Below are 227021 nucleotides of genomic sequence, written 5' to 3' on the forward strand. Positions count from 1 at the left end.
ACGCCGACGTAGTCGTGCGGCAGGTGCGCGTCGACCGGCAGGTCGACCTTGACCTCGGTCTCCTCCTCCGGGCGCTCCCCCTTGAACGCCTGCACCGCCTCGCCGACCATCCGCACGTACAGGTCGAAGCCGACGCCCTCGATGTGCCCGGACTGCTCGCCGCCGAGCAGGTTGCCGGCGCCCCGGATCTCCAGGTCCTTCATCGCCACGTACATGCCGGCGCCCAGCTCGGTGTGCTGGGCGATGGTGGCCAGCCGCTCGTGGGCGTGCTCGGTCAGCGGCTTCTCCGGCGGGTAGAGGAAGTACGCGTACGCCCGCTCCCGGCCCCGGCCGACCCGGCCCCGGATCTGGTGCAGCTGGGCCAGGCCGAGCAGGTCGGCACGCTCCACGATCAGGGTGTTGGCGTTGGGGATGTCGATGCCGGACTCCACGATCGTGGTGCAGACCAGGACGTCGAACTCCTTCTCCCAGAAGCCGACCATCACCTTCTCGAGCGCCTCCTCGCCCATCTGGCCGTGCGCCACCGCCACCCGGGCCTCGGGCACCAGCTCGCGGAGCTTCCGGGCCGCCTTCTCGATCGACTCGACCCGGTTGTGCAGGTAGAAGACCTGCCCGTCGCGGAGCAGCTCGCGGTGGATGGAGGCGGCCACCTGCCGCTCGTCGTACGCCCCGACGAAGGTCAGCACCGGGTGCCGCTCCTCGGGCGGGGTGGCGATGGTGGACATCTCCCGGATGCCGGTGATCGCCATCTCCAGGGTGCGCGGGATCGGGGTGGCCGACATGCTCAACACGTCGACCGAGGCGCGCATCGTCTTCAGGTGCTCCTTGTGCTCGACGCCGAAGCGCTGCTCCTCGTCGACGATGACCAGGCCGAGCGACTTGAACCGGGTGGCCGCCTGGAGCAGCCGGTGGGTGCCGATGACGATGTCGGCGGTGCCCTCGGCGGCCATCGCCAGGGCCTGCTCGGCCTCCTTGGGCGTCTGGAAGCGGGAGAGCTGTCTGATCGTCACCGGGAACTGGCTCATCCGCTCGGCGAACGTGTTGTAGTGCTGCTGCACGAGCAGGGTGGTGGGCACCAGCACCGCCACCTGCTTGCCGTCCTGCACCGCCTTGAACGCCGCCCGGACGGCGATCTCCGTCTTGCCGTAGCCGACGTCGCCGCAGATCAGCCGGTCCATCGGGACGGTCTGCTCCATGTCCCGCTTGACCTCTTCGATCGCCGCGAGCTGGTCCGGCGTCTCCTGCCACGGGAAGGCGTCCTCCAGCTCCCGCTGCCACGGCGTGTCGGGGCCGAAGTTGTGCCCCTTGGACGCCTTCCGGGCGGCGTAGAGCTGGATGAGCTGCGCGGCGATCTCCTTGACCGCCTTGCGGGCCCGGGCCTTGGACTTCTGCCAGTCCGAGCCGCCCATCTTGTGCAGGGTCGGCTGCTCGCCGCCCACGTAGCGGGAGAGCTGGTCGAGCTGGTCGGTGGGGACGAAGAGCCGGTCGCCGGGCTGGCCGCGCTTGCTCGGGGCGTACTCGATGACCAGGTATTCCCGGGACGCGCCGTTGACGGTGCGCTGCACCAGCTCGACGTAGCGGCCGATGCCGTGCTGCTCGTGCACGACGTGGTCGCCGGCCTTCAGCTCCAGCGGGTCGATGGTGTTGCGCCGCCGGCTCGGCATCCTGCGCATGTCTCGCGTGGAGGTGCCCCGCCCGCCGGTGACGTCGTTGCCGGTGAGCAGCACGAACCGGGACGCCTCGTCGACGAAGCCGCTGGCCAGGTTGCCGCAGCTGACCAGCAGCTCGCCGGGGGCGGGGGCGGCCGGGATCTCCTCGGTCAGCCGCGCGCCGAGACCGGCGTCGCGGAGCACCTCGACCGCCCGCTGGGCGGGGCCGTGCCCCTCGAAGACCAGCGCGATCGACCAGCCCTCGCCGGCCCAGCGCTTCAGGTCGTCGACGACCCGGGCGGTCTCGCCGTGGTAGAGCGGGGCCGGCTGCGCGGCCAGGGTCACCGCGATCGCGTCGTCGGGGGTGACGTCCACCTCGCCCGGCTCGTCCTCCCAGGGCTCCCGCGCCGGAGCGCCCTCCGCCTCGGCCAGGCCGAACGGCGACAGCGTCCACCAGGGCCGGCGCAGCCGCGCGGCGGCGGCGCGGACGTCCGCCAGGGTCCGGAAGGCGGCGGCGCCGAGGTCGACCGGGGCCTGCCCGCCGACGGCGGCCGCCGCCCAGCTCGCCTGGAGGAACTCCTCGGAGGTACGCACCAGGTCGTGCGCCCGGGTGCGGATCCGCTCCGGGTCGCACAGCAGCACGTGGGTGCCGGCCGGCATGCAGTCCAGCAGCAACTCCATCGAGTCGGCGCCGATCAGCGCCGGGGCGAGGGACTCCATCCCCTCGACGGGGATGCCCTCGGCCAGCTTGTCGAGGATCTCGGCCAGCTCCGGGTGCTCCTCGGCGAGAGCGGCGGCCCGCTTCCGCACCGACGGCGTGAGCAGCAGCTCCCGGCAGGGCGGCGCCCACAGCTGCGGCACCTGCTCGATGGTCCGCTGGTCGGCGACGGCGAAGGTGCGGATCTCCTCCACCTCGTCGCCCCAGAACTCGACCCGGGACGGGTGCTCGTCGGTGGGCGGGAAGATGTCGAGGATGCCACCGCGTACGGCGAACTCGCCCCGCTTGGTGACCAGGTCGACCCGCGCGTACGCCATGTCGGTCAGCCGGCGGGCGACCTCCTCCAGGTCGGCCTCCTGGCCGGCGGCGAGCTGCACGGGTTCCAGGTCGCCGAGCCCCTTGAGCTGCGGCTGGAGCAGCGACCGGACGGGCGCCACGACCACCCGCAGCGGACCGGTGCGGCCGTGCGCGTCGGCCGCCCCCGGGTGCGCGAGCCGGCGCAGCACGGCCAGCCGCCGGCCGACCGTGTCGGATCGGGGTGACAGGCGCTCGTGCGGCAGCGTCTCCCAGGACGGGAAGACCGCCACCTGCTCGGGCGGGAGCAGGGCGCCCAGCGCCGAGGCCAGGTCGTCGGCCTCCCGCGTGGTCGCGGTCACGGCGAGCACGGGGCGGCCCGCGCCGCCACCCGACCCTTCGCCTCGGGCACCGCCAGCCGCCCCGCCGCCTCGGGCACCGCCGCCGACCGGGTCCGCCGCGACCGCGGCGACCGCGAACGGGCGCAGCGCGGGCGGCGCGGTGATGTCGAGGCCGTCGACCTGCGCGGCACCGGAGCGCGCCAGGTCACGTGCCCGGGCCAGCCCGGGGTCGGCCAGGGCGGCGGAGAACAGACCGGTGAGCATGTCAATCACTTCCCGTGGGATCGCCGGCTCGGCACGCGGCAGCGCCGCAGCACGACAGAAGCCCCGCGTCCGTCGGGACGGGGGGTGCACGCCCGCCAGCCTATCTCGCGGCGGGGACAATCTCGCCCAGAGCCGACGGCGGCGCCTGGCGTGGAACCCCGATCCCGACCCGGGCCGGCCCCGGGCAGGACCGGATCTTGACCAGGGCAGCGCCGATCGGGACCGGATCTTGACCAGGGCAGCGCCGGCGTGGTCGGCTTCGATCATGAGCAGTCAGTGGCGGGCACAGTTCGACGCGGAGGTCACCTTCGCCAACGGCGGCGGGCTGCGGACCGACGGGTTCCGGCTCGACATCCCCGGCCGGGAGATCGGCGACGACGAGCTGGCGGCGCTGTTCGTCCGGCACCTCGGGCTGCTGATGGTGGCCGAGGTGCGGATCAGCGACAAGACGATCATCGAGGAGCCGCACAAGGGCGGCCGGGGCCTGACCGGCCCGGACGGCGCGGCCGATCCGGACAGTGCGGCCGGCCCGGGCGGCGCGGACGGGCGGCGGCTGGTCGAGCTGAGCCACGTGGTCACCGACGGGATGACCACCCTGCCGGGCTGGCCGGCCCCGCGGATCAGCGAGTGGCTGACCCGCGACGCGTCCCGGGCGAACTACGCCCCGGGCACCGAGTTCCAGGTGGGGCGGATCGACATGATCGCCAACACCGGCACGTACCTGGACACCCCCGCGCACCGCTACGCCGAGGGCGCCGACCTCGCCGGCACGCCGCTGGACCGCCTCGCCGACCTGCCCGGCACCGTGGTCCGGGTGCCGGCCGGCACCCGCGCGATCGACCGGCTGATGCTGGCCCCGTACGACGTCGCCGGGCGGGCAGTGCTGCTGCACACCGGCTGGGACGCGCACTTCGGCACCGACCGGTACAGCGCGCCGGAGGCGCCCCACCTCACCGGGGAGGGCGCCCGGGCCCTGGTCGAGGCGGGCGCCGCCCTGGTCGGCATCGACTCGATCAACATCGACGACATGAGCCCGGCCGCCGCCGGCGAACGCCCGGCGCACAGCACGCTGCTGGCGGCCGGCGTCCCGATCGTGGAGCACCTGACCGGCCTCGACGCCCTGCCCCCGAGCGGTTTCCGGTTCACCGCCGCTCCGCCGCTGGTCGCCGGGATGGGCACCTTCCCCGTCCGCGCCTTCGCCGTCGTCCCGGCCTGACCTCGCCCGGCCCGGCCCGCAAGCGGGCGGACGGGCGGCTTCGGTGGAACGCCATGGGTGTCAGGACGGTTCGTTGACACCCGTGACGTTCCACCGAGCGAGCGCCGACAGCGGCGGGTGGTCAGTAGCGCACCGAGATCCGGCGCTCGACCGCGTCCACCCGGATCTCGCCGCCGTACGGGACGATCAGCTGCGGGTCGGTGTGGCCGAGGTCGACGTCGAACACCACCACGGCGTCCGGGTTGTAGGCGGCGAGCGCCCGGGTGACCGCCTCCCGCTGGGCGTCGGCCCACTCCCGCCGCTGGGGCACGGAGTGCGGCCGCTCGAAGTCCCATGCCTTCGCCCGGCCGACCAGCACCGCCGGGAACGCGGCGAGCAGGCCCCGCTCGCCCATGTTGCGCAGGATCCGGAACACCTCGGTCGCCGAGGGCATCTCCTCCGACGTCTCGACGATCAGCACCGACCCGGCCAGTGCCCCGGCCGACGGGAGCCGGTCGGCGGCGAGCAGCCAGTGCAGGATCTCCAGGTTGCCGCCCCAGGTGCACCCCTCGACGACCCTCGACGGCCCCTGCCAGCGCCAGCCCTCCCCCGGCAGCATCTCCGGCTCGTGGGCCAGCGACGCCGGGTCCCGCCAGTCGTTCGGCCGGTCGCCCCACTCCGGCGCGGGCGTCAGGTCGTACCAGCCGGAGGTGAAGAGGGCGGCGCGCAGCGAGTCGAACGTCAGCGGGTGCGGCCTGCCGGCTCGGCCGAGGTGCACCAGCACCGACCCGCCGTGGTAGGCCACGATCCCCAGCCGGTGCAGGTGGTTGAGCACGTTCGTGTTGTCGGAGTACCCGAAGTACGGCTTCGGGTTGGCCCGCAGCACCGCGTCGTCCAGGTGCGGGGTGACCGTGATCAGGTCGTCCCCGCCGATCGTGGCGAGCACGGCGGTGATCGTCGGGTCGGCGAAGGCGGCGGTCAGGTCCCGCGCCCGGTCGCGCGGGTCGGCGTCCATCACCCGGGTCGTCGGGTACTCCACCGGCTCCAGGCCGAACTCCTCGCGCAGCCGGCGCAGCCCCAGCTCGTACACGTGGGGGAAGATCGCGGGCAGGCCGGCGGAGGGCGAGACGACCGCGACCCGGTCGCCGGGGCGGGGTTTCGGGGGATAGTTCGGCGACGTCATGATCGGACGCTATCGGGTCAGTCGAACGGTTTCCGCCCGAATAACCGCGACGAAAGCCCCGAAAGCCGCCCTAGGCTGGCGGCGTGGACGAGGGGGCGCGCAACCGGCTGCGGACCGTGGGGCTGCTGCTCGGCACCCTCGCGCTCGCCACCGCGTTCATCGCCGCCTACGTCGGCGCGCTGCACCAGCCGACCCCGCGCGACGTGCCCGTCGGGGTGGTGCGCGGCGACCAGAAGGCGCAGGCCCTCCTCGACGCCGTACGCAACCAGACCGACAAGATCAAACCCGTCGAGTACGACGACCCGGGCGCCGCCGACGACGGCCTGACCACCCGCGAGGTGTACGGCGTGCTCGCCGCCACGGCCGAGGGCGGGCTGGCCCTGACCACCGCCAGCGCCGCCTCGCCCGCCGCGGCCGACGTCGTCGCGCAGGTGCTCTCCACCGCCGCGCGGCAGGCCGAACTCCCGCTGCGGGTGACCGACGAGGTGCCGGTGGCCGGGACCGACCCCCGCGGGCTGGTCCCGTTCTACCTGGCCGTCGGGTACGTCCTCGGCGGCTACCTCGCCTCCACCGTCCTCGGCCTCGGCAACGGCACCGCGCCGCGCGGACCACGCCGCGCCGGGCTGCGGATCGCCGCGCTGGCGGCGTACAGCCTGGTGCTCGGGGCCCTCGGCGCGGTCGTGGTCGGCCCGGTCCTCGGCGTCTGGGACCACGACCTGGTGGGCGTCGCCGCCACCGGGACGCTGGCGGTGTTCGCGGCGGCGATGGTCGCCTCCGCCGTGCAGGGCTGGCTGGGGCTGCTCGGCACCGGGCTGGTGATCCTGCTGCTGGTGGTGCTCGGCAACCCGGGCTCCGGCGGCATCTACGCCCCCGAGTTCCTCCCCACCTGGCTGCGCGGAATGCACCGGTGGAACGTGCCGGGACTGGCCACCGACCTGCTGAAGTCCGTCGTCTACTTCGACCGCCGGTCGACCGGCTGGGCCGTGACCGGGCTCGCCCTGTGGTGCGTCCTCGGCGCGGCCGGGCTGCTCACCGCCAGCCTGGTCCGGGGCCGGCGGGCGGCGCCCCGCCATGCCGGGCGCCCCGCGTCTCCAACGGACTGAGGAATGGGACGAAATCGGGACCCCCTCCTGACGGCGGGGTCGTCGTGGATACGATCCAGGGGATCGGACAGCGCTGTCCTTCGTACTCACGTAAGGAGCGCCCCGTGAGCGACCAGCACGACCACGACGGCCCCGACGCCGCGTTGCGAGCCGACATCCGCCGCCTCGGCACCCTGCTCGGGCAGACCCTCGCCCGCCAGGAGGGTCGACCGCTGCTCGACCTGGTCGAGGAGATCCGCGCGCTGGTCCGCTCCGACGCCCCGAGCGCCGCCCAGCGTCTCGCCGGCCTCGACGTCACCACCGGCACCAAGCTGGCCCGCGCCTTCTCCACCTACTTCCACCTGGCCAACATCACCGAGCAGGTGCACCGGGCCCGGGACCTGCGCCGCCGCCGGGCCGTCCAGGGCGGCTGGCTGGACCAGGCGGCCAAGATGATCGCCGAGCGCGGGGTGCCGGCCGAGGAGATCGCCGCGGCGGCGCGGCGGCTGGCGGTACGCCCGGTCTTCACCGCCCACCCGACCGAGGCGGCCCGCCGGTCGATCCTGTCCAAGCTGCGCGCGATCGCCGACGAACTGGACACCGAGACCGCCAACGCGATCCTCTACGGCGCCAGCGACGAGGGCCCGGCCAACCGCCGCCTCGCCGAGCTGCTCGACCTGATGTGGCAGACCGACGAGCTGCGGCTGGACCGGCCCGACCCGACCGACGAGGCCCGCAACGCCATCTACTACCTGCGCGACCTCTACGCCGAGGCGGCGCCGCAGGTGCTCGACGACCTCGCCGACACGCTGCGCACCCTCGGCGTGGAGACCTCCCCGACCGCCCGGCCGCTGACCTTCGGCACCTGGATCGGCGGCGACCGCGACGGCAATCCGTTCGTCACCCCGACCGTGACCCGCGAGGTGCTGACCATCCAGCACGAGCACGGCATCGAGGCCACCGAGAAGGCGATGGACCACCTGATCAACGAGGTGTCGGTGTCCCGGCGGCTGCGCGGGGTGTCGCTGGACCTCTCCGCCAGCCTCGCCGCCGACCTGGACGCGCTGCCCGAGGTGGCGCCCCGGTTCCGCCGGGTCAACGCCGAGGAGCCCTACCGGCTCAAGGCCCGCTGCGTGAAGGCGAAGCTGGCCAACACCCGGCAGCGGCTGCGGCAGGGCACCGCGCACGTGCCCGGCCGGGACTACCGCGGCTCGGCCGAGCTGATCGCCGACCTGGAGCTGCTGCGCGCCTCGCTGGCCCGCAACTCCGGCCAGCTCACCGCCGTGGGCCGGCTCGCCTCCACCATCCGCACGGTCTCCGCGTTCGGGCTGCACCTGGCGACCATGGACGTGCGGGAGCACGCCGAGGCCCACCACGCGGTGCTGGCCCAGCTCTACGCGGCCGTCGGCGAGGTCTCCGACTACCCCTCGCTGAGCCGCCTCGAGCGGACCAAGCTGCTCGCCGACGAGCTGGCCGGCCGCCGACCCCTGTCCACGCTGGACACGCCGCTGACCGAGGCGACACGCAAGACGTTCGACGTCTTCGGCACCATCCGTGAGGCGCAGGACCGGTTCGGCGCGGAGGTCATCGAGTCGTACATCATCTCGATGACCCTCGGGGTGGACGACGTGCTCGCCGCGGTGGTGCTGGCCCGCGAGGCCGGCCTGGTCGACGTGCACAGCGGCCGGTCCCGGATCGGGTTCGTGCCGCTGCTGGAGACCCCGAGCGAGCTGAACTCGGGCGGCGAGCTGCTCGACGAACTGCTGTCCCTGCCGGCCTACCGGGCGCTGGTCGCCGCGCGGGGCGACGTGCAGGAGGTGATGCTGGGCTACTCCGACTCCAACAAGGAGGCCGGCATCACCACCAGCCAGTGGTCCATCCACCGGGCCCAGCGCGCGCTGCGCGACGTGGCCGCCCGGCACGGCGTGCACCTGCGCCTCTTCCACGGCCGCGGCGGCACGGTCGGGCGCGGCGGCGGGCCGACGCACGAGGCGATCCTGGCCCAGCCGTACGGCACGCTGGACGGCGCGATCAAGGTGACCGAGCAGGGCGAGGTCATCTCCGACAAGTACTCGCTGCCGTCGCTGGCCCGGGAGAACCTGGAGCTGACCCTGGCCGCGGTGCTCCAGGCCACGCTGCTGCACACCGCACCCCGGCAGCCCGCCGAGATGCTGGAACGCTGGGACGCGACGATGGAGTTGGTCTCCGACTCGGCCTTCCGGTCGTACCGGTCACTGGTCGAGGACCCGGACCTGCCCGCGTACTTCTGGGCGTCCACGCCGACCGAGCTGCTCGGGGCGCTGAACATCGGCTCCCGTCCGGCGAAGCGACCCAACACCGGGGCCGGGCTCGGCGGCCTGCGCGCCATCCCGTGGGTGTTCGGCTGGACCCAGACCCGGCAGATCGTGCCCGGCTGGTTCGGGGTCGGCTCCGGGCTGGCCGCGGCGCGGGCGGCGGGGCTGGAGGACGTGCTGGCCGAGATGCACCGCAACTGGCACTTCTTCCGCACGTTCCTGTCCAACGTGGAGATGATGCTCACCAAGACCGACCTGAGCATCGCCCGCCGGTACGTCGAGACGCTGGTGCCGAAGAAGCTGCACCCGATCTTCCACAAGATCGAGCAGGAGTACGAGCTGACCAAGCAGGAGGTGCTGGCGGTGACCGCCTCGCCCGCCCTGCTGGAGGGCTCCCCGGTGCTCCAGCGCACCCTGGCCGTCCGCGACACCTACCTGGAGCCGCTGCACCACCTCCAGGTCGCCCTGCTGCGCCAGTACCGGGAGTCCGGGGCGGCGGGCCGGGCGTTGGCGACCGCGCCGGGCGGCCGACGGGCCCCGAGCGACGGCACCGCGCTGGAGCGTGCCCTGCTGACCACGGTCAACGGCATCGCCGCCGGCATGCGCAACACCGGCTGAGGTGTAAGGAAGGGCACCTTGTTAACGGATTTTGTATAGCAAGGTGCCCTTCCTAACACGGCGACCGGCGGGAGCTCACTAGTCGCCGCCGCCGAAATCGCCGCCGCCGAAGTCCCCGCCGCCGAAATCGCCGCCACCGAAGTCCCCGCCGCCGAAATCGCCGGGCTGGTCGCCGTAGTCGGCGCCGTCACCGAAGCCCTCCTCGTAGCCGGCCGCGTAGCCGTAGCCCGGGTCGGCGAAGGCCGGCGAGAAGAGCGCGTCGGCGATCAACAGGCCGCCGACCACGCCCGCCCCCGCGCCCAGCGCGGTCTTCCACCACGGCGTGGAGTACCAGCCCGCCGGCACCGGCCGGCCCTGGTAGCGCCCGCCCGGGTAGTAGTAGGGCGTGTCCCGGCCCGGCTGCGGGCCCGCCTTGAACGTCTGCCCCCGCACGTCGACCTGCCGCTCCCGGGTCAGCTCGCCGGCGCCCTGCGCGGCGGCCAGCGGGGGCAGCTCGGGGCCGGGGTCGATGCCGAGCGCCACCCGGGCGGCCCGGGCGTACGTCAGCCCCTCCAGCGCGGTCTCCCGGGCCAGGCGGTACTGCTGGACGGTCCGGGCCTGTTCGAGCTGGCCGCCGGCCGCGTTGTAGCGCTCGCCCGCGTCGACCAGCGCCTGGCGGACCGCCGGGTGGTCGCCGTGCAGGTTCATCACCTGTCCGCCCAGGCGCTCGTACCAACGCTGGGCGTCGGCCCGCACGTCGGCCAGGCTCCGCGCCTCCCGGGCGGCACGCTCCCGCCGCCACCAGACGAACGCGCCCACCAGCAGCGCCGCCAGGATCACCACCAGCAGAATTTCCATGGCACGAACGTACCCGGGCCGGTCCGGCCGTACGCGTCTGGCAAGCTCCGGTGGTGGACTTCTCGACGCTGGCCGTGGTGGTCGTCTGCCTCGCCGCCGGAGGCGCGGTGGGCTGGTACGCCGCCCGGGCCCGCTCGGCCACCGACATCGCCCGGCTGGACGCCACGCTGCGGGCCACCCGGGAGGGCGAGGGCCGGCTGGAGCAGTCCATGCGGGCGCTCAGCTACGAGGCGACCGCGCAGTCCCAGGAGGCCGTCGCCCGAGCGGTGGCCCCGCTGCACGAGACGCTGCGCCGATACGAGCAACGGGTGGCCGAGCTGGAGCGGGACCGGGTCGACGCCTACGCCGAGCTGCGCGAACAGGTCCGCACGATGAGCACCGTCTCCGGCGAGCTGCGCACCGAGACCAAGCAGTTGGTGGCGGCGCTGCGGGCGCCGCAGGTGCGGGGCCGCTGGGGCGAGCACCAACTGCGCCGGATCGTGGAGGCGGCCGGCATGCTGGAGCACTGCGACTTCTCCGAGCAGGTCACCGCCGCCACCGACCACCAGGGGGTCCGCCCCGACCTGGTGGTCCGGCTGCACGGGGGCCGGTCGGTGGTGGTGGACGCCAAGGCGCCCTTCGACGCCTACCTGACCGCGATGGAGGCCCGCGACGAGCGGGGCCGTGACACCCACCTCGACGCGCACGCGCGGCACCTGCGGGCACACGTCGACGCGCTGGCCGCCAAGTCCTACTGGGCCGCGTTCGACAGTACGCCGGAGTTCGTGGTGCTCTTCGTGCCGGCCGACCCGTTCCTCGACGTCGCGTTGCAGCGCGACCCGACGCTGCTGGAGCACGCGTTCGCCCGCAACGTGGTGCTGGCGACGCCGGCCACCCTGGTGGCGCTGCTGCGCACCGTCGCCTACTCGTGGCGGCAGGAGGCGCTGGCCCGCAACGCGGTGGCGGTGCACTCGCTGGCCCGCGAGCTGTACGGCCGGCTGTCCACACTGGGCGACCACGTCGGCAAGCTGGGCGCGTCGCTGGGCGGGGCGGTGACCGCGTACAACCGGGCGGTGGGGTCGCTGGAGGCCCGGGTGCTGGTCAGCGCCCGCAAGCTCGCCGAGCTGGGGGTCTCCGACGAGGAGCTGGCCGCCCCGACGCAGGTCGAGCTGGCCCCCCGCCAGCCGCAGGCGCCGGAGCTGCTGGGCACGGCCGACGCGCCGACCGGCGGGTCGACCGTGGACTGACGGCCGATTCGTACCACCTCCGATGTGACAATGCGCATTTACGCACGTCACGAAGTGGTCACAACGAACTCGCCGGTAGTGACACCACCTGCGCCACCACGAAGGATTTGGTCACGTGTGCCCTGCATCTGAGGGCCCTGTTCTCTGGAGGAAAGAGAACGTGAGCAAACCCCGAAACCTGAGCCGGCGTACCTCCGCCGCGCTCTTTGCGTCGGTCGTGGCGGCCAGCGCCGTGACCGGCGCGGGCGGAGCCGCGAACGCGAGCACCGCATCCACCGCCGCCCCCGACACCTCGCAGGTCACCCCCGTCGAGGCCCTGGGCTCGCACGACGCCAAGCTGCTCGCCGAGGCGGAAGCGAAGAAGGCCCCGACCGTCACGCTGATCGTCGCCACCGAGAAGGGCGAGGCGAAGGACGTCGCCGCCGACCTCAAGGCGCTCGGCGCCGCGGTCACCGAGCGGTACGACAGCATCGGCTACATCCTGGCCAAGGTCCCCACCTCGAAGGTGGTGAAGGCGGCCACGCTGCCCGGCGTCTCCGCCGTGGACCTGGACGAGACCATCCAGCTCCCCGACCCGGCGCCCGAGGTGGCCCCCGCCGGCAAGAAGGCGGCGAAGCAGGCTGCGACCCTGCCCGGCCCCGGCGCCGACACCCCGGCCGCCAACCCGTACATGCCGACGCACGAGACCGGCGCCGTCTCATTCGTGAAGCAGCACCCGGAGTGGGACGGCCGCGGCGTCACGATCGGCATCATGGACTCCGGTGTGGACCTCGGTCACCCGGCGCTGCAGCAGACCACCACCGGCGAGCGGAAGATCGTCGACTGGGTCACCGCGACGGACCCGTTCGAGGACGCCACCTGGCGCGCCATGATCACCGAGGTGACCGGCCCGTCGTTCACCGCGGCCGGCGCGACCTGGAAGGCCCCGGCCGGCACCTACCGGTTCAACCGGTTCGCCGAGTCGGTGACCACGAACAGCGACCCGGCCGGTGACGTCAACCGCGACGGGGACCGGACCGACGCCTTCGGCATCCTCTACGACCCGGCCACCCACAACATCTGGGTCGACACCAACCAGAACAACGACTTCACCGACGACGCCCTGATGCGGCCGTACAAGGAGAAGTTCGACGTCGGCCACTTCGGCACCGACAACCCGGCGACCCCCGTCGCCGAGCGGATGCCGTTCGTCGTGGAGTACCGCGAGGACGTGGACACCGCTCCCGTCGGCGGCCCCGGCCTGGTCGACTACGTCAACATCGGCATCGTCGAGAGCACCCACGGCACCCACGTCGCCGGCATCACCGCCGCCAACGACATGCTCGGCAACGGCGCCTTCGACGGTGCCGCGCCCGGTGCCAAGCTCGTCTCCGCCCGCGCCTGCTCGTGGGGCGGCGGCTGCACGTACGCCGCCCTCACCACCGGCATGGCCGACCTGGTGATCAACCGCAAGGTCGACGTGATCAACATGTCGATCGGCGGCCTGCCGGCGCTGAACGACGGCAACAACGCCCGCGCCGAGCTCTACAACAACCTGATCACCACCTACGGCGTGCAGATGTTCATCTCGGCCGGCAACTCCGGCCCGGGCCTGAACACCATCGGCGACCCGTCGGTGGCCGCCAACGTGGTCAGCGTCGCCGCGAGCATCAGCAAGGACACCTGGCTGGCCAACTACGGCTCGGTGGTGGAGCAGAAGAACGCGCTGTTCAACTTCTCCTCCCGTGGCCCGCGCGAGGACGGCGGCGTCAAGCCGAGCATCACCGCGCCCGGCTCCGCCATCTCCACCGCGCCGACCTGGCAGCTCGGCAACCCGGTCCCCGAGGCCGGCTACCCGCTGCCCCCGGGCTACGCGATGCTGAACGGCACCTCGATGGCCTCCCCGCAGGCCGCCGGCGCCGCCGCCCTGCTGCTGTCGGCCGCCAAGGCGACCGACAAGGGCGTCACCCCGGCCGCGCTGCGCCGGGCCGTCTACTCGTCGGCCAAGCCGATCAAGAACGTCCCGACGTACGGCCAGGGCTACGGCATGTTCGACGTGGCGGGCGCGTGGAAGCTGCTGCGCAAGGGCGTGGAGACCCGCTCCTACACCTCCGACGCCCCGGTCTGCACCGTGCTCTCCGGGCAGCTCGGCACCCCGAACCGGGGCACCGGCGTCTACAACCGTTGCGGCTCGGCCGACGGCGGGCACCGGGTCGGCCAGGCGAAGACCTACCAGGTCGGAATCACCCGTACCAGCGGGCCGGCCGGCACCGTGAAGCACGTGGTGGGCCTGCGCGGCAACGACGGCACCTTCAAGGCACCGAAGACCGTCTCGCTCCCGCTGAACAAGACCGTCACCGTCACGGTCACCGCCAAGCCCGCCACCTCCGGCGCGCACGGCGCGATCATGACGATCGACGACCCGCACACCTCCGTCATCGACTTCGAGGTCTCCGCCGTCGTCGTGGCCTCGAACGACGTACAGAAGCCTGACTACTCCTTCTCGGCCGAGGGCTCGGTCGACCGGAACGGCTTCACCTCGTACTTCGTGACGGTGCCGCCGGGCACCGGTGCCCTCCAGGTGAACCTGTCCGGCATCGCCACCGGCTCGCAGACGCGGTTCATCGCGTTCAACCCGTACGGCGTCCCGGTGGAGAGCACCTCCAGCCTCGCCTGCTACACCAACTTCTCCGACGCCAACGCCTGCAAGCCGCAGGAGCGCGACTACCAGAACCCGATCGCCGGGGTCTGGGAGATCGAGGTGGAGTCCCGCCGGACCTCGCCGTCGCTGAACAACCCGTACCAGCTCACGGCGCGGGTGCAGGGTGTCGCGGTCGAGCCGGCCGTGATCGAGCTGCCGTCGGTTGCCGCCGGTGCGGCGACCCCGGTGACCTGGTCGCTGGCCAACACCTTCGGCCCGGTCGCGGTGGCCGGCCAGGGCGGCCCGCTCTCCAGCGTCCACGCCGAGCGGCCGACCATCGCCGAGGGCACGACGCAGGAGTTCATCGTGGAGGTGCCGGCGGGGGCGACCCGCTTCACCGCCCGGATCGGCAACCCGGCCAGCGCCGCCGCCGACCTCGACCTCTTCGTCTTCCGTGGCGCCACGGAGGTCGGTCGGGCCGCCGACGGTGACTCGGAGGAGGCCGTGACCATCAACAACCCCGTGGCGGGCACCTACCGGGTGGTCGTCGACGGCTACGCGGTCGACGGGGCCGGTGGCAGCACCGCCTACGACTACCGTGACTCGTTCTCCGCCGCGGCGCTGGGCAACCTCTCGGCGCCAGCCACCCCGCTCACCCTCGCCAACGGCGCCACCGCCACCCTGACCGGTACGGTGACCGCCCAGGCGACCCCGGCCGCCGGCCGGGCGCTCTTCGGTGAGCTGTCCGTGGTGACCACCGAGGGCGCGGTCGTCGGCCGCGGCGCCGTCTCCATCGGCACCGTGAGCTGACCCGTCCCGCACCGGAACACCGGAGCCCGCCCCCACCCGGGGGGCGGGCTCCGCCCGTTCGTGCCTCCGACCACGGCCAATCGGCCTCGGGCCTCGGGCCTCGGGCCTCGGGCCTCGGGCCTCGGGCCTCGGGCCTCGGGCCTCGGGCCTCGGGCCTCGGGCCTCGGGCCTCGGGCCTCGGGGCATTGTCCACGCCACGCTGTCGAGCTGCCCCGTCCATGAGACCGGTTCGAGGCGGCGGCCCGGCGGGCCGGACACCGCCGGCCCTGCCCCTATCCGTGGGGCAGCTCGACAGGGCACACGGCGGGACGGGTCTGCGCAGTTAACCAACCACCGGCGCCCCGCGCCAAACCCGCCGGGAACCGGCCCGCGCCAAACCCGCCGACCACCGGCGCCCCGCGCCAAACCTGCCGGCAACCGGCCCGCGCTGAAGTCCGCCGGCGACCGGCCCGCGCTGAAGTCCCGCCGGCAACCCCGGCGGCACCGCTGCCCGCCCGCAACGACGCCCGCCGCGATGAGGACCCGGCGCGATGAGGACCCGGCGCGCCGCCTGCGCGCGGATGGTGGCTCAGCCGCGGCGGGCGGTGTCGACCTGGAAGGGCGTGCCCTGCTGGCAGGTGGTGAGCAGGTCGGGCTGGACCCGACCGGTGACGGTCACCTTCGCGCCGGGCTTCAGCACGTCGCGCGGGCCGCCGATCAGCAGGTAGTTGCCGAGCAGCAGGCAGTTGGGCTCGACCCCGGGGGTGACCGTCCCGGTCAGCGTGGTGCCGCCCGCCGGCGGCGACGAGGTCGGCCGGCCCGGGCGCTTCGTGGGTGGGGGCAGGACGGGACCGCTCGCGTCGTCGCTGGTCGGCGGCGCGCCGGGGGTGGTCGGATCCGGGCTGGGCGGCGTGGTCACTGGGGCTCCCGTCGGGCTGGGGGTGTGGATGCCGCCGGCACCGTCCTGACCGCCGCAGGCGCTCAGCGCCACGCAGACGGCCAGCGCGGAGGCGGCGAGCCGAAAGGTCCTCATACCCGTATCGGACGCAGCGAAGCCCGGCGCCGTTCCCTGCCGGGTCAGCCGCGGGCCGCGGCGGCCTTCATGTCCCGCTTGAGCTCCTGCGGCAGCGAGAAGGTCAGCCGCTCGTTGGCCGTCACCACCTCGTCCACGTCGGTGAACCCGTGCGCGGCGAGGTGGGCGAGCACCTCCTGCACCAGCTCGTCCGGGACGCTGGCGCCCGAGGTCAGCCCGACCGTGCGCGCCCCCTCCAGCCAGGCGTCGTCGATCTCGTGTGCGAAGTCGACGAGGTGACCGGCCCGCGCCCCGGCGTCCAGGGCGACCTCGACGAGGCGTACGGAGTTGGAGGAGTTGCGCGAGCCGACGACGATCACCACGTCGCACTCGGGCGCGATCTCCTTGACCACGTGCTGCCGGTTGGAGGTGGCGTAGCAGATGTCGTCGCTGGGGGGCGACTGGAGCATCGGCAGCCGCTTCTTGAGCCGGGCCACCGTCTCCAGCGTCTCGTCGACCGAGAGGGTGGTCTGGGAGAGCCAGACGACCTTGTTCGGGTCGCGGACGGTGATCTTGTCGGCATCCTCGGGGCCGTCCACGAGCTGGATGTGCTCCGGGGCCTCGCCGGAGGTGCCGATGACCTCCTCGTGCCCCTCGTGGCCGATGAGCAGGATGTCGTAGTCCTCGGCGGCGAACCGCTTCGCCTCCTGGTGCACCTTGGTGACCAGCGGGCAGGTCGCGTCGATCGCCTTGAGCGAGCGCGTGCGGGCCTGCTCGTAGACCTCCGGCGCCACCCCGTGCGCGGAGAAGATGACGGTGGCGCCCTCCGGCACCTCCTCGTTCTCCTCCACGAAGATCGCGCCCTTGGCCTCCAGGGTCTGCACGACGTGCTTGTTGTGCACGATCTGCTTGCGTACGTAAATCGGGGCGCCGTAGAGCTTGAGCGCCTCCTCCACGGTCTGCACCGCGCGGTCCACGCCCGCGCAGTAGCCGCGGGGCTTGGCCAGGAGCACGCGCTTGCCGGTCCGGGACGTCGCTTCAGCCTGAGTCACCCGCCCATCGTACGTGCCGCCCGGACGGCAACCCCGACTGCGACCGCCACCCCGCACCCCACCCCCGACCCACCTCGTTGATCATGAGGTTGTTGCCCGCGACACGCCGTCAGCAGGGCAACAACCTCATGATCAACGGGGCCCGGACGGCGGGCCGTAGGGTGGGCAGGTGAGCACAGGCGAGGTGGGGCGGAGCACGTCCGAGGAGCCGTGGCCGGTCCGGGTGGTCAGCCAGAAGGTCGGCGCCTGGATCGCCCGGCTGGGCTGGGTGTGGGTCGACGGGCAGGTGGCGCAGATCAGCCGCCGGCCGGGCGCCACCACCGTCTTCCTCACCCTGCGGGACCCGTCGGCCGACCTGAGCCTGACCGTCACCACCAACCGGGACGTCCTCGACGCCGGCGCGCCGGAGCTGCGCGAGGGTGCCCGGGTGGTGCTGCACGCCAAGCCGGAGTTCTACGCGGCCCGGGGCACGCTCAGCCTGCGCGCCGACGAGATCCGGCAGGTCGGCCTCGGCGAGCTGCTGGCCCGGCTGGAGAAGCTCAAGAAGCTGCTCGCCGCCGAGGGGCTCTTCGACCGGGCCCGCAAGCGCCGGCCGCCGTTCCTGCCCAACCGGATCGGGCTGATCACCGGCCGCGCGTCGGCCGCCGAGCGGGACGTGCTGACCAACGCCCGCCGGCGCTGGCCGGCCGTGGAGTTCCGCACGGTCAACGTGGCCGTCCAGGGGCCGAGCGCGGTCCCGCAGATCGTCGACGCACTCAAGGTGCTGGACGCCGACCCGACCATCGACGTGATCATCATCGCCCGGGGCGGGGGCGGCATCGAGGATCTGCTCCCCTTCTCCGACGAGGCGCTCTGCCGGGCGGTGTTCGCCTGCCGCACGCCGGTGGTCAGCGCGATCGGCCACGAGACGGACGCGCCACTGGTCGACTACGTCGCCGACCTGCGCGCCTCCACGCCGACCGACGCGGCCAAGCGGGTGGTCCCCGACCTCACCGAGGAGGTACGCCTCATCCGGCAGGCCCGGCACCGCCTGGAACGCGCGGTGCGCAACCTCGTCGACCGCGAGTCGCACCGGCTCGACGGGCTGCGCTCCCGGCCCGTGCTGGCCCGCCCGCAGGTGATGGTCGACCAGCGGGCCGCCGACCTGACCGGGCTCCGCCAACGGGCCGGGCGCTGCCTGGAGCACCGGCTCGCGGCCGCCGACGACGACCTGCGGCACACCCTGGCCCGGCTGCGTGCCCTCTCGCCGGCGGCCACCCTCGACCGGGGTTACGCAATCGTCCAGCGGGCCGACGGGCACGTCGTTCGGGCCGCGTCCGAGGTGGGCAAGGGCGACGCGCTGCGGGTCCGGCTCGCCGACGGCGAACTGGCCGCCACGGTCGACGGCTGAACGGGTAGGGCAGGCACGATGTGGTGGGATGGCAGCGATGATTGACGAGAAGAAGGACGAGCGCCTCAGCTACGAGCAGGCCCGCGCCGAGCTGGCGTCGGTGGTCGAGCGGCTGGAGGCCGGCGGCACGACGCTGGAGGAGTCGCTGGCGCTCTGGGAGCGCGGCGAGAAGCTGGCCGAGGTCTGCCAGCGCTGGCTCGACGGCGCCCGCGCCCGGATCGACGCCGCCCGGCAGGAGCCCGCCTCCTGACGTCCCCGCGCGTCGATCATGGGTGTGGTGGGGACAAACGTCACCCACCACGAACCCCCATGATCGACGCGGCGCGCGTCAGTTGAACAGGTTGTAGAGCTCCGCCGGTGCCTCGACCACCTGGTCCGCCGGCGGCTTCCGCGCCGCGGCGGCGTTGCCGTAGTCCGAGTAGGTGATCCGGATGTCCTGCGCCTTCGTCTGGCCGGCGGCCGGAATCTGGATGACCATCTCGCTGAGTCGCCCCTGCGGGTCGAGCTTCGCGGTGAACGGCACCGACTTCGCCTGCGCCCCGAGGGCCGTGACCACCGCCGGGTCCACCGAACCCGCCTGCGCCGCCTTCGACACGTCGATGGTGCCGGCGTACGCGCCCTCGCCCGTCTGCCGCACCTCGGTGATGCCCTGGGTCAGCACCTCGCTGCCCGCCGGGTCGACCTTGTCGAAGTCGAAGCCGAGGTTCCGGTTGCCCTTGATCCGGGTCTGGTCGAGGTGCTGGTACTTGCCGAGGTTCAGCTTCTGCACGCCCGGCAGGCTGCCCGCGGTCGTGCCGCCGAGTTCCAGCTTCACCCAGCTGTCCGGCTTGGCGTGGACGAGGTCGAGCTTCATGAACAGGTCGTCAGTCGGCTGGCCGATCGTCACCCGCATCTCGGCGCTCTGGCTGGGCTCGTGCACCTGCCCCTCGGCGGTGGAGCCGGCGCCGGACATGGTGAACCGGAAGTTGCCGTTGCTGATCTCGCGGGTGGAGGCCAGCAGCGCCTGCTTGGCGTCGCCGGGGACCGGGGTCGCGGCGCCGGAGGCCGCCACCGTGCCGGACGCCGACACGGACGGGGAGGCGGACGAGCCCGCCTCCGGTGTCCCGCTGGCATTGCAGGCGGCCAGACCGGGAGTGAACAGCGCGGCGGCCACCAGGCCGGCGCTCAGGCGTCGAAGAGTCATGCGTGTCTCCCACGTGGGTCACCCGACGCACCTGACGGCGCCGGAAACCGGGCGACGCACCGCGTCGGCTACGTCGCGCGAGCCCGGGGGCGGCTGCCGGAGCGGCCGGGCGGGCCCGCTCCCCTGTTGTTCCCTGCCACCGCGTCGCACAATCACCGGTCTGTCCGGTTGTCCCCGGTCGGGTGACCGTCGAAACGCGGAAACGGGCGGCCGGGGCCGCCCGCTTCCGTCGTGCCGGTGTTAACTGAACATCTCGTACGTCGAGGCCGGGGCCTCGACGACCTTGTCCGCCGCCGGCTTCTGCGGCGTGGTGGCGTTGCCGTAGTCGGCGTAGGTGACCGTCATGTCGTGGGCCTTGGTTTCACCGGCCGCCGGGACCGAGATGACCAGCTCGGTGAGCCGACCCTGGTCGTCCAGCTTGGCGGTGAAGGACAGCGACTTGGCCTGCGCGCCGAGCGCCTTGACCATGTCGGAGTCCAGGGCGGCCGAGCCGTCGCCCACGGCGGACGCGTCGAGCTTGCCGGCGTAGCTGCCCTCGCCGGTCTTCTGCACCTCCGTGATGCCCTTGGCGAGCACGGCAGCGCCGGCCGGGTCCACGTCCTTCATGTTGAGGCCGAGCTCGCCGGCGTCCTTGACCTTGGACTGGTCGAGGTGCTGGTACTTGTCCTTCACCTTGTCGGCGCCGGGGATCATCGCCCCCAGCTCGCCGAGGTCGATCTTCACCCAGCTCTCCGGCTCGATGTAGATCATCTCCATGCCGAAGGTGGTGCCGGAGCCGTCGTCGGCCTTCATCGTGAACTGGGCGCTGTTGCTGGGCTTGTGCACCGAGCCCTTGCCGCTGATGCCGTCACCGGCGATCGTGAAGTTGAAGTTCCCCTTCTCGATCTCCTTGGTGGAGGCGAGCAGCGCCTCCTTCGGGTCGGCGGGGACGGCCGGGGCCGACGACGCGGACGAGCCGGCGGCGCCGGGCTCGGCGGCGTCCGACTTGCAGGCGGCCAGACCGGGAACGAGCAGGGTGGCGGCGAGCACGCCGACGCTCCACCGTCGAATGTTCACTGTTGTCTCTCTTCGCAGAACGGTAAGCACCCGGCCGACCGCGGTCGCCGGGGGTGAGCCGGGGCAGCGTAGCCGATGGGACCGACGTCCGGGGGCCCTCGACAGCCGGCCGCTACCGGATCGTCCCGGCCAGGTGTCGCAGCTCGTTGTCCCGGGCGTCGCCGACCACGATCACCGTCCGGTTCGGTTCGAGCAGCACCAGCGCCTGCTCGTTGGCCCGGGCGGTGTACCGCTGCCAGGTGCGCCCGCCCAGGTCGGTCTGCCCCTGGGGTTGCCCCTCGGCGGTCAGCTCGGCGGGCAGCAGCCGCTCCGGTGGCACGTTGCTCTGCACCAGCTGGGCGCCCCGCCCCTCCGGGGTGAGGTAGCCGAGGCGCAGGCTCGCCCCGCCCTCGACGTTCTGGAAGGTCGCGTTGACCGTCCGCCACCCGTCGCCCAGCTCCACCGGCTCGCTGACCGGGAACGCGTTGGCGGCCCGGGCCGACTCGACGGCGGGCGCGGGGTCGACCGTGACCGGCTGGTCGCCGCCGAGGAACCCCCGGTAGAAGGCGAGCAGCAGGGCGATCGGGATCAGCAGCACGAGCAGCGAGAGCGCCATGTCCTTCGGCGACCGCTCCGACTTGCGGGCGTCGACCGCGGGCGGCGGCGCGGGCAGCTCGCCCGTCTCCGCCGCGCCGGCCGGCGCGGCGCCCGGGGCGGCGGGGGGTTCCACCAGCGCCGGCTCGCCCTCCGGCACGGCGGCGGCCGGGGTCGGGTCGACCGGCGGCTGACCGTCCGGCGGCGTCTGGTCGGCGGGTACGCGATCGGCAGGCTGTGCGGGTTCCACCCCGCCATCTTCCCGCACCGCCCGACCGGCCGTATCCGGGCCATCACCGCCCCGGCACGGCGCCCGGTCAGCCATCGTGTGAGGATCAGCGACACAGCCGGCAGCGGCGACGCCGCACCCTGCCGCCCCGCAACGTCGCGAGGAGGAGCCGTCATGACCAACACCACCAGGACGCGGATCCCACAGGATCTCGACCGCAACCTCGCCCTCGACCTGGTCCGGGTCACCGAGGCCGCGGCGATGGCCGCCGGCCGCTGGGTCGGCCGGGGCGACAAGGAGGGCGGCGACGGGGCCGCCGTCGACGCGATGCGCAAGCTGATCAACTCGATCCCCATGCGGGGCGTCGTGGTGATCGGCGAGGGCGAGAAGGACAACGCGCCGATGCTCTTCAACGGCGAGGAGGTCGGCGACGGCACGGGGCCGGAGGTGGACGTCGCGGTCGACCCGATCGACGGCACCACGCTGATGAGCAAGGGCATGCCGAACGCCCTGGCCGTGCTCGCGGTCGCCGAGCGCGGGGCCATGTTCGACCCGAGCGCCGTGTTCTACATGGAGAAGCTCGCGGTCGGCCCGGTCTACGCCGACGTCGTGGACATCAACGCCGGGGTGGCCGACAACCTGCGCCGGATCGCCAAGGTCAAGGGCGCCGACATCTCCGAGGTGACGGTCTGCGTCCTGGACCGGCCCCGACACGACGACCTGGTGGCGCAGATCCGGCGCGCCGGGGCGGGCATCCGCTTCATCTCCGACGGCGACATCGCGGGCGCCATCGCCGCCGCCCGCGGCGAGTCGGACGTCGACGTGCTGATGGGCATCGGCGGCACCCCGGAGGGGATCACCGCGGCCTGCGCCCTCAAGTGCATGGGCGGGGTGATGCAGGCCAAGCTCTGGCCGCGCGACGCCGAGGAGCGGGAGAAGGCGCTCGCCGCCGGGCACGACCTGGACCGGGTGCTCACCACCGACGACCTCGTCACCGGCGACAACTGCTTCTTCGTGGCGACCGGGGTCACCTCCGGCGACCTGCTGCGCGGGGTCCGCTACCGGGCCGGTGGGGCGTACACCCAGTCGATCGTGATGCGCTCGAAGAGCGGCACGATCCGGGTGATCGACTCGTACCACCGGCTGGAGAAGCTGGCCCTCTACTCGGCGGTGGACTTCGACGGTCGCCCCCTGGCCGAGCAGGAGTGACAGCCACCGGGACGATGGCCCCGCCGGCCCCCTCGGCGACCCGCCGGATCGCCGGCGTGGGCCTCGCGACCGCCTCCGGGGTCGCCGTGGCCGTACAGTCCCGGATCAACGGTGAGTTGGGCGTACGGCTGTCCGACGGGATCGCCGCCGCGGTGGTCTCGTTCGGCGTGGGCCTGCTGGTGCTGTTGGTGCTGGTTCCCGCCACCCCCGGTGGGCGGCGGGGACTGGTGGCCCTGCGTGGCGCGCTCGCCGACGGCACGCTGCGGCCGTGGCAGTGCCTCGGCGGGGTGTGCGGCGCCCTGCTGGTGGCCGCGCAGGGGCTGACCATCGGCGCCCTGGGCGTGGCCGTGTTCACCGTGGCGGTGGTCGCCGGCCAGTCCGGCAGCAGCCTGGCCGTCGACCGGGCGGGGGTCGGCCCGAACGGGCGCCAGCCTGTCACCGCCCAGCGGCTGGCCGGCGCGGCGCTGACCGTGGTCGCCGTCCTGCTGGCCGTCGGCGACCGGCTCGGCGACCCGGGCACCCTCGGGCTGGCGCTGCTGCCGCTGCTCGCGGGAGTGGCCATCGCCTGGCAGCAGGCGGTCAACGGCCGGGTGCGGATGGCCTCCGGCAGCGCCCTGACGGCCACGCTGGTCAACTTCACCGCCGGGACGACGGCCCTGCTGGCGACCTTCGCCGTCGACGTCGCGGTCCGGGGCTGGCCGGCGGGCGACCTGCCCACCGAGCCCTGGTTCTACCTGGGTGGGCCGATCGGGATCGTGTTCATCGCGATCGCCGCCGCGATCGTCCGGTTCACCGGCGTGCTGCTGCTCGGCCTGGCCACCATCGCCGGTCAGATCGTCGGCGCCGTGCTGCTGGACGTGCTGCGGCCCACGACGGCCTCCCACCCGAGCCTCACCACCCTGCTCGGCGCGGCGCTGACCATGGTCGCGGTCCTCGTCACCGCGCTCGCCCCGGCCGCGCCCGGCCGGCCGGACGGCCCGGCCCGCTGACGTCGTCAGGGCAGCGGAACGGACCTGGCGGGTGTGCCGGCCCGCGCGGAACAACGGACCACCGGTGCTCAGGAGGCGCGCGCCGGGGCCGGCTGGGCGCGGAGGGCGGCGACGGTGTCGGCGAGGGCGTCGTCGAGCGGGGTCGGGTCGATGCCGAAGGCCGCGACGGCCGCGGTGGAGTCCAGCACGAACGGCCGGTCGAACTGGTAGGCGATCTCCCGCATCTCCTTCGCGGTCGCGTCGAACAACCCGCCCAGCCACAGCATCGGCCCGGGCATCCGGGTGAGCTTCGGCGCGGGCGCCCCGGCGAGCGCGGCCGCGCGGGCGGCCAGGCCACGGATCGAGACCGCCGGCGCGGTCGGCACGTGCCAGACCCGGCCCCAGCCCCGCTCGTCGGTGGCCGCGGCCACCAGGGTGCGGGCCACGTCCGGCACGTACGTCCAGCTGTGCGGCGCGTCGAGATCCGCCGGCACCAGCGCGCGCCGGCCGGCCAGGACCTGCGGCAGCACCAGCATGCTCGGCAGTGACTGGGCGCCGGCGCCCAGGTAGTCCGAGCCCCGCACCTCGGTGGCCCGGACCCGGCCCGCCTCGTGGGCGGCGAGCGCGTCGGCCCACATCTGCGCCCGGACCCGCCCCTTCACGCTGCTCGGCCGCAGCGGCGTCGCCTCGGTCATCGGGGCGTCGACGGGGCCGTAGCCGTAGAGGTTGCCGACGGTGGCGAGCACCGCCCCGCTCCGCTCGGCAGCGGTGAGCAGTGCGGCGGCCAGTGGCGGCCAGTCGGTGGCCCACCGGTGGTAGGCCGGGTTGGCGCAGTTGTAGAGCGCCGCCGCGCCGGTGGCCGCCGCGGTGAGGCGGTCGGCGTCGGTGGCGTCCGCGGCGATCCGCTCGACCGCCGGGTGCTCCGGCCCGCCGCCCCGGCGGGTCACCAGCCGCACCCGCTCGCCCCGGTCGGCGAGGAGACGGGCGGTGGCGGTGCCGACGGGGCCGGCGCCGACGATCACGTGCAGTGCCATCAGGGGTCACCTTTCAGAACGGCAATTCTCTCCGAGAGCGGCGCTCTCGTTCGACGCCAAGCATGACCCACGACCGCGCCTCACGTCAAGAGCGCTGCTCTCGGTTTTGATCTGCGCTCTCAATCGTGGCAGGGTGGAGGCATGACTGCACCCTCCATCCGCGCCCGGGTCCGCGCCGAGATGATCGACGAGATCAAGGCCGTGGCCCGGCGACACCTCGCCAGCGACGGCGCCAACCTGTCACTCCGTGCGGTCGCCCGGGACATGGGCATGGTCTCGTCGGCGATCTACCGCTACTTCCCCAGCCGCGACGAGCTGCTGACCGCGCTGATCATCGAGGCGTACGACGCGCTCGGCGAGGCCGTGGAGGCGGCCGACGCCGGATGCGACCGCCTCGACCTGCGCGGACGCTGGCACGCCGCCTGCCGGGCGGCCCGCGGCTGGGCACTCGCCCACCCCGCCGAGTACGCCCTGCTCTACGGCAGCCCCGTGCCCGGCTACGCCGCCCCGGACGACACCATCGGCCCCGCCCAGCGACCGCCGCTGACCCTGATCGGCATCCTCCGCGACGGATTCGGCGCCGGTCGGCTCGACCCGCCACCGGCCGCCGAGGTGGCCGGGCCGCTCCGCGCCGACCTGGCGGACCTGGCCGGGATGCTGGGCGGCGAGCTGCCCGAGGCACTGCTCGCCCGGGGCATGGCCGGCTGGACCCAGCTCTTCGGGCTGATCAGCTTCGAGCTGTTCGGCCGGATCAACCGCACGCTGCCGCACCGGGACGCGTACTTCGACCACCAGACGGCACTGATGGCCGACCTGATCGGTCTCCCCCGAACGGACTGAACCCGTCCCGCGCGACGGTCGGCGGGGCGGAACGGCGGAACGCGGCGTCGGCCACGGCGGATCGACCGGCTCGGCGGAGCCGAGCCGCTCCCAGGTCCCGTCCGGCCGGCGGAGGGCGAAGCCGGCGTGCCGTCGCGGTGCGGAGCCGGGACGCTCATCCGCCCACCGTCGCAGCCATTGATCTCGATCCGGACACGGCCGGGGCGGCATCCGGTACCGGTGCGTCAGGTGCCGTCGGAGGAGTGCCCGGGGAAGAGGTGGGCGCTCGGGTCGATGGCGACGGCCGCGTTGTTCACCGCCGTGGCGGCCTCGCCGAAGCCGGTGGCGATCAGCCGCACCTTGCCCGGGTACTCGGTGATGTCGCCGGCCGCGAAGACCCGGGGCAGGTTCGTCGCCATCGCGCTGTCGACCACGATGTGCCGGCGGTCGAGCCGCAGCCCCCACTCGGCCAGCGGGCCGAGGTCGGCGGTGAAGCCGAGGGCGGCGACCACCGTGTCCACCGGCAGCAGCTCGGCGGCGGCGCCGCCGCGTACGGTGATCTCGGCGCCGGTCACCGCCCCGTCGCCGTGCAACCCGGTCACCTCCGCGTTGACGATCACGCGCACCGGCAGCTCCAGCACCCGGGCGACGGTGGCGGCGTGGGCGCGGAACTTCTCCCGCCGGTGCGCCAGCGTCACCGAGCGGGCCAGCGGCTGGAGCGTCAGCGCCCAGTCGAAGGCGGAGTCGCCGCCGCCGACGATCAGCACGTCCCGGCCGGCCAGCTCGGTCGGCTGCGGTACGAAGTAGACGATCCCCGTACCGGCGAAGTGCTCCGCCACCGGCAGCGGGCGGGGCGTGAAGCTGCCCAGCCCGCCGGTCACGATCACCGCTCCGCAGCCGAGCTGCTCGCCCCCGGCGAGGCCGAGCACCGGCCGCCCGTCGGCGTACGAGAGCTTCTCGGCGCGGGTGCCGAGCAGGTAGCGCGGGTCGAAGGGCGCCGCCTGGGCGACGAGGTTGGCGATCAGGTCCCGCCCCTTGACCGCCGGGAAGCCGGCCACGTCGTGGATCAGCTTCTCCGGGTACATGGCGGTGATCTGGCCGCCGGGCTCGGGCAGCGCGTCGACGACCGCGACGGAGAGCCCGCGGAAGCCGGCGTAGTACGCCGCGAACAAGCCGGCCGGACCGGCCCCGATCACCGCGACATCGACCTCGCGCATGGGCGTACCGTCGCTTTCCGCTCACGGATCAACGCGTGCTGATCCCGACGGTAGGGCCGGCGGTGTGCCCGGGCAAGCATGTCCCACCGGCCGCACGGCACCGGCGCGTCGGCGCTCAGGGCAGGGTGAGCGTGGACTCCGAGCGGTACGGGCCACCGAGGTCGTCCCGGCGGCGCCGGAAGATGATCGCGGCGACCGCCCCGCCGAGCAGCCCGAACAGGTGCCCCTGCCAGGAGATCCGCTCGTCGGTGGGGAGGATGCCGACCAGCTGCCAGCCGTAGAGCAGGCCGACCAGCAGGAAGACCGCGAAGTTCCACCAGCTCCGCTCGACGATCCCCCGCATGAGCAGGATGCCCAGGTAGCCGAAGATGACGCCGCTCGCGCCGACCACGACGGAGTTGGACGAGCCGGTGAACCACACCCCCAGCCCGCTGACCAGGACGATGACGAGCGTCGACCAGAGGAACCGGCGGGCGCCGGCGGCGAGCACGAAGGTGCCGAGCAGGATCAGCGGGATGCTGTTGCTGTAGAGGTGGTCGAAGCCGTGGTGCAGGAACGGCGAGAAGAACACCCCGTCGAGCCCGTCGATGCGCTTGGGGATGATCCCGGCGGCGGCGTCGAAGCCGGCCGCCAGCCCCTGGTCGAGGGCCTCGATGAGGAAGAGGAACGGCACCACCGCGCACATGGCGACGAAGGCCCGGCCGAGCGCGGCGTAGAACGCCTCGGTGCCGAACCGGTGCGGATCGCCGCTTCGCGGGTGCAGGGTCACCCGTCAAGAGCTATCAGGTGACGGCCCGTGCCGCCACTCCTGCGGCGATCCGGGTGCCCCGACGACGGAGGCGGGGTGTGTGGACGCCCACACACCCCGCCTCCGGCCGGTCGGTCAGTACCAGCCCACGTCCTGGGAGTGCGCCCAGGCCTTGCAGGGCGAGCCGTAGCGGCCCTCGATGTAGCCGAGGCCCCACTTGATCTGGGTCGCCGGGTTGGTCTGCCAGTCGTCGGCGACCGAGCCCATCTTGCTGCCCGGCAGCGCCTGCGGGATGCCGTACGCCCCGGACGAGGAGTTGCGGGCCTTGTGGTTCCAGCCGCTCTCCTTGGTCCAGAGCTTGTCCAGACAGGGGAACTGGTCCATCCCGAAGCCGGCCTTCACCATGAGGGCGCAGCCGACCTCGCGGTTGCCGCTGAACTCCGCGCAGGACGCCGGGATCGGCCCGTCGTACGGCTTGCTCTCGGCGGCCTTCTCGGCCGCGGCCTTGGCGGCGGCCTCCCGCGCCTTCTTCCGCGACGCGGCGGCGGCCTCGGCCTCGCGGGCCCGCTTGGCGGCTTCCTTGGCCGCCGCGGCGGCGCGCAGCTTCGCCTGGTATTCGGCGGCCCGCTGCTTCGCCGACTGCACCTGGTGGGCGGCCTGGCGTTCGCGCTGGTAGTCGAGCTCGGCCTCCTCCACGGCGGCGCCGACCTGCGCGGTGAGGCCCTGTTGCTGGGTCTGTCGGTCTTCGCCCAGGTAGACACCGCCGGCAACGCCCACGGAGAGCAGTGCGACAGCGGCCGTGCGGGCGCCGAACCGGCTCCACAGCCGACTCACGAAGTGGTCCCTTCGTCGGGGGCAAGGACACGGCGCGGGCACCCGTCATGGGCGGGCCGCGCCGCGAGCGCCCCGACCCTGTGCCGGTCGCAGCCGACGCACCGGGGGTGGAAGATGTCGGTGACGAACGATCACCAACGATCTTGTCGGTACGTGGGCGCTCGTTGGACACCATCGCGCACGGTGAGGCCGATGGGAAACCAACAGGCTCATTTGTGACTTGCGTCACTCAAATTATAGGCACAAACAGTCAGATAACGGTCATCAGTGCGGGATGTCCTCCAGCAGGTCCGTCACCATCGCGGCGATCGGCGAACGCTCCGAACGGCTGAGGGTGACGTGGGCGAAGAGCGGATGGCCCTTGAGCGCCTCGATCACCGCGGTCACCCCGTCGTGCCGACCGACGCGGAGATTGTCCCGCTGGGCCACGTCGTGGGTGAGCACCACCCGCGAGCCCTGGCCGATCCGGGAGAGCACGGTCAACAGCACCCCGCGCTCCAGCGACTGCGCCTCGTCCACGATCACGAAGGCGTCGTGCAGGCTCCGGCCCCGGATGTGGGTCAGCGGCAGCACCTCCAGCAGGCCGCGCGACGTGACCTCCTCCAGCACGTTCTCGTGCACCACCGAGCCGAGGGTGTCGAAGACCGCCTGCGCCCAGGGCGACATCTTCTCCGACTCCGAGCCGGGGAGGTAGCCCAGCTCCTGCCCGCCGACGGCGTAGAGCGGGCGGAAGACCACCACCTTCTTGTGCCGCCGGCGCTCCATCACCGCCTCCAGCCCGGCGCAGAGGGCCAGCGCGGACTTGCCCGTCCCGGCCCGCCCGCCCAGCGAGACGATGCCGACCGACTCGTCGAGCAGCAGGTCGAGGGCGATCCGCTGCTCGGCCGACCGGCCGTGCAGCCCGAACGCCTCCCGGTCGCCGCGGACCAGCCGCACCGTCTTGTCGGGCAGCACCCGGCCGAGCGCCGAGCCGCGGGCGGAGTGCAGCACCAGGCCGGTGTGGCAGGGCAGCCCGGCGGCCTCGTCCAGGTCGAGCGTCTCGCCGGCGTAGAGCCGGCCGATCTGCTCCTCGGCCAGCTCCAGCTCGGACATCCCCGTCCAGGTGGGGTCGCTGGCCTGGCCGTGCCGGTACTCGTCGGCCCGCAGGCCCACCGAGGCCGCCTTGACGCGCAGCGGCATGTCCTTGCTGACCAGGGTCACCTCCCGCCCCTCGGCGGCGAGGTTCAACGCGACGGAGAGGATCCGCGCGTCGTTGGAGTCGGTGCGGAAGCCCGGCGGCAGCACGCCGTCGTCGGCGTGGTTGAGCTCCACCCGCAGCGTGCCGCCGGAGTCGTTGGCCGGCACCGGGCGGTCGAGCCGCCCGTGCCTGACCCGCAGCTCGTCCAGCATGCGCAGGGACTGCCGGGCGAACCAGCCCAGCTCCGGATGGTGCCGCTTGCCCTCCAGCTCGGAGATGACCACGAGGGGCAGGACCACCTCGTGCTCGGCGAAGCGGTGGAAGGCCGCCGGGTCGGAGAGGAGCACCGAGGTGTCCAGGACGAACGCCTGGCCGGCTGGTCGGGGCTCCTCGGCGTCGGCCGGAGCGGCGGACGCCCCGCGGCGGCTCCGGGTGGTGCGGCGGGTCGTGGCAGTCGCGGCCGTGGTCCGGTCGGCCCCGGCGGTCGTACGGCGAGTCGTCACAGGCCTGCTCCGACGGATGGGCATCCGCCACCCGCGTTCCGCCTCCTCCGGTGCCCGGGGACACGGGGTCGGATGCGGAACCCCGTGCGCGAGGTCGCAGATCCGGGCGGACCGGCTGGCTCGGGAGAACCCCGTGCCATGCCTAGACGCTAGCGGCGCCGGACCCTCCGGGCTAGAGGGCGATCGTGGATCTCCGGGGACCGGCACGTTAACAGGCGGCGGCGGAACCGGCCGGGATGCATGCCCCCTGCGCGCATCCCGGCCGGTGGGACCACCGTCACCGGTCTGACGTGGTCCCGACGGTGCGTGTCCGCCGCGGACGACGCACCGTGCCCTGGGTACCGGTCGACGGGGCCTCGGGATCCCCGTCGACCGGGCTCAACCGGTCCGCCGCACGAGGGTGCCGGTCGGGTGTCGCCCGGTGACCGGGGCGGCCGGCGCCGCGAACGACGAGCCGGTGTACGTGGTGCCCGGCCGGACCACCGTGCCGGTGACGCGGGTGGTGGTGGGCGACGGGCCGGCCAGCGCCGACGCGATGGCCGCCTGGGCGTCGCGGCGGCGTCGGTTCCAGGCGCCCCGGTCGCCGTCGAAGTAGCCCTGGCGGTAGCCGAACCGGTAGCCGATCCGGTAGCTGAGCTGCCCGTGCAGCCGACCGGCGGCGTAGCTGGTGGCGCCGAGGACGAGGACGAGGAAGACCGCGAGGAAGGGGCTCATCCGGCGGCTCCGGTGCGCCGCGGGTGCCCGGTCATCGCTCCTCCGGCTCGACCGAGGTGGGATCGGCGACCAGGAGCCTGTCCAGGTCGTCCGTGCTGACCTCCTCGATCAGCTCGACGCTGATCCGGCAGCCGTCCAGGACGACCTCGGCCACCGAGGACCGGCGGATCTCGCCGCCGGCGTCGTACACCCGGACGCTGAGCTCCGGACAGCCGAGGTGGGTACGCCAGGTGTCCCACTCGGTGCGGTCGCCGACGCTGAGCGAGAGGTAGCGGCAGCCCCGGGCGACGTAGAGGCGCCAGGGCGCGCTCAGGCCGGCGGCCACTCCCTCCGCGATCAGGCCGAAGGCCTGGGCTCGGGTGGCGAGTTCGGTCACCACACCCCCCTCGCGCCGGGGGCGTGACGCATGTGAGCACTGATCGTCTCATGCACGTGACACACCGTAGGTTGTCTCATGGGCGTGACAGTATCAGCTTTTCGTCTGTTTACTCCGCCTCTACGGGCACCTACTATGCCCAGGTGAAACCCCTCAGAAGCGGTCCCGGATCGTTTACCGGCAGGCCGACATTCGCGTCTCGTCCGCGTGACACCAGCGTGCCGGGGCGGGCACGGCTGGCCGGCGGGTCGTACCGTCACGACGTGACCGAGACGGCCAACGCACGGAAGATCGCCTTCGCCACCTTCGTCCGTCGGGCACTCGACGAGGCCCGGGCCACCCGGGCCTGGAGCGGCACCGAGGTCTCCCGTCGCACCGGGGTTTCCCGGCAGACCATCAACCGCTGGGTCCGGGGCGACTGGGCCAGCGACCCCGAGGCCGAGCGCGTGGTGGCGTTCTGCGAGGGCCTGGGGCTCAACCCGGCGACCGCCTTCGCCGCGCTGGGCTGGGACCGCACGGCGACGCCCCGCAGCACCTCCACCCCACCACCGATGGACCCCGACGTCGAGGCGCTGCTGCGCCGCCTCGTCGACCCCGACGTCTCAGACGCGGAGAAGTTCCACATCCGGGAGACCATCCGTTACCTCGCTTATCGCCCGACCCTGCCGGCCGATGTCCGAAAACGAGGTAAACAGGCCGGCTAGTTCCTCAGATGGCGAAAGAACGGCAGGTCAGACCCATTCGTTTCGCTCCGGGGCCGGAACGGGCACGCTAGCGTCCCTATTCGTACTGCTTGGGCTCGTCGTCGGCGGGGGGACGGGACAAGGCCGAACCCAGCCCTGCGGGACAGAAGGAGGGGTCTGTCCATGACCCTGAAGTGGATGGCAGTCGTCATCGCCACCGTGTCGATGACACTGGGCGTGACCGGAAACGTGGTGACGCTGGCGGTCAACGGCGGGCAGCTTCCCCTGCTCGTCAACCTCCTCGCGCTCGCCACCGCCGGCACCGCGGTCGTCCTGGCCGTGGTCGCCGAGCTGCACGACCGGCTGAACGACCGGATCAGCGCGCTCACCGACTTCCTGGTGAGCCGGCTCAAGGAGATCGAGGAACGCAGCGGCGACCGGAACACCGGGTTCGTGGAGGGCTACCTGCTCAGCCACGGCCAGGAGGCGGCCGTCGTGCCGTTCGGTCGACGGGGACGGGGAGCCGCCGAACGCTGACCCGCCAGGCCCGCCTTCGTGCCGACCGCGCCTCCGGACGCCGGCCGGACCGCATCGTTCGACCGGGATTGAGCCGACCCGGCCGGGGTACGCTGACGCGCGTGCCGCCGTTGAACCTGGGCAACCAGCAGCCGAAGATCCCGTTGGACGCCGACCGTGCCTGGCGGACGACCGCCGGGCGGGCCGACGCGACGGTGCTCTTCTTCGACTTCGACGGCACCCTGGCACCGGTCGACGACGACCCCACCGCGGTGCGGCCCGCGCCGAACGTGCTCGCCGCGATCGAGGCGCTCGCCCCCGTCGTACGGCGGGTCGCGATCGTCTCCGCGCGACCGGTCGAGTTCCTCCGCGACCACCTCGGCGGGCTGGCCGGGATCGACCTGTACGGCCTCTACGGCCTGGAGCACAGCCACTCGGGCGGCGAGACCGTGACCGAGCCGGCGGCCCTGCCGTGGGTGCCCACCATGGCCGAGCTGGCCGAGCTGGCCCGGGCCGAGCTGCCCGAGGGCGCGCTGGTGGAGTACAAGCGGCTCTCCGTGGCGCTGCACTGGCGCACGGTGCCGCAGCTCGGCGACACCGTGGAGCGGTGGGGCCGGGCCCAGGCCGAGCGGCTCGGGCTCAAGGTCCAGGCCGGGCGGATGGTGCTGGAGCTCAAGCCGCCGGTCGACCGGGACAAGGGCATGGTGACCGACGAGGTGGTCCGGGACGCCCAGGGCGCCTGGTACTTCGGCGACGACGTCTCCGACATCAAGGCCTTCGCCGCGCTGCGGGCCCGGGCCGCCGCCGATCCGCACTTCTTCGGCGTCTGCGTCGCCGTCGCCAACCCCGAGACCGGCCACGAGGTCGCGGAGGCGGCCGACCTGACCCTGGACTCCCCCGCCGCGCTCGGCGACTTCCTCGCCGCCGCCGCCCACCACCTCACCTGACGCGCCCGGGGTGGCCGGGGCCGGGAGGTCAGGCCCCGTAGCGGCGCTGCCGGTTGGCGTAGGAGCGCAGGGCGCGGAGGAAGTCGATGTGGCGGAAGTCCGGCCAGTTGAGCTCACAGAAATAGAACTCCGAGTGCGCGGACTGCCAGAGCATGAAGCCGGACAGCCGCTGCTCGCCGCTGGTGCGGATGACCAGGTCGGGGTCGGGCTGGCCCCGGGTGTAGAGGTGCTCGGCGATGTGCTCGACGTCCAGCACCTCGGCCAGCTCCTCGATGGTGCCGCCGGAGGCGGCGTGCTCCAGCAGCAGCGAGCGCACCGCGTCGGTTATCTCCCGCCGGCCGCCGTAGCCGACCGCGATGTTGACCTCGGCCCCGCCGCTGCGCTCGCGGGTGCGCTCCTCGGCGGCCTTCAGCGCCGCGGCGGTTGACGCCGGGAGCAGGTCGAGCGCGCCGACCATGCGCAGCCGCCAGGGGTTGCCCTCCTCGGCCAGCTCGACCACGAGGTCCTCGATGATCTGCAGCAGCGGGTCCAGCTCGCTGGCCGGCCGGCGCAGGTTGTCGGTGGCCAGGAGGTAGAGCGTGACGTGCGCGATGCCGGCCTGGTCGCACCAGCCCAGCACGTGCTTGATCTTCGCTGCGCCGACCCGGTGCCCGTCGTTCGGGTCGACGTAGCCCATCTCCCGGGCCCACCTGCGGTTGCCGTCGCACATCACGCCGACGTGCCGGGGCACCGGCTTGCCCGCGAGCTTGGCCGTGAGGCGACGCTCGTACACCGAATAGATCAGGTCCCGCAGAGTCATCACCTTGCAGCGTAGCGACCTGTCCCGCCGATCACCCCCTCGGATGGCGTTCCCACGCCGGCAGACCGATGCCGATCATGCCCAGCGTGCGGGCGTCGAGCCGCCCGTCGCCCAGCCCCAACTCGACCACCGTCCGGTAGACCCGGTCGTCCCGGCGGGCCGCCCGGACCGCCGCGTCGACGACCCGCCGGCGCCGGGCCAGCCACGCCGCGAACGAGCTGTGCCGCAGGTGGGCGCCGAGCCGGCGGCGCAGCGCCGCCGCGTACCGCCGGGCAGCCTGCTCGGGCGAGCCGGTGGCCGCCGCGCCGGCGAGCGCGCCGGAGAGCAGGGCGTAGAAGATCCCTTCGCCCGTGAACGGATTGATCAGCGAGAGCGCGTCGCCGGCGAGCAGCACCCGGCCGCGCCCGGGCGACGGGCGGTGCGTCGACAGCGGCAGGTGGTGCGCCCGCAGGTCGGTCACCGTGGCCAGGTCCGTGCCGGGCAGCAGCGCGCCGAGCCGGTCGACCAGGTGCGCCCGGCTCAGCGGCTCCCCCCGCAGCACCTCCCCGTACCCGACGTTCGCCCGGCCGTCGCCGATCGGGAACGACCAGGCGTACGCCGGCCAGCGCGGCGCCGAGGTGACGATGAGCTGTTCGGGCGGGCCGGGCAGCGCCGGAGCGTACCCCCGGATGGCGAGCGCCAGGTGGCGGTCGGGGTTCACCGGGTGCCCGAGCGCCCGCCGGACCACCGACCCGGCGCCGTCCGCGCCGACCACCACCCGCGCGGCCAGCTCCCCGTCGAGCACCACCCGGTCGGCGCGGACCTCCACCCGCCGCACCGCGTGCCGGCGCAACCGCGCGCCGGCCGCGACCGCCGCCGCCACCAGCCGGGCGTCGAAGACCGTCCGGGGCACCGTGTACGCCGGCCGGGGCAGCGCCCGGTCCACCGTGCCGCCACCCGGCCCGACCAGGCGCAACGCCGGCAGCGGCGCGTGCCCGGCCACCGCATCGGGCACACCCAGCTCGGCGAGCACGTCCAGCGCGTGCGCCGCGATGCCGTCCCCGCACGCCTTGTCCCGGGGAAAGTCGGAGCGGTCCAGCAGCAGGACGCTGGCCCCCGCCCGCCGGGCCGCAAGCGCGGCGGCCGACCCGGCCGGACCGGCCCCGACCACCACCACGTCGAACTCATCGCTCACCGCATCGCCTCCCTCCGGCCTGACCTTCCGGCCTTTCGGCCATCCTGCCGTCGCACACGCGCGGCGCGCCGATGCCGCACCGGCATGTCCGTCAGCACGTCGTCGACCCGGCACCGACCAACGGCTCGAGCCCTGTCGAGCTGCCCGCACAGACGGGGCACCATCCGGGCGGCCGGCCTCGTCATTCCGGCGGTCCCATGGACGGGGCAGCTCGACAGCGCTCGACAGGGGCCCGTGATCTGTCCCGGACTCGTCGCTCCGTCAGGCCGGTGCGGCGCGCTCGGTTGACCCGGCCCGGCTCGGTTCGCCCGGTGCGCTCGGGTTCACCTGGCACGCTCGGAAAGCCCGGCGCGCCCGATTCGCTCGGCGCGGGTCGCGCGCCACAGGCCGTAGAGCGTCAGGGCGGCGGCGGCCAGCAGTGGGCCGCCGTCGCGGACCAGCCCGTCCAGCCCGAGCAGCCACCAGCACAGCGGCAGGTCGACGGCGAGCACGACGACGGTCACCGCCACCAGCAGGACGCGCGCCCAGGCCTTGCCGCGCATCAGGAAGGCGGTGCAGAACAGTACCGCGTAGCTGGTCACGATGCCGGCGGCGAACCAGAACAGCACCGCCGGCACGGCGGTCAGCCGGTCGTCCAGCACGGCGCCGCCGGCGACCAGGGCCGGGACCAGCATCAGCGGGCTGTAGGTGAACGCGGCAACCCGGCTGGTGAGCAGCCAGCCGTTGACCTCGGGCCGGCGGGGTGGGGTCTCCCGCCAGGAGATGCCACTACGGTCGATGACCAGCCGGGGCCGGTGGCGGACCAGGTGCCCGGACACCGCGGGCGAGCGGTAGAGCAGCCAGACCACGGCCGCGCAGAGGGCGGTGAGCAGGGCGAACCCGAGCAGCCCGGGCAACGGCGGCACGCCCTGCCGGGGCACGATCAGCCGCCCGACGGCGAACACCGTGGTCACCGCGAGGATCAGCCCGAACGGCCGGGCCACCGTCCGGCCGCGACGGACGTGCCCGATCAGCAGCAGGAAGCCGAGCGAGCGGAGCATGGCCCAGCCGGTGCGTACGGCCAGCCCGAAGCCCTGCTCCGGGGCGTACCACCAGTTGAGCAGCTCGACCGCGACGGTGGCCGCCGCGGTCAGTGCGAGCAGCGTGGTCAGCGCCCGGACGGCGGACGGCCGCCGGACCTCGGTCTCGGCGGCCGTCCTCATGGGAACCGATGATGCCCGGTACGGGCGTCGATCACACCTGTCGTCAGCGCTGCGGCTCCGCGTCGAGCCGGGCGCGCAGCGCGTCCAGCTCGGCCCAGAGCACGCCCGGCAGCTTGTCGCCGAACTTCTCGAACCACTCGGTGACCAGCGGAAGCTCGTTGCGCCACTCCTCCGGGTCGACCTTCAGCGCGATCCGGACGTCCTCCGGGGTCATGTCCAGGCCCTCGATGTCGAGCGCGTCCTGGGCCGGGACCATGCCGATCGGGGTCTCCACCGCCTCGGCGCGCCCCTCGATCCGCTCGACGATCCACTTCAGGACGCGGGAGTTCTCGCCGAAACCGGGCCAGAGGAAGTTGCCCTCCGGGTCCTTGCGGAACCAGTTGACGTAGTAGATCTTCGGCAGCTTGGACTCGTCGCCGTCGGCGCCCTTGCCCATCTCGATCCAGTGCCGGAAGTAGTCGCCGGCGTGGTAGCCGATGAACGGCAGCATCGCCATCGGGTCGCGCCGGACGACGCCGACCGCGCCGGAGGCGGCGGCGGTGGTCTCCGAGGAGAGCGTCGCGCCCATGTAGACGCCGTGCACCCAGTCGCGGGCCTCGGTCACCAGCGGGATGGTGTCCCGGCGACGGCCACCGAAGAGAATCGCGTCGATCGGCACGCCGTTCGGGTCGTAGTAGTCCTCGGCCAGGATCGGGCACTGGGTGATCGGGGTGCAGAACCGGCTGTTCGCGTGTGAGGAGAGGTTGTCGCTCTCCGGCGTCCAGTCGTTGCCCTTCCAGTCGATCAGGTGCGCCGGCGGCTCACCCATGCCCTCCCACCAGATGTCCCCGTCGTCGGTCAGGGCCACGTTGGTGAAGATGGAGTTGCCGCGGTCCAGCGTCCGCATCGCGTTGGCGTTGGTCTTCCAGTCCGTGCCAGGCGCGACGCCGAAGAGGCCGTACTCGGGGTTGACGGCGTAGAGGCGGCCGTCGGGGCCGAAGCGCATCCAGGCGATGTCGTCGCCGATGGTCTCGACCTTCCACCCGGGGACGGTCGGCTCCAGCATGGCGAGGTTGGTCTTGCCGCAGGCGGACGGGAACGCGCCGGCGATGTGGTAGACCTTGCCCTCCGGCGAGGTGATCTTGAGGATGAGCATGTGCTCGGCGAGCCAGCCCTCGTCGCGGCCCATCACGCTGGCGATCCGCAGCGAGTAGCACTTCTTGCCCAGCAGCGAGTTGCCGCCGTACCCGGAGCCGAAGGACCAGATCTCCCGGGTCTCCGGGAAGTGCGAGATGTACTTCGTCTCGTTGCACGGCCACGCCACGTCCTGCTGGCCGGGGGCGAGCGGGGCGCCGATCGAGTGCAGCGCGTGGACGAAGTCCACGTCGTCGCCCATGGCCTCGAGGACCTTGGCGCCCATCCGGGTCATGATGCGCATGGAGGCGACCACGTACGGGCTGTCGGTGATCTCGACGCCGAACATGGGGCTCTCGGCCTCGACCGGACCCATGCAGAACGGGATGACGTACATGGTGCGCCCGCGCATGCAACCGCGGTAGAGCTCCGTCATCGTCCGCTTCATCTCGGCCGGCGCCATCCAGTTGTTGGTGGGGCCGGCGTCCGCCTCGTCGACGGAGCAGATGAAGGTGCGCTCCTCGACCCGGGCGACGTCCGTCGGGTCCGTCCGCGCGTAGAAGGAGTTGGGCTTCTTCTCCGGGTTGAGGCGGATCAGGGTGCCCGCCTCGACGAGCTCATCGGTGAGGCGCCGCCACTCCTCGTCGGACCCGTCCACCCAGACGACACGGTCGGGGGTGGTCAGTTCAGCGACCTCACGGACCCAGGCGAGCAGTTTGGGGTGGGACGTCGGGGCCTGATCGATACCCCGAACGGTAGCCGGAGCAACCATGACACATCTCCTTGGTGGTCGACGCTGACCGGTCTATGGGATGCACGAGTCTTGACGGCGCTGCGCGTCCTTACGGCGCGGTGCGTCGCCCTTCGTGGAAACCTGGGATTGGCCTCAGCGTAAACCGGGTGACGTCGCCAGTCAGTGGGACTGGTTGTGAAGAACTGCACAAGGTGCGGTCACGCTGCGGCATCACGAGCTAATACCCGCTTTCGCGCGCAGTTTCACGCAAATCCTCTGGGAAACCCCCGGCGGCCGACCTGCCGCGTCCCGTCGACGGACTCGCGAACCGCCCCGCTCGACCATCCCGACTCGTTACGCTCTGTCCACAGGCGCACACCCGTGCGGGCCGCTCGTCGTTGCTACCCGTGTGGGATGCAACCAGCCGGTAGGCTCGGCGTCGTGGCCGCGACGATGACCGGGGAGCCAGGCTCCCGGCAGACCCGCCCGGGTCTGGCCCACGCACTGGTCGAGCGTTTCGGCCACCTCGTCCGCGAGATGAGCAAGTTCGCCACCGTGGGCGGGATCGCCTTTCTGATCGACTTCGCGCTCTTCAACTACCTCACCAGCGTGCGGGGCGTCGAGCAGGTGACCGCGAAGACCGTCTCGACGGTGATCGCGGCGACCGTCGCGTTCGTCGGCAACCGGTTCTGGACGTGGCGGCACCGCAAGCGCTCCAACCCGGCCCGCGAGTACGCGCTGTTCTTCTTCTTCAACGGTGTCGGCCTGGGGATCGCGGTGGCCTGCCTGGCCATCAGCCGCTACGGCCTGGGCAGCATCTGGCCGGAGGTCTTCCAGACCCCGTTGGCCGACAACATCGCCAGCTTCATCGTCGGCACCGGGCTCGGGACGCTGTTCCGATTCTGGTCCTACCGACGGTTCGTCTTCGTGGAAGCGGGAACCCCAGCCGTTCCGGAAGTGAAGCACGACCGAGACCACCGGGCGTGACCTGCCGCCCACCTCGTCCCGGCCGGAGCCTCCCGGCCCCGCCCACTGCCCTAAGGTGTTCCGCATGCGTCTTGTCCGTCTGCTGCCCGAGCGCTGGCAGAAGTTCATCCACGAGGCGCTCAAATTCGGCATCGTCGGCGGCGTCAACACCGTCATCAATTACGCGGTGTTCAACGCCCTGGCACTCACCGTTTTTGTCGACGGCCAGTTGAAGGCGACGGTCATCGCCACCATCGTGGCGACCATCACGTCGTACCTGATGAATCGTCACTGGACGTACCGTGACCGCCCGAAGTCGGCAATGCGGCGCGAATACGCCCTGTTCTTCCTCTTCAACGGAGCCGGCCTGCTCATCGAGCTGGGCGTCCTCGCCGCCGCCAAGTACGGCCTGGGCGTAACCAGCCTGCTGGCCCTGAACGTGGCGAAGACCGGCGGCGTGCTGCTCGCGACGCTGTTCCGGTTCTGGTCCTACCGGACGTTCGTCTTCCAACCGGCACCGGCCCACGCCGCGGAGACGTGGCACAGCATCCCGCGCGACGAGTGGGACACGATGGCCGAAATGGACCCGGTGGCGGAGCTGGCCGAATCCATCTCCGAGCTGGAGGAGGCGCAGCCACCACCGGGCGCCGGACGGCGCGGCCCGGCCCCCGTGCCGGCGACCGGCCAGAGCGCCCCGATCCAGGGCCGCCCCGTGCCGCTCGACGCCGGCATCGGCGGCTCCCTCGACCGGGAACTGGAAGCCGAGCTGGCCGCCGAACTCCAGGCCAGCACCCGCCGCACCCCGCGCCGCTGACCCGCCGCACCACCCCGCGCCCGCCGCGCCGTTACCGTTCGGCGGGCGGGCGGGCGTGGGGCCGGGCTCAGGCGGTGGGGTCGCGCAGCGGCTTCCCCTCGTTCATGTCCGCCAGGATGTCGCGCATCTCGGCGTCGCCGAGGGAGTGCTTGTCGTGGTGGGCCTCGACCAGCTCGTAGAGCTTGGTCTGGACCTGGCCGACCCCAGGCACGTCGTGCAGGACGGACTGCCCGCGCTCGCCGGCGGACTCGATGGTCAGGGTGCCGCAACCGAGCAGACGCTCGACGAACCGCTGGTTCATCGCGTGGTCGTTGACCCGGGTGAGCGGGATGTCCCGCCGGTCGCGGGAGAGCACGCCGTGTTGGAGCAGCACCCGCTCGTTCGTGAAGAGGTAGTGGGTGGTCCGCCAGACCAGGAACGGCCAGAGCGCCAGCCAGAGCACCGCCGCCAGGGCCAGCACCCCGATCACGGCGAGCGCGATCGAGCCGCCCCCGCCGGACGGCAGCAGGACCATGCCGGCCACCACCGCCGCGACGGCGAGCACGAGCACCGCGACCGGCCGGATCAGCGCCTTCCAGTGCGGGTGCAGGTGCAGCACGACATGCTCGTCCTCGGTGAGCACGTCATCGGGGAACGCCACGGGAACCTCCTCGCAGAAACGGACGCGCTGACCGTAACCGCTCACCCTCCCGCCGCGACATCAGCCGCGCGGCGATCCCGCCCCCGCGATCTTGCAGTTTCCGCCCCCGTCTCGCGGCTTCGCCCCGTTCGCCAGGGCAAAAGTGCAAGATCGCGGGGAAGGGAGGGCGGGGGTCAGGTCAGCGGAGGTGGAGGACGTCGCCGGCGGCCAGGGCGCGCACGCCCGTGGGGGTGGTGACCAGCAGTCGGCCGTCGGCGTCCACGCCGGTCGCGGCGCCGGTGAGCTCCTCGCCGCCGGGCAGCAGCACGCGTACCTGGCGGCCGATCGTCGCGCAGGCGGCCAGGTAGGCGTCGCGCAGCCCGCTGGCGACCGCGTCCCCGCCGGCCGAACGCCAGCGGCCGTACCAGTCGGCGACCGAGCGAAGCAGGGCCCGCAGCAGCGGATCGCGGTCGGTGGCCGCCGCGCCGGCCAGTTGCAGCGAGGTGGCCGGCAGGCCGGTCGGGTTCTCCGGCAGCTCGTCGGCGCGGAGCGTGACGTTCAGGCCGATGCCGAGCACGATCGCGGGCGGCTGCGCCGGCGAGTCCCCCGGCACCGCCTCGGCGAGGATCCCGGCGCACTTCGCGTCGCCGATCAGCAGGTCGTTGGGCCACTTCAGGCCGGCGTCCAGCTCGGCCAGCCGGGCCACCGCCTCGACCAGGGCCACGCCGGCGAGCAGCGGCAGCCAGCCGTACCCCGCCTGGGGCACCGGCGGCCAGCCACGGTCGGCGACGGCCTCCCCCGGCCGGAGCAGCACGCTGGTGGCGATGCCCGCCCGCGCCGGTGACTGCCACGCCCGGTCGCGCCGTCCGCGCCCGGCGGTCTGCCGCTCCGCGACCACCACCAGCCCCTCCGGCTCCCCGGCCCGGGCCGCCTCGGCGACGTCCGCGTTGGTCGAGCCGGTCTCGACGCGCAGCTCCAGCCGCGCCCACGGCCCGTGCGGGGCGACCAGCGCCCGCCGCAACCGGGCCGCCGACAGCGGCGGACGGTCCAGATCGGTGTACGGCGAGCCCGGCATCCCGTCAGCCTACGGCCCCGCCCGAGAGCCACCCGCCGGCCGTCGGGCGGGCGTCGGGCGGGCGTCCGTGGGCGTCGTCGGCGAGCGGTCGCCGGGCTGAGGCGAACTGCACAGGGGCGACGACCTGAACCATCGTTATATTCCCAGGGTGACTACCGAGACCGGGATCAACATCCACAGCACCGCGGGCAAGCTGGCTGACCTGGAGCGACGGGTCGACGAGGCGGTGCACGCCGGGTCGGCGCGCGCGGTCGAGAAGCAGCACGCGAGGGGCAAGAAGACCGCCCGCGAGCGGATCGAGATGCTGCTCGACGAGGGCTCCTTCGTCGAGTTGGACGAGCTGGCCCGGCACCGGTCCACCAACTTCGGGCTGGAGAAGACCCGCCCGTACGGCGACGGCGTCATCACCGGCTACGGCACCATCGACGGCCGCCAGGTCTGCGTGTTCGCCCAGGACTTCACGGTCTTCGGCGGCTCCCTCGGCGAGGTCTTCGGCGAGAAGATCGTCAAGGTGATGGACCTGGCCGTGAAAATCGGCTGCCCGGTCGTCGGCATCAACGACTCCGGCGGCGCCCGCATCCAGGAGGGCGTGGCCTCGCTCGGGCTCTACGGCGAGATCTTCTTCCGCAACGTCCGGGCCAGCGGCGTCATCCCGCAGATCTCCCTGATCATGGGCCCGTGCGCGGGGGGCGCCGTCTACTCCCCGGCGGTCACCGACTTCACCGTGATGGTCGACCAGACCTCGCACATGTTCATCACCGGCCCCGACGTCATCAAGACCGTCACCGGCGAGGACGTGGCGATGGAGGAGCTGGGCGGCGCCCGTACGCACAACTCCCGCAGCGGCAACGCGCACTACCTCGCCAGCGACGAGGAGGACGCGATCGAGTACGTGAAGGCGCTGCTGTCGTACCTGCCGTCGAACAACCTGGACGAGCCGGTGGTCTACGAGGCCCCCGCGGACCTCTCCGTGAGCGACGAGGACCGGGAACTGGACACGCTGATCCCCGACTCGGCGAACCAGCCGTACGACATGCACCGGGTCATCGAGCACGTCCTGGACGACGGCGAGTTCCTGGAGGTCCAGCCGCTCTACGCGCAGAACCTGATCATCGGCTACGGCCGGGTCGAGGGGCGCCCGGTCGGCGTGGTCGCCAACCAGCCGATGCACTTCGCCGGCACCCTGGACATCGCCGCGTCGGAGAAGGCCGCCCGGTTCGTGCGCACCTGCGACGCCTTCAACATCCCGGTGCTGACCTTCGTGGACGTTCCCGGCTTCCTGCCCGGCACCGGCCAGGAGTGGGACGGCATCATCCGCCGCGGCGCGAAGCTCATCTACGCGTACGCCGAGGCCACCGTCCCGAAGGTCACCGTCATCACCCGCAAGGCCTACGGCGGGGCGTACGACGTGATGGGCTCCAAGCACCTCGGCGCGGACCTGAACTTCGCCTGGCCGACCGCGCAGATCGCGGTGATGGGCGCGCAGGGCGCGGTGAACATCCTCTACCGGCAGGAACTGGCCGCCGCCGAGGACCCGGCCGCCGTGCGGGCCGAGAAGATCACCGAGTACGAGGAGACTCTCGCCAACCCGTACATCGCGGCCGAGCGCGGCTACGTCGACAGCGTCATCCCGCCGCACGAGACCCGTACGCAGATCGTCCGCGCCCTGCGGGTGCTGCGTACCAAGCGCGAGACCCTGCCCCCGAAGAAGCACGGCAACATCCCGCTCTGACCCCGCCCCGCCCCGCGTCGCGTGCGGGCGTGGCGGGTCAGCAGGGCGGGTTGGCGGCGCCGCACATGCGGGTGGCGGCGACGGCGGCGAGCCGACGAAGTTCGGCCTCGCTGCTGTCGCGCGAGATGCTGACCACCGTGACCAGGTCGCCGACCCGGACGAACGCGGTGCTGAGCGGCTTCGGAGCGTCGCCAACCACTGTCGACGTCTTCGCCCGCCGGGGCTCGGACATGACCTGCCGCAGCAACGCCGACTCGTCGCCGGCGAACCCCCGGGCCACCACCTGCCAGCGGTGTGTCGTGACGATCTCGACGTCCCGCCCGTCGCGCCACACGACGCCGTCGGTCTCCCATTCCGGGCAGGAGTTCACCTGCCGGTCGATGTCAGGAATGATCTTGCCGGCCTCCTCGGTACGGACCCGGTAGAGATCCTGTCGCAGCAGGGGCTCACCCAGCCGTACCCCCATCACCGTCTGACTGCGCGAGTAGCGGGAGGGTTCAGCGGCGGCCGGAAGTCCCCGGTTCCGCAGGCACTTCGTCAACTCACCGTCGATCCGGATCGGCTCGTGGATGCCCGTCACGGTGAGTCGCGGGGTCTCCTTCTCCGGCAGGTCCTCGGGCTGGAGCAGCGCCTCCATCGGAATCGCGGCCCGTACGGGCGCATCCGGCCCGGCCGCCCCGGCCACGGTCACCCCGGCCGCGGTCGCCCCTTCCGCGGTCGCCAGCGGCCGGTTACCGCCGATGTGGTCGACCACCCCGAAGGCGGCCACGGTAAGCACGGTGACCGTCGTGACGGCCGCCGCCCCCAGCGCCGTACGCCTGCTGCGCCGGCGGGCCCGGGCGCGGATCTCGGCGGGCTCCGGCCAGCGGACGTCGCGCAGGTCCCTGTGCAACTGGTCGACGAACGTCGTCTCGTCACGCATCGGCGGCCTCCTTCAGCTCAGAGACGGCGAGCAGCCCGGCCAACGCGGCGCGCCCCCGAGAGAGTCGGGCCTTGACCGTGCCCACGGGGGCGTCGGTCTGCCGGGCCACCTCGGCCACCGGCATGCCGACCAGGTAGTACAGGGCGATCGCGGTGCGCTGCTCCTCGGGCAGCCGACGCAGCGCGGCGACCACGTCGACGGTGTCGGGATCCGGGCCGGGCACCGTCTCCGTGGCACCGTGCCGCAGGTAGGCGCGGGCCCGGCTGCGCAGGCTGCGCCAGCGGCTGACCGCGATCCGGCTGGCCACCACCCGCACCCACGCCTCCGGCTCCTCGTACGCGCTCACAGTCGACCAGCGCTGCCAGGCGCGCACGTACGCCTCCTGCACGGCGTCCTGCGCCTCGGCGAGGTCACCGGTGAGCACGTAGACGAAGCCCAGCAACCGTTGCCGGCTGCCCCGGTAGAACTCGTCGAAGCCGTCGACGTCCGGCACCCTGCTACCTCCCCCGTGACGGTCGCAGGGGACACGCGCCAGCCGGGGCCGTCGGTTGCCCGGTCCACCGATCATTTTCGCCAGCTCCGCCGGCCGAAACCCGCCGGCCGGAACCCCGCTCAGATGATCACGTATCGCACGGGACCATTCTGCCCGCCCACGCTTCCGCGCCCTCCCCGGCGACGGCGGACGGCCGGTCGGGCGTGGTGTCTCCCCCGTACTTCCCCGTGCCGGGTCGGCGCCGCTCAGAGCGTGATGCCGGCCTCGGCGAGGATCGGGCCGGCGAGCAGCAGCGCGCCCGCGCCGAGGGCGACCAGGTTGACCAGGGCGAACACGGTGACCCAGAAGAACGCGGGCAGCGGGGTGATCCCGGCGAGCTGGTCGGCGTCGGAGGCGGGCATCCGTCCCCGGGAGCGCAGCCGTTGCAGCTCCACCACGGGTCGCACGCCGCCGAGCAGCAGGAACCACACCCCGGTGTACGCGAACGCCGCCTGCACCTGCGGCGTGGCGTACCAGGAGACGGCGAGCACCACCCCGCCGGTGACCAGCAGCGAGAGCACGCCGAAGACGTTGCGGATCATGACCAGCATGGCCAGTAGCAGCGCCACGGCGACCCAGAGCAGCAGGGTGATCCGGTTGCCGCCGAGCAGCCACGCGCCGGCCAGCCCGACCAGCGGCGGGGCGACGTAACCGGCCAGCAGGGTGAGGATCATCCCCGGGCCGGCGGGCCGGCCGGCGGAGAGGGTGAGCCCCGAGGTGTCCGAGTGCAGCCGGATGCCGTGCAGCCGGCGGCCGGTGAGCAGCGCGACCAGCGCGTGCCCGCCCTCGTGGGCGATGGTGACGGCGTTTCGGGCGATCCGCCAGGGCAGCCGGGTGGACACGACCACCAACGCGACGGCGGCGGTCAGCAACACCAGCAGGGGCGGTGGGTCCGGCTGCGCCGCGAACAGCTTGTCCCAGAGACCGCCGAGCCCGTCGATCGACACCATGGGGCGCGAGCCTACCGGCCCCGACCTGTGTCGCTGCGCCCTCGTGGGTCCGTATCGTGTGAAGCTGACCTGGTGGCGATCGGAGCGGGAGGTGGACGCCGGTGAGCGCGGCACCCCTGGAACCCCACGTCGGCCTGTGGACAGAGGCCGAGTACCTCGCCATGGGCGAGACTTCGAACCGGATCGAACTGCTCGACGGGAGCCTGATCGTGAGCCCTGCCCCGAGCAAGCGACACCAGCGGGTGTCGAGACTGCTGGCCAACAGCCTCGACGACGCGGCCGGAGCCCTCGCGGTCTTCGAGGCGGTCAACGTCCGGCTCGGGGTCGACCGGATCGTCATCCCGGACGTTGTCGTCGCCGACACCGACGACGAGGGCACCGTGGTCGAGGCGGGCGAGGTCGTCCTCGTCTGCGAGATCGTCTCTCCGGGGAACGCGGCGGCCGACCGACTGGTCAAGATGCAGCTCTACGCCATCGCCCGGATTCCCTGGTATCTGCTGGTCGAGCAGGACGGCCAGACCCACTCGTTGCGGCTGTTCCGGCTGGACGGTGCGCACTACGTCGAGGACCAGGTCGCCAAGGCGGGCGAGCGCCTCACCCTGACCCAGCCGTTCCGCTGGGGTGTCGACCCGGCTTCGTTCCGCTGAGCCCAACGTCACTCGTCAATGTAAATTTGTTTAGCGCCCCTTGTGATCGAGGACGCTTACCTCCAAAGATGGTCGTCAATTCCATCGGCGTCCTTGGAGGCATCCATGACCCGTACCAGACCATCGCTGCGCAGAATGCTCGCCACCGGCCTCACCGTGCTCGCCACCGTGGCGGCGGGGCTCGTCGCCACCAGCACCCCGGCGGCCGCGGCCACCACGCCCGGCATCGACGTCTCGCGCTACCAGGGCAGCATCAACTGGACGAGCGTGCGCAACGCCGGGATCCAGTTCGCCTTCATCAAGGCCACCGAGGGCACGAGCTACAAGGACCCGAACTTCAACAGCAACTACACCAACTCGTACTACGCGGGGGTGATCCGGGGCGCGTACCACTTCGCCCGGCCGAACATCTCCTCCGGGGCTGTCCAGGCGAACTACCTGGCCTCCAACGGCGGCGCCTGGTCGGCCGACAGCCGCACCCTCCCCGCCGCGCTGGACCTGGAGGCCAACCCGTACAGCGGAGGGTACTGCTACGGCCTGAGCACGTCCGGGATGCGCAGTTGGGTCCAGGACTTCCTCAACACCTACCGCTCGCGTACCGGCCGCTACGCGGTCATCTACACGACCACCAGTTGGTGGAACCAGTGCACCGGCAGTTGGACCGCCCCCTGGGCGAACCACCCACTCTGGATCGCCCGCTGGTCCACCTCCCCCGGCACCCTGCCGGCCGGCGCGCCGTTCTGGAGCTTCTGGCAGTACACCGACAGCGGCAGCGTCGCCGGAATCAGCGGCCCCGTCGACCGCAACTACTGGAACGGTGACCGTACCCGGCTGATCGCGCTGGCCAACAACACCGCCTGAGCCCGACTCGCCTGGGGAGGCAGTTGGCGGCAGCGGGATCGGCTGTCACCGTACGGTCGACAACTGGTCCGGCTGCCGCCACGCCACCGCCTCGGGCCTCTGGCCCGCCATCCGGCCTGCGGGCGTCAGGCCCGTCGTCGGGACGCCACCGGTACGGTCACCGCGTTGTCGCGCGCGAGTGCGCCACGCCGCGTGAGACGCCAGGCAGCCACTCCGGCGAGGGTGACGGTGACGACGCTGAGCAGCGCGAACAGTACCGGCAGGCCGGCGCTGACGAGCAGCAGGACGAGGTCGCCCAGGGCCACGAGCATCCACAGTGCCACCCGAGGCCGGGCGTCCTTCAGTCGGTAACCCATGTCGTGCCTCCCTTCCGTGGTGCAGGTCAGGTACCCCGTACGACGGAGGGTCATGCGAATCAGTCCCGCACCGGCACGAACCCGTCAGCGATGGTCTTGAAGATCAGTTCGTTGGCCGCCCACTGGTCGGCGGGAGTGTCCCAGCGGATGGCGTACCCCTTGTCCGGGGCGGTCACGAAACCGCGGTTGCGGACGTGGATCGCGCGTCCGTCCTCTGTCTGGGTCCACTCCCAGTCGGCAGCCTCGTCGAAGTAGTCGATCGACTCGATCCGGACCCGCCGGTAGTTCGGGTAGTCGCCCCGCCGGCTCGTCTCCTGCCTCCGCCAGTCGGCCTCGGCATCGTCAAGGGGCTCGGTGGTCTGGTCGATCAGCAGGGCCCGCCCCCTGCCGTCCGAGAAGCGAACACGATAGTCCTCCCGCCCGGCCCCCCACTTGCGGCGGTAGTCGAGCTTGAAACCCGGCGGCACGGGCACGGAGAAGCCAGTCGGGTCCTTGTGCAGCTTCCAGCCGGCCGGCAGTCCCGTCGCCGAGGGCGTGACGGCCGGGGTCGGGCTGGGGGCGGCGCTGGTTGGCGGCGGCGCGGCGGGCCCCGACGTCTGGGGTGCCTGCGAGGCGGTGGTCGGGTCGGCCTGCGGGGTGCCGCCGTCGTCCTCGCCGTCGCCGCTGCTCAGCATCGGCACGACCAGCACCAGGCCGACCAGCAGCAGCGCCACCAGCACCCCGATCAGCACGTTGCGCCGGGTGTTGTTGGGCTTCGTACCGTCGGGCGGCACCACCGTGGCGCGGCCGGACGGCGGGCTCACCGACGCGGGCATCACCGACGTGGGGTTCACCGGCCTGTGCGGCGCGGGGCTCACCGGCACGGCCGGCGAGGTGTTGGCCGCCGGCTTCGGTGCCTCGACCTTCGCCGTCGGCGCGGTGTCGGACGTGGACGACCCGACCTTGGCGGTCGGCGCGACATCCGAGGCGGCGGACGCACTCTCGGCCGCCACGGTGACCCCGGCGGAGGCGACCGCCTCCTGCGGCGCACGGGGCGCCGGCGGGCTGACCGGCCTGGCCGCCGGCTCCTCGGCCGGTCGCGGCGCCGGCACCAGCGGCGGGCGCGGCTCGCGCGGGCCGTTCGGCCCCGGCCGGCGTACGCCGTCGAGCAGCGGGATGGTGCGGGTGCGCTTGCCGCCGGCACGACGCAGCAGCTTCTCCGCCACCTCGGCGGTGATCCGCTCGTTCGGGTCCTTGCGCAGCAGGCCGTTGAGCACCGGCTTGAGCGGGCCGGCGTTCTTCGGCGGCGGGGGTGCCTCGGTGGCGAGCGCCGCCAGGGTGGCGATCGCCGACGGCCGGGCGTACGGCGACTTGCCCTCGACCGCGGCGTAGAGGGTGGCGCCCAGCGACCAGAGGTCGGCCTCCGGCCCGGCGGTGCCGTCGCGGGCCCGCTCCGGCGCGATGTACGCGGGCGAACCGAGCACCATGCCCGTGCGGGTCACGTTCGGGTCGCCGGGGATCGTGGCGAGACCGAAATCGGTCAGCACCACCCGGCCGTCGTTGCCGAGCAGCACGTTGCCCGGCTTGACGTCGCGGTGCATCACGCCGGCCTTGTGCGCGGCTTTCAACGCGCCCAGCACGCCGAGCCCGATCTCGACCGCGCGCGCCGGCGGCACCGGGCCGTCCTCGGCGAGCGTGTCCTGCAACGACCTCGACGCCACGTACTCCATGACGATCCACGGGTCGCCGTCGGTGCGCAGCACGTCGAAGATGCGGACCACGTTGATGTGGTTGAGCCGGGCGATGGCCCGGGCCTCGCGCAGCGACCGCTCCCGCATCTCGCGGCGCTCGTCGTCGGTGAGGCTGGGCGGCGGGACCAGCTCCTTGATCGCCACGTCCCGGTGCAGCACCTCGTCGCGCGCCTTCCACACCCGACCCATGCCGCCCTGACCGAGCGGCGAGAGGAGCCGGTATCGGTCAGCAACGAGTTGGGGCAGCGCGTTAGACATCGCCCAGACGGTACCCGGCGGGCACGACGCTCACACCGCCGGCACGCCACTGTGCGGTTCAGCTCAAGCTTGCCGCCGCGTACGCTGACGCCATGTCTGCCGAAGAGCCGCTGTTCCGGGTCGTCCGCGGGGTCCCCACCGCCGAGGAACTGGCCGCGCTGGTGGGCGCGATCGTCGTCCGGTCCCGTCCGGCCGCCGCACCCTCGCCGGCCGCCGCGTCCGCCTGGGCGCGCAGCGGGCGCCCGGCCACCGCGACGCCCGTCGCCGGTCCCGGCGCGTGGCGCGCCTCCGGCCTGCCCCGCTGACCTTTTCCCGGTACGGATCACCCCAGCTCGGTGCCCCTGCCCGCCGGCCGGACGGCTCGGGTGTGCGGGGTTGGGGCTGCCGACATCGTCGGAGACCCATTAACCTCACTCAGGGAAACGGCGCAGTGACGGGTAGGGAGGGCCGATGATCCCCGAGGAGGACCGTCCAGCGTCCTGGCTCCGCGGTTACGGCGGCATCGAGGCCGACATCCGCCGGTTGCGCGAGTTCGCCGACAAGCTCCAGGCCGAGGTGGAACGCAACTATGCCCCCCACCTGTCGTACATCGCCGAGGACATGAAGGCACCGGTGCCCAACCCGGCCGACGCCTTCATCGAGCTGGTCAACTTCCTGCGCGCCCACCACGAGACCCAGCAGGCCACCGCCGACATGGTCTGGGGCGTCCGCGACGCCACCGGCCACCTGGCCGGGGCCGCCGGCGTCGTCGCCGCGCGCTACACCGACTCCGACGCCTTCTCCTCCGCGCGGGTGGCCGACGTCGAACGGGCGCTCGCCAACCCGGCGACCGCCGCGTCACGCGGCCCGTCACCCGTGTTGCACGATCCCACCGGGCCGGAGACGGGGCCGGGGCGGGTGGTGCTGCCGTGATCGAGCGGGGCAGCGGCCGCACGTCCGGCCTCACCGACTGGCGGCTGATGGACGTGGCCAGCATGTGGGCCTGCCTCCAGGACCACGACACCACCAACCACTGGAAGCGGGTCGCCGGCTGGCGCAAGGTCTGCGACCTCGCCCGGACCCACCTGAGCCGGCTCCAGGAATACCGGCGCGGGCTGGCGGAGGCATGGCCCCCGGAGACCAACGAGGCAGCCCGGGCGTACGTCCGCGAACTCGACGAGCTGATCGACAAGGTGCAGCGCACCCACGACGCGGCCAGCGCCAACTACACCGCGCTCTCCGCCGCGACACAAGCCATCGGGACCACCCGCACCGAACTCAAGAAGATCTACGACGAGTACGCCGTCAAGCTCCAGGAGAAGCGGACGTACGAGGCGACGCTCGCGGACCCGAAGGCGGCCCTGGGCAGCCGCGTCCCCGACCGCCCGGTAACGGACGCCGACCTGGAACGGCTCAACGTCCAGGCGCGGGGCATCATGTACGGCCTCAGCGGCGAACTCCAACACGCCCAAGTAATGCTCCAAAAGCCACCTCCTGTTAGGCCGCCGAAACACACAGATAATCCGGATACCTATGGCGGCTCGAATATCGCACCGATCATTCCCCCGATCGTTCCAGCACCAGTACTAGGAAAATCTGGAGCGCTCTCGCCGGGGCCAAGCCGTACCCTTAAGCCTGTCTCCACTCCGACAGCGCCTGGCAGCGGGCCAGTCCTTGGCGGCACCGGCGTTGGGCTAACTCCGAAGCCGGCCAATCCCGCGTTGCCCGCCACGGCACCTTCATCCCCTTCGACCGGGTCAAACATCGGAATGCCGCCAGGACTCGCCCCGCGCGCTCCGAGCCGGCCATTTCCAACTGGTTCAACATCCGGCCAGCCAGGTCAGGCGAGGCCGCCCATTGTGGGCGGCGCGAACGGCCAACCGAGTGCCGCTTCGCCATCTCAACCAAGGCCGATGCCGCCGGGCGGTCTTATCGGCGGAGCACCTGGGATGGGTCTCAGCCAGCCGGGGGCAAGTAATAGCCAGCCACGTCGGGTCAACCCGATCGGCGGAGTGATCGGTGGAGGAGGCGCCGGCACCGCGCCAGCGGGTGGCGCCGGTTCTCGACCAGGTAGCGGGCGAAGTTTTGGTTCGGCGCATGGGGCACCTCCCTTCGGTGGTTCCCCCGGCATGGGTAGCTACGCCGGCACAGGAAGCACTAGCGGCATCGGCGCGACACCCGGACGCTCTGCGCGTTCCGACAAGAGCGATGACGAACTGCGACGGTGGGATCCCGACCATCCTTGGGAGGTAGACCAAGGAGTGACCCCAGTGGTCCGTCCGCCGGACGAGGAAGGCCCAATCGATCCAGGGCCTGCCATCGGTTTTAACAGGTGAGAATACGGCCAGCCGGCAAGATGCTGGCGGTGCTGACACTGTGGGTTACAACGCTGTGGACGTTCAATGCGGCTGCGGCCGTATCGAGTTCCACAGCACCACATCCCGCAGAGTCCGTCCAGATCCGAGGCGACCAGTGGCATTTGAGCTACCTCAACGCAACTGAGGCGCACCGGATCACGCAGGGTGAGGGTGTGGTAGTCGCCGTTCCGGACACTGGCGTGGATCCGCACCCAGACCTGCGGAACAACTTACTTCCCGGGGTTGACCTCATTCCCGGAGGCGCTGGTGACGGCCGGCAAGACCTAGACGGTCACGGCACGTCCATGGCTGGGCTCATCGCCGCTCACGGCCGGAGTCCGACTGAAGGAGCGCTAGGCGTCGCCCCGAAGGCGAAGATTCTGCCGATATTCGACTCCCCACCGAACGGCGATGGTGAACCAGATGCGCTAGCTCAAGGAATCGAATACGCGATATCACAAGGCGCTGAGGTCATAAGCATTTCTAGCGGCGGCACGTCTAGCCCTCGCCTCGATCAGGCAGTCGGCACCGCTTTGGCCTCGAACATCGTCGTGGTAGCGGCGGCGGGCAACAGTCCCGAGGACGCACGTGTTAGCTATCCTGCGTCAAAGGAGGGCGTAATAGCTGTCGGTGGAATCGATCGCGTAGGAAGACATGCAGCCGTCTCCGTGACCGGCCCAGAGATTGATGTAGTTGCGCCTGCCGTTGACATCTATAGCACCAGCTACGACGGAAAATACTCGAAGGGCGTTGGCACGTCGGGTGCCACGGCGATCGTCGCCGGCGCTGCAGCACTGATTCGGTCGAAATACCCGTACCTGCCGGCCTCCGAGGTGGTGCATCGACTCACGGCCACCGCCGTCGACAAGGGACCACCGGGGCGTGACGACGAGTACGGCTACGGGGTCATCGACCTTGTAGCGGCGCTGACGGCAGACGTACCGCCGTTGGGCTTCGGGTCGGCGACGGCGAGCGGCCCGGCGCCCACCGCCTCGACCACGACGGCGGTCGCGGAGCCCGCCGACGACGGAGACGGCGGAGCGACCGCCCGCGGCCTGGTCACCCTCGGTGTGATCGTGGCTGCCGGTGGCGTGTGGGTCCTGGTTGCGCGTCGCCGGCGCCACGGCGACGACCCACCTCCCCGGATCAGCCGGTAACGTCGGCGACGTGCCAAAAACGATGCCGCTCCGCCTCGTGCTCGCCTCCGCGAGCCCCGCCCGCCGCAAGATTCTCCAGGCCGCCGGGATCGAACCGGACGTGCTGGTCAGCGGCGTCGACGAGTCCCTGGTGGTCACCGAGCGGGCCGAGGATCTCTGCCTGGAACTGGCCCGGTTGAAGGCGGAGGCGGTGCTCACCCGGCTCCGGCCGGCCGACGACCAGCGGACGCTGGTGATCGGGTGCGATTCGGTGCTGGCCTTCGACAGGGAGATTCTCGGCAAGCCGGCCGACGCGGCGGACGCCACCCGGCGCTGGCAGCGCATGCGCGGGCGCAGCGGCGTGCTGCACAGTGGGCACTGCCTCATCGACATCGTGACGGGGCGTCGGGCCGAGGCGGTCGCCTCCACCGTCGTGCACTTCGCCGACGTCAGCGACGACGAGATCGCCACGTACGTGGGCACCGGCGAGCCGCTCGCGGTGGCTGGTGCCTTCACGATCGACGGGCTGGGCGGGCCGTTCGTGGAGCGGATCGAGGGCGACCCGAGCACCGTCATCGGGCTCTCGCTGCCGATGCTGCGCCGCCTCCTGGCCGAGCTGGATCTGCGAATCACCGATCTGTGGACAAAGGTCGCGCCCGGCAACCAGTCGGTCGAACCGCTCGGATAGCGTCCGTTCATGACCACGAAGTCGATCCCGCTCACGTCGGAACTGCACGCGTACCTGGTGACGCACGGGTCGCCGCCGGACGAGATCATGCGGGACCTGGCCGAGGAGACCCGCGCCGCCCTGCCGGACGACGCACAGATGCAGGTCGCGCCGGAGCAGGCCGCGTTCCTGACCTTCCTCACCCGGCTGCTCGGCGTGCGGCAGGCCGTGGAGGTGGGCACCTTCACCGGCCTCTCCTCGCTGGCGATCGCCCGGGGGCTGCCCGAGGGCGGGCGGCTGACCTGCTTCGACATCTCCGAGGAGTTCACGGGCATCGCCCGGCGGTACTGGGCCCGCGCCGGCGTGGAGGATCGCATCGAGCTGCGCATCGGCCCGGCCGGCGACACGCTGCGCGAGCTGCCCCACGAACGTCATCTTGACTTCGCGTTCATCGACGCGGACAAGACCGGGTATCCGGTCTACTGGGCGGAGCTGGTGCCTCGGATGCGTCCCGGCGGGGTGATCGCGGTCGACAACGTGCTGCGCGGCGGCCGGGTGATCGCCCCGCAGAACGCCGACGACCGGGCCATCGCCGCGTTCAACGACGAGGTGCTCGCCGACGTCCGGGTGGACGCGGTGATGCTCCCGGTCGCCGACGGCCTGACGCTGGCCCGGGTGCACTGACCGCCACAGTGTCGGCCCCGCCCTGCGCGATCTTGGTGCGAAACGGCCCCTCCAGGGGCCCTTCCGCACCAAGATCCGACGGAGCCGCCGCCCGGCTTGGCGTCAGACGGGGGTCGGGGTCCGGATTTCGGCGGGGGCCGGGCGTAGGGCACGGCCCAGGCGGGCGGCGAGCAGCGCGGCCGCCGCGATGAAGCCCGGCAGCAGCAGGAACGCCAGGTGCGGGCCCACTCCGTCGGCCACCCAGCCGAGCGCGACCGGCGCGATCCCGAAGCCGACCCCCATCGAGTACGACGCCCAGCCGGCCGCCCGGTCCGCGGCCGGCCCGGCGACGGCAAGCGCGATCGAGATGGCCAGCGGGTAGTGCAGCGCGTTGCCGACGCCGAGCACGACGAGGCCGGCGACCGCCAGCCAGCCGACCGGTGCGACCCAGAACAGCGCGAACCCGGCCAGCGACACGCCCAGCGCGGCCAGCAGCAGCGGCACCGGCCGGTACCGCAGCGCGAACCGGCCGCCGACGAGCCGGCCGACGAACATGCCGCAGACGATCGCGGCAACAGCGGCCGAAGCGGCGCCGGCCGCCATTCCGGCGTGCGAGCGGAGCACGTCGGCGGTCCAGAGGGACAGGCAGACCTCGATCGAGCCGGTGACCGCCATCAGCACCCAGGCGATCCAGTACGTCGGGGGCAGCCGCCGCGCGGCGCCAGCAACGGGAGCAGCCCGACGCGCGCCGGCGGGCGGGTCGGTGTCGGCCGGGCCGCCGGCCGGGGGATCCCCGGCAGCCGCAGCGGGGGCGGCGTCCGGCAGGCGTACGCGGAAGGTCACGGCGGCGAGCGCGACCAGCGCGATCAGGCCGGCCTCGACGGCCATCACGGGCCGCCAGCCCCAGCCGGCGTCGACGCTGGCGCCGATGACCAGCGGGGCGAGGATGCCCATGCCGGCGCAGGCGGCGTTGGCCTCGGTCAGCGCGGCCGGCGCGCCGGTGCCGTGCCGGTCGGTGAGCACCACCGACACCCCGCTGATCACCAGCATGCCGAAGGTGGCGATCACCGCGACGGCGGTGATCGTGGCAGGCAGTGCCCGCAGGGTGCCGAGTGCGGTGACGCCGAGCGCCACCCCGGCCAGCCCGGTCCAGATGGCGCGGCCACGGCCGACCCGGCGGGCCAGCGGCGCGAAGAGCGCCCCGCCGGCCAGCGCGCCGACGGCGATGCCGGTGCTGTGCAGGCCGGCGACGGCGGCCGAGGTGCCCTGTTCGTCGCGGAGCAGCGGCACGACCGGCCCGAATCCGTAGAGGAAGAAGCCCCACAGCCCCAGCTGGGCATAGGTCAGCCAGGTGGTCCGGTCACGGGTGAGGCGGGGCACCGGCCTTACGGTACAAGCGTCCGGCCGGTGCCCCGCCCCGGTGAGAGGCAGCTCTCCCCCGGCGTTAGGAGGGGGCCCTTCCTCTACCGTAGGCGTTAATAAGGTGCCCTTCCTTTCACCGGACGGTGCGGGCGAACTGCCGGGCCGCCCAGACGACGCCGGCTGCGGCGAGCACCGCGATGATGCCGAGCCCCTGCCAGACCTTGTCGTCGCCGAGGTCGCCGTTGAAGAGGGCGCGGGTGCCGTCGACGGCCCAGGAGAACGGGTTCCACTCGGCGATGCCCTGGAGCCAGCCGGGGGCGAACGTGAGCGGCAGCAGGATGCCGGAGAGCAGCAGCACCGGCTGCGCCACGGTGTTCATCAGCGGGGCCAGCGCGTCCTCGCTCTTGACCTTGAGCGCGACGCCGTAGGAGACGGCCGAGGTCATCAGCGCGATCAGGGCGAGCATGAGGTACGCCAGGAGCAGGTCGACGATGAAGACGCGCAGGTCGAACAGGAGCGCGAGCAGGGTGATGATGACCGCCTGCACGATCAGGGACACCACGTCGCGCAGCGAGCGGCCGAGCAGCAGGGCGAGCCGGCTGACCGGGGTGACCCGGGAGCGTTCGATGACGCCGGCGCGCAGCTCGGCGATCAGGCCGAAGCCCTGGAACAGGCCGCCGAAGATGGCCAGCAGCACCAGCAGGCCGGGCACGAAGATCTTGTAGGCCTCCGCCTGGGTGGGGGCGTTCAGGGCCGGCTTGAGCAGCGGGGCGAAGAGCAGCAGGTACATCACCGGCTGGAAGATGCCGACGAAGACCCAGACGGGGTTGCGCAGCAGCAGCTGAAGCTGGCGCTGGAAGATCAGCCAGGTGTCACGGGCGAGTTTCATGTGATCTCTCCGGTCTGGGTTCAGGACTCGCGCAGCGAGCGGCCGGTCTTGGTGAGGAAGACGTCGTCGAGGCTGGGCCGGTGCAGCTCGATGGAGTCGAGCGTGAGGCCCGCCGTGTCGACGCGGCGCAGGATCTGCGGGATGGCGGTCGCGCCCTCGTCGACGTAGAGCCGCAGGCCGCCCTCCTCGACGGTCTCCAGCTTGTTGACGTAGGGCTCGCTGTCGAGCAGCTTCGCGGCCTGCGGGGTGGCCGCCGCGTCCAGCCCGACCAGCACCACGTCACCGGAGATCTCGCGCTTGAGGCCCGCCGGGGTGCCCTCCGCGACCACCTCGCCGTGATCCATGATCGCGATCCGGTCGCAGAGCGCGTCGGCCTCGTCGAGGTAGTGCGTGGTGATGAAGACGGTCATGCCGTCGGCGCGCAGGCGGCGGATCTCGTCCCACATGTGCGCGCGGCTCTGCGGGTCGAGGCCGCTGGTCGGCTCGTCCAGGAAGACGATCTTCGGCTCGTGGATGATGCCGAGCGCGATCTCCACCCGTCGCCGCTGGCCGCCCGAGTAGGTCTTGCACTTGCGGTCCGCGTACTCGGTGAGCTGGAAGGCGTCGAGGGCGCGGACGGCGCGCCGCTGCGCCTCGGCCTTGCCGATGCCGTACATCCGGGCCTGGAGGACCAGCTCCTCGCGGGCGGTCGACTCGTCCCAGGTGCTGCCGCCCTGGGCGACGTAGCCGATGCGGCGGCGCACCTCGGCCGGGTCTTTCCGCAGGTCGGCCCCGGCGATGGTGGCCTCGCCGCCGTCCGGCTCGATCAGCGTCGCCAGCATCCGCAGGGTGGTGGTCTTGCCGGCGCCGTTGGGGCCGAGGAAGCCGAAGATCTCCCCCGCGGCGACCTCCAGGTCGACCCCGCGCACCGCGTCGACGGTCCTCGTCTGGCGACCCTCTCGGGAGCGGAACGACTTCCGCAGCCCTCTGGTCTCGATCATCTCTGCTCCTGGTCGTCCGGGCCGGTGCGACCGGCCACCTGGTCTGTCCCTCGGGGACGACGCCGGACGGCGTGCTCCCCCCGTCGCGCCGCGAGCAGGCTAACGCGATATAGCTCCAGTGGTCAATCTTGATTATTCGTTTGTGTCGTGAGGTGTGGTCCCGCCGTCGGACCACCCGTTCCAACCCTCCGCCCCGACCAGCCCATCAGGCAGGTACGACACACCGGAGTCGATGCGTTCGGCGATCCGTTCGCACCAGCCGACCTCGGCCTCCGCCCGTGCGGCCCAGAGTTCGAACATCCACCCGACGTGCACCGGCTTGGAGTAGCGCATCCAGTCCGAGGCCAGCGCCGCGCGCATCGACTCGACGCCGGCGCGCAGCAGGTTCGCCCGGTTGCGCAGGGCCGCCGACGCCTCCTCGCGGGGCAGCGCGGGCAGGAACGAGAACGCCGCCGCGAACGGGTCCGGCGGCTCGTGCAACTGCCACCAGTGCCCGCGCAGCAGCGACTCGAACTCGTCCTCGCCCTTGGCGGTGACCTCGTACGTGGTGCGCGCCGGCCGGGCGCCCACCTGCTCGGTGGCCACCTCGCGCAGCAGGCCCTCCGCGGTCAGCTTGCGCAGGGCGTGGTAGATCGAGCCGGGCTGCACGTTGGCCCACCTGTCGGCGTTCCAACTGAGCAGTTCCCGGCGCACGTCGTAGCCGTGCACGGGCTGCATCCACCGCACCAGCCCGAGGATCATCATTCGCGTGGCAGACATCAGACAAGCGTAATAAGCAAGTTTGACTAGGGCGCGACGCGGCAGTGCGGCATCCCACACTGAGCGATCGTTAGGGCCCTCTCAGGGTGGCCGATACACTCCCGGTCAGTAACCTCCCGGGAGGAGACCCCAAGGTGCGCAAGGTACTCATCGCCAACCGCGGCGAGATCGCCGTCCGCGTCATCCGCGCCTGCCGCGACGCCGGTCTGGGCAGCGTCGCCGTCTACGCCGACTCCGACCGGGACGCCCTGCACGCCACCCTCGCCGACGAGGCGTACGCGCTCGGCGGGGACTCCGCGACCGAGACGTACCTGCGCATCGACAAGCTGCTGGAGGTCGCCGCCAAGGCCGACGCCGACGCCGTCCACCCCGGCTACGGATTCCTCGCCGAGAACGCCGACTTCGCCCAGGCCGTCATCGACGCCGGGCTGACCTGGATCGGCCCCACCCCGCAGGCGATCCGCGACCTCGGCGACAAGGTGACCGCCCGGCACATCGCCCAGCGCGCCGGCGCCCCCCTGGTGCCCGGCACCCCCGACCCGGTGGCCAACCCGGACGAGGTGATGGCGTTCGCCGTCGACCACGGCCTGCCGGTCGCCATCAAGGCCGCCTTCGGCGGCGGCGGGCGCGGGCTCAAGGTGGCCCGCACGATGGAGGAGATCCCGCACCTGTTCGAGTCGGCCACCCGCGAGGCGGTCGCCGCGTTCGGCCGGGGCGAGTGCTTCGTCGAGCGCTACCTCGACAAGCCGCGCCACGTCGAGGCGCAGGTGCTGGCCGACCAGCACGGCAACGTGATCGTGGTCGGCACCCGCGACTGCTCGCTCCAGCGCCGGCACCAGAAGCTCGTCGAGGAGGCCCCGGCGCCGTGCCTCACCGACGCGCAGCGCGCCCAGATCCACCACAGCGCCAAGGCGATCTGCCGGGAGGCCGGCTACCACGGCGCCGGCACGGTGGAATACCTGGTCGGCGCCGACGGCACCATCTCCTTCCTGGAGGTCAACACCCGTCTCCAGGTCGAGCACCCGGTCACCGAGGAGACCGCCGGCATCGACCTGGTCCGCGAGCAGTTCCGGATCGCCGACGGCGAGAAGCTGCGGTTCACCGAGGACCCGACGCCGCGCGGGCACTCCATCGAGTTCCGGATCAACGGCGAGGACCCGGGCCGCAACTTCCTGCCCGCCCCCGGCACGGTCACCGCGCTGCGGCTGCCCACCGGCCCCGGCGTCCGGGTCGACACCGGCATCTCGGCCGGCGACGTGATCGGCGGCAACTTCGACTCGCTGCTGGCCAAGGTGATCATCACCGGCGAGACGCGCACCGAGGCGCTGGAGCGGGCCCGCCGGGCGCTGGACGAGATGGTCGTCGAGGGCATGGCCACCGCGCTGCCGTTCCACCGGCTGGTCATCCGCGACGAGGCGTTCACCGCCGAGCCGTTCACCGTGCACACCCGGTGGATCGAGACCGAGTTCGACAACACCGTCCCGCCGTTCACCGCCGCCGCCGGCACCGCCGAGGGGCCGGCCGAGCGCGAGACCGTCGTGGTCGAGGTCGGCGGCAAGCGGCTGGAGGTCACCCTCCCCGCCGGCCTCGGCGGGGGTACGGCCGCCGCCGCGCCCACCGCCCGCAAGCCGGCCCGCCGGGGCGGCGCGGCCAAGGCCGGCGCCACCGTCAGCGGCGACGCGCTCACCTCGCCCATGCAGGGCACCATCGTCAAGATCGCGGTCGCCGACGGGGACACCGTCGCCGAGGGCGACCTGGTCGTGGTGCTGGAGGCGATGAAGATGGAGCAGCCGCTGCACGCGCACAAGGCGGGCACGGTCAGCGGCCTCGCCGCCGAGGTCGGCGCCGTCATCTCCGCCGGCGCGGCGATCTGCACGATCGCCTGAGGTGTAAGGAAGGGCACCTTCCTAACGTCTTCGGTAGAGGAAGGGCCCCTTCCTAACGCAACGCTGGGCGGCACCGGCCAGCCTGACAGTCAGCGCAGCTCGGTGCCGGCGACCGCCCGGACGGCGGCGGTCAGCGCGTCCAGCGTGGTGGATTCCACCCGCCAGTGCTGCCAGTACAGCGGGCGGTCCAGGTGACGCCCGGCACCGATGTCGACGCAGCGCCCGGCCGCGATGTCGGCACGGGCGATCCGCTCCGGCACCATCCCCCACCCCAGGCCCAGCCGCACCGCCTCGTTGAAGCCGTCGAAGGACGGGACGTAGTGGACCGGCGGGGCGATCCGACGCCGGGTCACGGTGCGGGCGAACCGGTGCTGGAGCTGGTCCTTGCGATCGAACGCCATCATCGGCGCCGTCGCGAGGGCGGCCTCGGTGAGGCCGTCGGGGAAGTGGCGGGCCGCGAACCCGGTCCGGGCCAGCGCGACGTACCGCATCGCGCCCAACCGCTCCACCCGGCAGCCCTGCACAGCCTCGCGCTGCGCGGTCACCGCGGCCATCGCCGTACCGTCGCGGATCAGCTCCGCCGTGTGGTCCTCGTCGTCCCGGCGGACGTCGAACAGGAGCGCCAGCTCGGCGGGCAGCCGCGCCAGGGCGCCGACGAACCAGGTGCCGAGCGAGTCGCCGTTCGCCACGATGGTCACCCGGCTGGGGGCGGGCCCGCCGACCGTCGGCGGGCGGGCGGCGTCCAACGCCTCCCGTTCCAGCAGGGCCACCTGGCCGGCGAGCCGCAGCAGCGGCCGGCCCGCGTCGGTGGCCTGGCACGGCTTCGTGCGGCGGACCAGCACCTGCCCGACGGTCTGCTCCAACGCCTTCATCCGCTGGCTGACGGCCGACGGGGTGACGTGCAGCGCGTGCGCGGCCGCCTCGAAGCTGCCCTCGCGGACCACCGCGGCGAACGTCCGGAGCTGCGTGGAGTCAAGCATGATGAAGCTGAGCTTATCTGCCGTGAGAATCTTTAGCTGGGCTGCATCGGCTGCGGCTCGTAGCCTCGGCTCGTGCCCGACATCCTCAGCAGCTCCGTGACAGGTTCCGCCGCCGCCGGCTTCTCCCTCTCGATCGCGCTCATCGCCGCCATCGGCGCGCAGAACGCCTTCGTCCTACGGCAGGGCCTGCGCCGGGAGCACGTCCTGCCCGTGGTCGCCGTGTGCGCCGCCTCCGACGCGCTGCTGATCTCGGTCGGCATCGCCGGGATGGGCACCGCCACGGCGGAGCACCCCGCCGTGCTGACCGCCGTCCGCTGGCTGGGGGCCGCGTTCCTGCTCGGGTACGCCGTGCTGGCCGCCCGCCGCGCGCTGCGCCCCGGCGCGCTCTCCCCCGCCGACCGGCCGCCGGCCACGCTCGGGGCGACGCTGCTGGCCTGCCTCGCCTTCACCTACCTCAACCCGCACGTGTACCTCGACACCGTCCTCCTGCTCGGCGGGGTGGCCCGCCAGCACCCGCACCACTGGGTCTTCGGCGCGGGCGCGGCGCTCGCCAGTGTGGTCTGGTTCACCACCATCGGCGCCGCCGCCCACCGGCTCGCGCCCGTGCTGGCCCGCCCGACGGCCTGGCGGGTCGTCGACGGTGCGATCGCCCTCGTGATGACCGCGCTCGCGGCCGGGCTGCTGCTCGGCTGACCGGCGACGCCGGGCCGCGCAACCTCTTCCTGGCCGCGCTGGTGGCCTTCGGCGACGCCCGACCGGGGGTGTTTTCGGCGACCACCGGGGGCGCGGGCGGCGGCCGGCGGGAATGATGGCGGGGTGCGGTTCCTACACGGCGCGGTTCCCGCGCACGACCTGACCTACAACGACGTCTTCATGGCGCCGGCCCGCTCCGAGGTGGGCTCGCGGCTCGACGTCGACCTGGCCGCCAGCGACGGCACGGGCACCACCATCCCGCTGGTCGTGTCGAACATGACCGCGGTGTCCGGCCGCCGGATGGCCGAGACGGTCGCCCGGCGCGGCGCGATCGCGGTCATCCCGCAGGACATCCCGATCGAGGTGGTGGCGAACGTCGTCGCCTGGGTCAAGCAGCGGCACCTGGTGCACGACACCGCGATCACGCTCGGCCCGACCGACACCGTCGGGGACGCGATCCACCTGCTGCCGAAGCGGTCGCACGGCGCCGTGGTGGTGATCGACGACGAGGGCCGGCCGCTGGGCGTGGTGACCGATGCGGACACCGTGGGCGTGGACCGTTTCGCCCAGCTCCGGCACGTGATGTCCACCGAGCTGCACACCGTGCCGGCGGACGCGGACCCGCGTACGGGCTTCGACCGGCTCTCGGCCGGCCGGCGCCGGCTCGCCCCGGTGGTCGACGCCGAGGGCCGCCTCGTCGGGGTGCTGACCCGGCAGGGCGCGCTGCGGGCGACGCTCTACAAGCCGGCGGTGGACGACCGGGGCCGGCTGCGCATCGCCGCCGCCGTCGGCATCAACGGCGACGTGACCGGCAAGGCGGCGGCGCTGCTGGAGGCCGGGGTGGACACGCTGGTCGTGGACACCGCGCACGGCCACCAGGAGCGGATGATCTCCGCGCTGCGGGCCGTCCGCGCGCTGGACCCGGCGGTCCCGGTCGCCGCCGGCAACGTGGTGACCGCCGAGGGCGTACGCGACCTGGTGGAGGCGGGCGCCGACATCGTCAAGGTGGGCGTCGGCCCGGGTGCGATGTGCACCACCCGGATGATGACCGGGGTGGGCCGGCCGCAGTTCTCCGCCGTGCTCGACTGCGCCGCGGCGGCCCGCCAGCTCGGACGGCACGTCTGGGCCGACGGCGGCGTACGGCACCCGCGGGACGTGGCGCTGGCCCTGGCCGCCGGCGCGTCGAACGTGATAATCGGCTCCTGGTTCGCCGGCACCTACGAGTCCCCCGGCGACCTCTACACCGACGCCGACGGCCGGCGCTACAAGGAGAGCTTCGGGATGGCGTCGGCGCGGGCGGTCAGCGCGCGGACGGCCGACGACAGCGCGTACGACCGGGCCCGCAAGGCGGTCTTCGAGGAGGGCATCTCCTCGGCCCGGATGTACCTGGACCCGGCCCGCCCCGGCGTGGAGGACCTGATCGACGAGATCATCGCCGGGGTACGCAGCGCCTTCACCTACGCCGGCGCCCGGGACCTGGCGGAGTTCCACGAGCGGGCCCTCGTCGGCGTGCAGAGCGCGGCCGGCTACACCGAGGGGATGCCGCTGCCCACGAGTTGGTGAGACGGCGCCCGCCGGCCATCACTCCGTCGGGAAGAGGCGTCGGATGACGTCGCGGGCGGCGGCCCGGGGGTCGTCACCGACCCGCTCCGGCAGCACGCCGGCGAGCCAGAGCGTGGCGAAGCCGTGCACGATCGACCAGGCGGCGAGCGCGTCGCCCTGCGGGTCCTCCGCCGTCGGGCGCCCCTGGGGCAGCCCGGCGACCCCGGCGTACAGCGCGTCGCCGGCGCGCCGGCGGGCCGCCGCCACCTCGTCGGCGTCGGCCCGGTAGAGGTCCGGGCGGAACATCACCTCGAAGTGCGCGCGGTGCCGGACGGCGAAGTCGACGTACGCGACGCCGCTCTCCAGCAGGTCCGCCGCGCCGCCCAACGCCTCGGCGAGCAGGTCGAAGCCCTCGGCGGCGAGGGCCGTGAGCAGGCCGGCCTTGTCGCCGAAGTGGTGCGCCGGTGCGGCGTGCGAGACGCCGGCCCGGCGGGCCAGGTCGCGCAGGCTCAGCGCCCCGGGGCCGGACTCCTCGATCACCCGCACCGCCGCGGCGAGCAGGGCGCGACGCAGGTCGCCGTGGTGGTAGCCGCGTGTTCCGGTCATGCCGCGATCCTATCTTGCCATTGACAAGATGCCACCTCGGGGCGCAATCTTGTCGCCGACAAGTTCGCCTTCCTGGGAGGTATCGATGGCTCCACTGATCGCGCTCGTGGCCGGCACCGCGCTCGCCCGGCTGGCCGGCCTGGCCGGCGTGGCCGCGCTCGACGGCTGGCACCCCGCGCTGCGGGTGGGGCTGGCGCTGATGTTCGCGGTGACCGGCCTCGCGCACTTCGCCGCCACCTACCGGTCGGACATGATCGCGATGGTGCCGCCCGCTCTCCCCCGACCCGACGTCCTGGTCACGGTCACCGGGGTGCTGGAACTGGTGGGCGCGGCCGGGCTGCTCGTGCCGGCGACCGCCCGCTGGGCCGCGGCCGGGCTGGCCCTGTTGATGCTGGCCATGTTCCCGGCGAACGTCTCGGCGGTGCGGCGCGGGCTGACCCTCGGGGGCCGGCCGGCGACCCCCCTGGGACCACGGACGGCGGAACAGGTCCTCTTCGTCGGCGCGGCCGTCGCTATTTCGTTTGGGGCCTGACGTTCAGGAGGCTAATCTGGCCACCATGAAACTGATCGAGCTGCGGGACGTGCCCCTCGGGCGACTGCTCGTGGTCGCCGGGCACGTCACCGGGCAGCGGTGGAACCGCTACCTCGCCGAGGAACACGGGCTCACCCAGGCCGGGATGGCCACCCTGATGACCCTCGCCGAACACGGCGAGCTGCCGCACCGCACGGTGGCCGAGCACTGCTTCGTCCGGCCGGCCACCCTCACCGGCATCGTCGACACGCTGGAACGCGACGGCCTGGTCGAGCGGCAGCGCGACGAGGCCGACCGGCGCAGCATCCGAATCGCGATCACCCCGGCCGGGCAGGCCCGGATCGACGCGCTGACCGCCGTGATCCGGTCCGGCGCTCCGCTCACCTCGGTCGACGCCGACCCGGCGAAGGCGGCGGTGATCCGCCAGTTCCTCCTGGAGGTCATCGGCAGCGGCGACGCCGGCACGCCGGAAGGGGCACCGACATGTTGATCCGGCTGCTGCGCACACACCTGCGCCCCTACCACCGGGCACTGGCGGCGGTGCTGCTGCTCCAGTTCGTCGGCACGATGGCCTCGCTCTACCTGCCCAGTCTCAACGCCGACATCATCGACCTCGGCGTGGCGCGGGGCGACACCGACTACATCATGCGCACCGGCGGGTGGATGCTCGCGGTCAGCCTGGTGCAGATCGTCTGCTCCGTCGCCGCCGTCTACCTCGGCGCGCGCACCGCGATGGGCTTCGGCCGGGACGTGCGGTCGGCGGTGTTCGGGCACGTGAACCGCTTCTCCGCCCGCGAGGTGGCCCGGTTCGGCGCGCCCTCGCTGATCACCCGCAACACCAACGACGTGCAGCAGGTGCAGATGCTCGTGCTGATGAGCTGCACCATGCTGGTCGCCGCGCCGATCATGAGCGTCGGCGGCGTGGTGATGGCGCTGCGCGAGGATCTCGGGCTCTCCTGGCTGATGCTGGTCAGCGTGCCCGTGCTGGCCGTCGCCCTGGGGCTGATCATCCGGCGGATGGTGCCGGGCTTCCGGCTCATGCAGACCCGGATCGACACGGTCAACCGGGTGCTGCGGGAGCAGATCACCGGCATCCGGGTGGTCCGGGCGTTCGTCCGGGAGCCGTACGAGACGCGGCGCTTCGCCACCGCGAACGCCGACCTCACCGCGACCGCCCTGCGCACCGGCCGCCTGATGGCGTTGATCTTCCCCGTGGTGATGCTGGTGCTCAACGTCTCCAGCGTCGCGGTGCTCTGGTTCGGCGCCCAGCGCGTCGACGCCGGGGCGATCCAGGTCGGCGCCCTCACCGCCTTCCTGCAATACCTGATGCAGATCCTGATGGCCGTCATGATGGCCACCTTCATGCTGATGATGGTGCCCCGCGCGGCGGTCTGCGCGGAGCGGATCGTCGAGGTGCTGGACACCGACTCCTCGGTGGTGCCGGCGCCCCGCCCGGTCACCGAGGTGTCCACGCGCGGCGAGCTGGAGCTGCGCGACGTGTCGTTCCGGTACCCGGGGGCGGCCGCACCGGTGCTGCGGGACGTGTCCTTCCGGGTGACGCCGGGGACCACCACAGCGGTGATCGGCAGCACCGGCGCGGGCAAGACCACGCTGCTGTCGCTCGTCCCCCGGCTGGTCGACGTGACCGCCGGCACCGTGCTGGTCGACGGCGTCGACGTCCGCGACCTGGCGCCGGACGAGCTGTGGCGCCGGATCGGGCTGGTGCCGCAGAAGCCCTACCTGTTCACCGGGACGGTGGCGAGCAACCTGCGCTACGGCAACCCGGACGCGACCGACGCGGAACTCTGGGACGCGCTGGAGATCGCCCAGGCACGGGACTTCGTCGAGGCGATGCCCGAGGGGCTGGCGTCGCCGATCGCGCAGGGCGGCACGAACGTCTCCGGCGGGCAGCGGCAGCGGCTCGCGATCGCCCGGGCCCTGGTGCGCCGGCCGGAGATCTACCTCTTCGACGACTCCTTCTCCGCGCTCGACCTCGGCACCGACGCGCGGCTGCGGGCGGCGCTGCGGCCGGTCACCGCGGACGCCGCCGTGGTGATCGTGGCGCAGCGGGTCTCCACGATCGTCGAGGCCGACCAGATCATCGTGTTGGAGGACGGGGGCGTGGTCGGGATGGGCCGACACGACGAGTTGCTGGAGACCTGCCCGACGTACGCCGAGATCGTGGCGTCGCAGAACACCACGGGGGTGGCCGCGTGAGCGCCGTACCGCAGCAGAAGCCGGCCGCCGACGCGCAGACGCCGAAGCGGCTGCCGGGCGGCGGGCAGCGTGGCGGCCCGCCGTGGGCGGGGGCCGGGATGCCCGCCGAGCGGTCGATGAACTTCGGGCCGTCGGCCCGGCGGCTGCTGCGCCGGCTGCGCCCGGACCGCCTCGCGCTCGTCGCGGTGATCGCGCTGGCGGTGGTCAGCGTCGGGCTGAGCGTGGTCGGGCCGAAGGTGCTCGGGCACGCCACCGACCTGATCTTCACCGGGGTGATCGGCCGGCAACTGCCGGCGGGCACCACCGCCGACCAGGCGGTGGCTGCGGCCCGGGCGGCCGGCAACGACAGCTTCGCCGACATGCTCGCGCGGATGGACGTGGTGCCCGGCGTGGGCATCGACTTCGCCGCGCTGGCGCGGGTGCTGCTGCTGGCGCTCGGCCTCTACCTGGCGGCCAGCGCGCTGATGTGGTGGCAGGGCTGGCTGCTCAACGGCGTGGTGCAGCGGACCGTGCTGCGGCTGCGCGCCGACGTGGAGGACAAGCTCAACCGGCTGCCGCTGCCCTACTTCGACCGGCAGCCCCGCGGCGAGCTGCTCAGCCGGGTCACGAACGACATCGACAACATCTCGACCAGCCTCCAGCAGACGCTGAGCCAGTTGCTCACCTCGCTGCTCACCGTGGTCGGCGTGCTGGCCATGATGTTCTGGATCTCGCCGTTGCTGGCCCTGGTGGCGCTGGTCGCGGTGCCGGTGTCGGTCGTCGTCACCGGCGCGATCGCCAAGCGGTCGCAGGCGCAGTTCATCGCCCAGTGGACGCACACCGGCGAGCTGAACGGCCAGATCGAGGAGGCGTTCACCGGCCACGAGCTGGTCAAGGTCTTCGGCCGGCAGCGCGAGGTGGAGGCCGCCTTCACCGCCAAGAACGAGGAGCTGTTCCGGGCCAGCTTCGGCGCCCAGTTCATCTCCGGGATCATCATGCCGGCGATGATGTTCGTCGGGAACCTCAGCTACGTGGCGATCGCCGTGGTCGGCGGACTGCGGGTGGCGTCGGGGTCGATGAGCCTCGGCGACGTGCAGGCGTTCATCCAGTACTCCCGGCAGTTCACCCAGCCGCTCACCCAGGTCGCCTCGATGGCGAACCTGCTCCAGTCCGGGGTGGCCTCCGCCGAGCGGGTCTTCGCGGTGCTCGACGCCGAGGAGCAGAGCCCCGACCCGGCCGAGCCGGCCCGGGTGCGCGACCCGCACGGCCGGGTCGAGTTCGAGCACGTCTCCTTCCGGTACGCCCCGGACAAGCCGCTGATCGAGGACCTGTCGCTGGTGGCCGAGCCCGGGCACACCGTCGCCATCGTCGGGCCGACCGGGGCCGGCAAGACCACCCTGGTCAACCTGGTCATGCGCTTCTACGAGCTGGACGCCGGCCGGATCACCCTGGACGGCGTGGACATCACCACGATGCGCCGCGACGACCTGCGCGGCCGGATCGGGATGGTGCTCCAGGACACCTGGCTCTTCGGCGGCACCATCCGCGACAACATCGCCTACGGCCGGCCGGGCGCATCCGAGGAGGAGATCCTGGCCGCGGCCCGGGCGACGTTCGTGGACCGGTTCGTGCGCAGCCTCCCCGACGGCTACGACACGGTCATCGACGAGGAGGGCAGCAACGTCAGCGCGGGCGAGAAGCAGCTCATCACGATCGCCCGGGCGTTCCTCGCCGAGCCGTCGCTGCTGATCCTGGACGAGGCGACCAGCTCCGTGGACACCCGCACCGAGGTGCTGCTCCAGCGGGCGATGGCCGCCCTGCGCTCGGACCGCACCAGCTTCGTCATCGCGCACCGGCTCTCCACCATCCGCGACGCCGACCTGATCCTGATGATGGAGGACGGCCGGATCGTGGAGCAGGGCACGCACGACGAGTTGCTGGCCGCGCGGGGCGCGTACCACCGGCTGTACCGGTCGCAGTTCACCGCCGCCGCCCGGCCCGACCCCGAGCCCGCGTCGCTGTGACGGTGGTCGCCGTGACGACAGACCGCCCGGCCGCGACGGGCGGCCGGGCGGCGGGGCCGGGGCCGGGGCCGGGCGGAGGCTCAGTGCGCCGGAAGGAGGGCCGCGCCGCGCCCGGCCACCACCGCACCGATCAGCCGGAGGGCGTCGGCGGCGGGCATCGGGTCCAGGGCGCGGCCGCCGCGCAGGCGCAGCGAGACGTCGCCCTCGGCCGCCTCGCGGGGGCCGATCACGGCGGCGTACGGGACCCGGGCGCGGGCGGCGTCGCGGATGCGGGCACCCAGCGAGCCGGCCGACTCCACCTCGACCCGCAGCCCCGCCGCGAGCGCGTCCCGGGCGAGCCGGGCCGCCGCCCCGGCCTGGTCGTCCCCGACCGGCAGCACGGCCAACTGCACCGGGGCGTACCAGGCGGGGAAGGCGCCCTCGTGCACCTCGATCAGGTACGCGAACAGCCGCTCCATGCTGCCGACGAGGCTGCGGTGCACCATCACCGGTCGACGCCGCCCCCCGGTCGGGTCGGTGTACGACAGGTCGAACCGCTCCGGCTTGTCGAAGTCGAGCTGGACGGTGGAGAGGGTGGACTCCCGCCCCGCGGCGTCCAGCACCTGGATGTCGATCTTCGGCCCGTAGAACGCCGCCTCCCCCGGGGCCTCGGTGAACTCCACCCCGTCGAGCGCGGCGCGGAGCAGCTCCTCGGCCCGCGCCCACTGGTCGTCGTCCCCGACGTACTTCTCCCCCGGCCCGCGCAGCGACAGCCGGAACCCCGCCGGCCGTACGCCGAGCGCGGCGTGCGCCTCGCGGATCAGCCGGAGGATCTCCGCCACCTCCTCGCCCACCTGCTCCAGGGCGCAGAAGTTGTGCGCGTCGTTGAGCGAGATGGCCCGCACCCGGGACAGCCCGCCGAGCACCCCCGAGCGCTCGGCCCGGTACATGCCGCCCAGCTCGGCGATCCGCAGCGGCAGTTCCCGGTAGGAGCGGCCCCGGGCCCGGTAGACGAGGGCGTGGTGCGGGCAGAGCGCCGGGCGCAACACGAACTCGTCGTCGGCGGAGAGCTTCATCGGGGGGAACATGTCGTCGGCGAAGTAGCCGAGGTGGCCGGAGAGCTCGAACAGCTCCCGCTTGCCCAGCGGCGGGGTGTGCACGTGCCGGTAGCCGGCCCGGCGCTCCAGGTCGCGGACGTACTCCTCGACGGCGTGCCGGGCGGCGGCGCCGGCCGGCAGCCAGAGCGGCAGCCCGGCGCCGGCCAGCGGGTCGGAGACGAACAGGTCCAGCTCCCGGCCGAGCCTGCGGTGGTCGATCATGTCGCGCTCCTTGATCGGGTACGACCCGGAGGCGACCCGGTCACCGGACGCCACGAGGCCCCGGGGCGGATCGCCCCGGGGCCTCGTCGACGGTCAGGTCAGTGCGGCGCGCCGGGGTCTCCCGGCGTCGTCGTCAGCACCGCACTGCTCATGCGGCGACGGTACGCCCGCCCGCACGGGGGCCGCAGCCGGTTTTACGCGGGCGGCGCGGCACCTCACGCCCTGCCCGGGGTCGCGGGAGCGGACGGCCCACGGAACGGGGGCGGGCCGCCGGCACGGGACCTGCCGGCGGCCCGCGGCGGCCCCGTCGTCGAGAACGGGGGACCCGACGGCGGTGGGGCCGCGCGCCGACAACGGTACGCCGACCGACGCCGATCCGCCGACCCCCGGCGGCGGTACGCCGTCGCGTCACCTTCGCCGACACCCGCTCGTTGGTCCCGGGTAGCCCTGCCGTGTCGGCGGTCACCACGCGCCAGGGCTGTGCCCGGTGACGCCGGACACGCCGTCAGGCTCGGTACCCCGATCGGCCCCATCCGGCGAGGTGGCAGTGGTGCCCGAACTACTCACTGAGGTCGCGTCGCCGACCTGGGCGTACCTCGCGCTGCTCGCGCTGCTGGTCGCCGACGCCTTCGTCCCGGTGATCCCCACCCAGGTCGTCATGATCACCAGCGGCGCCCTGACCGTGTACGGCGGGCTGAACCTGCCGGTGACCATCGCCGTCGGCGCGCTCGGCGTCTTCGCCGGGGACCTCGCCTGCTACCTGATCGGGCGGGGCGCACCCGACCGCCGGTCGCCGCACGGCGTCGCGCCGGGCCGGGCCCGACGGGTCGCCAGCCGGGTCACCCAGGGGCTGCGCCGGCCCGGCCCGCTCGTCATCCTGCTCTGCCGCTTCGTGCCGGGCGGCCGGATGGCGGCCTGCTTCTCCGCCGGCCGCAGCCGGTACCCGTACCGGCTGTTCCTGCTCTACGAGGGCCTGGCGGCGCTGGGCTGGGCGACGTACGGCGGGCTGGTCGGGCACCTGGGCGGGACGGCGCTGACCGAGTCGGCGTGGCGGCTGGCGGTGATCGCGGCGGTGGCGGCGGCCGGGTTCGCGGCGGCGGGCTGGGCCATGACCGTCGTCGGCGCCCGGCGGGCAACCGGGCCGGATCCGGCGGTGCCGGTCGTCGTCGGGGCGCGGGCGGACGTTCCCGGGGCGGACTGACCCACCCCGGCCGCCTAGGGGTGGTCCCCGGGACCGATCTCGGTGGCCCGCCCGGATCCGTCTGGGGTCCCCCGCGGGACAGGCTGAGACATGCCTGGTACCCGGAACAGTGGACTGCTGGCCCTCGGCGGGATCGCCGTGGCGGCGCTGCTCGCCGTGATCGGCCACGTCGAGGTGAACGACGACCTGAACCCCTGGGCACTGACCGTCAGCGACTTCGCGGTCTCCGACCGCGGCGGCGTGATCGACGCGGCCATGGTCGTGCTCGCCGCGGCCACCGCCGTCCTCCTGCCCGCCCTGCGGCGCGCGCACCGCTTCCCCGCCGCCCGCCCGGGGCGGACCGCCGAGCTGCTCCTGGCCGCCTGGATCGGCGGGCTGCTGCTGGCCGCGGTCGTGCCGACGAACGAGCCCGGCCTGCCCATGGACACCGCCGCCTACGTCCACCGGTACGCCTCGGTGGTCGCCTTCCTGGCGCTGCCGCTCGCCGGCTGGCTGCTCGCGGCCCGGCTGCCGGCCGTCGCCCGCGCGGTCCGCGGGCTCACCCTGGTCAGCCTGGCCCTCGCCGCGACGATGGTCTGGTCGGCCTACCCGGGCGACCGGCTGCTGCTCGGGCTCGTCGAGCGGCTGCTCATCCTCGCCGAGGTCGCCGTGCTCGCCGTCGTCGCGGTCACCCTGCTCCGCCGGTCACCCACGGCCGACCTCCCGGGCGGCCGGGTCACTCCAGCTCGTGGAGCATGAGCTGGCGGGCGGCCTCGGTGACGGAGCCGGACAGGCTCGGGTAGATCGTGATGGTCTGGGCCAGCTCGTTGACGGTGAGGTTGTTCTCCACCGCCATGGTGATCGGCAGGATCAGCTCGCTCGCCTTCGGCGCCACCACCACGCCGCCGATCACCTGGCCGCTCGCCGGCCGACAGAAGAGCTTGACGAAGCCGTCGGCGAGGCCGTCCATCTTCGCGCGGGCGTTGCCGTCCAGCGGCAGCATGACCTGCCGGGCCGGCACCTTGCCCGCGTCGACCTCGTCCTGCGAGACGCCGACGGTGGCCAGCTCCGGGTCGGTGAACACGTTCGCCGCGACGGTACGCAGCCGCAGCGGCCGGACGGCCTCGCCGAGCGCGTGCCACATCGCGATCCGGCCCTGCATGGCGGCGACGCTGGCCAGCGGCAGCACCCCGGTGCAGTCGCCGGCGGCGTAGATGCCGGGCACGTTGGTGCGGGAGACCCGGTCGACGGTGACGTACCCGCCCCGGGCCAGCTCGACGCCGTACTCGGCCAGGCCAAGGTCGGCGGTGTTGGGGATCGAGCCGACCGCGATCAGCGCGTGCGAGCCGGACACCTTCCGGCCGTCGGAGAGCTCGACCTCCACCCCGTCGGCGGTGCGGCGCACGGCGTCGGCCCGGGAGTTGTTCAGGATGCTCATGCCCCGGTTGCGAAAGACCCGCTCGATGGCCATCGCCGCGTCGGCGTCCTCGTGCGGCATCACCCGGTCGCGGCTGGAGACCAGGGTCACCTGCACGCCCATCGCGAGGTAGGCGCTGGCGAACTCGGCGCCCGTGACGCCGGAACCGACCACGACCAGGTGCTCGGGCAGCTCCGGCAGGTCGTACACCTGACGCCAGGTCAGGATGCGCTCGCCGTCCGGTACGGCGGTGGGCAGTTGGCGCGGGGTGGCGCCGGTGGCGATCAGCACGGTCGACGCGTCGATCGTGTGCTCCTCGCCGCCGTCGGCCGGGGTGACGACCACGCGGTGGGTGTGGCCGAGCATGTCCTCGCCGAGCCGGGCGGTGCCCGCGACGAAGGTCACCCCCGCCTTGACCAGCTTGGCGTGGATGTCGGCGGACTGGGCCAGCGCGAGGCGCTTGACCCGCTCGTGCACCGCCCGGGCGTCGACGGTGACGGCCTCCAGCCCGTCGGAGTGCACCCCGAACTCCTCGGTGTCCCGGTAGCCGGTCACCACCTCCGAGCTGGCGATGAAGGTCTTCGACGGGACGCAGTCGGAGAGCACGCAGGCACCGCCGGCACCTTCGGCCTCCACGACGGTGACGTCGGCGTCAAGCTGCGCGGCGACCAGGGCGGCCTCGTAGCCCGCCGGTCCGCCGCCGATGATCACGATCCGGCTCACAGCGCTCGCCCTTCGTCAGTGCTCACAGTGACTTTCTTCTCCCGAACGCGTCCGACACGCACCGTCGTATTCTCCCCCACCCGGCGGGCGGGCTATCGTCATCGCCGTGCGTCATTACGCCGCCTACGGCTCAAACCTCGACCCCGCCCGCATGCGCGCCTACTGCCCACACTCGCCGATGGTGGGCACCGGCTGGCTGGAAGGCTGGCGGCTCACCTTCGCGGGCGAGGACGTGATCGGCTGGGAGGGCGCGGTCAGCACCGTCGTCGAGTCCCCCGGCGACCGGGTGTTCGTGGCGCTCTACGACATCCACCCCTACGACGCCGCCCAACTCGACGAGATCGAGGGGGTGACCGCCGGCACGTACCGCAAGCTGCACGTGCGTGTCTCCACCCTCGACGGGGACGTGACCGCGTGGGTCTACGTCTTCGACGGCTACGAGGGCGGCCTGCCCACCTCGTGGTACCTGTCGGAGATCGCGAACGCCGCCGAGAAGGCGGGCGCGCCGGACGACTACGTCACCGAACTGCGGTCCCGCCCCACCGGCACCGCGTCGGCCTGACGCGGCTCGTCGGCCCAGCGCGTTTCCCACGGCCCCAGTCTGCTACCGGGCGGGCCGCCGCCTCGATCCGGCCCCGGCCGGGGTCGTCAATCACACACCCGTGGCCGGGACGACCAACTCGTACATGTCGGTCCAGCGCACCTCGCGCAGCCCCACGGACCGGTAGAGCGTGACCGGGGCGGTCGGGTTGGTCAGGTCGACGCCCAGCCCGGCGGCCTCCCGGCCCTTGGCGGCATAGACGGTGAAGGCCCGCCACAGCAGCGCCGCCCCCACCCCCCGCCGCCGGTACGCCGGCAGCACCGACAGGGCCCGCACGAAGCCCTCGTTCTGCTCCAGCGCCTGGTCGGAGGACTGGAGCGCCCCGGCCGGCACCCCGTCGACCTCGGCGACGAACCACTCGTCCCAGGTGGTGCCGAACGGGATGATCCGCTCCCGCCACCGGTCGAAGCCGACGGGCTCGTAGTCCGGGGTGTCGCGAAACGCGATGTCGTAGATGCGGTGGAACTCGCGCAGGTCGGCCTCGTCGTCGCCGCGCAGCGGGCGGACGGTCACCCCGGGCGGGGGCGGCGGCTCGGCGGGCAGCCCGGCCAGCGGTCGGCGCATCCGCACGTACCGCTTGGCCCGGCTGAAGCCGGCCTCGGCCAGCTCCGCCGCCCAGCGCGTCTCGGGGGCGAAGCCGGCGGTGCGGACGGTCAGCGCCGGCACACCCCGCTCGGCGGCGCGTTCGGCGACGCGGTCGAGTTGCCGGGCGAGCAGCGGCGCGCGCACGTCGGCGCCGCGCTCCGGGTCCACGTACACCTCGACGAACTCGCGCCCCACACCGGTCGGATTGTCCAGCGTCGCCCAGGCCACGACCACGCCCTCCGGGTCGGTAACCAGCCACGAGTCGCGCGCCGGGTCGAAGAACGGCGCGGTCAGCGCGGCCGTGACGTCCTCGGCGTCGAAGTCGGGGTGACCGACGGCGAAGGTGTCGGCGGCGTGCACCACGGCCAGGATCGCCGGCACGTCGTCGAGGGTGGGGCGGCGGGCGTGCCAGCCGGCGGGGAGAGTCACGGGGGCGATCCTGACAGGCGGGCCGGCGGAACGCCGCCGAATTTTCCGCGGCCCCCACGTCACGCCGGTCCCGGCGCCGGGGCGTCGGGCCGTACCGGCCCGGGGTGCCGGCACGGGTGCCGGCGGGAGCGCGCTCAGCCCCGGCCCGCCAGGCGGGCCCGGGTCGCGAGGAGCAGATCCACCAGCTCGGCGCCGTCCGCCGGGCCGAGCGCCGCGAACGCCGGCGAGGTCAGCCGGTCGGTCACCGCCTCGGCCCAGAGCCGCCGCCGGACCAGCGGCCCGACCGGCGGGTACGGCGGCGGCCAGCCGCAGGCCACCGCGCCCGCCTCCCCCTCCGGCCCGGCGAGCACGGCCTCCAGCGGGGTCATCCCGCCGGCCCGGACAGCGAGCAGGTACGCCCCGGCGAAGTGCTCCCGGAGCAGGCGCAGGCCGACGGCGGCCCGGGCGCCGGCGGTGCGCTCCGGCACCGGCATCGCCCGCCACGCGGCGAAGAGCGGCATGCCGCTGGCGTCCGCCGCCTCGACGGCCCGGCCGAGCAGCGCCGCGAGCCGACCCGCCCCGGGGAGGGCGTCGAGGTGCTCGTCACCCCAGCGGCAGCACTCGGCGAGGGTGGCGGCGGCCACCTCGACCGGCCGGACGGTGAGCAGGGCAGCGTCCCAACCGTCGGCGACCGCGTCGGGGGCGAGGAAGCCGAGGGCGGCGGCGACCGTCTCGGCGCGGACGTCGCCGAGGGCGCCGGCCCGCCCGGTGACGTAGAACGCCCAGCCGGAGATCCCGAGCAGCCGCGCCCGGCGCAGGGTGGTCGGGCAGCGGGTGAAGGCGTCACCGAGCTCGAGCACGACGGGCTTGCTGGCCGCGGCGACCTGTTCCGGCGTCATCCGCCCGCTCCCGGGTCGACCCGTCCGTCCACAGGGGTCAGTCTGCCGCGTCGTCGCCCGGCTCGGCATCCCCCTCTTCGGCGTCGAGGGCCTCCACCGCCGCCTCGACCTCTCCGGCGCGACGGCGGGCGGCGGTGGCGGTCCGTTCCGCCCCGCGGCGGGCGAGCTTCGCCCGGCTCAGGTCCTGCTCGGCGACGGCCCGCCGCCGCTCCAGCTCGGCCAGCTCCGCCTCGATCGCGTCCAGGGCGGCGGCGCCGTCGCGCTCGGCCGCCGTCGCGTCGGCCAGCTCCGCCTCGGCCCGTTCCTGGTCGGTACGCGCCTTCGCCAGTTCCTTCTCCAGCGCCCGCCGCCGCCGGGCCCGTTCCGCCCGGGCCGCTCGTTCCGCCTGCTCGGCGCGGAGGGCGGCCCGGTCGGCACCCGCCCGCCGCTTCCCGGCCGGCTCGGGCCGGGGCTCCGGTTCCGGCTCCTCGCCGCCGGTCACCAGGCGCAGCTGCGGGCGGGGCACCTCCCCGAACCCGGCGTAGTTGGCGGCCCGCAACAGCCGGCCGGAGCGGACCTGCTCGGCGACCTCGGTGTCGGAGAGCGCGGCGTTGAGGGTGCCCTCCACCTCGGCCAGCGGCAGCTTCCCGGCCGACGGCGCCCCCTCGGCCTCGGCCGCCAGCTTGCGCACCTCGGCGACGAGCGCGCCGACCACCGCCCGCCGCTGGGCGGACAGCTCCCGCAGCCGGGGCCCGCGCAGTTCGCGTTGGGCGGACCGCAGCGCCTCGGCGAGCTGGGCCAGGTCGGCGACCAGCTCGGGGCGGCGGATGGCGAGCAGGTTGACCAGCCAGGCGGCCACGGTGGGGCGACGCAGCCGGGCGATCTCCCGGGCGGTCTTCGGGTCGCCGGCCCGGCGCGCCTCGGCGGCGGCCTCGTCGCGGATCGCGACGAACCGCTCCGGCGGGGTGGTGTAGAGCCGGTGCACCAGCTCTCGGGGCGGGCCGGGCATCGCCGTCAGGCGTCGATTCGCGTGCCCGGTTCGAGCCGGCGGTAGTCGACCTCGGAGAGCCGGGTGAAGTTGCTGTTCAGGACGCCGAGCCCGTGGTCGTTGAGCAGCCCGTCGTGCAGCGCGTACGCCCGGCGCGGGGCGACGGCGCGGAGGAAGTCCAACGACTCGGAGAACTTCGTCCACGGGGCGTGGATCGGCAGGAAGAGCGTGTCGACCTGCACGTCCTCCGGGACGACCAGGGAGTCCCCGGGGTGGTAGACCACGTCGCCGATCAGGTAGGCCAGGTTGTCCACCACCGGGATGTCGGGGTGGATCACGGCGTGCCGGCCGCCGTAGGCGCGCACCGGCACCCCGGCGGCCGTGAACGACTGTCCGGGCTGGACCGGGTCGAGCGCCTCGGCCGCGTCGCCCAGGGTGCCGGCGAGGGCGGCCGGGCCGTGGATGCGGAACGGACGCCGGTCGAGCTGCCGGGTGACCGCCTCGACGTGCACGTGGTCGGGATGCTCGTGGGTGATCAGCACCGCGTCCGCCCCGTCGAGTGCCGCGGGCTCGCTGAACATGCCCGGGTCGACGACGAGCACTCCCCCGTCGTGCTCCACGCGGAGGCAGGAGTGGGCGTACTTGGTGACGTGCATCGTGACTCCAAGATTATCGAATCGTGATGTCCTGAGCGCAGTCTGCCGGAACCGGCGTGTTGGCGCGCCACGTCTGACGTATCGCCCCACACGGGGGCGAGGACGAGGGGAACCGGGATGGACGGACGGGAACGACGGCGTCGGGGCGTAGGGCTGACGGCCGCCGCGCTGGTCGCGCTGCTGGGGTTGGTGGCCTGCGGCAGCGGCGACTCCGGCGGAGGCAGGGACTCGGCCGTCAGCGCGCCGGAGGCCGCGCCGGCGGACAAGAACCGGGCCGGCGGCGGGGCGGAGCGGGGTGGCGGGCAGGCCGAGCAGGGCGGTGCCGGCGCGCCGGACCTGCGGGTGGACCAGCGGTCCATCATCTACACCGGCACGATGCGGGTGCAGGTGGACGATGTGGACGCCGCCGCGCGGAGCGCGGTCGCCACCGTGACGGCGGTCGGCGGCTTCGTCGGCGGCGACCAGCGGCGCAGCGCCGACGCCGACGCGACGGCGCAGCTGGAGCTGCGGGTGCCGGCGGCGAAGTTCCACGAGGTCGTCGACGAGCTGGCGAAGCTGGGCCGGCAGCAGCGCCGGGAGATCCACACCGAGGACGTCACCGAACAGGTGGTCGACCTGGACGCCCGGATCACCACCCAGCGCGCCCGGGTGGAGAGCGCCCGCCGGCTGCTGGCCCGGGCCACCACGATCACCGACCTGGTGTCGCTGGAGAACGAGCTGTCCCGCCGGGAGGCCGACCTCGCCTCGTTGGAGGCGAAGAAGAAGCGGCTGGCGGACCTGACCAGCCTGTCCACGATCACCGTGTCGCTGGTCGGGCCGGACGTCAGCACCGCCGACGAGGAGACCGAGATCGGCTTCCTGGTCGGGCTCGAGGGCGGCTGGCAGGTCTTCCTCACCTCGATGACCGTCCTGCTGACCGTGCTGGGCGCGGTGCTGCCCTGGCTGCTGGTGTTCGGCGTACCGCTGGCGGTGCTGCTGGTGGTGCTGCGCCGGCGGCGGCGCAGGGGCCCGCCGCCGGTGACGCCGGCCGGCCCGGCGGAGCCGCTGCCTACCGCGCCGCCGACAGTGCCCGCAGCGCGGTCTGGACCATGAGCCGCACGCCGACCGGAATGGCCCGCTCGTCGACGTCGAACGAGGCGCGGTGCAGATCCACGTTCGGGCCGGAGCGGCCCACGCCGAGCCGGGCGAGCGCGCCGGGGACGTACTCCAGGTACCAGGAGAAGTCCTCGCCGCCCATGCTCTGCGGGGTCTCGGCGATGCCCTCCGGCCCGAGCGCGGCGGCGGTGGCGGCGGTCAGGATCTGGATGGCCCGCGAGTCGTTGCTGACCGGGGGGCGACCGCGCAGGTATTCCAGGTCGACGGTGGCCCCGGTCGGCGCGATGACGTCGCGGACGACCTGACCCACGATCTTGGGGGCCAGCTCCCAGGTGTCGCGGTCCATCACCCGCAGGGTGCCGGAGGCGCACGCCTCGGAGGGGATGACGTTGTAACGGGTGCCGGCCGAGGCGTGGCCGAACACCAGCAGCAGCCCGCTGTTGGCCGGCACCCGGCGGCTGACCAGGGCCGGCACCTCGGTGATCAGGCGGCCCAGCGCGTCGACCAGGTCGACGGTCAGGTGGGGTCGGGCGGTGTGCCCGCCGGGGCCGGTGAGCCGGACGGTGACGTTGTCGGCGGCGGCGGTGATCGGGCCGACCCGCAGGCCGACCTTGCCGACCGGCTGGTTCGGGTCGCAGTGCAGCGCGAAGATCTGCACCACGTCGTCGAGGCCGCCGGCCTCGATGACCTCCAGCGAGCCGCAGGGCAGGATCTCCTCGGCCGGCTGGAAGATCAGCCGGACCCGGCCGGGCAGCTCGCCGAGGTCGGCGAGCTGCGCCAGCAGCATGCCGACGCCGAGCATGACGGTGGTGTGCACGTCGTGGCCGCAGGCGTGGCAGACGCCGTCCACGGTGGAGCGGTACGGCACGTCCTTCGAGTCGGTCAGCGGCAGCGCGTCGATGTCGGCGCGCAGCGCGACCACCGGGCCGTCGGGCCGGCCGTCGATGTCGCAGATGACCCCGTTGCCCTTGGGGAGCAGTCGCGGGCTCAGCCCCGCCAGGGAGAGCTCCCGGGCGATCAGGGCGGCCGTCTCGAACTCCTCGCCGGAGAGCTCCGGATGCGAGTGGAGGTGACGACGGGTGGCGATCAGCCCGGGCACCCGGAGGGCGAGCAGGTGGTCCAGCTCGAACGGCAGGGGCTGGGACCCGGACGGCGTCTCCGGCCAGGACGACGCCAGCTGGTTGCCGGTCGGCAGCGTCAACGCACTCGTCACGTCGAATTCTCGTTCGCTAGAGATGGATGGATCATCAGGAACAGCAGACAGCCTAGACCTCCGGCGGTGACGCTGCGCAACCTCGTTCCGGTGATGATCAGAGCGCACAGCGTCACGAATGCCCTGCTGGGAGCGTTCGTAGATCTGCGGGACAGCAGGTAGATCGCGATCGAACGCCGTCATCTGCCCCACACCTCCTACACCGCGTAACCGACCCGGCCGTCACCAAATCGACGCCGATCTCGGGGGCCGTCGTTCCGAATTGTCGCATTAGTCGGTCCGGTGAACTGACACTCCGACAATTACGCGACCGCTGTCGGCGACGAGGCTCCGAAGACGGTCACACGACCGAGCACGGAACGACCGCACACCGTGTGCGTCCGGGCCCACCCCGTCGGGATACCCCCAAACCCCTCCGGCAACCGCCACGACCGGTGGGCCGCGCCGCCCCGCCGCACGCGGAAGCCCTCCGGCGGCGTCGCCGGGCCCGCTCCCGCGGTCTGCGTCGCCGATCGGCGACGGGAACTGACTCCGACTGTAGCGCTCGCCCGGCATGCGGCGCGACCTGCGCAAACGTCCCGACCGACCGGCCTGCGGGGTCCACCGGAACGGCCGACGGGCCGGTCAGGTCGGGGCGGTCAGAAGCGGTCGGCCGGGCGGTGCAGCCCCCACACCTGGCGCAGGGTGCCGCAGACCTCGCCGACGGTGGCGCGGGCCCGCAGCGCCTCCTTCATCGGGTAGAGCACGTTCTCCGTGCCCTCGGCGGCGGCGCGCAGCTCCGCCAGCGCCCGCTCGACCGCGCCCGCGTCCCGCTCGGCGCGCAGCCGGGTCAGCCGCTCGGCCTGCGCCGCCTCGATCGCCGGGTCGACCCGCAGCGGCTCGTACGGCTCCTCCTCGTCGATGGCGAACCGGTTGAGGCCCACCACCACCCGCTCGCCGGAGTCGATCTCCTGCGCGATCCGGTACGCGGACTGCTCGATCTCCCGCTTCTGGAAGCCCGCCTCGATGGCGTCGACCGCCGAACCGTGGTCGAAGACCCGGTCCATCAGCTCGGTCGCCGCCGCCTCGATCTCGGCGGTCATCGCCTCCACCACGTACGAGCCGGCGAACGGGTCGACGGTGGCGGTCAGGTCGGTCTCGTACGCCAGCACCTGCTGGGTGCGCAGCGCCAGCCGGGCCGCCTTCTCGGTGGGCAGCGCGATGGCCTCGTCGAAGCTGTTGGTGTGCAGCGACTGCGTGCCGCCGAGCACCGCGCCGAGCCCCTGCACCGCCACCCGGACCAGGTTCACCTCGGGCTGCTGGGCGGTGAGCTGCACGCCCGCCGTCTGGGTGTGGAAGCGCAGCATCATCGACTTCGGGTCCTTGGCGCCGAAGTCGTCGCGCATCAGCCGGGCCCAGATCCGCCGGGCGGCCCGGAACTTCGCCACCTCCTCCAGCAGCGTCGTGCGGGCGACGAAGAAGAACGACAACCGGGGTGCGAAGTCGTCCACGGCCAGCCCCGCCGCGAGCGCGGCCCGGACGTACTCGACGCCGTTGGCCAGGGTGAACGCGATCTCCTGCGCGGGCGTCGCGCCGGCCTCGGCCATGTGGTAGCCGGAGATGGAGATGGTGTTCCACTTCGGCACCTCCTTGCGGCAGTAGCCGAAGGTGTCGGCGACCAGCCGCAGCGAGGGCTTCGGCGGGAAGATGTACGTCCCCCGGGCGATGTACTCCTTGAGGATGTCGTTCTGGATCGTGCCGTTCAGCGCCGTGCCGGGGACGCCGTTCTCCTCGGCCACGAGCTGGTAGAGCAGGAGCAACACCGAGCCGGGCGCGTTGATGGTCATCGAGGTGGAGACCTTGTCCAGCGGGATGCCGTCGAAGAGCAGCCGCATGTCCTCGATCGAGTCGATGGCCACCCCGACCTTGCCCACCTCGCCGTGCGCGATCGGGTCGTCGGAGTCGTAGCCCATCTGCGTCGGCAGGTCGAAAGCGACCGAGAGGCCCATCGTGCCGGCCCGCAACAACTGGTGGTACCGCGCGTTGGACTCGGTGGCGGTGCCGAAGCCGGCGTACTGGCGCATCGTCCAGGGACGGGAGGTGTACATGGTGGGGTAGACGCCCCGCGTGTACGGGAACTCGCCCGGGCCGCCCAGCCGGGAGTCCAGGTCCTCCGGAAGGTCGGCGGCCGTGTAGACGCCCTTGATCGGGAAACCGGACTCGCTTGACCGCCGTTCGCTCATTAGCGGATGGTAGGACGCGCGACGGCGACGGCGGGTGAGGGATAGCGCACACCCGACCCGTGGACATCGACGAGAGGTGAACGTCAGGGCACGTATGGTCCAGTTCGGTAAACGTCCGTCGCGTCGGGTTTCGCATCGGGCGTCGGAACCAGCAAGATAGGGGGGTTGTGTCCCAGCCCCCCTCGATTTCCCCCGGTGGCTTTTCTGTGACTCAGATCCCGACGTGGAGCGGCGGACCAGTCAGTCCCCCCAACGGACGCGCGACCCCCGGCACGACCATCGGTGGTCGTTACTCGCTGCGTTCCGCGGTGGGCAACGGCGGCATGGGCACGGTCTGGCGTGCCACAGACACGCTCCTGCGGCGGGACGTCGCCGTCAAGGAGGTCGTCCTGCCCCCGGGTCTGGCCCCCAGCGATCGCGACGCCATGTACGAGCGCACCCTGCGCGAGGCCCGCGCGGCGGCCGCGATCCAGCACCCGGCCGTCGTGCAGGTCTACGACGTGGTCACCGAGGGCGGCCGGCCCTGGATCGTGATGGAGCTGCTGGACGCCCGCAGCCTCGCCGACATGGTGATCGAGGACGGGCCGGTCGCGCAGCGGGTGGTCGCCAAGATCGGCATAGCGCTGCTCGGCGCGCTGGAGGTGGCGCACGCGATCGGCGTGCTGCACCGCGACGTCAAGCCGGCCAACGTGCTGATCTGCGCCGACGGCCGCTGCGTGCTGACCGACTTCGGCGTGGCCCGGATGCCCACCGACGTGCAGCTCACCACCCCCGGGATGGTGCTCGGCTCGCCGCACTTCATCTCCCCGGAGCGGGCGATGGGCCAGGAGTTCGGGCCGCCGAGCGACCTGTTCTCGCTGGGCGTCACGCTCTACACGGCGGTGGAGGGGCGGCCCCCGTTCGACAAGGGCGACCCGATCGAGACCATGCACGCGGTGGTCGAGGACCCGCCCGCCCCGCCGCAGCGCAGCGGGCCGCTGACCCGGGTGCTGATGGGCCTGCTGGAGAAGGACCCGGCCCGCCGCCTCGACGTGCACACCGCCCGGGCGATGCTGCGCGAGCTGCTCGCCGGCCCGCTGACCAGCAACGCCGCCGCGGTGAACTCGATGACCGACCCGTACTCGGTCGTGCCGGTGCAGCAGCGGCCGCTGCCCGCCCCGCCGGCCGCCCAGCCCGAGCAGCCGAAGCCGACCGGGCAGATCGGCGGGCGGGCGATGCTCAACCCCGGTGAGTCGCTCACCGACCGGCTGGCCGCGCTGCGCCGGGGCGAGCGCCCCGCGCAGGCCGCCCTCCCCGCCAGCCCCGCCGCGATGGAGGACACCAGCGCCGACGCGCTGGCCGGGCCGCTGCACACCCCCACCGGCGCGATGCCGGCCCCGGGCGCCCCCGCGCCGGCCGGCCGCCCCTACGGCGGCCCCGAGGCCACGCCGCAGGTCGCCGGCTCCGACGCCACCCAGCAGCTGCGCACCAACGCGGCCGGCCTCGTCGGGTTCGGCGGCCAGCCGGACGCCACCCAGCGGATGGGGGCCGGCGCGCCCGCCTTCGGGCAGCCGGACGCCACCCAGCGGGTGGGCGGGGGCGCGCCCGCCTTCGGGCAGCCGGACGCCACCCAGCGGATGGGCGCGGGCGCCCCCGTCTTCGGCGGCCAGCCGGAGGCCACCCAACACCTCGGCGGCACGTACGGCGGCGGCCAGTGGTCGGTGCCGGGCACCGGGCAGCCCTGGGCGACCCCCGCCACCGCGCCGGCCGCCGCCGGCGGCGGGCTCGGCGGTCGGGTGGGCGCGATCGGCAACCAGGTCGTCGGCACCGTCAAGGGCTGGCCCCGCAAGGTGCAGCTCGCCGCCGCCGGCGGCCTGGCCGTGGTGCTGCTGATCGGGGCGGTCGTCCTGTTCACCGGCGGCGACGACGCGCCGACCATCCCGCAGGCCGCCCCGACCTCGGCGGCCCCGGCCGGCGCGCCCGAGATGAAGGAGCACTCCGGCAAGGGCGTGCGGGTCATGGTGCCGCAGGGCTGGGAGCGCAAGAGCGCCGGCAACTGGGTCGACTACGTCGACCCGCAGGACGAGGGCCGCAAGGTGCGGATCCTCGTGGAGGACTTCCGCACCACCTCGATCCGCTGGGCCGAGGTCGCCGAGGACGGCCTGAAGACCCGCTCCAAGTCCTGCGTCAAGCCGTACGCCCAGCTCGCCATGAACGAGATGGAGTGGGTCGGCAAGCAGGCGGCCGAGTTCGAGTACACCTGCGGCGAGGGCGAGACCAAGCGGCACGGCGTGTGGCGCGGCGTGGTCCACGACGGCAAGGCGTACTCGTTCTACCTCACCTCCACCGACGCCAAGTTCGCCGAGAGCAAGCCGATCTTCGACGAGATGGTGAAGACGTTCCAGCTCACCGACGCCGGCTGAGCGCAGGGGAAGAGAAGCGGTGATCCGCCGGCGTGCTATCAAGAGGCATGCCGGCGGAAACCACTGACATCGACGACATTCGCGAGCAAGCACGGCGCTGGCTCGACGACGACCCCGACCCGGCCAGCCGGGACGAGCTGCGGGCGGTGCTCGACCGCCTGCCGGCGAGCGCCCCGGAGCTGGCCGACCGGTTCGCCGGCCCGTTGACCTTCGGCACCGCCGGGCTGCGCGGCCCGCTGCGCGCCGGTCCGAACGGGATGAACCTCGCGGTGGTCACCCAGGCCGCCGCCGGGCTGGTCGCCTGGCTCGCGGCCCAGGGCGGCACCGGCCCGCTGGTGATCGGGTACGACGCGCGGCACGGCTCCCGGCAGTTCGCCGAGCGGACGGCCCAGGTCGCCACCGGCGCGGGACGCCCGGCGCTGCTGCTCCCCCGCCCGCTGCCCACCCCGGTGCTCGCGTACGCGGTGCGGCACCTCGGGGCGGTCGCCGGGGTGATGGTGACCGCCAGCCACAACCCGCCGCAGGACAACGGCTACAAGGTCTACCTCGGCGCGGAGCTGGGCGGGGCGCTCGGGGCGGGCGCGCAGATCGTGCCGCCGGCCGACGCCGGCATCGAGGCCGCGATCCGGTCGGTCGGCCCGCTGGCCGAGGTGCCGCTCGGCCCGGCCGGGCAGGTACTCGGCGACGACCTGGTGGCCTCCTACGTGGAGCGGGCCACCGGAGTGATCGACCCGGACGGGCCGCGCGACCTGGCCGTGGCGTACACGCCGCTGCACGGGGTGGGGGCGGCGGTGCTCACCGCGGCCTTCGCCCGGGCCGGCTTCCCGGTGCCCGGGGTGGTGCCCGAGCAGGCGGAGCCGGACCCGGCGTTCCCGACCGTCTCCTTCCCCAACCCGGAGGAGCCGGGGGCGGTGGACCGGCTGGTCGCCCTCGCCGAATCGACCGGCGCGGACATCGCCATCGCCAACGACCCGGACGCGGACCGCTGCGCGGTGGTCGTCCGGGACACCGGCCCGGCGGCGAGCGCCCGCGGGGAGGTCGCCGGTCCCCCGGCGCCGGACGCCGACCGGCCCGGCTGGCGGATGCTGCGCGGTGACGAGGTGGGCGTGCTGCTGGCCGACCACCTGATGAGGCGCGGCGTCACCGGCCTGTACGCCACCACGATCGTGTCGTCGTCCCTGCTGCGGGCCATGTGCGCCGCCCGGGGCCTGCCCTACGACGAGACGCTGACCGGGTTCAAGTGGATCGTGCGGGCCGGCGGCGGGACCGAGCCGCTGGTCTACGGCTACGAGGAGGCGCTCGGCTACTGCGTCGCCCCGGAGCACGTCCGCGACAAGGACGGCATCACCGCCGCGCTGACGGTGGCCGAGCTGGCCGCCGGGCTGAAGACGCAGGGGCGCTCCCTGACCGACCGGCTGGACGAGCTGGCCGCCGAGTTCGGCGTGCACCACACCGACCAGCTCTCGGTGCGGGTGGACGACCTGCGGGTGATCGCCGACGCCATGGCCCGGATCCGCGCCGCGACACCGGCCGCGCTGCTCGGCCACCCGGTCACGGAGGCGCAGGACCTGCTCCCCGAGGCGGACGTGGTGATCCTGCGCACCGGGGCCGCGCGGGTGGTGATCCGGCCGTCCGGCACCGAGCCGAAGCTGAAGGCGTACCTGGAGGTGGTGGAGCCGGTGGCGGACGGCGACGTCGCCGCGGCCCGCGCCCGGGCCGCGGAGGCCGTCGCGGCCCTGCGCGCGGAGATCGCGGCCGCTCTCGGTCTCTGACCGGGCTTCCGGGCACCCGCCCCCCTGCGCCCTTTGCTCTGCTTCACCCGACGCAACGGAAACGCCGTGTCGCGTGGGTTGAAGCAGAGCAAAGGGCCGGGGGTGGGTGTCGGTTCGGGGCGTGCGCGTGGCGTCAGCGGCGCGGGGCAGCGCCGGATCGCTGCCGTGCGCGTCGGGTCAGCGGCGCGGGCCGAGGGCGGCGTCCACCGCGCTGCCCAGGGCGGCCACGACCAGGCCCACCGAGGGGCGGACGACCGAGTCGTCGAGGCTGACGTTGCCGGAGAAGCCGGCGCCGCCGGCGATCTCCTCCAGGCGGCGGCGGGCGTCCCGGGCCGCGTCGCCGGTCAGACCCAGGGCCGGCTCCATCCGCAGCACCGCGACCAGGGTGGCCAGGGCGGCCGTCCGCTCGTCGGGGAGCTGCCCGTCGGCCAGCGCCTCGGCGAGCCGGCGCCGGGTGTCCGCCTCGACGGCGGGATCCACCGTCGGGTAGCGGTGCACGTGGATGAAGCCCAGCTCGGTCTCGTCGACGTCCCGCACCACGCCCTGGGCGCACAGGGTTTCGAGGATCTTGTCGCGCAGGCCGTGCCGCAGCCGCTGCACCCAGGACGACGGGCTGTGCGGGGTGTCGGCGGCGATGCGGGCGAGGACCCCGTCGACGAGCGACTCGCCGGTGGGCGTCGGGTCGGCCACCGCCAGGGCCCCCTCGGAGTAGACGATCCGCCCGGCCAGGGCCAGTTCGATCAGTACCGCGGCGGCCATGCCCAGGTCGAGGCTGATCCGCGGCATGGTCGCCTTGCCGGTCTCGTCGTCGTACGCGAGGAGAAGCAGCTCTTCGGCGAGAGCAACACCAGTCATGGCCGGAGACGCTAGCGGGTGCGCGCATTCCGCGCACCCACTCGACGTCGATGGCGCGCCGCCGCTCCCGTACGCCTCGCCTTCGCCGCAGGTCGGGGCGGTCGGGGCGCGCCCCGACCGCCCCGGCGGGCCGGACGGTCAGTTCACCGTGTCGGTGCGACGGGCCTCCAGCAGGAGCGCGTAGTGCAGCACGCGGCGCTTCGGGGCCGTCTCCAGGTACTCGTGGGCGAGCAGTTCGCCGGTCGACGGGTCGAAGACCAGCAACATCTGCGCCCGCTGCACGATCTCCCCTGGCGGTGGGACGAGATCGGCGGTGACGGCCACGCCCTGGCGGCCGGCCCGGTCGACGACCCGGCCGCGCCACACGAATCCGGGCTTCTCCGCGAGGATGGTGAGGAGGTCGGCCCGGGTCCGCCGCGGCACCAGGTAGCTGCTGTAGAGGTGGTACGTGCGCATGGCCACGTCGCCCGCCGACTGGTCGATCCGGAGCCAGCGCGCGAGTTCCGCCCGGTCGGCCGGCAGCCGCCGGGCCACCGGGTCGGGCGGAATCTCGGCGATCCCTGGCGGCCGCCTGGTGGCCGAGGGGTTGGCACTGGGCGACTGTGGCCGCGTGGACCAGTATTCCCGGGACGCCGCGTCGGGGAACTCGACGCCCAGGGACTTGGTGTCCTGCCAGCGGCGGCCGTCGTCCGCCACCCATTCACGACGTTCCTGCACGTAGCTCATCCTGTGGCCCTCGGGCGAAAACACGGTCGGGCTGCCCCAGGACTTGGTGTGGTGGTAGGAGTAGGGGCCGGCGGCGCCTTCGTGTGGTGCGTCCACGATGCGCGCGGCGAGCGCCCGCAGGTGCCGCCCGGCCGGTTCGGCGGCGGCGATCTCGTAGGACACCGGCTGAAGCACGGTCCCGGCGACCGGCTGCGCGGGTGCCGGGGTGACGGGCACGGGCCCGTCCCGCAGCACCTGCGCCACCCCGGCGGAGCCGAGCGCGGCCACCGCGGCGGCTGCGCCGACCAGCACGGTGCGCCGCGGTGCGGCCCGCCGTACCGGCCCGGCCGGGGTCGCGGCCGCGTCCTCCGCGCGGAGGATCAGGTCGTGGGCGGTGAGGGGTGACGGGGGCACGACGGCGTCACGCGCCGGGTCGGCCGGACCCAGGAGCTCCCGGACCTGCTGCTTGGTGTGCATGCTGCTGCTCCTCTCAGACGTGGGCGGACGCCGGCCGGGCGGCGCGGGCGGGAGTGGAGGTGGCCAGGGCGGAGCGCAGTCGGCGCCGGGCCCGGTAGAGCCGCACGGCGGCGGCGGAGCGGGTGCAGCCCAGGACGACGGCGGCATCCGCGACGCTCAGGTCCTCCCAGCCGACGAGCCGGAGGATCTCCTGGTCGGCTTCGGACAGCGTGCGCAGCGCCCGGTGCAGGTCGAGCACCGGCGCCACGGCGTCGGGCTCGACGATTCGTGCCGGTACGTGGTCGGCCTCGGCGAGCGGGAGCAGGCTCGGACCGTCGCGCCGGGAACGCCACCGGTTCGCCACGACGTGGCGCGCGACGGCGTAGAGCCACGGGAGGGCGCGTTCGGGCACCTCGCCGCGCCGCCGCCAGACGACGACGAACACGTCCTGGGCGAGTTCGGCTGCCGCGTCGGCATCGGGAAGCCGGCGCAGGCCGTACCTGACGATGTCCGGGTAGTGCGTGGCGTAGAGGCCGGTGAACCAGTCCTCGCCCCGCTCACCCACGGGTTTCACTATCGATCTCCCGACCGCAGTTCCTGACAGGGACACCACGTATGTGTCGCGGGCGGGGTGGATCGTTACCGGCGGCCGGGGTGGAAAGTCACCGGCCGGGGCGGGACGGCCTGTCGGCCGGGGGCACCCGCCCCGACGGCGCCGGGGCGGGTGGCGTGGCGTGGGGCTCCGCCTAGAAGCGGGGCATGCCGCCGAACTGGCGGTCGCCGGCGTCGCCGAGACCCGGCACGATGAACATCCGGTCGTTGAGGCCCTCGTCGATCGAGGCGGTGACCAGGCGCAGCGGCAGGCCGGAGCGCTCCAGCCGCTCGATGCCGACGGGCGCGGCGAGCACGCAGAGCACCGTGATGTCGGTGCAGCCCCGGTCGGCCAGCAGCCGGCAGCAGTGCTCCAGCGAGCCGCCGGTGGCGAGCATCGGGTCGAGCACCAGCACCGGCAGGCCGCTCAGGTCCCGGGGCAGCGACTCCATGTAGGCGCGCGGCTCGTACGTCTCCTCGTCGCGGGCCAGGCCGACGAAGCCCATCGACGACTCCGGCAGCAGGCCGAGCGCGGCGTCGGCCATTCCCAGGCCGGCCCGCAGCACCGGCACCAGCAGCGGCGGATTGGCCAGCCGGGTGCCCTCGGTGCCGGTGACGGGGGTCTGCACCGGGTACTTCTCGATCGGAAAGGAGCGCGCGGCCTCGTACACCAGCATGGTGGTGAGTTCGTGCAGCGCCGCCCGGAACGAGGAGGAGTCGGTGCGCGCGTCCCGCATGGCGGTCAGCCGCGACTGGGCGAGCGGATGGTCAATGACGTGTACGTCCACGATCGCTCAACCTACCGGTCCGCCCGCGTCCGCACTGCGGGTGCGGGCGGAGCAGCGACGTCGCTCACCACGGGGATCGACCGACGGCACCGTGACCAAGATCACGCATCGGTCGGATGCGTAGACTTCGGAGCATGACGGCGACAGCGACGTCGGCCCGGTCGGAACTCTCCGAGCTGGGACGATCCGAGACCGCTCTGCGGACCTTCCTGCACGGCCTGCCCGGCGTGGACCAGGTCGGCGCGGAGCAACGGGCGGCACAGCTCGGCACCCGCTCCATCAAGACCACCGCCAAGGCGCAGGCCATCGACCTGGCGATCCGGATGGTCGACCTGACCACCCTGGAAGGGGCGGACACCCCCGGCAAGGTGCGGGCCCTCGCGGCCAAGGCGCTGCGCCCCGACCCGGCCGACCCGTCCTGCCCGCACGTCGGGGCGGTCTGCGTCTATCCCTCGATGGTCCCGCACGTCGCCGAGGTGCTGCGCGGCAGTGGGGTGCACCTGGCCAGCGTGGCGACCGCCTTCCCGTCGGGTCAGGCGCCGCTGGAGGTCAAGCTCGCCGACACCCGGGCCGCCGTCGCGGCCGGTGCCGACGAGATCGACATGGTGATCAACCGGGGCGCGTTCCTGGCCGGCCGCTACAAGGAGGTCTACGACGAGATCGTGGCCACCAAGGAGGCCTGCCGGGACGCCCACCTCAAGGTGATCCTGGAGACCGGCGAGCTGGCCACGTACGACAACGTGCGCCGAGCCTCCTGGCTGGCGATGCTGGCCGGCGGCGACTTCATCAAGACCTCCACCGGCAAGGTCCCGGTGGCCGCCACCCCGCCGGTGACCCTGGTGATGCTGGAGGCGGTCCGCGACTTCCGCGCCGCCACCGGCCGGCAGGTCGGCGTGAAGCCGGCCGGCGGCATCAAGACCACCAAGGACGCGATCAAGTACCTGGTGATGGTCAACGAGACCGTCGGCGCGGACTGGCTGGACCCGGACTGGTTCCGGTTCGGCGCCTCCAGCCTGCTCAACGACCTGCTCATGCAGCGCACCAAGCTGACGACCGGCACCTACTCCGGTCCCGACTACTTCACCCTGGACTGAGAGCCGATGTTCGAATACGCACCCGCCCCCGAGTCCCGCTCGGTGGTGGACATCAAGCCCTCGTACGGGCTCTTCGTCGACGGGACGTTCGTCGACCCGACCGACGGCGGCAGCTTCAAGTCGATCAACCCGGCCTCTGAGGAGGTGCTCGCCGAGGTCGCCGAGGCCGGCGCGCAGGACGTGGACCGTGCCGTCCGCGCCGCCCGGCAGGCGTACGAGAAGGTCTGGGGTCCGATGCCGGGCCGGGACCGGGCCAAGTACCTGTTCCGGATCGCCCGGATCATCCAGGAGCGCTCCCGCGAGCTGGCGGTGCTGGAGTCGCTGGACAACGGCAAGCCGATCAAGGAGTCCCGCGACGTCGACCTGCCCCTGGTCGCCGCGCACTTCTTCTACTACGCCGGCTGGGCCGACAAGCTCCCGTACGCCGGCTTCGGCGCGAACCCGCAGCCGCTCGGCGTGGCCGCGCAGGTCATCCCGTGGAACTTCCCGCTGCTGATGCTGGCCTGGAAGATCGCCCCGGCCCTCGCCGCCGGCAACACGGTCGTGCTGAAGCCGGCCGAGACCACCCCGCTGACCGCCCTGCTCTTCGCCGAGATCTGCCAGCAGGCCGACCTGCCCGCCGGCGTGGTCAACATCGTCACGGGCGCCGGCGACACCGGCCGAGCCCTGGTCGAGCACCCGGGCGTGGACAAGGTCGCCTTCACCGGCTCGACGGAGGTGGGCCGGGCCATCGCCCGCGTGGTGGCCGGCACCCGCAAGAAGCTCACCCTGGAACTGGGCGGCAAGGCGGCCAACATCGTCTTCGACGACGCCCCGGTCGACCAGGCGGTCGAGGGGATCGTCAACGGCATCTTCTTCAACCAGGGGCACGTCTGCTGCGCCGGCTCCCGACTGCTGGTCCAGGAGTCGGTCGCCGACCGGGTGCTGGAGTCGCTGAAGCGGCGGATGGCCCAGCTCCGCGTCGGCGACCCGCTGGACAAGAACACCGACATCGGCGCGATCAACTCCGCCGCCCAGCTCGCGCGGATCCGGGAGCTGTCCGAGGCCGGGTCCGCCGAGGGCGCCGAGCGCTGGTCGCCGCCGTGCGAGCTGCCCGAGCGCGGCTTCTGGTTCGCGCCGACGATCTTCACCGGGGTCACCCAGGCGCACCGGATCGCCCGGGAGGAGATCTTCGGCCCGGTGCTGTCCGTGCTGACGTTCCGCACCCCGGCCGAGGCCGTCGAGAAGGCCAACAACACGCCGTACGGGCTGTCGGCCGGGATCTGGACCGACAAGGGCTCCCGGATCCTGTGGATGGCCGACCGGCTGCGCGCCGGCGTGGTCTGGGCCAACACGTTCAACAAGTTCGACCCCACCTCGCCGTTCGGGGGCTACAAGGAGTCGGGCTACGGTCGCGAGGGCGGCCGGCACGGGCTGGAGGGCTACCTCAATGTCTGAGCGGGTCGCGGTACGCAAGACGTACAAGCTCTTCATCGGCGGGAAGTTCCCGCGCAGCGAGTCGGGACGGTCGTATCTCGTGCAGGACTCGAATGTCTCCCTGGCCTCCCGCAAGGACGCGCGGGACGCCGTCGTCGCCGCCCGCGCCGCCGTGAAGGGCTGGGCCGGGGCGACCGCGTACAACCGGGGTCAGATCCTCTACCGGGTGGCCGAGATGCTGGAGGGCCGGCGCGAGCAGTTCGTCGCCCTCGGCGTGCCCGGCGACGAGGTGGACGCGGCGGTCGACCGCTGGGTCTGGTACGCGGGCTGGTCCGACAAGCTCCCCCAGGTGTACGGCGGCGCCAACCCGGTCGCCGGGCCGTACTTCAACCTCTCCTCGCCGGAGCCCACCGGCGTGGTGGCGGTGGCCGCCCCGGAGCAGCCGGCGCTGCTCGGCCTGGTCAGCGTGATCGCCCCGGCGATCGTCACCGGCAACACCGTCGTGGTGGCGGCCTCGCCGGCGGCGCCACTGGCCGCGGTGACCCTGGCCGAGGTGCTGGCCACCTCCGATCTGCCGGGCGGGGTGGTCAACATCCTGACCGGCCGCCTGTCGGAGACCGTGCCGACGCTGGCGAGCCACATGGACGTCAACGCGATCGACCTGACCGGGGTGACCGACGCCGAGCTGGCGGCGGAGCTGGAGGTCAAGGCGGCGGAGAACCTGAAGCGGGTGCTCCGGCCGGCCCCGGCCGACCACGACTGGTTCGCCGACCCGGGCATCACCCGGATGACCAGCCTCCTGGAGACGAAGACGGTCTGGCACCCCAAGGGGGTGTGAGGTCGCGGTCTGCCCGCGTGGGGTTTCGGGGGGAGCCCACCCGCTCCGGGCGGTCAGGCTTGATCCCTCCGCGGGCGGGCTCCCCCCGAAACCCTCTTCGGCCAGGTCCGCGGAAGGGGGTCGGACTCAGGTGTACCGCCCGGGGAGGGTCGGGCTCAGGTGTACTGCCCCGGGGAGGGGCGGCTCGGGTGTGCTGGCCTGAGACGGGTCTACTACCAGGGGTAGGATTGCGGCGTGACTCGGCTTGGTGATCTCGAACGTGCGGTGATGGACGTGCTGTGGGACTCGGTCCCCGCCACGTCGGACGGGATCACCGTGCGCGAGGTGGCCGACGCGCTGGACGGCCGCGAGCTGGCGTACACCACGGTGATGACCGTGCTGGACCGGCTGGCCGGCAAGGGCATGGTGCAGCGTGAGCGGGAGGGGCGGGCCTGGCGCTACCGGGCCGCCGCCAGCCGCGAGGCGCACATCGCCCAGCTCATGCTCGACGCCCTCGACCTCGGCGGCAGCCGGGACGCCGCGCTGGTGCGCTTCGCCCACTCGGTGACCGGCACCGAGGCCGAGGTGCTGCGCGCCGCGCTGGCCGCCGAGGCCGCCGGCGGCATGCCGGCTGCTCCGGGTGAGCTGACCGACCGGGTCGAGGCGCCGACCAACCGGGTCGTCCGCCCGCCCGTCGCCGACGAGGTCGCGGACCGGTAGGGCGACGGCCGTGGCGTACGCTCTGCACTTCGCCGCGTCGATGCTGGCCTGCCTGCTGACCGCGCAGGTGCTGGCCCGCTCCACCTGGCCGTGGCGCAGCCCCCGGGTCGCGATCCTCTGCTGGCAGGCGATCGGGCTGGCGCTCGGCCTCTCCGAGGTGGGCCTGCCGATCGCGGTGGGTCTGGCTCCGTACGAGCGGCCGACCGGGAGCGCGTTGCTGGCCCTGGGCGGCGATCTGGCGCACGGCACCCTGCCACCCGGGCTCGGGCCCGTCCAGCTGAGCCTGGTCGCCTTCGGCTTCGGCACCGGCGCCGTGCTGCTGACCGCGACCGTACGCACCCTGCTCCACACGGTGCGCGCCCAGCGCCGGCACCGGGACCTGCTCGCCCTGGTGGCCCGGAACGATCCGGCGGCGCCCGGCGCGCTCGTGCTCGACCACCCGAGCGCGGCGGCGTACTGCCTGCCGGGGGTGAAGCCGCAGGTGGTGGTCAGCGCCGGGACGCTCAGCCTGCTGGACCGCGCCGAGCTGGCGGCGGTGCTCAGCCACGAGCGGGCCCACGCCCAGGAACGGCACGATCTGGTGCTGCTCCCATTCACCGCGCTCTGCCGGGCGCTGCCCTGGTTCGGCTGGGTGCGCGGGATCCACGAGCGGGTCGCGCTGCTGGTCGAGATGCGCGCCGACGACAAGGCCCGGGAGGCGCACCCCGAGGCGCTGGGCCGCGCGCTGCGCCGGTTCGCCGCAGCCGGAAGTCGGATCACTCCGGCCGGCGCCCTCGGTCTCGGCGACCGTGACCTGGACGTCCGGGTGCAGCGCCTGCTGGTCGCCGACCGGCCGCCCCGGGTGCTCGGCGCCGTCGCCCTGTCGGTGGCGACCACGCTGGCCGTCCTGCCGATCTCGCTCTTCCTCAGCTGACCGGCGCATCGGATGCGCCCCCAAACCACTACGCCTCGCCGCACCCACTTCTACTACGATACGTAGTAATGATACGTAGGGAATCTACGTGTAGGCTCACTACGACAAGTGAGCCGACAGTACGGAGAGCCGGCCATGGACACCCTGCTCCTCGCCCGCCTGCAGTTCGCCACGACCACCTCGATCCACTTCCTGTTCGTGGTGGTCACCCTCGGCCTGGTCACCCTGCTCGTGGGGTTGCAGACCACCGCCGTGCTGACCGGCAAGCCGGTCTACGAGCGGCTGACCCGCTTCTGGGGCCAGCTCTACGTGATCAACTACGTGCTCGGTATCGCCACCGGCATCGTGATGGAGTTCCAGTTCGGGCTGAACTGGAGCGGCCTGTCGCGCTACGTCGGCAACGTCTTCGGGGCGCCGCTGGCCATCGAGACGCTGGTCGCGTTCTTCCTGGAGTCGACGTTCCTCGGCATGTGGATCTTCGGCTGGCACCGGCTGCGCAAGGGCGTCCACCTCGCCCTGCTCTGGGGCGTCGCGCTCACCGCGTACGCCTCGGCGTTCTGGATCATGGTGGCCAACTCCTGGCTCCAGAACCCGGTCGGCTACGAGGTGCGCGACGGCGTCGCCCACCTCACCGACTTCACCGCGCTGCTGACCAACCCCAGCCTCGGCATGGCCTTCGGCCACGTGGTCTTCGCCGCGCTGCTGGTCGGCGGGATGCTGATGGCCGCGGTCAGCGCCTGGCACCTGATCCGGCGCACCCCGGACTACGCGCTGTTCCGCACCTCGCTGCGGATCGGCCTGGTCACCGCGGCGCTGTCGATCACCATGGTGCAGGGCTTCGGCTTCGCCCAGTTCGGCCCGGTCGGGCAGGTGCAGCCCACCAAGTTCGGCGGAAGCCCCGCGGCGGACGCGCTGGTCGCCGACTGGACCGCGCGGTTCGGCCCCGGCGACTACACCCCGCCCGTGCTGGCCAGCGTCGGCCTCGGCTTCATGATCCTGATCGGCTTCGGTCTCGGCCTGCTCTGGCTGCTGCTCCCCCTGCTCTGGCGGGACTGGGCCGTGCGGCTGCGCTTCCCGCTCTGGATCATCCTGCTCGCCCTGCCGCTGCCGTTCGTCGCGGTGATCCTCGGCTGGATCGCCCGCGAGGTCGGCCGCCAGCCCTGGGTCGCGTACGGGCTGCTGCCGGTGGACCGGGCGGTGTCGCCGGTCGACCCGTGGCTGATGCTCGCCTCGCTGATCGGATTCAGCCTGCTGCTCGGCACGCTCGCCGTCACCAACTGGGTCCTGCTGGCCCGGCACGCCGCCCGGGGCGCTCACGACCCCGCCCTGGGCCGCCCGCCGCAGCAGCCGCCCGCCGACCCCCGCCCCGAGCCCGCCTTCGCCTGAGGAGACGACGTGGAACTCGCCTGGTACGCCCTGCTCGGCCTCTTCTTCGCCACCTACCTGGTGCTCGGCGGCTACGACTACGGCGTGGGCCTGCTGCTCGCCCGGGGCGCCGACCCCGCCCGCCGCCGCGCCGCCCTGAACGCCGTCGGCCCGTTCTTCCTCGGCAACGAGGTCTGGCTGGTGGCCGCCGTCGGCATCCTGTTCGGCGCGTTCCCCGTGCTGGAGGGGGAACTGCTCTCCGGCTTCTACCCGGCCGTGGTGGGCGCGCTGGTCGGGGTGATCCTGGTTACCGTCGGCGTGCAACTGCGCAGCCGCCCGGCCGGCCCACGGGCCCGCGCCGGCTGGGACCGGATCGTGGTCGTCGGCAGCCTGCTCGCCGCGCTCGGCTGGGGCGCCCTGCTGGCCGGGCTGCTCCAGGGCGTGCCGCTGCACGCCGACGGGCACGTCGCCGGCGTGACCCACCTGTTCACCCCGTTCGTGGCCGCCACCGGCCTCGCCGTCGTCGCGCTGGTCGCCCTGCACGGTGCGACCTTCCTCACTCTCCGGCTGCCGGCCGCCGAGGCCGCGCCGGTCGGGCGGCTGGCCCGCCGGCTCGTCCCGGTGGCGCTCGTCGCCGTCGGCGCGGCCACCGCGCTCGGCCTGCTCTCCGCCGACGTACGCGCCGCCGCGCGGCAGCCCGCGGTGGGCGTACTGCTGCCGTTGCTGCTGGTGGCGGCGGTGCTGGCGGCCCGGGTGACGCTCGGCCGGCGGCGGCCCGGGCTGGCCTTCGCCGCCACCGGGGCGGCCCTGGCGCTGCCGGTGGCGCTGGTCGGCGCGACCCTCTGGCCCTACGCGCTGGTCTCCACGGTCGACCCCGGCGCGTCCCTGACGGTGGCCGACGCGGCGGCGAGCACGCCCACGCTGCGACTGCTGGGCTGGCTGACGGTGCCGCTCCTGCCGGCCCTACTAGGCTTTCAGGCGATGTGCTGGTGGGTTTTCCGGGGACGGACCGACGGCAGGGCACCGGTGTACTGGTGAACCGCCGTCCGTTCGACCCGCGTCTGCTGCGCCGGGTCCCCGCGGCCCGGCGCGACCTCGCCGTGCTCGCGCTGCTCGGCGTGCTGGCCGCGGGGCTGGTCGTCGCGCAGGCCACCGCGCTGGCCGCGCTGCTGGCGACCGGGTTCGACGGGCGGCTGGACCGGCCCGCCCTGGCCGGCTTCGTCGCCGCGGTGGCCGCCCGCTCGCTGCTGGTCTGGGCGCAGGGCACGGTGTCGGCGCGGGTCGCGGCGACGGTCAAGGCGGCGCTGCGCGAGGAACTGCTGGGGGCGGTCGGGCGGCAGGGCCCCGGCTGGGTCGCCGGCCAGCGCGCCGGGCAGCTCGCCACGCTGGCGGGGCGCGGGCTGGACGCGCTGGACGCCTACTTCACCGGCTACCTGCCGCAGCTCGTGCTGAGCGTCACCGTGCCGGTCGCCGTGCTGGCGCGGATCTTCGTCGCCGACTGGAGTTCGGCGCTGATCATCGCGGCCACCCTGCCGCTGATCCCGATCTTCGGCGCGCTGCTCGGCTGGCAGGCGCAGGCCGCCACCGAGCGGCAGTGGCGACGGCTCTCCCTGCTCGGCGGGCACTTCCTCGACATGGTCGCCGGGCTGCCCACGCTGCGCGCGTTCGGCCGGGCCCGGGCGCAGACCGACGCCGTCCGCCGGATGGCCGACGGGCACCGGGTGGCGACCATGAAGACGCTGCGGATCGCGTTCCTCTCCGCCCTGGTGCTGGAACTGGTCGCCACCCTCTCGGTGGCACTGGTCGCCGTGCCGGTGGGCGTACGGCTGCTCGGCGGCGGCCTGACCCTGCAGACCGCGCTGCTGGTGCTGCTGCTCACGCCGGAGGCGTACCTGCCGCTGCGGGCGGCCGGCAGCCGGTTCCACGCCAGCATGGAGGGCCTGACCGCGCTGGACGAGGCACTGACCCTCTCGGCCGCCGCCCCCGCGCCGGTCGCACCCGGCGGGGGCGCGGCGACGCCGGACGGCCGGGGCGAGATCCGGTTCGAGTCGGTGACCGTCGCGTACGAGCGGACCACCGCGCTGCGCGACGTCACGCTGACCATCCGGCCGGGCGAACGCGTCGCGGTCGTCGGCCCGAGCGGCGCCGGCAAGAGCACGCTGATCGGCCTGCTGCTCGGCTTCGTGGCCCCGACCGCCGGCCGGGTCACCGTCGGCGGGGTGGACCTCGCCGGCACGGACCTGGACGCCTGGCGCCGCCAGGTCGCCTGGGTGCCGCAGCGGGCCCACCTCTTCGCCGCCTCGCTGGCCGACAACATCCGGCTCGGCGCCCCCGACACCCCGGACGCGGCCCTCGCCACCGCCGTCCGCGACGCCGCCCTGGACGACGTGGTCGCCGGCCTGCCCGACGGGCTCGCCACCGTGCTCGGCGAGCGCGGCCACGGCCTGTCCAGCGGGCAGCGGCAGCGGGTCGCGCTGGCCCGCGCGTTCCTGCGGGACGCCCCGGTGGTGCTGCTCGACGAGCCGACCGCCCGGCTGGACACCGCGAGCGAGGCCGTCGTCCTCGACGCCACCCGTCGGCTGGTGGCCGGGCGGACGGCCCTGCTGGTGGCGCACCGGCCGGCGCTGCTCGCCGACGCGGACCGGATCCTGCGGATCGAGGACGGCCGGGTCACGGAGCTGACCCCGGCGGCGGCCGGGGAGGCGACCCGATGACCGACGAGCCGACGCCGACCGGCGACTCCGCCGAGACCCGCGCCCGCTCCCCCGAGCGGACCGTGCTGCGGCTGGCCCGGCCGTACCTGAACCGGCTGCTCGGCGCGGGGCTGCTCGCCGCCGCCACCGAGTTCGCCGGCCTCGCCCTGATGGCCACCGCGACCTGGCTGCTGATGAGCGCCGCCGGTCGGCCCCCGCTGGACCGCCTCACCGTGGCGATCGTCGCGGTCCGGGCGCTGGCGGTCGGCCGGGGGGTGCTCCGCTACACCGAGCGGCTCGCCGGGCACGACGCCGTGCTGCGGCTGATCACCGACGTCCGCGCCCGGGTGTTCGCCAGCCTCGCCGCCCGGCCGACGCCCCGGCAGCGCTCGGGCGACGCCCTGAGCCGGCTCGTCTCGGACGTGGAGGCGGTTCAGGACCTGCTGCTGCGGGTGCTGGTGCCGGCCTCGGCGGCGGCCCTGGTCAGCCTGGTCGCGGTCGGCGGGGCGGCGCTGGTCTCGCCGGCCGCCGCCGGGGCGCTCGCCGTCGGGCTGCTGGTCGCCGGGGTCGTGCTGCCCGCGCTGGCCACCGCGCTGACCCGGCGCGCCGCCGCCGAACTGGCGCCGCTGCGCGGCGCGCTCGCCACCGACGCGGTCGACCTCACCCACGGCGCGGCCGACCTGGCCGCGTTCGGCGCCACCGGGCACGCGCTGGGCGCGGCCGGGGAACGCGCGCGGCGCCTGGCCCGGCTGGAGCGGCGGCTCGCCGCCACCGGGTTCGCCGTCGACGCGGCCGGGGTGCTGGTGGCCGGGCTGACCGCCGGCGCGGTGGTGCTCGCCGCCCTGGCGGCGGACGTGGACGGGGTGCTGGTCGGCGTACTGGCGGTCGGCACGCTCGCCGCCGTCGAGATCGCGCTGGCGCTGGTCGGGGCCGCCCGGCAGTGGACCCAGCTCCGCACCGGCCTGACCCGGGTGGCCGCCCTGTTGGAGAAGGCGGACGAGGCTCCCGCGTCCGGCGGGGCGCCGGTCGGCCCCGGGCCGTACGACGTGCGGTTCGAGGAGCTGACCGTGCGCTACCGGGAGGGCGCCGCGCCCGCCCTGGACGGGCTCGACCTGGAGCTGCCGCCCGGCCGCCGGGTGGCCGTGGTCGGGCCGAGCGGCGCCGGCAAGAGCACCCTCGCCGCCGTCCTCACCGGCTCCGTACGCCCCGAACGCGGGCGGGTCACCCTGGACGGGCGGGACCTGTCGACGTACCGGGCCGGGGAGCTGCCCCGCGCGGTCGGCGGGCTGCTCGCCGAGGCGTACGTCTTCCACGCCACCGTGCGGGAGAACCTGCTGCTCGGGCGGCCCGACGCCGACGAGGACGAGCTGGCGGCGGCGACCGCGGCGGCCGGGCTGCTGGACTGGGTCCGCGCGCAGCCGGACGGCTGGGACACCGTGGTCGGCGAGGAGGGCGGTCAGCTCTCCGGCGGCCAGCGGCAGCGGCTCGCGCTGGCCCGGGCGCTGCTCGCCGCGCCGGGCGTGCTGGTGCTCGACGAGCCGACCGAGGGGCTCGACCCCGCCGCCGCCGACGCGGTGCTCGCCTCCACGCTGGCGGCCACCCCGGCCGGGCACTCCGTGCTGCTGATCAGCCACCGGCTCAGCGGGCTGGCCGACCTCGACGAGATCGTGGTGCTGGACGCCGGCCGGGTGGCCCAGCGCGGCCGGCACGCCGACCTCGTCGCGGCCCCCGGCTGGTACCGGGACCAGTGGCTGCTCCAGGAGGCCGCCGAACGCGGGTACCTGGCGCTGCGCCCCTGAGCCCGACCCGTTCCTCCCCGGCCCCCACCTCCGGGTCGGGCCAGGGTTGCCCCGGAGGCCGCCCGGCGGCCATCCGTGACAGGGTGGTGCCATGCGGTGCGACGACGCGACCATGGTGGAGGAGCGGCTGCGGGAGCTGGACGGGTGCCTGCGCGGGCCACGCCGGTTGAAGTCCGACCTGCTGACCGAGGCGCGGCACGGCCTGCTGGACGCCGTCGACGCGTACCGGGAGGACGGGCTGCCGGCGGCGGAGGCCCAGCGCCGGGCGGTGGCCGAGTTCGGCTCCGCGGCGCTGCTGGCCCCGGCCTACCAGGCGGAGCTGGCGGTGGGCGCGCTGCGCGGGCTGTCGCTGCGGGTGCTCGGGCTGGCCGCGGTCGCGTTCGTCGCCGGCGACCTCACCTGGCGGGGGGCGAGCTGGAGCGACGGGCCCCGCCCGCCGGCCGGCTACCAGCTCCTGTCGGCCTCGGTGAACTGGATCTGGGTCGCCGCGTTCGTGCTGGCGGCGGTCGGGCTGCTGCTGGCCGGGGCCGGCCGGTGGGCGTTGCGCGGCAACGGCGCGGTCGGCCGGGCGGTGGGCGCGGCGCTGACCGGGGTCCTCGCCCTCGGCGTGCTGGCCGGCGCGGCCCTCTTCGCGTGGTCGATCGGGCTGTGGGAGGGCGCGCTCACCTGGCCGCCGATGCTCGTCGGGGCCGTGGCGGCCGCCGCCGGCTACGTGTGGCTCGGCCGGGCCGCCCGCACCTGGCTGCTCGCCACCCGCTGACCCCGCGGGCCGACCGCCCCGCCGAGGTGCCCGCGATCGCGGTGCCGGCCGTCGGCGGGCCCGGCCGGGCGTCGTCAGGCGGGCGCGGTGGGTGGGGCGTCGGTGTCGAGGAACCGACCGACGGTGCTGCTGAACTCGCGCCACCCGGACCGCTCCCCGGCCAGCGCCCGCCGCCCCGCGTCGGTGAGCTGGTAGGTCCGCCGCTCGCGCCCGTTGACGGTGCTCCAGGTGCTGGCGACGTGGCCGGCCCGCTCCAGACGGCGCAGCGCCGGGTAGATGGTGCCGGTGGGCAGGTCGAGCTGGCCGTCGCTGCGGTTCCGCAGCGCCTCGATGATCGCGTAGCCGTGCATCGAGCCCTGCTCCAGCACGGCGAGCAGCAGCGCGTCGAGGTGTCCGTGCAGCGCCTGGGCCTTCATACGTAGAGAGGCTACTTGTTGGCGGGCCGCTCCGCCACCGGGGTGCGGCCACGGTCACCCGGAGTCGCCCACTAGGGTATGTGCCCAGAGTCACTCGTCGGCGGCGCACGCCGGCGGGTGGGCAACCCGAAGCACACGGAGGTCAGCGTGGCCCGCCAGTCGCCCCAACGGCCCGACGCCGACGAGCCCGAGCTCGACGACGTGGACGACACGGCCGAGTCCGACACCGCAACCGTCTCGGCCGAGGCCGCCCGCGCCCTCTGGGACGAGCTGCGGATCGACCCGGTGGAGATCGCGCTGCCCGCCGGCACCGGCTACACGCTCCGGGCGTACCGGCCGGCTCGGGAGCTGACCCCCACCGACGTCGCCGAGCGCGACCAGGACGACCCGTTCCTCGCCCGCCGCCAGGTCGTCGAGGAGGACGAGGACGACGAGACGGTCGTCATCCTCGACGAGGAGGTCGCCCAGGAGTTCGCCGAGAGCGACGAGGAGGACGGCAAGGCCCGCCGAGGCAAGGCCGACGACGAGGACGCCGAGGCGTCCGCCGAGGCCGAGGACGAGGCGGGCGACGAGGAGGTCCCGGTCTTCCTCAGCCATCGCGGCAAGCTGCTGCTGTTCAAGACGCCCGAGTCGCTGGTCAGTTTCATCCGTTCCGGCGCGCCCAACGACCTGTCCCAACTGGACAGTTGGAGCGAGCTGTCCGAACGGGTGGAGCCGGCCGACATCGCGCCGCTGGAGGAGGACATCTACGAGCTCGACCTGGTGGTGGAGAACCTCCGCGGCGGGCACGACACCTGGGACCCGACGCTGCTCATCGAGGCCGGCGAGGTGGCCCGTGACCTGGCGTACGCGCTGCGCCTGCCCGCGGTGCTGGACATGCTCTCCGCCGGCTCCAGCCTGGACGACCTGGACGAGGCGCTGCGCGCCACGGTCGACGGCGGCGTCGGTGGGTTCTTCGGCCGTCGGCGGCTGAAGAAAATCGGGGCACAAACCGCAAGTCTGGGTTGGCGCACCATTGTCGGCAAGATCTCTGCGGTCGTGGACTGGCGCGACTGACCCTTTACGGGGAGCATCAGTCTCTGGCAGAGAAAGCCTTGTGTCCCGGGAGGAGGACGACGCCGTGGCGCTCGTGCGCGTGTACTGCGGTCTGGCCTCGGCGGATCCGGCCGACCGACCGGCTTCGGCCGGTTCGACGCTGACGTCCGCTGTGGTCGACGACGCAGGCCGTCTGCTGCATGTCTGCGAGATCGGCGACGACCCGGCTGGCTACGCCCAGCTGGTCGCGCTGCTCGTGGAGCGGTCGGGCGGGCCGAGCGGTGCGGCGATCGCCGCCGACAGCGACGACCACACGGTCACCTCGCTGCTCAGCGCCGCGGGTCGCCCCCTGGCGATCGCCGACGACGACTCCGTCGACGACTTCGCCGAGCGGTTCGCCGACGACGACTCCCTGGAGGAGATGCAGTCGCCCCCGGCCGAGCGGCGCGCCGTCGGCCTGGCCCGCGCCCTGCAGGCCGGCGCGCTCTCCGCCGTCACCCTCCCGGCCCCCCGGGACCTCGCCGGATACAAGCAGGTGCTCGCCGCGCACGCCGCGCTGGCCAGCGGGCGACACTCCGCCGCCGTCGCGCTGCGCGAGGTGCTCCGCGAGCTCTACCCGGCCGCGTTACGCGCGTACCCGGACCCGGCCGAGCCGGTCTCGCTGGCCGTCCTGGACGCGCTGCCCGAGCCGGGCATGCTGAGCGGCCGCGAGGTCCCGGTCGCCGCCGACGCGATCGCGGCGCAGCTCGCGGCCGACGGAGTCGCGGGCGCCGAGGAGCTCACCGACGCCGTGACGGCCCTGCGGGTCGCCATCAGCGAGACGCCGCGGCGCGCCACGGTCAACCGCGTCCTCACCTCCGCCGTGGCGGAGACCGTGCGGCAGGCCGTCGCCTCCGTCCGGGCGTGCGACGCCGGCTGCGAGGCCCTGGTCGGCGCGCTCAACGCCCGCGCCGGCACGCCCGCCGCGGCGGCCCCCGGACGTCGGGCCGCGGCCCGACGCGGCGAGCCGGTCGGCGACCTGCCCGGCCTCGCCCCCACCGGAGCGGGCGTGCGTCCCGTCCGGGCCACGGAGCCCGAGCCGGCCCCGTCCGGCGGTCGCCGGAGCCGGCCGGAACCCGTCTCCGGCGCGACGCCGCCCCCGGCGCCCCGGCCACTCGGCCCGCCACCGGTCGCCCCGGCGCCCGTCGCGCCGCCGCCGGTCGCCCCGGCGCCGGTGACCCCGGCCGCGGTGGCCGGTCCGCCCGTCTCCGCGCCGCCCTCGCGGCCGGCCTCGGCGCCGAGCCGGATCGACGGCCCGACCAACCGCCCGGTCTCCGCGCCGCCGCCCCCGCCGCCCGGCATCACCCCGATCGCCCCGGCACAGCGTGGCACCGTGCCCCCGGCCGAGGCCGGGGAGCCGTTCCGGCCCACGCTGACCACCGCGGCGATCCAGAGCGCCCGCGCCGAGCGGCAGCGCACAGTGATCCCGCCCCGGCCCAAGACCACCGGCGAGCCCCCCGCGCCCACGGGTGGCTTCAGCGCCACCGACCACAGCGTGCCCGTGCCCACGCCGCGGCCCGACCAGGAGTCCGCTCCCCCCGGGTCCCGGGCCAACTGGCCACTGGTCAACAACCCGGAGGACCCGTCCGACAGCCCGGCCAAGAACCCGGTCGCCGGCTCCTACGGCGACCGGGGCGGGAGCGGCATCGACGCGCCGACCGACCCGGGCGCCGAGCGTCGGGTCACCCCGCCCTGGCTCGCCGACGACCTGCCCCAGGAACCGCCGATGCTGCGCCTGGTCGAGCCACCGCCGCTGGCCGACCGCGCGCTGCGCGGCGGGCCGGCCCAGGCCGCGGACCCGGAGACGCCGCCGCTGCGGCTGGTCGACCGCGAGGAGCCCGGACGCAACGGCCGGCCGGCCCCCCGCGCCGAGCGCCCGGTGGCCGAGCACCGACCGGCGCCGCCGGTGGAGCGGCGGCCCCCGCCGGTCTCCGACGAGGGCGACGGCGACCTGCTGATCTTCGCCCAGGCGAAGTCCGCCTGGTTCGTCGGGCACGCCGAGGAGTCCGACCTGGACTGGTCCACCACGGCCGACACCGGCTGGCAGGCCGCCGAGCAGGCCGCCCGCCCGGCGGTCGGCGCGGAGACCCCGGCCGGGCTGCCCAAGCGGGTTCCGCAGGCCAACCTCGTCCCCGGGTCGCCGTTGCGGGACGAGCGTCCGCTACGGATCGTCCGGGATGCGGCGAGCCTCGCCGAGAACACCACCGGCTACTTCCGCGGCTGGCGCCGCGGGCAGGAGATCGGCGGGTTCGCAGTCGGCGGCCGACCCGGCCGGGAGGCCGCCGGGGGCTGGGACTTCAGCCGCGACACCGGCGACCGCGACGACGACCGGGAATACGAGTACCGCTCCGCCGGCTACCGCTCCTGAGCGGGAAACCGCCTTCCACCTGCGTGTTCCTGCCCACACCCGGGTAATTTGACGCCGGGTCGCGGCGGCCGGGAGCATACCCGGCGGAACAGCCGGCGGCAGGGGTCGCCGGGGCGGGAAGGCGACTCGTGGCGACATCGGCAACCAACCCCTCCGTGCTCACCCGTCGCGGCCTGCTGGCCGCGACGGCGGGCAGTCTGCTGCTCAGCGCCTGCGGGCGCGGCGATGCGGCCGAGGGGGATCCCGTCAGGACGGCCGCGCCGGGCGGTCAGGAGCTGCTGATCGGGGCCAGCCTGGAGCTGACCGGGCCCGGTGCCGCGCTCGGCGTACTCCAGCAGCGGGCGCTGGACATCACCGTCGAGGCGCTCAACGACAAGGGTGTGCCGGTCGGCAACCTGCGCCGCACCGTACGGCTGGAGGTGCGGGACAACGCCGGCGATCCCCGGCTGGCGGCCCGGCAGGCCACCGAGCTGGCCCGCGGAACCGGCGTGCACGCCCTGCTCGGCGGCACCATGGCCGAGACCTCGATCGCCCTCGCCGAGGTGGCGCAGCAGCAGCGGGTGCCGTTCCTCTCGCTCGGCTTCGGCGACGGCATCGTGCTGCCGCTGCCGCAGCGGACGTACGTCTACAAGCTGACCCCGGACGCCGGTGACATGGCCCGGCGGCTGGCCCGGCTGGTCGCCTCGCAGCGGCTGCGTCGGGTGGCGGTGCTGGCCGCGCACGGGCTGCACGGCGACTCCGGCGTACGGGCCATGACAGGGGCCCTGCGGACTGCCGGGGTGGAACCGGCGGCCAGCATCCGGCTGCCCCGCACCGGCGAGGAATTCCGTCGCGCCGCCCGCTCGACGGCCGCCGCCCGCCCGGACGGCGTGGTGGTCTGGGCGACCGCCCCGGACTCCGCCGCCGCCGTCGGGGCGCTGCGCCGGGCCGGTTACGACGGGCCGGTGTTCCTCGATGCGGGCGCGGTCGCCGAGGAGACCCTGGAGGGCACGAACGCCTCCCTGATGGAGGGTGCGTACGCGGTCCACCCCGTCTCGCTGGGCGGGGCCATGCTCGCCAACACCACCATGTCGGCGCTGCAGCGCAAGGACTTCGTCTACCGCTACGTGCAGCTGCACGGCGGGTTCAGCGGCTTCGCCCCGTACGCGTCCGACGCCGTGCAGCTGATCGCCGACGCGGCCCGGCTGTCCACCAGTGTCGACCGTGGACGGCTGCGGGCGTTCCTGCAGAACCAGGTCACCGAGGGGATGGTGGGGATGTACTCCTTCACCCCCATCCGGCACGGCGGCATGGACCAGGGGTCGCTGGGCCTCTACACCGTCAGCTCGGGCGCCTGGACGCGGGTGTCCTGACACCCGCCGCCCCGGACGGCGGCATAGCGCAGGACGACATCCGGCGCCCGCATCCCGAAAAGCTGCAGCCGGTCACAGACCTCGACCAAACTGAGCTCCAGTTCCTGCGACAACTCCATGACGTGCCGCAGCGGAACGGCCTTCTCGATCGTCCATCCGTCCCGACCGAAGTCGAGGGCCAGGATGCGGGCGTCGATCGAGGAGATCCGTTCCGGCAGGGCCGAGGCGTCGTCCGGGCGGAGCCCGAAACGGTCGATGTGCTCCACCACCGTGGGTACCGGAAGGCCACAGCGGTCCGCGGCGACGGCGATCGCGGTCACCGAGGTGGGCGGGCAGTACTGGCGTATGCCGTCGAGCGCCACGACGATGGCGACGTCGTCACGATCCGGCACGTGTGCCGAGAACTCGTCCCCAGGAAGGGTGAAGCCGAAGAGCCTCAGGCGCCGGGCGACCTCGTCCAGTCCCAGGTTCGCGCGCTGTGCGGCGCGGAAGATCCGCAGCAGCGGGGGGCGTCGCGCGACGACCGGCCTCGTCCTCGCGGTCGACCCGCCGATCCGTTGGCGGACCGTGACCGGCTGGGCGGCCGAGACCTCAAGCGCGCTCTCCACGATCGCCCTGTCCTCCGCGGAGAGCGCCTCGGGGATGGACGCCTCCGCGGCGGTGAGGCCCAGCGCTTCCAACGCCGATCGGACGTACGCGAGGTCGACGTTCAGCTCCGTCATGGCCGCGAGCTGCCGTGCCGCGGTCACCTCCCGGTCCACGCGGAGCCACGTCGTGCCGCCCGGCCGCAGGACCTCGACCAGTTCCCGCTCCGTGAAGCGGGCCAGGCCGTCGACGTCGGACACGCGGAAACCGAGGCCGACCAGCTCGGCAGCCACCCGCCGCAACGACATGCCCAGGGTGTACGCCGCGCGCACGACGCAGGCGGAGGGAATCGGACGGGCCGGGTCGACCTGATCGGCGTAGTCGGCCCCGCCCAGCAGCGTGATCGTGGACTCGCTCCCGATCGCGTGCAGGGACGACAGGTCGGGCGTGTGGAACCCGAGGAGGCGGAACCGCTCCGCCACGTGGGCCAGACCTGTCCCGGTGACGGCACTCGTGCGAATCAGGTGGGTGAGGGGGATGAAACTCCCTTCCTCGAGCCAGGGCCCCACTCCGTCGCGGTCCTTGCTGAGGATCACGAGACCGTCGTCCTCGAAGCCGACGGGAAGCCCGCGCAGGTGGTCGACCGAGAAACCGTACCGTTCGAGCCGGTCCACCACCTGGTCGATCGGCAGACCCAGCTTTCGCCTGAGGAGCAACACGTGCCGGTAGGGCACCGGCTGGGTGAGTTGCAACCACCCCGTCCTGTCCGACTCGTGGAGGCCCAGGATCCCCAGGTCCTGCTCCCCGACCTCCTCGGGCCAGCGGCTGACGTCGGGCACCGTGAACCCGTACGCGGCGAGCATCGCTGCCACCTCGGCGACGGGTATCTCGTTCGTCACGGCATGCCGCACGATGTGGCCGGGAGGCACCATCTCACCGTGACGGAGCCAGCCGGAGCGGCCCCTGGCCGCCAGCAGTGCGACGTCGGTCGGCGTCGGCAGCTCGGGCAGCGCCGCGGCGTCAGGCACCTCGTAGCCGAGCACGGTCAGCCGGCTCGCCAACTCTCGGGGGCTCCGGCCGGTGAGCGACGAGACCAGCGCGAGGTGACCGAGCGGAACGGCGGTGGCGTCGCTGAGCCAGTCCCGCGAAGGATTGTCGATGTAGTCGTCGTCGACGCCGAACTCGTCCTCCTCGCCCATCAGATGCTCCGGACGCGACACGGAGGGGTTCGTCGACAGCAGGTGCACGTCGCTCGGCAGAGCCAGCGGCACCTCCTCCTCGGCCGGCACGTGGACACCCGCGACGTTGCCACATTTCGCCCACGCCGCGAGGCGCCATGCGAGCAGGGGCTCCGGCAGCGCGGGCAGCGCCGGCCGGTACGAAAGGCCGTCGACGCTCGCGGCTTCCTGATCGGTGAAGAAGACCCGACGGTCGACGGGGAAACAGCCGACGATCCGGATGTCGTTCGGCATCCCCCCGATGCTCCAGGCCTCGACGGGGGTCGCCAGTGCCTTGGCGAAGGCCAGATCCGCCAGGCGGGGGTTGGTCAGGGCGAGTACGTTCAACCACTCGTACGAGAAGACGGACGGGTAGGAGGAGACGAGCGCCTCCAATTCCTGTTCGAGGAGTCGACCGACCTCTTCCGTGTCGTACGAGAGCATCCGTTTACGGTCGATGGTGAGCTGTGGAGCAGCCGGGCCGGTCAGATTGACGACGGCGCCGTAGATGGGCTCGTCGACCCACAGCCCGTCCGCGACCACGCCGCCCATGGCGTCGCACCACCAGACGGACGCTGTCGACGTCTCCGCGACATCGATGTCGTTTTCGCGCTCCCTGGCGTTCGATTCGATCGCATCGCCCGAAAGCTGGCCCGCCGTCCAGGCGAGGGCAGCGTGCGGCTCCGTGACGGTGACATCGAAGTCGGAGATCCAGAGGTTGCGCCGAAGGAGTTCGACGGGGGACGGCTTGGCCGCGCCGGGGCGCAGGTAGAGCCGTACCGTGGTCCCGGTTTCGTACCCACGGCCCAGGTCGGTCACCCGGAACAGCGATCCCGGCCCGGCGATCTGCACCTCCAGCCGGTCACCGGGTATCCCGGAGCGACGCAACCGACAGGTCGAGATGCTGATGTCGTCGGCCAGCATGAAGTAGCTGAGTACACCGATCCCGAACCTGCTGTTCGGGTGCAGCTCGATGCCGTGCCGCTTCCACTCCGCCTGTTCCTCGATGTACTCCGGCAGGTCGGCGAACCTGACTCCGGCGTGGGAGAACACGTCCCGGAGTTCCCGGACACCCATCCCGATGCCGTTGTCGGCGCATTCGAGGTACGCCCGGCCGTCCGCGTCCTCTCCCAGCCGGATCGAGATCCTGCCCTGCCACTGCGGGACAGCTCGGCCTTCTCGACGGAGGAACTCCAGCCGTGCGGTCTTGTAGCGGCAGGCGTCGAGTGCGTTCTGATACAGCTCGCGAATGGCCAGCGCGGGGTCGCCGTAGAGCTGCTCGCCCATGAGCAGTTCCTGGATGCGGTCGTCCGCGAGATGGAAGCGCAGCCCCGTCGAGTCGTAGAGTCGGCGACCGTCGGGGCCGCTGACCGCCCTGACCCGATCGCTGGCGGCGTGTGTGGGCATGTCCATGAGCGGGGCGAGCAGCGTCGCACCGTCCGTCTGGGTGTCGATGGCCGCCAGCAGCTCATCCACCGCGCCGACATGCTCTCTGAGGGCGACATCGACTGCCGGGTGGGTGCACTCCGCAGCGAGGGTGCGGGTGCGTCCCCGCGCCTCCCAGGTTGCCGCACGGAGGGTGGCGATCACGTCCTGCGGCGTCACGCCCTGCGTGACACCCAGGTGGTCGGCTATCACCTCGGGTAGGGAGGTCGCCTCCACGGCGAACCGGTGCGCCGCGACGAGCAGGTAGCCCAGCAACTGCTCTCGGACCGGTTGCTCACACTCCGTCGCGCTGGCCACGTAACGGCACGCCGGCAGGTCCTTCTCCTCGTCGGGAGAGCTGATCGACCACACGTTGGACCGGAGCGCCCGGAGCATCCGTACCAGGCTGGCCGAGGAGAGGACCTCCTCGAGCACCGCGCCCTCGGGCTTGCCCGTGGGGACAGCCACCCCGGCGAGCGCCGTGACCAGCTGCGCGTCGTAGCAGTGGGGCTGCCGGGTCAGCCACCGGTGGAAGACCCACCACCTGATGCCACGAGCGGCCTCGACGTCCCCTGACGCGGCCAACCGGGCGGCTCTTCGGACCAGTCGTCCATGCGTGTGGAAGAAACGCCGGAAACGCTCGCGCACGGGATCGTCGTCAGGCACGTCGAGCTGGCCGGGAACGGTGGTGGCCGCGAGCACCGCCGCGTTCCGTGTCCAGAAGGCCTCCTGGAGGAAGGGGAAGGCGACGAGATAGGCGGCCTCGGCCGCCGAGAGCGCCAGCTTGTCCGCGTTGAGCACCGTAGCCAGAAGCCAACGCACCCGTGCCGTCATGCGAAGGCTGAAGTCCGGATCGATCCAGGGGTCGTCAGCCAGCGCCGAGACGTCGGGGGCGTGCACCTCGGCCAGGTGGCGGATCAGCTCCGTGGTGGCCTCCCGCAGATCGACGGTGTCGTACCGTTCGGCCACCCTGTCCCACGCGATGTGTTCGCGAACGGCCACGACCCAGGGATGCTCCCCGCCCAGCCCCTTCTCGACCCGAGCCGGCCGCAGTGCGATGCGTATGTCGTCGGCAGGCTCGCCGATCACCCTGATCCGCTGCCGTGGGCACTCGAAGTCGGCGGTGAGCTTGTCCAGCGCCTCCTGGATCGCTCCCACGATGCCGTCGAGCGTCGCCGGCGCCTGCGGGTCTCCGAGCACATGGCTGAAGGCCCGCGAAAAGAGACTGAAGGCGGTCGGGCCGTCGCTGACGTACCGAGCACGCTCACCGGGCGAGCACGCGTACAGGTAGGAGATGCGGCGCTCCGCCGCCATGAGCGTCTTCCGGCGCGACCACTGCGCGGCGCTCGCAACCCCCTTCTCGCGTACATGGATGCCCTCACGGCAGGCGTCGACCACGACGACGACGTCGCCGGCCCGGCTGCGCTCGACGTACCGATCGAAGTTGATCGGCACGCAGCGTTCGGCGAAGTTGTACGAGCGGGTCGGCGCGCCGGACGGAACGAGGAAATCCATTCCGTCGTTGTGGACACCGTGGCCGCTCAGAAAGATCAGGATCGTGGCTCCAGGCGCGGCGTCGGCGAGGAAGAGTTCCACCGCCGAGTCGATACTCTGCGCGTCCGTCGCGGAGCTGTCGTGCAGCTCAGTCTGGTAACCCGCGTCCTCGAGCGCCCGGCGCACCTCGATCAGGTCGTCCTCGACGAACGGAAGGTCGACGATGTTCTCATCGCGGTAGCGTGACACCCCGATGAGGAGCGCCTGACGCTCGGGCACCACGGTCACCTGCCGAAGGTGAGGGTGATGGCACCTTTCCCGCCCGATTGCAGAGAGGTGCCGAGCAGGGCGAACTTCCCGGCGGCGGTAACCTCGAAGCCGACCTGCACCTCCTTGAGCGAAATTCCGTCGGTGTGGGCGGCAAGCTCCTGGAACAGCTCGCGCAGGTTCCCAACCGTCTCCTGAAGCTGCGCCTTGAGTGCCGCCACCGGGATCTGGCAGAGGGCCGGCTCGTCGCCTCGGCCGAAGATCGCCTTGTCGCCGACGGTGGTCGCCGTGTCATCGAGACTCACCAGAAAGGTCAGGGTGGGCGCGGTCGCGCCTGCCTCTGCGTGCATCAGGACTCCGATCAGGACAGTGGGCCGTGCCACCTCGTCGCGGGAGTCCTAAGCCTAGTCAGACCCAACAGGTTTGGGGCGCTCCAATGAGGACAGCCGTTGCACCCGACGACCACAACGCCGCCAAGTCGTCTACCGACAGGCGGGCAGCGACGAGCGCCCGGCGACGGCCGAAGCCGACGCCGGGCGCTCGTCGAGCCGATCAGGCCGGGGCAACGGCGCGCGAGCGCCGCATGGTGAGCACGTACTCGACCAGCGAGATCAGCACGTGCTTCGTCGACTCCCGGTTCCGGGCGTCACAGGCCACCACCGGCACGTCGCTCGAGATCGCGAGCGCGTCCCGGACGTCCTGCGGGTCGTGGTACTGCATCCCGTCGAAGCAGTTGATGGCCACCAGGTACGGCAGCCGCCGGTGCTCGAAGAAGTCGATCGCCGCGAAGCAGTCGGCCAGTCGGCGGGTGTCCACCAGCACGACCGCGCCGATCGCGCCGCGCACCAGCTCGTCCCACATGAACCAGAACCGGGTCTGACCCGGCGTACCGAACAGGTACAGGATCAAATCGCGGTCGATCGAGATACGGCCGAAGTCCATCGCCACCGTGGTCGTCGTCTTGCCCGGCACCTGCCGGGTGTCGTCGACGCCCACGCCGGCGGAGGTCATGATCGCCTCGGTCGTCAGCGGCGTGATCTCCGAGACCGAGCCGACCAGCGTCGTCTTGCCGACGCCGAATCCACCGGCGATAACGATCTTCGCCGACGTCACGCGCCCGCTCGGGGCCGGCGGCCGGTGCGACATGTCAGAGCCTGCGAAGTCCACTCAGCACCCTCTCCAGCAGTTCAGTGCCCACCGCGTCGTCCGAGTCGTCCAGAATGGTCGGCTCGTGGACCGCGACCAGGCCGTCCGTCGCCATGTCGGCGATGAGCACCCGGGCCACACCGAGCGGGAGCTGCATCCGCGCCGCGATCTCGGCGAGCGACTGCACACGTCCGTCACACAGCGCGGCGATGTACTGGTGCTCGCGGCCCTGGCCGCCGTTGCCATTGGCAGCGGCCCGGCCGCGCACCGTCGTCTCGACGAGCGCCTCCAGCGCGATGTCGAGACGGGGGCGGGTACGACCGCGGGTCACGGCGTATGGACGGACCAACGCTCCGGTCGGTTCGTCACGATCGGCCATGTCGCCGCTCACCTCCTTCGTACCCGGCACCGGCTCCGGATGGAGCCCGTCGTTGTCGTTGCCGCCCCGCCGACCTCACCGGTCAGCAGGTCGTCAACCCAGCATGCCCGCGGCCGCACGCGGCTGCGGGGTCAACGCGTCGCCCACCCGGTCGACCAGCAGGGCCATCTCGTAGCCGACCTGCCCGACGTCGCAGCTACGGGCGGCGAGCACCGCGAACGACGAGCCGTCCGAGATGGACATCAGGAACAGGAAGCCGTTGTCCATCTCGACGACCGTCTGCAGCACCGCGCCTCCCTCGAAGCAGCGGGCCGCGCCCTGGGTGAGGCTGACCAGGCCGGACGCGATCGCGGCCAACTGGTCGGCCCGGTCACGCGGGAGGTCCCGAGACGACGCGAGGAGCAGGCCGTCCGCGGAGACGGCGACCGCGTGCGCGACACCGGGCACCCGGTCCGCGAAGTTGGCCAGCAGCCAACCGAGATCCTGCGTAGTTGTCATCCTTCTTGCTCCTTCTGCCTGCTCCCGGCCACCGGGCCTGAGCCAGACTGCGAGGATTGCTGCCCTCCCGGAGTCGCCTCCGGGTTGGTCGGGTTGCTGTCCGACGGGGACGTACGCCCCCGCTGCACGCCCCGGTGGTATGCCGAGAGCAGGCCACGGACACCCTCCGGCGTGCGCCGCTGCACGGAGGTGGTGGGCTTCTCCACCGCGCCCGGCACCAACTGTGCCATGGGGGTGCGCTTGGGCAGCCCCGTCGAGGTGGTCGCCGCCACGGGTACCTCGGTCGCCGCCGAGGCCGCGCGCCACCCGTCGTCGGCGGCGGTCTGCCAACCAATGCCCTGCTGCGGCGAGGGCCGGCGATGACCGAAGCTGTCGGCGACACCGGGGCGGGCAGCCCCGTTGACCGTCGATCCGTTCTCGCTCGGCGCTCCTCCGGCCGTCGGCTTCTCTGCCATCGGTGCGTTACCTGTCCCGGGTGGTGTCTGCTGCGGGCCCCGGCCGCCGGCGTCGACCCGGGCGAACTGCTGGGTCGCGGCGCCGTTGGCCGCCGTCTTCGCGGCGGGCGCTGCCGCCTCCTCCGGGCCCGGCCGACGGGTCCGGAACCAGGCCGACTCGAGCTCCCGGAAGATCGGCAGCTCCATCGTCTCGTCCGCGTACCGCTGCCGGTTCTGGGCCTGCTGCGGGGCGGCCGGCCGGGCCGGCGCGGCGGCCGGCTCCGGCTCCGGCGCCTGGGCGGCCGGGTGCTCCGCGCCGGGGCGAGGCACCCGCGGCAGCTCGGTGGTCATGTCCAGCGCGGCGGCGAGGCGCTCGGGCACCGGCGGGGTCACGGCGTCACGCTCCGCCCCGGCGACCGGCGGCCAGGCCGGCGGTGCCGGCGCGGCCGGGCCCTGCGCGCCGGGGACCGGGCGCTGCGGCAGCGGGCCGCTCGGCGGCGCCGAGACCGGCGGGCCGGAGAACGGCGCGGCCGAAACCGGGTGGCCGGAGACCGGCGGGCCGGAGAACGGCGCGGCCGAGACCGGGTGGCCGGAGACCGGCGACGCCGAGACCGGCATGCCGGAGACCGGCGGGCTGGACACCGGGGGCGCGGAGTAGGGAATCGGCGGGGTCGACACCGGCGGGCCCGCGTAGGGCGCCGGCGGCGCGGAGATCGGCGGGACCGGCGGGGCCGAGTACGGCCGGGCCTCGGGGCTGCTGGGCAGCTGCCGCGGGACGGCGGACTGCTGGCCGGTCGCGTCCGGGTCGTCGCTGGACCGCCGCTGCGGCAGCGGGTCGATCGGCTGGCCGTTGGAGGTGCGCGGCCGGAATGCCTCGCCGTTGGTGGTGCCGCTGGCGCCGGTCAGGTCGGACCAGGCCGGCATGGACCGCGTCCCACCCGTCGAGGCCGACGTGCCGGCCCCGTTGCGCGGCGCCGGGTCGAACGGCCGGCCGCCCAGGGTGACCTGGTTGCCGGACTCGCCGGGGCGCTGGGTCGGCGTCGGGTTGGCCGGGCGGCTGCCGAGCGCCGGCAGCGCCCCGAAGGCCGGGGCGGGGCCGGACGACGGCCCGCCGAACGCCGACGCGGGGCCGGAGGACGGCCCGCCGAACGCCGACGACGGGGCGCCGGAGACGGGCAGGGCGGGCGACGACTGCGCGCGGCCGGAGAGGGCCCGGGGTACGAGCACCGACGTGGGCATGACCACCTCGGCGACGGTGCCCCGGTCGGTGCCGGGACGCAGCTCGACCTTGACGCCGTGGCGGGATGCCAGCCGGGCGACCACGACCAGGCCCATCATCCGCGAGACCGCCACGTCCACCTGCGGCGGCGTCGCGAGACGCTCGTTGAGCTCGTTGAGCTGCTCGGAGCTGATGCCGATGCCCCGGTCCTCGACGTAGAGCGACGCGCGGTCGCCGACCCGGCGGGCCTCGACCATGACGTGCGAGTCCGGCGGCGAGAACGCGGTGGCGTTGTCGAACAGCTCGGCGACCAGGTGCACCAGGTCGTTGACGGCGTGCGCGGCCACCTCGATGTCCCGGTCGATCACCCCGAACTCGATCCGGGTGTAGTGCTCGACCTCGGACTGGGCGGCCCGGAGCACGTCGATCAGCGCGGCCGGCTCGCGCTGCACGCGGGTGGAGTCGGCGCCGGCCAGCACCAGCAGGTTCTCGTCGTTGCGGCGCATCCGGGTGGCCAGGTGGTCGAGCTGGAACAGCTCGGCCAGCCGGTCCGGGTCCTCCTCGCCGCGCTCCAGCCGGTCCAGGTGACCGATCAGGCGGTCGACCAGGATCTGCGACCGGCGGGCCAGGTTGACGAACATCGTGGCGACGGACGCGCGCAGCGCGGCCTGCTCGGCGGCGGTGCGGACCGCCTCCAGGTGCACCGCGTTGAACGCCTCCGTCACCTGGCCGAACTCGTCCTTGCTGCGCACCGGCAGCGGCTCGGCGATCTGGTTGGCGAGCTGCACCGGGGAGAGCTGGCCGGTGACCTGGGGATCACGCAGCCGGGCCACCGCCTGGGGCAGGCCGTACTGGGCGATCGAGAGGGCGCCCTGCCGCAGGTCGCGCAGCGAGCGGGCCATCGAGCGGGCGACCAGGTAGGCGAAGAGGATGGCCAGCAGCAGCATGCTGAGCAGCAGGCCGGTCTCCAGGAACACCTGGCGCTGCACGTCCGAGCGCAGGTCGTCGGCGACCGCGACGACGTCGCCGTCGATCTTCGACTCGACCGTGCGGATGAGCTTGGCGTTGGCCACCATGGCCGCGTCCCACTCGTCCGCGTCGAACGGCGCGCCGGTCAGGGTGTCGGCGGTGGTGATGCCGTTGAGCCAGCTGTTGTAGGTGTTCGCCTCGCGCAGGTCGGGGCCGGCGACCACCTGCGCGTAGTACTCCTGCTCGGACTGGGAGGCCACCACCCGGAAGCTCTGCAGCCACTGGCTGGAGCCGGTGCTGGCGGCGATGTACTCGTTGCGCAGGTTCGGCGTGAGCCGCTGCTGGATGAACGCGCGGTGCACCACGTCCCGGCGGCGGGACAGGAACTCCTTGTTCCGGGCGGTGGCGGTCGCGGCACGCATCTGGTCGCTCAGCTCGTTGTCGCCGGCGAGTTGGGTGGCCGAGTCGCGGACGCTCAGCAGGTTGTCGATCAGGCCGTCGTACGCCTGCATCGCCGGGACGAGCCCGAGCTTGCCGTTGAAGACCTGGCTGCGGGTGCCGGGAAGGTCGGTCAGGGTCTGGTCGATCTCGCCCAGCAGGGTCTCGAGGTTGGCCGGGAGGTCCTCGACCTTGCCCCGCTGCTGGGAGTACGGCCCCCATGCCTTGTCGACCCGGCCGTTGGCCTCCTCGTACGCCTTCTTGAAGCGGGCCGCGTCCTGGCCCTTCGGCACGCCCAGCAGGCGCAGCGCGTTGGTCCGCTCGTCCTGGAGCGTGTCGACCAGGTCACCCGAGTAGCCGACGAGATTGGCCAGGTCACCGGCCCGGTTGGCATTGTTGAGGGTCTCCAGGTGGTCCACCAGACCGCTGGTGCCCACGACGACCGTGGCGATGGTCGGCACGATCATGATGAGACCGAGCTTGGACCAGATCGGCATGTCACGGAGCCGGCCGGCCGGCCGGCGCAGCCGCGACAGGAAGGAGCCCGCCGCCTTTGGCCGTTTGCTCACGTCACCGCCCTCGCGATTAGCGTCCGCGTCGCCCTCGGGCAACGCCCAGCGGCCGACCCGGCGGGTCGGACCATCCGAGATTCCATCACGCTACCCCTGAAAGAGAAAGCCCAGGTTGGCCGTCACTCGAGGTGTGATGAGATGTTGATGCAATTTGATCGCAGTCCGTCTGGCCGGAGTCACTGAAGGTAATGGATCACCCCCACCGCGTTGTCCTGCTCGCCGGCCCCTCCGGCTCGGGAAAGTCGTACATAGCCCAGCGAACCGGCCTCCCCGTGCTCTGCCTGGACGACTTCTACAAGGACGGCGACGACCCTACGTTGCCGCGACGCGACGGCCTGGTCGACTGGGAGTCACCCCGGTCCTGGGACGCCGAAGCGGCCGTGGAAACGATTGCCTGCCTGGCCAGGGAGGGCAAGGCCGATGTGCCGGTCTATGCGATCGGTGAGGACCGCCGCGTGTCCACCCGGCCATTCGACATCGCTGGTTCGCCACTTTTCGTTGCCGAAGGGATCTTCGCTGCCGACATCGTCGAGGAGTGCCGCCGGCGGGGGCTGCTCGCCGGGGCGTACGCCCTGCGCCGGCCGCGCGGCGCGACCTTCGTCCGCCGGCTGGCCCGCGACCTCGCCGAGCAGCGCAAGGCGCCCCGGGTGCTGGTGCGCCGGGGGCTGACGCTGCTGCGCAGCGAGCCGGCCGTGCTGCGCCGGCAGACCGGCCTCGGCGCGGAGGCCGCCCGGGCGGGCGAGGTGTTGCGCCGGGTGGCCGGCCTGCTCGCCGGCCACCCGCACCGCCCCTGACGCTGGCCGCGCGGCCCGCGCTCAGCCCAGCAGCTTGGCGTACGCCGGCTTGATCACCTCGTCGATGATCTTCAGCCGCTCGTCGAACGGGATGAAGGCGCTCTTCATCGCGTTGATGGTGAACCACTGGAACTCCTTCCAGCCGTAGCCGAAGGCGTCCGCCAGCAGGGCCATCTCCCGCGACATCGAGGTGCCGCTCATCAGCCGGTTGTCGGTGTTCACCGTCACCCGGAAGCGCAGGTCCCGCAGCAGCCCGATCGGGTGGTCGGCGATCGAGGCGGCGGCGCCGGTCTGCACGTTCGACGACGGGCACAGCTCCAGCGGGATGCGCTTGTCCCGCACGTACGCGGCCAGCCGGCCGAGCACCGGCTCCGGGCCGGGTGTGATGTCGTCGACGATCCGCACCCCGTGGCCGAGCCGGTCCGCCCCGCACCACTGGATCGCCTGCCAGATCGACGGCAGGCCGAACGCCTCGCCGGCGTGGATGGTGAAGTGGAAGTTCTCCCGCTGGAGGTACTCGAAGGCGTCCAGGTGCCGGGTGGGCGGGAAGCCGGCCTCGGCGCCGGCGATGTCGAAGCCGACCACCCCGGCGTCCCGGTGCCGGACGGCCAGCTCGGCGATCTCCTGCGACCGGGCGGCGTGCCGCATGGCGGTGAGCAGGGTACCGACCCGGATGGGGGTGCCCGCCTCGGCGGCCAGCGCGCTGCCCTCGACGAAGCCGGCCAGCACCGCCTCCACCACCTCGTCCAGGGTCAGGTCCCGCTCCAGGTGCTGCTCGGGGGCGAACCGCACCTCGGCGTAGACCACCCCGTCGGCGGCCAGGTCCTGCGCGCACTCCCGGGCCACCCGGCGCAGCGCCGGCGCGGTCTGCATGACGGCGACGGTGTGCGCGAACGTCTCCAGGTAGCGCTCCAGGGAGCCGGAGTTGGCCGCCTCGACGAACCACCGGCCGAGCGCCTCGGGGTCGGTGGTGGGCAGCTCGTGGCCCGCCTCGGCGGCCAGCTCGACGATTGTCGCCGGCCGCAGGCCGCCGTCGAGGTGATCGTGCAGCAGCGCCTTCGGGACCTTGACGATGTCCTCGTAACGGATTGTCGCGACCATGCCCAGACCCTAGTCGGCCCCGCCCTCCCGGCCCACGCTGCCGTACTCGCAGAGCCAGACCGAGAGGCCCCAGACCGCGCCGGCGACCGGCGGGGGCCGGGGTCACGCGTCCCGGGAGGCCGCCCGTGCCACGCCGGCCCGACCGGGCGACGCCGCGTCGGTCAGGGGCGCCAGCCGTAGAGCCGGTCGACGGTGAGCCGGAGCACCAGCCGGCCGTCGGCGACCATCGCCGCCCGGTAGTCGGCCCAGTCGGGGTGCTCGCCGCGGATCCGCCGGTAGACCTCGACCAGTTCCTCGACGGTGGCGTCGTCGGGCGCCGCCGCCGGCGGGGTGAGCGCGGCCGTCCCCTCCGCCACGGCGTACGCCCCGCCGTCGGCCGTGGTGACGTGGAAGCTGACCCGGGGGTCGCGGCGCAGGTTGCGCACCTTGGCCCGGCCGGCGGTGGTGGAGCACCGGATCAGGCCGGGCTCGGCCAGGTAGTCGACGTTGGAGAGTTGCGGTCGGCCGTCTCGGCGCAGGGTGACCAGCACGCCCCGGCCGCGTTCGCCGAACAGCTCCCACAGCCGGGCGGTCACGCCGACACCCGCAGCGGGGCGCGGGCGGCGGTGAGCCGGGCGGCCTCGTCGAGGGGCAGCCCGGTCCGCTCGGCGAGCCCCTGGTGCAGCACGTCCCGGGACGCGAGGCCCAGGTCGGCGCGGACCATGAGGGCCACGCTGACGCCGGACAGCACGAGGCCGGTCAGCAGCCGGACCAGCCGGCCGGGCAATCTGGTTGACATGTCACGCACCCTAGGAGCGGGTTGATGACATGTCAACCAGATGGCTACGATGACCGGCATGGAGCAACCACGCTGGCTCGACGACCGGGAGCAGCGCGCCTGGCGGGGCTACCGGCGGATGCGCCGCCTGCTCGACCTGGAGCTGGCCCGCGAGCTCGCGCGGGACGCGGGCCTGTCCGAGCCGGACTACGACGTCCTGTCCGACCTCTCGGAGACCCCCGACCAGCGGCTGCGGCTCAGCGAGCTGGCCGACCGGATGCTCTGGTCCCGCAGCCGGCTCTCCCACCACCTCACCCGGATGCAGCAACGCGGCCTGGTCACCCGCGAGGAGTGCGCGACGGACGGCCGGGGCGCGGTCGTCGCGCTCACCCCCGAGGGCCGGCGCGCGATCGAGGCCGCCGCCCCGGGCCACGTGGCGGCCGTCCGCCGGCACCTCATCGACCTGCTGACCCCCGACGAGGTCGCCGCGCTGGACGCGCTGACCCACCGCGTGGTCGACCACCTGACCGGGATGGACCGGGCCCGACGGTGAACCGATGGTGGTGCAGGCACCACCATCCGACCGGCGTGCGCGCACCATCGAAGTGACCCGTCCGGCTGCCTAGCGTCAGCGGCATCACCAGAAGCCGACGTGGGGAGAGTTGCACGTGTTCACGACATTGGCCACGGCGGTGGTCCGGCGTCCGGGGCGGGTGATCGCCGGCTGGCTGCTCGCCATCGCCGCGCTGACCGCCGCCACCTTCGTCGTCTACGGGCCGGAGGGACCTCGGCCCGCTGACAGCCAGGCCGAGTTCCTGCCCGACCGGTACGAGTCCGCGCGGGCCGCCGGGATCGGATCGCGGATCTTCCCCGAACCACCGGGCAGCAGCGCGGTGCTGGTCGTCCGACGGGCCGACGGGGCGGCGCTGACCGCCGACGACAGCGCCCGGATCGACCGGCTGCCGCAGCAACTGCGAGTCGTCGGCGTCACCGGGGTGACCGCCGGCGCGACCGCCCCGGACGGACGGCTACGCCTGGCCGAGGCGCGCCTGCCCGACGCCGCGCACGCGGAGCCGACCGTCCAGACGGTCAAGCGGCTGCGGGCGGCCACCGACGACGCGCTGGCGGGAACCGGCCTGGTCGGCGGCTGGACCGGGGAGGCCGCCGGCGCGGCCGACAGCTTCCTGCTCGACATGATCGTCCACGGCGCCATGATGCTGGTGATCCTGGTCCTGCTGCTGGTCGTCTTCCGCAGCCCGGCGATCGCGCTGCTCAACCTGTTCCTCGTGCTGCTGGTCGCGCAGGCCGCCACCGGCCTGCTCGCCCTGAGCGGGAAGGTCTTCGGATACGCCCTGGACGCCTCCACCACGGGCCTGCTTCCGGTCGTGCTGCTCGGCATCGGCACCGACTACGCCGTCTTCCTGCTCTTCCGCTACCGGGAACGTCTCCGGGCCGGCGACGACCGCCGGACCGCGATGGTCCACGCGGCCAGCCGGATCGGCGGGGTGGTCACCGTGTCCGCGCTGGTCGTGGCGGTGGCGTTCGGCGCGTTGGTGCTCTCCCAGCTCGCCTCCTTCCAGGTGCTCGGCCCGGCGCTGGCCGTCGCCGTCCTGCTCATGGTGGCCGCCGCGCTGACCCTGTTCCCCGCGGTCTACTCCCTGCTCGGCCGCCGGGCCTGGTGGCCGGCGAAGCTGGTCGCGCCGGGCGCCGGGTCGACGCCCGGCCACGGCGGCGACGAGCCGACCGGGCGATCGGCCCGGACCGCCCGCCTGGTCGCCCGCCGGCCGGCCCGGGTCGCGCTGGCCACGGTCGCCGCCCTCCTGCTGCTCGGTCTCGGCGCGCTGCAGCACCGGCCCAGCTACGAACTCGACACGCTGCCGCCCGGCTCCGAGTCGGCCCGGGCCCTGGAGTGGCTCCACTCGGGCCTGCCCGCCGGGACGCTCTCCCCGACGGTCGTGTACCTCACCGGCGCCGGGGTGGACGCGGCCACCACCGAACGGTTCGCCGCACGGCTCGCCGAGGTGCCGATCGTGGCGGCCCCAGGCGGGGTCGAGATCGAGGGGGACGTGGCCCGGGTGCGGCTGCTGCTCACCGAGCCGCCGTACTCGCAGCGGGCGATGGACGCGGTGGAGGACCAACTACGCCCGGCCGCGCACGCCGCCGCACCGGCCGGCACCCGGGCGTACGTCGGTGGGGAGACCGCCACCTTCGCCGACATCCGGACCGTGCTCGACGAGGACCTACGGCTGATCTTCCCGGTGGCCGCCGGGCTGATCGGGCTGCTCCTGCTGCTGATGCTGCGCGGCCTGCTCGCCTCGCTGGGCCTGCTCGCGGCGGTCGCGCTCGGCTTCGCCGCCACCCTCGGCACCAGCGTGCTGGTGTTCCAGGTCATCGGCGGCCAGTCGGGGCTCAACTTCCAACTGCCGCTGGTCGTGTTCCTCTTCGTCACCGCGATCGGGACCGACTACAACATCCTGATGATCGCCCGGTTCCGGGAGGAACTGCGTGCGGGACGGCCGCCCCGTCAGGCCGCCGCGGAGGCGGTACGCCGGGCCGGCCCGGCGGTCGCCGCCGCCGGGGTCATCCTGGCCGGCAGCTTCGGGGTGCTCGTGGCGTCGCCGATGCTGGCCCAGATCGGGCTCGCCGTCGCGGTCGGCGTGCTGATCACGACGTTCGGGCTCTCCTGGCTCCTGGTGCCGGCGCTGGCCGCGCTCACCGGTCGGGCCGCCTTCTGGCCGGCCCGTACCCGCCCCGGGCCCGGCCCCGCCTTCCTGCCGGGCGTCACGCCGGAGGCCCGACCGGTCCCCGCGCCGACGGGGGATGCGGTGCGAGCTGGGACAATGGCCCGATGAGCGGGGTGCGGCGGGCATGGCGGGAGATACACCAGTTGGCCGTCGCGGCGGGGCTGGCCGGGGCGGGCATCGGGTTCGCGCTGGCCACGCTCCTCACCGCCGGGCTCAGTCTGCTCGGCGTCGGCCTGCCCCTGCTCGACCGCACCCTCGCCGGCACCCGGACGCTGCTGGACCGGCAGCGCCGCCGGGTGCCGGGCCCACCGGTCCGGTCCCCGTACCGGCCGGTGACCGGCGGGCTGGCGGCCCGGTTGCGGACGGCGGCCGGGGATCCGGCCACCTATCGGGACCTGGCGTTCCTCTTCGCCCACTTCGCGTACGCCCCGGCGGCCGCGTGCCTCGCCGCGGGGCTCTGGCTCGGCGCCGCGCAGGGCCTGGTCATGCCGCTGATCCACGCGGTGTGGCCGGGCGCCGTCGACAACTACCTCGGCATCCCGGTCGACTCCCCCCGCAACGCCGGGCTGGCCGTCGTGGCCGGGCTGCTGGTGGGGGTCGGGGCGTACTGGCTGCCCCGGGGGCTGCTCCACCTGGAGCACCGGCTGACCCGGGCACTGCTCGCGCCGACCGCCCGGGCGGCCCTCGCCGAGCGGGTGGAGGAGCTGGCCGACACCCGCGCCCAGACCGTCGACGCCCAGGCGGCCGAGCTGCGCCGGATCGAGCGCGACCTGCACGACGGCGCGCAGGCGCGGCTGGTCGCGATGGCGATGAACCTCGGCCTCGCCGAGGAACTGCTGGCCCGGGACCCGGAGGCGGCCCGTGGGCTGGTCACCGAGGCCCGCTCCGCCGCCGGCACCGCCCTGTCCGAGCTGCGCGACGTCGTACGCGGCATCCACCCGCCGGTGCTGGCGGACCGGGGGCTCGCCGGCGGCGTCGCCGCCCTCGCCCTCGGCGCGCCCCTCCCGGTCGACCTGGACGTCGACCTGCCCGAGCGGCTGGCGCCCCCGCTGGAGTCGGCGCTCTACTTCACCGTCGCCGAGCTGATCACCAACGCCGCCCGGCACAGCGGCGCGGCCCGGGTGGCGGTGCGGCTGCACCGGGTCGACGGCACGGTCCGGCTGACCGTCTCCGACGACGGTCGGGGCGGCGCCGACCCGGCGCGGGGCACGGGCCTGGCCGGCATCCGGCGGCGGCTCGCGGTCTTCGACGGGCGGGTGCGGATCAGCTCCCCGGACGGTGGGCCTACCGTGGTCGACGTGGAGCTGCCGTGCGCATCGTGATCGCCGAGGACCTGGTGCTGCTGCGCGACGGGCTGATCCGGCTCTTCACCGCGTACGGCGACGAGGTGGTGGCCGCCGTGGAGACCGGCGACGACCTGCTCGCCGCCCTGCTGGAGCACCGCCCCGACGTAGCCGTGGTGGACGTCCGGCTGCCGCCCGGGCACACCGACGAGGGGCTGCGGGCGGCGCTGGCCGCCCGCGCCCGGGTGCCCGGCCTGCCGGTGCTGGTCCTCTCCCAGTACGTCGAGCAGCTCTACGCCCGGGAGCTGCTCTCCGACGGCGCGGGCGCGGTGGGCTACCTGCTCAAGGACCGGGTGGCCGACGTGGCGCAGTTCGTCGCCGCGGTGCACCGGGTGGCCGGGGGCGGCATGGCGATGGACCCGGAGGTGGTCTCGCAGCTGCTCGCCCGGCCGGCCCACGCCGCGCCGCTGGGCCGGCTCACCCCGCGCGAGCACGAGGTGCTGGCGCTGATGGCCGAGGGCCGCTCCAACGGCGCGATCGCGCAGCGCCTGGTGGTCACCGAGAAGGCGGTCAGCAAACACATCAACTCGATCTTCACGAAGCTCGACCTGCGCGACTGCGACGACGACCACCGGCGGGTCCGCGCGGTGCTGACCTACCTGGACGCCTGACGTGGACACCCGCATCGTCGACCGGCTCCGCTGCCCGGTCTGCGGCGAGCCGCTGGCGGAGGCCGCCGCCGGCACCGCCACCGCGCTGCGCTGCCCGCGCCGGCACAGCTTCGACGTCGCCCGGCAGGGCTACGTCAACCTGCTCGCCGGCCGCGCCCCGCACGCCGGGGACACCGCCGAGATGGTGGCCGCCCGCGCCGACTTCCTGGCCGCCGGCCACTACGACCTGATCTCGACCGCCCTCGCCACCGCCGCGACGGAGGCCGCGGACCGGGTCCGCGCGGCGCGGCCCGAGGCGTACCCCCTGGTGGTGGACGCCGGTGCGGGGACCGGCCGGCACCTCGCGGCGGCGCTGGCGGCGCTGCCGGACGCGGTGGGCCTGGCCCTGGACGTGTCGAAGCCGGCACTGCGCCGGGCGGCGCGGGCGCATCCCCGCGCGGCGGCGGCGCTGGCCGACACCTGGCAGCGGCTGCCGCTGGCCGACGCCGGCACCGCCGTGCTGCTGAACGTCTTCGCCCCGCGCAACGGCGCGGAGTTCCACCGGGTCCTCGACCCGGCCGGGTCCCTGCTGGTGGTGACGCCGGCCGCCGACCACCTCGCCGAGCTGGTCGGCACGCTCGGCCTGCTCCGGGTGGACCCGGCCAAGGCGGACCGGGTCGCCGAGAGCCTGGGCGGGCGCTTCGCGCAGGTGGCGTCGACCGGGCACCGGCGGGAGCTGACGCTGACCGGGCCGGAGGTCGCGACGCTGGTCGGGATGGGCCCGAGCGCGTGGCACACCGACCCGGCCGGGCTCGCCGCCCGGGTCGCCGCGCTGCCCGAGCCGGTCCGGGTGACCGTCGCGGTGGACCTCACCGTCTGGCGCCCGGCCCCGCACTGAGGTGTAAGGAAGGGACCCTTCCTCTACCTCAGGCGTTAGGAAGGTGCCCTTCCTTACACCTCAGTCCGCCGGGTCAGGTGGAGAGGTCGACCTCTTCCCAGCCCGGGGGCTCCTCGTGGTAGGGCCCCCGCAGGATCACCGCCCACTCCAGCGCCCACCGGCGCTGACCGATGGCGTTGGCGTCGACCACACCGGGCGGCGTGCGGCCGGCCCGTTCCGTCTCCAGGTACGCCCAGTCGAGGCAGTAGTGCAGGTCGAGCAGCGCGGCCGCGTCGGCGGGATGCTGCGGGGCCGCGAGGATCCGGGCACGCCACTGGCCGAAGGTCTCCCCGCCGGGAATGTGCGGCATCCGCTCCACCAGCCGCTCGTCCACCGGCAGGGTCGGGTCGAGCTGCTTGGTCAGGCCGAGCACCCAGGCCAGCGCGAAGAGCGCGTCGTGGTGCAGCACGAACGACCGGTGGTCGCCCTTGCCGCCGGTGACGAACTGGAACTCCGGCGGCGTGACCATCTCGACCAGGTGCGAGGCGAGCAGCCAGCTCATCGCGGCCTGTGGCGGCATCCCGAAGCAGCGCGCGAGGATCAGGTGCAGCACGGCGATCCGGGCCTCGATCTCCGCGGTGGGTCGCAGTTCGATCTGGTCGCCGGGCTCCCACACGAGCGGGAACTGGGGTGGCGGCAGCGGAAGACGCAGCCGGGACAACTCGTCCAGGCTCGCCTCACGCACCTCCCGTGGATCGGGGGCAGGTACGGTCACGGCGGAAATGTCCTGTCTGCTCGCGACGACTCGGCGCCGGTTGTCCCCCTGGCCAGGGAGGATAGCGCTCCGAGCCGGCCGGCACCATGCCGGCCCGGCGACCGCCCCGCTCAGCCGATGCGCTCGATGACCAACGGCGTCACGGCGGGCGCGGTCGGCGAGATCCGCACCGCCCGCGCGGCGTCGTCCCGCGCCGCCGGGATCCGGGCGGCGTGCTCTGCGCGCAGCTCGTAGAGGGGGTCGCCGGCCCGCACCGGGTCGCCGGGCCGCTTGTGCAGCACCACCCCCGCCGGCACGCTGACCGGGTCCTCCTTGCGCGCCCGTCCGGCGCCGAGCCGCCAGGCGGCCACCCCCATGGCGTACGCGTCGACCGAGGCGACGAAGCCGTCCGCGTCCGCGCGGACCACCTCGACCTCGTTCGCGGTCGGCATCGGGGCGTCCGGGTCGCCGCCCTGGGCGCGGATCATCGCGCGCCAGGAGTCCATGGCCCGGCCGTCGCGCAGCGCGGCCTCCGGGTCGGCGTCCGGCAGCCCGGCCGCGTCGAGCATCTCGCGGGCCAGCGCCAGGGTCAGCTCGACCACGTCGGCGGGGCCGCCCCCGGCCAGCACCTCGACCGACTCGGTCACCTCGACGGCGTTGCCGATGGTCAGGCCGAGCGGGGTCGACATGTCGGTGAGCAGGGCGACGGTCCGCACGCCGTGCGCGCCGCCCAGCTCCACCATCGTCCGGGCCAGCTCGCGGGCCTGCTCGACGGACTTCATGAACGCGCCGGAGCCGACCTTCACGTCGAGCACCAGCGCCCCGGTGCCCTCGGCGATCTTCTTGCTCATGATCGAGCTGGCGATCAGCGGGATGGCCTCGACGGTGCCGGTCACGTCGCGCAGCGCGTACAGCTTGCGGTCGGCCGGGGCGAGCCCCGCGCCGGCCGCGCAGATCACCGCGCCCACGTCCCGGAGCTGGGCGATGAACTCGTCGTTGCGCAGCGCCGCCCGCCAGCCGGGGATGGACTCCAGCTTGTCGAGCGTGCCGCCCGTGTGGCCGAGGCCACGGCCGCTGAGCTGCGGCACGGCCGCGCCGCACGCCGCCACCAACGGGGTCAGCGGGAGGGTGATCTTGTCGCCGACGCCGCCGGTGGAGTGCTTGTCGACGGTCGGCCGGTCGACGGCGGAGAGGTCGAGCCGCTCCCCGCTGGCGATCATCGCGGCGGTCCACCGGGCGATCTCCGGCGCGGTCATGCCACGGAGCAGGATCGCCATGGCCAACGCCGACATCTGCTCGTCGGCGACCAGCCCCCGGGTGTACGCGTCCACCACCCAGTCGATCTGCGCGTCGGAGAGCACACCCCCGTCCCGCTTGACCCGGATGACGTCAACCGCCGCAAAACCACTCATCACAAAAGATCTTCCCTAGTCGTGTGCAGATACCGATCCGCGAACCGTGACCACCGACGGCTGGGGCCTGCCGTGCCCGGCGGAGGGATCAAGCCTGACCGCCCGGAGCCGGGCACGGCAGGCCCCAGCCGTAAAGCTCAACCATTCCAGCGGACCGGGATCTCCATCGGCGGCTCGCCCTCGCCCGCCCAGAAGATCGTGCCCGAGGCGTCCACGACCACGACCCGGGGCGTGCGGGCATGCCCCCAGGCGATCGCCTCCGCCGGGTCGTCCCAGCTCGGGCCCTCCTCCAGCACGCCGGTCTCGGCGCCCTCGCTGTCCCCCGCGGACCGCTCCCAGTAGGCCGTCCAGACCTGCTGGCCGGCGGACAGGTCGGGGTGCACGAAGACCGTGCCCCGGCCGCGCCAGGCCGCCAGCCGCTCCGGCACCACCGGCACCGGCGCCTCCCCGGTGACCGCCTCGAGGTCGGCCACGTCGAAGGCGTGCGGCAGCAGCTCGGCCATCCGCAGCGGGCCGCCCTTGGCCTCGATCAGGCACTCCGGGCCGCCCTGCTCCCACAGCAGCTGGCGGCACCGGCCGCACGGCATCAGCGGCTCGCCGGTGGCGTCGACGCAGGACAGGGCGACGATCCGGCCGCCGCCGGTGGCGTGCAGCGAGGAGACCACGCCGCACTCGGCGCAGAGCACCACGCCGTACGCGGCGTTCTCCACGTTGCAGCCGACCACCACGCGGCCGTCGTCGACCAGGGCGGCCGCCCCGACGGGGAACTTCGAGTACGGCACGTACGCGTGCCGCATCACGTCCGTGGCGGCGGCCCGCAGCCGCTCCCAGTCGATCTCCATGTCGTGCTCCCCCGTCAGCCCTTGATGTACGGCTTGCCGTCGGCGGCCGGCGCCCGGACCCGGCCGACCAGACCGGCCACCGCGAGGATCGTCGCCAGGTAGGGCAGCATGGCCAGGAACTGGCTCGGGATGGCGCTGTTGATCGCGCCCAGGTAGGTGGCGAGCTGGTCGGCGAAGCCGAAGAAGAGCGCCGCGAGCAGCGCTCCCGTCGGGCTCCACCGGCCGAAGATCAGCGCGGCCAGGGCGATGAAGCCCTTGCCGCCGATCATGTTCTTGGTGAACGAGTAGAGCGCCAGCGTGTACGAGGCGCCGCCGATGCCGGCGACCACCCCGGCGAGCAGCACGTTGCGGTAGCGCAGCCCGAGCACCCGGACGCCCAGCGTGTCGGCGGCGGTCGGGTGCTCGCCGACCGAGCGGGTCCGCAGGCCCCACCGGGTGCGGAACAGTGCGATGTGGATGACCAGCACGAGCAGCAGGCCGAGGTAGAGGAAGATGTTGCCCCGGAACAGCGCCGGCCCGATCAGCGGGATGTCCGACAACAGCGGGATCTCCCAGTTGCTGAACCGGGGCGCGCTGTTGTACTTCTGCGCGTTGGTCTGCATCAGCCGCTCGTAGAGGAAGCCGGTGACGCCGACCGCCAGCAGGTTGAGCACGATGCCCATGACCACCTGGTCGACCAGGTAGCGGATCGAGAAGACGGCCAGCAGCAGCGAGATGAACGCGCCGCCGAGCGCCGCCGCGACCAGGCCCACCCAGACGTTGCCGGAGAGGCTGCCGAACAGCGCGCCGCTGAAGGCGCCCATCAGCAACTGCCCCTCGATGGCCACGTTGACCACGCCGGAGCGCTCGCAGAGCACGCCGGCCAGCGCGCCGAAGATCAGCGGCAGGGCCAGGAAGAACGTGCCCCGGACGATGTTGACCAGCGGCATGAAGTTCTGCCCGTTCGGCGCGGCCGAGACCTGCCAGCAGAGGAACGACAGCACGAAGCCGACCAGGCCGACGCCGAGCACGAGGGTGAACCAGCGCTTCGGCAGCCCGGCGAGCATCGCGACGCCCGCGGCCACCGCGACGATTCCGAAGAGAATCGCGCCGAGCGTGCCGTCGATCTTCAGCGCGGCGCCGGCGGCGTCCTCGCTGAGGGTGAACCGGGCCTGCTCGCCGGTGGCGAGTGCCCCGAACAGCACCGTCGCCAGCAGGCCGAGCCCGAGCAGCACGGCGCCGACCTTGCGGGTGCGGGTCCAGAATCCCAGGTCGACGGGGGCGACGGCGACGTCTTCGACAGCCATGGTGGACATGAGTTACCAGCCCTTCGCCAGGCTCGTCTGCAACCGGGCGGCACGGGCGGCCCGGAGCTGGAAGATCGCCTTCACCAGGGCCGGCGCGGCGATGAAGATGACGATCAGCGCCTGGAGCACGGTGACCAGCTCCAGCGAGATCCCCGAGTACGACTGCATCCGGTTGCCGCCGGCCTGGAGGGCGCCGAAGAGCAGCGCGGCCAGCGCCACGCCCCACGGCTTCACCCGGCCGAGCAGCGCCACCAGGATGCCGTCGAAGCCGATCTGCGCGACCACCAGCGGGGTCAGCGCGCTGGCGGTGGTGCCGAGCACCATGTTCGAGCCGCCGAGGCCGGCCAGGATCCCGGCGAAGACCATGATCAGGACGTACGTCCGGGTGACGCTGATGCCGGCGGTCCGCGCGGCGTCCGGGTTGGCGCCCACCGCGCGCAGCTCGAAGCCGAGCGTGGAGCGGTTCAGCAGCCACCAGACGGCCCAGGTGGCCAGCACCGCCAGGATGATGCCGGCGTGCACCCGTAGCCCGTCGCCGAGCAGCCGGGGCAGCTGGGCCGACGGGTCGACCGGCCGGCTGATCGCGTCCGTACGGTTCGGGTCCTGGATGCCGTTCTGCACGATGATCCAGGTCAGGAAGTACGTGGCGATGTAGTTGAGCATGATCGTGTTGATCACCTCGTGGGCGCCGGCGCGCGCCTTGAGGATGCCCGGGATGAAGCCCCAGATCGCCCCGCCGAGCGCACCGGCGAGCACCGCGACGAGCAGGTGCAGGCCGGGCGGCAGCGGCAGCAGGAAGCCGGCCAGCGCGGCCAGGATCACGCCCATCGTGGCCTGGCCCTGGGCGCCGATGTTGAACAGGCCGCCCCGGAACGCCAGCGCCACCGACAGGCCGGTGAAGACCAGCGGCGCGGTGTAGGTGAGCGTCTCGGAGATCGGGCTCATCACGGCCTGGAAGCCGACCGCCTCGGGGTCGAAGACGGCGCCCTTGAACAGGTTGCCGTACGCCTCGCTGACCAGCGTCCAGCTCGCGTTGAGCGCGTCGGACGGCCGGGCGGTGATGTAGCTGTAGGTGGCCAGCACCTCGGGGTCGGAGACGACCATCAGCACGGCGCCGACGAGCATCGCCAGGACCAGCGACAGCAGGGTCACCGTGAAGGTGTTGGCCGCCCAGAGGTTGTCCAGGAACAGCCGCCCCAGCGAGGGCTTCGCCTCCGGGGCCGGCTGCTTCGGGGAGGTGGCCGCCTCGGCGCGCTCGGTGTTGCCGAGCGCGGTCTGCGCGGCCTGCCCCTCGGTCGCCGGCTCCTTGTCCGGGGAGCCCGACGGGGGGTTCGGGTTCGTCATGCCTTGTCCTCGCTACCAGGGCCCTCGGCGGCGGGGGCCGCCGCGCCGTCGGCCGCCGCGTCGGGGGTGATGCCGGCCATCAGCAGGCCGATCTCCTCGCGCGGGGTGTCCGGGCCGACGATGCCGATGATCCGGCCGCGGTACATCACGGCGATCCGGTCGGCCAGGCCGATCACCTCGTCGAGTTCGCTGGAGACCACCATGACCGCGGTGCCGACGTCCCGCTCGCGGATGACCCGGCTGTGGATGAACTCGATGGACCCGACGTCGACGCCGCGGGTCGGCTGGGCGGCGATGAAGAGCTTCAGCGGCCGGGACAGCTCCCGGGCCACGATCACCTTCTGCTGGTTGCCGCCGGAGAGGGTGCCGACCGGCGCGTCGGCCGAGGAGGTGCGGACGTCGAACTGCGCGATCCGCTCCTTCGCCGACTTCGCGATGGCGTCCGGCTTGAGCGCCAGGCCCTTGCCGAAGGGCGGCCGGTCGTAGATGTCGAGCACCAGGTTCTCCGCGACGGAGAACTCCTTGACCACGCCATCGACGCTGCGGTCCTCCGGCACGTAGCCGACGCCGGCGCGGAGCACCTTCTTGGTCGACCAGCCGTTGACCTGCTGCCCGTCGAGCGTGATCGTGCCGGCGAGCGTCGGGCGCAGCCCCATGATCGCCTCGATCAGCTCGGTCTGGCCGTTGCCCTGCACGCCCGCCACCCCGAGCACCTCGCCCGCGCGTACGGTCAGGTCGATCCCGTCGACCGCCCGGATCTGCCGGTCGTCGTCGACGACCAGGCCGGCGACCTCCAGGATCGGCTTGCCGGGGGTGGCCGGCTCCTTCTCCACGGTGAGCCGGACGCTGCGGCCGACCATGAGCGCGGCCAACTCGTCCCGGCTGGCCTCGGGCGAGGCGGTGCCGACGGTCTTCCCGCGCCGGATGACGGTGATCCGGTCGGCGATCGCCTTGACCTCGCCCAGCTTGTGCGTGATGAAGACGATCGACTTGCCGGCGGCCTTGAGCGACCGCATGACGGTGAGCAGTTCCTCGGTCTCCTGCGGGGTGAGCACCGCCGTCGGCTCGTCGAGGATGAGCAGGTCGACGTCGCGGGTGAGCGCCTTGACGATCTCCACCCGCTGCTGGATGCCGACCGGCAGGTCCTCGATCACCGCGTCCGGGTCGACCCGCAGGTTGTAGCGCTCCGAGACCTCGGCGACCTCGCGCCGGGCCCGCCGCCGGTCCAGGAAGCCGGCGATGCCGCCCCTGACCTGCTCGGCGCCGAGCATGATGTTCTCGGCGACGGTGAAGACCGGCACCAGCATGAAGTGCTGGTGCACCATGCCGATCCCCGCCGCGATCGCGTCGGACGGCCCCCGCAGCTTCAACGGCTCGCCGTCGACCAGGATCTCGCCCTCGTCGGGCTGGTAGAGCCCGTAGAGCACGTTCATCAGGGTCGACTTGCCCGCGCCGTTCTCGCCGAGCAGGGCGTGGATCTCTCCAGGCTCCACCGTCAGGTCGATGTGGTCGTTGGCGACCAGATCACCGAACCGCTTGGTGATGCCGCGCAGTTCGAGTCTCAGCGCAACCTCCTGGAGTGCGAAGCGATGGTGCAGCGTAGCTGCCGGGGGACCGCTCGCGGCGCAGGGCCGTCGTCGGGGGTGGAGCGGATCGGCCGCCCCGGCGCCGTGGGGGTTCCCCGCGACGCCGGGACGGCCGGACGTCGTGCTGTACCGCTCGCCGGCCCTACCCCGGTGATCGTCTCACCGGGGTGGGCCGGCGGTGCTTCACTTCGGCTGGGCTGCGGAGGTGACGGTGACGGTGCCGGCGGCGATGTCCGCCTTCAGCTTGTCGATCTCCGCCTTCAGCTCGGCCGGGACCTTGCTGTCGAACTCGTGGTACGGGGCGAGCCCGACGCCGTTGTTGGCGAGGTTGCCCAGGTAGCCCGGGTCGTGCGAGAGCTTCTCGCCGTTGGCGGCCTTGACGACGGCCTCCTTGACGGCCTCCGGGATGTTCTTCTCGACCGTGGTGATGATGGCCGAGCAGTCCGGGGTGCTCTCGCAGCCGTCGACGTCCACCCAGATGGTGTTGTACTTGCCGCCCGACGCCTTGGCCGCGCCGGTGGTGCCGAGGCCCGAGCCGCCGGCGACCGGCATGATGATGTCGGCGCCCTGGGCGAACAGCGCGTCGCTGACCTTCTTGCCCTCGTCCTGCTTGACGAAGTCGTTGGTGAAGGAGCCCTTCTGGGCGGCCTTGTCCCAGCCGACGACCTTGACGGTCTTGCTCTTCGTCTTGTTGTAGTGGGCGACGCCGTCGACGTAGCCGTCCATGAAGATGGTGACCGGCGGGATCGGCAGGCCGCCGTAGGTGCCCACCGTGCCGCTCTTGGTCATGCCGGCGGCCAGGTAACCGGCGAGGAAGCCGGCCTGCGCGGTGTCGAACTGCATCGGGAAGACGTTGCTCTCCGGCAGCTTCGCGTCGACGATGCCGAACTGCTGGTTCGGGTTCGCCTTGGCGATCTTGGAGGTGGCGTCACCCATCAGGCCGCCGACGGCCAGGATGAAGTCGCACTTCTGGTTGACGTACTGGGTCAGGTTGACCTCGTAGTCGGCCTCGGCCTTCGACGCGACGTACTTGATGTCGATGTTGTCGTTGGCCTTCTTGGCCGCCTCGAGGCCCTGCCACGCCGAGGTGTTGAACGACTTGTCGTCGATGCCGCCGACGTCGGTCACCATGCAGGCGCTGTACTTCTTGTCGCCGCTGCCGGCGTTGTTGCTGTCGTCGGGAGCCTCACCGCACGCGGCGGCGCTCAGCACGAGCCCACCCACCGCGAAGACCGAGGCAATCCGCATCCCACGCACCGAGCGCAAGACGTCTCCTTCCCATTGCACACCGCGTCCTGCACGGTGGCAGCCCTATGAGCCGGCTGCGCTGCGCCGCCGGCGTCCCACGTTACGGACGGGAGCGTACGCCCGCGCCCACCCACCGGCCGACAATCGTGCACGAACGTTGAGCGCTTGTTACCCCTACGTAACCCTTAGGTGGGGCAGATCACTCTGAGTGCTGGTAGGTGGGCGCCGGGACGTCGCGGAAACGCCCGATTTTCCTGGTCGGCCCCTGGCGGAAACGTTACCGCCAGAAAACCGCCACCGCCGCGTTGACCAGGGTCAACCCGACGATCGCAAGGAAGTGGCCGCGGTTGACCACGTCGCGCTTTCGGGAAAAGAAGACCATGACGAAGATCAGTAGGGCGAGCACCAACTTGGTAACAAGTTTGGCCGGGTCCGGCTCGTTACCGTCGCGCAGCGGCGCGGAGAGGCCGATGCCGGTCACCAGCATGATCACGGACCCCCAGAGCATGGCCGGGTTGATCCGCAGCTTTCCGCTGATGTATTGGACGATCGCGCCGCCGAGCAGCAGGGCGAAACCGATCAGATGGACGTAGCGCAGTATCAGTCTGAGAGCTTCCACGCGCACATCCTCCCCCACCAACGACGGATCGTAGTAGCGGGGCGGTTCAGGGCGTGTCAGCCACCGCCCGGGGGCCGACCGGGCGCGGCGACCCGGCGGCGGCCGGGCGCGGCGACCCGGCCGCGGTGGCGCCGGAGGGCCGGCGTCCCACCAGGACCAGCACCAGCCCGGCCAGCGCGTACCCGGCCAGGACGGCGAGCGACCGGGCGGACCCGGCGCCGTCGAAGAAGGCCACCGAGCGCAGCAGGGTGCCGCCGGCGCCCACCGGCAGGAACTGACCGACCGCGCCCCACGGCTGCGGCAGCAGCTCGGGTGCCGCGCTGACCGCCGAGAGCGGGTTGCCGACCAGGAAGACCAGCAGTGCGCCCAGGCCGAGGCCCGGCCGGCCGAGCAGCGCCCCGAGCCCCGCCACCGTGGCCGCGCCGGCCAACGCGAAGAGCCCGACCGCCGCCGCCTCGGCGAGCGGGTCGCCGTCGAGCACGCCGAGCCAACCGTGCAGCACGGCCGCGCCGACACCTCCGGCGAGGACGGCGAAGACCACCAGGCCGAGCAGCCGGGCGACCCGGTTGGCGACGGCGAGGGTCAGCAGCGCGCCGGCCAGCACGCTCGCCATCGCGAACGGCAGGAAGCCGGCCGCGAATCCGGCGCCCCGAGGATCGTCCGGGTCGGCGGGCACTACCTCGACCACCGGCACCGGGTGGCCGGCGGAGAGCTGAGCCGCCGCCTCGGTGAGCAGCGCGGCGACCGTCGGACTGGCGGCCGGCGCGGTGTGCAGGGAGACGCCCTCGGGGCCGGCGACGAAGGCCGCGTACACCTGCCGGTCGCGCAGCGCCCGGTCGGCGGCCGCGGCGTCCGGCAGGGTGGTCACGTCGAAGGCTCCGGGCCGGGCGGCGGCGAGCCGGGCGGCGAGGCCGTCGGCGGCGGGCGCCGGGCCCGCGACGGCGAGGGGCAGGTCGCGCGGTGCCAGGTTGACCGCCGGAGCGGAGAAGAGGGGTACGAGCAGTGCCAGCAGGACGGCCGCCAGGACGGCGACGTTGAGGGCGACCGACAGGGGCGGCCGGGTACGGGTCGACATGGTGAACTCCTAAAACGAACGCTCGTTCTCTTATTGATTCAGGCTCCTCTCCTCCCTGGCCGACTGTCAAGAACGAACGTTCGCTTTACGATGTATCCCGTGCCACGCGTCTCCCCGGAACACCTCGCCGCCCGCCGCCGCCAGATCGTCGACGCGGCCCGCCGGTGCTTCCTGCGGGAGGGCTTCCACCGCACGACGATGCAGGACGTGATCGCCGAGGCCGGCCTCTCGGTCGGCGCCGTCTACCGCTACTTCCCGAGCAAGGCGCATCTGATCAACGCGATCGCCGAGGACGCGGTCGGCGGTGCCGAGGTCGTGCTCGACGAGGTGCTCCGGCAGGAGCCACCGCTTCCCCTGGTCGAGGCGCTCGACCGCGCGCTGGCGTACGTGGAGACCCAGCTCGGCGACGACGGCGTGCTGCGGATCGCGATCCAGGTCTGGGGCGAGGCGCAGCGGGACCCGGCGCTGGCCGAGTTCGTCGCCGGCAAGTACGACGACATCCGCCGCCACTTCGAGGCGCTCGTCCGGCGCGCCCAGCGCACCGGCGAGGTGGCCGCCGACGCCGACCCGGAGGCCGTCGCCGCGGCCCTTTTCGGCCTGGTTCCCGGCTGGTTCCTCCAGCGGCTCCTCACCGGCCGCCCGGACCGCGCCACCTACCTCGCCGGCGTCCGCGCCCTCCTCGCCCCCTGACCGACCCCTACCCCACCCCACCCCGCCCCGGCGGCGTGCGCAGGGCAGGGCGGAGCGCGGGCGGCCCCAGGTCAGGGGAGGCGCCAGGCCTGAAAGGTGGGGCCGTCGGCGGGCAGGGTGACGACGCCGTCCGGGTCGGGGCGGAGGGCGGGGGCGCCGCCGTAGACGTTCTCCGCCGCCCGCAGCCCGGCCAGGCGGACCGGAACGCCGGCGGCCCGGCGGGCCAGCACCAGCACGGTGCCGGTCGCCGCCTCCCGCAGGAAGACCAGGGTGTCCGCGTCGTGGTGCAGCCAGCGCAGGCCGCCGTGGCGCAGCGCGGGCTCGGCACGGCGCAGCGCGACCAGCGCCCGGTAGCCGGCGAACGTCGACTCGTCCCAGGTCTCGGGCCGGTGCCACGGCATCGGGGTCCGGGAGCCCTCCCCGTTGGTGCCGGTCAGGCCCAGCTCGTCGCCGGCGAAGATCACCGGGGTGCCCGGCATGGTGGCGAGCAGACCGGCGGCGACCTCCTGCCGCGCGGCGTCGCCGACCACGGTGCGGATCCGGGCCGAGTCGTGCGAGCCGAGCAGTTGCCACGAGTGCGTGTACGACCGCCACGAGACCAGCGACCGGTAGGCGTTCATGGTGGCCAGCACGGCGTCGGCGTCCCGCCGCAGCACCCCGCCCGGGGTGCCGAGGAAGTTCGGCAGCGGGTCGTCGCCGTGCCGCAGCCAGGACCAGACGGGGTCGGTGAAGCCGACGTAGTTCATCGTCCCGTGCCAGCCGTCGCGGTCCAGGTCGCCGGTGTGGTCGTGGCCGTGCTCGGCCAGCAGCAGGCCGTCGGCGCGGGTCTCGGCGACCACCCGGCGCAGCAGCGCCGCCACCTCGTGGGTGTACGCGTCGGCGCCCCGCCGCCCGGTCATGTTCGCCACGTCCACCCGCCAGCCGTCCAGCCCGTACGGCGGGCGCAGCCAGCGGCGCAGCAGCGAGTCCTCGGCGGTGGCGAAGCGCCGGCGCAGCTCGGCGCTGCCCCAGTTCAGCTTCGGCAGCGACTTGACCCCGTTCCAGGACTCGTAGTCTCCGGTGACCTCGTCGAAGTAGTACAGCTCCCGCTCCGGCGCGGACACGTCCGAGGCGGCCCGGGTGAACCACTCGTGCGCGTCGCCGGTGTGGTTGCTGGTGATGTCGCCGAGCAGCCGCCAGCCGCGGGCGCGTACGGCGTCGGCGAGCCGGGCCAGCGCGGCGTTCCCGCCGAGCAGCGGATCGACGGTGTCGAAGCTGGACGCGTCGTAGCGGTGGTTGGAGCGGGCCGGGAAGATCGGCGTCAGGTAGACCGTGTTCACGCCGAGCCGGTCCAGGTGGTCCAGCCGCCCGGTGACGCCGTCCAGGTCGCCGCCGTAGAACTGGTAGGGGGTCTCCGGGCCGCGCCCGATCACCGGGGTGTCCCAGTCGCACGGGATCGCCCAGTCCGGCAGGTCGCGCCCGTCGGCGGCGGCGGAGCGGGCGAACCGGTCCGGGAAGATCTGGTAGATCACCGCGTCCCGGGCCCAGGCCGGCGGCGGGGTGTGGGTGACCAGCTTGAAGTCGCCGTTGTCCGGCACGTCGTGGTGCGCCACGCCGGCGGCGTTCAGCCAGCGGTAGCCGCGGCGGCCGGTGAGCATGAACCGGTAGTTGCTGACCGGGTTGCGGGCCTCGACCGGGACCCGCCACCAGACGTCGTCGCCGTCGGTGCGGTCGACGACCGCCTCGGTGAACCGCGGCTCGCCGTCGCCGGTGGTGCGCACGTGCACCTGGCGGACGTCGGCGCCGGCAGGCACCCGAACGAAGACGTCGACGGTGTCGCCGAGCGAGGGCTCCTGCTCGGGGACGTACAGGGCGGATCCGTCGTGGTGCGGCAACAGGGACATGGCGGTGCCTTTCGCGTCGATCGGACGGGGAGAGAAAGGGGCCACCCGCCGCGGCCGGTTTCCCGACCGCGGCGGTCGACCCGCGACTGCTCCGGTGTACGTCGGACGCCAACGCCCTTGCCGCAGCGGTGAGCCGAGGAGGCTCAGCCTTTGACAGCTCCGGCGGTGAGGCCGGAGACGATGTAGCGCTGGACCAGTTGGAAGACCAGCACCGTGGGAATGGCGGTGAGCAGGGTGCCCGCCGCGAAGATGCCGAAGTTGTTGTTCCGCTCCCCGGCCACCAGACCGAACATGCCGACCGCGAGGGTCTTGGACTCGCTGTTGGTCAGGAAGACGTTCGCCATCAGGAACTCGTTGATGGTGCCGATGAAGGCGAGCAGGCCGGTCACCGCCAGGATCGGCGCCACCAGCGGCAGCATGATCCGGAAGAAGACCTGGGCGTGCGTGGCGCCGTCCATCGTGGCCGACTCGTCCAGCTCCCGGGGGAGCGTGTCGAAGAAGCCCTTCATCAGCCAGGTGTTCACGCCGAGCGCGCCGCCCAGGTAGAGCAGCAGCAGCCCCCACGGCGTGTTGAAGCCGATCGCCGGCCACAGGTCGGTGATCGTGGTGAAGATCAGGAAGATCGCCACGATCGCCAGGAACTGCGGGAACATCTGGATCAGCAGGAGCGACAGCAGCCCGACGCGCCGCCCGGAGAACCGCATCCGCGAGAAGGCGTACGCCGCCAGCGCCGACAGGAAGACCGACGCGAACGAGGCCACCCCGGCGATCAGCAGCGAGTTGAGGAACCACCACCCGAACGCCGTGCGGTCGAACAGGTCCACGAAGTTGTCGAAGGACGCGCCGGTCGGCACCAGCTCGGTCGAGGAGAGCGTGCCGAGCGGGTTGAGCGCGGCCGAGAGCACGAACAGGATCGGGAAGAGGCTGAACGCGACCGCCAGCACGCCGACGAGATGGCGCCAGCCGACCCGGGCGAACCACCGGTTGCGGCCCCGGCCCGCGTTGCGGTTGGCGGCCGGGGCGGCGCCGGTGCCGCCGCCCGCGACCGAAGTGCCGTGCAGCGAGGTCACGAGTACACCTCCTCCTGCTTGCGGGTGCGCCGGAAGCTCACCGCCGAGACCACCGCGACGATGGTGAAGATGAAGATCGACACCGCGGCCGCCAGGCCGAACTGGGCTCCCTGGGCGCCGAAGGCCAGCCGGTAGGTGTACGTGATGAGCAGGTCGGTCGCCCCCGCGGTCGGGTTGTCCGCCGGGAAGGGGCCACCCTCGGTGGTCAGGTAGATCGCGTTGAAGTTGTTGAAGTTGTACGCGAACGACGCGATCAGCAGCGGGGAGAGCGCGACCAGCAGCAGCGGCAGGGTGACCGACCGGAACGACTGCCAGGGCGACGCGCCGTCGACCGACGTCGCCTCGGTCAGCTCCTTCGGAATGGCCTGCAACGCGCCCGTGGCGACCAGGAACATGTACGGGTAGCCCAGCCAGAGCTGCACCAGGATCACCGCGATCCGGGCCGACCATTCCTGGCCGAACCAGTCCACCCCGATCCCGAACAGGTTGTTGATCAGGCCGAAGTCCGTGTTGAACATGTCCCGCCAGACCAGCAGCATCGCGAAGGACGGCATGGCGTACGGCAGGATCAGCAGGACCCGGTAGAGGTTGGTGCCCCGCATCCGGGGCGAGTGCAGCGCCAGGGCGATGAACATGCCCAGCAGGAACGTGCCGCCGGTCGAGCCGATCGCGAAGGCGAAGTTCCACAGCAGGGTGCCGAAGAACGGCCCGGAGATGGCCGGGTCGGTGAGCACCCGGGAGAAGTTCTTGAGCCCGACGGTGACCTTCCAGCCCTGGGCCAGCCGCTCGCCGTCGGCGGCGACGAAGGCGCCGGTCTCCTCGTCCGCCGTCCAGGTCTTGCCGGTCTCGGTGTCCCGGATGCAGTCGCAGCCGGCGTCGTACGCCCGGACCGCCTTGCCCTCGTAGGCGCGGGACAGGCCGGCGGAGCGCACCGCGCCCCCGGAGGTCGGCACCACCAGGTCGGTGATCTCCTGGCTGCGCGCGCTGGCCTGACCGAAGTTGAGCACGGTGTAGCCCTCGGCGGCGGTGACCTTGCCGCCGGGCGCGACGGTGACCTGGCCGGCGTCGAGCTGGCGCAGCCCCCCGCTGTCGCCGGCGGAGACCACGCCGGTGGCCGGGTCGGAGACCAGGAAGACGAGCGGCCCGGTCGCCGGGTCGCCCTTGGTGGCGATCGACAGGGCGTACTCGGTGGAGCCGGGCACCTGCTTGACCGAGGCGGTCTGGATGGCGACGACGGCCTCGTCCTTGGTGCCGCGGTGACCGTCGCCGAAGTTCGTGAAGGCGGTGCTCGCCGTGTAGAGCACCGGGACCACCTGGAACGCGATCAGGAAGAGCGTGCCGGGGACCAGGTACTTCGCCGGGATGTGCCGCCGGGTCAGGTAGAGGTAGAACAGCCCGGCGGTGGTGGCGGCCAGGACTGCCAGCCCGATCCACTTCTCCGCCTCGACGAGCGGGAAGGCCGCCCAGATCGCGATCCCGGCGGTCAGGCCGAGCAGGATCACCTTGACGAGTAGACCGGTCGCGGTGATCGGCGCGTGGTGCCGCGCGGTGCGGGACGGGCGCGGGAGCCCGGAGCCGACGGGCTCCCGGCCCGGGTCCTGTGTGGCAGGTCCCGGGCCGGACAGCGACGTGCTCATTACTTGATCTGGCCGGAGATGGTCTTGCCGGCCGCGGTGATCGTCTTGGTCGGGTCGGCGCCGCCGATGATGGCGGCCTCGGCCTTACCGAACGGGTCCCAGATGGTGGCCATGGCGGGGATCGCCGGGAGCACCTGACCGTTCTTGCCGGCCTCCTGGAACTTGGCCAGGTCCGGGTCGGTGCCCTTGACCTGGTCCAGCGCGGCGGTCAGCGCCGGCGGACGGGGCTCGGCGTTGTAGAGCGCCACGGCCAGCTCGGGGGTGGTGACGTGGTTGGCCACGAACTCCTGGGCCAGGGCCTTGTTCTTGCCCTTCGACGCCACGTAGAACGCCTGGACGCCCACGAACGGCTGGGCCTCCTTGCCACCGGCGAAGCCGGGGACCGGGGAGATGTCGTACTTGATGTTGGCCTTCTTGGCGTCCGCGACGGCCCACGGGCCGGAGACCAGGAAGGCGCACTTCTTGCCGGTGAAGGTGGCGATCGAGTTCTCGGGGGTGATGGAACGCTTGAGCGCGCCCTCGCCCTTCTCACCGAGCGCGGCGATCTTCTTGAACGCCTCGATCGACTCCGGCTTGCCGACGCCCAGGTCCTTCGGGTCGTAGTCGCCGTTGGCGGCGGTGCCGAAGAGGTACCCGCCACCGGAGGTGTAGAGCGGGTAGATGTGGTACGCGTCGCCGTTCTGGCCGGACTGGAGGCAGAGGATCTCGCTGGCCTTCTTCTCGGCCTTGAGCTTCTTGCCGGCGGCGACCAGGTCCTCGATCGTCTTCGGCGCCTCGGGGGCCAGCTCGGTGTTGCGGATCAGCGCCAGGTTCTCCATGGCGTAGGGCACGCCGTAGAGCTGGCCGTTGAAGGTCACGGCCTTGACGGCGGTCTCGTTGAAGCCGCTCTTCTGCTCGGCGGCGAGCTGCACCGGGTCGATGGCGCCGTTCTGGACGAGGTTGCCGATCCAGTCGTGCGCGCCGACCACGACGTCCGGGCCGCTGCCCTGCTGCGAGGCGGTGACGAAGTTGGTCTGGAGGTCCTTGGAGACGGCCTGGACCTCGACCGTGACGCCGTTCTCCTGGCCGAACTTCTCGGCGAACGGCTTGAGGGCGGCGGTGCGCTTGTCGTCGGCCCAGATCACCAGCTTGCCGCCGGCGGCGGCCTTGGTGGATTCCTTCGCGGCCGGCTCGTCGCTGCTGTCGCTGCCGCAGCCGGAGGCGGCGAGCGCCAGGCCGAGGACGGCGACCACACCCGCGGTACGGATGCGCATCGGTACTCCTGTCGTCATGGCGGCCCGCCGGGGGAAGGGCGACCCGCCTGGAAACCTCTGTAAGTTTCTTGCCAAACCGGCGCCCGATGTGCTGCGCCGCTGCTCTCGCGTGTTGCGGGGACGTTAGCAAGGGGTTTCAGAGAATGGAAGGGCTTGCAGGAGTGTACGCAAGATCTTGCTCGTGAGCTAAAGTGCCGGCCATGCGCGCTCGACTGTCCGACATCGCCCAGCAGGCCGAAGTCAGCGAGGCCACGGTGTCGCGGGTGCTCAACGACCGCCCGGGCGTGGCCCCCGAGACCCGGCAGGCCGTCCTGACCGCCCTCGACGTGCTCGGCTACGAGCGCCCCGCCCGGCTGCGCAAGCGCAGCGCCGGCCTGGTGGGCCTGGTGGTGCCCGAACTGGACAACCCGATCTTCCCCGCCTTCGCCCAGGTGATCGAGTCGACGCTGGCGCAGAGCGGGTTCACCCCGGTGCTGTGCACGCAGACGCCGGGCGGAGTCACCGAGGACGAGTACGTCGAGATGCTGCTGGACCGGCAGGTCTCCGGGATCGTCTTCGTCTCCGGCCTGCACGCCGACACCGCCGCCAACCACGACAGGTACCGCGCCCTGATCGCCCGTCCGCTGCCCATCGTCATGATCAACGGGTACGCGCCGGGCATCCCCGCCCCCTTCGTCTCCTGCGACGACGGCGAGGCCACCGAACTGGCCGTGGCCCACCTGGTGGCGTTCGGGCACCGCCGCATCGGCCTGATCACCGGCCCGGACCGGTTCGTGCCGGTGCAGCGGCGGGTGGCCGGCTTCCGGGCCGCGATGGGCCGGCTGGCCGGCGCGGCCGAGGCGGACCTCGGCGAGCTGGCCGAGCTCTCCCTGTTCGGTGTGGAGGGTGGCGAGGCGGCCGCCGCACGACTGCTGGACCGGGGCGTCACCGGCATCGTCTGCGGCTCGGACCTGATGGCGCTCGGCGCGATCCGGGCCGCCCGGCAGCGCGGCCTGTCCGTGCCGACCGACCTCTCGGTGGTCGGCTACGACGACTCCCCGCTGATGGCCTTCACGGACCCGCCGCTGACCACCATGCGCCAGCCGGTGGCCGCGATGGCGGTCGCCGCCGTCCGGGCCCTGGTCGACGAGATCAACGGGCACGCCGCCCCGCACTCGGAGTACGTGTTCCGGCCCGAGCTGGTGGTGCGCGGCTCCACCGCGGTTGCCCCGGCCGGCGGCACCCGTCCGGCCAGCGGCGGCGCCCCGGGCCGCCAGCGCCCCGCACCGCCCGCGCTCGCCGTCCCCGCCTGACCGCCCGCTGCGGCTGCCGCCCCGCCCGGGACCCGGCGGACCGGCCGTGGGCGCTCGCGCGGGGCGTGACCGGGGCCATCCCTTGCGCAAGAAATGCTTGACTCTTGCAGCACCCGGGCGGCATCCTGCTCAGACCGCGCCTTCCACCCGCACCGCGCCGGGTGTGCTTGTCCCGCGCGTCACAGAACGGGGAAACCGCCTCCGATGACCGTCAGCAACCCCACGCCGCTGACCGCCGACGACGACTGGTGGCGTTCCGCGGTCGTCTACCAGGTCTACGTCCGCAGCTTCGCCGACTCCAACGGCGACGGGATCGGCGACCTGCAGGGCATCCGCGAGCGCCTGCCGTACCTGCGCGAACTCGGCGTGGACGCGCTCTGGCTGACCCCCTTCTACACCTCCCCGATGGTCGACGGCGGCTACGACGTCGCCGACTACCGCGACGTCGACCCGATGTTCGGCACCCTCGCCGACTTCGACGCGATGATCACCGACGCGCACGCGCTCGGCCTGCGGATCATCGTCGACCTGGTGCCCAACCACACCTCCGACCGGCACCCGTGGTTCCAGGCCGCCCTGGCCGCCGGCCCGGGCTCCGCCGAGCGCGAACGCTACCTCTTCGCCGACGGCAGGGGCGCGGACGGCGAGCTGCCCCCGAACGACTGGGAGAGCATCTTCGGCGGCCCCGCCTGGACGCGGGTGGACGACGGCCAGTGGTACCTGCACCTGTTCGACCCGGCCCAGCCGGACCTGAACTGGCGCCACCCCGAGGTCCGCGCCGAGTTCGAGGACATCCTGCGCTTCTGGCTGGACCGGGGCGTGGACGGCTTCCGGATCGACGTGGCGCACGGCATGATCAAGGCCGAGGGCCTGCCCGACGTCGGCTTCAGCACGATGACCACGGGGCAGCGCCAGGTGGAGCTGCTCGGCAAGGGCCGGCTCCCCTACTTCGACCAGGACGAGGTGCACGAGATCTACCGCGCCTGGCGGCCGATCCTGGACAGCTACCCCGGCGGCCGGATGGCCGTCGCCGAGGCGTGGGCCGAGACCCCGCAGCGGCTGGCCCGCTACATCGGCCCGGACGAGCTGCACCAGGCGTTCAGCTTCGACTTCCTCGACGCGACGTGGTCGGCCGAATCGTTCCGCAAGGTGATCGACACCGCGCTCGCCGAGTCGGCCATCGTCGGCGCGCCGACGACCTGGGTGCTCTCGAACCACGACAAGCAGCGGCACGTCACCCGCTACGGCGACGGCGCCGAGGGGCTGCGCCGGGCGCGGGCCGCCACCCTGCTGATGCTCGCCCTGCCCGGCTGTGCCTACGTCTACCAGGGCGAGGAGCTGGGCCTGCCGGAGGTGCTCGACCTGCCGGACGAGCTGCGCCAGGACCCGGCGTTCCTGCGCACCGGCGAAAGCCGGGACGGCTGCCGGGTGCCGATCCCGTGGAGCGGCGAGCTGGCCCCGTACGGCTTCGGGCCGGAGGGCAGCGAGCTGAGCTGGCTGCCGGCCCCGGCGACCTGGCGCGCCCTCTCGGTCGCCGCCCAGGCCGGCGTGCCCGGCTCGACGCTGGAGCTCTACCGCACCGCCCTGCGGATCCGTCACGCGCACCCGGCGCTGGCCGCCGACGCGGGCGGGGTCACCTGGCTGGAGACCGGGCCGGGCGTGCTCGCCTTCAGCCGCGCCGCCGGCGACACCGTGCTGACCTGCGTGGTCAACATCAGCGGTGCCCCGGCCCTGATCGACGGGTACGGCGAGCCGATCGCCGCCAGCGAGGCGCTCACCGGCCAGGGCACGGGTCACCTGCTCCCGGTCGACGCGGCCGCCTGGTTCGAACGGCGCTGAGCGGGTAACCCGTCATCGACCTGGTCGTCCGTTGTGCCCCGCGCCGACGGGCGGCTGGGCCACCGACCCCTTGTGGTGGGGGGTGAGGTGGCGCCGGCGCCTCGTGGAGTCCGCTCCCCGGGGCGCCGGCGTCCATCCTGGACAGGTGCGCCCGGGTCCCTGCCGATCGGCTCAGGCGGCGCCGCCGGTGAGCTTCGCGGCGATACGGCTGAAGCCGGCCCGCAGCTCGGCCTCGCTGGGCGGGGCGAGCGGCTCGGTGCGGTGCTCCTCCGCAGCCGTCGCCTCGAGTTCCTCGTCGATGGTGTCCTCGAAGTCGCCGTAGAGGTCGGCCTCCTCGATCCGGGCCGACTCGTCCTCGGCGGCGACCTGCGCGGCGGCGATCTCGCCCCGGATCTCCTCCGCCGACACCGCCGGCAGCAGCGGCTCGACCACCGCCATCAGCTGCTCCTCGGCGACCACCGCCTCGGCCAGCGCGAGGGCGTGCGGTCGCTCGTAGGGGCCGCAGACCACCGGCTCCCACTCGTCGGCGTCGCCGAGCGGGCCGAAGGTGATGATCCACGGCAGGCCGAGCATCGGGGAGTCTTCCGGCAGGTCCAGTGTCACGAGTGCGCCCACGCGCCCATCATCGTCCGTCCCACCGGAAACGCGGGTGGCATTCGGCTCAATCGCCGTCACCGTGACGGTCCGATCCTCGTCCGCGCGGCCACCCGCCCCCGCCGTCGCGCCGTCAGCCCGGCCGCGCCGCGTCCAGGGCCGCGCGGACCAGGGCGAGCGCCGCCGGCGGCGGCACCCCCAACCGGGCGGCCTCGGCGGCGTAGTCGGCCGCCACCCGCTGCAACCGGTCCAGCGCGTCATCGCGGCCGGGGGCGACGAAGGTGCCGTGCCGGCCCCGGGTCTCCAGCAGGCCGGCCGCCTCCAGCTCCCGGTAGGCCCGGGCCACCGTGTTGACCGCCAGCCCGAGGTCCGCCGCGAACTGCCGCACCGTCGGCAGCCGGGTGCCGACCGCCAGCCGGCCCGTCCCGATCAGCTCCGCGAGCTGCCCGCGCACCTGCTCGTACGGCGGCACCGCCGAGCCCGCGTCGACCGAGATCCGCACGCCCGCTCCCCCGTTCATCCGGCCCCGCCGGGGGCGCCGGGATCCATGTCCGCGTCGAGGTCGGCCGGCGGTGGGCCCTCCGCCAGGTCCACCACCCGGCCGCGCCGGCTCGTCGCGGCGAGCGCCGCGCCGAAGAGCACCAGCTGGTTGAGCAGGTAGAGGTAGAGCAGCAGCCCCACCGCCCCCGCCACCACCGTGTACGCCGGATTGCGCTCGGTGCGCACGACGTAGTAGCGCCCGACGGTGTTCAGCAGCGTGATGCCGACCGCGACGAGCAGCACCACCGGGCGCAGCCGGACCCGGCTCATCCGCAGCCTCGGCACCGCCACCAGCAGCAGGGTGGCCAGCACCGCGTTGACCAGCACGCTGAGCACCGCGCTGACCGTGGTCAGGCCGACCGAGCCGGTGCTGCGCAGCAGGAAGCGCAGCAGCGACTCCAGCGCGTCCACCGCCGCCACCGAGACGCCGAGCAGCACGAAGACGACGAGCAGCACGCCCAGGTCGACCAGGCGGCGCACCACCAGGTTGCCGGGCTGCTGGTTGAGCCCGTACATCAGCCGCTGCGAGGAGCGGATGGCCTCCACCCAGCCGATGCCGGTCAGGACGAGGATGACCAGGCCGACCACCCCGACCGTGCCGCTGCTGTCGGCGATCTGCACCGGGTCGAGGAACGGCAGGTTCTCCCGCAGGAATTCGGCGGCGGCGGCGCTGACCTCGTCGTTGTCCTCCAGGATGGCCCCGAAGATCGAGTACGCGACCAGCGCGAGCGCGAACACCGCGAAGAAGCCGTAGTAGGCGATCGCCGCGGCCAGCCGCCCGCCCAGCACCTCGGCGTAGAGCACGCCGGCCCGCCACAGGTGGTCGACGGCACCGGACCGGCGGCGCGCGGCGCTGATCCGGCGGTCCACGCCCGCCTCGATGCGGCCCCACACGTTCACGCCGTCATCCTCGCCGATCCATCGCCGTCACGGGGGCAACCTGCCGCCGGCCCTCGCCGGCCCGGCGCGTCGCCCGGTCGGCGTCGTCGCCCCGGCCGCCCGACGCGCCGGCCGGACGGGGTCAGCCGCCCAGCCGGAAGTCCCGGCGCGGCTGCCACCGGGTCTGCCCGCTGTGCGAGAAGAGGGTGAACGCCTCCACCTCGAACATCGCGGAGAAGTCGGCCAGGTCCTCGTACGCCTTGTCCAGCGCCTCCGGCGCGACGTCCTGCGCCACGGTGACGTGCGGGTGGTACGGGAAGCGCGCCTCGCGGCGCAGCTCCGGGGCGGCGCTGATCGCGGCGGCGAGCAGCTCGCACTCGCTGATCCCGGCGGCCACCGCCACGAAGACCACCTGGGTCACCGGCCGGAACGTGCCGGTGCCCCGCAGGTGCAGCGTGAACGGCAGGTGGGCGGCGGCGACCGCGGTGAGGTGCCGCTCCACCGCCGGCAGCGCCGCCACCGGGATCTCGGTCGGCCCGAGCAGGGTCACGTGCGCGGGCACGACCTGGGGGTCGCCGGCCTCGACCCGGCGTCGGGTGAGTGTGCCGCCCCACGGCTCCGGGATGTCCACCGCGATGCCGATCTGGATGGTGTCACCGGCGTCCGGCGCCCCGTCCCTGCGATCCACGCTCCGCGCCATCCCTCCGGCCACCGACCTGTCCACCCTCACCCGTCGCGCCGCGGCGCTACTCGCCGCGCACCGGCGGGAAGAAACCCACCCGCTCGTACGCGGCCCGCAGCGTCGCCGCGGCGACCACGCGGGCCTTCTCCGCGCCGGCGGCGAGCAGCTTGTCCAGCTGCGCCGGGTCGTCGAGGTAGGTCCGGGTGCGCTCCTGGATCGGCGTGACGAACTCCCGCACCACCTCGGCGAGGTCCTTCTTCAGGTCGCCGTAGCCCTTGCCGGCGTACGCGGCCACCAGGTCGTCGATGCTCCGCCCGGTCAGGGCGGAGTAGATGGTGAGCAGGTTGGAGACGCCCGGCTTGGTCTCGGCGTCGAAGACGATCTCCCGGCCGGTGTCGGTGACCGCCGAGCGGATCTTCTTGGCCGAGCGGGCCGGGTCCTCCAGCAGGTCGATGATGCCGGCGGGCGAGGACGACGACTTCGACATCTTCGCCGTCGGGTCCTGCAGGTCGGTGATCTTCGCGGTGTCCTTGACGATGTGCGGCGCGGGCACGGTGAAGGTCTGCCCGAACAGCGAGTTGAACCGCTGGGCCAGGTCGCGGGAGAGCTCCAGGTGCTGGCGCTGGTCCTCGCCCACCGGCACGGCGTGGGCCTGGTAGAGCAGGATGTCGGCGGCCTGGAGGATCGGGTAGGTGAACAGGCCGACGCTGGCCCGCTCGCCGCCCTGCTTCTGCGACTTGTCCTTGAACTGGGTCATCCGGCTCGCCTCGCCGAACCCGGTGATGCAGCCCAGGACCCAGGCGAGCATCGGGTGCTCGGGCACCTGCGACTGCACGAACAGCGTGCTGCGCTCCGGGTCGAGGCCCACGGCGAACAACTGCGCGGCGGCCAGCCGGGAACGCTGCGTGAGCACCTTCGGGTCGTGGCCGGCGGTGATCGCGTGCAGGTCGACCACGCAGTAGTAGGCGTCGTGGGTGTCCTGCAGGGCCACCCAGTGCCGCACCGCGCCCAGGTAGTTGCCGAGGTGGAACGAGTCGGCCGTCGGCTGGATGCCGGAGAAGACGCGGGGGCGGGCGGGAACGTCGGACATGCCGGCAATTCTGTCAGCAACGCCTGGCGTACGTCATGACGGGCCGGCGGGTCGGCTCGGACCCACCGGCGCCGGAGCGGTGACCTCGCGCCGGGGTTCCGGCACGCGCACGGCGGAGACGGTGAGCCGGGCCACGCGGCGACCCTCCAGCGTGTGTACCCGCAGCAGCCAGCCGCCGGGCGGGTCGTCGGCTGCCGGGCCGCCGGCGCCGGCCGGGCCGCCGGCCACCGGCACCTCGTCGCCGGCGACCGGGAGCCGGCCGAGCGCCGCCATCACGAAGCCGCCCACCGTCTCGTACGGCCCCGGGGGCAGGGTCACCCCGGTGCGCTCGGCGAAGTCGGCGAGGTTGAGCCGGCCGTCCACCACGGCGGGCAGGCCGGCGTGCACCGGGTCGGGGGCGGTGTCGTACTCGTCGTGGATCTCCCCGATCAGCTCCTCGATCAGGTCCTCGAGGGTGACGATGCCGGCGGTGCCGCCGTACTCGTCGACCACCACGGCGAGGTGGTGGCGCTCCCGGCGCATCTCGCTGAGCGCGGCGAGCACCCGCTTGCTGCCGGGCAGCCGCTTCACCTCCCGGGTCAGCTCGCCGACGGTGGTGCAGGGGTCGAGGTCGGGGCGCAGCAGCACGTCGCGCAGGTGCACGAAGCCGACCACGTCGTCGTGGGTGCCGTCGACGACCGGGTAGCGGGTGTGCGTCTCGGCCCGGACCAGCCGCTCCGCCTCGGCGATGGTCAGCCGGGCGGAGAGGAAGACCACCTCGGTGCGGGGCATCATCACCTCGCGGACCAGGCTCGCGCCGGCGACCAGCACCTCGTCGATGATCCGGCGCTCGACCGGGTCGAGCAGGGTGTTGGCGGCGACCAGGTCACGCAGCTCCGCCTCGCTGATCCGCTCCCGACCGGCCGCGGGGCTGGCGCCGAGCAGGGCCGTCACCGCGCGGGTGGCGCCGTCGGCGGCGCGGACCACGATCCGGGCGACGGCCCGGGCCAGCGGGCCCGGCTCGCGGCGCGGTCGCGTCCGGGCGCGTCGACGCGGCCCGGGACCATCCGCTTCCCGCATGACAGTGATGGTAGACAGCGCCGGGCCGCCGGGGGCTTCATGTTCACCTCTGTTCGAACATGGGAGATTGTGGTGGAATGGCGGGGCGTCGACGGAGCGCGGAAGCACGGCGACCGGCCGTAGGGTGATCACGACATGGCCGCGACGCGGACGGCCGGGCGGGAGGAGACCGACGTGAAACTGCTCGTCACCGGCGGCGCCGGCTTCATCGGCAGCGTGGTGACCCGGATGCTGCTCGACGCCGGCCACCAGGTGGTCGTCCTCGACGACCTGCGCACCGGCCACCGGGAGGCGCTCGCCCCCGACGCCACCCACGTCGACGCCGGCCTCCACGACGCCGCGCGGGTGCTCACCCCGGAGGCGGGCTTCGACGGGGTGCTGCACTTCGCCGCCCTCATCGCCGCCGGCGAGTCGATGGTGAAGCCGGAGCTCTACTGGCACACCAACACCGTCGGCTCGCTCGCCCTGATCGACGCCGTCCGGGCCGCACGCGTGCCCCGGCTGGTCTTCTCCTCCACCGCCGCCGTCTACGGCAACCCCACCGAGCTGCCGATCCCGGAGAGCGCGGTCAAGGCCCCCACCAACACCTACGGAGCCACCAAGCTCGCCGTCGACATGGCGCTCACCTCCGAGGCGGTCGCGCACGGCCTGGCCGCCGTGTCGCTGCGCTACTTCAACGTGGCCGGGGCGCACCTCGACGGCGACGTCGCGCTCGGCGAGCGGCACGACCCGGAGACCCACCTGATCCCGATCGCGCTGGAGGTGGCCGCCGGGCGCCGGGAGAAGCTCCAGCTCTTCGGCGACGACTACCCCACCGTCGACGGCACCTGCGTGCGCGACTACATCCACGTCGCCGACCTGGCCCGCGCCCACCTGCTCGCGCTCGACGCGGCGACCGCCGGCCAGCACCGGATCTACAACCTGGGCAACGGCAACGGCTTCACCAACCGCCAGGTCGTCGACGTGGTCCGCGAGGTCACCGGGCACCCGGTGCCCGTCGAGGTGGCCCCGCGCCGCGAGGGCGACCCCGCCGAGCTGGTCGCCTCGTCCGCGCTGGCCCGCGAGGAGCTGGGTTGGGTGCCGCAGAAGCCGACCCTGCACGACATGGTGGGCGACGCCTGGGCCTTCTACCGCACCCACCTCGTGGCGCCGCGGTGACCGACGACGTCGCGGCGCGCGCCGCCGCCGGCTTCCGTTCGGCGTACGCCGAGCCGCCCGCCGGCCGCTGGACGGCGCCCGGCCGGGCCAACCTGATCGGCGAGCACACCGACTACAACGACGGCTTCGTGCTGCCCTTCGCCCTGCCGCTGCGCACGGTCGTCGCCGCCGCGCCGCAGCCCGGCGAGTGCTGGACGGTCTGGTCCGAGCTGTCCGGCGAGACGATCGCCTTCGACGCCGACGAGGTCGCCGGGCCGGGCCGGGTCACCGGCTGGGGCGCGTACGTGGCCGGGGTGGTCTGGGCGCTGCGGGAGGCGGGGCACGCCGTGCCCGGCGCCCGGCTGGCGATCGCCTCCGACGTGCCGCTGGGCTCGGGGCTCTCCTCCTCGGCGGCGCTGGAGGCCGCCGTGCTGGCCGCCCTGGTCGACCTGGGCGGGCTGGACCTGCCCGCCGACCGGCAGCCCCGGCTGGCCCAGCGCGCCGAGAACGGCTACGTCGGCGCGCCGACCGGGATCATGGACCAGTCGGCGGTGATCCGCTGCCGCGCCGGGCACGCGCTCTTCCTGGACTGCCGCGACGAGTCCGTCGAGCACATCCCGTTCGACCTGGACGCGGCCGGCCTAGCCGTGCTGGTGGTCGACAGCCGGGCCCCGCACCGGCACGCCGACGGCGAGTACGCCGCCCGCCGCAGGTCCTGCGAGGCGGCGGCCGGGCTGCTCGGCGTCGCGGCGCTGCGGGACGTACCCACCGACGGGCTGGCCGACGCGCTGGCCCGGCTCGACGACGCCGAGACCCGCCGCCGGGTGCGGCACGTGGTGACCGAGGACCAGCGGGTGCTCGACACCGTCGCCCTGCTGCGCGCCGGCAAGGTACGCGAGATCGGCCCGCTGCTGACCGCCTCGCACGCCTCGATGCGCGACGACTTCGAGATCACGGTGCCGGAGGTCGACACGGCGGTCGAGGCGGCCCTGTCGGCCGGTGCCCTGGGGGCACGGATGACCGGCGGCGGCTTCGGCGGCTGCGTCCTCGCCCTGGTCGACGCGGAGCGCGCCGACACGGTCGCCGCCGCCGTCACGACCGCGTACGCCGAACGCGGCTTCGCCGCGCCCGGCCACGTCACCGCCCTGCCCGGGGCGGGAGCGACCCGGCTGGACTGACTGCGCGGCTCGACCATCCGGTCAGGACGGTCGGTAGGGTGTGGCATCGACCGGATCGTGCCGGAACGCCGCCGCCGAACTTCATCGGGGTGCTCAGGCTGTCACCCACGGGAGGCGACGTGAGCGATGCCGGAACGGTCGCGCAGGAGCGCGCCCAGGCGCTGAGCCGCGTCGGACGGCACGCCGAGGCGGCTCAGGTGCTGCGCGGCGCGCTGGCCGAGCAACCCCAGCACGCCGGGTTGCTGCTCCACCTGGCCCGCTGTCACCGGTCGACTGGCCAGCTGGCGGAGGCCATGCGCCTGGTGGACCAGGCCCTCGGCGTCGCCCGCGCCCAGGAGCACCTGCTCGCGGAGAAGGCCCGGATCCTGCTGGCGGCCGGGCACCCCGGCCACGCGGCGGCCGCCGCCCGACGCGCCCTGGAGTTGGCGCCGCGGTCCTGGGAGGCCCACGCGCTGCTCGCGGAGGCACTGCTGACCCTCGGCAACCCCACCCGCGTCGTGGTCGCCCGCCGGCACGCCGACACCGCGCGGGAGATCCGCCACGACATCCCCGACATCCACCTGCTGGACGCCCGGATCCACCTGCGGATGGGCCGGCTCCGGGCGGCCCGGGAGGCCTGCCGGCAGGCCCTCGTCCTGGACCCGGCGTACGAGCCGGCCCTGGCCCTGCTGGCGCGGATGGACGCGTCGCGGGACCGGGTCGGCCGGGCCGCCCGGGGGTTCACCGACGCCCTGGCCGCCAACCCGCACGCGCGGGGGGCCGCCGCGGCGCACGAGGCCGTCGCGGTGGCCCTGTGCTGGCGCCTGTTCGACGCGGCGGCGCTGGCCGGCATCGGCCACTGGGCGCTCTTCGCGCTGGTCGACAGCGGGCGGGCCGGGCGGCTCGCCGCCGCCCTGGCGCTCCTGGCGGTCGTCGCCGGGTCGGCCCTGCCGGTGTGGCGGCGGCAGCCGCCGGCGCTCCGCCTCCAACTGCGCCGCCAGCTCGGCTCGACGTCCGTCCTGCTCTGTCTGGCGCTCACCGCGACGGCACTCGGCGGGCTGGTGGTCAGCGGCCTCGCCCCGGCGAGGGACACCCCTGCCGGCGGGCTGGCCGCGCTGCTGCTGATGCCGGCCGGCGCTGTCTTCGCCTTCCGCGCCTGGCGGCAGCTCACGCGCCGGGCCGTCCCGGTGGTCCGCTGGATCGGCTACCGGATCTGGACGCGCCTCGTGGCCCGCGCGGCCGCGCGGGCCACGGTCGCCGGCACGGCCAGCCCGGCGGAGGGCACGGCCGACCCGGCGGCCGGCGTGGTCAGCGCGGCGGACGACGGGCGGGCGTCGGCGCCCGCCCGCCGATGAGGCTCACTGCGCCTCGACGATCATCCCCGCGCCGACCGTACGGTTGGTGGTCTCGTCGATGATGACGAACCCGCCGGTGGTGCGGTTGCGCCGGTACTCGTCCGCGAGCAGCGGCACGGTGGTGCGCAGCCGCACCCGGCCGATCTCGTTGAGCCGCAGCTCGCCGGCCGAGTCGTCCCGGTGCAGCGAGTTGATGTCCAGCCGGTAGTGCAGGCCGCGCACGATGGCCCGCGCCGAGCGGGTCGTGTGCTTGACGGCGTACCTGCCGCCGACCTGGAGCGGGCGGGTCTCGTCCAGCCAGCAGACCATCGCCTCGATGTCCTGGGCCACCGCCGGGGCGTTGTTCGGCCGGCAGATCATGTCGCCCCGCGAAATGTCGATCTCGTCCTCGAGGCGTACGGTCACCGACATCGGCGGGAACGCCTCCGCGACCGGCCCGTCGGCGGTCTCCACGGCGGAGATCCGGCTGGTGAAGCCGGACGGCAGCACCATCACCTCGTCACCCGGCTTGAGCACGCCGGAGGCGACCTGACCGGCGTAGCCCCGGTAGTCGGTCACGGTGGTGGACTGCGGCCGGATCACGTACTGCACGGGGAACCGGACGTCGACCAGGTTGCGGTCGCTGGCGATGTGCACCCGCTCCAGGTGGTGCAGCAGCGACGGCCCCTCGTACCAGGGCATGTTCTCCGACCGGCTGACGATGTTGTCGCCCTTGAGCGCGGAGATCGGCACCACGGTCAGGTCGGGGGCGTCGAGCTTCGCGGCGAACGCCGTGAACTCGTCCGCGATCCGCTCGAAGACCTCCTGCGAGTAGTCGACCAGGTCCATCTTGTTGACGCAGAGGACCAGGTGCGGCACCCGCAGCAGCGAGCAGAGGAACGCGTGCCGGCGGGACTGCTCGACCAGGCCCTTGCGGGCGTCCACCAGGATCAGCGCCAGGTCGGCCGTCGACGCCCCGGTGACCATGTTGCGGGTGTACTGGATGTGCCCGGGGGTGTCGGCGATGATGAACTTCCGCCGCGGCGTGGCGAAGTAGCGGTACGCCACGTCGATGGTGATGCCCTGCTCCCGCTCGGCCCGCAGTCCGTCGGTGAGCAGCGCCAGGTTGGTGTACTCGTCGCCCCGCGCCGCGCTGACCGCCTCCACGGCGGCGAGCTGGTCGGTGAAGAGCGACTTGGTGTCGTACAGCAGCCGCCCGATCAGGGTCGACTTGCCGTCGTCCACGCTGCCGGCGGTCGCGAAGCGCAGCAGGTCCATGGGGCGACCGGCCGTCTCGGTGGTCGCCTGCGCGACGGTCTCGGTGGTCATCAGAAGTAGCCCTCCCGCTTGCGGTCCTCCATGGCGGCCTCGCTGACCCGGTCGTCGCCGCGGGTCGCGCCACGCTCGGTGATCCGGGTGGCGGCGACCTCCTCGATGACCTTCTCCACGGTGTCGGCGTCGGAGCGGACGGCCGCGGTGCAGGACGCGTCGCCCACCGTCCGGTAGCGCACCCGCGCCTTGAACCGCTCCTCGCCCGCCCGGGGGCGGAAGAACTCGTTGACCGCGTAGAGCATCCCGTCCCGCTCGATCACCTCGCGCTCGTGCGCGTAGTAGATCGACGGCAGGGCGATCCGCTCGCGGGCGATGTAGTGCCACACGTCCAGCTCGGTCCAGTTGGACAGCGGGAAGACCCGGATCGACTCGCCCGGGTGGTGGCGGCCGTTGTAGAGCGCCCACAGCTCGGGACGCTGGTTCTTCGGGTCCCACTGGCCGAACTCGTCGCGGAAGCTGAACACCCGCTCCTTGGCGCGGGCCTTCTCCTCGTCGCGGCGGGCGCCGCCGAAGAGCGCGTCGAAGCGGTGCTTCTCCACCGCCTCCAGCAGCACCGGGGTCTGGATCCGGTTGCGCATCCCGTCGGCCGACTCGCGGACCAGGCCGCTGGCCAGGGCCTCCGGCACGCTCGCCACCACCAGTTGCAGCCCCAGCTCCGCGACCCGCTGGTCCCGGTATTCGAGGACCTCCGGGAAGTTGTGGCCGGTGTCCACGTGCATCACCGGGAACGGGATGTTGGCCGGGGCGAACGCCTTCTGGGCCAGCCGGAGCATGACGATCGAGTCCTTGCCGCCGGAGAAGAGCAGCACCGGCCGCTCCATCTCGGCGACCACCTCGCGCATCACGAAGATGCTCTCGGCCTCCAGCGCGTCGAGGTGGGACACCTGGTAGGCGGCGGGGGCGGTCATGACACGGGCTCGCTTCGGTCGAATCCGCTCATCTGATTCCAGACCTTTCCGGTCGGGTATGCCAAGAAGTGCCGCTCAGGCTACCCGGAATGACGCTGCAGCGCTGCAAGCAACCGACTGGCGAGATCCTTGCGACAGACCAGCAGGTCCGGCAGACGCGGATCCGCCTCGTTGTATTTCAGCGCAGAACCGTCGATCCGGGAAGCGTGCAGTCCGGTGGCCGTCGCCACAGCCACCGGCGCCGCCGAATCCCACTCGTACTGCCCGCCCGCGTGGATGTAGGCGTCCACCTCACCGGTCACCACCGCGGCGATCTTGGCCCCGGCCGAGCCCATCGGCACCAGGTGCGCCCCGACGTCCTCCGCCAGGTCGGTCAGGAACACCGGCGGCCGGCTCCGGCTCGCCGCCAGGCGGATCGTCCGCCCGCCGGGCGCGGTCGCCGCCTCCACCATCATCGGCGGGTACGCCGGCGGATAGTCGGTGCCCAGCAACCGCTGCTGCGCCGGCAGCGCGACCGCGCCCGCGACCAGGCCGTGCGGCGTCGGCGCGGCCCGCGACCAGAGCGCCACATGCACCGCCCAGTCCGAACGCCCCTCCTCGGCGAACTCCCGGGTGCCGTCCAGCGGGTCGACGATCCACACCCGGTCGGCGGTCAGCCGGGACACCGCCCCGGCGTTCACCTCCGCCGCCCAGGCCAGCCGCGACCCCTCGTCCTCCTCGGAGAGGACCGCGTCGCCCGGCCGCCACTTCGCCAACTCGGTGCGGATCAGGTCGTGCGAGACCTTGTCGCCCGCGGCTTTCAACGCCCCCGCGTCGGCGAAACCCATCTCGGACCGCAGGCGGACCAGCGCCACACTGGCCCGCGCCGCCAGCCACCGGGCGAACGCGCCGTCGATCATCGGAGGACTGCCCATGATTCCCGCTCCCGTCGCCTCGCCACGCTCCGCGCCGGCACGCCGAGCCGCGTCGCCGGTGCGCCACGCCGAAAGGCGAAGACTACCGGCTCACCGCGGGCGATCCGGCGCTCACACCCCGTGGTAGAGATTCTGCGTCGGCTCCACGCCCCTGGTGATCACCGACTCCACCACGTCCGCCGCCCGGTCCACCAGGAACTCCAGTTCCTTACGCTCGGCCGCACTGAAATCCGACAGTACGTAGTCCGCCGGATCCTGCCGTCCCGGCGGCCGGCCGATGCCGAACCGCACCCGGACGTACTCCTTCGTGCCCAGCGACTTCGACATCGACCGCAGGCCGTTGTGCCCGCCCTCGCCGCCGCCGCACTTCACCCGCACCTGGCCGTAGCCGATGTCCAGCTCGTCGTGCACGGCGATCACCCGGCCAGGCGGCACCTTGTGGAACTGGGCCAGGCCGGTCACCGGCCCGCCGGAGAGGTTCATGTAGGTCAGCGGCTTCACCAGCACCAGCTTCGGCCCACCGAGCCCGAGCCGCCCCTCGGCGACCTCCGCCACCGCCCGCTTGTGCCGGCCGAACCTCGCGCCGAGCCGACCCGCCAGCAGGTCGGCCACCATGAAGCCGACGTTGTGCCGGTTGCCGGCGTACTCCCGACCGGGGTTGCCCAGGCCGACCACCAGCCACGGCCCCGCCTCGTCCGTCACGCCCCGCCCCTCCCGCTGCTCACCCTCACCCACCTGCCCGGGCACCGATACGCCGACAGGCGCCCCCGACCGTGCGGGGACGCCTGTGGCAACGATGCGGACCGATCAGGCCTCGGTCTTCGCCTCGGCGGTCTCCTCGCCCTCGGCGGCCGGAGCCTCGGCGCCCTCGGCGGTCTCCTCGCCGACCTCGGCCTCGGCCTCCTCGGCGGCCTCCTCGACCTCGGGGAGGGTGGCCTCGAGCTGCTCGGCGGTCGGCGCGGCGGTCACGGCGGCGACCGGCAGCTCCGGGTCGGCGACCAGCTCGACGCCGGCCGGCAGCTCCACGTCGCCGGCGGTGATCTGGGTGCCCGCCTCCAGGCCCTCGATCGACGCCTCCAGGTGGTCCGGCACCTTGGTGGCGTCGGCGGTCACCGAGAGGGTGTCGTGGTCGTGCACGATCAGCGTGTCCTTCGCGGCCTCACCGGTCAGCTGGACCGGGACCTCGACGGTGACCTTCTCGCCCCGGCGGACCAGCAGCAGGTCCACGTGCTCGAAGGTGTCCTTGATCGGGTCACGCTGGATCGCCTTCGGCAGCGCCAGCACCTGGGTGCCGTCGCTGACCTCGATCGCGAAGAGCTGGTTGGCGCCGCCCTTGCGGATCGCGGCCGCGAACTCACGGGCCGGCAGCGCGATGTGCTTGGGCTTCTCGCCGTGGCCGTACAGCACGGCGGGCACCTTGCCGGCCCGGCGGGTACGACGGGCACCACCCTTGCCGAACTCGGTACGGGGCTCGGCGCTGATCTTTACCTCGGACACGGGGAAACTCCTGATGCTTCGCTGCGGCGGCTTGTCGACTGGCGGTGCTGGGGCGAGGGGCTCGCTGGGGCTCATGCGTCGAGAACGACTGCCCGGAGCACCGCGTCGATGACGGTGCCTCCGTGCGGCGCTTGTCAGCGGCCCGCCGGGCACCCTCGCCGTGGCAACCGCACCAGTCTACCCGAGCTGATTCCGCGCTTTCCGGCAGTCCCCATATCACCGTTCCCGCCGGCCCGCAGGGCGACGCGGACGCCGGGCCGGGGCACCGCCCCCGCCCGGCTCACGCGCGTCGGGTGGTCAGCTCAGGCCACCGAAGAGGGTGGTCACCGAGCCGTCGTCGAACACCTCGCGGATCGCCCGCGCCAGCAGCGGCGCGATCGACAGCACCGTGAGCTTGTCGAGCTGCTTCTCCGGCGGCAGCGGCAGCGTGTTGGTCACCACGACCTCGCTGATCGGGCTGTTCTTCAGCCGCTCGGTCGCCGGGTCGGAGAGCAGGGCGTGGGTGGAGGCGACGATCACGTCGGCGGCGCCGGACTCCCGGAGGATGTCCGCCGCCTTGCAGATCGTGCCGCCCGTGTCGATCATGTCGTCGACGATCAGGCAGACCCGCCCCTCGACCTCGCCGACCACGCGGTTCGCCACCACCTGGTTCGGCTTCAACGGGTCCCGGGTCTTGTGGATGAAGGCCAGCGGGCAGCCGCCCAACCGGTCGGTCCACCGCTCCGCCACCCGCACCCGGCCCGAGTCCGGCGCGACCACCGTCATCGGGCGGCCCGCGTACTTGTGCTGGACGTACTCGGCCAGGATGTCCATCGCGAACAGGTGGTCGACCGGGCCGTCGAAGAAGCCCTGGATCTGCGCGGTGTGCAGGTCGACGGTGAGGATGCGGTTGGCCCCGGCTGTCTTCAACAGGTCGGCGATCAGGCGCGCCGAGATCGGCTCCCGGCCGCGGTGCTTCTTGTCCTGCCGGGCGTACGGGTAGAACGGCAGGACCACGGTGATCCGCTTGGCCGAACCGCGCTTCAGCGCGTCGATCATGATCAGGGTCTCCATGACCCAGGTGTTGACCCCGTGCGTCACGGACTGCACCACGAAGGCGTCCGAACCACGCACCGAGTCCTTGAACCGTACGAAGATCTCGCCGTTGGCGAACTCGTACGCGTCGGCCGGCGTCGGCGCGACGCCGAGCACCTCACCGATCTCCTTGGCCAACTCCGGAAAGCCACGTCCGGAAAAAAGCATCAGGCTCTTGCGGTTTTCGGCGACGATGCTGCCCATGGGCCCGTCTGCTCCCGTTGGTCGGTGGTACCCGGCACGGTGGTGGTGGGCCGGGGACTATTCGGTTGCAGTATCCCCCGCGCCGGACGCCGGGTTGACCGCCTCGGCATCCCCGTGGATTGCCTCACCTTCACTTGCCCCGAAAGCGCGCGCCGACGCATCCTCGTCGGCCCGACCAGCACCGCCGGCCCGCTGTGCCGCCTCGGCGGAGACCGTGCCGGCCCGCTTGCGGGCCACCCAACCGTCGATGCTGCGCTGCGGCGCCCGGGTCACCCCGAGCGCGCCGGGCGGCACGTCCTGGGTGATCGCGCTGCCCGCCGCCACGTACGCCCCCGCGCCCACCTCGACCGGCGCGATCAGGCTGGTGTCGCAGCCGATGAAGGCGGCCTCGCCGACCGTCGTGCGGTGCTTGTTCACCCCGTCGTAGTTCACGAAGATCGTCGCCGCGCCGATGTTGGCCTTCGCGCCGATCGTCGCGTCCCCCACGTACGACAGGTGCGGCACCTTCGCGCCCGCGCCCACCTCGGAGTTCTTCACCTCGACGAACGTGCCCACCTTGGCCTTCTCCGCCAGCCGGGCGTCCGGCCGCAGGTACGCGTACGGCCCGACGGTGGCGCCCGGACCGACCTCCGCGCCCACCGCGTGGCTGCGCAGCACGGTGGCGCCCGGGCCGACCACGGTGTCGATCAGCGTCACGTCCGGCCCCACGACCGCGCCGGTGCCGACCACCGTGCCGCCGCGCAGCTGGGTGTTCTGGTCGACCACCGCGTCCCGGTCCAGGGCGACCGTCACGTCGATCCACGTGGTGTCCGGGTCGAGCAGGCTGACCCCGGTCCGCATCCAGGCCTCGTTGACCCGGTCGCGCAGCAGGCGGCGCAGCGCGGCCAACTCGACCCGGTCGTTGCAGCCCAGCGTCTCGACATGGTCGGCAGCGACGTGCACCGCCACCGGCTCGCCGGCCGAGACCAGCAGGCCGAAGACGTCCGTCAGGTACTCCTCGCCCTGGTCGTTGTCGGTCGACAGCTTGCCGAGCGCGTCGCGCAGCCGGGCCGCGTCGAACGCGTAGATGCCGGCGTTGATCTCCCGGATCGCGCGCTGCGCCGGGGTGGCGTCCCGCTCCTCGACGATCTGCTCCAGCCGCCCGTCGGCGTCCCGCACGATCCGGCCCAGGCCGGTCGGGTCGGGCACCTCCGCGGCGAGCACGGTCGCCGCCGCGCCCGCGCCCTCGTGCGCCTCGACGAGCGCGGCCACCGTCTCCGGGCGGAGCAGCGGCACGTCGCCGTTGATCACGACCACGGTGCCCGTCGCGTCCGGCGCGGCGTCCAGGGCGATCCGGACGGCGTGCCCGGTGCCGAGCTGCTCGGCCTGGAGCACCGGCGTGGCCGGGGGGGCGATCTCCGCCAGGTGCGCGCGGACCTGGTCGGCGCCGTGACCCACCACGACCACCGTGCGGTCGGCGGCCAGTGGCGCGGCCGCGGCGAGCACGTGGCCGACGAGGGTACGACCGAGCAGCGGGTGCAGCACCTTGGGCAGCGCCGACTTCATCCGCTTGCCCTCCCCGGCGGCGAGCACGACAACGGTGCGGAGGTGGGGCTGGGACACGACGCGGGCTCCCGTCGGGACGGCGGACACTCTCGCGGCCATGCTAACCAGACAGTGGGCCGGCGTCTGGCACGGCCGCACGAATGCCGGTAGATGCGGTTTGAGCTGGGGTGCCTGGATTCGAACCAGGAGCTCAAGGCTCCAAAGGCCTGCGGGTTGCCGTTACCCCACACCCCATTGAATGTCAAGCTGCACGAGCCGTCAATTTCTGTTGCTACCGCCCGCGATCCGGAACAGCTCGGCGATCATACCTTCGATCCGCCAGTAGAGCTCGCGACTGCGCGGCACCGTGATCACCAGACAGCCACGATAGTCATCACCGACGTTGCGGCGCACCGTCGCCGCCTTGTGTTTCTTGAGACTGGCGGGCTGGAAGCGCTCGACCGGCAGATCGAGTTCCCGCGCCCACCAGGTCACGGCAGCCTCGGCGTCGGCCGTCTCGTGGATGCTGACGCGATAGCCGGGGACGTCTCGGCCGACCCCGCACACCTCAAGGAAGCGCAGGAAGAGCACGAGCAGGCCCGGATCGCTGTTGACGAACTGGAGGCGGTCGTCCCGCCGCCACGGCTTCGACTTGGTCCCCTCGCACCAGTAGATCGCCGCGCCGAGGAGGAGCAGATCCCGTTCGCCGAGGGACCCCACCACGCCCGCCGCCCGCCCCCGCTCCGCGGCCTGGGCGGCGTCCCGGGCCTCGCGGTGCGCCGCCCATCGCGCCTCGGTCATCAGCGCCGAATGCGCCCGCCGCCGCTCGGCGACCGCCTCGTCCGCGTCCAGCGGCAGGTGCCTGACCCACTGGTACGCGGTGGACTTGGCCACGCCGAGCTGCCGGGCGATGTCATTGACCGACCGCCCCTCGGCGCGCAGCTCCGCGGCCGCGGACCTGAGGTCGTCCTTGGCGCGCGGCCGGCGTGTCCGCTCCGGCGGCGGGACGCCCCGGAGCAACTCGTGCACCCGGTCACGGCCAAGGCCGGTGCGCGCCCGGATCTCGCGGACGGAGAGCTGCTCGACGGTACGCAGCCGACGCACCTCGGCGGCGAGCGAATCTGTCACGAGCAGCACGTTAGAACGTGCGTACGACACTGCTGGGCATTCATGCCCGACGCTGTCCGCTGCGCTTCCCGGGAACCTAAGTTACGGTGACGTAGGCGTAACTTCGTGATCTCCCGTCCCTCTGCGAGGTGCCATGTCCACCACCCTCCTCGAGCCCGCCGCCAGTGGCCCCAAACCCCTTACCCAGGGCAGCCAGTCCCGAGGCATCCTCGTCGCCCTCTGGGCGTTCGTGGTGGTCCCCTTCCTGGCCCTCGTCGCCGCCGTACCGGTCGCCTGGGGCGGCTGGCTGAGCTGGACCGACGTGGCCGTGGCCGCGGTCTGGTACGTGATCTCGGGGCTGGGCATCACCGTCGGCTACCACCGGTACTTCACGCACGGCTCGTTCAAGGCGAGGCGGTGGCTGCGGGTGGCGCTGGCGGTCTCGGGCTCGCTGGCGGTGCAGGGCGAGATCATCCAGTGGGTGGCCGACCACCGGCGCCATCACGCCTTCTCCGACCTCGACGGCGACCCGCACTCGCCGTGGCGGTTCGGGGAGAGCGTCCGTGGCCTGGTCAAGGGCCTGTTCCACGCGCACGTCGGCTGGCTCTTCGGCCGGGAGTTGTCCAACCGGAAGCGGTTCGCCCCGGACCTGCTCGCCGACCGCGACATCAACCGGGTGGACCGGCTCTTCCCGCTGCTGGTGACCGTCTCGGTGCTGGGGCCCGCGCTGATGGGCGGCCTGCTCACCTGGTCGTGGCAGGGCGCGCTGACCGCCCTCTTCTGGGGCGGCCTCGTCCGCATCGCGCTGCTGCACCACGTGACCTGGTCGATCAACTCGGTGTGCCACGTCTACGGGGAGCGGCCGTTCGCGATGCGCCAGGGCGACCGGGCGTCGAACTTCTGGCCGCTGGCGATCCTGTCGCTCGGCGAGAGCTGGCACAACCTGCACCACGCCGACCCGACCAGCGCCCGACACGGCGTGCTGCGGGGTCAGGTGGACATCTCGGCGCGGGTGATCTGGTTGTTCGAGAAGGTCGGCGCGGCCTGGGACGTGCGGTGGCCGAAGCCCGAACGCATCGCGGCGAAGCTCGTCAAGCCGGTCAGCGAGCGGTAAACCGGGCGGTGCCGACGAAGGCTACCTGGCAGTATGGCCGGGTGACCGAGCACAGCGGGGGCAACGACGGACGGCCCGGCACCATGGGAGCCGGGCCCGGCGGGGATACGGTCGGGCGGCGTAGCGCCACCCGACCGGCCGCCGGTGGGGCGACCAGATGAGCCAGCACACCGGCGGCACCATCCCACGACAGGGCGTCACCGAGCGCCAGCGGAGTGACGACATGGCGGATGCCCCTGGCAGCGACGGCAGCACCGGCCGGCGGCGAGCGGGTCCCGCCGGCAAGCCCTCCTCACGGGTACGCATGTCGGCCGCCCAGCGCCGCGAGCAGTTGATCTCGATCGCCCGGCAGATCTTCGCCGAGCGCGGTTTCGACGCCACCTCGATAGAGGAGGTGGCGGCCCGCGCGAAGGTCTCCAAGCCGGTGGTCTACGAGCACTTCGGCGGCAAGGAGGGGCTCTACGCGGTGGTGGTGGACCGGGAGGTCCGGGCCCTGCTGGACCGGATCACCACGGCCCTGACCGCCGGCCACCCGCGGGAGCTGCTGGAGCAGGCGGCGATGGCCCTGCTGACGTACATCGAGGAGGAGACCAGCGGCTTCCGGGTGCTGGTGCGCGAGTCTCCGGTGCTGTCGGCGACGGGCAACTTCAGCAGCGTGATGAACGACGTGGCGCACCAGGTGGAGCACATCCTGGGCGCGGAGTTCTCCGGCCGCGGGTACGACCCGAAGCTGGCCGAGCTCTACTCGCAGGCGCTGGTGGGCATGGTGGCGCTGACGGGCCGCTGGTGGCTGGAGGTTCGCAAGCCGCGGAAGGAGACGGTGGCGGCGCACCTGGTCAACCTGGCCTGGAACGGGCTGTCGCACCTGGAGGCCAAGCCGGGCCTGATCACGGTGCGGGGGCGCTGAGTCCGCCGCGGTCAGCGGGTGTGCGCCTCGGAGACGGGGTGGTGGCGGTGACGCCGCTCCTCCGCGGCGTGCTCGTCGGTGCCGACCTTGTCGTACAGGCCGGTGCCGAGCAGGAGGAGGCCGAAGAACATCGACACGATGACGGTGGACATCGAGAAGTTGAGGAAGTTGGCCTCGGTCTGGAGCACGGCCATCATGAGGATGCTGGTCACCAGGAAGACGACTCCGGCGGTCAGGTTCATGTAGTGGCCGAGGTTGCCGCGCCGGGAGGCGCCGATGATCAGCACGATTCCGAAGATCACCGAGACCAGCGAGAACGCCAGGTTGGTGCGGAGCCCGAGGACCCAGGTGTCGCCCCGGTCGAAGAGTGGTTCGCCCAGCGTCTGGACGGTGCCCCAGACCCCGAAGACCAGGATGTAGAGCCCGACCAGCCCGGCGAGGACCCGGTAGATCGGCCGCGCCGGGTGGTTTACCGGAAAGTGGACCATGACCCCTCCGCCCGAGTAGTGACAATCACCCGATTGTCACCCGGACAGAAGGCCGATGTCCGTCAAAACGCCCGAAGGCCTCGCCCGGCGGAGGCAAACCAAAAGGTCCCACCCCCACCGGGCCGCAGGGCCGGGCTGGAGCGGGACCCTGACAGGTTTCGCCGGAGCCCGACCGGCGGAGGGATCAGGCCTGACCGCCCGGAGCGGGTCGGGCTCCGGCGACAACCCGGAGAGCAACCAGCGACGACTCAGAGCACGAGGCGGGCCTTCTGCCAGGCCTCCTGCTCCTCGTCGGTGCCGACCTTGCCGTACATGCCGGCCGTCAGCAGGACCAGGCTGACCACCATCAGCACGATGACGGTGATGATGCTGAAGTTGAAGATGTTGGCCTCGGTCTGGATGAAGGCGAGACCGGCGAGGCTGATCACCATGATGGTGTACGCCAGCCACTGGTTGATCATGACGTCGATGTTGCGACCGATCACGGTGCCGGCCAGCACCGCCGCCCCGAGCAGGGCGGTGAGCAGCGAGAAGCCGAGGTTCGTGCCCTGGCCGAGGACCTGGGTGTCATCCTGGGCGAGGACCTCGTTGCCGGCGCTCGCGATGATGCCGAGCACGCCGAAGGCCACCAGGTACAGACCGGTCAGCCCGCCGATCGCCCGGTAGACCGGCCGCGCGGGGTGGTTGACGGGGGTGTGGGCCATGTCTGTGTCTCCAACGCCGTTCGGGTGAGGGGTCGCGGACGATTGTCCCGCACGTGGCGGTGTGACGCCGCACACGGGGGGCCTCCCGCGTGCGACGCCACGACGAGGGCCGGCTCAGATCGCCGGGATCTCGTCCGCCAGGGCCAGCCAGGTCTCCTCGGTCCGCTCCCGCTCGGCCCGCAGCTCCTTGAGTTGCGCGTCGAGTTCCGCGACCTTGGCGTAGTCGGTGGCGTGCGCGGCGAGCTGGTCGAGCAGGGCGGCCTCCTTCTGCTCCAGCTTGGCGATCTGCCGTTCCAGCCGGGCCAGTTCCTTGCGGGCCTGGCGTGCCTCGGCGGCGGACATGCCGACCTCGGCCGGCGCGTCGGAGCTGACCGCGGCGGCCGGCTCGGTCGGGGCCGGTCCGGGTCGGCCGGCGGCCCGGGCGAGATACTCGTCGACGCCACCGGGCAGGTGCACCAGCCGCCCGTCGCCGAACATCCCGTACGCGACGTCCGTGACCCGCTCGATGAGGTAGCGGTCGTGGCTGGCCACGACGATGGTGCCGGGCCAGGAGTCGAGCAGGTCCTCCAGCGCGGCGAGGGTGTCGGTGTCGAGGTCGTTGGTGGGCTCGTCGAACAGGAGCACGTTGGGCTCCCCGGCGAGCAGCCGGAGCATCTGCAACCGGCGGCGCTCGCCGCCGGAGAGGTCGCTGACCGGGGTCCATAGCCGCCGGTCGTCGAAGCCGAACACCTCGGCGAGCTGGGCGGCGGAGACCTCCCGGTCACCGAGTTGCACCCGGCGGGCGACCTCCTCGACGGCTTCGAGGACCCGCAGGTGACCGGGCAGCTCGGCCAGCTCCTGGGAGAGGAAGGCCGGCCGGACGGTCGAGCCCGTGGCGAGGCGCCCGCCGTCGGGGCGGGTGACACCGGCCAGCATCCGCAGCAGGGTGGTCTTGCCGGCGCCGTTGCGGCCGAGGATCGCGATGCGGTCGCCGGGCCCGACCTGCCAGGTGACGTCGCGCAGGATCTCCTTCGGGCCGGCGTGCAGGGTCACCTGCTCCAGGTCGTACACCTGCTTGCCGAGCCGGGCGGTGGCGAGCCGTTGCAGCGACATGGTGTCGCGCGGCGGCGGGACGTCGGCGATGAGCGCGTTGGCCGCATCGATGCGGAACCGCGGCTTGGAGGTGCGGGCGGGCGGGCCGCGGCGCAGCCACGCGATCTCCTTGCGGAGCAGGTTCTGCCGGCGGGCCTCGGTGGCCGCGGCGACCCGCTCGCGCTCCGCGCGGGCGAGGGTCCAGGCGGCGAAGCCGCCCTCGTACGCCCGGACGGTCTGGTCGGCGACCTCCCAGGTGGTGGTGCAGACGGCGTCGAGGAACCACCGGTCGTGGGTGACCACGACGAGCGCGCCCTTGCGGCCGACGAGGTGGCGGGCCAGCCAGTCGACGCCGCCGACGTCGAGGTGGTTGGTGGGCTCGTCGAGGATGAGCAGGTCGGACTCGCGGACCAGCAGCGCGGCCAGCGCCACGCGCCGCCGCTCGCCGCCGGACATCGGGCCGACCGGCTGGTCGAGCCCGAGATGGGGCATGCCGAGGCCGTCGAGGATGGCGCGGACGCCGGCGTCGCCGGCCCACTCGTGCTCGGCGCCCATGCTCTCGCCGAGCCAGGCCGTGCCGAGCACCACGTCCCGAACGGTGGCGTCGGGGGCGAGCGTCAGGCTCTGCGGCAGCCAGGCGACCCGCAGGTCACGGCGGTGGGTGACCCGCCCGTCGTCCGGTTCCTCCTGCTTGGTGAGCAGCCGCAGCAGGGTGGACTTGCCGGCGCCGTTGAGGCCGACCACGCCGATCCGGTCGGCGTCGTCGAGGCCGAGCGAGACGTCGGTGAGCAGTGGCCCGGCGGCGCCGTAGCCCTTGGACACCCGGTCCAGGTTGACGATGTTGGCCACGACCTCACCTCCCATGATCAAGGCGTCCCCGTGCCGGTCGGCACCTGGGACGCCTGAGCCTCCCAGCGTACGCGGGCGCCGGGGCCCGCCCCGGCCGGAGCCGGGCCCGCCGCGGGTCAACCGGCGGGGCGGCCGGCTTGTTCCTGGTCAGCGGGCGCCGGAGCGCCGGCGGTCAGACGATGCGGGCGCCGGCGACCGGGCCGTGGGCGGTCCGTGCCTCGCGGCACACCCCGGCCGACGCCAGCTCGGCGGCGATCCGCTCGGCGTCGGCGGCGTCCAGCGCGAGGAAGACGCAGGTCGGCCCCGAGCCGGAGACGATGCCGGCGAGCGCGCCGGCCGCCTCGCCGGCCTTCAGCGTCGCCGCCAGCGACGGGCGCATGGCCAGGGCGGCGTCCTGGAGGTCGTTGCCGAGGGTCGCGGCGAGCACCCGCGGGTCCCGCTGGCGCAGCGCCGCGAGCAGCCCGTCGGTGCTGCCCAGCGGCGCCCCGGCGGTGCCGGCGTCGCGGAGCCGGTCCAGTTCGCGGTAGGCGGCCGGGGTGGAGAGACCGCCGTCGGCGACGGCGACCACCCAGTGCCAGGACGTGGGGCGGGCCAGCACGGGGCTGACCGCCTCTCCCCGGCCGGTGCCGAGCGCCGTGCCGCCGTGGATCAGGAACGGCACGTCGGAGCCCAGGTCGGCGGCGATCCCGGCCAGCTCGTCGCGGGACAGCCCGGTGCCCCAGAGCGCGTCGCAGGCGACCAGTGCGGCGGCGGCGTCGGCGCTGCCCCCGGCCAGCCCGCCGGCCAGCGGGATCTGCTTGCGCAGGTGCAGCCGGGCGTGCGGCGTCACCCCGGCGTACCCGGCGAGGGCGTGGGCCGCCCGGATGACCAGGTTGGAGTCGTCCAGGGCCAGCTCGCCGGCGCCCTCGCCCTCCATGGTGAGGGTGAGCGTGTCGCCCCGGCGGGCGGTCAGCTCGTCGTGGATGGAGATGGCGTGGTAGACGGTGTTCAGCTCGTGGTAGCCGTCGCGGCGCAGCGGCCCCACCCCGAGGTGCAGGTTGACCTTGGCGGGTACCCGGACCCGCACCGGTCCGCTGGCGCCGCGCCGCCGCTGCTCGTCCTCGTCGTCCGGTCCCCAGGCCTCGGTCACGGGGCGGTGTCCCGCGGGCGCAGGCGGATGTCGAACGGCTTCTCCACGATCAGCTCCTCGGCGGCGTCGGCGGCCGGCACGCACCGGCCGTCGACCAGGTCGTACGCGTACACGTGCGGATGGCCCGGGGCGGGCACGGCGTCAGCCTACTGTGCGGCGGACGGGGCGGCCGGGGCCGACGCGGCGATGGCGGCGAACTGCTCGACGGAGAGTGACTCGCCGCGCGCGCCGGGGTCGACGCCGGCGGCGGTGAGCGCGGCGGCGGCCCGGTCCGCGCCGCCGGCCCAGCCGGCCAGCGCGGCGCGCAGGGTCTTGCGGCGCTGCGCGAACGCCGCGTCCACCACGGCGAAGACCCGTTCCCGGGGTACGTCGTCGCGGGGCGGCTCGCGGCGGGTGAAGGCGACCAGTCCGGAGTCGACGTTCGGCACCGGCCAGAACACGTTCGGCGGGACCTTCCCGGCGGCGCGGGCGCGGGAGTACCAGGCGAGCTTGACCGACGGGACGCCGTACACCTTGGAGCCGGGACCGGCGACGAGCCGGTCGGCGACCTCCTTCTGCACCATCACCAGGCCGTGCCGGAGGCTGGGCAGCTCGGCGAGCAGGTGCAGCACCACCGGCACGGCCACGTTGTAGGGCAGGTTCGCCACCAGCGCGGTCGGTGCCGGGTCGGCCAGGTCGGCGGCGCGTACGCGCAGCGCGTCGGCGTGGTGCACGGTGAGCCGGGCGGCGTCCGGGCCGGCGTGCCGGGCGGCGGTCTCCGGCAGCGCGCCGGCCAGCGTCGAATCGATCTCCACGGCGTGCACGTGGGCGGCGGCGGGGAGCAGGGCCAGGGTGAGCGAGCCGAGGCCGGGGCCGACCTCCAGCGCCACGTCGTCCGGGGTCAGCCCGGCGGCGGTGACGATGCGCCGCACCGTGTTGGGGTCGTGCACGAAGTTCTGGCCGAGCCTCTTGGTGGGGGCGACGCCCAGCCGGGCGGCCAGTTCCCGGATCTCCGCCGGGCCGAGGAGACCGGTCACGCCCCGTAGCCTATGCGGGCCGACACGGGCGTGCGGAGGGGGCCCGTGGCGGGGGACCTGCCGGTCACCACGGGCCGAAGACGCGGTCGCCGGTGGCGGAGATGGCGGCGCAGAGATCGTCCAGGTCCGCGCCGGTCGTCTCGGCCAGCGCCCGGACGGTCAGCGGGATCAGGTACGACGCGTTGGGCCGGCCGCGGTGCGGCATCGGGGTCAGGTACGGCGCGTCGGTCTCCACCAGGATCTGGTCGAGCGGGGTCAGCGCGGCGGCCTCGCGCAGCGCCCCGGCGCTGCCGAAGGTGACGGTGCCGGCGAAGCTGAGCAGGTAGCCGCGGCGGACGCACTCGGCGGCGAAGTCGGCGTCGCCGGAGAAGCAGTGCAGCACCACGGTGTCGGGCGCACCCTCGTCGTCGAGGATCCGCAGCACGTCGGCGTGCGCGTCCCGGTCGTGGATGACCAGCGCCTTGCCGTACCGCTTGGCGATGGCGATGTGCGCGCGGAAGCTCTCCTCCTGCACGGCCCGCCCCTCCTCGCCGGTGCGGAAGAAGTCCATCCCGGTCTCGCCGATGCCGCGTACCCGGTCGCGGGCGGCGAGCGCCTCGATCTCGCGCAGCGCCTCGTCGAGGTCGGCCAGGCGGGGCGCCTCGTTCGGGTGCAGCGCCACGGTGGCCAGCACGGCCGGATGGGCGTCGGCGACGTCGGCGCCCCAACGGGACGACGCCACGTCCACCCCGACCTGCACCAGCCGGTCGACGCCCACAGAGGCGGCGACGGCGACGACCGCGGCGACGGGGTCCGCGGCGGGGCCGCCGCTCGAGTCGGCAGCTGCCCGCGCCCCCGGCTCGCCCGTCGCGCCGTGCGGGGGCACACCGGCCTCGCTGACGGTGATGTCGAGGTGGGTGTGGCTGTCCAGCACGGGGCGGGGCAGCGGCTCGGGGGCGGGCGGGAACTCCCCGGCCCGGCGGGCGGCGCGCTGCTTGCGGGTTTCGGTGGGCTCGCTCATCGCAGGCCAGCATCACACACCGTCGGCGGCCCGCGTCGCGGGGACGCCACCGGCCGTTCACCGACTCGGCACATGTCGGGCCTAGCGTCAGCGGGGTGACCGTCACCCCTCAGACCAGCGGAAACGGCCTTTTCGTCACGTACGGGGGCGCGGTGTACCCGGCGGAGGAGATCGCCCGGGGCGCGGCGTACGAGTTGTCCAGCGCGGCCGAGGCGCCCGGCTTCGAGTGGTCCCGGCCCGGCACGACCCGGCCGTGGCGCAGGTTCGTGCACGCCACCGAGGTCAGCGACGTGCATCCGGCGATGGAGCCGGTCGAGGAGCCGGAGGCGCCGCTGCTGGTGCCGCTGCACCGGGAGCGGGGCTGGTCGTACGTGCAGCAGCTCAGCCAGCAGCCGACGGCGGCCGGCGACCCGACGCTGGCGGCGGTGCGCGCCTCGGCGGTGGTCCGGCGCGGCACCCGGATGGTGAAGGTGCTCTCCGCCCGGCAGCTCGCCGGTTACGTGCGCGGGTGGCTGCCGCACGGCTTCTGCTACCGGGAGCACGACGTGGCGCACCTGCGTACCCCGGCGGCGACGACGGTGCTGCGCACCGACGGCGCGGACGCCCGGGACGGCGCGGACGTGACGTACGCGCTGCGCTGGCGGGCCGCCGACCCGGGCGACTACGACGTGCCGGTCGGCGCGGCGCACCGCGGCCTGACGGCGCTGGCGCCCCGCGACCGGCTCGGCGCGGCGGTCCTCGGCACGGGGTTCGTGCCGAGCAACGGTCAGCTCGTCCCGGAGTTCGTCACGCGGGACTTCGCGGACCTGCCGATGCCGGCGAACGCCACCCTGCTCGCCTACCCGGCCGACGGCGTGGAGGTGGTGCTCTACAGCTACCAGGCCGAGCAGCGCGGCTGGCTGCGGATGGTCGGCCCGCAGTGGCGGCACCTGCTCGCGGCGGTGCCGGGGCTCTCCCCCGACCAGGAGTACGTGCCGACGGGCGAGGCGCCCCACTCCACCCGGCTGGTCGGCGGCTACGCCGGCGGTGACTACGAGGCGGTGGCCGACCTGCCCGGCGGGTTCCGGGTGCTGGCGATGACCCGCGCCGCCCGGTACCCGGTCGAGTGGGCGGCCCGCCGGCTGCGGCTGGCCGACTGGCGGGGCGTGCCCTGCCTGGTGCTGCGGGAGGAAACCGGCTGGCTCCGCCTGCGGCTGCGCCGACCGGATCCGGACGCGGTGGCGGAGACCGGGGCGCAGTGCCAGGAGCGGGGCGTCTACGAGGCGTGGGCGCCGGCCGCCGAGGTCACCGAGGACCGGGTGGTGGACCTGCCGTACCGGCTCTGACCCGACGCGTGCCGGATCTCGCCGGCATAACCGGGGACGGGGCGGGAACCCGCACGCGTCCAGCCGTCATGTGACCAGGAGACGCGCATGCCTTTCATCACCGTGGGGACGGAGAACTCGGCCCCCATCGACCTGTACTACGAGGACCACGGCTCCGGTCAGCCGATCGTGCTGATCCACGGCTTCCCGTTCAACGGGGCGACCTGGGAGAAGCAGACCGGGCCGCTGCTGGCCGCCGGATACCGGACGATCACGTACGACCGGCGGGGTTTCGGCGCTTCCGCCCAACCGGCGTTCGGGTACGACTACGACACGTTCGCCGCCGACCTGGACGTGCTGATGACCGAGCTGGACCTGCGCGACGCGATCCTGGTCGGCCACTCGATGGGCACCGGCGAGGTGACCCGCTACCTGGGCGTGTACGGCTCGCAGCGGGTCGACCGGGCGGTGCTGCTGGCCCCGCTCGCGCCGTTCCTGCTGAAGACCTCGGACAACCCGGAGGGGGTCGAGAAGAGCCTCTTCCAGGGCTTCCAGCAGGCCATCCTCGACGACCGTTTCGCGTACCTCACCACCTTCTGCGAGGCGTTCTTCAACTATCAGGAGAACAGGGGCAGGCTGGTCAGCGAGGAGGCGTTCCGGGCGCACTGGGAGATCGGCGCCCGGGCCTCGGCGAAGGGCACCCACGACAGCGTGGACGCCTGGCAGACCGACTTCCGGGGCGACGTGTCCCGCATCGACGTGCCGGTACTGATCGTGCAGGGTGACTCCGACGCGGTGCTGCCGTACCCGAAGACCGGTCAGCGGCTGCAACCGATGCTGGCCGGCAGCCAGTTGGTCACCCTGAAGGGCGCGCCGCACGGCATCCCCTGGACGAACGCGCCCGAGGTGAACCGCAGCATCATGGACTTCATCGGCGCGCCGGCGATGGCGCGGGCCTGACCGCCCCGCCCGGGAAGCACAGCCGCACGGCCTGGCACGGACGACGACGGGCGCGACCCCCTCGGGTCGCGCCCGTCGGCACGCTCGGGGATCAGCCGGCCAGGCGGGCCAGCTCCTCGTCGACGATCGACGGGTCGAGCTTGCGGAAGACCGGCTTCGGTGCGGCCAACGCCCGGCCCACCTCCAGCGGCACGGGCTCCCAGCGCGCGCCGACCGAGTAGTCACCGGTCAGCACCGGGTACGCGGGCCCGCCGTCGAGGTCGTCGACCTCCTCGATGACCGGCATCGGGGCGTGCACGCCGGTGCCGCCGAGCAGCTCGTGCACCTTCTGCGCGGAGTGCGGCAGGAACGGGGTGAGCAGCGTGTTGGCGTCGCTGACCACCTGGAGGGCGACGTGCAGGATGGTGCCCATCCGGGGCTTGTCGGCCTCGCCCTTGAGCTTCCACGGGGCCTGCTCGGAGAGGTACTTGTTGGCCTCGGCGACCACCCGCATCGCCTCGCCGATGGCCTGCTTCTGCCGGTGCCGGGCGATCAGGTCGCCGACCGTCGCGAAGCCGGCCCGGGCGACCGCGAGCAGCGCCTCGTCGGCCTCGGTGAGCCCGGCCGGGTCGACGGGCGGGATCGCGCCGAAGTTCTTCGCCGCCATCGAGATGGAGCGGTTGACCAGGTTGCCCCAGCCGGCGACCAGCTCGTCGTTGTTGCGGCGGAGGAATTCGGCCCAGGTGAAGTCGGTGTCGTTGCTCTCCGGGCCGGCGGCGGCGATGAAGTAGCGCAGCGCGTCGGCGTCGTACCGCTCCAGGAAGTCCCGGACGTAGATGACGACCCGCCGGGAGGAGGAGAACTTGCGCCCCTCCATGGTCAGGTACTCGCTGGAGACCACCTCGGTGGGCAGGTTGAGCCGGCCCAGCTCGCCCGGCTGGCCGTCGCGGTCACCCTCGCCGGAGTAGCCGGAGAGCAGCGCCGGCCAGATCACCGAGTGGAAGACGATGTTGTCCTTGCCCATGAAGTAGTAGGCGCGGGCGTCCTTGCCTTCGGCGTCGGCGGACCACCACCTGCGCCACGCCTCGGGGTCGCCGGAGCGGCGGGCCCACTCGATCGAGGCGGAGAGGTAGCCAATCACCGCGTCGAACCAGACGTAGATGCGCTTGTCGGGGCGGTCCCGCCAGCCGTCGAGCGGGATCGGCACGCCCCACTCCAGGTCCCGGGTGATGGCCCGGGGCTGGAGGTCGTCGAGCAGGTTCCGCGAGAAGCGCAGCACGTTGGGCCGCCAGCCCTCGCGGGTGTCCAGCCACCGCCGCAGCACGTCGGCCAGGGCGGGCAGGTCCAGGAAGAAGTGCTCGGTCTCGACGAACTTCGGGGTCTCCCCGTTGATCCGCGACTTCGGGTCGATCAGGTCGATCGGGTCGAGCTGGTTGCCGCAGTTGTCACACTGGTCGCCGCGGGCGCTGTCGTAGCCGCAGATCGGGCAGGTGCCCTCGATGTAGCGGTCGGGCAGGGTCCGGCCGGTGGACGGGGAGATCGCGCCCATGGTGGTCTTCGGGACGATGTACCCGTTGCGGTACATCCCCTCGAACAGCTCCTGCACCACCGCGTAGTGGTTGCGGGTGGTGGTGCGGGTGAACAGGTCGTAGGAGAGCCCGAGGCCGTGCAGGTCCTCGACGATCACCCGGTTGTAGCGGTCGGCCAGCTCGCGCGGGGTGACGCCGTCGGCGTCCGCCTGCACCTGGATGGGGGTGCCGTGCTCGTCGGTGCCCGACACCATGAGCACGTCGTGGCCGGCCATCCGCATGTACCGGCTGAAGACGTCGGAGGGAACGCCGAAACCGGAGACGTGGCCGATGTGGCGCGGGCCGTTGGCATACGGCCAGGCAACCGCCGCGAGAACGTGACTCATGGCCAGCAAGCCTAGTGACCCGCTTCGGGTGATCGCGAATCAATAGGGCTCGCGGGTCGGCGGACCGGCCGGATCGGGTCCGCTATTTGTCCGATTTGTCGCCGACACGCGGCCTGAGCTGCCCGTTCGCGTGCGGGTTGCGGGGTGCAATGAACGCCGTGACTAGCAGACGAGCGGCCCGGGATCGTGACGACCGTCCCTCCGGCCCGGCGGACGGCGGCGGGACAAGGGCGGCGCGCGGCACCCTCGCGCCGCACCCGCGGGTGGTTCCGGCCGCCGCGCCGCCGGAGCCGCCGCCGGAGCCGCCGCCGCAACCGCCCGCCGGCGCGGTCGCGGCCTCGCCGCCTCCCGCGCCCGCCGTCGAGGTGGAGCCCACGACCGGGGCGCCGGTTGACGCCCTGCCCCGCCGGGCCCCGGTCCGGCAGCCGAACCGCTGGCCCCGCCGGGGCCGATCCCTGGCCGACGGTACGCCTGACCGGGACGACGGCGGGCGTACGCCGGACGGCGAGGGCGGGGCCGGGGAAGGGACCGACGGCGGCGACGCGGCGTACTGGCCGCCGATCGAGTTGGTGCACTGGGACGGCACGCCGATCCGGGAGGAGTCGCCGCACGAGCGGCAGCGGTCCACCCGGGAGGATGCCGCGCGGCGACGGTTCCGGCGCACCCCGCGTCCGCCCGATCCGCTGCCGGGGTTGGCCGCGCTGCTGGCGTTGAGCCTGGTGGCGGCGTTCTTCGCCTGGGTCAGCGCCGGCCCGTTCTGGCTGGCGGTGGGGCACGCCACCCGGGGCACGGTGGTGATCGCCGACTGCACCGGCGGTGGGCTCACGCAGCGCTGCCGGGGCAACTTCGTCTCCGCCGACGAGACGTGGACCGCGCACGGCGTGCGGGTGAGCGGGGTGACCGCGGAGCGCACCGCGACCGGCACGACGCTGCCGGCCCGGATGACGGGCCCGCAGGGCGGCACCGCGTACGCGGACACCGGCCGGGCCGCGCACCTGCGCTGGCTGCTCGGCCTGCTGGTGGTGCTGGGCTGCGCCGCCGGGATCGCCCGGTGGACGGGTTCGACCCGGTTCGCCGATCCTCGCGCCCGCCGCTGGGCGGTGGCCGGCGCGCTGGCCGGCCCGCTGGTGATCACCGCCGGTTTCCTCGTCGCCGCCTGGTGAACCCCGATGGTGCCCCGAGCGCCCCGGGACGGCCCGGCGAGGCCCACGGTGCGCCGAGCAGCCAAGCGCCGGGCCGGAGTGCACAGCCGGGGCGGGCCGAGCGCCGGGCCCGAGGACACACCCGAGCAGCCGGCGTGGTGCCGGCCGGGGCTCAGGCGTGCACGACGCCGTAGACGTCGCGCCGGCGCAGGCCGTACTCCGTGGCGACCTCGGTGATCGCGTCCCGCCGGGACAGGCCAGCGGCCTCCCGGGCGGCGACGGCGGCCCGCAGGGTGTCGTCGTCGGGGCGTTCCGGGGCCGTCTCGGGCGCGCCCGCCACCACGAGGGTGATCTCGCCGCGGGGCTCCCCCGCGGCGGCCCAGTCGGCCAGCTCGCCGAGCGGGCGGCGGACGATCTCCTCGTACGTCTTGGTCAGCTCGCGGCACAGCGCGGCGGGCCGGTCGGCGCCGAACGCGGCGGCCAGGTCGGCGAGCGCGCCCGCGATCCGGTGCGGCGCCTCGAAGAAGACCAACGTCCGTTCCTCGGCGGCGAGCGCCCGCAGCCGGGACCGGCGGGCGCCGGGGGTGCGCGGCAGGAAGCCCTCGAAGCAGAACCGGTCGCAGGGCAGCCCGGACAGCGCCAGCGCGGTGGTGACGGCGCTCGGGCCGGGCGCGGCGGTGACCGGCACGCCGGCGTCCAGGGCGGCCCGCACCAGCCGGTAGCCGGGGTCGGAGACGCTCGGCATGCCGCCGTCGGTGACCAGGGCGACCACGTAGCCGGCGGTCAATACGTCGGCCAGCTCGGGGGTGCGCCGCTCCTCGTTGCCCTCGAAGTAGGAGACGATCCGCCCCGCCACGGTGACGTCCAGGTCGCGGGCCAGGCGGGTGAGCCGGCGGGTGTCCTCGGCGGCCACCACGTCGGCGGCGGCGAGCACCTCACGGAAGCGGGCCGAGGCGTCGGCCGGGTTGCCGAGCGGCGCGCCGAGGAGGATCAGGCGCCCGGTGTCGGACATTTCACCCACGGGAACGGCTCCTTCATCGACAGGGGTGCCGGTATCGGAGACGACGGGCGCCACCGGGCACCTTGGCAGCCTACGATCGCCGGGTGACGAGTGCGTCGACAGCACAGAGCGCGGACCAGGCGGGACCCGATCCCACGACGGGATCGCCACCGGAAGGATCGTCCCCGGCTCCCGGCGGCGGCGTTCCCGGCATCGTCCGGCGCCGGCTGGCGACCGTGGAGGCCCGGCTGGACGGGCGCTCCTGGCTGGCCACCGGCGTGATCGTCGCGATCGCGGCGATCCTGCGGTTCGTCGGCCTGAGCCATCCGCCCGGGAAGATCTTCGACGAGATCTACTACGCCCGCGAGGGCTGGGCCCTGGTCGACAAGGGCGTCGAGTGGAACTACCAGGACAACGGCCCCTCGTACGTGGTCCACCCGCCGCTCGGCAAGTGGCTGATCGGGCTCGGCGAGTGGGCCTTCGGCTACTCGGACGCCGAGCACGGCATCTCCGTGCCGGGGCACCTGATGACCACCACCCCGGAGTTCGGCTGGCGGTTCTCGGCGGCGGTCGTCGGCACCCTGTCGGTGCTGATGTTGGTCCGCATCGGCCGGCGGATGTTCCGCTCGACCGCGCTCGGCTGCGCGGCCGGCCTGCTGCTCGCGCTGGACGGCTTCCATCTGGTGCTGTCCCGCACGGCGCTGCTCGACATCTTCCTGCTGTTCTTCGTGCTGGCCACGTTCGGCGCCCTGGTGCTGGACCGGGACGCCCGGCGCCGCCGGTGGGCCCGGGCGCTGGAGGCGGGCCTCGACCCGGGCCGGCCGGGGCGGGCCGGGCGGCCGGCGGGCGGCTGGCGGAACTGGCCGTGGTGGCGGCTGGCCGCCGGGGTGCTGTTCGGCGGTGCCTGCGCGGTGAAGTGGAGCGCGCTCTACTTCCTGCCCGTGTTCGCGCTGCTGGTGATCCTCTGGGAGGTCGGGGTCCGCCGCTCCGCGGGTGCCCGTCGGCCGTGGCGGGACACCCTCCTCGACGAGCTGCCCTGGCTGGTGCTGGCCGGGGTGCTGATGGTGGTCACCTACCTCGCCACCTGGTCCGGCTGGCTGCTCGGCGACGACGGCTACTACCGGCTCGCGGAGCGGTACCCGAACGCGCCGCTGAGCGACACCCCGGTCATCGGCGCGCTGCACAACCTCGTCGAGTACCACAAGGCGGCGTACGGCTTCCACCGGACTCTGGACGAGGGGCACAAGTACCAGTCGTGGCCGTGGCAGTGGCTGCTGCTGGGCCGACCGGTCGCCTTCTACTGGTCGGGCAACGGGGCCTGCGGCGCGCCGAGCTGCGCCTCGGAGGTCCTGCTGCTCGGCACGCCCCTGCTCTGGTGGTCGTTCCTGCCCGCCCTGGTGGCGCTGGCGTGGCTAGGCCTGGCCCGGCGGGACTGGCGGGCCGGCGCGATCCTGCTCGTCGTGGCGGCCGGCCTGCTGCCCTGGTTCTGGTTCGCGCTGGACGGCCGGACGATGTTCTCCTTCTACACCGCGCCGGTGCTGCCGTTCCTGGTGCTGGCGGTGGTCTACGTGCTCGGTGCGATCGTCACACCCGCCGGCCCGACCGGAGGCGGCACCGTCGCGCCGCTCGACGCCGGCCAGGACCGCCGGCTCGTGGGCGGGGTGATCGCCGGGGCGTACGTGCTGCTGGTCGCGCTCTGCTTCGCGTACTTCCATCCGATCTTCGTCGGCAAGCTGCTCCCGTACGCCGAGTGGTCGGCGCGGATGTGGCTGGACGGCCGCTGGATCTGACCGAAGACGCGCGTCCCGCCGCGGCTCCGGGGCCCCGGGGGCGCGGCGGGCGCGCGAGAACGGGCCCGCACGCGTGGCGTGCGGGCCCGTCGACGTAGAAGCGCGCCCCGATCGCCTGCCACGGGGGAAGCGGGCGATTGGGGCGCGCATGAAGAGCTTAACCACCCCACACCACTGGCACAACGGGTCGACTTCGGTCAGATTTCCGACCTACGCGACACCGAACGGATGGTTTACATCCGACATCTTACGGTCCGTCATCCTGCACAAACGGTGCGGATCGACGGCCATCGCAAGCCGGCAGCCGATCGAACTTCCCCGGCCGGCCGCCCCTGGCCGGCGCGCGATTCATGCCTCGTCATTCCATATTCGACCCCCTGCGTCGATCGTCGTCGGCGTCGTCGGACAGCCCGTTCATCCGGATGTTCACCTTCTGGAGACCGCGAGTCACGCAACACCGCATAACCCGACATAAAGCTCTAATTGCCTCCCTACTCTCGTCCGAGTGGTCGTTTACATTCACGACGGTGGGTCACCCGCCGTCCTCAAGGGACTTTCCGGCGCCGCCCGCTCCGGCGCCGACCCGGACCTCGTCGACGCCACCCGGCGGCGACATCGACCGGCCCGGCGCAGCGGCGTCCGCGCCACGGCAGGCCCCCTGACGCACCTCTCGGTCGTCGCGACCACTGTCCGGTCGGGACCGGCGCTCCCGACCCGCGGCCCTCGGTGTGTCGACGCCCAGCCACACCTGCACGCGACCGATCAGCCCCGGCCGGTAGCAGGCGCAAGCGCCGACTGATCCCGGCGGCGGTCGGCGGTCCAGCCGACACCCGTCACGACGATTTGGCACTTCCGTGACGCCTCGCGGGCTTCACGGCGATATCGCTGTCCATCGCACCTGCCCTGCGGAGGGCTTCTGTCGGACATCCCTGCCACCGGTCCGGTGATGACGGGGTCCGCACAGGCGTCCACCGCACGGCACCGGTTGCTTGCTCGTAATCGACGCAGGAGGTTCGCGGTTCCGTGGAACAGGTAGGTCTCACCGGTACGCCCACGTCTCCCCCGGCGCCGGAGCGTCTTCCGGACGCGGAGGCGCGCGTCGCGATCGGCTCGCTGGTCGTCGATGCCGTGCGGAAGCCGTGGGACGAGGGCGGCGTCAGGCGTACGCGGCGCCTGCACCACGTGTTCGAGTCCGCGTGCGACCGGAACCCGTCGGCCATCGCGCTCGAGTGCGGCGATGCGCGGTTGACCTACCGCGAGCTGGACGAGCGCGCCAACCGGCTGGCCCACCACCTGCGCACGCTCGGTGTCGGCGACGGCTCGCGGGTGGCCATCCTGCTGCGGCGCTCCGTCGAGACGTACGTGGCGTTGCTGGGCGTGGGGAAGGCCGGCGCGGCGTTCGTGCCGATCGACCCCGAGTCCCCGGCCGACCGGGTCGCCTACATCGCCGAGGATTCCGCCGTCGACCTGGTGTTGACGTCCACGGCGCTCGCCGACCGGGTGGGCGACCGGCCGGCCCTCGTCGTCGACGAGTGCGCTGCCGAACTCGCCGCCGCGCCCGGCGACCGGCCGGAAATCGGCGGCGACGGGAGCCAGGACCCGGGCGCCTACGTGATCTACACCTCCGGGTCGAGCGGTCGGCCCAAGGGCGTCGACGTCGCGCAGTCGAGCATCTGCAACTTCCTCGACGTGGTGCCCGGCGTGTACGACGTGCGCCCGACGGACCGGGTCTACCAGGGCATGACGATCGCGTTCGACTTCGCGATCGAGGAGATCTGGCCGACGTGGTCGGTCGGCGCCACCCTGGTGGCCGGTCCGAACGACTCGCGTCGCCTCGGCGCGGAGCTGGCGGACTTCCTGGACGAGGCACGCGTCACCGTCCTCTACTGCGTGCCCACCCTGCTGGCCACCGTTCCGCGCGACCTGCCCCGGATCCGCAACCTGCTCGTCGGCGGGGAGGCCTGCCCGGGGCAGCTGGTCGAGCGGTGGAGCCGGCCCGGCCGGCGAATCCTCAACACCTACGGGCCGACCGAGGCCACGGTCACCGCGACCTGGGGCGAGCTGCTCCCCGGGCGACCGGTCACCATCGGGCGGCCCCTGCCGACCTACTCCGTGGTGCTGCTGGACGAGCAGCGGCAGCCGGTCGCCGACGGCGAGGTGGGTGAGATCTGCATCGGCGGCCCGGGGGTGGCGCGCGGGTACGTGGGGCGGCCGGACCTGACCGCCGACCGGTTCATCGCGCACGCCCTGGCGCCGCCCGGCGGTCGGCTGTACCGCACCGGGGACCTCGGGCGGATCACCGAGGACGGCGAGATCGAATACCTGGGCCGGGCGGACTCCGAGGTCAAGATCCGTGGCCATCGGGTGGACCTCGGTGAGATCGAGAGCGTGCTGCTGGAGGACCCGGGGGTGGCCGAGGCCGTGGCGGCGCTGGTCCCGGTCGCCGACGCCCCGGACGCCCCCCACGAGCTGGCCGCCTACCTCGTCGCACACGAGGGTGACGAGGGCGGGCACGCGGAGCTGATCGCCCGGCTGTGCCGGACCCTGCAGACCCGGCTGCCCAATTACATGGTGCCGTCCTTCCTGGACGTCGTCACCGCGCTGCCGACCATGCCCAGCGGAAAGGTCGACCGGAAGCGGCTGCCCCCGCCGAACCGCCGGCTCGCCCTCGCCACCGGCCCCGTCGTGGCCGCCGAGGGCGAACTGGAGGAGCAGGTACGCGCGGCGTGGGCGGAGGCGTTCGGCATCGAGTCCGAGGCGCTGTCGGTCGAGGCGGACTTCTTCGCCGACCTCGGAGGGCATTCGCTGCTGGCGGCGCGGGTGGTGTCGCTGCTGCGCGCCCGCAAGGTCGGCGTAAGCCCGGCGGTCCGCGACCTGTACGCCCACCCGACCGTACGAGGCATGGCGGCTCATCTCGGCGCCGCCGATCGGACCGTCGCGCCCAGCGCTCCGCCCCGCCCCGCCCCGGTGCGGCACAGCAGCCGGCGGATCGCGCTGGCCGGTTCGGGCCAGGCGGCGGTGATCTACCTGCTGCTGCTGGCGGTCACGCTCCCCGTCTCCTACGTCTACACCCGCAACGACGGTTTCGTGTCGGTCCGCGTCCTCGTGGAGCTGATGGTCGCGATCCTGCTCAGCTACCTCGGCGTGCGGTGGGTGCTGCCGGTGCTGCTGGCCCGGCCGTTGGCCGCGGGCATCCGGCCCGGCCGGTACCGCCTGTGGGGCCCCACCTACGTCCGGCTCTGGGCGCTGAACACGCTGCTGGCGGTCGGGCCGCTGCCCGTGCTCAGCGGTTCTCCGCTGATGGCGACCTACCTGCGGCTGCTCGGTGCCCGGATCGGCCGCCGGACCATGATCGCGACCAGCGCGATCAGCCTGCCGACCCTGATCTCCGTCGGGCGGGACGCCTCGGTCGGGTACGGCGTCTCGCTGCGGCCGTGGCGGGCGGAGGACGGCTGGGTCGTCGTCGGGCCGGTCACGATCGGGGCGGACGCCTTCGTCGGCGCGAACGCGGTCCTCGAGCCCGGCGCCTCGGTCGGGGTGGACGCCGGCCTCGGCGAACAGTCCGTCCTCGTCCACGGCGAGACGGTGCCACCCGGGGAGCGTTGGGCGGGCTCGCCGCCGGCACCGACCCCCCGGCTCGCTCCCACCGTGGAATCGCTGCTCAGCTACCGCCGCCTGCGGCGTGGCTGGCGCGTGCACCACATCGCCGCCGCGCTGGTCGGCCTGGTCGGGCTGGAACTCGGGGCGATCGCGATGGTCCTGCCCAGCGTGGCGCTGGTGTGGTGGGTGCTGCTGACCCGTGGTCTGCTCGCCGGCCTGGTCGCGACCCTACCGGCCGGGATCGTCTACGTGCTCACCGTCTGCGTGTTGGTCGCCGCCGGCAAGCGTCTCGTGCTGCCGCGGGTGCCGGTCGGCATTCACCACCGCATCCACTCGATGCTCGGCGTGCGCAAGTGGATCGCCGACAAGCTGCTCGAGTCGAGCCTCATGTTCACCAACTCGCTCTACGCGACCCTCTACACCGGGCCCTGGCTGCGACTGCTCGGTGCCCGGGTCGGCCGCGGCGCCGAGGTCTCCACCGCCGCGCACCTGGACCCGGACCTGCTCACCCTGGGATCGGAGAGCTTCGTCGCCGACATGGCCAGCCTCGGCGCCGCGACGTTCGCCAACGGCCGCATGGCGTTCCTGCCCACCACGGTCGGCAGCCGAGCCTTCGTCGGCAACGCCGCGTTCGTACCGGCCGGCACGGTGCTGGGCGAGGGGTCCCTGATCGGCGTCGGCACGCTGCCGCCCGACGACGGCGTCCCGGAGGGCACGTCGTGGTTGGGTTCACCGGCGATGCACCTGCCGGCGCGCCAGAGCAGCGGCTCCTTCTCCGAGGAGGTGACGTACCGCCCGCCGCGCCCCGTGGTGGCCCGCCGGCTGTTCGTCGAGTTCTTCCGCGCGACCCTGCCCGCATCGGTGCTCGGCGCCAGCTTCTACCTCTACCTCCTGGCGCTGTCCCAACTCGCCAACGGTCGGGACCTGCTCGTGCCGGCGCTGGTGTCGCCGTTCGTCGCGATGACGTCGAGCGTCGCGGTGATCGCCTTCTGCGCGGCGACCAAGCGCAACGTCGTCGGCACCTACCGACCCCGGGTGGAACCGCTGTGGAGCGGCTTCGTCCGGCGCACCGAGTTCGTCACCGGCCTCTACGAGGCCGCGGCGGTTCCCGCCGGCATCGGGCTCCTGGTCGGCACGCCGTTCCTGCCGCCGCTGCTGCGCTGGTTCGGGGTCCGCGTCGGCAGACGCACCTGGATCGGCACGACGTACCTCACCGAGTTCGACCTCGTCGAGATCGGCGACGACGCGACCGTGGGCACCGAGGTGTCGCTGCAGACCCACCTGTTCGAGGACCGGGTGATGAAGATGTCCGTCGTCACGGTCGGCGCCGGCGCCACGATCGGCACCCGCGCCATCGTGCTCTACGACGCGGTCGTCGGCGACGACGTCATGTTGGGCTCGCTCTCGCTGCTGATGAAGGGCGAACACCTGGTCGCCGGGACCCGATGGCGCGGGATCCCCGCCCAGGGCGTGCTCACCCACGACACCACCAGCCAACGGGCGGCCTGATGCCGCGCCGTACGGCTGCGGCTCGCACTGCGCCGCAGCCCGTCCACCATCCGCTCACCGAAAGGGAAGAACGCTCGATGAACAAGGCACTGCTGGTTTCCGACGCGGCCCACTTCCGCGTCGACTACGAGATCAACCCGTACATGCACACCGAGATCCAGCCCGATCACGCGGTGGCGATCCTCGAACACGAGCGCATCGTCGCCGCGCACCGGGCGGCGGGACGCCGCATCGAGTACGTGACGTCGGCGCCGGAGTGCCCGGACATGGTCTTCACCGCGAACGCCGCCCTGGTGCGGGGCCGTCGGGCCGTGCTGGGAGCACCACCACCCGAGCGCAAGGCGGAGCTGCCGTACTTCCAGGGGTGGCTGATCGACCACGACTTCGAGGTCCTGGAGGCGCCGTACCCGTTCAGCGGGCAGGGCGACGCCCTGGCCTGCGGCGACCTGCTGCTCGCCGGCTACGGCCAGCGGACCGACCGGCGGATGCATGCCGTGCTCGCGGAGGAGCTGGGCTACGAGATCGTGCCGCTGCGGACGGTGAGCCACCAGTGGTACGACCTCGACCTGGCGGTCGGCGTCGTCGAGCCGGGACGAACGCTCGCCTACTGCCCGGAGGCCCTCGACGAGCCGAGCCGCCAGCGGCTGCGCGGCCTCGGCATGGACCTGATCGAGGTCTGCGTCGAGGAGGCGACGCGCTTCGCGCTCAACCTGATCAGTGACGGCACCGCCGTGACCATGACCAGGGGGGCGCCGCGGCTGGCAACCGCGCTGCGCGAGCGCGGCCTGCGGGTCGTCGAACTCGACACGACCGAGCTCGCCAAGGGCGGAGGCGGGGTCCGCTGCACCGCGCTGACCCTCGACGCCCCGCTGCCGGCGAGGCCGTGATGGCGATGGGAAACGTCGGTCGGCTGCTCGCCGCCGGCGGGCGGGCACTCGCCGGCCGTGGCCTGACGGTCCGCGCGCCACTGCCCGGGTCGCCGGAGCCGCCGGTGGCGCTGGTCTACCGGGGGCCGGCGACGCTGCCCGGCTGCCCGGAGGCGGTGGCGGCGCTGCTCAAGTCCAGCCGCTGGGGCTTCGACGTCCGCTACGTCGGCCCGGACGCGGACGACCTGCCGCTGACCCGGCGGGCCCTGGCCGGGGCGACGCTCTACGCCCAACCCGGGGGCGGCACCCTCAACCGCGGCTACCGCCACCTGAAGCGCCACCGCGACGAGATCAGGCAGTTCGTCCACTCCGGCGGCAGGTACCTCGGCATCTGCCTCGGCGGCTACCTCGCGGGGGCCACCCCCGGCTTCGGCCTCCTGCCCGGGGACACCGACCAGTACATCGCCTCGTCCGCCGCCACGGTCGACTCGGAGCGGAACACCGTCGTCCAGGTCTCCTGGCGCGGCCGGCGGCGGACGCTCTTCTTCCAGGACGGCCCGTACTTCTGGCTGCGCCCGAAGGCCGAGGCCGACGTCCTCGCGACCTACCCGAACGGCACCGTCGCCGCGATGGTCGCCCCCTTCGGCGCGGGCCGGGTCGGGGTCGTCGGCCCCCACCCCGAAGCCACCGACGACTGGTACGTCGACGCCGGGTTGCCGATCGCCGACCGGCTCGGCACGGATCTCGGCTGCGACCTGATCGACACCGTGATGAGGCCATGACACAGACCGTTTACCTCAGCCGCACCGCCCTGGACCGGGCCGGCGACGCTCCGCCCGCGACGGCCGGGCGCTCCCGGCTGCTCGGCGTGGACGCCGCGCGTGGCGTCGCGCTGTTCGGGATGATCGCCGTGCACTCGTTGTACCAGTCCGACGCCCTGGGCCGACCGACCTGGTCGTTCACCATCTTCGGCGGCCGGGCGGCCGCCCTGTTCGCGGTGCTGGCCGGGGTCGGCATCGCGTTCATGACCGGTCGACGGCGGGTCCGCCTGGCCGACGGCGCGGGCCCGGTGGCGGCGCTCGTCGTCCGGGCCCTGGTCATCGGCGCGATCGGCTTGGCACTGGGCTACGCCGACGCGTCCCTGGCGTCGGTGATCCTGCCGTACTACGCGGTGATGTTCGTGCTGGCCATCCCGCTGGTGTTCCTGCCGACCTGGTTGGTGGCGGTCACCTGCCTGGCCGTGGCCGCCGGCAGTCCCGTGCTCCGCCAGCTCCTGCTGCCGCAGCTGCCGGGACCGACCTACGACAACCCGGCGTTCGCGCAGCTCGTCGACGCTCCCGGCGCGCTGCTCACCGAGCTGTCGATGACGGGGGAGTTCCCCGCGGTGACGTGGCTGGCGTACCTCTGCGCCGGGCTGGTGGTCGGGCGGCTGACCCTCACCCGGATGTCGGTGCTCCTCGGCCTGCTCTACACCGGGGTCGCGCTGGCCGCGGCGGCGCCGGTGGCGTCGTGGGTCCTGCTGAACCGATACGAGGGTCTGCAGCAGATCTGGTTCACGCAGCCGAAGAGCGGGTTGACCGTGGCCGAGACGAGCGGACTCCTCGCGCTCGGCGGGGACGGCAGCACGCCCACCTCGACGTGGTGGTGGCTCGCGGTCGACGCGCCGCACACCAGCACCCCGCTCGACCTGCTCGGCACGATCGGAAGCGCGATCGCCGTGCTCGCCGCCCTGCTGCTCCTCGGCCAGCTCGCACGGCGGGCGACCTCCGTGCTGCTGGTGCCCCTCGCGGCGGCCGGCAGCATGACGCTGACGCTCTACACCGCGCACATCGTGTTCATCAATTCCGAACTCGACACTCTCGAGCCCACGGCCGGATACCTCGCGCAGGTCCTGGTCGTCGTGCTGGTCGCGACCGCCTGGTGGGCCACTGCGGGCCGTGGCCCGCTGGAAGGGCTCGTGACGCTGCTCTCGCGCGGCGCCGGTCGACTGGTCACCTGGCCAGGCCGAGCATCACGAGGTCGGGCCGGCATGTCGATGTACGCACGACCGGCGCCGCCCTCCGCCGACCGGCACGCGACCGCCTGGCGGCGCGGCTGAACGGCAGGGGTGCGACATGGGACGGACCAGCTCGGGCCTGCTGCGTAGAGAGCGGCGGATCAGCCGGCGACGCCTCGTCGTCGGTGCCGGCGCCGCCGGCACCCTGGCCGCCCTCGGGTGGGCCGGCGTGTCGGCGGTCACCGGGGACGGCAACCGGCCGCTGGCACTGGTCTACCGGGGGCCGGCCGCCTGTTCCGGCTGCGCCGAGGCCGTGGCCGCCCTCCTGCGCAGCGCACCCGGCGGGTTCCGCACCGAATACTGCGGCCCCGGCGAGCAGCGGCAGATCTCGCGGAGCACGCTGGCCGAAGCGACGGTCTACGCCCAACCCGGCGGCGGCAACGTCGGCCCGGCCTGGCGCAGGCTGCGGGACCACGCCGAGGACATCCGTGGCTTCGTCCGCGACGGCGGCCACTACCTCGGTTTCTGCCTGGGGGCGTACCTCGCCGCCACCCGCCCCGGCTTCGGGCTGCTCGACGGGAAGGTCGACCAGTACATCAGGACGGCCGGGGCGAGCGTCGACAGCGCCGACGACGCGGTGGTCCCCGTCCGGTGGCGCGGCAGGTCCCGGCACATGTTCTTCCAGGACGGGCCGACGCTCGAGCTGCGACCCGGGGCGCCGGGCATCGTGCTCGCCACCTACGACACCGGCGCGCCCGCCGCCGTCGTCACCGCCTTCGGCGCCGGGCGGGTCGGACTCGTGGGACCGCATCCCGAAGCCGACCGGTCGTGGTACGCCGACGCCGAGCTGACCAACCCGGACGGCATCCGCCTCGACCTGGGCCATGACCTGGTGCGGAGCACGGTGGACGGGTGGGCCCCGGCGTCCGGTGGGAGCTGATCGGCCGCGCCGTCACTCGCGCCGGTGCTGCCGGGGCAGCCAGCCCATGAACCGGTCCTGGAGGGTGGTCCCGGACGCCGGCGTCAGGTCCTGGGCGGCGGCCGCGAGGCAGGAACCCAGGTAGACGCTGAGCATGGCGCGGTCGACCCGGTACTCCTCCAGCAACCGGGCGCGCTTGACGGTGCACGGCCAGTCGGCGCCGCAGGTGCCGCAGGTCCAGCCCGGCGTCACCGGCGCGTGATCGTCCACGGGGGACGTTGAGCCTTCCACACCACCGGTCATCGCACTCCCTCTCCGGTTCACGTGGCGGCCCGCCCCCGGCGGACCAGAGTCGACAATGGATGAGAGCCGTCCCCCCTGCGACGCCCCATCAGCGCCACCGAACGCTACGGCGTTACGCGGTTGCGGTACGTTCACCAACCATGGCCATCGCGACGCTGACCGTGGACCAGGTGCTGGCCTGGCGGGCCGGCCGGCACCTGCTGCACCGGCCGGCGGGCGTGGACCCGGTCGACGTGGTCGGCCGCCTCGTCGGCGTGCAGGCGCAGGTCGCCTCCGCCGCCGAGCAGGCCGTCGCCGCCCGGCAGGCCGATCCCCGGCCCGGGGCGGTCGCGGCCGCGCTCGCGGGGCGTCGGCTGCTGCGCACCTGGGCGATGCGCGGCACCCTGCACGTGCTGCGCGTCGAGGACGCGCCCGCCTGCCTGTCCCTGCTGGCCGCCGGCCGGTTCTGGGAGAAGGGCTCGTGGCAGCGCACCTTCGTGACCGTGGACCAGCTCGCGGCGATCGCCGAGTCGGCCGCCGCCGCGCTCGACGGCCGGACGCTGACCCGGGAGCAGCTCACCGCCGAAATCGTGGAACGCACCGGCGACGGGACGGTCGCCGCGCACCTCGAATCCGGGTGGGGGGCCGTGCTCAAGCCGCTGGCCTGGCAGGGCCTGCTGGTGCAGGGGCCGACCGAGGGCAACCGGGTCACCTTCACCCGGCCGGAGACGCTGCGGCCCGACTGGCCCGGCCTGCCCGACCCCGAGGAGGCCGCGTCCCGGGTGGTGCCGGCCTGGCTGGGCGCGTACGGGCCGTCGAGCGCGGAGACCTTCGACCAGTGGCTGAGCCGGGGCGGCTCGAAGCGGGCCGCGCTGCGCGGCTGGTTCGCCCGGCTCGTCGACGCGGGCGAGCTGGTGCCGGTGACCGTTGACGAGCGGCCCGCGTACGCCCGGGCAGTCGACGTGGACGAGATCGCCGCCGCCCGCCCCGACGACGCCGTACGCCTGCTGCCCGCCTTCGACCAGTGGGTGCTCGGGCCGGGCACGAAGGACACCACGATCGTCCCGGCCGACCGGCGCGCCTCCGTCAGTCGGGCCGCCGGCTGGATCTCGCCGGTGGTGCTGCACCGGGGGCGGGTGGTGGGCACCTGGGAGGCCCGCGACGGCGAGCCGGTGGTGGACCTGTGGCCGGAGTCGCCGCCGGTGCCGGCCGGCGGGCTCGACGCCGAGCGGGCGCGCGTGCGGGCGTACCTCTCGGGGGGCGGCGATGCGTGACCTGCTGCCGCCGTCGGTGGCGGTGGCGGTGGCCGGGCCGGCGGACTGGACGGGTGAGTTGCTGCCGGCCGAGCGGGCCTGCCTCAGCGAGCGGGCGGTGGAGAGCCGCCGCCGCGACTTCACCGCCGGGCGGGTGTGCGCCCGCCGCGCGATGGCGACGCTCGGCGTGCCCCCGGTCCCGGTGCCGGCGGCGGCCGACCGGTCGCCGGTCTGGCCAGCGGGCGTGGTCGGCGCCATCACCCACACCCGGGACTACTGCGCGGCCGTCGCGGCCCGCGGCGCCGAGGTCCGGTCGGTCGGCATCGACGCCGAGCGGCACAAGGAGCTCAACTCGGGCGTACGCCGGCTGATCTGCCTGCCCGAGGAGGAGGACCGGTTCGCCCGCCTGCCGGCGGGGACCTCCTGGCCGGCGGTGGTGTTCAGCGCCAAGGAGACGATCTACAAGGTGTGGCATCCGGTCGTCGGCACCTGGCTGGACTTCCACGACGCCCTGGTGGAGCTCGACCCCGACGCCGGCACGTTCACCGCCCGCATCACGCCGGCCCGGATCGACGCCGCCCCGGTGGCCGACCCGCCGGCCCTGGTCACCGGCCGGTTCAGCGTCGACGACGCCCTGGTGCGCACCGCCGCCGTGCTGCTGCCCCGCTGACCCGCCACCGGCCTCCTGGCCCCTTCGATCCGGCACGTGACCCGTTCAGGGGACGACGCCGGGCCGCCGGAGACGCGAAGATGTTCCGTTGTCCGCGCACGGTAGCGTCAGCCGCGTTTGCCGTCGTCGTCAGGTGCCTAGGAGTACGGTGAGTCACCCCCAGCCCCCATACGGGCCGCAGGATCCCTACCAGCCGAGCCCGGAGCAGCAGCCGTACCCGCCGGCACCGCAGTTCCCCGCCAACCAGGGCGGTTACCCGCCCCAGCCGCCGGTCTCCGGCGGCCCCCAGTCCGCGGGCGACCCGTGGTCCCCGCTCCCGCCCGTGCCGCAGCAGCCGGCCAACGACCCGTGGGCCGCGCCCCAGCCGCCGGTCTCCGGCGCCCCGCAGCCCCCGGTGTCGGGCGTGCCCGGCGAGCCGTGGGCGCAGCCGCCGGTCTCCGGCGCGCCGCAGCCGCCGGTGTCCGGGACGCCGGGCGAGCCGTGGGCCCCACCGCACCAGCCGACGTCCGGGATGCCGCAGCCGCCGATCTCCGGCACGCCGTACCCGCAGGTGACGTCCGGCGCGCCCGGCTACCCGCTCGGCCCGCCGCAGCCGGTCGCGCCGCCGAACAACAAGAAGAAGACCGTCCTGATCATCGCGATCGTGGCGGTCGTGCTGACCCTGCTCTGCTGCGTCGGCGGCATCGCGGCGGTCGTCGCCGGTGCCGACAAGGCGAAGGACGACCTGGAGAAGGCCCTGCCCACCCCGGCGACCACCAACGCCGCGCCGAGTGGCTCGCCCGCCACCAGCGCCACGCCGGGCGAGGACGACGAGACCTACAACATGAAGCCCGGTGACACGCTGGTCCTCTCCGACGACGAGGGGACCCTCGAGGTCACGGTCACCCGGTTCACCACCGCCACCAAGGGCTGCCGGGAGTACGCTCCGGACCCCGACAAGGGCATGTACCTGATCGCCCACGTCACCGCCACGGTGACCAAGGGCAAGGGCTCGATCAACCCGTTCTACTTCGAGTGGGTGGCCTCGGACGGCACCACGACCAACGGCCTGGCCAGCGCGCTCTCCGGCTGCGGCGACACGCTGAGCTCCGGCAACAACCTGCGCGAGGGCAGCAAGCGCACGGGCACCGTGGTGTTCGACGTCCGCGACAAGAACGGCGCGCTGGAGTACAAGCACAGGTTCGAGAGCGCCGGCTCCTGGAAGCCGTAGTCCGCACCTGCTGACGGGAGGCCGGTCCCCTCGGGGGCCGGCCTCCCGCGCTGTCCCGGACCGTTCCCCGCCGGCATGCCGGTGCGCGGTCAGCGGCCCTGCTCCAGCAGGTCGGCGACCGTGATCAGCGGAGTCACCAGGGACGGCACCAGGGCCGGGTCGGCCAGCCGGCCACGCCGGTAGGTGATCAGCTCCGCGCCGCGCACGCTCCAGGCCGGCACCGCCCCCGCCAGGTGCGCGCCGATCAGGGTCGGCCCGACCAGGGCCTGCTGACCCGGGGCCGCCGCGCCCACCCGCCACTGCCGGTCGAACTCCTCGTGCCCGGTGGCGTAGCTGTCGCTGCCGAACAGCGCGCGGCCCAGCTTCGAGAAGACGTGGCGCGGCGCGACCGCCAGCGGCGGGAACTGCCGCCGCAGCCACACCGAACAGACGACGTACGTGTGGGTCTGCGAGGTGGTCGTCTGGTTGCCGTCCGCGCCGGTCGAGGTCTGCGTCTCCGTGTACGCGTACTCGGCCACCCCCACCGGGCGACCGTGCAGCATCCCGGCCAGCGCGAACCGCACGCCCCGGCGGCTGCGGCCCGGCACCCGGTCGGTCCAGGCGACCTGCGGTCTCTCGGCGTACGTCCAGCCGTACCGGGCGGCCCACTGCCGCCACCGGTCCCGCCGTTCCCGCTCCTGACGGTGGGTCGTCACGACCAGCGCGGTGAGCCCGACCCCGAGGAGGACGGCGAACGCCCCGCAGCCGGCGAACAGGAAAACGCTCATCAATCGATCCACGGGCGGCAGCGTAGTGACCGCCCGCACGAGCGCCGGCCGTCGGGACGCCGGGCGGGGTTCATCTCGACGCGATGCCTCGCCTTCGTCACCCGCAGTCGCGGCGACCCCTGATCCCACCCCTGTCGTCCACCCGGTTCGTTGAACCGCCCCCCGGCGTGCTGTTCAGTTCCCACCGGTGCGGTCGACGATGACGGTGCTGAATCTCTGCTGGCACACCGAAGAGGGATCCACAGTGAACAGAGGGAAGACGGTCCTGCGCCGGATCGGCGCGACCGTGAGCGCGATGCTGCTGGTCGCCGGGGCCGTGGTCGTCGGGGCCACCCCGGCCTCGGCCGCGAACTACTACTACGAGCTGCCGTACCCGGCCGGCGAGTCCTACCTGGTCACCCAGGGGCCGGAGGGCACGTACTCGCACGTCGGCGCGTACAACGAGTACGCCTGGGACTTCGGGCTGCCGGCGAACTACGAGGTCTCCGCCTCCCAGGCGGGCACCATCATCATGTCGAACTGGTCGCCGTACTGGCAGAACGGCATCGAGGTGATCATCCGGCACTCGAACGGCCAGTGCACCCACTACGCGCACCTGAACCGGGCGATCTACAACGCCGGCACCTGGGTCCCGCAGGGCCGGGTCATCGGCTGGTCGGGCAGCACCGGCGCGTCCACCGCGCCGCACCTGCACTTCCAGGTCATCAACTGCAGCACCCGCGTGGGCATCCCCGCCACGCTCCAGGGCTGGACGCCGTGGACCGGCACCTGGCCGGTCAGCGTCAACTACTACGCCTGACCGACGACGCCCTCCCACGTGTCCTGCTCGCCCGATGACAGCGAGCGGGACACGTGGGATTCGGTGGGTTCACCGGACGACATGGACCATCACCCGGCGCGCCGGCCGGCCGCCGTCCCGGGCGACCGGTCCACCGGCGCGGCGTCGTTCCCGGCGTCGCCCGGGTCGTCGCCCCCGGCGAGGATCGTGGTCACCGCCGCACCGCGGTTCAGCATGGCCTTGCGGCTCACCGCGGCCACCAGAACGGCCGCCACGACGAACAGCCACATGTCCCACGGCTGGGCGTCGGGCCAGACCGGGTTGTTCATCTGCGCGTGGAACAGGAACGGCACAAGCAGGCTCCCTCGTGCGGCGTTGAACATCGGCGTGAGGATGACGCTGATCGCCACGACCCCGAAGAAGAACGGCCAGAACGCCCACGCCGACTGTTTCGTCCCGCTCACCAGGAACGACGGCGTGTGCCAGACCGCCACCACCAGGCCGAGCAGGAGCCCGGCCCACAGCGGCGAGAAGCGCCGCTGGAGCAGCGGCAGCGCCACGCCCCGCCAGCCGAGCTCCTCGATGGGGCCGATGAAGAACATCGCCAGCAGGGCCGGCAGCACGGCGTGCCACGGCGAGAAGGGGAACGGGTCGGCGAGGTTGCCCTCGATCGCGGCTCCGGCATAGAACACCGCGGGCATGCCGACGATCAGCACCAGCCACCACGACCGCGACATCCGCCACGACGCGAAGCGACGGAAGAAGGCGCCCAGGCCCGACACGCCGTAATGGCGCCACACCATGAACACGCCCACGATGCCGGGTGCGTAGACCATGAAAACGAAGACCGGGTTGGTGTAGCCCATGGGCCCGAAAATGGCCTCGACCTTCGCCTGAAACAGCACGTACAGCATGCCCGCACCCCAGGACAGGCCGAATGTGGCGAGGAAGAAGGTACGCAGCGACCGGAAGGTCAGGCCGGCCGACCTCCGCTCGGTGGTGTTGCGACTGCTTGTGGGTGTTCGGGCGGTCACGGTAGCCCCTCTGGGACGAAATGGACGCAGACGACCTGCCAGCCGTCTGTATCCAGCTTTCCGACGCGGGCGGCGCGGGGACATCGGGACCAACCCCGGTCGGTCCCTGACCGGCCCCTGGTTCCGGCCGGGCAAGGATTCGCGCGCCGGCCTGCACGAACGCGGACCCGCCCGCAGCGGCGCCGGCGTCGGAAAAGGCCCGTTCCAGCCGAAGACACTCAGCCGGCACTCAACCGCCTCGGTGACCGGCCCGAGCCGCTGATCAGGGTTTTCAACGGGGGACGGGCGGGGACGCAGGGTCGGGAGGCGCGGACAGCACCCTGGTCCGCCGAAGCGACAGGGAGGCGACATGAGCTTGGAGAGGGCGAAGGACAAGGTCGAGCGGGTCGCCGGCGCCGCCAGGGCGCGGATGGGCGACATGGCACAGGGCGAGCGGGCACAGGCGGAGCAGGTGGCGAAGCGGGACGAGATACGGGGCAACCAGCCCGGCGAGCACGTTCAGGAGGACGCTCGGGACGCGCGGGACAACTTCACCACCTGACCCGGCTCGTCGCCACGCCCCCGGCCGCGCCGGGGGCGGTGCTCCGTGTCGGGGGCTATCCGGAGAAGTCGCGTCGCGGATCGAAGAGCCCGATGGGGTGTGCGGTCGCGCCGCTCGTCGCCAGGTCGGCGAGGATCTCCCCGACGACCGGGACGAACTTGAAGCCGTGCCCGGAGAACCCGCACGCGACGGTGACCTGCGGGTGCCGCGGGTGCGTCGCGATCACGAAGTGCTGGTCCGGCGTGTTGGTGTACATGCAGGTCGCGGCCCGCAGGAACCGGCCGGGAAGGGTCGGCAGGACTCCGGCGAGATGTTGCCGCATGTCCTGCACCTCCTCCGGGTGCACCTGCCGGTCGATGGTGTCCGGCGTGCAGACCGCACCGCCACGGAAGAAGGCCACCTTGGCGCCGCCGTCGGGCCCGTCGATGGCCGGGAAGCCGTACACCTGCGTGCCGGCGGCGTCCTCGTGGATGTAGATGGGATGCCGCCCGGGCTCGAAGGGGCCGACCCCGGTCTCCGGCTGGAACCAGTACATGATCTGCCGCTCGACCGTCAACGGCACACCGAGGTCGGCGAGGAGTTCGGGCGCCCAGGCACCCGGGCAGACGACGAGCCGGCCGGCGGTGTAGGAACCCTTCTCGGTCGTCACGCGTACGCCGCCCTCGGGCAGCGCCTGCCAGCGCGCCACCGGCTCGCCGTAGCGCAGGTCGGTGCCGTGCCGGGCAGCGAGGTCGAGGTGAGCGGTGACGGTCGCCTCGGGGCGCACGAAGCCCGCCTTGGCCTCGAAGAGCGCCAGCTCGTCGTCCCGGGGGCTGAACGTCGGGAAGCGGCGGCGCAGCTCACCCGCGTCGAGGATCTCGTGCGGCAGGTTCCACTCGCGCGACGCACGCAGGCTGCCGGCGAACGCGAGGCTCTCCGGTCGGCCGACGAACACCCCGCCGGTGAGCGAGATGATCTCCCGCCCGGCGTCGTGTTCCAGCTTCTCCCACAGTTCGTACGCCCGGAGCAGGAGCGGTACGTAGGCCGGGTCCTCGAAGTACGACTGCCGGATGATGCGCGAGCCGCCGTGGCTCGACCCGCGGTCGTGCGCCCGCCCGAACCTCTCCAGACCGAGCACGCGCTGCCCCCGCGCGGCCAGATGGTAGGCGGCGCTGCTGCCCATCCCACCGAGCCCCACGACGATGACGTCGTAGACCGACATACCTACTTCCTCCACCTTTCGGGCGTCAGCGGCAACGGAGCGTGCCTGGCCCGCCGCTACCGTACCGAACCCAGAAGCCGCTTCCCGCGTAGTGAGAACGGCGCTGAGCTGGGCAAAGTCGCCGCCCCGCATACCCGCCCGCCATGACTCGGCGTTCACGCTGCGCGTCGACAGCACGGCTAGAGCAGGATGATCCCCACGTGCCAGTCGCAGTCCGGCCCAGACGTCGAAGCGGAACACGGACTGCCTGACCAGCTCGCGATCAGTTTCGGCAAGCCGCTCTACAGGATCTAAAAGGCCGTCCCCGCCTGGCATCGTGTTCAGGCACGGGCCCCAGTCGCTCCTTCTCGTCCCTCGCCGTCGTATGGCGGCCTGTTTGCTGGCTCGCTGCTGACTCCGCCTACAGGTGGCAAATCCCTTGCCGGCCGGCCTGCGAACTGCAACGCTCCGTCGGTGATCGACAAGCCTGGCGTTGACGACCGGCTTCTGGCGGCCGAGGTGGCCGCCGCCTGGGTCGTGGACGTCGCCGATCTCGTGTTCATGCCGGTCGGGCTCGACGGGGATGCATGGGCGTACCGGGTTGACACGTCCGACGGTGGGCGCTATTTCCTGAAGCTGCGCCGCGGCGAGTTCACCCGAGCCGCCGTCCTGCTGCCCGGGTTCCTCAGAGCCCAAGGCGTCAGGCAGGTCGTAGCACCGATCGACCTTCCAGACGGCGGAGCCAGTCACGGGTTCGGGGAATACCAGCTGCTGCTCTACCCGTTCCACGAGGGCGGCAGCCTGTGGGGCCGCGGCCTCACCGACCGCCAGTGGCTCGAGTACGGCGAGTTCCTGGGTCGCCTGCATGCGGTTACGCCGAGCGCCGACATCACAGCCGTCCTGCCGGTCGAGACCTACCGATCAAGCGCCGGCGAGCGGCTGCAAATCCTTGGCGAGCAGGCTGCGGCGAGCGAGGCCCTCGGCGCTTTCTGGGACCGGTACGGTGGCGCGCTGCATCGGTTGTCGGAGGCGGTCGACGACCTGGCCTCCCGCGTGACGCAAGCCCAACACGTGATCTGCCACGCCGACATCCACCCCGGCAACCTGATCGCTGACGGCGACGGTCCATTGCACGTCGTGGACTGGGATGCGCCGATCCTCGCGCCGCGCGAGCGGGACCTGATGTTCATCCACAGCCAAGACTTCGGCGACCACCCGATCAACGCGCGCCGCGCCGAACTCTTCCGCCGAGGCTATGGGCCGCTAGAACCGGACCAGACGATGCTGAGCTACTACCGCAGCGAGCGGCACCTCGACGACGTCGCCGTATTTCTACGTAGCATCCTCAACCCCGAGGCCAGTCCAGAATCTCGAGCCAACGACCTGCACTGGCTCACCCGCATCGCCGAGACCGTCGCCGACCCCAGCTACGCGCCCTGATCGGCTGCCACCAGTTCACCAACTACAGGTAAGCCCTAGCCGCATCGACTGGTCGGTATCTGCATCACGGCCGGTGAGCTGGGCAAACGTGGTTGTCTCCGGTCGTTATTGGTCGTCGCCGTCCGGCGGCTGACGGCCTGGAGCAGGCCACCGGCCCGGCCGACAAGGACCGGAGTGAGCCCTGCCCCGCTCGATCACGAACGACGGATGTGCGCGCCTGACAGCCAGTCGCCGCCAGGCGCGCACATGCCATCGGTCAGCAGCAACTCGGCGCGGCCCCAGCGACAGCCGGCTCCTTCTCGGCATTCGGGGTGCAACAGGCGCTCTCGGTGGCCTTCTCCAGTTGGTCGGAGTCGGCTTTGACGGTGTAGACCTCCCAGGGCTCGTTGCCGGGGCCGCGTACCCAGACCTTGTCCTGGAGGGCGTAGCAGCATTCCGTGCTGTTCTCTTCGAGGGTGATCAGGCCCGCGTCGGTGAGGCGGTTGGTGGCGGCGTTGACCTCGTCGGTGCTGAACACCTCGACGCCCAGGTGGTCCATCACGGTCGGCTGGTCGGGCTCGCCTTCGAGCAGCACGAGCTTCAAGGGAGGGTTATCGATGGCGAAGTTGGCGTAGCCGGGGCGACGCTTGGCCGGCTCGATGTCGAACAGCTTCGAGTAGAAGGCGACGGAGCCTTCGAGGTCGGACACGCGCAGGGCGAGCTGGATACGGGACATGGTTTCCCCTCCTGACGGGTTAGCGGATGTGGTGGCTGGTGAGAGCGGTGGTGCGGGTGCGCTCGTAGCGGGCGTCGGCATGGCAGTCCGCAGTGCAGACCTGCCCGCACGGCTCGCAGAGCGTCACGCCCTGGACGTGGGTGGTGCGGCGACGGGAGAACAGCTTGAGCATCGCTTCGTCCTTGCCTAGATGATTTTCGAAGCAGGACCTACGTTGCACCCTGTTTCGAGATCTGTCAACCTAGAGGCATGTCGAAACAAGCGCTGCCGGTGGTGGACCTCCAAGCCGTGGCCTGCTGCTCCCCGATCGCCGTCCGCCCCCTGGATGCCGACCAAGCGGCGGTGGTCGCGCCGATGTTCAAGGCCCTGGGCGACCCGATCCGGCTGCGGCTGATGTCGATGATCGCCTCGGTGCCGGAGATCTGCGTCTGCGACCTGACCCCGGCGTTCGACCTGTCCGGGCCGACCATCTCCCACCACCTCAAGGTGCTGCGCGAGGCCGGCCTGGTCGACTCCGACCGACGCGGCACCTGGGTCTGGTACCGGGTCCGCCCGGAAGCGTTTCGGCAACTCGGCGCGCTGTTGGACATCTCCACCACATCCGCGCAGGCCACCGCGTGACCCTCACCCTGGCTCGTCGGGCATCGGCTGAGTTCACCGGTACGGCACTGCTGGTCACCGCGGTCGTCGGCTCCGGGATCGCCGCCGCCCGGCTCTCTCCCACCGACATCGGGCTCCAGCTCCTGGAAAACGCGATTGCCACCGCCCTCGCCCTGGGCGCGCTGATCCTCATGTTCGGGCCGGTGTCCGGGGCGCACTTCAACCCGGTTGTCTCTGCCGTCGACTGGTGGCTCGGCCGCCGCGCCGGCACCGGCCTGACCGCCCGCGACCTCGCCGCCTACACCACCGCCCAGACCGGCGGAGCCATCACCGGGGCGGTGCTGGCCGGCCTGATGTTCGACCTGCCGGCCGTGGCCTGGTCCCGCACCGAGCGGACCGGGGGGAACTTGTGGCTGGCCGAGGTGGTCGCCACCGCCGGCCTGGTCGTCCTGGTCTTCGCCCTCGCCCGCTCGGCCCGCACCTCCGCCGCCCCTGCCGCCGTGGGCGCCTACATCGGCGCGGCCTACTGGTTCACCTCGTCGACTTCGTTCGCCAACCCCGCTGTCACCATCGGCCGGGCCTTCACCGACACCTTCGCCGGAATCGCCCCGGCCTCGGTGCCCGGCTTCGTCGCCGCCCAGCTCGTTGGCGGCCTGGTCGCCGTCGCCGCCCTCGCCGCCTGGTACCCCCACGCCGCCGACTCCGCCGACGCCGTCGTCGTGCCGCACCTCGTCCAGGAGAACCGATGACCGCCCCCGCCAGCACCACCGGCATCACCATCGCCGCCATGGGCAACCAGCACGCCGACGCCGTGCTGGATATCTACCGGCTCGGCATCGCCACCGGCAATGCCACCTTCGAAACCGAACCGCCCACCTGGGAACAGTTCACCGCCAGCCGGCTACCCGGTCACCGCTGGGTGGCCGTCGACCCCACCGGCCGGGTCCTCGGCTGGGTCGCCTGCTCCGCCGTGTCCGACCGGTGCGTCTACGCCGGGGTGGTCGAGCACTCCGTCTACGTCCACCCCGACGCCCGCAGCCATGGAGTCGGCCGTCTCCTGCTCGACGCCCTGATTGCCTCCACCGAGCAGGCCGGCATCTGGACCATCCAATCCGGCGTCTTCCCCGAGAACACCGCCAGCCTCGCCCTACATACCGCCTGCGGCTTCCGCACCGTCGGCACCCGCGAACGCGTCGGCCGCCACCACGGAACCTGGCGCGACGTCACCCTCATCGAACGCCGCAGCCCGATCTTCATCTGACAGGAAGAACATCACCGATGAGCGACAAGCCCAGCATCCTGTTCGTCTGCGTCCACAACGCCGGCCGCTCCCAGATGGCCGCCGCCTGGCTGCGCCACCTCGCCGGAGACACCATCGAGGTCCGCTCCGCTGGCAGCGCACCCGCCGACCAGATCAACCCCGTCGCCGTCGACGCCATGCGGGAGGTCGGCATCGACATCATCGACCAGACCCCGGCCCAACTCACCTGGGACACGGCCGAAGCCAGCGACGTCATCATCACCATGGGCTGCGGCGACGCCTGCCCCGTCTTCCCCGGCAAGCGCTACGAGGACTGGAAGCTCACCGACCCCGCCGGCCAACCCCTCGACGTCGTCCGCCAGATCCGCGACGACATCAAGACCCGAGTCACCGACCTGCTCGCCAGCATCGAGCCACAAGGCTGAGCAACCCGGCTCGCTAGCTGTACTGCCCAGGGAGTCCGGCCGATTGCCTCCGTTGACGACCTCGCCCGGCATGACCTGTTCGAGTCCCACGACGAGCACGCAGCCTTCCTGGTCGACCTCTACGCCCTTTCGGCAACGTCCGGAAATTACCTGAGCGGAGAAATTCAATGGCCATTCCGAAGAAGGGCAGCCGCCTCATCTCGGTCGACGACATCACCTATCGCTGGCGGATCCGCCCGAAGCCCACGTACAGCCAGGGACTGGCCGAGACGGCGTTGACCTATGCCGTTGAGCTGGAGCAGGATCCGGGCTCGGTACTTGTCGTCACGACCGACTTCCCGCGACCGGACAACTGGATCGTGTCCTCCGGGAGGGCGGTTCGTCCGACCGAGGTTGCGGACACCATCCGGGCAGCGCTCCGGCAAGGCTGGCGGCCCGACCGACCGAGCCCGGTGATGCAGATGAGCGCTACCGCCAGCAGGAGACTGGCCTCGGCCGAGACGTCAGGAGCCTGAGCAGCAGATCTCAGGCCCCCGACGTCACCAGCTCGATCCGCCTGCGGCGGTCCGGCGTCGTATGCCTCACCGCCACCGCTCGCTCGGGTCGGGGGCGGATCCGCGTAGCGTCGGCTCACCGCGCGCCTGGACCACGTACTCCGGTGGCACGCCGCACAGCGGAGCGGCAGCGATCGCCCAGCCCACGGCGGCGGGTGACCACCCACGCGATCGTCACGGCCTGGCGGACGTTGGGTGGGAGGTGGACTACGTGGGCGGGTTGTCTAGACATGAGGATGCCGCGTCCTCGTGGGGGTGCTGTAGTACCTGGCCGCGGCTCGCATGGACTCAATGAGTGTGGATCCGGGGTAGTAGCGGCGGTCGGAGTACAGATGCCGGTAGCAGGCCCAGTAGCTTGCCACGCGCTGAGCTGTGATGGCGACGAACGACGGGTTCGCGGCGAGGACCTGTCCGTAGACGGCGTGCTGTGGGGTCCGGGGATCATGGATCTCGACAAGTTCACGGCGGATGTCGAGCACGATCTCCAGGACATACTCTCCGACCAGCCGGACCACAAAAGGGACCACCCACGGCTCGTTCAACCTCAGAACGTGCGCAAGCCGTCGCTGCCGCACCCGACCGTCGTGGTGACGCGTATAGAGGCAGTTGAGGATCGCCGACTGGGTCGGTGACAGGACACCCTCCACACGGGCTTGAGGTTCGGCGTGGTACATGCGGTACGGGATGATGACCGGCTGCCCGTCGACGGTGACGCGGAACGGCAACGCCGGTTCTAGGCTGGACGGGGGCAGAAGCTTCAAGACGGCCTGTACGTCTCGCTGGAGGTAGGCGGGGAAAGCGGCTGCCAGTGAAGGCGCGGTAGGGGCACTCAGCGCTGGGCTTGACACGGTCGGACCGTACAGCGTTCCAGCCCTGCATGCCGTACGACGAGTAGGGCTTTTCCTCTGTGAGCTTCAGCAGCTCACCGCAGCCGTGGGCCATGATGGCGGGCGCTCCCTCGAAGTGCAGCCAGAAATGCAGCAGGCCGACAATTCCCATCACTGGCCTGTCGTCGAACCAGTGCCGCGCCTCGGTTGCCGCAAGCAGGCGTCGACCCAGGAGCGGGCGAAGTAGAACGGCAACGGTCACGGGATCCGCCACGGGCGCACCATGGCAGCGCCAGACCGCCAGTTTGGAAGATCGTTCTCGGCTGACCTGTTCTGTCTGAAGTGCCTGCTCGGCGGCGGAATCGCGGTGCCTGGTGGTGCCCGTTGAGGATCTTCCAAGACACCGGCTTCACACCACCCGGCGCACCTGCGCCACCCTGCTGGTGGCTCTCGACGTCCACCCCCGGGTCATGATGCGGATCCTCCGGCACAGCCAGATCGCCGTGACCATGAACATCTTCGCCTCCGAGGCGACCGAGACGGCCCTCACCCGGCTCGGCGACCAGTTCCTGTGAGCTGCGGTACTGTCGCCCGATCTCGATCAACTGAAGGAGTGTCAGAGTGGAGCCGTTGGGGATCTCGCATGACGCCTTCGGTCGACTTCGCCTCGCCGGCTTCATAGCGGCAGAGCACCTAGAGCAGCTTCGCGGCTGGGAGTACTTGGACCGTTGCTGGGTCGGGGAGGCGTCGGGCTTCACGGAGTGGCTTCGTCTTGAGTCGGCTCCCGAGGTAACGCGTTCGGTGGCGATCGACCTCGTCGCCCTGCCGGAGTCAACGGTCCAGAACATGATCGACGCGCTGAGGCTCCCCCTGCGGGCAGGGCAGCACCGACAGGAGATCACCGGCGTGTTTGGGGAGCCCACCGGCACACAGAGTTTCGTGCGGGATCGGGTCACCCTCATCTTCCGCATCGGCGCTGCGGAGCCCTACGAACTGAGCTGCACCATTCACGAGGAGCAGGGGCTGATCTACCTGACGATGCATCCCACGCCGCTGCCGGATTAGCTCGCGGCCAGCCAGATCGACCCTGCGGGGCGACGACTGCTGCACTTCGCTGCTGTACAAGATCCAAAAAGGCCGTCTCCCACGACGGGAAACGGCCTTTGAACTGGGTGGAGCTGAGGGGATTTGAACCCCATACACCATCTGCGGGAAGAGATCATCACGAGTCGGGCACATACCCGGCGCGACCTGGTCAACCATCGCCAAGACCTCTCGACGTTTGACATGGCTTGTCGCTCGCGGTTGTGCCGGATCTGTGCCTGATGATCTTCACCAGCCTCGCTGGCCCTCTAGCCATCCCGTCGGCCTTCGTCCGCACCCCTGTGGAGCGGGTGGGGCCTGCCCGGTCAAGGTGGAGCACCCAGCGGCTGAACGACCTTGACCGGGCAGTCCCTGCCCGCTCGGCTCCGCCCGGACGAAGGTCGTCGGGATGGCGCCACCATCCCGGAGTGCCCGAGGACCCCGCCGGAGGCACTGCACTTGTTCCAAACAGCACCGAAGCCCCGGACTTCCTTCATCAAGGCGGTCCGGGGCTTCGTCGTATGTCGCGCCGCCGGCGGGCTAACACCGACGCGCTGGCGGCCGAAGGCCAGAGGCGCGGCGGCGGGCCATCGGCCCGGCCCAGGTTCGGCGGCGCGAGCGGCCCGCGACGCGGGCCGCCTTGATCCCGTACAGAAAGTCCTCACACGAACGCCGTGGGACGCGCCAAGACAAGCCAGCAAGCAAGTTGGCGAAGACTGCGAGTGGCACCCCGATGCGCGCCACTTGGCTAGACCGAGACGCGTGCCTGCCGTAGCCGTATCAACAGCCATTGTCATGATTCAGTCGTTGTCCAGAGCGACCGGAGGCCGTAGTGTACCTACGATGGGATTGTTAAATGAGGGCAAGAGTGGTGACGTCAGTGGATCCTGAGACCCTGCCGCTTTCAGACCTGCCAAATCCTTATGAGTTCGCGAACCCGGTGACGAGTCGAGAGCGGTTCGCCGGCAGAAGCACCGAATTGAAGGACCTCCGCTACTACCTCCGGCAGGCACGACGCGCTCATCACCCGGTGAACATTGCCTTGGTCGGAGAGCGCGCGGCCGGCAAGACAAGCCTGCTCAACGTCATCGAGCATGACTCAAAGGAGCTTGGACTCCTCGCCACAAGGATCAACCTGAACTCGGGCGACGCAGATCCGATGAGGCTCTTTTGGAAGATCTACGAAGCAATCGTGGATTCCGTCAGCGAGGCAGGACACTTGTTCCCACCTGGCTCGGACGAGGAACGAACCTATCGCCTGATCTCCGATGGGCTTAACCCTGAAGCAGATCACATAGGTTTTCCGCTTCGCTTCCCAGCACATTATGCCGTATCCGTGAACGGCGGCAGGCAGATATCTGAGAATAAACTCGTCCGAGATTTGGTCTACCTCTACGAGGTTAGCAAGGTTCCGTGCGTACTACTGTTCGACGAGTGCAACGTGCTGGCTACAAATAGGGTCACCCTGGAGATGCTGAGAAACGTCTTCATGAATACGCCCGGCTACATGTTGGTGCTAACCGGAACGCCAGCGATGTTCCCGCTGTTCGACGACGTCTTCTCCCCCATTATTCGGCAATTCAAGAAAGTTCGTGTTCAGCCATTCGAAGAGCTCGACGATAGCCGTGAGTGCATCGACGGACCACTAAAGGCTCTCAACCTCAAGCCGTACGAGCTAATTACCGGAGGCAGACAGTTCTATCAACACGTCCACCAACTGTCAGGCGGGCGGCCTTACGAAATCCAACTGCTGTGCCATTTCATGTTTCGGCGCGTCCAGGACAAGAGAGCCGAAAGAATGGCGCTAACAGCAAATGTAATTGATGACGTAATGCAAGAGCTAGAACTCTCTGTAGCGAATCCCGGCACTTCACGCCCAGTCCTAGCGGCCCTCCGCACACTGAATGAGATCGAACTAAAGGCACTCGGCGTTCTCGGGAGGTGCAGTGGGTTCGCTACATTCGATGACATTTGGTTCGCACACTCGATTGAAGCGGACGGTGAGGCCTTCACGAGGGAGGAACTAATTGAGCATCTCAGGCGCTTGAGCGAAGGTGGGGTACTCGAAGTAAGAGGCGACGCAATCATCTCATTCCTAGGGGATGATTTTGAGCGAGTCTACTTGTCGTACTTTGCCGAAAGCCGAAACGTAAACATACGAATACAGGATCGGCCTTTCGCCTATCAGATGATGGACGTTGTGCGAAGTCGACTCCGAGCCATTGCAAAGGAATTCCCTATTGGAGGACCGGGGACGACTTCATGGGTGCTGGAAACTATCGAGGCCTTGCTTGCTCCCACATTGAGAGTAATACCTCCCCAGACAGACGTCGTCTACGACTGGGTCCTGGAAGCTGCCGGCAACGGCGACGAGCTGGTTATGAGAGAATTTGTAATACAGTACGGCTCGCACGTGGCTAATATTTGTGCCCCAATCCATGATGAGGATGATGTCGAAGCAATTGAACGGATTGCAGTCGAGATCGCAGAAAAAGGCGGGTCACTTGATTGGATGAATAAAAGCTTCAAGGTTCCCGCTTCCGGCGAGTTCATTCAGCGCCTCCTCGATACCGGCGACAGGAACTCATTGTTACACCTAGGCGAGGAGCACACAGCTAGCGCCACCTTTTCTTATCTTGATGGCGAGCGACAAAAAGCCATCGATGAGGCCGAACTCGCGTCTCGCTTTCCTCTCGATAGCGACGATGCCAACAACGTCGGTTATATGCTTATTAGCGCCGGGAAATATGACAAAGCGCTCCAAGTCCTCAAGGCGATCGAGGTTGGCGGCAGCACTGGCGGTGTCGATGCACTCCTTCTGTTTAACCTAGCGATTGCCAGCTTGGGTCTCCAACATGTTGAGCAGGCACGGACTGCATTGAGCCAAGCTGCCGCTCTCTTCGAGAGTGTGAATGGATCGCCAAATCCGTCGTGTCTGTTCATTCCCTCTATTACTGAGCACGGACTCTGCTTGGTAGAGATACTTCAACCAGAATTACGGGAGGCGATCAGTGGAACGCAACGGCTGATCGATGGACTGATCCCCTTCTCCGGAATCATCGAAGTCCGACACGCTCAGTTCAAGAGTCGCTCCGAGGATCAATAACCGCACCCGAGAGGTCAGCCCCATCCATTATGGTGCCGCTCAGCGTGGCCCGTGATAGGTCCGCCCTCCGGAGGTCGGCACCAGTGAGATCCGCGTTCATCAGCCGCGCTTGGATCAATACTGCGTCAACCAGTACCGCGCCTCGCAGACTGGCGTCACTTAGATCAGCGCCCCTAAGATCAATGCTCCTTAGGTTAGCGCCATCGAGGTTGATGGGTGCGCCGCCCCGAATGGAGCAAAGCACCTCTATCGCCGTTTTGACATCAGGTGGGGCCGGGTCCAGTGGCCTTGTGGGTGACTGCCGCACGAAGGCAGATAGGACATTGATTACTCGCTGGTTCTCTCCAAGCGCCGACTCCTCAGCGATGCGAGCGAGGGCATAGATGCCACCCACTCTACGAGGAAGAGACTCCGAAGCGCCTAGCTGATCAAGTGCGGCAGTGAACGCGGTCGTGAGCCGGGTGGCATGATTAATCTTTAGTTGCTCCTGGGCGGCTCTGACCTGTTTCCACGCTGTAATGGCACCCATTATTAGGAGTAGCCCGGCCGTCGCTTGCAGCAGCAGCGACCGGATATCCTTCTCGGCCTGAATCTGATCCCGGAGCGGGAGCTTCGCGTAGGCAGAATGGTTCCGCTCAAGGATGTACGCCGGAAGCGATCCGAATGTGAATATAATCAAGGCAACGAGAAGCCCGACGCCGACGACAGCTGCAGCCAAACCAAACTTGCGCACTTATAGTCCTCTCTCATGTCGATGAGGAATTGCGATATCGGCTGCTACCTCCGTTCAACACCGAATCGGGGATCATACCGCGCGGGCCGCCATGTGGTCTAGCGACGATGTCGGGCTGGCCGAGCGGCTCTGGTGGTGAGGCCCCCACGGTCGTATGCTGAGTTCTATGAGTTCAATCGTCTTGCTAGCAGCGCGCACTTCAGAGGCGAAGCTGAAATACCAGCTTCCGCGGCGATGGCGCCTGTCAAGGCCGTAGCCGCCAAAGCAGCCGGGCTCAGCGCCCTAGCGGGCGAAGACGGCGATGTCTTGATCGCCGCTGCCTGGCTCCACGACGTTGGTTATGCGCCCGATGTATTGGAGACCGGTTTTCACTCGCTTGATGGGGCACGCTGGCTTCTTCGGCACGGCTTTAGTCCGCGTATAGCTTCGCTTGTCGCACACCACTCGTGCGCCCTTTACGAGGCGGACGAGCGCGGATTAGGGAAGGTCCTGGCCGCCGAGTTTCGGCGGAAAGAGTCCGTCACCTCTGATGCACTATGGTTTGCAGATATGACGACTGGTCCCGATGGCCAGGATCTCTCCATCGAGGATCGCCTGGCCGAAATACGTGAACGATATGGTCCCGATGATATCGTCACGCGCTTTTGGCGTAAGGCTGAACCGTCATTGGTGGAGGCGGTACGCCGCACGCAAGCACGCATGACAGATCACCCAATGTAAGGTTCCACCCGTTGCTCAAAGCCGTGCTCAATCCGAAGGCGCATCGACGGATGAATTGGCAGGTCGCCTAACTCGGATCGGCCCATCCACCGAACTTCTGACGACTCATCACTGGGGGCGGGCTCACCGGCAACGTATCGCCCTTGGAAGCAGATCGAGAACTGCTGCCGCACCTCGCCGTCACTGTACTCCACGGCATGGTTGGGGTTGGTGTAGATCCCCACCACCCCAGTCACCTCGATCTCGACCCCGGTCTCCTCTCGCGTCTCTCGTACGGCAGTCTCCGCGTTGTAGAAGGCAAGCGCGTTCAGGATCTTGCTAGACATGGCGTGGCCGATGCCCTCGTCGTCGCCGCGCTCGGTGATGTGCTTGCCTTCCGGGTCGCCGAATAGCAGCTCGACCTGGGCGCCGGCCAGCGCCTTCTCGCGCAGGGTGGGCACCCATTGGTGGTTGAACTCGGGCAGGAACAGCCCGCCGTAGACCAGGACGCCGACCTGTCGGGTCGTGGCTGGAAGACCAGGCGGCGTGACATGCCCGTTGATGACCTCTGGTACCTGAGCAAGCGCGGCCCCGACGGGCAGCGCATGAAGTCCAAGCGGCATGGTCGCGGCAAGCGGTGGCGCTGCCGATACGAGGACTCGTCCGGGCAACCCCGGGAACGCCTCTTCGAACGGAAGGCCGACGCAGAGGCATGGGACATCAAGGCCCGTGCCGGCCTCGCCGAGGAAACCCGGATCGACCAGGGAGAGCGGCGGCTGACATTCCGCGACTACGGGGAACGGTGGCGGCTGTCCCGCCAGGTCGGCCAGGCGCTGGCGTACCAACGCCATCTCGATTCGGGCCTGCGCCACCACCTTTACCCGTTCTTCGGTGACCGGCCGATACGAGCCATTACCGTCACCGACGTCCTGGAATGGATCGCCAAGCAGCTCCAACACAACGTCGCGCAGTCCTCGATGAAGACCTACTTCGACGTCCTGAACGTCATCCTGAACGCGGCCGTCATCGACAAGGTGATTCCCGACAACCCCTGCAAGGCGATCCGGCTGTCGGCGATCCTGCGGGGATTCTCTCGGGCGCCCAAGTGGGTACCGGCCGCCGACGACGTGCTCGCCCTGGTCGAAGTCGTCCCCGCCGAGTATCGGGCGGCCATCTGGCTCGGCGCGGGCGAGGGTCTACGCCTGGGCGAAGTGCTCGGCATGGAAGACAGCTCGCGGTGCCGACTACGAGCACCAGGAGGTCCACGTGGTTCAGCAACTGCGGTTCCACAAGGTCGCCTACGGCGGCTTCTACCTCGCCCCGCCGAAGTCGGGCTCGGTGGGCGACGTCGACCTGGACGACCATGTGGCCGCCGTCCTCGCCGATCACGTCCGCGACCACCCGCCGGCCACCGTCGAGCTGGCGGACATCACCGCTGGAACGCCGGACCCGGGCAAGAGCCCCACTCGCAGACATGTCTCGCTGCTGTTCGCCGATTCGTGGGGCCGGCCGATCCACGATCAGCGGTGGTCGGACATGTGGCGCGGCTGGCGGAAGCGGGCAGGCTGGCCCGACACCGGCACCTTCCACTCCCTGCGGCACTACTTCGCCACCGCGCTGATCGCGGCCCACGCCGACCCGACGGACGTTCAGCGGGCGCTACGGCATTCCAGCCTGCGCATCACGCTGGAGACCTACGTGCACTGGTGGCCCAAGAAGAACCGCCGCCGCAACGTCGTCAGCACGGCACTGCGGCAGGCGGCGGAGAACCGAAAAAGGCCACCCGAGTACCAAGATCGGATCTGACTTGTGCCCGATCTGAGCCGGATGACCTTGGAGCGGCGTTTCCGCTGCTCATCGGTGTTACTGGTGGAGCTGAGGGGATTTGAACCCCTGACCCCCTCGATGCGAACGAGGTGCGCTACCGGTCTGCGCCACAGCCCCTCCGCCGGCGAACCGGCGTCGGTCCCACCCGGCTTTCACCGGGCGGGCCGGCGCCAAGGCTAACAGGTCGACCGCCCCCGCCGCGAATCCACCCCCGGCGCGGCGGGATCTTGGCGAGAACCGACCACGGAGGATCGGATCGGCGACGCCAGAAGCGGACATCCGGGCCGCGTCGGAAACCGACATTCAAGCCGAGTGGGTGCCGCGACCGGACTGGTACGGGCGGCCCCGCAGGCCGCCCGTACGCCGGTAGGACACGGAGCCGCCGTTGGCCGCCGCGGGCAGGTCGGCCGGCCGGTCCAGGCCCATCGCGGCGCGGCGTACCACCTCGCGCTGGGCCGCCAGGCGGCGCTGCGCCTCCCGGCGGGCCGCCGCCCGACGGGCCTGCTCCCGCCGCACCTCGGCCTGCCGGGCGGCCAGCCATGCCGCCTCCCGGGCCTGCGCCCGCCGCCGCCGGCGATCCGCCACCGCCCGCGCCCGCAGGTGTACGACGTACGCGACCAGCAGGGTGGCAGTGACCCCGAAGCTGATCCAGAAGCCGGGGCCGACCACGATCACGCCGATCAGCTCGACGAAGTTGAGCAGGAGCAGCGCGGCGAGCACCCGACGTCGGCGGTAGACGGCGGGGGTGTGCTGCCGGCGGGGCGGCGGGCGGCGGCGGTTCTTCTTCCCGGCGGGCGGCACGGCGCGCAGCCGGCTCGACCGGCGGGCGGCAGGTGGCGCGGAGACCGGGGCCGCGAGACCCCCCGCGTCCTTGCTCTCGCTCAGGGTGACGACGAGGGATCGGGGCGGGTGGACCGGCTTCCGCCCCGGGACAGTACGACGCCGCCGGCGGCGCTGGAGCACCCGCGCCGTCGACTGCGCCCGCTCCGCCACCAGCCGCTCGGTGGCGTCGTACCGGCGGACCAGCGCCGGCGCGAGGGCGAGCAGGCCGGCGGCGGCGAGGACGGCGAGGAGCACCGAGGTCGGCACCCTCACCCCTCCCGTCACCGAATTCGGAGCAACCGCCGCCCGACCGCAGGATCTTCCACCGAGCGTGGTCGGGTGCGTGGATCGTACGGGTGGAGCAGCGCTTGCCACAGCTTGCAGTCACTTGAGGTTACGGGCCGCCGACGCGGATGGTGACGCGCCGCGCCGATCCCGTCCGTGGGACGGCTCACCCCGCGACGGCGCGGATCCGGTGCCAGCGGCCCAGCAGGCCGCCCTCGGCGGCGACCTCCTCACTGGTCATCGCGTATCCGATGTGGTCCCGCCACGCACCGTCGATGTGCATGTAGCGCACGTGGTACGACTCCTCGCGGAAGCCCAGCTTCTCCACCACCCGGCGGGACGGCCGGTTCTCGGGGCGGATGTTCACCTCGACCCGGTGCAGCCCGCCCGCGCCGAAGGCGTGGTCGACGGCGAGCGCCAACGCGGTCGGGATGATGCCGCGACCGGCCACCCGGGAGTCGACCCAGTAGCCGACGTACCCGGAGCAGAACGCCCGCCGGACGATGCTGCCCACGTTGAGGTGGCCGACCAGCCGCTCCCGGCCGTCCTCGCGCAGGCAGACCGCGAACGGCATCCCCTCGCCGCTGCGCGCCGACCGGCGCTGGTCGCGGTGCACCCAGCGGAACGCGGCCGGCGAGTTCAGCTCGTGCCAGCTTCCCGGCAGGGACGACTCCCACGGCGCGAGCCACTCTTGGTTGGCGCGGCGCACCTCCGACCAGGCGGCGGCGTCCGCCCGCCGGTAGGGCCGCAGCACCACCGGGCCATCGTTCAGCACCGCCGGCCACCCCGGCGCCCGCCCACCCCCGAACAGATTCACCGCGTCAGCTTCCGCTCACGACCGCGTCATCGCAAGCGCACTCCTGCCCGCACCGCACCGTCCGTCCAGCCGCGCCCGGGAGGCCACGCTCACCGGCGACGGTCCAGCAGGAGGACGTCCACGGTGGACCCGGCCGCCGCGGTGGTCACCCGCTCGCCGAGCACCAACAGGCCGTTCGCCTCGGCCAACCCGGAGAGGGTGTACGGCCCGCCGTTGAGCGGCTGGACCGTGTAGCCGCCGCCGCGCCGCTCGGCGACGTGCGCGGGGCGGAACTCGCGCAGCCCGACCGGGGACGAGATCGTCTCCAGCAGGTGCGCGCGGACGCTGGGCCGGAACACCGGTTCCGCCCCGGCGAGCAGGTTTATCGCCGGGCGGGCCAGCACCTCGAAGCCGATCAGGGCGGCGCCCGTGTCGCCGGGCAGGCACACCACCGGCACCTCCTCGGCGCCGACCGTGCCGAAGCCGAGGGAGGTGCCGGGATAGAGCGCCACCTCGGTGAACATGACCGGCCCGGCCCGGCCGCCCTCGCGGCGGGAGAGGATCCGCCGCACCATGTCGCCCGGCCCGGTGCCGGTGCCCCCCGTGGTGATGATCAGGTCGGCGCGCAGCGTCTGGTCCTCCAGCAGCCCGCGCAGCCCCTCCGGGTCGTCGTCGCAGATGCCCACCCGGTACGCCAAGGCGCCCACCTCGGCCGCCGCCGCGGTGAGCGCGTGCGAGTTGGCGTCGACCGTCTGGCCGGGCTGGCTGCCCCGGCCCACGTCGACCAGCTCGTCGCCGGTGGCCACGATGACCACCCGGGGGCTGGGCCGGACCACCACGTGCCCGATGCCGGTGGCGGCGAACACCGCGACCAGCGCCGGGGAGACGTAGGTGCCGGCCCGGGCCAGCAGGGTCCCGGCGGGCAGCTCCTCGCCGGCCCGGCGTACCCCGTACCCGCGCTTGGGGACGCGGAAGATCTCCACCGCGGCCATGCCCTGGTCGGTCCACTCGACGGGGACCACCACGTCCGCGGCGAGCGGCAGCGGCGCCCCGGCGGCGACGGAGAAGCACGCGCCGGGGGTGAGCCGCACCGGGCGCCAGCTCGCCGCGCCGAGGTCGCCGACGACGTTGAGCCGGACGTTGCGCCCGCCCGGCCCGCCGGACTGGGTCGGGACGTAGCCCACGCCCCGACCGCCTCCGGAGATGTCCTCCCAGCGGGCCGCGTACCCGTCCACGGCCGCCTGGTCGAAGGCAGGGAAGGAGTGCGGCGCGACGACGTCCTCGGCGAGGACGTTGCCGTGCGCCTGGGTGAGGTCGAGGTCGAGCGGAGGCAGCGCGCGTAACCTGCGCAGCACGCTGCCCAGGTAGTCGGCGAGCGGCATCAACTCGTTCGCGGCCGCCTCGGCGTCGGCCGACGCTGTCATGTACCAGTCACGCCCGACACGTCGGAGTTGACGAACTCGGCCAGCCACTTGCGGAACTCGCCGCCGAGGTCGTCGCGCTCGGCGGCGATCTGCACCACGGTCTGGAGGTAGCCCAGCGGCATGCCGGTGTCGTAGCGGGTGCCCCGGTAGACGATCGCGTGCACCGGCGTGCCCTCGTTGCGCAGCAGCTCCATCGCGTCGGTCAGCTGGATCTCCCCACCGCTGCCCGGCTTCGTACGCCGGATCGCGTCGAAGATGCTGGCGGGCAGCACGTAGCGGCCCAGCACCGCGAGGTTGCTCGGCGCGTCCTCCGGCTTCGGCTTCTCCACCATGCCGGTGACCCGGACGACCTCGCCGATGTCGGTCAGCTCCGCCTCCGCCGGCTCGACCGAGGCGATGCCGTAGCGCTTGGTCTCGGAGGGGTCGACCTCGAAGAAGGCCAGCACGACGCCGCCGGTGCGGGCCTGGAGCTCCAACATGGCCGGCAGCAGCGGCTCGGACTGCTTCACGAACTCGTCACCGAGCAGCACCGCGAAGGGCTGGTCGCCGACGTGCGACTCGGCGTAACCGACGGCGTGGCCGAGGCCGAGCTGCTCGGGCTGCCGGCAGGTGTAGATCTCGGCCAGCTCGCTGGGGCGGCGCACGGCGGCCAGCCGCTCGGCGTCGCCCTTCTCCTCCAGCCGGGCCTCCAGGTCGGGGCGGCGGTCGAAGTGGTCCACCATCGACGTCTTGCCCCGCCCGGTGATCAGCAGGACGTCGCCGATGCCGGCCTGGGTGGCCTCCTCGACGATGTACTGCAGCACCGGCCGGTCGACCACCGGGAGCAGCTCCTTGGGCACCGCCTTCGTGGCCGGCAGGAACCGGGTGGCCAGTCCGGCGGCCGGGATGACTGCTTTGACCGCGCGGGAACGACCGGTTGCGGCGGTCGCCGTTGAGGGGTTCGCTGAGTGCTCCGACATGTCGCGAGACTATCGGCCACGGCTCTGCCGTGGAGGGTGAGGACCGGAAGACGCGCCGCCGCTCGTGCCGGGCCGCGCGGGACCAGGTCCGGCCGGCGCGGTCCGGGGCTCGGCCCCGGGTCCGGCCGGCGCGCCGCGCGGCTCGGCGTCGACCGGATCGGCCGGTTCGGGGCGGGTCCGGGCCGGCTGGCGCGGGGCGCCGGCGCGCGGCAGCCCGTCCTCGGGGCTGACCGCGCCCGCCGGGACGGGGATCTCCCGGGCCGGCGGGTCGGCCCGGCCGTGGGCGACCGGCTCCTCGCCGGCCCGGCCGCCGCCCGGCCGCTCCTCGCCGCCCCGGCCGCCGCCCGCCCGCTCGTCGTCCGCCCGGCCGCCGTCCGCCCGCTCGTCGTGCGCCGGGCCCGGGTCAGCCGGTTCGTCGTCGGCCCGGTCGTCGGCGATCCGCCAGGTGTCCCGGCCGCCCGCCTTGGCGGCGTAGAGCGCGTCATCGGCGGCGTCCAGCACCTCCTGGCCCGTGCTGGCGTGGCCGGGATAGACGGCGATGCCGATGGAGACGGTCACCGCGATGGCCACGGGCGCGGCCCCGCCGTGCCCGTCGGCCGTGATCGGGGCCTCCCGGATCGCCGCGCCGAGCCGCTCCGCGACGATCGCCGCCCCCCGGGCGTCGGTCTCCGGCAGCAGCACCACGAACTCCTCGCCGCCCTGCCGGAAGGCCAGGTCGACCTCGCGGATCTCGCCCCGCACCCGGCGGGCGAACTCCGCCAGCACGGCGTCGCCGGCAGCGTGCCCGTGCGTGTCGTTGACGTCCTTGAACCGGTCCAGGTCGAGGGCGAGGACGCTGAGCATCCGGCCGAACCGGTTCGCCCGCTCGACCTCCCGGCGGATCGACTCCCGCAGGTAGCGGTAGTTCCAGAGCCCGGTCAGCGGGTCGGTCAGCGAGAGCCGCTGCGCCTCCTCGTGCACCCGCACGTTGTCCACCGCCACGGCGGCGTGGCCGGCGAAGGTCCGCAGGGTCACCAGGTCGTCGTCGTCGAACTCGTCCGCGCCGAGCCGGTCGTAGAGGGCCAGTACACCGAGCGCCCCGGCCGGGGAGGCCGGCTCCGACGACCAGGGCCGGGCGGGCGGGGCGTCCGCGCGGGCGGCGGCGTCGACCGCGCCCGTGGCGCCCGGGGCGGCGAACGGCACCGCGACGTACGTCCGGCAGCGTGGCTCGCCCGGCGGCACGGCGGAGGGTTCCGCCCGGCCGCGCTGCGGCTCGCCGGTCGCCGCGACGGCCCCGAGCACGCCGCTGCCCAGCGGCACCCGCAGCGGCCCGGCCCGCTCCTCGGGCGGGCAGCGCCCGTCCAGCCCCTCCGCGCACTGCGCCACGAGCACCCCGCCGTCGTCGACCAGCAGCACCGCGCCGGCCCGGGCGCCCGTCGCCGCGATCGCGCTGTGCAGGATCACCCGCAGGATGCGTTGCAGGTCGTGCGTGCTGGCCAGGGTGTCCCCCAGCACCGCGAGGTGCCCGCGCAACTGGTCGCGGCTGCTGGTCAGCGCCGCCACGTAGGTGCCGGTCTCCCGGGTCATCCGGTTGAACGCGCCGGCCAGCTGGCCGATCTCGTCGCGGCTGCGCACCGGCACCCGGGCGGTCAGGTCGCCGCGGGCCACCCGGTCCACCGCGCCCGCCAGCTCCACCAGCGGCCGGGTGGTCACCCGGGCCAGCCGCCCGGCGGCCACCACGGCCAGCAGGGCCGCCACGAGCACCGCCGCGACCAGGGCGGCGTACAGGCCGGGCGGCTGGTCGCTGGGGACCGAGAGCACGAGCGGCAGGGGCTGCCCGGCGGACGGGCCGACCCGGCGGACGTACCGGCCGTCGGCGGTCTCGGTGACCCGCTCGCCGTCGACCGTGCCGGCGGCGGCGAGCACGGCGTCGCGTACCCCGGTCGACTCGGTGGTGTGGGCGAGCCGGACGGGCGCCTCGGCGTCGTCGAGCAGGGTGACCGCCACGCCGGTCACGGCCGCGAGCCGCGCCACGAAGGCCGGGTCGACCGGATGCGCCGCGGCGACCGTGCCCAGCGGCCCGCCGGACCGGTCGCGCAGGTCGACCCGGGCGGCGAGCGCCCGCACCGGGCCGGCGGCCGGCGCGGCGGTGGAGCAGTCCCGCCAGGGCTCCGGCGGCCCGCCCGGCGAGGCGTAGGTGACCCGGCCGGCCACGTCGGTGACCCGCACGGCGGCCGCCAGGCCGCGGCTGACCACCTGGCCCGCGGCGCCGGGCCGGTCGCCGGTCAGGGCCACCGCGTCGGCGGCGGCCCGCAGCTGCTGACAGAGGGCGTCGACCGAGGTGCGCACGGTCGCGGCGGCCACCGCCAGCCGCTCGGTGGAACGGCTCCGGTCGACGGCCACCACGGTCGAACCGACGAAGAACGCCCCGAGCAGGACCGGGCCGAGCACCACCGCCAGGAAGGCTGTGGTCAACCGCCCGCGTAGCGTCACTCGGTCCCCCCGGAAGTTCCGCCGCCGTCGCTTGCGATGCTGACACAGAGCAACCAGGTGACAAACGTTGCGTCAGGAGTGTTGCGTGCCCGATTTTTCTCATGAAGCGGAAGCGGCGAAGCGGGACGTGCGCGCCGCCGTGCTCGCCGCCCGCCGGGCGCTGACCGCGCCGACGCGGGCCGAGGCCGCCGGGCGCGTCCAGGCCGAGCTGGTGGCCCTCGTCCGCCGGCTGCGCCCGCGCCGGATGACGGCGTACGTGCCGGTCGGCTCCGAGCCGGGCGGGCCCGACCTGCCGGCGGTGCTGCACGCGGCGCTGCCGCCGGGGGCCGAGCTGCTGCTGCCGGTGCTCTGTGCCGACCTCGACCTGGACTGGGCGGCCTGGGCCGGCACGGACGCGCTGGTGGCCGCCGGCCGGGGCATGCGCGAGCCGGCGGGGCCGCGACTGGGCCGGGACGCGGTGGCGGCGGCCGAGCTGGTGGTGGTGCCGGCGCTGGCGGTGGACCGCCGGGGGCTGCGGCTGGGCCGGGGCGGCGGCTCGTACGACCGGGCGCTGGCCCGGGTGCCCGCGACCGCGCTGACCGTGGTGCCGCTGCACGACGGGGAGCTGGTCGGGTCGCTGCCCGCCGAGCCGCACGACCGCCCGGTGCGCGCGGTGGTCACTCCCGCCGACGGCCTGCGTACGCTTGACGCCGCCCCCGGGGACGCGGCGGGTCGCGCCTGAGGGCGGCGGTGTCGCGCCCCACACTTCCGCTGGACGAATCCGGGGGCGATGACGCACCATTGGCACTCGAAGACGTCGAGTGCCAACCGGCCGTGCCAGATCCGGAGGAGAACGTGCCCACGTACCAGTACGCCTGCACCGCGTGCGGCCACCAGCTCGAGGCGGTGCAGTCCTTCTCTGACGAGCCGCTGACGGAGTGCCCCGCGTGTGAGGGGCAGCTGCGCAAGCTCTTCAACTCGGTCGGCATCGTGTTCAAGGGCTCGGGCTTCTACCGCACGGACTCCCGCACCTCGGGCAGCGACACCGGCAGCGGCGGCGCCGCCAAGCCGGCGAAGTCCGACTCGTCCTCCTCCGGCGGCGACTCCGGCTCGTCGAGCGGCTCGACCGCCGCCTCGTCCTCGTCGTCCTCGTCGTCGTCCAGCTCGAACGGCTCCGGCGGCGGAGCGAGCAAGACCCCGGCCGCCAGCACCGCCAGCGCCTCCTGACGCACGCCACATCCTGTCCCGGGGCCGGCCCCGCCCGCCCCGGGCACGTCCCGCTGTGCGGGCCACCGGTTTAGGGACACGGCCCCCGCCTCCTGGCTCGCCGTCCCGGGTCCCTGGTCGACCGCGGCGGCGTCTCGGATCGCCTGGTGACGCCCGTGGGCGCGACGGGGTGGTCGCGCGGTCGCCGGCAGGCGGTTGTCCACAGGGTGCCCGTGTCATCCACAGGCCCGGGGGCGTTGTCCACAGGCCGCCGGGGTTTCTCCACAGGCGCGGAAGCAGCCTCGGATGTCGGTGGGTCGCCTGGCAGCCGGTTCAGTCCCAGTGCGGCGGGCGCTCCGCGAGCAGCCAGTCGTCGTTGCCGCCGGAACGCTCGCCCCAGCCCCGATCGGTGTCGTCGGCGGTCTGCTCGGGCAGCACCACGAAGTCGTCGCTCAGGTCGACCGTACGGTCGTCGTCGCCGCGTACCGCCGGCGTCGGAGGGAACTCGGTGCTCACGAGCGGCAAGACTAGCGCAGCCGCGACCGGGTCACCGCGTCGAACCAGGTCCGCCACGGTGCCCCGGCGGCTCCGCCGACACGGCTGGCCAGGGGCGTCCGGCCACGGCTCGCCAGGCTGCCCGACCATGGCTGACCGGGGCTCTCCAGGCTGCCCGGCCACGGCTGACCGGGGCTGTCCGCGCCGACCCGCCGGTGGGCCGGCCGCGTCCGGCCGGTCACCGGGCCGGAGCGTTGGTAGCGTCGGACGGCGTGACGACCCCCACCTCCGGCAGCGCCCCGGACGAGTACTGGCGGCGGCCCGACACCGCGCCGGAGCAGTCCGGGACCCGGGCCGCACCGACGCCGGCGCCCGGGGGCGGCTACGCGGGCCCGCCGGCCACCACCCCGCCCCCGGCCGGGTGGCGACCGCCGGTGCACCTGCGACCACCACCGCCCCGGCGGCTGCCGCCGCAGGACATGGCCGGGCTCGACACGGCGGAACAGCGGGCGCAGCGACTCACGTACGGCGTCGGCGCGCTGGCCGGCGCGGTGCTGGTGATCCTGGTCTGCCTGCTCTGCTCACGCCTGATCTTCTGACCCACCCCACTCCCCAGCGCGATCTTGCAGTTACCGCCCTGGCAAAGCGCGCGAACGGGGACAGAACGCGGGCCGAAAGCGCAAGATCGCGGAGGCCAGGGGCGGGTGTCAGAGGGTGTTGCCCCAGACGGCCTCGGCGCCGGAGTGGCCGGTGAGGTAGGCGTAGACCAGGCTCACGACGCCGAGCGCGACCACCACGACCGACAGCACCGGCGTGATCCAGGACGGCAGCCTCGGCACGCGCGGGTGCCCGCTCGTCACCACGAGCAGCAGCAGCGACGCCACGGCCAGCGGCAGGGCGTACCAGAACAGGAGGTCGCCGTAGCGCGAGTGCTCCAGGATCTGGTCCACGATCGGGCCCTGCATGCCCCGGGCCAGGAACGCGTCGTTCAGCTCCTCGCCGGACTCGACCGCGACGAAGGCCGTCACCGGCGCCGTCACGGCGAGGATCGCCACCGCCCAGTCCAGCCGGGGCCGGAACCGGGGCAGCGCCACGTACGCGGCGGAGAGCAGGGCCAGCAGCGGCACGAGCACGACGACCGCGTGCACCACCAGCACGTGGGCCGGCAGGCCCAGGATCTCCTTGAACATCCACACCTCCGGCGTACGCGGTCGCGGGTTGCCAGCGTACGGTGCGCCGGCCGCCCCGCCCAGAACTCTCGATCCGCTACACGCACCCCGGACCGGTCCGGTTCACCGCCCGGACGGGCAGGCTGGCTGTGGCCGGGGCCACCCTCTGCCGGAGGCCGGTTGTCGACCCGGTCACCTCGTGCTGTCATTGACAGATGTCCGGCGGGGAGGAGCTGCTCCGGTCGAGGGGCCTGCGGGTCACCCGGCCGCGCCTCGCCGTGCTCGACGTACTGGCCGCCGGCGGCCATCTCGAGGTGGACGAGATCACCCGGCGGGTCCGCGAGCGCCTCGACTCCGTCTCCACCCAGGCCGTCTACGACGTGCTCGGCGCGCTGTCCCGGGCCGGGCTGTCCCGCCGGATCGAGCCGGCCGGCAGCCCCGCCCGCTACGAGGCGCGGGCCGGGGACAACCACCACCACGTGGTCTGCCGGGGCTGCGGCGAGATCGCCGACATCGACTGCGCGGTCGGCAGGGCCCCCTGCCTGGACCCGGACATCGCTCACGGGTTCGAGGTCGACGAGGCGGAAGTGACCTTCTGGGGCCTCTGCCCCACCTGCCAGGCCCGCCGCTCCGCCGACGACTGACCCAGCCGCGCCGGATCCGCCGCGCCGCCGACGCCTGACCGCTCCGTGGGGCCCTGGCTCTGCCGCTCCGCCGACAACCGACCGTCCCCGCCGAGACGGGACGGCCGACACGGGCTGACGTCCGCCGACAACCGAACGTCCCCGTCGACGACGGTACGGCCGACGGGCTGACGTCCGTTGCCCGGGGCGGAGGGTCGCGGGGCGTGGCACGCTTGGTCGGTGGACTCCGATGACCTCGGTCTGTTCGGTCCGGGTTCGGTCACGTGGAAGGTGCACGAGGAGCCGATCCTGATCGTCGCCGGCCTGCGTTCGCTCTACCTCCAGGCGCTGCATCCCCGCGCGATGGCCGGGGTCGCCCAGAACAGCGACTACCGCTCCGACGCCTGGGGTCGCCTGGTGCGCACCGCCACCTACGTGGCGACCACCATCTACGGCACCACGGCGGAGGCGGAGGCCGCCGGGCGGCGGGTACGCCGGCGGCACGCCCGCCTGCGGGCGACCGACCCGTCCACCGGGGAGGAGTTCCGCGTCGACGACCCCGACCTGCTGCGCTGGGTGCACGTCACCGAGGTCGAGTCGTTCCTCGACACGGCCCGCCGGGCGGGGCTGCCGCTGACCGCCGACGAGATCGACGGCTACTACACCGAGCAGCGGCGCGCCGCCGCGCTGGTGGGCCTCGACCCGCAGACGGTCCCCGGCACCGCCGCCGAGGTGGCCGACTACTACCGGCGGATCCGCCCGGAGCTGCGGATCACCCGCGAGGCGGCCGAGACGGCGCTCTTCCTGACCGCCCCGCCGATCCCGTGGAAGCTCAGCCTGCCCGCCCGGATCGGGCTCAACCTGGGGCCGGCCCGCTGGGCGTACTTCGGCATCGCCGGCACCGCGTTCGCGCTGCTGCCCGCCTGGGCCCGGCGGCTGTACGGCGGCCTGGGCCTGCCGACCACCGCGCTCTCGGCCGACCTGACGGTGCGGGCGCTCCGGCTGACCCTCGCCGCGGTGCCCCGCCGCTGGCGGGAGGGGCCGTTGCAGCAGGCCGCGAAGGAACGCGCCGCCCGCCTCGCCCACACCCCCGCCTGAACCGTTCAGTCCCGGCCGGGCAGCCGGTCGGCGGGCTGCTCGACGGCCGCCCACGGCTCCTTGCCGGGCGCCTGCGCCCCCGCCGGGCAGGTGCGCCGGTAGTCGCACCAGCCGCAGCGGGGACCCGGCGTGGTGGGGAAGGCGTCGTCGGGGTCGTCCCCGTCGGCGACCGCCCGCTCGGCGGCCATGATGTCGCGCGCGGTCTCCTCGGCCCGGGTGAGCTGCCGGGCCAGCGACTCGACGGTGTGCTCGTGCGCCGCGACCGTGCCGGTGGGCAGGTGGTGCAGCTCCACCCGGCGGCACGGCCGGCGGAACACCCGCTCGGCGGCGTACGCGTAGAGCGCCAGGGCCTGGGAGCCGCGTGCGTCGTCGGCGTCCAGCCCGGTGCGGCCCGTCTTGTAGTCCACGATGACCAGCTCGGGGCCCTCGGGCCCGGGGCGGGAGTCGATCCGGTCGGCCCGGCCGTTGAACGCCAGCACCCCGGTCTTGACCGCCACCACCCGCTCCACGCCGAGCGGGTCGACCCCCGGCTCCAGGGTCTCGACGTAGGACTCCAGCCAGCCCAGCGCCCGCCGGTAGGCCGCCCGCTCCTGTTCCTCGTCCCGGTAGCCCTCGCGCACCCAGGTGCCTTTGAGCAGCGCGGCGAGCGCCTCGGGCCGGCGCCGCTCGGGGCTGAGGGCATACCAGTTCTTCAGGGCCGTGTGCACACTCGCGCCGAGGGAGTTGTGCGCCCACGGCGGGCCCTTGGGCGGCGCCGGACGGTCGACGTAGGAGTAGCGGTAGCGCCGGGGGCAGTCCGCGTAGGCGCCGAGCTTGCTGGGGGTGCAGACGAAGAGCCGTTCCGGCATGCCCTCGAAGCCGAGCTGCTCGGGCTGGTCGCCCCGGGGGCGGGGCGCCCGGCCCGTGGCGGAGGACCGTCCGGCTGAAGAGGCTCGTCGCACACCTGGATCCTGCCATCCGGCCCCGACAAACCCGGGCGGCGGTCAGGCCATGTTGGCGTACTGGGTCACGAAGGCGGCCACCGCGTCCGCGATGAGCTGCACCGCGATCGCCGCGAGCAGCAGGCCGGCGATCCGGGTCAGCACCTCGATCCCGCCCGGGCGCAGGATCTTGACGATCCCTCCGGAGAACCGGAGCACCACCCAGACCGCGACCATCACCGCGACGATCGCGGCGGCGATGGCGGTGTAGTCCGACCCGCCGTCGGCCTCCTTGACGAAGAGCATGGTGGCGACGATGGCGCCGGGACCCGCCAGCAGCGGCGTACCCAGCGGCACCAGCGCGATGTTCGAGGTGACCTGCTGGCTCGGGTCGTCGGCCTTGCCGGTCAGCAGCTCCAACGCCACCAGGATGAGCAGCAGCCCGCCGGCGGCCTGCAACGCCGGCAGGTCGACGTGCAGGTAGTCGAGCAGCGTCTGGCCGGCCACCGCGAAGATGACGATCACGCCGAGCGCCAGGGCGACGGCCTGCCAGGCCGCCCGGTTGCGGTCCCGGGCCGTGAGCGGGCCGGTCAGCGCCAGGAAGATGGGCATCATGCCCGGCGGGTCGACGATCACCAGCAGGGTCACGAAGACCTCACCGAACAGCTTGGCATCCACGTGATCAACGTAGCCGCGCCGCCGGAGACTGAAACGCGGATCAGCCGGAAGCGATCCCGGTCACCCCGCTCGCCTCGGCGATGATCCGTTCGTACGCCTCCGGGTCCGTGGTGAACGCGCCGAGCCGGACGGTCTTGTGCGTGCCGTGGAAGTCCGACGAGCCGGTCACCAGCAGGCCCAGTTCGCCGGCGAGGGCGCGGACGTGCGCCCGCTCGGCCGGGGAGTGGTCCTCGTGGTCGGCCTCCAGCCCCGCCAGGCCCACCGCGGCCAGGTCGGCGATCAGCGCGTCCGGCACGATCCGCCCCCGCCGCGTCGCCCGGGGGTGGGCGAAGACCGGCACGCCGCCCGCCGCGCGGACGAGCCGGACCGCGTGGAAGACGTCCATGTCCTCCTTCGGCAGCCGGTAGCGCTCGCCCAGCCAGTCCGGCCCGAACGCCTCCGTGGTGGTGGCCACCAGGCCGGCCCGGATCAGCGCCTGGGCGATGTGCGGCCGGCCCACCGAGCCGCCCGCCGCGCCGGCCAGGATCTCCGGCCAGTTCACGTCGATCCCGTCGGCCCGCAGCAGCGCCACGATCCGCTCGCCCCGCTCCTCCCGCGCGGCTCGCACCCGGGCCAGCTCGGCGACCAGCTCCGGGGCGTCCGGATCGAAGAGGTACGCCAGCAGGTGCAACGGCACCGCCGGCTCCTCGCCGTACCAGCGGCAGGAGATCTCCGCCCCACGGACGAGGCTGAGCCCGGCCGGCAGCGCCCGCAGCGCGGGCTCCCAGCCGGCGGTGGTGTCGTGGTCGGTGATCGCCACGACGTCCAGCCCCGACTCCGCCGCCGCCCGCACCAGCTCGGCGGGGCCGAGCGTGCCGTCGCTGGCGGTGGAGTGGGTGTGCAGGTCGATCCGGGGGCGCGCGCTCACCGCCCCGACGCTACCGGCCACCGCCGACGCCCGGCGCGCGGGCGTGGTCAGGAACCGTCGCGGCCGACCGGGATCGGGCGCTGCCCGTCGCCCATGCCGCCGACCGGGGCGCCCGACGACTCCTCGCCCGCGAGCACCCGGCTCACGTCGACGCGCACCAGGCCGGCACGGGCGTCGGAGTAGTACGCCCTCCCCTCGGGCGTCCACGCCACCGGCCCGTGCACGGGCGGCCCGGCCGGGCGGACCGCCCGGGTGGCGCCCAGCCGGTCCAGGTCGACCAGCAGCGCCCGGTCCTCGCCGCCCACCCGCCCGTTGACCAGCAGCCACCGGCCGTCGGCCGAGACGCCGCCGCGCCCGTCGTCGCCGAGGGTGGGCCCGCAGCCGGTCCGGGCGGACGCGAGGTTTCGGGTCGGGTCGAGCAGGGCGAGACAGGGCCGGCGCGGCGTGCCCGCGGACACCTGCGCGACCACCACGCCGTCGGGGCGCGTGCCGTAGACCCGCAGGGTCGCGCGGTCGCCCCCGCTCTTCAGCGGGCCCTGCGCCGGACGCCACAGGGTGTGGCCGGGCTGGTCCGCGTCGAGGCGCACCAGGACGGCGTCGCCGGCGAAGCCGACCGGCACCGCCCCGGCCGGCGCCGGCGTACGGGCGGCGGCGACGACCTGGGTGCCGACGATCCCCGCGGCGACCAGCTCGGCGCCCTCCCGCCAGGCGACCTGGCGCCCGTCGCGGCTGAGGGCGATGTCCCGCGCCCCGGCCAGGAGCAGGTGCACCGCGCCGTGGGGCTGCACCACCCACAGCGCCTGGCCGGCCGCCGTCGGGGCGCCGACCACGGCCCAGCCGGTGCCGTCCGGCAGCCGCTGGGCGCGTTCGGCCGGGCCCACGTCGGGCAGCGTCAGCCGCTGCCCGCTCGTGGTGGCGAGCACCGCGCCGAGGATAAGGTCCACCTCGCCCCGGCCCGCGCCCTGCGCCGGGTCGGTCGGTGGGGCGACCGGCAGCGACGGGGTCAGGTTCGGCAGGGGCGAGGCGTACGGGTCGCCGAGCACGACGGTCGGATGGGTGGGCTGGCCGGGCTGCTGCCCCAGCTGGGCGATCCCGGTGCTGATCCCCACGGTGGTGACCGCGGCCAGCGCCAGCCCGACCACGGTGCGCCGGCGCCGGGCCCGGTCGGCCCGGCGGATCGCCAGGCCCGCCGGGTCGGCGGCGAGCGGGTGGGCGACGGCGACCCGGCGGGCGAACGTCTCCCGCACCGCCTGCTCCAGCTCGTCCTCGGTCACGCCGTATGGACGCCTCGGGCCGCCGGTCCGGTTGTCAGCAGGGCCCGCCGGGCGGCTCACCGACACTCTCCGGCGCCGGTGCCGGCCGGTACGACCGGCAGGCCTCGCGCCTCGTCGCGGTCGGCCCCCGCCCGGCCGGCCGGGGTTCCCGGGGCAGATCCTTCCCCACGGCCCGCCCGCGCCGCCCCCGACGACACGGGAACGGGCTCCGCCGCCGGCTCGCCGACGGGCGGCGTGCGCCCGGCGTCCGGCCCGGGCAGCCCGGCGGCGGAGGTGGGCAACGCGGGCGCGGGCCCGACGTCCGGTGCGTCGACGCGCGGCGGGGCGTTGGTCGCCGCGACCACGGCTGCCGCGTCCGCGCCCACCACCATCCTCGGTGCGCCGTACGCCGGCGGCCGTCCGGCGCCGGCGGGTGCGGGTGCCGGCCGGTCGGCGGGAGCGCGCCGGGGCCGGGGCGGGGTCGGCGCGGCCCCGCTCGGCAGGTCGAGGGCGGCCTCGGCGCCCATCCGGCGGCGCAGCGTGCCCAGGGCACGCGAGGTCTGGCTCTTGACGGTGCCCGGGGAGATGCCGAGCAGGGCGGCGGTCTGCGCCTCGGACATGTCCTCGTAGTAGCGCAGCACGAGCACCGCCCGCTGCCGGGTGGGCAGCGCGCTCAGGTGGCGCCAGAGCAGGTCGCGGTCGAGCTGATGCTCGATCTCGTCGACCGCGGCGCGCTCCGGCAGCACCTCGGTGGGGCGTTCACCGTGCCAGCGCCGGCGCCACCAGCTCGTCGAGGTGTTGACCATGACCCGGCGGGCGTACGGCTCGATCGCCTCGATCCCGCCGAGCCGCTTCCAGGCCAGGTAGGTCTTGGTCAACGCGGTCTGTAGCAGGTCCTCCGCGGTCGCCCAGTCCCCGCTGAGCAGGTACGCGGTGCGCAGCAGGGCGCCGGAGCGGGCCGCGACGAAGTCGCGGAACTCCTCCTCCAAGGGATCCCTGCTCGCCATCAGCCACCTCCGCGCCCCGTCTCCCTGGCAGGTTGCCACGGCCGGGCAGGTCGGGTCGACGGCGAATGGTGCGCAGTTCCTCCGATGTTCGGACGAAAAGTTTCACGCCCCGTCGTCGGCCTTGGCCTCGTCGGCCTCCTTGCCCAGCCGCGCCTCGACCGCCTGCGGCTCGTACATCTCCTCGACGACGCGCAGGTAGAGCTCGTTCGGGTTGGGCAGATTCTTGATCTCGCGGAGCGCCTGCTCCTGACCGGCGGACTCCAGCACGAACGTGCCGTAGTTGAGCGCCCGGCCGGTCGGGGTCTGCTCGTACTTCATGTCGGTGACCCGGACCAGCGGCATCATCGCGACCCGCCGGGTGATGATGCCGTTGACCACCATCACCCGCTTGTTGGTCAGGATGAAGCGGTCGTACCACCAGTCGGCGACCTTCCACGCCACCCAGCCCATCACCGCGAACCAGAGCAGCACGGCGATCGTGGTGAGCGCGCCGACGTCCTGCCCGGCGAGGAAGCCGGAGAGGTAGCCGAGCACGAACGTCGCGGCGATGCCGACCAGCAGCGGGGTGGAGAGGTGGATCCAGTGCCGCTTCCACTCGCCCCGGTAGCGCTCGGTCGGGAAGAGGTAACGCGCGACCAGCGAGCTGGGCTCGTCCTCCAGCGGCAGCACCCGGCGCGGGGCCATGCCGGCGGCGTCGGCCCGCAGGCCGGCCAGCTCGTCCTCGGAGATCTGCGGCGGCTGGTAGCCGGCCTCGGGATCACGGATCCAGGCTCGACCGGACCGCCCCTCCCCGGCGTACGCCGGGCCGTCGCCGAAGCCGGCGTCGTCCGAAAGGGAGGGGCCGTCGCCGAGACCCGGGCCGGTGCCGTAGCCCGGCCCGTCGTCGGGCCCGAGCCGGGGGATCGGCTCCGTGTCTCGCTCCCGGCGCTCCCGGTCGGGGTCGTCGGGGTCGAACGGTGGACCGGAGGGGTTACCCATCGGCGGCTAGGCGACGAGGCTGGTGAAGAAGTCGCCGAAGCCCTGTGCGATGTCCATGATGCCGCCGCCCAGGGACTTGAACACGTCCGCGGCGGAATTTGGCCGGTAGGCGACGAAGAAGATCAAGAATGCGATTCCGGCCCAGGTGAGGACCTTCTTGACCATGGCGGGCCATCCTCTCGCGCGGCGCCGGGTCCCATTACCGCAGCGGCACCCAGAGTATCAGTGTGATGTCGTACAGTGAATATCTGCGTCCGTTCTCCGTCATTCCGGGAGACCTGTCAAGCCCTGGAGCTTGTCAAGCCTTCCCGTGCAGATACGGAGACGGTGCGCCGTACACGAGTTCGGGCGGTGTCCACTCGGTCAGGTCGTGCAGCACGACGTCTTCCGCGAGCAGGTGACCCGCACTCGCCGGCCAGGCTATCGCATGGAGCCACAATCCCCGAGCCTCGCCGGCGTACGCGCTTCGATCCGTAGGCGAGTTCACAAGCCACAGTGGAGTCGGGTGACCGGCCACCTTGATCCTGGCCTGCCCGACGTGCTCCGGGTGACCAGGCCCGGGGTCGGTCAACGCCTCGGCCAGTTCCGGCCCCGGGTCCGGGCCGGCCATCCCGGCGAACCGGGTGCCCAGGCCGACGCCCGGCTCCTCGGCCACGAAGACCAGATCGGCGGGGCCCTCGCCGAGCGGCGCGGGCCCGGCGCAGGCGACCGCCGTGGCGCGCACGCCGGTCCGGTCGTCCCCGGCGTACGCCACCCCGGTCATGGTCCAGCCCGGCGGCAGCGGCCACGGGCACCAGAGCGGCGTCGCCGGCCGGCGCGGCAGGTCGGCGGCGGCGGTGATGCGGTCCACCACGCTGGCGACGATCTCCGCGCCGATGTGCTCGGGCACGTGCAGCGGGGGGACCGGCCCGCAGTCCAGGCAACGCGATTCGGTGTGCATCAGGTCCGGCGCCCGCACGGGCCCGCCACATCTCGGACAACTCACCGCGACACTCACCTTCCCACCGTCGCCCCGCGCCGCCGCCCCGTCAAGCGGAGCGCCGGTTTCGGTGCCGCCGGCCGGTGCCGGGAACGACCCGCTCAGGCGGGCGGCGGGCCGGCGTGCGCGCGGATCCAGGCGTGCATCGCGATGCCGCTGGCCACGCCGGCGTTGATCGACCGGGTGGAGCCGTACTGCGCGATGGAGAAGAGCTGGTCGCAGGCGGTACGGGCCGGGTCGGACAGGCCCGGTCCCTCCTGCCCGAAGAGCAGCACGCAGCGTCGCGGCAGGGTGGTGGTCTCCAGCGGGCGCG

208 protein-coding genes, 2 tRNA genes and 3 pseudogenes (2 of these 213 only partly in view) are annotated in these 227021 nt (G+C 73.0%); 95 read left to right on the forward strand and 118 right to left on the reverse strand.

The annotated features are described in order from the left end of the window. Window positions 1-3266, reverse strand: partial view of a transcription-repair coupling factor gene (mfd, locus tag ACGFZ2_RS11985; RefSeq protein WP_393258618.1) — the 5' portion only. The gene continues 424 nt to the left of window position 1, outside the view; only the first 3266 of its 3690 coding nucleotides appear in the window; the start codon lies at window positions 3264-3266; its stop codon lies beyond the left edge, outside the window. A gap of 265 nt (window positions 3267-3531) precedes the next feature. Between mfd and ACGFZ2_RS11990 the strand changes: the two genes are divergently transcribed. Further along, window positions 3532-4482, forward strand: coding sequence for a cyclase family protein (locus ACGFZ2_RS11990; protein ID WP_393452677.1), 951 nt, complete (start codon window positions 3532-3534; stop codon window positions 4480-4482). A gap of 121 nt (window positions 4483-4603) precedes the next feature. On the opposite strand, the gene ACGFZ2_RS11995 is transcribed toward ACGFZ2_RS11990, so the two are convergent. After that, window positions 4604-5644 (reverse strand): S66 peptidase family protein, encoded by a 1041-nt coding sequence (locus ACGFZ2_RS11995; RefSeq protein ID WP_393452680.1) that lies wholly within the window; start codon window positions 5642-5644, stop codon window positions 4604-4606. Between the two features lie 83 nt (window positions 5645-5727). On the opposite strand from ACGFZ2_RS11995, the gene ACGFZ2_RS12000 reads away from it, so the two are divergent. Both ACGFZ2_RS12000 and ppc read left to right on the forward strand, forming a co-directional pair. Next, entirely contained in the window at window positions 5728-6747 is a 1020-nt protein-coding gene (locus ACGFZ2_RS12000) for a hypothetical protein (RefSeq protein WP_393258611.1), read from the forward strand. A gap of 104 nt (window positions 6748-6851) precedes the next feature. Next, window positions 6852-9638: a phosphoenolpyruvate carboxylase gene (ppc, locus tag ACGFZ2_RS12005; RefSeq protein WP_393258609.1), complete on the forward strand. Its 2787-nt coding sequence runs from the start codon at window positions 6852-6854 to the stop codon at window positions 9636-9638. Window positions 9639-9716: 78 nt separating this feature from the next. Here ppc and ACGFZ2_RS12010 read toward each other — a convergent pair whose 3' ends face one another. Continuing rightward, entirely contained in the window at window positions 9717-10475 is a 759-nt protein-coding gene (locus ACGFZ2_RS12010; protein WP_393452683.1) for a hypothetical protein, read from the reverse strand. Between the two features lie 53 nt (window positions 10476-10528). On the opposite strand from ACGFZ2_RS12010, the gene ACGFZ2_RS12015 reads away from it, so the two are divergent. Continuing rightward, a complete protein-coding gene (locus ACGFZ2_RS12015) occupies window positions 10529-11701 on the forward strand; it encodes a DNA recombination protein RmuC (protein WP_393452686.1) in 1173 nt (390 codons plus the stop codon). A gap of 160 nt (window positions 11702-11861) precedes the next feature. Beyond that, complete coding sequence (locus tag ACGFZ2_RS12020; RefSeq protein ID WP_393258601.1) at window positions 11862-15131, forward strand: S8 family serine peptidase; 3270 nt, start codon at window positions 11862-11864, stop codon at window positions 15129-15131. Between the two features lie 568 nt (window positions 15132-15699). Here the strand turns inward: ACGFZ2_RS12020 and ACGFZ2_RS12025 are convergent. Both ACGFZ2_RS12025 and ACGFZ2_RS12030 read right to left on the reverse strand, forming a co-directional pair. Beyond that, window positions 15700-16143 carry a hypothetical protein gene (locus ACGFZ2_RS12025; protein ID WP_393452689.1) on the reverse strand — a complete coding sequence of 148 codons (444 nt, stop codon included), beginning with the start codon at window positions 16141-16143 and terminating at the stop codon, window positions 15700-15702. 44 nt (window positions 16144-16187) lie between these two features. Next, window positions 16188-17174, reverse strand: coding sequence for a 4-hydroxy-3-methylbut-2-enyl diphosphate reductase (locus tag ACGFZ2_RS12030; RefSeq protein ID WP_363705064.1), 987 nt, complete (start codon window positions 17172-17174; stop codon window positions 16188-16190). A 169-nt stretch (window positions 17175-17343) separates the two neighbouring features. Here ACGFZ2_RS12030 and xseA point away from each other — a divergent pair, with 169 nt between their 5' ends. Together xseA and ACGFZ2_RS12040 are read left to right on the forward strand one after the other, a co-directional pair. Beyond that, complete coding sequence (gene xseA / locus ACGFZ2_RS12035; protein ID WP_393452692.1) at window positions 17344-18564, forward strand: exodeoxyribonuclease VII large subunit; 1221 nt, start codon at window positions 17344-17346, stop codon at window positions 18562-18564. Window positions 18565-18601: 37 nt separating this feature from the next. After that, window positions 18602-18814, forward strand: a complete 213-nt coding sequence (locus tag ACGFZ2_RS12040) for an exodeoxyribonuclease VII small subunit (protein ID WP_393453646.1) — start codon at window positions 18602-18604, stop codon at window positions 18812-18814. 78 nt (window positions 18815-18892) lie between these two features. Here the strand turns inward: ACGFZ2_RS12040 and ACGFZ2_RS12045 are convergent, their stop codons facing one another. From ACGFZ2_RS12045 to ACGFZ2_RS12055, 3 genes are all read right to left on the reverse strand, one after another. After that, window positions 18893-19747 (reverse strand): hypothetical protein, encoded by an 855-nt coding sequence (locus ACGFZ2_RS12045; RefSeq protein WP_393258592.1) that lies wholly within the window; start codon window positions 19745-19747, stop codon window positions 18893-18895. Between the two features lie 240 nt (window positions 19748-19987). Next, window positions 19988-20803, reverse strand: coding sequence for a hypothetical protein (locus tag ACGFZ2_RS12050; RefSeq protein WP_393258589.1), 816 nt, complete (start codon window positions 20801-20803; stop codon window positions 19988-19990). Window positions 20804-20915: 112 nt separating this feature from the next. Further along, window positions 20916-21626, reverse strand: coding sequence for a DUF4245 domain-containing protein (locus ACGFZ2_RS12055; RefSeq protein WP_393452695.1), 711 nt, complete (start codon window positions 21624-21626; stop codon window positions 20916-20918). 153 nt (window positions 21627-21779) lie between these two features. Between ACGFZ2_RS12055 and glpX the strand changes: the two genes are divergently transcribed. Beyond that, complete coding sequence (glpX, locus tag ACGFZ2_RS12060) at window positions 21780-22814, forward strand: class II fructose-bisphosphatase (RefSeq protein WP_357692224.1); 1035 nt, start codon at window positions 21780-21782, stop codon at window positions 22812-22814. 14 nt (window positions 22815-22828) lie between these two features. Further along, window positions 22829-23803 carry a DMT family transporter gene (locus ACGFZ2_RS12065; RefSeq protein ID WP_393453649.1) on the forward strand — a complete coding sequence of 325 codons (975 nt, stop codon included), beginning with the start codon at window positions 22829-22831 and terminating at the stop codon, window positions 23801-23803. 68 nt (window positions 23804-23871) lie between these two features. Here ACGFZ2_RS12065 and ACGFZ2_RS12070 read toward each other — a convergent pair whose 3' ends face one another. Beyond that, complete coding sequence (locus ACGFZ2_RS12070; RefSeq protein ID WP_393452697.1) at window positions 23872-24816, reverse strand: NAD-dependent epimerase/dehydratase family protein; 945 nt, start codon at window positions 24814-24816, stop codon at window positions 23872-23874. A gap of 141 nt (window positions 24817-24957) precedes the next feature. Between ACGFZ2_RS12070 and ACGFZ2_RS12075 the strand changes: the two genes are divergently transcribed. Next, a complete protein-coding gene (locus tag ACGFZ2_RS12075; protein ID WP_393258581.1) occupies window positions 24958-25656 on the forward strand; it encodes a TetR/AcrR family transcriptional regulator in 699 nt (232 codons plus the stop codon). Window positions 25657-25880: 224 nt separating this feature from the next. Here the strand turns inward: ACGFZ2_RS12075 and ACGFZ2_RS12080 are convergent, their stop codons facing one another. From ACGFZ2_RS12080 to ACGFZ2_RS12105, 6 genes are all read right to left on the reverse strand, one after another. Next, window positions 25881-26852, reverse strand: coding sequence for an NAD(P)/FAD-dependent oxidoreductase (locus ACGFZ2_RS12080; protein ID WP_350703416.1), 972 nt, complete (start codon window positions 26850-26852; stop codon window positions 25881-25883). A 115-nt stretch (window positions 26853-26967) separates the two neighbouring features. Further along, a complete protein-coding gene (locus ACGFZ2_RS12085) occupies window positions 26968-27621 on the reverse strand; it encodes a rhomboid family intramembrane serine protease (RefSeq protein WP_357458311.1) in 654 nt (217 codons plus the stop codon). Window positions 27622-27735: 114 nt separating this feature from the next. Next, complete coding sequence (locus tag ACGFZ2_RS12090) at window positions 27736-28434, reverse strand: lytic transglycosylase domain-containing protein (protein WP_357692212.1); 699 nt, start codon at window positions 28432-28434, stop codon at window positions 27736-27738. Between the two features lie 264 nt (window positions 28435-28698). After that, the gene (locus ACGFZ2_RS12095) at window positions 28699-30114 is read right to left on the reverse strand and encodes a PhoH family protein (RefSeq protein ID WP_393452700.1); all 1416 of its coding nucleotides are present in this window, start codon (window positions 30112-30114) and stop codon (window positions 28699-28701) included. Window positions 30115-30492: 378 nt separating this feature from the next. Then, window positions 30493-30828, reverse strand: a complete 336-nt coding sequence (locus tag ACGFZ2_RS12100; protein ID WP_350703423.1) for a hypothetical protein — start codon at window positions 30826-30828, stop codon at window positions 30493-30495. A 31-nt stretch (window positions 30829-30859) separates the two neighbouring features. Beyond that, a complete protein-coding gene (locus ACGFZ2_RS12105) occupies window positions 30860-31204 on the reverse strand; it encodes a hypothetical protein (RefSeq protein WP_393452703.1) in 345 nt (114 codons plus the stop codon). Window positions 31205-31467: 263 nt separating this feature from the next. Here ACGFZ2_RS12105 and ACGFZ2_RS12110 point away from each other — a divergent pair, with 263 nt between their 5' ends. The 3 genes from ACGFZ2_RS12110 (at window position 31468) to otsB (ending at window position 33350) form a co-directional block, all read left to right on the forward strand. Further along, a complete protein-coding gene (locus tag ACGFZ2_RS12110) occupies window positions 31468-31908 on the forward strand; it encodes an XRE family transcriptional regulator (RefSeq protein ID WP_393258570.1) in 441 nt (146 codons plus the stop codon). Window positions 31909-32070: 162 nt separating this feature from the next. Next, window positions 32071-32424, forward strand: a complete 354-nt coding sequence (locus ACGFZ2_RS12115) for a hypothetical protein (RefSeq protein WP_393258568.1) — start codon at window positions 32071-32073, stop codon at window positions 32422-32424. A 101-nt stretch (window positions 32425-32525) separates the two neighbouring features. Then, the gene (gene otsB / locus ACGFZ2_RS12120) at window positions 32526-33350 is read left to right on the forward strand and encodes a trehalose-phosphatase (RefSeq protein ID WP_393452706.1); all 825 of its coding nucleotides are present in this window, start codon (window positions 32526-32528) and stop codon (window positions 33348-33350) included. 28 nt (window positions 33351-33378) lie between these two features. Here otsB and ACGFZ2_RS12125 read toward each other — a convergent pair whose 3' ends face one another. The 4 genes from ACGFZ2_RS12125 to ACGFZ2_RS12140 all read right to left on the reverse strand — a co-directional run bounded on the left by ACGFZ2_RS12125 (window position 33379) and on the right by ACGFZ2_RS12140 (window position 38410). Then, window positions 33379-34149: an isoprenyl transferase gene (locus ACGFZ2_RS12125; protein ID WP_350678538.1), complete on the reverse strand. Its 771-nt coding sequence runs from the start codon at window positions 34147-34149 to the stop codon at window positions 33379-33381. Window positions 34150-34180: 31 nt separating this feature from the next. Then, complete coding sequence (locus ACGFZ2_RS12130) at window positions 34181-35323, reverse strand: geranylgeranyl reductase family protein (protein ID WP_393452709.1); 1143 nt, start codon at window positions 35321-35323, stop codon at window positions 34181-34183. A gap of 323 nt (window positions 35324-35646) precedes the next feature. Further along, entirely contained in the window at window positions 35647-36525 is an 879-nt protein-coding gene (locus ACGFZ2_RS12135) for a hypothetical protein (RefSeq protein WP_393452712.1), read from the reverse strand. Between the two features lie 43 nt (window positions 36526-36568). Continuing rightward, the gene (locus tag ACGFZ2_RS12140) at window positions 36569-38410 is read right to left on the reverse strand and encodes a phosphoenolpyruvate carboxykinase (GTP) (RefSeq protein WP_393452715.1); all 1842 of its coding nucleotides are present in this window, start codon (window positions 38408-38410) and stop codon (window positions 36569-36571) included. Window positions 38411-38566: 156 nt separating this feature from the next. Here ACGFZ2_RS12140 and ACGFZ2_RS12145 point away from each other — a divergent pair. The 3 genes and pseudogenes from ACGFZ2_RS12145 to ACGFZ2_RS12155 form a co-directional block, all read left to right on the forward strand. Then, window positions 38567-38657 (forward strand): annotated as a pseudogene (locus ACGFZ2_RS12145) (GtrA family protein); the annotation flags it as partial. Window positions 38658-38785: 128 nt separating this feature from the next. Beyond that, window positions 38786-39358 (forward strand): GtrA family protein, encoded by a 573-nt coding sequence (locus ACGFZ2_RS12150; protein ID WP_350703441.1) that lies wholly within the window; start codon window positions 38786-38788, stop codon window positions 39356-39358. Between the two features lie 64 nt (window positions 39359-39422). Further along, window positions 39423-40151, forward strand: a complete 729-nt coding sequence (locus ACGFZ2_RS12155) for a GtrA family protein (RefSeq protein WP_393258553.1) — start codon at window positions 39423-39425, stop codon at window positions 40149-40151. Between the two features lie 67 nt (window positions 40152-40218). Here the strand turns inward: ACGFZ2_RS12155 and ACGFZ2_RS12160 are convergent, their stop codons facing one another. Continuing rightward, the gene (locus ACGFZ2_RS12160) at window positions 40219-40791 is read right to left on the reverse strand and encodes a PH domain-containing protein (protein ID WP_393258550.1); all 573 of its coding nucleotides are present in this window, start codon (window positions 40789-40791) and stop codon (window positions 40219-40221) included. Between the two features lie 178 nt (window positions 40792-40969). Beyond that, complete coding sequence (locus tag ACGFZ2_RS12165; RefSeq protein WP_393258547.1) at window positions 40970-41845, reverse strand: biotin--[acetyl-CoA-carboxylase] ligase; 876 nt, start codon at window positions 41843-41845, stop codon at window positions 40970-40972. A gap of 148 nt (window positions 41846-41993) precedes the next feature. Between ACGFZ2_RS12165 and ACGFZ2_RS12170 the strand changes: the two genes are divergently transcribed. Further along, the gene (locus tag ACGFZ2_RS12170; protein ID WP_393452718.1) at window positions 41994-43577 is read left to right on the forward strand and encodes an acyl-CoA carboxylase subunit beta; all 1584 of its coding nucleotides are present in this window, start codon (window positions 41994-41996) and stop codon (window positions 43575-43577) included. Between the two features lie 37 nt (window positions 43578-43614). On the opposite strand, the gene ACGFZ2_RS12175 is transcribed toward ACGFZ2_RS12170, so the two are convergent. The 3 genes from ACGFZ2_RS12175 to ACGFZ2_RS12185 all read right to left on the reverse strand — a co-directional run bounded on the left by ACGFZ2_RS12175 (window position 43615) and on the right by ACGFZ2_RS12185 (window position 45981). Then, window positions 43615-44499 (reverse strand): hypothetical protein, encoded by an 885-nt coding sequence (locus ACGFZ2_RS12175; protein WP_393452721.1) that lies wholly within the window; start codon window positions 44497-44499, stop codon window positions 43615-43617. Then, window positions 44492-44992, reverse strand: a complete 501-nt coding sequence (locus ACGFZ2_RS12180) for a SigE family RNA polymerase sigma factor (RefSeq protein WP_350678559.1) — start codon at window positions 44990-44992, stop codon at window positions 44492-44494. Before ACGFZ2_RS12180 ends, ACGFZ2_RS12175 begins: the two co-directional genes overlap by 8 nt. Before the next feature lie 245 nt (window positions 44993-45237). Further along, a complete protein-coding gene (locus tag ACGFZ2_RS12185) occupies window positions 45238-45981 on the reverse strand; it encodes a M50 family metallopeptidase (RefSeq protein WP_350703454.1) in 744 nt (247 codons plus the stop codon). Window positions 45982-46082: 101 nt separating this feature from the next. On the opposite strand from ACGFZ2_RS12185, the gene ACGFZ2_RS12190 reads away from it, so the two are divergent. Then, window positions 46083-46628, forward strand: coding sequence for a Uma2 family endonuclease (locus ACGFZ2_RS12190; protein ID WP_393452724.1), 546 nt, complete (start codon window positions 46083-46085; stop codon window positions 46626-46628). Between the two features lie 105 nt (window positions 46629-46733). After that, the gene (locus ACGFZ2_RS12195) at window positions 46734-47489 is read left to right on the forward strand and encodes a GH25 family lysozyme (protein WP_393452727.1); all 756 of its coding nucleotides are present in this window, start codon (window positions 46734-46736) and stop codon (window positions 47487-47489) included. Window positions 47490-47614: 125 nt separating this feature from the next. Here the strand turns inward: ACGFZ2_RS12195 and ACGFZ2_RS12200 are convergent, their stop codons facing one another. After that, window positions 47615-47845 carry a hypothetical protein gene (locus ACGFZ2_RS12200; protein ID WP_393302699.1) on the reverse strand — a complete coding sequence of 77 codons (231 nt, stop codon included), beginning with the start codon at window positions 47843-47845 and terminating at the stop codon, window positions 47615-47617. A 59-nt stretch (window positions 47846-47904) separates the two neighbouring features. Beyond that, a complete protein-coding gene (locus tag ACGFZ2_RS12205; protein ID WP_393452730.1) occupies window positions 47905-49833 on the reverse strand; it encodes a protein kinase in 1929 nt (642 codons plus the stop codon). A gap of 92 nt (window positions 49834-49925) precedes the next feature. Between ACGFZ2_RS12205 and ACGFZ2_RS12210 the strand changes: the two genes are divergently transcribed. The 6 genes from ACGFZ2_RS12210 to ACGFZ2_RS12235 all read left to right on the forward strand — a co-directional run bounded on the left by ACGFZ2_RS12210 (window position 49926) and on the right by ACGFZ2_RS12235 (window position 54656). Continuing rightward, complete coding sequence (locus ACGFZ2_RS12210) at window positions 49926-50138, forward strand: acyl-CoA carboxylase epsilon subunit (protein ID WP_357692193.1); 213 nt, start codon at window positions 49926-49928, stop codon at window positions 50136-50138. Window positions 50139-50283: 145 nt separating this feature from the next. Further along, window positions 50284-50745, forward strand: a complete 462-nt coding sequence (locus ACGFZ2_RS12215) for a hypothetical protein (protein WP_393452734.1) — start codon at window positions 50284-50286, stop codon at window positions 50743-50745. Then, window positions 50742-52148, forward strand: coding sequence for a hypothetical protein (locus ACGFZ2_RS12220; protein ID WP_393452737.1), 1407 nt, complete (start codon window positions 50742-50744; stop codon window positions 52146-52148). Before ACGFZ2_RS12215 ends, ACGFZ2_RS12220 begins: the two co-directional genes overlap by 4 nt. A gap of 29 nt (window positions 52149-52177) precedes the next feature. After that, on the forward strand, window positions 52178-53326 hold the full coding sequence (gene mycP / locus ACGFZ2_RS12225) for a type VII secretion-associated serine protease mycosin (protein ID WP_393452740.1): 1149 nt from the start codon (window positions 52178-52180) through the stop codon (window positions 53324-53326). A gap of 22 nt (window positions 53327-53348) precedes the next feature. Continuing rightward, window positions 53349-53993, forward strand: coding sequence for a Maf family protein (locus tag ACGFZ2_RS12230; protein WP_393453652.1), 645 nt, complete (start codon window positions 53349-53351; stop codon window positions 53991-53993). Between the two features lie 9 nt (window positions 53994-54002). Beyond that, on the forward strand, window positions 54003-54656 hold the full coding sequence (locus ACGFZ2_RS12235; RefSeq protein WP_393258524.1) for an O-methyltransferase: 654 nt from the start codon (window positions 54003-54005) through the stop codon (window positions 54654-54656). Between the two features lie 102 nt (window positions 54657-54758). On the opposite strand, the gene ACGFZ2_RS12240 is transcribed toward ACGFZ2_RS12235, so the two are convergent. The 4 genes from ACGFZ2_RS12240 to ACGFZ2_RS12255 all read right to left on the reverse strand — a co-directional run bounded on the left by ACGFZ2_RS12240 (window position 54759) and on the right by ACGFZ2_RS12255 (window position 58625). Next, window positions 54759-56015 (reverse strand): MFS transporter, encoded by a 1257-nt coding sequence (locus ACGFZ2_RS12240; protein WP_393452743.1) that lies wholly within the window; start codon window positions 56013-56015, stop codon window positions 54759-54761. Between the two features lie 115 nt (window positions 56016-56130). After that, complete coding sequence (locus ACGFZ2_RS12245; RefSeq protein ID WP_350703478.1) at window positions 56131-56886, reverse strand: ABC transporter permease; 756 nt, start codon at window positions 56884-56886, stop codon at window positions 56131-56133. Window positions 56887-56906: 20 nt separating this feature from the next. Beyond that, the gene (locus ACGFZ2_RS12250) at window positions 56907-57866 is read right to left on the reverse strand and encodes an ATP-binding cassette domain-containing protein (protein WP_350703480.1); all 960 of its coding nucleotides are present in this window, start codon (window positions 57864-57866) and stop codon (window positions 56907-56909) included. 132 nt (window positions 57867-57998) lie between these two features. Continuing rightward, window positions 57999-58625 (reverse strand): PadR family transcriptional regulator, encoded by a 627-nt coding sequence (locus ACGFZ2_RS12255; RefSeq protein WP_393452748.1) that lies wholly within the window; start codon window positions 58623-58625, stop codon window positions 57999-58001. Window positions 58626-58759: 134 nt separating this feature from the next. On the opposite strand from ACGFZ2_RS12255, the gene ACGFZ2_RS12260 reads away from it, so the two are divergent. Further along, on the forward strand, window positions 58760-60511 hold the full coding sequence (locus ACGFZ2_RS12260) for an acetyl/propionyl/methylcrotonyl-CoA carboxylase subunit alpha (RefSeq protein WP_393452751.1): 1752 nt from the start codon (window positions 58760-58762) through the stop codon (window positions 60509-60511). Between the two features lie 89 nt (window positions 60512-60600). Here the strand turns inward: ACGFZ2_RS12260 and ACGFZ2_RS12265 are convergent, their stop codons facing one another. Beyond that, window positions 60601-61491 (reverse strand): LysR family transcriptional regulator ArgP, encoded by an 891-nt coding sequence (locus tag ACGFZ2_RS12265; protein ID WP_393452754.1) that lies wholly within the window; start codon window positions 61489-61491, stop codon window positions 60601-60603. A gap of 96 nt (window positions 61492-61587) precedes the next feature. Here ACGFZ2_RS12265 and ACGFZ2_RS12270 point away from each other — a divergent pair, with 96 nt between their 5' ends. Continuing rightward, window positions 61588-62184 carry a LysE/ArgO family amino acid transporter gene (locus ACGFZ2_RS12270; protein ID WP_357692468.1) on the forward strand — a complete coding sequence of 199 codons (597 nt, stop codon included), beginning with the start codon at window positions 61588-61590 and terminating at the stop codon, window positions 62182-62184. 123 nt (window positions 62185-62307) lie between these two features. After that, window positions 62308-63747 carry a GuaB1 family IMP dehydrogenase-related protein gene (locus tag ACGFZ2_RS12275; RefSeq protein ID WP_393452757.1) on the forward strand — a complete coding sequence of 480 codons (1440 nt, stop codon included), beginning with the start codon at window positions 62308-62310 and terminating at the stop codon, window positions 63745-63747. 18 nt (window positions 63748-63765) lie between these two features. Here the strand turns inward: ACGFZ2_RS12275 and ACGFZ2_RS12280 are convergent, their stop codons facing one another. After that, complete coding sequence (locus tag ACGFZ2_RS12280) at window positions 63766-64332, reverse strand: TetR/AcrR family transcriptional regulator (protein WP_393452760.1); 567 nt, start codon at window positions 64330-64332, stop codon at window positions 63766-63768. 85 nt (window positions 64333-64417) lie between these two features. Here ACGFZ2_RS12280 and ACGFZ2_RS12285 point away from each other — a divergent pair, with 85 nt between their 5' ends. The 4 genes from ACGFZ2_RS12285 to ACGFZ2_RS12300 all read left to right on the forward strand — a co-directional run bounded on the left by ACGFZ2_RS12285 (window position 64418) and on the right by ACGFZ2_RS12300 (window position 69084). Further along, a complete protein-coding gene (locus ACGFZ2_RS12285) occupies window positions 64418-64864 on the forward strand; it encodes a DoxX family protein (RefSeq protein WP_393452763.1) in 447 nt (148 codons plus the stop codon). Between the two features lie 25 nt (window positions 64865-64889). Then, window positions 64890-65354, forward strand: a complete 465-nt coding sequence (locus ACGFZ2_RS12290) for a MarR family transcriptional regulator (RefSeq protein ID WP_357692179.1) — start codon at window positions 64890-64892, stop codon at window positions 65352-65354. Beyond that, entirely contained in the window at window positions 65348-67081 is a 1734-nt protein-coding gene (locus ACGFZ2_RS12295; RefSeq protein WP_393452766.1) for an ABC transporter ATP-binding protein, read from the forward strand. Before ACGFZ2_RS12290 ends, ACGFZ2_RS12295 begins: the two co-directional genes overlap by 7 nt. Window positions 67082-67179: 98 nt before the next feature. Next, window positions 67180-69084 carry an ABC transporter ATP-binding protein gene (locus ACGFZ2_RS12300; protein WP_393453655.1) on the forward strand — a complete coding sequence of 635 codons (1905 nt, stop codon included), beginning with the start codon at window positions 67180-67182 and terminating at the stop codon, window positions 69082-69084. Between the two features lie 80 nt (window positions 69085-69164). On the opposite strand, the gene thrS is transcribed toward ACGFZ2_RS12300, so the two are convergent. After that, window positions 69165-70382 (reverse strand): threonine--tRNA ligase, encoded by a 1218-nt coding sequence (gene thrS, locus ACGFZ2_RS12305; protein WP_393452769.1) that lies wholly within the window; start codon window positions 70380-70382, stop codon window positions 69165-69167. A gap of 550 nt (window positions 70383-70932) precedes the next feature. Between thrS and ACGFZ2_RS12310 the strand changes: the two genes are divergently transcribed. Further along, window positions 70933-71583 (forward strand): DedA family protein, encoded by a 651-nt coding sequence (locus ACGFZ2_RS12310; protein WP_393452772.1) that lies wholly within the window; start codon window positions 70933-70935, stop codon window positions 71581-71583. Window positions 71584-71673: 90 nt separating this feature from the next. Continuing rightward, on the forward strand, window positions 71674-72321 hold the full coding sequence (locus ACGFZ2_RS12315) for a DUF998 domain-containing protein (protein WP_393258493.1): 648 nt from the start codon (window positions 71674-71676) through the stop codon (window positions 72319-72321). Here the strand turns inward: ACGFZ2_RS12315 and ACGFZ2_RS12320 are convergent. Continuing rightward, window positions 72299-73702: an NAD(P)H-quinone dehydrogenase gene (locus tag ACGFZ2_RS12320; RefSeq protein ID WP_393258491.1), complete on the reverse strand. Its 1404-nt coding sequence runs from the start codon at window positions 73700-73702 to the stop codon at window positions 72299-72301. The two genes, ACGFZ2_RS12315 and ACGFZ2_RS12320, sit on opposite strands and share 23 nt — an antisense overlap. A gap of 106 nt (window positions 73703-73808) precedes the next feature. Between ACGFZ2_RS12320 and ACGFZ2_RS12325 the strand changes: the two genes are divergently transcribed. Beyond that, complete coding sequence (locus ACGFZ2_RS12325; RefSeq protein ID WP_091097949.1) at window positions 73809-74264, forward strand: gamma-glutamylcyclotransferase; 456 nt, start codon at window positions 73809-73811, stop codon at window positions 74262-74264. A 90-nt stretch (window positions 74265-74354) separates the two neighbouring features. Here the strand turns inward: ACGFZ2_RS12325 and ACGFZ2_RS12330 are convergent, their stop codons facing one another. The 4 genes from ACGFZ2_RS12330 to ACGFZ2_RS12345 all read right to left on the reverse strand — a co-directional run bounded on the left by ACGFZ2_RS12330 (window position 74355) and on the right by ACGFZ2_RS12345 (window position 77818). Further along, a complete protein-coding gene (locus tag ACGFZ2_RS12330) occupies window positions 74355-75317 on the reverse strand; it encodes a GNAT family N-acetyltransferase (RefSeq protein WP_393452775.1) in 963 nt (320 codons plus the stop codon). A gap of 134 nt (window positions 75318-75451) precedes the next feature. Beyond that, on the reverse strand, window positions 75452-76195 hold the full coding sequence (locus ACGFZ2_RS12335; protein ID WP_393452778.1) for a hypothetical protein: 744 nt from the start codon (window positions 76193-76195) through the stop codon (window positions 75452-75454). Between the two features lie 37 nt (window positions 76196-76232). Then, a complete protein-coding gene (locus ACGFZ2_RS12340; RefSeq protein ID WP_393452781.1) occupies window positions 76233-77183 on the reverse strand; it encodes a hypothetical protein in 951 nt (316 codons plus the stop codon). A 5-nt stretch (window positions 77184-77188) separates the two neighbouring features. Next, window positions 77189-77818: an MBL fold metallo-hydrolase gene (locus ACGFZ2_RS12345; protein WP_393452784.1), complete on the reverse strand. Its 630-nt coding sequence runs from the start codon at window positions 77816-77818 to the stop codon at window positions 77189-77191. Between the two features lie 117 nt (window positions 77819-77935). Between ACGFZ2_RS12345 and ACGFZ2_RS12350 the strand changes: the two genes are divergently transcribed. Then, complete coding sequence (locus ACGFZ2_RS12350; protein ID WP_393452787.1) at window positions 77936-78910, forward strand: DUF4349 domain-containing protein; 975 nt, start codon at window positions 77936-77938, stop codon at window positions 78908-78910. Here ACGFZ2_RS12350 and ACGFZ2_RS12355 read toward each other — a convergent pair. Beyond that, entirely contained in the window at window positions 78867-80126 is a 1260-nt protein-coding gene (locus tag ACGFZ2_RS12355; RefSeq protein ID WP_393258473.1) for an amidohydrolase, read from the reverse strand. The genes ACGFZ2_RS12350 and ACGFZ2_RS12355 overlap by 44 nt on opposite strands. Before the next feature lie 638 nt (window positions 80127-80764). Continuing rightward, window positions 80765-82348 (reverse strand): methylmalonyl-CoA mutase, encoded by a 1584-nt coding sequence (locus ACGFZ2_RS12360; RefSeq protein ID WP_393452790.1) that lies wholly within the window; start codon window positions 82346-82348, stop codon window positions 80765-80767. Between the two features lie 206 nt (window positions 82349-82554). On the opposite strand from ACGFZ2_RS12360, the gene ACGFZ2_RS12365 reads away from it, so the two are divergent. Further along, entirely contained in the window at window positions 82555-84750 is a 2196-nt protein-coding gene (locus ACGFZ2_RS12365) for a protein kinase (RefSeq protein ID WP_393452793.1), read from the forward strand. Window positions 84751-84797: 47 nt separating this feature from the next. Next, window positions 84798-86522, forward strand: coding sequence for a phospho-sugar mutase (locus tag ACGFZ2_RS12370; RefSeq protein WP_393452796.1), 1725 nt, complete (start codon window positions 84798-84800; stop codon window positions 86520-86522). Window positions 86523-86699: 177 nt separating this feature from the next. Here ACGFZ2_RS12370 and ACGFZ2_RS12375 read toward each other — a convergent pair whose 3' ends face one another. The 4 genes from ACGFZ2_RS12375 to upp form a co-directional block, all read right to left on the reverse strand. Continuing rightward, window positions 86700-87377, reverse strand: coding sequence for a GPP34 family phosphoprotein (locus ACGFZ2_RS12375; RefSeq protein ID WP_393452799.1), 678 nt, complete (start codon window positions 87375-87377; stop codon window positions 86700-86702). Window positions 87378-87515: 138 nt separating this feature from the next. Next, complete coding sequence (locus ACGFZ2_RS12380; RefSeq protein ID WP_393452802.1) at window positions 87516-88559, reverse strand: CU044_5270 family protein; 1044 nt, start codon at window positions 88557-88559, stop codon at window positions 87516-87518. A 13-nt stretch (window positions 88560-88572) separates the two neighbouring features. Beyond that, window positions 88573-89103 (reverse strand): RNA polymerase sigma factor, encoded by a 531-nt coding sequence (locus tag ACGFZ2_RS12385; protein WP_393258460.1) that lies wholly within the window; start codon window positions 89101-89103, stop codon window positions 88573-88575. 181 nt (window positions 89104-89284) lie between these two features. After that, entirely contained in the window at window positions 89285-89917 is a 633-nt protein-coding gene (upp, locus tag ACGFZ2_RS12390) for a uracil phosphoribosyltransferase (RefSeq protein ID WP_334558303.1), read from the reverse strand. A 134-nt stretch (window positions 89918-90051) separates the two neighbouring features. On the opposite strand from upp, the gene deoC reads away from it, so the two are divergent. The 10 genes from deoC (at window position 90052) to ACGFZ2_RS12440 (ending at window position 101494) form a co-directional block, all read left to right on the forward strand. Next, entirely contained in the window at window positions 90052-91011 is a 960-nt protein-coding gene (deoC, locus tag ACGFZ2_RS12395; protein ID WP_393258454.1) for a deoxyribose-phosphate aldolase, read from the forward strand. 6 nt (window positions 91012-91017) lie between these two features. Next, window positions 91018-92448, forward strand: coding sequence for an aldehyde dehydrogenase family protein (locus tag ACGFZ2_RS12400; protein WP_393452806.1), 1431 nt, complete (start codon window positions 91018-91020; stop codon window positions 92446-92448). Beyond that, the gene (locus ACGFZ2_RS12405; protein ID WP_393258450.1) at window positions 92441-93265 is read left to right on the forward strand and encodes an aldehyde dehydrogenase family protein; all 825 of its coding nucleotides are present in this window, start codon (window positions 92441-92443) and stop codon (window positions 93263-93265) included. Before ACGFZ2_RS12400 ends, ACGFZ2_RS12405 begins: the two co-directional genes overlap by 8 nt. A gap of 234 nt (window positions 93266-93499) precedes the next feature. Next, window positions 93500-93964, forward strand: a complete 465-nt coding sequence (locus tag ACGFZ2_RS12410; RefSeq protein ID WP_393452809.1) for a BlaI/MecI/CopY family transcriptional regulator — start codon at window positions 93500-93502, stop codon at window positions 93962-93964. A gap of 10 nt (window positions 93965-93974) precedes the next feature. Beyond that, window positions 93975-94877, forward strand: a complete 903-nt coding sequence (locus ACGFZ2_RS12415; RefSeq protein ID WP_393452812.1) for a M56 family metallopeptidase — start codon at window positions 93975-93977, stop codon at window positions 94875-94877. 135 nt (window positions 94878-95012) lie between these two features. After that, window positions 95013-96263, forward strand: coding sequence for a cytochrome ubiquinol oxidase subunit I (locus tag ACGFZ2_RS12420; protein WP_393452815.1), 1251 nt, complete (start codon window positions 95013-95015; stop codon window positions 96261-96263). Window positions 96264-96272: 9 nt separating this feature from the next. Continuing rightward, window positions 96273-97280 (forward strand): cytochrome d ubiquinol oxidase subunit II, encoded by a 1008-nt coding sequence (cydB, locus tag ACGFZ2_RS12425; RefSeq protein ID WP_393452818.1) that lies wholly within the window; start codon window positions 96273-96275, stop codon window positions 97278-97280. Beyond that, complete coding sequence (gene cydD / locus ACGFZ2_RS12430; RefSeq protein ID WP_393452821.1) at window positions 97277-98956, forward strand: thiol reductant ABC exporter subunit CydD; 1680 nt, start codon at window positions 97277-97279, stop codon at window positions 98954-98956. Before cydB ends, cydD begins: the two co-directional genes overlap by 4 nt. Next, window positions 98953-100734 carry a thiol reductant ABC exporter subunit CydC gene (gene cydC, locus ACGFZ2_RS12435; RefSeq protein ID WP_393452824.1) on the forward strand — a complete coding sequence of 594 codons (1782 nt, stop codon included), beginning with the start codon at window positions 98953-98955 and terminating at the stop codon, window positions 100732-100734. Before cydD ends, cydC begins: the two co-directional genes overlap by 4 nt. A gap of 91 nt (window positions 100735-100825) precedes the next feature. Next, window positions 100826-101494, forward strand: coding sequence for a permease prefix domain 1-containing protein (locus tag ACGFZ2_RS12440; protein WP_393452827.1), 669 nt, complete (start codon window positions 100826-100828; stop codon window positions 101492-101494). A 74-nt stretch (window positions 101495-101568) separates the two neighbouring features. Here ACGFZ2_RS12440 and ACGFZ2_RS12445 read toward each other — a convergent pair whose 3' ends face one another. After that, window positions 101569-101910 carry a helix-turn-helix transcriptional regulator gene (locus tag ACGFZ2_RS12445; protein ID WP_350703543.1) on the reverse strand — a complete coding sequence of 114 codons (342 nt, stop codon included), beginning with the start codon at window positions 101908-101910 and terminating at the stop codon, window positions 101569-101571. Window positions 101911-102027: 117 nt separating this feature from the next. Between ACGFZ2_RS12445 and ACGFZ2_RS12450 the strand changes: the two genes are divergently transcribed. The 3 genes from ACGFZ2_RS12450 to ACGFZ2_RS12460 all read left to right on the forward strand — a co-directional run bounded on the left by ACGFZ2_RS12450 (window position 102028) and on the right by ACGFZ2_RS12460 (window position 106704). After that, window positions 102028-102966, forward strand: a complete 939-nt coding sequence (locus ACGFZ2_RS12450; RefSeq protein WP_393453658.1) for a DNA primase — start codon at window positions 102028-102030, stop codon at window positions 102964-102966. 40 nt (window positions 102967-103006) lie between these two features. Continuing rightward, complete coding sequence (locus ACGFZ2_RS12455; RefSeq protein WP_393452830.1) at window positions 103007-105352, forward strand: transposase; 2346 nt, start codon at window positions 103007-103009, stop codon at window positions 105350-105352. A gap of 128 nt (window positions 105353-105480) precedes the next feature. Continuing rightward, the gene (locus ACGFZ2_RS12460) at window positions 105481-106704 is read left to right on the forward strand and encodes an ABC transporter substrate-binding protein (RefSeq protein WP_393452833.1); all 1224 of its coding nucleotides are present in this window, start codon (window positions 105481-105483) and stop codon (window positions 106702-106704) included. Here the strand turns inward: ACGFZ2_RS12460 and ACGFZ2_RS12465 are convergent. The 6 genes from ACGFZ2_RS12465 to ACGFZ2_RS12490 all read right to left on the reverse strand — a co-directional run bounded on the left by ACGFZ2_RS12465 (window position 106665) and on the right by ACGFZ2_RS12490 (window position 117344). Beyond that, a complete protein-coding gene (locus ACGFZ2_RS12465) occupies window positions 106665-111704 on the reverse strand; it encodes a hypothetical protein (protein ID WP_393452836.1) in 5040 nt (1679 codons plus the stop codon). The two genes, ACGFZ2_RS12460 and ACGFZ2_RS12465, sit on opposite strands and share 40 nt — an antisense overlap. A gap of 5 nt (window positions 111705-111709) precedes the next feature. Beyond that, on the reverse strand, window positions 111710-112042 hold the full coding sequence (locus ACGFZ2_RS12470; protein ID WP_393258422.1) for a hypothetical protein: 333 nt from the start codon (window positions 112040-112042) through the stop codon (window positions 111710-111712). Window positions 112043-112244: 202 nt separating this feature from the next. Continuing rightward, window positions 112245-112838 (reverse strand): ATP/GTP-binding protein, encoded by a 594-nt coding sequence (locus ACGFZ2_RS12475; RefSeq protein WP_091260490.1) that lies wholly within the window; start codon window positions 112836-112838, stop codon window positions 112245-112247. A 1-nt stretch (window position 112839) separates the two neighbouring features. Next, window positions 112840-113217 carry a DUF742 domain-containing protein gene (locus ACGFZ2_RS12480; protein WP_030329021.1) on the reverse strand — a complete coding sequence of 126 codons (378 nt, stop codon included), beginning with the start codon at window positions 113215-113217 and terminating at the stop codon, window positions 112840-112842. Window positions 113218-113310: 93 nt separating this feature from the next. After that, window positions 113311-113715 carry a roadblock/LC7 domain-containing protein gene (locus ACGFZ2_RS12485; protein ID WP_067370442.1) on the reverse strand — a complete coding sequence of 135 codons (405 nt, stop codon included), beginning with the start codon at window positions 113713-113715 and terminating at the stop codon, window positions 113311-113313. Then, a complete protein-coding gene (locus tag ACGFZ2_RS12490) occupies window positions 113712-117344 on the reverse strand; it encodes a nitrate- and nitrite sensing domain-containing protein (RefSeq protein ID WP_393452839.1) in 3633 nt (1210 codons plus the stop codon). The genes ACGFZ2_RS12485 and ACGFZ2_RS12490 overlap by 4 nt, the downstream gene beginning before the upstream one ends. A 191-nt stretch (window positions 117345-117535) precedes the next feature. On the opposite strand from ACGFZ2_RS12490, the gene ACGFZ2_RS12495 reads away from it, so the two are divergent. After that, window positions 117536-118141: a uridine kinase gene (locus ACGFZ2_RS12495; RefSeq protein WP_393452842.1), complete on the forward strand. Its 606-nt coding sequence runs from the start codon at window positions 117536-117538 to the stop codon at window positions 118139-118141. Window positions 118142-118162: 21 nt separating this feature from the next. On the opposite strand, the gene ACGFZ2_RS12500 is transcribed toward ACGFZ2_RS12495, so the two are convergent. From ACGFZ2_RS12500 to ACGFZ2_RS12510, 3 genes are all read right to left on the reverse strand, one after another. Beyond that, complete coding sequence (locus tag ACGFZ2_RS12500; RefSeq protein ID WP_350685434.1) at window positions 118163-119242, reverse strand: adenosine deaminase; 1080 nt, start codon at window positions 119240-119242, stop codon at window positions 118163-118165. A 161-nt stretch (window positions 119243-119403) separates the two neighbouring features. Next, on the reverse strand, window positions 119404-119817 hold the full coding sequence (locus ACGFZ2_RS12505) for a PPOX class F420-dependent oxidoreductase (RefSeq protein ID WP_357457332.1): 414 nt from the start codon (window positions 119815-119817) through the stop codon (window positions 119404-119406). Then, window positions 119814-120020 carry a hypothetical protein gene (locus ACGFZ2_RS12510; protein ID WP_393452846.1) on the reverse strand — a complete coding sequence of 69 codons (207 nt, stop codon included), beginning with the start codon at window positions 120018-120020 and terminating at the stop codon, window positions 119814-119816. Before ACGFZ2_RS12510 ends, ACGFZ2_RS12505 begins: the two co-directional genes overlap by 4 nt. A gap of 58 nt (window positions 120021-120078) precedes the next feature. On the opposite strand from ACGFZ2_RS12510, the gene ACGFZ2_RS12515 reads away from it, so the two are divergent. The 5 genes from ACGFZ2_RS12515 (at window position 120079) to ACGFZ2_RS12535 (ending at window position 125574) form a co-directional block, all read left to right on the forward strand. Next, window positions 120079-120552, forward strand: coding sequence for a MarR family transcriptional regulator (locus tag ACGFZ2_RS12515; protein WP_357457330.1), 474 nt, complete (start codon window positions 120079-120081; stop codon window positions 120550-120552). Window positions 120553-120667: 115 nt separating this feature from the next. After that, window positions 120668-122851, forward strand: coding sequence for an MMPL family transporter (locus tag ACGFZ2_RS12520; RefSeq protein ID WP_393452849.1), 2184 nt, complete (start codon window positions 120668-120670; stop codon window positions 122849-122851). After that, the gene (locus tag ACGFZ2_RS12525; RefSeq protein WP_393258407.1) at window positions 122848-124065 is read left to right on the forward strand and encodes a sensor histidine kinase; all 1218 of its coding nucleotides are present in this window, start codon (window positions 122848-122850) and stop codon (window positions 124063-124065) included. The genes ACGFZ2_RS12520 and ACGFZ2_RS12525 overlap by 4 nt, the downstream gene beginning before the upstream one ends. Further along, on the forward strand, window positions 124053-124697 hold the full coding sequence (locus ACGFZ2_RS12530) for a response regulator transcription factor (RefSeq protein ID WP_350712079.1): 645 nt from the start codon (window positions 124053-124055) through the stop codon (window positions 124695-124697). The genes ACGFZ2_RS12525 and ACGFZ2_RS12530 overlap by 13 nt, the downstream gene beginning before the upstream one ends. A gap of 1 nt (window position 124698) precedes the next feature. Further along, a complete protein-coding gene (locus ACGFZ2_RS12535) occupies window positions 124699-125574 on the forward strand; it encodes a putative RNA methyltransferase (protein ID WP_393452852.1) in 876 nt (291 codons plus the stop codon). A gap of 73 nt (window positions 125575-125647) precedes the next feature. Here ACGFZ2_RS12535 and ACGFZ2_RS12540 read toward each other — a convergent pair whose 3' ends face one another. The 9 genes from ACGFZ2_RS12540 to ACGFZ2_RS12580 form a co-directional block, all read right to left on the reverse strand. Beyond that, window positions 125648-126328, reverse strand: coding sequence for a DUF4272 domain-containing protein (locus ACGFZ2_RS12540; RefSeq protein ID WP_393452855.1), 681 nt, complete (start codon window positions 126326-126328; stop codon window positions 125648-125650). 110 nt (window positions 126329-126438) lie between these two features. Next, window positions 126439-127719 carry a thymidine phosphorylase gene (locus ACGFZ2_RS12545; RefSeq protein WP_393452858.1) on the reverse strand — a complete coding sequence of 427 codons (1281 nt, stop codon included), beginning with the start codon at window positions 127717-127719 and terminating at the stop codon, window positions 126439-126441. A 137-nt stretch (window positions 127720-127856) separates the two neighbouring features. After that, window positions 127857-128561 (reverse strand): cytidine deaminase, encoded by a 705-nt coding sequence (locus tag ACGFZ2_RS12550; RefSeq protein ID WP_393452861.1) that lies wholly within the window; start codon window positions 128559-128561, stop codon window positions 127857-127859. A gap of 14 nt (window positions 128562-128575) precedes the next feature. Further along, window positions 128576-129856, reverse strand: coding sequence for an ABC transporter permease (locus ACGFZ2_RS12555; RefSeq protein WP_393302551.1), 1281 nt, complete (start codon window positions 129854-129856; stop codon window positions 128576-128578). Window positions 129857-129859: 3 nt separating this feature from the next. Beyond that, window positions 129860-131191, reverse strand: coding sequence for an ABC transporter permease (locus tag ACGFZ2_RS12560; protein WP_393452864.1), 1332 nt, complete (start codon window positions 131189-131191; stop codon window positions 129860-129862). After that, entirely contained in the window at window positions 131188-132789 is a 1602-nt protein-coding gene (locus ACGFZ2_RS12565; protein WP_393453661.1) for an ABC transporter ATP-binding protein, read from the reverse strand. Before ACGFZ2_RS12565 ends, ACGFZ2_RS12560 begins: the two co-directional genes overlap by 4 nt. 171 nt (window positions 132790-132960) lie before the next feature. Then, entirely contained in the window at window positions 132961-134025 is a 1065-nt protein-coding gene (locus ACGFZ2_RS12570; protein WP_393452867.1) for a BMP family protein, read from the reverse strand. 277 nt (window positions 134026-134302) lie between these two features. Then, on the reverse strand, window positions 134303-134644 hold the full coding sequence (locus tag ACGFZ2_RS12575) for a hypothetical protein (protein ID WP_393453664.1): 342 nt from the start codon (window positions 134642-134644) through the stop codon (window positions 134303-134305). Window positions 134645-134690: 46 nt separating this feature from the next. Beyond that, complete coding sequence (locus tag ACGFZ2_RS12580) at window positions 134691-135719, reverse strand: hypothetical protein (RefSeq protein WP_393452870.1); 1029 nt, start codon at window positions 135717-135719, stop codon at window positions 134691-134693. A gap of 99 nt (window positions 135720-135818) precedes the next feature. Here ACGFZ2_RS12580 and ACGFZ2_RS12585 point away from each other — a divergent pair, with 99 nt between their 5' ends. Next, window positions 135819-136409: a TetR/AcrR family transcriptional regulator gene (locus tag ACGFZ2_RS12585; RefSeq protein WP_393452873.1), complete on the forward strand. Its 591-nt coding sequence runs from the start codon at window positions 135819-135821 to the stop codon at window positions 136407-136409. Window positions 136410-136480: 71 nt separating this feature from the next. On the opposite strand, the gene ACGFZ2_RS12590 is transcribed toward ACGFZ2_RS12585, so the two are convergent. The 4 genes from ACGFZ2_RS12590 to ACGFZ2_RS12605 all read right to left on the reverse strand — a co-directional run bounded on the left by ACGFZ2_RS12590 (window position 136481) and on the right by ACGFZ2_RS12605 (window position 142252). Continuing rightward, window positions 136481-138292, reverse strand: a complete 1812-nt coding sequence (locus ACGFZ2_RS12590; RefSeq protein WP_393452876.1) for a glycoside hydrolase family 13 protein — start codon at window positions 138290-138292, stop codon at window positions 136481-136483. A 143-nt stretch (window positions 138293-138435) separates the two neighbouring features. Next, window positions 138436-139353, reverse strand: a complete 918-nt coding sequence (locus ACGFZ2_RS12595) for a sugar ABC transporter permease (RefSeq protein ID WP_393259195.1) — start codon at window positions 139351-139353, stop codon at window positions 138436-138438. A gap of 5 nt (window positions 139354-139358) precedes the next feature. Next, a complete protein-coding gene (locus tag ACGFZ2_RS12600) occupies window positions 139359-140999 on the reverse strand; it encodes an ABC transporter permease subunit (protein WP_393452879.1) in 1641 nt (546 codons plus the stop codon). Next, window positions 140999-142252, reverse strand: coding sequence for an extracellular solute-binding protein (locus ACGFZ2_RS12605; RefSeq protein WP_393452882.1), 1254 nt, complete (start codon window positions 142250-142252; stop codon window positions 140999-141001). Before ACGFZ2_RS12605 ends, ACGFZ2_RS12600 begins: the two co-directional genes overlap by 1 nt. A 200-nt stretch (window positions 142253-142452) precedes the next feature. Here ACGFZ2_RS12605 and ACGFZ2_RS12610 point away from each other — a divergent pair, with 200 nt between their 5' ends. Next, window positions 142453-143544 (forward strand): LacI family DNA-binding transcriptional regulator, encoded by a 1092-nt coding sequence (locus ACGFZ2_RS12610; protein WP_393258374.1) that lies wholly within the window; start codon window positions 142453-142455, stop codon window positions 143542-143544. Window positions 143545-143748: 204 nt separating this feature from the next. Beyond that, window positions 143749-145383: a glycoside hydrolase family 13 protein gene (locus ACGFZ2_RS12615; protein WP_393452885.1), complete on the forward strand. Its 1635-nt coding sequence runs from the start codon at window positions 143749-143751 to the stop codon at window positions 145381-145383. Window positions 145384-145554: 171 nt separating this feature from the next. Here the strand turns inward: ACGFZ2_RS12615 and ACGFZ2_RS12620 are convergent, their stop codons facing one another. From ACGFZ2_RS12620 to ACGFZ2_RS12645, 6 genes are all read right to left on the reverse strand, one after another. Beyond that, complete coding sequence (locus ACGFZ2_RS12620) at window positions 145555-145998, reverse strand: hypothetical protein (protein WP_393258369.1); 444 nt, start codon at window positions 145996-145998, stop codon at window positions 145555-145557. Between the two features lie 112 nt (window positions 145999-146110). Then, a complete protein-coding gene (locus ACGFZ2_RS12625) occupies window positions 146111-146479 on the reverse strand; it encodes a GntR family transcriptional regulator (protein ID WP_393258367.1) in 369 nt (122 codons plus the stop codon). A 14-nt stretch (window positions 146480-146493) separates the two neighbouring features. Then, the gene (locus tag ACGFZ2_RS12630; protein ID WP_393258365.1) at window positions 146494-147417 is read right to left on the reverse strand and encodes a YhjD/YihY/BrkB family envelope integrity protein; all 924 of its coding nucleotides are present in this window, start codon (window positions 147415-147417) and stop codon (window positions 146494-146496) included. 121 nt (window positions 147418-147538) lie between these two features. After that, window positions 147539-148096, reverse strand: a complete 558-nt coding sequence (locus ACGFZ2_RS12635; RefSeq protein ID WP_357694248.1) for a 2'-5' RNA ligase family protein — start codon at window positions 148094-148096, stop codon at window positions 147539-147541. Between the two features lie 46 nt (window positions 148097-148142). Next, window positions 148143-149168 (reverse strand): tryptophan--tRNA ligase, encoded by a 1026-nt coding sequence (trpS, locus tag ACGFZ2_RS12640; protein ID WP_350712060.1) that lies wholly within the window; start codon window positions 149166-149168, stop codon window positions 148143-148145. A 33-nt stretch (window positions 149169-149201) separates the two neighbouring features. Beyond that, on the reverse strand, window positions 149202-150227 hold the full coding sequence (locus tag ACGFZ2_RS12645; RefSeq protein WP_393258361.1) for a hemolysin family protein: 1026 nt from the start codon (window positions 150225-150227) through the stop codon (window positions 149202-149204). 135 nt (window positions 150228-150362) lie between these two features. On the opposite strand from ACGFZ2_RS12645, the gene galE reads away from it, so the two are divergent. The 3 genes from galE to ACGFZ2_RS12660 all read left to right on the forward strand — a co-directional run bounded on the left by galE (window position 150363) and on the right by ACGFZ2_RS12660 (window position 153876). Continuing rightward, on the forward strand, window positions 150363-151385 hold the full coding sequence (gene galE, locus ACGFZ2_RS12650) for a UDP-glucose 4-epimerase GalE (RefSeq protein WP_393258358.1): 1023 nt from the start codon (window positions 150363-150365) through the stop codon (window positions 151383-151385). Beyond that, window positions 151382-152542 carry a galactokinase gene (gene galK, locus ACGFZ2_RS12655; RefSeq protein WP_393452888.1) on the forward strand — a complete coding sequence of 387 codons (1161 nt, stop codon included), beginning with the start codon at window positions 151382-151384 and terminating at the stop codon, window positions 152540-152542. Before galE ends, galK begins: the two co-directional genes overlap by 4 nt. Window positions 152543-152661: 119 nt before the next feature. Next, window positions 152662-153876, forward strand: a complete 1215-nt coding sequence (locus tag ACGFZ2_RS12660; RefSeq protein ID WP_393452891.1) for a tetratricopeptide repeat protein — start codon at window positions 152662-152664, stop codon at window positions 153874-153876. 3 nt (window positions 153877-153879) lie between these two features. Here the strand turns inward: ACGFZ2_RS12660 and cysN are convergent, their stop codons facing one another. The 9 genes from cysN to ACGFZ2_RS12705 form a co-directional block, all read right to left on the reverse strand. Further along, window positions 153880-155184, reverse strand: a complete 1305-nt coding sequence (gene cysN, locus ACGFZ2_RS12665) for a sulfate adenylyltransferase subunit CysN (protein WP_393258350.1) — start codon at window positions 155182-155184, stop codon at window positions 153880-153882. Then, window positions 155184-156095 carry a sulfate adenylyltransferase subunit CysD gene (gene cysD / locus ACGFZ2_RS12670; RefSeq protein ID WP_357694153.1) on the reverse strand — a complete coding sequence of 304 codons (912 nt, stop codon included), beginning with the start codon at window positions 156093-156095 and terminating at the stop codon, window positions 155184-155186. Before cysD ends, cysN begins: the two co-directional genes overlap by 1 nt. An 80-nt stretch (window positions 156096-156175) precedes the next feature. After that, window positions 156176-157009 carry an inositol monophosphatase family protein gene (locus ACGFZ2_RS12675; RefSeq protein ID WP_393258348.1) on the reverse strand — a complete coding sequence of 278 codons (834 nt, stop codon included), beginning with the start codon at window positions 157007-157009 and terminating at the stop codon, window positions 156176-156178. A gap of 111 nt (window positions 157010-157120) precedes the next feature. Further along, the gene (pth, locus tag ACGFZ2_RS12680; protein ID WP_393452894.1) at window positions 157121-157711 is read right to left on the reverse strand and encodes an aminoacyl-tRNA hydrolase; all 591 of its coding nucleotides are present in this window, start codon (window positions 157709-157711) and stop codon (window positions 157121-157123) included. A gap of 105 nt (window positions 157712-157816) precedes the next feature. Then, a complete protein-coding gene (locus tag ACGFZ2_RS12685) occupies window positions 157817-158506 on the reverse strand; it encodes a 50S ribosomal protein L25/general stress protein Ctc (protein WP_357694148.1) in 690 nt (229 codons plus the stop codon). 297 nt (window positions 158507-158803) lie between these two features. Further along, the gene (locus ACGFZ2_RS12690; RefSeq protein WP_357694146.1) at window positions 158804-159784 is read right to left on the reverse strand and encodes a ribose-phosphate diphosphokinase; all 981 of its coding nucleotides are present in this window, start codon (window positions 159782-159784) and stop codon (window positions 158804-158806) included. A 57-nt stretch (window positions 159785-159841) separates the two neighbouring features. Further along, entirely contained in the window at window positions 159842-161386 is a 1545-nt protein-coding gene (gene glmU, locus ACGFZ2_RS12695) for a bifunctional UDP-N-acetylglucosamine diphosphorylase/glucosamine-1-phosphate N-acetyltransferase GlmU (RefSeq protein WP_393452897.1), read from the reverse strand. Window positions 161387-161491: 105 nt separating this feature from the next. Further along, window positions 161492-161563: transfer RNA gene (locus tag ACGFZ2_RS12700), tRNA-Gln, on the reverse strand. 24 nt (window positions 161564-161587) lie between these two features. Beyond that, on the reverse strand, window positions 161588-162436 hold the full coding sequence (locus ACGFZ2_RS12705) for a helix-turn-helix domain-containing protein (RefSeq protein ID WP_393452900.1): 849 nt from the start codon (window positions 162434-162436) through the stop codon (window positions 161588-161590). A gap of 133 nt (window positions 162437-162569) precedes the next feature. Between ACGFZ2_RS12705 and ACGFZ2_RS12710 the strand changes: the two genes are divergently transcribed. Both ACGFZ2_RS12710 and ACGFZ2_RS12715 read left to right on the forward strand, forming a co-directional pair. After that, complete coding sequence (locus tag ACGFZ2_RS12710) at window positions 162570-163529, forward strand: acyl-CoA desaturase (protein WP_393452903.1); 960 nt, start codon at window positions 162570-162572, stop codon at window positions 163527-163529. 223 nt (window positions 163530-163752) lie between these two features. Beyond that, window positions 163753-164436: a TetR family transcriptional regulator gene (locus ACGFZ2_RS12715; RefSeq protein ID WP_393259194.1), complete on the forward strand. Its 684-nt coding sequence runs from the start codon at window positions 163753-163755 to the stop codon at window positions 164434-164436. 11 nt (window positions 164437-164447) lie between these two features. Here ACGFZ2_RS12715 and ACGFZ2_RS12720 read toward each other — a convergent pair whose 3' ends face one another. From ACGFZ2_RS12720 to ACGFZ2_RS12750, 7 genes are all read right to left on the reverse strand, one after another. After that, a complete protein-coding gene (locus ACGFZ2_RS12720) occupies window positions 164448-164924 on the reverse strand; it encodes a DUF4383 domain-containing protein (protein ID WP_357694138.1) in 477 nt (158 codons plus the stop codon). Between the two features lie 248 nt (window positions 164925-165172). Continuing rightward, entirely contained in the window at window positions 165173-165628 is a 456-nt protein-coding gene (locus ACGFZ2_RS12725; protein ID WP_393452906.1) for a DUF4383 domain-containing protein, read from the reverse strand. A 114-nt stretch (window positions 165629-165742) separates the two neighbouring features. Next, window positions 165743-167548: an ABC-F family ATP-binding cassette domain-containing protein gene (locus ACGFZ2_RS12730; RefSeq protein ID WP_393452909.1), complete on the reverse strand. Its 1806-nt coding sequence runs from the start codon at window positions 167546-167548 to the stop codon at window positions 165743-165745. Between the two features lie 172 nt (window positions 167549-167720). Beyond that, entirely contained in the window at window positions 167721-168677 is a 957-nt protein-coding gene (locus ACGFZ2_RS12735; protein WP_393258328.1) for a 4-(cytidine 5'-diphospho)-2-C-methyl-D-erythritol kinase, read from the reverse strand. Beyond that, a complete protein-coding gene (locus ACGFZ2_RS12740; protein ID WP_357457253.1) occupies window positions 168674-168814 on the reverse strand; it encodes a hypothetical protein in 141 nt (46 codons plus the stop codon). Before ACGFZ2_RS12740 ends, ACGFZ2_RS12735 begins: the two co-directional genes overlap by 4 nt. 9 nt (window positions 168815-168823) lie before the next feature. Beyond that, the gene (gene rsmA / locus ACGFZ2_RS12745; RefSeq protein ID WP_393258325.1) at window positions 168824-169693 is read right to left on the reverse strand and encodes a 16S rRNA (adenine(1518)-N(6)/adenine(1519)-N(6))-dimethyltransferase RsmA; all 870 of its coding nucleotides are present in this window, start codon (window positions 169691-169693) and stop codon (window positions 168824-168826) included. 64 nt (window positions 169694-169757) lie between these two features. Further along, entirely contained in the window at window positions 169758-170693 is a 936-nt protein-coding gene (locus ACGFZ2_RS12750) for a TatD family hydrolase (protein WP_393258322.1), read from the reverse strand. 95 nt (window positions 170694-170788) lie between these two features. On the opposite strand from ACGFZ2_RS12750, the gene ACGFZ2_RS12755 reads away from it, so the two are divergent. Next, entirely contained in the window at window positions 170789-172018 is a 1230-nt protein-coding gene (locus ACGFZ2_RS12755) for a hypothetical protein (RefSeq protein ID WP_393452912.1), read from the forward strand. Window positions 172019-172105: 87 nt separating this feature from the next. Further along, window positions 172106-172957 (forward strand): alpha/beta fold hydrolase, encoded by an 852-nt coding sequence (locus tag ACGFZ2_RS12760; RefSeq protein WP_393258316.1) that lies wholly within the window; start codon window positions 172106-172108, stop codon window positions 172955-172957. 91 nt (window positions 172958-173048) lie between these two features. On the opposite strand, the gene metG is transcribed toward ACGFZ2_RS12760, so the two are convergent. Beyond that, window positions 173049-174851, reverse strand: a complete 1803-nt coding sequence (gene metG / locus ACGFZ2_RS12765; protein ID WP_393452915.1) for a methionine--tRNA ligase — start codon at window positions 174849-174851, stop codon at window positions 173049-173051. Between the two features lie 149 nt (window positions 174852-175000). On the opposite strand from metG, the gene ACGFZ2_RS12770 reads away from it, so the two are divergent. Then, window positions 175001-176014, forward strand: coding sequence for a hypothetical protein (locus tag ACGFZ2_RS12770; protein ID WP_393258311.1), 1014 nt, complete (start codon window positions 175001-175003; stop codon window positions 176012-176014). A gap of 151 nt (window positions 176015-176165) precedes the next feature. On the opposite strand, the gene rsmI is transcribed toward ACGFZ2_RS12770, so the two are convergent. Further along, window positions 176166-177005, reverse strand: coding sequence for a 16S rRNA (cytidine(1402)-2'-O)-methyltransferase (gene rsmI / locus ACGFZ2_RS12775; protein WP_393453667.1), 840 nt, complete (start codon window positions 177003-177005; stop codon window positions 176166-176168). A 92-nt stretch (window positions 177006-177097) separates the two neighbouring features. Between rsmI and ACGFZ2_RS12780 the strand changes: the two genes are divergently transcribed. From ACGFZ2_RS12780 to ACGFZ2_RS12805, 6 genes are all read left to right on the forward strand, one after another. Continuing rightward, window positions 177098-178783 (forward strand): dolichyl-phosphate-mannose--protein mannosyltransferase, encoded by a 1686-nt coding sequence (locus tag ACGFZ2_RS12780; RefSeq protein ID WP_393452918.1) that lies wholly within the window; start codon window positions 177098-177100, stop codon window positions 178781-178783. A gap of 1023 nt (window positions 178784-179806) precedes the next feature. Further along, the gene (locus ACGFZ2_RS12785; RefSeq protein ID WP_393452921.1) at window positions 179807-183892 is read left to right on the forward strand and encodes a Pls/PosA family non-ribosomal peptide synthetase; all 4086 of its coding nucleotides are present in this window, start codon (window positions 179807-179809) and stop codon (window positions 183890-183892) included. Window positions 183893-183969: 77 nt separating this feature from the next. Then, window positions 183970-184779 carry a dimethylarginine dimethylaminohydrolase family protein gene (locus tag ACGFZ2_RS12790; RefSeq protein WP_393452924.1) on the forward strand — a complete coding sequence of 270 codons (810 nt, stop codon included), beginning with the start codon at window positions 183970-183972 and terminating at the stop codon, window positions 184777-184779. Continuing rightward, window positions 184779-185540 (forward strand): BPL-N domain-containing protein, encoded by a 762-nt coding sequence (locus tag ACGFZ2_RS12795; protein ID WP_393258298.1) that lies wholly within the window; start codon window positions 184779-184781, stop codon window positions 185538-185540. Before ACGFZ2_RS12790 ends, ACGFZ2_RS12795 begins: the two co-directional genes overlap by 1 nt. After that, window positions 185537-186856 (forward strand): heparan-alpha-glucosaminide N-acetyltransferase domain-containing protein, encoded by a 1320-nt coding sequence (locus ACGFZ2_RS12800; protein WP_393452927.1) that lies wholly within the window; start codon window positions 185537-185539, stop codon window positions 186854-186856. The genes ACGFZ2_RS12795 and ACGFZ2_RS12800 overlap by 4 nt, the downstream gene beginning before the upstream one ends. Window positions 186857-186872: 16 nt before the next feature. After that, complete coding sequence (locus ACGFZ2_RS12805; protein WP_393452930.1) at window positions 186873-187694, forward strand: BPL-N domain-containing protein; 822 nt, start codon at window positions 186873-186875, stop codon at window positions 187692-187694. A gap of 12 nt (window positions 187695-187706) precedes the next feature. Here the strand turns inward: ACGFZ2_RS12805 and ACGFZ2_RS12810 are convergent, their stop codons facing one another. Next, on the reverse strand, window positions 187707-187943 hold the full coding sequence (locus tag ACGFZ2_RS12810; protein WP_393452933.1) for a hypothetical protein: 237 nt from the start codon (window positions 187941-187943) through the stop codon (window positions 187707-187709). Window positions 187944-188116: 173 nt separating this feature from the next. Between ACGFZ2_RS12810 and ACGFZ2_RS12815 the strand changes: the two genes are divergently transcribed. The 3 genes from ACGFZ2_RS12815 (at window position 188117) to ACGFZ2_RS12825 (ending at window position 191088) form a co-directional block, all read left to right on the forward strand. Continuing rightward, window positions 188117-189229, forward strand: coding sequence for a winged helix DNA-binding domain-containing protein (locus tag ACGFZ2_RS12815; protein WP_393452936.1), 1113 nt, complete (start codon window positions 188117-188119; stop codon window positions 189227-189229). Then, a complete protein-coding gene (locus ACGFZ2_RS12820; RefSeq protein ID WP_393452939.1) occupies window positions 189222-189878 on the forward strand; it encodes a 4'-phosphopantetheinyl transferase in 657 nt (218 codons plus the stop codon). The genes ACGFZ2_RS12815 and ACGFZ2_RS12820 overlap by 8 nt, the downstream gene beginning before the upstream one ends. A gap of 148 nt (window positions 189879-190026) precedes the next feature. Next, window positions 190027-191088 carry a DUF4352 domain-containing protein gene (locus ACGFZ2_RS12825; RefSeq protein ID WP_393452941.1) on the forward strand — a complete coding sequence of 354 codons (1062 nt, stop codon included), beginning with the start codon at window positions 190027-190029 and terminating at the stop codon, window positions 191086-191088. An 89-nt stretch (window positions 191089-191177) separates the two neighbouring features. Here ACGFZ2_RS12825 and ACGFZ2_RS12830 read toward each other — a convergent pair whose 3' ends face one another. After that, window positions 191178-191855 carry a hypothetical protein gene (locus tag ACGFZ2_RS12830; RefSeq protein WP_357457216.1) on the reverse strand — a complete coding sequence of 226 codons (678 nt, stop codon included), beginning with the start codon at window positions 191853-191855 and terminating at the stop codon, window positions 191178-191180. A 244-nt stretch (window positions 191856-192099) separates the two neighbouring features. Here ACGFZ2_RS12830 and ACGFZ2_RS12835 point away from each other — a divergent pair, with 244 nt between their 5' ends. Continuing rightward, on the forward strand, window positions 192100-192654 hold the full coding sequence (locus ACGFZ2_RS12835; protein ID WP_393258280.1) for a M23 family metallopeptidase: 555 nt from the start codon (window positions 192100-192102) through the stop codon (window positions 192652-192654). Window positions 192655-192743: 89 nt separating this feature from the next. Here the strand turns inward: ACGFZ2_RS12835 and ACGFZ2_RS12840 are convergent, their stop codons facing one another. Continuing rightward, on the reverse strand, window positions 192744-193667 hold the full coding sequence (locus ACGFZ2_RS12840; RefSeq protein ID WP_393452944.1) for a CPBP family intramembrane glutamic endopeptidase: 924 nt from the start codon (window positions 193665-193667) through the stop codon (window positions 192744-192746). A gap of 349 nt (window positions 193668-194016) precedes the next feature. Here ACGFZ2_RS12840 and ACGFZ2_RS12845 point away from each other — a divergent pair, with 349 nt between their 5' ends. Continuing rightward, window positions 194017-194208 carry a general stress protein CsbD gene (locus ACGFZ2_RS12845; RefSeq protein WP_357694091.1) on the forward strand — a complete coding sequence of 64 codons (192 nt, stop codon included), beginning with the start codon at window positions 194017-194019 and terminating at the stop codon, window positions 194206-194208. 55 nt (window positions 194209-194263) lie between these two features. Here the strand turns inward: ACGFZ2_RS12845 and solA are convergent, their stop codons facing one another. After that, window positions 194264-195409: an N-methyl-L-tryptophan oxidase gene (solA, locus tag ACGFZ2_RS12850; protein WP_393452947.1), complete on the reverse strand. Its 1146-nt coding sequence runs from the start codon at window positions 195407-195409 to the stop codon at window positions 194264-194266. A gap of 453 nt (window positions 195410-195862) precedes the next feature. Here solA and ACGFZ2_RS12855 point away from each other — a divergent pair, with 453 nt between their 5' ends. After that, window positions 195863-196828 carry a phosphotransferase enzyme family protein gene (locus ACGFZ2_RS12855; RefSeq protein ID WP_393452950.1) on the forward strand — a complete coding sequence of 322 codons (966 nt, stop codon included), beginning with the start codon at window positions 195863-195865 and terminating at the stop codon, window positions 196826-196828. A gap of 256 nt (window positions 196829-197084) precedes the next feature. On the opposite strand, the gene ACGFZ2_RS12860 is transcribed toward ACGFZ2_RS12855, so the two are convergent. Together ACGFZ2_RS12860 and ACGFZ2_RS12865 are read right to left on the reverse strand one after the other, a co-directional pair. Beyond that, window positions 197085-197543, reverse strand: coding sequence for an ArsI/CadI family heavy metal resistance metalloenzyme (locus ACGFZ2_RS12860; protein WP_393452953.1), 459 nt, complete (start codon window positions 197541-197543; stop codon window positions 197085-197087). 19 nt (window positions 197544-197562) lie between these two features. Then, entirely contained in the window at window positions 197563-197715 is a 153-nt protein-coding gene (locus tag ACGFZ2_RS12865; protein ID WP_393452956.1) for a hypothetical protein, read from the reverse strand. 77 nt (window positions 197716-197792) lie between these two features. Between ACGFZ2_RS12865 and ACGFZ2_RS12870 the strand changes: the two genes are divergently transcribed. The 5 genes and pseudogenes from ACGFZ2_RS12870 (at window position 197793) to ACGFZ2_RS12890 (ending at window position 200344) form a co-directional block, all read left to right on the forward strand. Then, window positions 197793-198164: an ArsR/SmtB family transcription factor gene (locus tag ACGFZ2_RS12870; RefSeq protein WP_393258264.1), complete on the forward strand. Its 372-nt coding sequence runs from the start codon at window positions 197793-197795 to the stop codon at window positions 198162-198164. Then, window positions 198161-198868 (forward strand): annotated as a pseudogene (locus tag ACGFZ2_RS12875) (aquaporin); the annotation flags it as partial. The gene ACGFZ2_RS12870 and the pseudogene ACGFZ2_RS12875, both read left to right, overlap by 4 nt. A gap of 20 nt (window positions 198869-198888) precedes the next feature. After that, entirely contained in the window at window positions 198889-199404 is a 516-nt protein-coding gene (locus ACGFZ2_RS12880; protein WP_393452959.1) for a GNAT family N-acetyltransferase, read from the forward strand. A 17-nt stretch (window positions 199405-199421) separates the two neighbouring features. After that, on the forward strand, window positions 199422-199829 hold the full coding sequence (locus tag ACGFZ2_RS12885; protein WP_393452962.1) for an arsenate reductase ArsC: 408 nt from the start codon (window positions 199422-199424) through the stop codon (window positions 199827-199829). Between the two features lie 167 nt (window positions 199830-199996). Then, window positions 199997-200344, forward strand: a complete 348-nt coding sequence (locus ACGFZ2_RS12890; protein WP_393452965.1) for a hypothetical protein — start codon at window positions 199997-199999, stop codon at window positions 200342-200344. A 263-nt stretch (window positions 200345-200607) separates the two neighbouring features. Here the strand turns inward: ACGFZ2_RS12890 and ACGFZ2_RS12895 are convergent, their stop codons facing one another. Further along, window positions 200608-201108 (reverse strand): hypothetical protein, encoded by a 501-nt coding sequence (locus ACGFZ2_RS12895; RefSeq protein WP_393452968.1) that lies wholly within the window; start codon window positions 201106-201108, stop codon window positions 200608-200610. 479 nt (window positions 201109-201587) lie between these two features. Here ACGFZ2_RS12895 and ACGFZ2_RS12900 point away from each other — a divergent pair, with 479 nt between their 5' ends. The 3 genes from ACGFZ2_RS12900 (at window position 201588) to ACGFZ2_RS12910 (ending at window position 205399) form a co-directional block, all read left to right on the forward strand. Further along, entirely contained in the window at window positions 201588-201785 is a 198-nt protein-coding gene (locus ACGFZ2_RS12900; RefSeq protein WP_393452971.1) for a hypothetical protein, read from the forward strand. A 46-nt stretch (window positions 201786-201831) separates the two neighbouring features. Then, a complete protein-coding gene (locus ACGFZ2_RS12905; RefSeq protein ID WP_393452974.1) occupies window positions 201832-202275 on the forward strand; it encodes a hypothetical protein in 444 nt (147 codons plus the stop codon). Window positions 202276-203173: 898 nt separating this feature from the next. Next, window positions 203174-205399: a hypothetical protein gene (locus tag ACGFZ2_RS12910; RefSeq protein ID WP_393452977.1), complete on the forward strand. Its 2226-nt coding sequence runs from the start codon at window positions 203174-203176 to the stop codon at window positions 205397-205399. Here ACGFZ2_RS12910 and ACGFZ2_RS12915 read toward each other — a convergent pair. Next, window positions 205374-206132 carry a pentapeptide repeat-containing protein gene (locus tag ACGFZ2_RS12915; RefSeq protein WP_393452980.1) on the reverse strand — a complete coding sequence of 253 codons (759 nt, stop codon included), beginning with the start codon at window positions 206130-206132 and terminating at the stop codon, window positions 205374-205376. The two genes, ACGFZ2_RS12910 and ACGFZ2_RS12915, sit on opposite strands and share 26 nt — an antisense overlap. A gap of 234 nt (window positions 206133-206366) precedes the next feature. Between ACGFZ2_RS12915 and ACGFZ2_RS12920 the strand changes: the two genes are divergently transcribed. Continuing rightward, the gene (locus ACGFZ2_RS12920) at window positions 206367-206852 is read left to right on the forward strand and encodes an HD domain-containing protein (RefSeq protein ID WP_393452983.1); all 486 of its coding nucleotides are present in this window, start codon (window positions 206367-206369) and stop codon (window positions 206850-206852) included. Here the strand turns inward: ACGFZ2_RS12920 and ACGFZ2_RS12925 are convergent. After that, window positions 206840-207790, reverse strand: a complete 951-nt coding sequence (locus tag ACGFZ2_RS12925) for an NUDIX hydrolase (protein ID WP_393452986.1) — start codon at window positions 207788-207790, stop codon at window positions 206840-206842. The two genes, ACGFZ2_RS12920 and ACGFZ2_RS12925, sit on opposite strands and share 13 nt — an antisense overlap. Window positions 207791-208097: 307 nt before the next feature. Here ACGFZ2_RS12925 and ACGFZ2_RS12930 point away from each other — a divergent pair, with 307 nt between their 5' ends. Continuing rightward, on the forward strand, window positions 208098-208637 hold the full coding sequence (locus ACGFZ2_RS12930) for a tyrosine-type recombinase/integrase (protein ID WP_393452989.1): 540 nt from the start codon (window positions 208098-208100) through the stop codon (window positions 208635-208637). 61 nt (window positions 208638-208698) lie between these two features. Here ACGFZ2_RS12930 and ACGFZ2_RS12935 read toward each other — a convergent pair. The 6 genes from ACGFZ2_RS12935 to ACGFZ2_RS12960 form a co-directional block, all read right to left on the reverse strand. Then, a tRNA-Ala gene (locus tag ACGFZ2_RS12935) sits at window positions 208699-208775 on the reverse strand. A 186-nt stretch (window positions 208776-208961) separates the two neighbouring features. After that, a complete protein-coding gene (locus ACGFZ2_RS12940; RefSeq protein ID WP_393452993.1) occupies window positions 208962-209753 on the reverse strand; it encodes a hypothetical protein in 792 nt (263 codons plus the stop codon). A gap of 178 nt (window positions 209754-209931) precedes the next feature. After that, window positions 209932-210540, reverse strand: coding sequence for a GNAT family N-acetyltransferase (locus ACGFZ2_RS12945; RefSeq protein WP_393258250.1), 609 nt, complete (start codon window positions 210538-210540; stop codon window positions 209932-209934). 131 nt (window positions 210541-210671) lie between these two features. Then, the gene (glp, locus tag ACGFZ2_RS12950; RefSeq protein WP_357694079.1) at window positions 210672-211985 is read right to left on the reverse strand and encodes a gephyrin-like molybdotransferase Glp; all 1314 of its coding nucleotides are present in this window, start codon (window positions 211983-211985) and stop codon (window positions 210672-210674) included. Next, entirely contained in the window at window positions 211982-212944 is a 963-nt protein-coding gene (locus ACGFZ2_RS12955) for a UTP--glucose-1-phosphate uridylyltransferase (protein WP_350701440.1), read from the reverse strand. The genes glp and ACGFZ2_RS12955 overlap by 4 nt, the downstream gene beginning before the upstream one ends. A gap of 9 nt (window positions 212945-212953) precedes the next feature. Beyond that, on the reverse strand, window positions 212954-215416 hold the full coding sequence (locus ACGFZ2_RS12960) for a diguanylate cyclase (protein ID WP_393452996.1): 2463 nt from the start codon (window positions 215414-215416) through the stop codon (window positions 212954-212956). Between the two features lie 85 nt (window positions 215417-215501). Between ACGFZ2_RS12960 and ACGFZ2_RS12965 the strand changes: the two genes are divergently transcribed. Together ACGFZ2_RS12965 and ACGFZ2_RS12970 are read left to right on the forward strand one after the other, a co-directional pair. Then, on the forward strand, window positions 215502-216137 hold the full coding sequence (locus ACGFZ2_RS12965; RefSeq protein WP_393452999.1) for a 5-formyltetrahydrofolate cyclo-ligase: 636 nt from the start codon (window positions 215502-215504) through the stop codon (window positions 216135-216137). A 113-nt stretch (window positions 216138-216250) separates the two neighbouring features. Further along, a pseudogene (locus ACGFZ2_RS12970) lies at window positions 216251-216391 on the forward strand (FmdB family zinc ribbon protein); the annotation flags it as partial. Window positions 216392-216405: 14 nt separating this feature from the next. Here the strand turns inward: ACGFZ2_RS12970 and ACGFZ2_RS12975 are convergent. Both ACGFZ2_RS12975 and ACGFZ2_RS12980 read right to left on the reverse strand, forming a co-directional pair. Continuing rightward, on the reverse strand, window positions 216406-216627 hold the full coding sequence (locus ACGFZ2_RS12975; RefSeq protein WP_393453710.1) for a hypothetical protein: 222 nt from the start codon (window positions 216625-216627) through the stop codon (window positions 216406-216408). Between the two features lie 307 nt (window positions 216628-216934). Further along, window positions 216935-217117, reverse strand: coding sequence for a hypothetical protein (locus ACGFZ2_RS12980; protein ID WP_350701446.1), 183 nt, complete (start codon window positions 217115-217117; stop codon window positions 216935-216937). A 251-nt stretch (window positions 217118-217368) separates the two neighbouring features. On the opposite strand from ACGFZ2_RS12980, the gene ACGFZ2_RS12985 reads away from it, so the two are divergent. Then, window positions 217369-217695, forward strand: coding sequence for a hypothetical protein (locus ACGFZ2_RS12985; protein WP_393453002.1), 327 nt, complete (start codon window positions 217369-217371; stop codon window positions 217693-217695). Window positions 217696-217803: 108 nt separating this feature from the next. Here the strand turns inward: ACGFZ2_RS12985 and ACGFZ2_RS12990 are convergent, their stop codons facing one another. After that, window positions 217804-218286, reverse strand: a complete 483-nt coding sequence (locus ACGFZ2_RS12990; protein ID WP_393453005.1) for a DUF2231 domain-containing protein — start codon at window positions 218284-218286, stop codon at window positions 217804-217806. 194 nt (window positions 218287-218480) lie between these two features. On the opposite strand from ACGFZ2_RS12990, the gene ACGFZ2_RS12995 reads away from it, so the two are divergent. Together ACGFZ2_RS12995 and ACGFZ2_RS13000 are read left to right on the forward strand one after the other, a co-directional pair. Continuing rightward, a complete protein-coding gene (locus ACGFZ2_RS12995) occupies window positions 218481-218909 on the forward strand; it encodes a Fur family transcriptional regulator (protein WP_350701451.1) in 429 nt (142 codons plus the stop codon). 219 nt (window positions 218910-219128) lie between these two features. Further along, complete coding sequence (locus ACGFZ2_RS13000) at window positions 219129-219986, forward strand: oxygenase MpaB family protein (protein WP_393453008.1); 858 nt, start codon at window positions 219129-219131, stop codon at window positions 219984-219986. A 5-nt stretch (window positions 219987-219991) separates the two neighbouring features. On the opposite strand, the gene ACGFZ2_RS13005 is transcribed toward ACGFZ2_RS13000, so the two are convergent. The 9 genes from ACGFZ2_RS13005 to ACGFZ2_RS13045 all read right to left on the reverse strand — a co-directional run. Continuing rightward, window positions 219992-220834 (reverse strand): RecB family exonuclease, encoded by an 843-nt coding sequence (locus tag ACGFZ2_RS13005; protein ID WP_393259190.1) that lies wholly within the window; start codon window positions 220832-220834, stop codon window positions 219992-219994. A 135-nt stretch (window positions 220835-220969) separates the two neighbouring features. Further along, window positions 220970-221584, reverse strand: coding sequence for a MarC family protein (locus tag ACGFZ2_RS13010; protein ID WP_357457187.1), 615 nt, complete (start codon window positions 221582-221584; stop codon window positions 220970-220972). A gap of 40 nt (window positions 221585-221624) precedes the next feature. Continuing rightward, window positions 221625-222491, reverse strand: a complete 867-nt coding sequence (locus ACGFZ2_RS13015; RefSeq protein ID WP_393453011.1) for a PHP domain-containing protein — start codon at window positions 222489-222491, stop codon at window positions 221625-221627. A 47-nt stretch (window positions 222492-222538) separates the two neighbouring features. Continuing rightward, window positions 222539-223765: a hypothetical protein gene (locus ACGFZ2_RS13020; RefSeq protein WP_393258226.1), complete on the reverse strand. Its 1227-nt coding sequence runs from the start codon at window positions 223763-223765 to the stop codon at window positions 222539-222541. Between the two features lie 56 nt (window positions 223766-223821). Further along, the gene (locus ACGFZ2_RS13025) at window positions 223822-224751 is read right to left on the reverse strand and encodes a SigE family RNA polymerase sigma factor (protein ID WP_393453014.1); all 930 of its coding nucleotides are present in this window, start codon (window positions 224749-224751) and stop codon (window positions 223822-223824) included. Window positions 224752-224853: 102 nt separating this feature from the next. Then, window positions 224854-225729 carry a PH domain-containing protein gene (locus ACGFZ2_RS13030; RefSeq protein ID WP_350678039.1) on the reverse strand — a complete coding sequence of 292 codons (876 nt, stop codon included), beginning with the start codon at window positions 225727-225729 and terminating at the stop codon, window positions 224854-224856. 6 nt (window positions 225730-225735) lie between these two features. Continuing rightward, the gene (locus ACGFZ2_RS13035; protein ID WP_007455302.1) at window positions 225736-225894 is read right to left on the reverse strand and encodes a hypothetical protein; all 159 of its coding nucleotides are present in this window, start codon (window positions 225892-225894) and stop codon (window positions 225736-225738) included. Between the two features lie 133 nt (window positions 225895-226027). Beyond that, window positions 226028-226726, reverse strand: coding sequence for a DUF6758 family protein (locus ACGFZ2_RS13040; protein WP_393453017.1), 699 nt, complete (start codon window positions 226724-226726; stop codon window positions 226028-226030). An 83-nt stretch (window positions 226727-226809) separates the two neighbouring features. Further along, window positions 226810-227021, reverse strand: partial view of an RNA methyltransferase gene (locus tag ACGFZ2_RS13045; RefSeq protein ID WP_357694048.1) — the 3' portion only. Its footprint extends 412 nt past the window's final position; 212 of the gene's 624 nt are visible here — the last part of the coding sequence; its start codon lies off the right edge, out of view; the stop codon is at window positions 226810-226812.

This window comes from Micromonospora sp. NPDC048063, from assembly GCF_043202855.1.
Classification (GTDB): Bacteria; Actinomycetota; Actinomycetes; order Mycobacteriales; family Micromonosporaceae; genus Micromonospora.

Excerpts from the sequence above, each read along its gene's own strand:
- ACGFZ2_RS11990 (WP_393452677.1), top strand. The coding sequence starts at position 3,532 with ATGAGCAGTCAGTGGCGGGCACAGTTCGACGCGGAGGTCACCTTCGCC.
- ACGFZ2_RS11995 (WP_393452680.1), bottom strand. The coding sequence starts at position 5,644 with ATGACGTCGCCGAACTATCCCCCGAAACCCCGCCCCGGCGACCGGGTC.
- ACGFZ2_RS12010 (WP_393452683.1), bottom strand. The coding sequence starts at position 10,475 with ATGGAAATTCTGCTGGTGGTGATCCTGGCGGCGCTGCTGGTGGGCGCG.
- ACGFZ2_RS12025 (WP_393452689.1), bottom strand. The coding sequence starts at position 16,143 with ATGAGGACCTTTCGGCTCGCCGCCTCCGCGCTGGCCGTCTGCGTGGCG.
- ACGFZ2_RS12040 (WP_393453646.1), top strand. The coding sequence starts at position 18,602 with ATGATTGACGAGAAGAAGGACGAGCGCCTCAGCTACGAGCAGGCCCGC.
- ACGFZ2_RS12045 (WP_393258592.1), bottom strand. The coding sequence starts at position 19,747 with ATGACTCTTCGACGCCTGAGCGCCGGCCTGGTGGCCGCCGCGCTGTTC.
- glpX (WP_357692224.1), top strand. The coding sequence starts at position 21,780 with ATGACCAACACCACCAGGACGCGGATCCCACAGGATCTCGACCGCAAC.
- ACGFZ2_RS12065 (WP_393453649.1), top strand. The coding sequence starts at position 22,829 with ATGGCCCCGCCGGCCCCCTCGGCGACCCGCCGGATCGCCGGCGTGGGC.
- ACGFZ2_RS12070 (WP_393452697.1), bottom strand. The coding sequence starts at position 24,816 with ATGGCACTGCACGTGATCGTCGGCGCCGGCCCCGTCGGCACCGCCACC.
- ACGFZ2_RS12075 (WP_393258581.1), top strand. The coding sequence starts at position 24,958 with ATGACTGCACCCTCCATCCGCGCCCGGGTCCGCGCCGAGATGATCGAC.
- ACGFZ2_RS12080 (WP_350703416.1), bottom strand. The coding sequence starts at position 26,852 with ATGCGCGAGGTCGATGTCGCGGTGATCGGGGCCGGTCCGGCCGGCTTG.
- ACGFZ2_RS12100 (WP_350703423.1), bottom strand. The coding sequence starts at position 30,828 with ATGAGCCCCTTCCTCGCGGTCTTCCTCGTCCTCGTCCTCGGCGCCACC.
- ACGFZ2_RS12115 (WP_393258568.1), top strand. The coding sequence starts at position 32,071 with ATGACCCTGAAGTGGATGGCAGTCGTCATCGCCACCGTGTCGATGACA.
- ACGFZ2_RS12125 (WP_350678538.1), bottom strand. The coding sequence starts at position 34,149 with ATGACTCTGCGGGACCTGATCTATTCGGTGTACGAGCGTCGCCTCACG.
- ACGFZ2_RS12135 (WP_393452712.1), bottom strand. The coding sequence starts at position 36,525 with ATGAGGACGGCCGCCGAGACCGAGGTCCGGCGGCCGTCCGCCGTCCGG.
- ACGFZ2_RS12140 (WP_393452715.1), bottom strand. The coding sequence starts at position 38,410 with ATGGTTGCTCCGGCTACCGTTCGGGGTATCGATCAGGCCCCGACGTCC.
- ACGFZ2_RS12150 (WP_350703441.1), top strand. The coding sequence starts at position 38,786 with ATGCAACCAGCCGGTAGGCTCGGCGTCGTGGCCGCGACGATGACCGGG.
- ACGFZ2_RS12155 (WP_393258553.1), top strand. The coding sequence starts at position 39,423 with ATGCGTCTTGTCCGTCTGCTGCCCGAGCGCTGGCAGAAGTTCATCCAC.
- ACGFZ2_RS12165 (WP_393258547.1), bottom strand. The coding sequence starts at position 41,845 with ATGCCGGGCTCGCCGTACACCGATCTGGACCGTCCGCCGCTGTCGGCG.
- ACGFZ2_RS12175 (WP_393452721.1), bottom strand. The coding sequence starts at position 44,499 with ATGCGTGACGAGACGACGTTCGTCGACCAGTTGCACAGGGACCTGCGC.
- ACGFZ2_RS12185 (WP_350703454.1), bottom strand. The coding sequence starts at position 45,981 with ATGGTGTCGATCGACGGGCTCGGCGGTCTCTGGGACAAGCTGTTCGCG.
- ACGFZ2_RS12195 (WP_393452727.1), top strand. The coding sequence starts at position 46,734 with ATGACCCGTACCAGACCATCGCTGCGCAGAATGCTCGCCACCGGCCTC.
- ACGFZ2_RS12200 (WP_393302699.1), bottom strand. The coding sequence starts at position 47,845 with ATGGGTTACCGACTGAAGGACGCCCGGCCTCGGGTGGCACTGTGGATG.
- ACGFZ2_RS12205 (WP_393452730.1), bottom strand. The coding sequence starts at position 49,833 with ATGTCTAACGCGCTGCCCCAACTCGTTGCTGACCGATACCGGCTCCTC.
- ACGFZ2_RS12210 (WP_357692193.1), top strand. The coding sequence starts at position 49,926 with ATGTCTGCCGAAGAGCCGCTGTTCCGGGTCGTCCGCGGGGTCCCCACC.
- ACGFZ2_RS12215 (WP_393452734.1), top strand. The coding sequence starts at position 50,284 with ATGATCCCCGAGGAGGACCGTCCAGCGTCCTGGCTCCGCGGTTACGGC.
- ACGFZ2_RS12230 (WP_393453652.1), top strand. The coding sequence starts at position 53,349 with ATGCCGCTCCGCCTCGTGCTCGCCTCCGCGAGCCCCGCCCGCCGCAAG.
- ACGFZ2_RS12235 (WP_393258524.1), top strand. The coding sequence starts at position 54,003 with ATGACCACGAAGTCGATCCCGCTCACGTCGGAACTGCACGCGTACCTG.
- ACGFZ2_RS12245 (WP_350703478.1), bottom strand. The coding sequence starts at position 56,886 with ATGAAACTCGCCCGTGACACCTGGCTGATCTTCCAGCGCCAGCTTCAG.
- ACGFZ2_RS12250 (WP_350703480.1), bottom strand. The coding sequence starts at position 57,866 with ATGATCGAGACCAGAGGGCTGCGGAAGTCGTTCCGCTCCCGAGAGGGT.
- ACGFZ2_RS12255 (WP_393452748.1), bottom strand. The coding sequence starts at position 58,625 with ATGTCTGCCACGCGAATGATGATCCTCGGGCTGGTGCGGTGGATGCAG.
- ACGFZ2_RS12265 (WP_393452754.1), bottom strand. The coding sequence starts at position 61,491 with ATGCTTGACTCCACGCAGCTCCGGACGTTCGCCGCGGTGGTCCGCGAG.
- ACGFZ2_RS12280 (WP_393452760.1), bottom strand. The coding sequence starts at position 64,332 with ATGACCGGAACACGCGGCTACCACCACGGCGACCTGCGTCGCGCCCTG.
- ACGFZ2_RS12285 (WP_393452763.1), top strand. The coding sequence starts at position 64,418 with ATGGCTCCACTGATCGCGCTCGTGGCCGGCACCGCGCTCGCCCGGCTG.
- ACGFZ2_RS12290 (WP_357692179.1), top strand. The coding sequence starts at position 64,890 with ATGAAACTGATCGAGCTGCGGGACGTGCCCCTCGGGCGACTGCTCGTG.
- ACGFZ2_RS12295 (WP_393452766.1), top strand. The coding sequence starts at position 65,348 with ATGTTGATCCGGCTGCTGCGCACACACCTGCGCCCCTACCACCGGGCA.
- ACGFZ2_RS12300 (WP_393453655.1), top strand. The coding sequence starts at position 67,180 with ATGCCCGCCGAGCGGTCGATGAACTTCGGGCCGTCGGCCCGGCGGCTG.
- thrS (WP_393452769.1), bottom strand. The coding sequence starts at position 70,382 with ATGATCGACCACCGCAGGCTCGGCCGGGAGCTGGACCTGTTCGTCTCC.
- ACGFZ2_RS12315 (WP_393258493.1), top strand. The coding sequence starts at position 71,674 with ATGCCTGGTACCCGGAACAGTGGACTGCTGGCCCTCGGCGGGATCGCC.
- ACGFZ2_RS12335 (WP_393452778.1), bottom strand. The coding sequence starts at position 76,195 with ATGACGCCGGAACAGGTCGCCGCGGCCAGCAAGCCCGTCGTGCTCGAG.
- ACGFZ2_RS12340 (WP_393452781.1), bottom strand. The coding sequence starts at position 77,183 with ATGCCCGGCCCGCCCCGAGAGCTGGTGCACCGGCTCTACACCACCCCG.
- ACGFZ2_RS12345 (WP_393452784.1), bottom strand. The coding sequence starts at position 77,818 with ATGCACGTCACCAAGTACGCCCACTCCTGCCTCCGCGTGGAGCACGAC.
- ACGFZ2_RS12350 (WP_393452787.1), top strand. The coding sequence starts at position 77,936 with ATGGACGGACGGGAACGACGGCGTCGGGGCGTAGGGCTGACGGCCGCC.
- ACGFZ2_RS12360 (WP_393452790.1), bottom strand. The coding sequence starts at position 82,348 with ATGAGCGAACGGCGGTCAAGCGAGTCCGGTTTCCCGATCAAGGGCGTC.
- ACGFZ2_RS12370 (WP_393452796.1), top strand. The coding sequence starts at position 84,798 with ATGCCGGCGGAAACCACTGACATCGACGACATTCGCGAGCAAGCACGG.
- ACGFZ2_RS12375 (WP_393452799.1), bottom strand. The coding sequence starts at position 87,377 with ATGACTGGTGTTGCTCTCGCCGAAGAGCTGCTTCTCCTCGCGTACGAC.
- ACGFZ2_RS12380 (WP_393452802.1), bottom strand. The coding sequence starts at position 88,559 with ATGCACACCAAGCAGCAGGTCCGGGAGCTCCTGGGTCCGGCCGACCCG.
- deoC (WP_393258454.1), top strand. The coding sequence starts at position 90,052 with ATGACGGCGACAGCGACGTCGGCCCGGTCGGAACTCTCCGAGCTGGGA.
- ACGFZ2_RS12400 (WP_393452806.1), top strand. The coding sequence starts at position 91,018 with ATGTTCGAATACGCACCCGCCCCCGAGTCCCGCTCGGTGGTGGACATC.
- ACGFZ2_RS12405 (WP_393258450.1), top strand. The coding sequence starts at position 92,441 with ATGTCTGAGCGGGTCGCGGTACGCAAGACGTACAAGCTCTTCATCGGC.
- ACGFZ2_RS12420 (WP_393452815.1), top strand. The coding sequence starts at position 95,013 with ATGGACACCCTGCTCCTCGCCCGCCTGCAGTTCGCCACGACCACCTCG.
- cydC (WP_393452824.1), top strand. The coding sequence starts at position 98,953 with ATGACCGACGAGCCGACGCCGACCGGCGACTCCGCCGAGACCCGCGCC.
- ACGFZ2_RS12440 (WP_393452827.1), top strand. The coding sequence starts at position 100,826 with ATGCGGTGCGACGACGCGACCATGGTGGAGGAGCGGCTGCGGGAGCTG.
- ACGFZ2_RS12445 (WP_350703543.1), bottom strand. The coding sequence starts at position 101,910 with ATGAAGGCCCAGGCGCTGCACGGACACCTCGACGCGCTGCTGCTCGCC.
- ACGFZ2_RS12470 (WP_393258422.1), bottom strand. The coding sequence starts at position 112,042 with ATGCACGCAGAGGCAGGCGCGACCGCGCCCACCCTGACCTTTCTGGTG.
- ACGFZ2_RS12475 (WP_091260490.1), bottom strand. The coding sequence starts at position 112,838 with ATGTCGCACCGGCCGCCGGCCCCGAGCGGGCGCGTGACGTCGGCGAAG.
- ACGFZ2_RS12480 (WP_030329021.1), bottom strand. The coding sequence starts at position 113,217 with ATGGCCGATCGTGACGAACCGACCGGAGCGTTGGTCCGTCCATACGCC.
- ACGFZ2_RS12485 (WP_067370442.1), bottom strand. The coding sequence starts at position 113,715 with ATGACAACTACGCAGGATCTCGGTTGGCTGCTGGCCAACTTCGCGGAC.
- ACGFZ2_RS12495 (WP_393452842.1), top strand. The coding sequence starts at position 117,536 with ATGGATCACCCCCACCGCGTTGTCCTGCTCGCCGGCCCCTCCGGCTCG.
- ACGFZ2_RS12500 (WP_350685434.1), bottom strand. The coding sequence starts at position 119,242 with ATGGTCGCGACAATCCGTTACGAGGACATCGTCAAGGTCCCGAAGGCG.
- ACGFZ2_RS12510 (WP_393452846.1), bottom strand. The coding sequence starts at position 120,020 with ATGTCAACCAGATTGCCCGGCCGGCTGGTCCGGCTGCTGACCGGCCTC.
- ACGFZ2_RS12515 (WP_357457330.1), top strand. The coding sequence starts at position 120,079 with ATGGAGCAACCACGCTGGCTCGACGACCGGGAGCAGCGCGCCTGGCGG.
- ACGFZ2_RS12525 (WP_393258407.1), top strand. The coding sequence starts at position 122,848 with ATGAGCGGGGTGCGGCGGGCATGGCGGGAGATACACCAGTTGGCCGTC.
- ACGFZ2_RS12545 (WP_393452858.1), bottom strand. The coding sequence starts at position 127,719 with ATGAGTGGTTTTGCGGCGGTTGACGTCATCCGGGTCAAGCGGGACGGG.
- ACGFZ2_RS12550 (WP_393452861.1), bottom strand. The coding sequence starts at position 128,561 with ATGGAGATCGACTGGGAGCGGCTGCGGGCCGCCGCCACGGACGTGATG.
- ACGFZ2_RS12555 (WP_393302551.1), bottom strand. The coding sequence starts at position 129,856 with ATGTCCACCATGGCTGTCGAAGACGTCGCCGTCGCCCCCGTCGACCTG.
- ACGFZ2_RS12560 (WP_393452864.1), bottom strand. The coding sequence starts at position 131,191 with ATGACGAACCCGAACCCCCCGTCGGGCTCCCCGGACAAGGAGCCGGCG.
- ACGFZ2_RS12570 (WP_393452867.1), bottom strand. The coding sequence starts at position 134,025 with ATGCGGATTGCCTCGGTCTTCGCGGTGGGTGGGCTCGTGCTGAGCGCC.
- ACGFZ2_RS12580 (WP_393452870.1), bottom strand. The coding sequence starts at position 135,719 with ATGTCGACCCGTACCCGGCCGCCCCTGTCGGTCGCCCTCAACGTCGCC.
- ACGFZ2_RS12590 (WP_393452876.1), bottom strand. The coding sequence starts at position 138,292 with ATGTCCCTGTTGCCGCACCACGACGGATCCGCCCTGTACGTCCCCGAG.
- ACGFZ2_RS12600 (WP_393452879.1), bottom strand. The coding sequence starts at position 140,999 with ATGAGCACGTCGCTGTCCGGCCCGGGACCTGCCACACAGGACCCGGGC.
- ACGFZ2_RS12605 (WP_393452882.1), bottom strand. The coding sequence starts at position 142,252 with ATGCGCATCCGTACCGCGGGTGTGGTCGCCGTCCTCGGCCTGGCGCTC.
- ACGFZ2_RS12610 (WP_393258374.1), top strand. The coding sequence starts at position 142,453 with ATGCGCGCTCGACTGTCCGACATCGCCCAGCAGGCCGAAGTCAGCGAG.
- ACGFZ2_RS12615 (WP_393452885.1), top strand. The coding sequence starts at position 143,749 with ATGACCGTCAGCAACCCCACGCCGCTGACCGCCGACGACGACTGGTGG.
- ACGFZ2_RS12635 (WP_357694248.1), bottom strand. The coding sequence starts at position 148,096 with ATGGCGCGGAGCGTGGATCGCAGGGACGGGGCGCCGGACGCCGGTGAC.
- trpS (WP_350712060.1), bottom strand. The coding sequence starts at position 149,168 with ATGTCCGACGTTCCCGCCCGCCCCCGCGTCTTCTCCGGCATCCAGCCG.
- ACGFZ2_RS12645 (WP_393258361.1), bottom strand. The coding sequence starts at position 150,227 with ATGCGGGAAGCGGATGGTCCCGGGCCGCGTCGACGCGCCCGGACGCGA.
- galE (WP_393258358.1), top strand. The coding sequence starts at position 150,363 with ATGGCCGCGACGCGGACGGCCGGGCGGGAGGAGACCGACGTGAAACTG.
- cysN (WP_393258350.1), bottom strand. The coding sequence starts at position 155,184 with ATGACCACCGAGACCGTCGCGCAGGCGACCACCGAGACGGCCGGTCGC.
- cysD (WP_357694153.1), bottom strand. The coding sequence starts at position 156,095 with ATGACCGCCCCCGCCGCCTACCAGGTGTCCCACCTCGACGCGCTGGAG.
- ACGFZ2_RS12675 (WP_393258348.1), bottom strand. The coding sequence starts at position 157,009 with ATGGGCAGTCCTCCGATGATCGACGGCGCGTTCGCCCGGTGGCTGGCG.
- ACGFZ2_RS12690 (WP_357694146.1), bottom strand. The coding sequence starts at position 159,784 with ATGGGCAGCATCGTCGCCGAAAACCGCAAGAGCCTGATGCTTTTTTCC.
- ACGFZ2_RS12710 (WP_393452903.1), top strand. The coding sequence starts at position 162,570 with ATGTCCACCACCCTCCTCGAGCCCGCCGCCAGTGGCCCCAAACCCCTT.
- ACGFZ2_RS12715 (WP_393259194.1), top strand. The coding sequence starts at position 163,753 with ATGGCGGATGCCCCTGGCAGCGACGGCAGCACCGGCCGGCGGCGAGCG.
- ACGFZ2_RS12720 (WP_357694138.1), bottom strand. The coding sequence starts at position 164,924 with ATGGTCCACTTTCCGGTAAACCACCCGGCGCGGCCGATCTACCGGGTC.
- ACGFZ2_RS12725 (WP_393452906.1), bottom strand. The coding sequence starts at position 165,628 with ATGGCCCACACCCCCGTCAACCACCCCGCGCGGCCGGTCTACCGGGCG.
- ACGFZ2_RS12750 (WP_393258322.1), bottom strand. The coding sequence starts at position 170,693 with ATGAGCGAGCCCACCGAAACCCGCAAGCAGCGCGCCGCCCGCCGGGCC.
- ACGFZ2_RS12760 (WP_393258316.1), top strand. The coding sequence starts at position 172,106 with ATGCCTTTCATCACCGTGGGGACGGAGAACTCGGCCCCCATCGACCTG.
- metG (WP_393452915.1), bottom strand. The coding sequence starts at position 174,851 with ATGAGTCACGTTCTCGCGGCGGTTGCCTGGCCGTATGCCAACGGCCCG.
- ACGFZ2_RS12770 (WP_393258311.1), top strand. The coding sequence starts at position 175,001 with ATGAACGCCGTGACTAGCAGACGAGCGGCCCGGGATCGTGACGACCGT.
- rsmI (WP_393453667.1), bottom strand. The coding sequence starts at position 177,005 with ATGTCCGACACCGGGCGCCTGATCCTCCTCGGCGCGCCGCTCGGCAAC.
- ACGFZ2_RS12790 (WP_393452924.1), top strand. The coding sequence starts at position 183,970 with ATGAACAAGGCACTGCTGGTTTCCGACGCGGCCCACTTCCGCGTCGAC.
- ACGFZ2_RS12795 (WP_393258298.1), top strand. The coding sequence starts at position 184,779 with ATGGCGATGGGAAACGTCGGTCGGCTGCTCGCCGCCGGCGGGCGGGCA.
- ACGFZ2_RS12800 (WP_393452927.1), top strand. The coding sequence starts at position 185,537 with ATGACACAGACCGTTTACCTCAGCCGCACCGCCCTGGACCGGGCCGGC.
- ACGFZ2_RS12805 (WP_393452930.1), top strand. The coding sequence starts at position 186,873 with ATGGGACGGACCAGCTCGGGCCTGCTGCGTAGAGAGCGGCGGATCAGC.
- ACGFZ2_RS12815 (WP_393452936.1), top strand. The coding sequence starts at position 188,117 with ATGGCCATCGCGACGCTGACCGTGGACCAGGTGCTGGCCTGGCGGGCC.
- ACGFZ2_RS12820 (WP_393452939.1), top strand. The coding sequence starts at position 189,222 with ATGCGTGACCTGCTGCCGCCGTCGGTGGCGGTGGCGGTGGCCGGGCCG.
- ACGFZ2_RS12830 (WP_357457216.1), bottom strand. The coding sequence starts at position 191,855 with ATGAGCGTTTTCCTGTTCGCCGGCTGCGGGGCGTTCGCCGTCCTCCTC.
- ACGFZ2_RS12845 (WP_357694091.1), top strand. The coding sequence starts at position 194,017 with ATGAGCTTGGAGAGGGCGAAGGACAAGGTCGAGCGGGTCGCCGGCGCC.
- solA (WP_393452947.1), bottom strand. The coding sequence starts at position 195,409 with ATGTCGGTCTACGACGTCATCGTCGTGGGGCTCGGTGGGATGGGCAGC.
- ACGFZ2_RS12860 (WP_393452953.1), bottom strand. The coding sequence starts at position 197,543 with ATGTCCCGTATCCAGCTCGCCCTGCGCGTGTCCGACCTCGAAGGCTCC.
- ACGFZ2_RS12865 (WP_393452956.1), bottom strand. The coding sequence starts at position 197,715 with ATGCTCAAGCTGTTCTCCCGTCGCCGCACCACCCACGTCCAGGGCGTG.
- ACGFZ2_RS12870 (WP_393258264.1), top strand. The coding sequence starts at position 197,793 with ATGTCGAAACAAGCGCTGCCGGTGGTGGACCTCCAAGCCGTGGCCTGC.
- ACGFZ2_RS12880 (WP_393452959.1), top strand. The coding sequence starts at position 198,889 with ATGACCGCCCCCGCCAGCACCACCGGCATCACCATCGCCGCCATGGGC.
- ACGFZ2_RS12885 (WP_393452962.1), top strand. The coding sequence starts at position 199,422 with ATGAGCGACAAGCCCAGCATCCTGTTCGTCTGCGTCCACAACGCCGGC.
- ACGFZ2_RS12890 (WP_393452965.1), top strand. The coding sequence starts at position 199,997 with ATGGCCATTCCGAAGAAGGGCAGCCGCCTCATCTCGGTCGACGACATC.
- ACGFZ2_RS12920 (WP_393452983.1), top strand. The coding sequence starts at position 206,367 with ATGGCGCCTGTCAAGGCCGTAGCCGCCAAAGCAGCCGGGCTCAGCGCC.
- glp (WP_357694079.1), bottom strand. The coding sequence starts at position 211,985 with ATGACAGCGTCGGCCGACGCCGAGGCGGCCGCGAACGAGTTGATGCCG.
- ACGFZ2_RS12955 (WP_350701440.1), bottom strand. The coding sequence starts at position 212,944 with ATGTCGGAGCACTCAGCGAACCCCTCAACGGCGACCGCCGCAACCGGT.
- ACGFZ2_RS12990 (WP_393453005.1), bottom strand. The coding sequence starts at position 218,286 with ATGTTCAAGGAGATCCTGGGCCTGCCGGCCCACGTGCTGGTGGTGCAC.
- ACGFZ2_RS12995 (WP_350701451.1), top strand. The coding sequence starts at position 218,481 with ATGTCCGGCGGGGAGGAGCTGCTCCGGTCGAGGGGCCTGCGGGTCACC.
- ACGFZ2_RS13005 (WP_393259190.1), bottom strand. The coding sequence starts at position 220,834 with ATGCCGGAACGGCTCTTCGTCTGCACCCCCAGCAAGCTCGGCGCCTAC.
- ACGFZ2_RS13025 (WP_393453014.1), bottom strand. The coding sequence starts at position 224,751 with ATGGCGAGCAGGGATCCCTTGGAGGAGGAGTTCCGCGACTTCGTCGCG.
- ACGFZ2_RS13030 (WP_350678039.1), bottom strand. The coding sequence starts at position 225,729 with ATGGGTAACCCCTCCGGTCCACCGTTCGACCCCGACGACCCCGACCGG.
- ACGFZ2_RS13035 (WP_007455302.1), bottom strand. The coding sequence starts at position 225,894 with ATGGTCAAGAAGGTCCTCACCTGGGCCGGAATCGCATTCTTGATCTTC.